Annotated in this window: 172 protein-coding genes, 11 tRNA genes, 1 pseudogene, 1 riboswitch and 2 other annotated features; of the genes and pseudogenes, 41 read left to right on the forward strand and 143 right to left on the reverse strand. The window is 29.2% G+C overall.

Annotated elements, in window-relative coordinates:
* Nucleotides 1–635: 635 nt before the first annotated feature.
* The 41 genes and pseudogenes from murD to purR all read right to left on the reverse strand — a co-directional run bounded on the left by murD (nt 636) and on the right by purR (nt 38,127).
* Complete coding sequence (gene murD / locus OXH55_RS15060) at nt 636–2,012, reverse strand: UDP-N-acetylmuramoyl-L-alanine--D-glutamate ligase (RefSeq protein WP_268050860.1); 1,377 nt, start codon at nt 2,010–2,012, stop codon at nt 636–638.
* 348 nt (nt 2,013–2,360) lie between these two features.
* Nucleotides 2,361–3,752, reverse strand: a complete 1,392-nt coding sequence (locus OXH55_RS15065; RefSeq protein WP_268050862.1) for a glycine--tRNA ligase — start codon at nt 3,750–3,752, stop codon at nt 2,361–2,363.
* A 52-nt stretch (nt 3,753–3,804) separates the two neighbouring features.
* Nucleotides 3,805–3,972: a binding site (T-box leader), on the reverse strand.
* A 77-nt stretch (nt 3,973–4,049) separates the two neighbouring features.
* Nucleotides 4,050–4,124 (reverse strand) — tRNA-Asn (locus tag OXH55_RS15070).
* Nucleotides 4,125–4,200: 76 nt separating this feature from the next.
* Entirely contained in the window at nt 4,201–5,733 is a 1,533-nt protein-coding gene (lysS, locus tag OXH55_RS15075; protein ID WP_268050864.1) for a lysine--tRNA ligase, read from the reverse strand.
* A gap of 48 nt (nt 5,734–5,781) precedes the next feature.
* Nucleotides 5,782–6,261 (reverse strand): transcription elongation factor GreA, encoded by a 480-nt coding sequence (gene greA, locus OXH55_RS15080; protein WP_268050865.1) that lies wholly within the window; start codon nt 6,259–6,261, stop codon nt 5,782–5,784.
* A gap of 132 nt (nt 6,262–6,393) precedes the next feature.
* Nucleotides 6,394–7,215 (reverse strand): hypothetical protein, encoded by an 822-nt coding sequence (locus tag OXH55_RS15085; protein WP_268050866.1) that lies wholly within the window; start codon nt 7,213–7,215, stop codon nt 6,394–6,396.
* Between the two features lie 76 nt (nt 7,216–7,291).
* Nucleotides 7,292–8,260, reverse strand: a complete 969-nt coding sequence (gene dusB, locus OXH55_RS15090; protein ID WP_268050867.1) for a tRNA dihydrouridine synthase DusB — start codon at nt 8,258–8,260, stop codon at nt 7,292–7,294.
* 8 nt (nt 8,261–8,268) lie between these two features.
* Nucleotides 8,269–9,048 carry a type III pantothenate kinase gene (locus tag OXH55_RS15095; protein WP_268050868.1) on the reverse strand — a complete coding sequence of 260 codons (780 nt, stop codon included), beginning with the start codon at nt 9,046–9,048 and terminating at the stop codon, nt 8,269–8,271.
* A 196-nt stretch (nt 9,049–9,244) separates the two neighbouring features.
* Nucleotides 9,245–10,915 carry a formate--tetrahydrofolate ligase gene (locus OXH55_RS15100; RefSeq protein WP_268050869.1) on the reverse strand — a complete coding sequence of 557 codons (1,671 nt, stop codon included), beginning with the start codon at nt 10,913–10,915 and terminating at the stop codon, nt 9,245–9,247.
* Between the two features lie 168 nt (nt 10,916–11,083).
* Nucleotides 11,084–11,470: a thioesterase family protein gene (locus OXH55_RS15105; protein ID WP_268050870.1), complete on the reverse strand. Its 387-nt coding sequence runs from the start codon at nt 11,468–11,470 to the stop codon at nt 11,084–11,086.
* Nucleotides 11,471–11,640: 170 nt separating this feature from the next.
* On the reverse strand, nt 11,641–13,506 hold the full coding sequence (gene ftsH / locus OXH55_RS15110) for an ATP-dependent zinc metalloprotease FtsH (RefSeq protein WP_472924560.1): 1,866 nt from the start codon (nt 13,504–13,506) through the stop codon (nt 11,641–11,643).
* 86 nt (nt 13,507–13,592) lie between these two features.
* Nucleotides 13,593–14,132, reverse strand: a complete 540-nt coding sequence (hpt, locus tag OXH55_RS15115; protein WP_268050871.1) for a hypoxanthine phosphoribosyltransferase — start codon at nt 14,130–14,132, stop codon at nt 13,593–13,595.
* A 4-nt stretch (nt 14,133–14,136) separates the two neighbouring features.
* Nucleotides 14,137–15,522 (reverse strand): tRNA lysidine(34) synthetase TilS, encoded by a 1,386-nt coding sequence (tilS, locus tag OXH55_RS15120; RefSeq protein ID WP_268050872.1) that lies wholly within the window; start codon nt 15,520–15,522, stop codon nt 14,137–14,139.
* Nucleotides 15,523–15,660: 138 nt separating this feature from the next.
* Nucleotides 15,661–18,060: a stage II sporulation protein E gene (gene spoIIE, locus OXH55_RS15125; protein WP_268050873.1), complete on the reverse strand. Its 2,400-nt coding sequence runs from the start codon at nt 18,058–18,060 to the stop codon at nt 15,661–15,663.
* Nucleotides 18,061–18,282: 222 nt separating this feature from the next.
* Nucleotides 18,283–18,358 (reverse strand) — tRNA-Met (locus tag OXH55_RS15130).
* 5 nt (nt 18,359–18,363) lie between these two features.
* Nucleotides 18,364–18,452 (reverse strand) — tRNA-Leu (locus OXH55_RS15135).
* A 38-nt stretch (nt 18,453–18,490) separates the two neighbouring features.
* Nucleotides 18,491–18,567, reverse strand: a tRNA-Met gene (locus OXH55_RS15140).
* Nucleotides 18,568–18,584: 17 nt separating this feature from the next.
* Nucleotides 18,585–18,660 (reverse strand) — tRNA-Met (locus OXH55_RS15145).
* Nucleotides 18,661–18,665: 5 nt separating this feature from the next.
* Nucleotides 18,666–18,754 (reverse strand) — tRNA-Leu (locus OXH55_RS15150).
* Between the two features lie 38 nt (nt 18,755–18,792).
* Nucleotides 18,793–18,869 (reverse strand) — tRNA-Met (locus OXH55_RS15155).
* Between the two features lie 17 nt (nt 18,870–18,886).
* Nucleotides 18,887–18,962: transfer RNA gene (locus OXH55_RS15160), tRNA-Met, on the reverse strand.
* Between the two features lie 5 nt (nt 18,963–18,967).
* Nucleotides 18,968–19,056: transfer RNA gene (locus OXH55_RS15165), tRNA-Leu, on the reverse strand.
* A 132-nt stretch (nt 19,057–19,188) separates the two neighbouring features.
* A complete protein-coding gene (locus OXH55_RS15170; RefSeq protein ID WP_268050874.1) occupies nt 19,189–19,605 on the reverse strand; it encodes a S1 domain-containing RNA-binding protein in 417 nt (138 codons plus the stop codon).
* Nucleotides 19,606–19,677: 72 nt separating this feature from the next.
* The gene (locus OXH55_RS15175; RefSeq protein WP_268050875.1) at nt 19,678–19,944 is read right to left on the reverse strand and encodes an FtsB family cell division protein; all 267 of its coding nucleotides are present in this window, start codon (nt 19,942–19,944) and stop codon (nt 19,678–19,680) included.
* A gap of 76 nt (nt 19,945–20,020) precedes the next feature.
* Nucleotides 20,021–20,416: a spore cortex biosynthesis protein YabQ gene (gene yabQ / locus OXH55_RS15180; RefSeq protein WP_268050876.1), complete on the reverse strand. Its 396-nt coding sequence runs from the start codon at nt 20,414–20,416 to the stop codon at nt 20,021–20,023.
* Between the two features lie 5 nt (nt 20,417–20,421).
* Entirely contained in the window at nt 20,422–20,712 is a 291-nt protein-coding gene (gene yabP, locus OXH55_RS15185) for a sporulation protein YabP (RefSeq protein WP_268050877.1), read from the reverse strand.
* Nucleotides 20,713–20,815: 103 nt separating this feature from the next.
* Nucleotides 20,816–21,073 carry an RNA-binding S4 domain-containing protein gene (locus tag OXH55_RS15190; RefSeq protein ID WP_268050878.1) on the reverse strand — a complete coding sequence of 86 codons (258 nt, stop codon included), beginning with the start codon at nt 21,071–21,073 and terminating at the stop codon, nt 20,816–20,818.
* Between the two features lie 75 nt (nt 21,074–21,148).
* Complete coding sequence (locus tag OXH55_RS15195; RefSeq protein WP_268050879.1) at nt 21,149–21,424, reverse strand: HU family DNA-binding protein; 276 nt, start codon at nt 21,422–21,424, stop codon at nt 21,149–21,151.
* Nucleotides 21,425–21,531: 107 nt separating this feature from the next.
* Nucleotides 21,532–22,977, reverse strand: coding sequence for a bifunctional methyltransferase/pyrophosphohydrolase YabN (gene yabN, locus OXH55_RS15200; RefSeq protein WP_268051226.1), 1,446 nt, complete (start codon nt 22,975–22,977; stop codon nt 21,532–21,534).
* A gap of 23 nt (nt 22,978–23,000) precedes the next feature.
* Nucleotides 23,001–24,536 (reverse strand): putative polysaccharide biosynthesis protein, encoded by a 1,536-nt coding sequence (locus OXH55_RS15205; protein WP_268050880.1) that lies wholly within the window; start codon nt 24,534–24,536, stop codon nt 23,001–23,003.
* Nucleotides 24,537–24,637: 101 nt separating this feature from the next.
* Nucleotides 24,638–25,189 carry a stage V sporulation protein T gene (spoVT, locus tag OXH55_RS15210; RefSeq protein ID WP_268050881.1) on the reverse strand — a complete coding sequence of 184 codons (552 nt, stop codon included), beginning with the start codon at nt 25,187–25,189 and terminating at the stop codon, nt 24,638–24,640.
* A 141-nt stretch (nt 25,190–25,330) separates the two neighbouring features.
* Nucleotides 25,331–26,350 (reverse strand): peptidylprolyl isomerase, encoded by a 1,020-nt coding sequence (locus OXH55_RS15215; protein WP_268050883.1) that lies wholly within the window; start codon nt 26,348–26,350, stop codon nt 25,331–25,333.
* Nucleotides 26,351–26,407: 57 nt separating this feature from the next.
* Complete coding sequence (gene mfd / locus OXH55_RS15220) at nt 26,408–29,920, reverse strand: transcription-repair coupling factor (protein ID WP_268050884.1); 3,513 nt, start codon at nt 29,918–29,920, stop codon at nt 26,408–26,410.
* Between the two features lie 18 nt (nt 29,921–29,938).
* Nucleotides 29,939–30,508, reverse strand: coding sequence for an aminoacyl-tRNA hydrolase (gene pth / locus OXH55_RS15225; protein ID WP_268050885.1), 570 nt, complete (start codon nt 30,506–30,508; stop codon nt 29,939–29,941).
* Nucleotides 30,509–30,644: 136 nt separating this feature from the next.
* Nucleotides 30,645–31,823 (reverse strand): annotated as a pseudogene (locus OXH55_RS15230) (S1C family serine protease).
* Between the two features lie 93 nt (nt 31,824–31,916).
* Nucleotides 31,917–33,335, reverse strand: a complete 1,419-nt coding sequence (locus OXH55_RS15235; RefSeq protein WP_268050886.1) for a sensor histidine kinase — start codon at nt 33,333–33,335, stop codon at nt 31,917–31,919.
* A complete protein-coding gene (locus tag OXH55_RS15240) occupies nt 33,336–34,022 on the reverse strand; it encodes a response regulator transcription factor (protein ID WP_268050887.1) in 687 nt (228 codons plus the stop codon). It abuts the gene before it with no gap.
* A 338-nt stretch (nt 34,023–34,360) separates the two neighbouring features.
* On the reverse strand, nt 34,361–35,317 hold the full coding sequence (locus tag OXH55_RS15245) for a ribose-phosphate pyrophosphokinase (protein ID WP_268050888.1): 957 nt from the start codon (nt 35,315–35,317) through the stop codon (nt 34,361–34,363).
* A gap of 35 nt (nt 35,318–35,352) precedes the next feature.
* Complete coding sequence (gene glmU, locus OXH55_RS15250) at nt 35,353–36,732, reverse strand: bifunctional UDP-N-acetylglucosamine diphosphorylase/glucosamine-1-phosphate N-acetyltransferase GlmU (RefSeq protein WP_268050889.1); 1,380 nt, start codon at nt 36,730–36,732, stop codon at nt 35,353–35,355.
* Nucleotides 36,733–36,917: 185 nt separating this feature from the next.
* The gene (gene spoVG, locus OXH55_RS15255; RefSeq protein ID WP_268050890.1) at nt 36,918–37,220 is read right to left on the reverse strand and encodes a septation regulator SpoVG; all 303 of its coding nucleotides are present in this window, start codon (nt 37,218–37,220) and stop codon (nt 36,918–36,920) included.
* Nucleotides 37,221–37,308: 88 nt separating this feature from the next.
* Complete coding sequence (gene purR, locus OXH55_RS15260) at nt 37,309–38,127, reverse strand: pur operon repressor (RefSeq protein ID WP_268050891.1); 819 nt, start codon at nt 38,125–38,127, stop codon at nt 37,309–37,311.
* A 243-nt stretch (nt 38,128–38,370) separates the two neighbouring features.
* Between purR and murC the strand changes: the two genes are divergently transcribed.
* Nucleotides 38,371–39,753, forward strand: coding sequence for a UDP-N-acetylmuramate--L-alanine ligase (gene murC, locus OXH55_RS15265; protein WP_268050892.1), 1,383 nt, complete (start codon nt 38,371–38,373; stop codon nt 39,751–39,753).
* Between the two features lie 42 nt (nt 39,754–39,795).
* Here murC and OXH55_RS15270 read toward each other — a convergent pair whose 3' ends face one another.
* Complete coding sequence (locus tag OXH55_RS15270) at nt 39,796–40,653, reverse strand: metal ABC transporter permease (RefSeq protein ID WP_268050893.1); 858 nt, start codon at nt 40,651–40,653, stop codon at nt 39,796–39,798.
* Nucleotides 40,646–41,416: a metal ABC transporter ATP-binding protein gene (locus OXH55_RS15275; protein WP_268050894.1), complete on the reverse strand. Its 771-nt coding sequence runs from the start codon at nt 41,414–41,416 to the stop codon at nt 40,646–40,648. Before OXH55_RS15275 ends, OXH55_RS15270 begins: the two co-directional genes overlap by 8 nt.
* A 244-nt stretch (nt 41,417–41,660) precedes the next feature.
* On the opposite strand from OXH55_RS15275, the gene OXH55_RS15280 reads away from it, so the two are divergent.
* From OXH55_RS15280 to OXH55_RS15305, 6 genes are all read left to right on the forward strand, one after another.
* Complete coding sequence (locus OXH55_RS15280) at nt 41,661–41,969, forward strand: hypothetical protein (RefSeq protein WP_268050895.1); 309 nt, start codon at nt 41,661–41,663, stop codon at nt 41,967–41,969.
* A 584-nt stretch (nt 41,970–42,553) separates the two neighbouring features.
* A tRNA-Pro gene (locus OXH55_RS15285) sits at nt 42,554–42,629 on the forward strand.
* A 143-nt stretch (nt 42,630–42,772) separates the two neighbouring features.
* A complete protein-coding gene (locus OXH55_RS15290) occupies nt 42,773–44,119 on the forward strand; it encodes a [Fe-Fe] hydrogenase large subunit C-terminal domain-containing protein (protein WP_268050896.1) in 1,347 nt (448 codons plus the stop codon).
* 159 nt (nt 44,120–44,278) lie between these two features.
* A complete protein-coding gene (locus tag OXH55_RS15295) occupies nt 44,279–44,803 on the forward strand; it encodes a phosphatase PAP2 family protein (protein WP_268050897.1) in 525 nt (174 codons plus the stop codon).
* 51 nt (nt 44,804–44,854) lie between these two features.
* Nucleotides 44,855–45,511 (forward strand): HAD family hydrolase, encoded by a 657-nt coding sequence (locus tag OXH55_RS15300; protein WP_268050898.1) that lies wholly within the window; start codon nt 44,855–44,857, stop codon nt 45,509–45,511.
* An 86-nt stretch (nt 45,512–45,597) separates the two neighbouring features.
* Nucleotides 45,598–46,038: an SH3 domain-containing protein gene (locus OXH55_RS15305; RefSeq protein ID WP_268050899.1), complete on the forward strand. Its 441-nt coding sequence runs from the start codon at nt 45,598–45,600 to the stop codon at nt 46,036–46,038.
* Nucleotides 46,039–46,114: 76 nt separating this feature from the next.
* Here OXH55_RS15305 and mnmL read toward each other — a convergent pair whose 3' ends face one another.
* Both mnmL and OXH55_RS15315 read right to left on the reverse strand, forming a co-directional pair.
* Nucleotides 46,115–47,044, reverse strand: a complete 930-nt coding sequence (mnmL, locus tag OXH55_RS15310) for a tRNA modification radical SAM protein MnmL/YtqA (protein WP_268050900.1) — start codon at nt 47,042–47,044, stop codon at nt 46,115–46,117.
* Nucleotides 47,045–47,111: 67 nt separating this feature from the next.
* Nucleotides 47,112–48,203, reverse strand: a complete 1,092-nt coding sequence (locus tag OXH55_RS15315) for a hypothetical protein (protein ID WP_268050901.1) — start codon at nt 48,201–48,203, stop codon at nt 47,112–47,114.
* A gap of 142 nt (nt 48,204–48,345) precedes the next feature.
* Between OXH55_RS15315 and OXH55_RS15320 the strand changes: the two genes are divergently transcribed.
* Entirely contained in the window at nt 48,346–49,407 is a 1,062-nt protein-coding gene (locus tag OXH55_RS15320; RefSeq protein ID WP_268050902.1) for a YkvI family membrane protein, read from the forward strand.
* A gap of 106 nt (nt 49,408–49,513) precedes the next feature.
* Nucleotides 49,514–50,404, forward strand: a complete 891-nt coding sequence (locus tag OXH55_RS15325; protein ID WP_268050903.1) for a radical SAM protein — start codon at nt 49,514–49,516, stop codon at nt 50,402–50,404.
* Nucleotides 50,405–50,460: 56 nt separating this feature from the next.
* Here the strand turns inward: OXH55_RS15325 and OXH55_RS15330 are convergent, their stop codons facing one another.
* Nucleotides 50,461–52,260: a heme NO-binding domain-containing protein gene (locus OXH55_RS15330; RefSeq protein WP_268050904.1), complete on the reverse strand. Its 1,800-nt coding sequence runs from the start codon at nt 52,258–52,260 to the stop codon at nt 50,461–50,463.
* Between the two features lie 199 nt (nt 52,261–52,459).
* On the opposite strand from OXH55_RS15330, the gene OXH55_RS15335 reads away from it, so the two are divergent.
* On the forward strand, nt 52,460–54,232 hold the full coding sequence (locus tag OXH55_RS15335; RefSeq protein ID WP_268050905.1) for a SpoIID/LytB domain-containing protein: 1,773 nt from the start codon (nt 52,460–52,462) through the stop codon (nt 54,230–54,232).
* A 66-nt stretch (nt 54,233–54,298) separates the two neighbouring features.
* On the opposite strand, the gene OXH55_RS15340 is transcribed toward OXH55_RS15335, so the two are convergent.
* The 4 genes from OXH55_RS15340 to OXH55_RS15355 all read right to left on the reverse strand — a co-directional run bounded on the left by OXH55_RS15340 (nt 54,299) and on the right by OXH55_RS15355 (nt 58,100).
* Nucleotides 54,299–55,495 (reverse strand): BMP family lipoprotein, encoded by a 1,197-nt coding sequence (locus tag OXH55_RS15340; RefSeq protein ID WP_268050906.1) that lies wholly within the window; start codon nt 55,493–55,495, stop codon nt 54,299–54,301.
* A gap of 189 nt (nt 55,496–55,684) precedes the next feature.
* Nucleotides 55,685–56,602 carry a CsxC family protein gene (locus OXH55_RS15345; RefSeq protein WP_268050907.1) on the reverse strand — a complete coding sequence of 306 codons (918 nt, stop codon included), beginning with the start codon at nt 56,600–56,602 and terminating at the stop codon, nt 55,685–55,687.
* Nucleotides 56,603–56,757: 155 nt separating this feature from the next.
* Nucleotides 56,758–57,564 carry a CsxC family protein gene (locus tag OXH55_RS15350; RefSeq protein ID WP_268050908.1) on the reverse strand — a complete coding sequence of 269 codons (807 nt, stop codon included), beginning with the start codon at nt 57,562–57,564 and terminating at the stop codon, nt 56,758–56,760.
* A 266-nt stretch (nt 57,565–57,830) separates the two neighbouring features.
* Nucleotides 57,831–58,100 carry a hypothetical protein gene (locus tag OXH55_RS15355; protein WP_268050909.1) on the reverse strand — a complete coding sequence of 90 codons (270 nt, stop codon included), beginning with the start codon at nt 58,098–58,100 and terminating at the stop codon, nt 57,831–57,833.
* Nucleotides 58,101–58,774: 674 nt separating this feature from the next.
* Between OXH55_RS15355 and OXH55_RS15360 the strand changes: the two genes are divergently transcribed.
* Nucleotides 58,775–59,608: a GNAT family N-acetyltransferase gene (locus OXH55_RS15360; RefSeq protein ID WP_268050910.1), complete on the forward strand. Its 834-nt coding sequence runs from the start codon at nt 58,775–58,777 to the stop codon at nt 59,606–59,608.
* A 31-nt stretch (nt 59,609–59,639) separates the two neighbouring features.
* On the opposite strand, the gene OXH55_RS15365 is transcribed toward OXH55_RS15360, so the two are convergent.
* The 5 genes from OXH55_RS15365 to OXH55_RS15385 all read right to left on the reverse strand — a co-directional run bounded on the left by OXH55_RS15365 (nt 59,640) and on the right by OXH55_RS15385 (nt 63,512).
* On the reverse strand, nt 59,640–60,392 hold the full coding sequence (locus OXH55_RS15365) for an ABC transporter ATP-binding protein (protein ID WP_268050911.1): 753 nt from the start codon (nt 60,390–60,392) through the stop codon (nt 59,640–59,642).
* Nucleotides 60,373–61,392 carry an ABC transporter substrate-binding protein gene (locus OXH55_RS15370; protein WP_268050913.1) on the reverse strand — a complete coding sequence of 340 codons (1,020 nt, stop codon included), beginning with the start codon at nt 61,390–61,392 and terminating at the stop codon, nt 60,373–60,375. Before OXH55_RS15370 ends, OXH55_RS15365 begins: the two co-directional genes overlap by 20 nt.
* A gap of 14 nt (nt 61,393–61,406) precedes the next feature.
* Nucleotides 61,407–62,168: an ABC transporter permease gene (locus OXH55_RS15375; RefSeq protein ID WP_268050914.1), complete on the reverse strand. Its 762-nt coding sequence runs from the start codon at nt 62,166–62,168 to the stop codon at nt 61,407–61,409.
* The gene (locus OXH55_RS15380) at nt 62,140–62,430 is read right to left on the reverse strand and encodes a thiamine-binding protein (protein WP_268050915.1); all 291 of its coding nucleotides are present in this window, start codon (nt 62,428–62,430) and stop codon (nt 62,140–62,142) included. The genes OXH55_RS15375 and OXH55_RS15380 overlap by 29 nt, the downstream gene beginning before the upstream one ends.
* Before the next feature lie 167 nt (nt 62,431–62,597).
* Nucleotides 62,598–62,705, reverse strand: a riboswitch (TPP riboswitch).
* A gap of 39 nt (nt 62,706–62,744) precedes the next feature.
* A complete protein-coding gene (locus OXH55_RS15385) occupies nt 62,745–63,512 on the reverse strand; it encodes a TatD family hydrolase (protein WP_268050916.1) in 768 nt (255 codons plus the stop codon).
* A 220-nt stretch (nt 63,513–63,732) separates the two neighbouring features.
* Here OXH55_RS15385 and OXH55_RS15390 point away from each other — a divergent pair, with 220 nt between their 5' ends.
* From OXH55_RS15390 to OXH55_RS15405, 4 genes are all read left to right on the forward strand, one after another.
* Nucleotides 63,733–64,317, forward strand: coding sequence for an SGNH/GDSL hydrolase family protein (locus OXH55_RS15390; protein WP_268050917.1), 585 nt, complete (start codon nt 63,733–63,735; stop codon nt 64,315–64,317).
* Nucleotides 64,318–64,344: 27 nt separating this feature from the next.
* On the forward strand, nt 64,345–64,623 hold the full coding sequence (locus OXH55_RS15395; protein ID WP_268050919.1) for a LysO family transporter: 279 nt from the start codon (nt 64,345–64,347) through the stop codon (nt 64,621–64,623).
* Nucleotides 64,623–65,225 (forward strand): LysO family transporter, encoded by a 603-nt coding sequence (locus tag OXH55_RS15400; RefSeq protein WP_268050921.1) that lies wholly within the window; start codon nt 64,623–64,625, stop codon nt 65,223–65,225. The genes OXH55_RS15395 and OXH55_RS15400 overlap by 1 nt, the downstream gene beginning before the upstream one ends.
* 243 nt (nt 65,226–65,468) lie before the next feature.
* Nucleotides 65,469–66,545 carry an HD-GYP domain-containing protein gene (locus OXH55_RS15405; RefSeq protein ID WP_268050922.1) on the forward strand — a complete coding sequence of 359 codons (1,077 nt, stop codon included), beginning with the start codon at nt 65,469–65,471 and terminating at the stop codon, nt 66,543–66,545.
* Between the two features lie 44 nt (nt 66,546–66,589).
* Here OXH55_RS15405 and OXH55_RS15410 read toward each other — a convergent pair whose 3' ends face one another.
* From OXH55_RS15410 to OXH55_RS15420, 3 genes are all read right to left on the reverse strand, one after another.
* Complete coding sequence (locus OXH55_RS15410) at nt 66,590–66,871, reverse strand: DUF503 domain-containing protein (RefSeq protein WP_268050923.1); 282 nt, start codon at nt 66,869–66,871, stop codon at nt 66,590–66,592.
* A 181-nt stretch (nt 66,872–67,052) separates the two neighbouring features.
* A complete protein-coding gene (locus OXH55_RS15415) occupies nt 67,053–68,639 on the reverse strand; it encodes a DEAD/DEAH box helicase (RefSeq protein ID WP_268050925.1) in 1,587 nt (528 codons plus the stop codon).
* 560 nt (nt 68,640–69,199) lie between these two features.
* Nucleotides 69,200–70,942, reverse strand: a complete 1,743-nt coding sequence (locus OXH55_RS15420; protein ID WP_268050926.1) for a methyl-accepting chemotaxis protein — start codon at nt 70,940–70,942, stop codon at nt 69,200–69,202.
* A gap of 273 nt (nt 70,943–71,215) precedes the next feature.
* Here OXH55_RS15420 and OXH55_RS15425 point away from each other — a divergent pair, with 273 nt between their 5' ends.
* The 5 genes from OXH55_RS15425 to OXH55_RS15445 all read left to right on the forward strand — a co-directional run bounded on the left by OXH55_RS15425 (nt 71,216) and on the right by OXH55_RS15445 (nt 79,977).
* Complete coding sequence (locus tag OXH55_RS15425; protein WP_268050927.1) at nt 71,216–72,793, forward strand: sigma 54-interacting transcriptional regulator; 1,578 nt, start codon at nt 71,216–71,218, stop codon at nt 72,791–72,793.
* 239 nt (nt 72,794–73,032) lie between these two features.
* Complete coding sequence (megL, locus tag OXH55_RS15430) at nt 73,033–74,238, forward strand: methionine gamma-lyase (protein WP_268050928.1); 1,206 nt, start codon at nt 73,033–73,035, stop codon at nt 74,236–74,238.
* Nucleotides 74,239–74,929: 691 nt separating this feature from the next.
* Nucleotides 74,930–76,135 carry a methionine gamma-lyase gene (gene megL, locus OXH55_RS15435; RefSeq protein WP_268050929.1) on the forward strand — a complete coding sequence of 402 codons (1,206 nt, stop codon included), beginning with the start codon at nt 74,930–74,932 and terminating at the stop codon, nt 76,133–76,135.
* 257 nt (nt 76,136–76,392) lie between these two features.
* The gene (locus OXH55_RS15440; RefSeq protein ID WP_268050930.1) at nt 76,393–77,754 is read left to right on the forward strand and encodes a Na+/H+ antiporter NhaC family protein; all 1,362 of its coding nucleotides are present in this window, start codon (nt 76,393–76,395) and stop codon (nt 77,752–77,754) included.
* Nucleotides 77,755–77,982: 228 nt separating this feature from the next.
* A complete protein-coding gene (locus OXH55_RS15445; RefSeq protein WP_268050931.1) occupies nt 77,983–79,977 on the forward strand; it encodes a methyl-accepting chemotaxis protein in 1,995 nt (664 codons plus the stop codon).
* A 60-nt stretch (nt 79,978–80,037) separates the two neighbouring features.
* Here the strand turns inward: OXH55_RS15445 and OXH55_RS15450 are convergent, their stop codons facing one another.
* Nucleotides 80,038–81,468: a pyridoxal phosphate-dependent decarboxylase family protein gene (locus OXH55_RS15450; protein ID WP_268050932.1), complete on the reverse strand. Its 1,431-nt coding sequence runs from the start codon at nt 81,466–81,468 to the stop codon at nt 80,038–80,040.
* A gap of 254 nt (nt 81,469–81,722) precedes the next feature.
* Between OXH55_RS15450 and OXH55_RS15455 the strand changes: the two genes are divergently transcribed.
* Together OXH55_RS15455 and OXH55_RS15460 are read left to right on the forward strand one after the other, a co-directional pair.
* Nucleotides 81,723–82,604, forward strand: a complete 882-nt coding sequence (locus tag OXH55_RS15455; RefSeq protein ID WP_268050933.1) for a DMT family transporter — start codon at nt 81,723–81,725, stop codon at nt 82,602–82,604.
* A 71-nt stretch (nt 82,605–82,675) separates the two neighbouring features.
* Complete coding sequence (locus OXH55_RS15460; protein WP_268050934.1) at nt 82,676–83,095, forward strand: acyl-CoA thioesterase; 420 nt, start codon at nt 82,676–82,678, stop codon at nt 83,093–83,095.
* A gap of 85 nt (nt 83,096–83,180) precedes the next feature.
* Here OXH55_RS15460 and OXH55_RS15465 read toward each other — a convergent pair whose 3' ends face one another.
* From OXH55_RS15465 to OXH55_RS15555, 19 genes are all read right to left on the reverse strand, one after another.
* Nucleotides 83,181–83,981: an ABC transporter permease subunit gene (locus OXH55_RS15465; RefSeq protein WP_268050935.1), complete on the reverse strand. Its 801-nt coding sequence runs from the start codon at nt 83,979–83,981 to the stop codon at nt 83,181–83,183.
* The gene (locus OXH55_RS15470; RefSeq protein WP_268050937.1) at nt 83,982–84,866 is read right to left on the reverse strand and encodes an ABC transporter ATP-binding protein; all 885 of its coding nucleotides are present in this window, start codon (nt 84,864–84,866) and stop codon (nt 83,982–83,984) included.
* A gap of 106 nt (nt 84,867–84,972) precedes the next feature.
* A complete protein-coding gene (leuB, locus tag OXH55_RS15475) occupies nt 84,973–86,037 on the reverse strand; it encodes a 3-isopropylmalate dehydrogenase (RefSeq protein ID WP_268050938.1) in 1,065 nt (354 codons plus the stop codon).
* Nucleotides 86,034–86,528, reverse strand: a complete 495-nt coding sequence (leuD, locus tag OXH55_RS15480; protein WP_268050939.1) for a 3-isopropylmalate dehydratase small subunit — start codon at nt 86,526–86,528, stop codon at nt 86,034–86,036. Before leuD ends, leuB begins: the two co-directional genes overlap by 4 nt.
* Nucleotides 86,525–87,796, reverse strand: coding sequence for a 3-isopropylmalate dehydratase large subunit (leuC, locus tag OXH55_RS15485; protein ID WP_472924561.1), 1,272 nt, complete (start codon nt 87,794–87,796; stop codon nt 86,525–86,527). Before leuC ends, leuD begins: the two co-directional genes overlap by 4 nt.
* A 14-nt stretch (nt 87,797–87,810) precedes the next feature.
* Nucleotides 87,811–89,322: a 2-isopropylmalate synthase gene (locus OXH55_RS15490; protein ID WP_268050941.1), complete on the reverse strand. Its 1,512-nt coding sequence runs from the start codon at nt 89,320–89,322 to the stop codon at nt 87,811–87,813.
* 51 nt (nt 89,323–89,373) lie between these two features.
* Nucleotides 89,374–89,572, reverse strand: a binding site (T-box leader).
* A 179-nt stretch (nt 89,573–89,751) separates the two neighbouring features.
* The gene (locus tag OXH55_RS15495; RefSeq protein ID WP_268050942.1) at nt 89,752–89,973 is read right to left on the reverse strand and encodes a helix-turn-helix domain-containing protein; all 222 of its coding nucleotides are present in this window, start codon (nt 89,971–89,973) and stop codon (nt 89,752–89,754) included.
* Nucleotides 89,974–90,170: 197 nt separating this feature from the next.
* Entirely contained in the window at nt 90,171–91,541 is a 1,371-nt protein-coding gene (locus OXH55_RS15500; protein ID WP_268050943.1) for an aldehyde dehydrogenase, read from the reverse strand.
* 172 nt (nt 91,542–91,713) lie between these two features.
* Entirely contained in the window at nt 91,714–91,920 is a 207-nt protein-coding gene (locus tag OXH55_RS15505; RefSeq protein WP_268050944.1) for a cold-shock protein, read from the reverse strand.
* A 148-nt stretch (nt 91,921–92,068) separates the two neighbouring features.
* Nucleotides 92,069–93,067, reverse strand: a complete 999-nt coding sequence (gene hypE, locus OXH55_RS15510; protein WP_268050945.1) for a hydrogenase expression/formation protein HypE — start codon at nt 93,065–93,067, stop codon at nt 92,069–92,071.
* Between the two features lie 40 nt (nt 93,068–93,107).
* Nucleotides 93,108–94,211, reverse strand: coding sequence for a hydrogenase formation protein HypD (gene hypD, locus OXH55_RS15515; protein WP_268050946.1), 1,104 nt, complete (start codon nt 94,209–94,211; stop codon nt 93,108–93,110).
* Nucleotides 94,208–94,435 carry a HypC/HybG/HupF family hydrogenase formation chaperone gene (locus OXH55_RS15520; RefSeq protein WP_268050947.1) on the reverse strand — a complete coding sequence of 76 codons (228 nt, stop codon included), beginning with the start codon at nt 94,433–94,435 and terminating at the stop codon, nt 94,208–94,210. The genes hypD and OXH55_RS15520 overlap by 4 nt, the downstream gene beginning before the upstream one ends.
* The gene (hypF, locus tag OXH55_RS15525; RefSeq protein WP_268050948.1) at nt 94,436–96,721 is read right to left on the reverse strand and encodes a carbamoyltransferase HypF; all 2,286 of its coding nucleotides are present in this window, start codon (nt 96,719–96,721) and stop codon (nt 94,436–94,438) included. It abuts the gene before it with no gap.
* A 5-nt stretch (nt 96,722–96,726) separates the two neighbouring features.
* Entirely contained in the window at nt 96,727–96,981 is a 255-nt protein-coding gene (locus tag OXH55_RS15530; protein ID WP_268050950.1) for a hypothetical protein, read from the reverse strand.
* Complete coding sequence (locus tag OXH55_RS15535; RefSeq protein WP_268050951.1) at nt 96,974–97,435, reverse strand: hydrogenase maturation protease; 462 nt, start codon at nt 97,433–97,435, stop codon at nt 96,974–96,976. Before OXH55_RS15535 ends, OXH55_RS15530 begins: the two co-directional genes overlap by 8 nt.
* 37 nt (nt 97,436–97,472) lie before the next feature.
* On the reverse strand, nt 97,473–98,879 hold the full coding sequence (locus tag OXH55_RS15540; protein WP_268050952.1) for a nickel-dependent hydrogenase large subunit: 1,407 nt from the start codon (nt 98,877–98,879) through the stop codon (nt 97,473–97,475).
* A 15-nt stretch (nt 98,880–98,894) separates the two neighbouring features.
* Nucleotides 98,895–99,767, reverse strand: coding sequence for a hydrogenase small subunit (locus OXH55_RS15545; protein ID WP_268050953.1), 873 nt, complete (start codon nt 99,765–99,767; stop codon nt 98,895–98,897).
* A 15-nt stretch (nt 99,768–99,782) separates the two neighbouring features.
* Nucleotides 99,783–100,217: a cytochrome b5 domain-containing protein gene (locus OXH55_RS15550; RefSeq protein ID WP_268050954.1), complete on the reverse strand. Its 435-nt coding sequence runs from the start codon at nt 100,215–100,217 to the stop codon at nt 99,783–99,785.
* 119 nt (nt 100,218–100,336) lie between these two features.
* The gene (locus OXH55_RS15555) at nt 100,337–101,371 is read right to left on the reverse strand and encodes a DUF5661 family protein (protein WP_268051227.1); all 1,035 of its coding nucleotides are present in this window, start codon (nt 101,369–101,371) and stop codon (nt 100,337–100,339) included.
* A gap of 195 nt (nt 101,372–101,566) precedes the next feature.
* Between OXH55_RS15555 and OXH55_RS15560 the strand changes: the two genes are divergently transcribed.
* Together OXH55_RS15560 and OXH55_RS15565 are read left to right on the forward strand one after the other, a co-directional pair.
* Entirely contained in the window at nt 101,567–101,791 is a 225-nt protein-coding gene (locus tag OXH55_RS15560; protein WP_268050955.1) for a helix-turn-helix transcriptional regulator, read from the forward strand.
* Complete coding sequence (locus tag OXH55_RS15565) at nt 101,791–102,417, forward strand: hypothetical protein (RefSeq protein ID WP_268050956.1); 627 nt, start codon at nt 101,791–101,793, stop codon at nt 102,415–102,417. The genes OXH55_RS15560 and OXH55_RS15565 overlap by 1 nt, the downstream gene beginning before the upstream one ends.
* A gap of 67 nt (nt 102,418–102,484) precedes the next feature.
* On the opposite strand, the gene speB is transcribed toward OXH55_RS15565, so the two are convergent.
* The 5 genes from speB to OXH55_RS15590 form a co-directional block, all read right to left on the reverse strand.
* Entirely contained in the window at nt 102,485–103,333 is an 849-nt protein-coding gene (gene speB / locus OXH55_RS15570; RefSeq protein ID WP_268050957.1) for an agmatinase, read from the reverse strand.
* A complete protein-coding gene (gene speE, locus OXH55_RS15575) occupies nt 103,320–104,174 on the reverse strand; it encodes a polyamine aminopropyltransferase (RefSeq protein WP_268050958.1) in 855 nt (284 codons plus the stop codon). Before speE ends, speB begins: the two co-directional genes overlap by 14 nt.
* Nucleotides 104,175–104,206: 32 nt before the next feature.
* Nucleotides 104,207–104,617, reverse strand: a complete 411-nt coding sequence (gene speD, locus OXH55_RS15580; protein ID WP_268051228.1) for an adenosylmethionine decarboxylase — start codon at nt 104,615–104,617, stop codon at nt 104,207–104,209.
* 383 nt (nt 104,618–105,000) lie between these two features.
* Nucleotides 105,001–106,452 carry an aminotransferase class I/II-fold pyridoxal phosphate-dependent enzyme gene (locus tag OXH55_RS15585; RefSeq protein WP_268050959.1) on the reverse strand — a complete coding sequence of 484 codons (1,452 nt, stop codon included), beginning with the start codon at nt 106,450–106,452 and terminating at the stop codon, nt 105,001–105,003.
* 180 nt (nt 106,453–106,632) lie between these two features.
* Nucleotides 106,633–107,265 (reverse strand): HDIG domain-containing metalloprotein, encoded by a 633-nt coding sequence (locus tag OXH55_RS15590; RefSeq protein WP_268050960.1) that lies wholly within the window; start codon nt 107,263–107,265, stop codon nt 106,633–106,635.
* 172 nt (nt 107,266–107,437) lie between these two features.
* On the opposite strand from OXH55_RS15590, the gene OXH55_RS15595 reads away from it, so the two are divergent.
* The gene (locus tag OXH55_RS15595; protein ID WP_268050961.1) at nt 107,438–108,403 is read left to right on the forward strand and encodes an AEC family transporter; all 966 of its coding nucleotides are present in this window, start codon (nt 107,438–107,440) and stop codon (nt 108,401–108,403) included.
* A 37-nt stretch (nt 108,404–108,440) separates the two neighbouring features.
* On the opposite strand, the gene OXH55_RS15600 is transcribed toward OXH55_RS15595, so the two are convergent.
* The 14 genes from OXH55_RS15600 to OXH55_RS15665 all read right to left on the reverse strand — a co-directional run bounded on the left by OXH55_RS15600 (nt 108,441) and on the right by OXH55_RS15665 (nt 120,605).
* Nucleotides 108,441–110,438, reverse strand: coding sequence for a complex I subunit 5 family protein (locus OXH55_RS15600; RefSeq protein ID WP_268050962.1), 1,998 nt, complete (start codon nt 110,436–110,438; stop codon nt 108,441–108,443).
* Nucleotides 110,439–110,452: 14 nt separating this feature from the next.
* Nucleotides 110,453–111,901: a monovalent cation/H+ antiporter subunit D family protein gene (locus tag OXH55_RS15605; protein ID WP_268050963.1), complete on the reverse strand. Its 1,449-nt coding sequence runs from the start codon at nt 111,899–111,901 to the stop codon at nt 110,453–110,455.
* Nucleotides 111,902–111,916: 15 nt separating this feature from the next.
* Nucleotides 111,917–113,386, reverse strand: coding sequence for a complex I subunit 5 family protein (locus OXH55_RS15610; protein WP_268050964.1), 1,470 nt, complete (start codon nt 113,384–113,386; stop codon nt 111,917–111,919).
* A gap of 2 nt (nt 113,387–113,388) precedes the next feature.
* Nucleotides 113,389–113,751: a sodium:proton antiporter gene (locus tag OXH55_RS15615; protein WP_268050965.1), complete on the reverse strand. Its 363-nt coding sequence runs from the start codon at nt 113,749–113,751 to the stop codon at nt 113,389–113,391.
* Complete coding sequence (locus tag OXH55_RS15620) at nt 113,752–114,171, reverse strand: MnhB domain-containing protein (RefSeq protein WP_268050966.1); 420 nt, start codon at nt 114,169–114,171, stop codon at nt 113,752–113,754.
* An 18-nt stretch (nt 114,172–114,189) separates the two neighbouring features.
* Nucleotides 114,190–114,480: a hydrogen gas-evolving membrane-bound hydrogenase subunit E gene (mbhE, locus tag OXH55_RS15625; RefSeq protein ID WP_268050968.1), complete on the reverse strand. Its 291-nt coding sequence runs from the start codon at nt 114,478–114,480 to the stop codon at nt 114,190–114,192.
* Entirely contained in the window at nt 114,477–114,716 is a 240-nt protein-coding gene (locus tag OXH55_RS15630) for a hydrogenase subunit MbhD domain-containing protein (protein ID WP_268051229.1), read from the reverse strand. The genes mbhE and OXH55_RS15630 overlap by 4 nt, the downstream gene beginning before the upstream one ends.
* Nucleotides 114,703–115,023, reverse strand: coding sequence for a monovalent cation/H(+) antiporter subunit G (gene mnhG / locus OXH55_RS15635; RefSeq protein WP_268050970.1), 321 nt, complete (start codon nt 115,021–115,023; stop codon nt 114,703–114,705). Before mnhG ends, OXH55_RS15630 begins: the two co-directional genes overlap by 14 nt.
* Before the next feature lie 13 nt (nt 115,024–115,036).
* Nucleotides 115,037–115,288, reverse strand: a complete 252-nt coding sequence (locus tag OXH55_RS15640) for an MrpF/PhaF family protein (protein WP_268050971.1) — start codon at nt 115,286–115,288, stop codon at nt 115,037–115,039.
* A gap of 4 nt (nt 115,289–115,292) precedes the next feature.
* Nucleotides 115,293–115,763: a Na+/H+ antiporter subunit E gene (locus OXH55_RS15645; protein WP_268050972.1), complete on the reverse strand. Its 471-nt coding sequence runs from the start codon at nt 115,761–115,763 to the stop codon at nt 115,293–115,295.
* Nucleotides 115,764–116,025: 262 nt separating this feature from the next.
* Nucleotides 116,026–118,014: a sigma-54-dependent Fis family transcriptional regulator gene (locus OXH55_RS15650; RefSeq protein ID WP_268050973.1), complete on the reverse strand. Its 1,989-nt coding sequence runs from the start codon at nt 118,012–118,014 to the stop codon at nt 116,026–116,028.
* Nucleotides 118,015–118,063: 49 nt separating this feature from the next.
* On the reverse strand, nt 118,064–118,255 hold the full coding sequence (locus tag OXH55_RS15655) for a hypothetical protein (protein ID WP_268050975.1): 192 nt from the start codon (nt 118,253–118,255) through the stop codon (nt 118,064–118,066).
* A gap of 228 nt (nt 118,256–118,483) precedes the next feature.
* Nucleotides 118,484–120,016 (reverse strand): SulP family inorganic anion transporter, encoded by a 1,533-nt coding sequence (locus tag OXH55_RS15660; RefSeq protein ID WP_268050977.1) that lies wholly within the window; start codon nt 120,014–120,016, stop codon nt 118,484–118,486.
* 253 nt (nt 120,017–120,269) lie between these two features.
* On the reverse strand, nt 120,270–120,605 hold the full coding sequence (locus OXH55_RS15665; protein WP_268050978.1) for a winged helix-turn-helix transcriptional regulator: 336 nt from the start codon (nt 120,603–120,605) through the stop codon (nt 120,270–120,272).
* Between the two features lie 153 nt (nt 120,606–120,758).
* On the opposite strand from OXH55_RS15665, the gene OXH55_RS15670 reads away from it, so the two are divergent.
* Together OXH55_RS15670 and OXH55_RS15675 are read left to right on the forward strand one after the other, a co-directional pair.
* Nucleotides 120,759–121,259 (forward strand): nitroreductase family protein, encoded by a 501-nt coding sequence (locus OXH55_RS15670; RefSeq protein WP_268051230.1) that lies wholly within the window; start codon nt 120,759–120,761, stop codon nt 121,257–121,259.
* Between the two features lie 34 nt (nt 121,260–121,293).
* Nucleotides 121,294–122,118 carry an aldo/keto reductase gene (locus OXH55_RS15675; protein ID WP_268050979.1) on the forward strand — a complete coding sequence of 275 codons (825 nt, stop codon included), beginning with the start codon at nt 121,294–121,296 and terminating at the stop codon, nt 122,116–122,118.
* 140 nt (nt 122,119–122,258) lie between these two features.
* Here OXH55_RS15675 and OXH55_RS15680 read toward each other — a convergent pair whose 3' ends face one another.
* Complete coding sequence (locus OXH55_RS15680) at nt 122,259–122,486, reverse strand: DUF2642 domain-containing protein (RefSeq protein WP_268050980.1); 228 nt, start codon at nt 122,484–122,486, stop codon at nt 122,259–122,261.
* 320 nt (nt 122,487–122,806) lie between these two features.
* Here OXH55_RS15680 and OXH55_RS15685 point away from each other — a divergent pair, with 320 nt between their 5' ends.
* On the forward strand, nt 122,807–123,025 hold the full coding sequence (locus tag OXH55_RS15685) for a DUF3955 domain-containing protein (protein ID WP_268050981.1): 219 nt from the start codon (nt 122,807–122,809) through the stop codon (nt 123,023–123,025).
* A gap of 106 nt (nt 123,026–123,131) precedes the next feature.
* Here OXH55_RS15685 and OXH55_RS15690 read toward each other — a convergent pair whose 3' ends face one another.
* From OXH55_RS15690 to OXH55_RS15745, 12 genes are all read right to left on the reverse strand, one after another.
* Entirely contained in the window at nt 123,132–125,234 is a 2,103-nt protein-coding gene (locus tag OXH55_RS15690; protein ID WP_268050982.1) for an FtsX-like permease family protein, read from the reverse strand.
* Nucleotides 125,235–125,239: 5 nt separating this feature from the next.
* Nucleotides 125,240–125,992, reverse strand: a complete 753-nt coding sequence (locus OXH55_RS15695; protein WP_268050984.1) for an ABC transporter ATP-binding protein — start codon at nt 125,990–125,992, stop codon at nt 125,240–125,242.
* 101 nt (nt 125,993–126,093) lie between these two features.
* The gene (locus OXH55_RS15700) at nt 126,094–127,098 is read right to left on the reverse strand and encodes a sensor histidine kinase (protein WP_268050985.1); all 1,005 of its coding nucleotides are present in this window, start codon (nt 127,096–127,098) and stop codon (nt 126,094–126,096) included.
* Nucleotides 127,073–127,753 (reverse strand): response regulator transcription factor, encoded by a 681-nt coding sequence (locus OXH55_RS15705; RefSeq protein ID WP_268050986.1) that lies wholly within the window; start codon nt 127,751–127,753, stop codon nt 127,073–127,075. The genes OXH55_RS15700 and OXH55_RS15705 overlap by 26 nt, the downstream gene beginning before the upstream one ends.
* 553 nt (nt 127,754–128,306) lie before the next feature.
* Nucleotides 128,307–129,095: a 23S rRNA pseudouridine(2604) synthase RluF gene (gene rluF / locus OXH55_RS15710; RefSeq protein ID WP_268050987.1), complete on the reverse strand. Its 789-nt coding sequence runs from the start codon at nt 129,093–129,095 to the stop codon at nt 128,307–128,309.
* Nucleotides 129,096–129,169: 74 nt separating this feature from the next.
* On the reverse strand, nt 129,170–129,649 hold the full coding sequence (gene rlmH, locus OXH55_RS15715) for a 23S rRNA (pseudouridine(1915)-N(3))-methyltransferase RlmH (protein ID WP_268050989.1): 480 nt from the start codon (nt 129,647–129,649) through the stop codon (nt 129,170–129,172).
* 25 nt (nt 129,650–129,674) lie between these two features.
* Nucleotides 129,675–130,142, reverse strand: coding sequence for a hypothetical protein (locus OXH55_RS15720; RefSeq protein WP_268050990.1), 468 nt, complete (start codon nt 130,140–130,142; stop codon nt 129,675–129,677).
* Nucleotides 130,143–130,279: 137 nt separating this feature from the next.
* Nucleotides 130,280–130,783 carry an SEC-C metal-binding domain-containing protein gene (locus tag OXH55_RS15725; protein WP_268050992.1) on the reverse strand — a complete coding sequence of 168 codons (504 nt, stop codon included), beginning with the start codon at nt 130,781–130,783 and terminating at the stop codon, nt 130,280–130,282.
* 111 nt (nt 130,784–130,894) lie between these two features.
* Complete coding sequence (locus OXH55_RS15730; RefSeq protein WP_268050993.1) at nt 130,895–131,467, reverse strand: GerMN domain-containing protein; 573 nt, start codon at nt 131,465–131,467, stop codon at nt 130,895–130,897.
* Nucleotides 131,468–131,477: 10 nt separating this feature from the next.
* Nucleotides 131,478–132,263 (reverse strand): MBL fold metallo-hydrolase, encoded by a 786-nt coding sequence (locus OXH55_RS15735; RefSeq protein ID WP_268050994.1) that lies wholly within the window; start codon nt 132,261–132,263, stop codon nt 131,478–131,480.
* 87 nt (nt 132,264–132,350) lie between these two features.
* On the reverse strand, nt 132,351–133,610 hold the full coding sequence (locus tag OXH55_RS15740; RefSeq protein ID WP_268050995.1) for a UDP-N-acetylglucosamine 1-carboxyvinyltransferase: 1,260 nt from the start codon (nt 133,608–133,610) through the stop codon (nt 132,351–132,353).
* Between the two features lie 245 nt (nt 133,611–133,855).
* Nucleotides 133,856–134,014: a DUF1540 domain-containing protein gene (locus tag OXH55_RS15745; protein WP_268050996.1), complete on the reverse strand. Its 159-nt coding sequence runs from the start codon at nt 134,012–134,014 to the stop codon at nt 133,856–133,858.
* A gap of 193 nt (nt 134,015–134,207) precedes the next feature.
* On the opposite strand from OXH55_RS15745, the gene OXH55_RS15750 reads away from it, so the two are divergent.
* The 3 genes from OXH55_RS15750 (at nt 134,208) to OXH55_RS15760 (ending at nt 135,933) form a co-directional block, all read left to right on the forward strand.
* A complete protein-coding gene (locus tag OXH55_RS15750) occupies nt 134,208–134,753 on the forward strand; it encodes a 2'-5' RNA ligase (RefSeq protein ID WP_268050997.1) in 546 nt (181 codons plus the stop codon).
* 174 nt (nt 134,754–134,927) lie between these two features.
* Nucleotides 134,928–135,422: a dUTP diphosphatase gene (locus OXH55_RS15755; protein ID WP_268050998.1), complete on the forward strand. Its 495-nt coding sequence runs from the start codon at nt 134,928–134,930 to the stop codon at nt 135,420–135,422.
* 79 nt (nt 135,423–135,501) lie between these two features.
* Nucleotides 135,502–135,933 (forward strand): DMT family transporter, encoded by a 432-nt coding sequence (locus OXH55_RS15760; RefSeq protein ID WP_268051000.1) that lies wholly within the window; start codon nt 135,502–135,504, stop codon nt 135,931–135,933.
* Between the two features lie 30 nt (nt 135,934–135,963).
* Here OXH55_RS15760 and OXH55_RS15765 read toward each other — a convergent pair whose 3' ends face one another.
* Nucleotides 135,964–136,968: a hypothetical protein gene (locus tag OXH55_RS15765; RefSeq protein WP_268051002.1), complete on the reverse strand. Its 1,005-nt coding sequence runs from the start codon at nt 136,966–136,968 to the stop codon at nt 135,964–135,966.
* Nucleotides 136,969–136,986: 18 nt separating this feature from the next.
* Nucleotides 136,987–137,643: a metallophosphoesterase family protein gene (locus OXH55_RS15770; RefSeq protein WP_268051004.1), complete on the reverse strand. Its 657-nt coding sequence runs from the start codon at nt 137,641–137,643 to the stop codon at nt 136,987–136,989.
* A 171-nt stretch (nt 137,644–137,814) separates the two neighbouring features.
* Between OXH55_RS15770 and OXH55_RS15775 the strand changes: the two genes are divergently transcribed.
* Complete coding sequence (locus OXH55_RS15775; RefSeq protein ID WP_268051005.1) at nt 137,815–139,008, forward strand: S8 family serine peptidase; 1,194 nt, start codon at nt 137,815–137,817, stop codon at nt 139,006–139,008.
* Nucleotides 139,009–139,367: 359 nt separating this feature from the next.
* Here the strand turns inward: OXH55_RS15775 and OXH55_RS15780 are convergent, their stop codons facing one another.
* The 4 genes from OXH55_RS15780 to OXH55_RS15795 form a co-directional block, all read right to left on the reverse strand.
* The gene (locus OXH55_RS15780; RefSeq protein ID WP_268051007.1) at nt 139,368–140,576 is read right to left on the reverse strand and encodes a dicarboxylate/amino acid:cation symporter; all 1,209 of its coding nucleotides are present in this window, start codon (nt 140,574–140,576) and stop codon (nt 139,368–139,370) included.
* Between the two features lie 192 nt (nt 140,577–140,768).
* Complete coding sequence (locus OXH55_RS15785) at nt 140,769–141,641, reverse strand: DegV family protein (RefSeq protein ID WP_268051008.1); 873 nt, start codon at nt 141,639–141,641, stop codon at nt 140,769–140,771.
* A gap of 157 nt (nt 141,642–141,798) precedes the next feature.
* On the reverse strand, nt 141,799–143,049 hold the full coding sequence (locus OXH55_RS15790; RefSeq protein ID WP_268051009.1) for a competence/damage-inducible protein A: 1,251 nt from the start codon (nt 143,047–143,049) through the stop codon (nt 141,799–141,801).
* A gap of 107 nt (nt 143,050–143,156) precedes the next feature.
* Nucleotides 143,157–143,438: a hypothetical protein gene (locus OXH55_RS15795; protein ID WP_268051011.1), complete on the reverse strand. Its 282-nt coding sequence runs from the start codon at nt 143,436–143,438 to the stop codon at nt 143,157–143,159.
* A gap of 334 nt (nt 143,439–143,772) precedes the next feature.
* Here OXH55_RS15795 and OXH55_RS15800 point away from each other — a divergent pair, with 334 nt between their 5' ends.
* Together OXH55_RS15800 and hcp are read left to right on the forward strand one after the other, a co-directional pair.
* A complete protein-coding gene (locus OXH55_RS15800; protein ID WP_268051231.1) occupies nt 143,773–144,879 on the forward strand; it encodes an HD-GYP domain-containing protein in 1,107 nt (368 codons plus the stop codon).
* A gap of 152 nt (nt 144,880–145,031) precedes the next feature.
* Nucleotides 145,032–146,681, forward strand: coding sequence for a hydroxylamine reductase (hcp, locus tag OXH55_RS15805; protein ID WP_268051013.1), 1,650 nt, complete (start codon nt 145,032–145,034; stop codon nt 146,679–146,681).
* Between the two features lie 130 nt (nt 146,682–146,811).
* On the opposite strand, the gene OXH55_RS15810 is transcribed toward hcp, so the two are convergent.
* From OXH55_RS15810 to OXH55_RS15820, 4 genes are read right to left on the reverse strand one after another with little or no spacing between them, the layout of a single operon-like run.
* Nucleotides 146,812–148,137, reverse strand: coding sequence for an MATE family efflux transporter (locus tag OXH55_RS15810; protein WP_268051014.1), 1,326 nt, complete (start codon nt 148,135–148,137; stop codon nt 146,812–146,814).
* Nucleotides 148,138–148,193: 56 nt separating this feature from the next.
* Entirely contained in the window at nt 148,194–148,862 is a 669-nt protein-coding gene (locus OXH55_RS20050; RefSeq protein ID WP_272509082.1) for a MerR family transcriptional regulator, read from the reverse strand.
* Between the two features lie 3 nt (nt 148,863–148,865).
* Nucleotides 148,866–149,009 (reverse strand): MerR family DNA-binding transcriptional regulator, encoded by a 144-nt coding sequence (locus OXH55_RS15815; protein WP_272509083.1) that lies wholly within the window; start codon nt 149,007–149,009, stop codon nt 148,866–148,868.
* A gap of 41 nt (nt 149,010–149,050) precedes the next feature.
* On the reverse strand, nt 149,051–151,414 hold the full coding sequence (locus OXH55_RS15820) for an ATP-dependent DNA helicase (protein WP_268051016.1): 2,364 nt from the start codon (nt 151,412–151,414) through the stop codon (nt 149,051–149,053).
* Nucleotides 151,415–151,569: 155 nt separating this feature from the next.
* On the opposite strand from OXH55_RS15820, the gene OXH55_RS15825 reads away from it, so the two are divergent.
* The 4 genes from OXH55_RS15825 to OXH55_RS15840 all read left to right on the forward strand — a co-directional run bounded on the left by OXH55_RS15825 (nt 151,570) and on the right by OXH55_RS15840 (nt 154,502).
* A complete protein-coding gene (locus OXH55_RS15825) occupies nt 151,570–152,181 on the forward strand; it encodes a DUF975 family protein (protein WP_268051017.1) in 612 nt (203 codons plus the stop codon).
* A gap of 152 nt (nt 152,182–152,333) precedes the next feature.
* Nucleotides 152,334–152,873 carry an RNA polymerase sigma factor gene (locus OXH55_RS15830; protein ID WP_268051018.1) on the forward strand — a complete coding sequence of 180 codons (540 nt, stop codon included), beginning with the start codon at nt 152,334–152,336 and terminating at the stop codon, nt 152,871–152,873.
* The gene (locus tag OXH55_RS15835) at nt 152,863–153,663 is read left to right on the forward strand and encodes a DUF4179 domain-containing protein (RefSeq protein WP_268051019.1); all 801 of its coding nucleotides are present in this window, start codon (nt 152,863–152,865) and stop codon (nt 153,661–153,663) included. Before OXH55_RS15830 ends, OXH55_RS15835 begins: the two co-directional genes overlap by 11 nt.
* 5 nt (nt 153,664–153,668) lie before the next feature.
* Nucleotides 153,669–154,502 (forward strand): hypothetical protein, encoded by an 834-nt coding sequence (locus OXH55_RS15840; RefSeq protein ID WP_268051020.1) that lies wholly within the window; start codon nt 153,669–153,671, stop codon nt 154,500–154,502.
* Nucleotides 154,503–154,558: 56 nt separating this feature from the next.
* On the opposite strand, the gene OXH55_RS15845 is transcribed toward OXH55_RS15840, so the two are convergent.
* The 4 genes from OXH55_RS15845 to OXH55_RS15860 all read right to left on the reverse strand — a co-directional run bounded on the left by OXH55_RS15845 (nt 154,559) and on the right by OXH55_RS15860 (nt 157,715).
* Nucleotides 154,559–155,182, reverse strand: coding sequence for an amidase domain-containing protein (locus OXH55_RS15845; protein ID WP_268051021.1), 624 nt, complete (start codon nt 155,180–155,182; stop codon nt 154,559–154,561).
* A 152-nt stretch (nt 155,183–155,334) separates the two neighbouring features.
* The gene (locus tag OXH55_RS15850) at nt 155,335–156,057 is read right to left on the reverse strand and encodes an amino acid ABC transporter ATP-binding protein (protein WP_268051022.1); all 723 of its coding nucleotides are present in this window, start codon (nt 156,055–156,057) and stop codon (nt 155,335–155,337) included.
* Entirely contained in the window at nt 156,050–156,748 is a 699-nt protein-coding gene (locus OXH55_RS15855) for an amino acid ABC transporter permease (RefSeq protein WP_268051023.1), read from the reverse strand. The genes OXH55_RS15850 and OXH55_RS15855 overlap by 8 nt, the downstream gene beginning before the upstream one ends.
* Nucleotides 156,749–156,860: 112 nt before the next feature.
* Nucleotides 156,861–157,715, reverse strand: a complete 855-nt coding sequence (locus OXH55_RS15860; RefSeq protein ID WP_268051024.1) for an ABC transporter substrate-binding protein — start codon at nt 157,713–157,715, stop codon at nt 156,861–156,863.
* Nucleotides 157,716–157,925: 210 nt separating this feature from the next.
* Here OXH55_RS15860 and OXH55_RS15865 point away from each other — a divergent pair, with 210 nt between their 5' ends.
* Nucleotides 157,926–159,128: a cation:proton antiporter gene (locus OXH55_RS15865; RefSeq protein WP_268051025.1), complete on the forward strand. Its 1,203-nt coding sequence runs from the start codon at nt 157,926–157,928 to the stop codon at nt 159,126–159,128.
* Between the two features lie 115 nt (nt 159,129–159,243).
* Here the strand turns inward: OXH55_RS15865 and OXH55_RS15870 are convergent, their stop codons facing one another.
* The 13 genes from OXH55_RS15870 to OXH55_RS15930 all read right to left on the reverse strand — a co-directional run bounded on the left by OXH55_RS15870 (nt 159,244) and on the right by OXH55_RS15930 (nt 170,214).
* Nucleotides 159,244–160,188 (reverse strand): acetyl-CoA carboxylase carboxyltransferase subunit alpha, encoded by a 945-nt coding sequence (locus OXH55_RS15870; protein ID WP_268051026.1) that lies wholly within the window; start codon nt 160,186–160,188, stop codon nt 159,244–159,246.
* 18 nt (nt 160,189–160,206) lie between these two features.
* Nucleotides 160,207–161,073, reverse strand: a complete 867-nt coding sequence (accD, locus tag OXH55_RS15875; protein ID WP_268051027.1) for an acetyl-CoA carboxylase, carboxyltransferase subunit beta — start codon at nt 161,071–161,073, stop codon at nt 160,207–160,209.
* A gap of 14 nt (nt 161,074–161,087) precedes the next feature.
* Nucleotides 161,088–162,437, reverse strand: a complete 1,350-nt coding sequence (locus OXH55_RS15880) for an acetyl-CoA carboxylase biotin carboxylase subunit (RefSeq protein WP_268051029.1) — start codon at nt 162,435–162,437, stop codon at nt 161,088–161,090.
* 49 nt (nt 162,438–162,486) lie between these two features.
* Nucleotides 162,487–162,915, reverse strand: a complete 429-nt coding sequence (gene fabZ / locus OXH55_RS15885; RefSeq protein WP_268051030.1) for a 3-hydroxyacyl-ACP dehydratase FabZ — start codon at nt 162,913–162,915, stop codon at nt 162,487–162,489.
* 15 nt (nt 162,916–162,930) lie between these two features.
* On the reverse strand, nt 162,931–163,422 hold the full coding sequence (accB, locus tag OXH55_RS15890) for an acetyl-CoA carboxylase biotin carboxyl carrier protein (protein WP_268051031.1): 492 nt from the start codon (nt 163,420–163,422) through the stop codon (nt 162,931–162,933).
* Between the two features lie 4 nt (nt 163,423–163,426).
* On the reverse strand, nt 163,427–164,668 hold the full coding sequence (gene fabF, locus OXH55_RS15895; RefSeq protein WP_268051033.1) for a beta-ketoacyl-ACP synthase II: 1,242 nt from the start codon (nt 164,666–164,668) through the stop codon (nt 163,427–163,429).
* Nucleotides 164,669–164,718: 50 nt separating this feature from the next.
* The gene (fabG, locus tag OXH55_RS15900; RefSeq protein WP_268051034.1) at nt 164,719–165,471 is read right to left on the reverse strand and encodes a 3-oxoacyl-[acyl-carrier-protein] reductase; all 753 of its coding nucleotides are present in this window, start codon (nt 165,469–165,471) and stop codon (nt 164,719–164,721) included.
* 74 nt (nt 165,472–165,545) lie between these two features.
* Nucleotides 165,546–166,484, reverse strand: a complete 939-nt coding sequence (gene fabD / locus OXH55_RS15905; protein ID WP_268051035.1) for an ACP S-malonyltransferase — start codon at nt 166,482–166,484, stop codon at nt 165,546–165,548.
* Nucleotides 166,477–167,409, reverse strand: a complete 933-nt coding sequence (fabK, locus tag OXH55_RS15910; RefSeq protein WP_268051036.1) for an enoyl-[acyl-carrier-protein] reductase FabK — start codon at nt 167,407–167,409, stop codon at nt 166,477–166,479. Before fabK ends, fabD begins: the two co-directional genes overlap by 8 nt.
* A 79-nt stretch (nt 167,410–167,488) precedes the next feature.
* The gene (gene acpP, locus OXH55_RS15915; protein ID WP_268051037.1) at nt 167,489–167,719 is read right to left on the reverse strand and encodes an acyl carrier protein; all 231 of its coding nucleotides are present in this window, start codon (nt 167,717–167,719) and stop codon (nt 167,489–167,491) included.
* Between the two features lie 58 nt (nt 167,720–167,777).
* Entirely contained in the window at nt 167,778–168,755 is a 978-nt protein-coding gene (locus OXH55_RS15920; RefSeq protein ID WP_268051039.1) for a beta-ketoacyl-ACP synthase III, read from the reverse strand.
* A 32-nt stretch (nt 168,756–168,787) separates the two neighbouring features.
* Nucleotides 168,788–169,231 (reverse strand): MarR family winged helix-turn-helix transcriptional regulator, encoded by a 444-nt coding sequence (locus OXH55_RS15925; protein ID WP_268051041.1) that lies wholly within the window; start codon nt 169,229–169,231, stop codon nt 168,788–168,790.
* Between the two features lie 197 nt (nt 169,232–169,428).
* A complete protein-coding gene (locus OXH55_RS15930) occupies nt 169,429–170,214 on the reverse strand; it encodes a M23 family metallopeptidase (protein ID WP_268051042.1) in 786 nt (261 codons plus the stop codon).
* A gap of 232 nt (nt 170,215–170,446) precedes the next feature.
* On the opposite strand from OXH55_RS15930, the gene OXH55_RS15935 reads away from it, so the two are divergent.
* Together OXH55_RS15935 and OXH55_RS15940 are read left to right on the forward strand one after the other, a co-directional pair.
* A complete protein-coding gene (locus tag OXH55_RS15935) occupies nt 170,447–171,442 on the forward strand; it encodes a DnaD domain protein (protein ID WP_268051043.1) in 996 nt (331 codons plus the stop codon).
* Entirely contained in the window at nt 171,435–172,421 is a 987-nt protein-coding gene (locus OXH55_RS15940) for an ATP-binding protein (RefSeq protein ID WP_268051044.1), read from the forward strand. Before OXH55_RS15935 ends, OXH55_RS15940 begins: the two co-directional genes overlap by 8 nt.
* 60 nt (nt 172,422–172,481) lie before the next feature.
* Here OXH55_RS15940 and OXH55_RS15945 read toward each other — a convergent pair whose 3' ends face one another.
* The 6 genes from OXH55_RS15945 to OXH55_RS15970 all read right to left on the reverse strand — a co-directional run bounded on the left by OXH55_RS15945 (nt 172,482) and on the right by OXH55_RS15970 (nt 177,868).
* Nucleotides 172,482–173,696, reverse strand: a complete 1,215-nt coding sequence (locus tag OXH55_RS15945; protein WP_268051045.1) for a hypothetical protein — start codon at nt 173,694–173,696, stop codon at nt 172,482–172,484.
* Nucleotides 173,697–173,740: 44 nt separating this feature from the next.
* Nucleotides 173,741–175,198 (reverse strand): sensor histidine kinase, encoded by a 1,458-nt coding sequence (locus OXH55_RS15950; protein ID WP_268051046.1) that lies wholly within the window; start codon nt 175,196–175,198, stop codon nt 173,741–173,743.
* Between the two features lie 16 nt (nt 175,199–175,214).
* Nucleotides 175,215–175,901, reverse strand: a complete 687-nt coding sequence (locus OXH55_RS15955; protein WP_268051047.1) for a response regulator transcription factor — start codon at nt 175,899–175,901, stop codon at nt 175,215–175,217.
* 110 nt (nt 175,902–176,011) lie between these two features.
* Nucleotides 176,012–176,719, reverse strand: a complete 708-nt coding sequence (locus tag OXH55_RS15960; RefSeq protein ID WP_268051048.1) for a hypothetical protein — start codon at nt 176,717–176,719, stop codon at nt 176,012–176,014.
* Between the two features lie 178 nt (nt 176,720–176,897).
* Nucleotides 176,898–177,602, reverse strand: a complete 705-nt coding sequence (locus OXH55_RS15965; RefSeq protein ID WP_268051049.1) for a hypothetical protein — start codon at nt 177,600–177,602, stop codon at nt 176,898–176,900.
* A gap of 190 nt (nt 177,603–177,792) precedes the next feature.
* Nucleotides 177,793–177,868, reverse strand: a tRNA-Thr gene (locus OXH55_RS15970).
* Nucleotides 177,869–177,920: the final 52 nt, after the last annotated feature.

The raw sequence follows: 177,920 nt of genomic DNA on the forward strand, positions 1-177,920 counted from the left end.
ATGTGTTAGGCACGCCGCCAGCGTTCGTCCTGAGCCAGGATCAAACTCTCAATTTAAAAGTTTAATCTTTACTCAAATTTATTGACTGACTGTGTTTCCTTACTTCTGTTTAATTTTCAAAGACCAAATTTTTCATCGCCGTCTTGCGACAGCTTATTCAGTATATCACCTGAACTTTTTCTTGTCAACAACTTTTTTTGAATCTTTTGAATTTTCTCAAACCCTTAAATTCATACTTTGTTGTTTCCTCATCGCCACTCTCGCGACGACAAGGAATATCTTATCAAAATAAATGTACAAGTGTATTTTTATTTATACTGATTATATTAAAATACATTATATTTAATCTTAATTTCGATCATTTTCTATGTTTTTCGCATATTGATACTCCCGGGAATGTAGACTTAGCTTTTTAGTAGCCAGTGACCAGTAACCAGTAGCTAGAAAGAAAAATCAAAAGGAAATTAAAGAAATTAAATTGAATAAAAACAAACATAAAAAAGAGCAAGAATATAGAGGATATCTATGTTCTTACTCTTTATTTAACTTTAGGTTTTACCTTAGTAAAACTTTCTTCACTGATTACTGACATCTGGCTACTAGTTACTAGAATAAAATTGTTAAACAATTTTATTCTATAGTTCATTAACTATTTCTTTAAATCTATTTCCTCTTATCTCAAAGTTAGGAAACAAATCAAAACTAGCACATGCCGGCGATAAAGTTACAACATCACCTTCTGAAGCTAATCCCTTAGCTTTATATACAGCATCTTCAAAAGTATCAGCTATAACTATAGGCAATTGCACACCTTTATCTTTAATAACTTTTTCAAAAGCTTCTTTTATCTTTTCTTTTGTAGTTCCCACTAAAACTAATGCTTTTATATTAGTATATCCTTCTTTCGCTAAAGGCTCAAAAGGTATTTTTTTATCATATCCACCAGCAATTAATATAACTGGTTTTTCAAACGCATTAAGACCTGCAAGGGTCCTTGTTGGGCTTGATGCTATTGAATCATTATAATATTTTACACCATCTAATTCTCTTACAAATTCACATCTATGTTCTACTCCTGTAAATGTAGTAGCAACTTCTCTCATTATTTCTACACTTACTTCCTCTGAAATAACACAAAAAGCTCCTAGTAAATTTTCTACATTATGCATACCTTTTAATTTTATTTCTTCTAATCTACATACTTCTTTTCCCTTTAAAAACAGCTTATCATTCTCAAAATAAGCTCCGTTTTCTATTTTTTCTTTTATGCTAAATTGCATCACTTTACTTCCAGCCTCATTTACAATAGAGTTAGTTATATCATTATCTCTATTCAAAACTAATAAATCATTTTCCTTTTGAACCTTAAAAATATTCTTCTTGGCTTCAATATATTCTTCCATATCTTTATGAACATCTAAATGATTAGGGGTAATATTAGTTATTAATGCACAGTCAATATGCACTTTCATAGTCATAAGTTGAAAACTAGACAATTCTAAAACTACCTTATCATCTTTTTTCATCTCTTCTATTTTAGCAAACAGAGGATTACCAATATTGCCACCAACCCATGTTTTATACCCTTCAGATTTTAACATATTATAAATTAATGTAGTAGTTGTTGTTTTACCGTCACTTCCTGTAACTCCAAAAATTTTTGCAGGACAATATTTTACAAACTCCTCCATTTCTGATGTAATATATGCCCCTTCCCCCTTCACTTTTACTAAAGCAGGATTATCTATTCTCATTGAAGGTGTCTTAAAAACTACATCAAAACCTGTTAAATTATCTAAGTAATTTTCTCCAAGTTCTAAACCTATACCCTTCATCTTAAATTCTTTTCCTATTTGTCCAAGCTTTTCTGCATCTTTTTTATCAAAAGCAGTTACTTTCGCTCCTAACTTATGCAAAAAATGAATTAAAGGAATATTACTTATCCCTATACCAACTACAGCTACTTTTTTACCTTCTATAAATTCCTTGAAATCTTGAAAATCGTTTTTCATAAAAAAACCCCCAGTAATGCTTTAATTTATACTGTTTTATTCCATTCAATTATAACACTTTCTTTATTTTGTTGCATATACTTAATGTTTTTCCACATAATCTCTTTTCAAAATTATTAGAAAATAAAAACTTTAATATATCCTATTGATAACTAATATATCCTTATGATATACTAGCATGGTGTCGTGAGAAATCGATAATTAATTCCCCAAATTTAATTAGACGCATAACATATCCCCATTATAAACCTTATTTTCACCGGATGCTTTCCGGTGTTTTTTTTATTCTTTGAAATAAAAAAGCTGCTGAAAATTCAGCAGCTTTTTTATATTTAATCTCAAATTTAATTAAAATTCTATTTTCTCTTCTAAGAATTTTTCTAATTCATCTATACTAATTCTTATTTGATCCATAGTATCTCTATCTCTTACTGTTACAGTATTATCTTCTAAAGTATCAAAATCTACAGTAATACAATAAGGTGTTCCTATTTCATCTTCTCTTCTATATCTCTTACCAATACTTCCTGATTCGTCATAATCGATATTAAATTTCTTGCTTAATTTAGCATAAACTTCCAAAGATTTTTCAGAAAGCTTCTTAGATAAAGGTAGTATAGCTGCTTTGAATGGTGCTAAAGCTGGATGGAAATGAAGAACTTTTCTAGTATCTCCATTTTCAAGCTCTTCCTCATCGTAAGCATCTACTAAAAATGCTAAAGCTACTCTATCAGCTCCCAATGATGGCTCGATAACATATGGAACATATTTTTTATTTGTAGTTGGATCTAAGTATGTTAACTCTTGACCTGAATGCTCCATATGTTGTTTTAAATCATAATCAGTTCTATCTGCAATACCCCAAAGTTCACCCCATCCAAATGGGAATAAGAATTCAACATCTGAAGTTGCATTACTATAGAAAGATAATTCTTCTTCTGAATGATCTCTAAATCTTAAATTTTCTTCAGTCATTCCTAAATTAAGTAAGAACTTCCAGCAATAATCTTTCCAATATCTAAACCATTCCATATCCGTTCCTGGTTCACAGAAAAATTCTAACTCCATTTGTTCAAATTCTCTAGTTCTAAAAGTAAAGTTTCCTGGAGTTATTTCATTTCTAAAAGATTTACCTATTTGTCCTATACCAAATGGAACTTTCTTTCTTGAAGTTCTTTGTGCATTTTTAAAGTTAACAAAGATACCTTGTGCTGTTTCTGGTCTTAAATATATTTCTGAAGCTGAATCTTCTGTTACCCCTTGGAAAGTCTTAAACATAAGGTTAAATCTTCTTATATCTGTATAATTCATCTTTCCACACTTAGGACAAACTAAATTGTTATCATCTATGTACTTCTTTAACTCTTCATTAGTCCAACCATCAGCACTAACATCATCAACACCGTTAGAAGCCATATGGTCTTCTATTATTTTATCTGCTCTAAATCTTGCTTTACATTCCTTACAATCCATTAATGGATCTGAAAATCCTCCAATATGACCTGAAGCTACCCAAACTTCTTTGTTCATTAGTATACTAGAATCAAGACCTATATTGTATGGACTTTCTTGTATGAACTTTCTCCACCAAGCTTTTTTTACATTATTCTTAAATTCTACTCCTAAAGGACCATAATCCCATGAATTTGCAAGTCCTCCATATATTTCAGATCCTTGAAATATAAATCCTCTGCTTTTACATAATGAAACTATCTTATCCATTGTTTTCTCAAAAGCCATTTTTCTACCTCCTATAAGTTAATTTTTCCTATAAAAAAAAGACCTATCCACCTAAAGGGACGAAATTTACACTTCCGCGGTTCCACCCTTTTTGGCATTAGCCCTCCTCAAAAACTACATCACTCCAAAGCTCCCTTCATAATAACCCTTTAGCTATTTTCACCAACCACAGCCTCTCTTAAAAGAATTTATTACTACTCTTCTTTATCATTGTGAGCTTAATATTAAGTTATCCTTAAAAATTATTCTATCAAATTACAAATAATTGTCAAGTGTTTTTTGCAAAAAATAAAAAAATGGCTCCGCGAAAAGGATTCGAACCTTCAACCTATCGGTTAACAGCCGAGTGCTCCACCGTTGAGCTATCGCGGAACGTTTAATACATTGATATTATATCATTCATCTATAAAAAATGCAAGGTATTTTTTACAAATACCTTGCATAATATTTATTTTGTTGGCTTCATTGTTGGAAATAATATTACATCTCTTATTGAGTGAGAATCAGTTAAGAACATTACAAGTCTATCTATTCCCATTCCCATACCACCTGTTGGAGGCATACCTATTTCTAAAGCATTTATGAAGTCATCATCCATCATATATGCTTCATCATCACCAAGTTCTCTTTCTTTTAGCTGTTGAAGGAATCTTTCCTTTTGAACTATAGGATCATTTAATTCTGAGTATGCATTACAAAGCTCTCTACCATATACAAAACCTTCAAATCTCTCAGTTAATTCTGCATTACCTCTCTTTTTCTTAGTAAGAGGTGAATTTTCTACTGGATAATCACATATAAAAGTAGGTTGCATTAATTTCTCTTCTGCATATTCTTCAAATAAAGCTACTAAAATATCTCCCTTTGTACAGTCTTTAAGTTCTTTCTTTAGTTCTATTTCTTTTTCTTTAGCTAAATTTCTAGCATCTTCATCTGTTTGTATTTCATTAAAATCAATACTCGCATATTCTTTAACTGCATCTGCCATAGTTAGTCTTCTCCATGGTGGAGCAAAATCTATTTCTGTACCTTCATATACAACTTTAGTTGTTCCATTAACTTTTTCGCAGATATACGCTACCATATTCTCAGTAATTTCCATCATATCATTATAATCAGAATATGCTTCATATAATTCTATAGAAGTAAACTCCGGATTATGTCTTATATCTATACCTTCATTTCTGAAGTTTTTACCTATTTCATATACTTTTTCAAATCCACCTACTATAAGTCTTTTTAGGTATAACTCGGGTGCTATTCTTAAATACATATCAACATCTAATGCATTATGATGTGTTATAAATGGTTTAGCTGCAGCACCACCAGCTATAGGTGAAAGTGAAGGTGTTTCTACTTCTATAAACTCTCTATTATCTAAGAATTCTCTCATAGCTTTTATGATAGCCGTTCTCTTCATAAGTGTTTGTCTTGCTTCCTGATTCATTACTAAGTCTATATATCTTTGTCTATATCTTAAATCTGGGTCTTTTAATCCATGGAATTTCTCTGGAAGTGGCTTTAAAGATTTTGTTAAAAGTTGAAAATCTTTTATTTGAATAGTAACTTCTCCAGTTCTAGTTTTAAATACTGTACCTGTTATTGATACAAAATCACCAATATCAAAAGTTTTATATTCTTTTAATTTTTCTTCTCCAACATTATCTATCTTTATGTATAACTGCATTTTTCCATATCTATCGTGAACATCAGAGAATCCAGCTTTTCCGTGCACCCTCTTAGACATAAGTCTACCAGCTATAGTTATATTTTTATCTTCAAGCTCATCATAATTATCTTTAATTTGTTGTGATGTATGAGTTCTTTCTACTTTATATACATCAAAAGGATCTTTACCTGCTTCCTGTAAAGTAGATAATTTTTGTCTTCTTTCTCTAAGTAAATTATTCATTTCCGCTACTTGTTTTTCTTCTAACCTTCTTTGTTTAATTTCTTCCTTTGTCAATTGCTTTTCCGCCATTAGTGCATCCCTCCATTTTCAGTTGTAGTTATTCTACTACTCTATAGTTTATATTCTAATCTCCAAAATTTCAAATTTACTTACTCCATCAGGTACTGGTACATCAACTACATCTCCAACTTTTTTACCTATAAGAGCATTACCTACTGGTGATTCATTTGAAATTTTATTTTCCATTGGATCAGCTTCTGCAGAGCCTACTATGTGAAATTCAATTTCTTCATCAAAATCATAGTCCTTTACCATTACAAAAGAACCAACGCTTACAGTTTCTGATGATATTTCACTTTCGTCAACAACTTTTGCATTTCTTAGCATATTTTCAAGCTGTACTATTCTACCTTCAACAAAAGCTTGTTCATTTTTAGCTTCATCATACTCTGAGTTTTCACTTAAATCTCCATAAGAAAGAGCAACCTTTATTTTCTCAGTTATTTCTTTTCTTTTAACCGATTTAAGATATTCTAATTCGTCCTCTAATTTTACTACACCTTCAGCGGTCATAATATATTGTTTTGAATCACTCATTTTTTACTCCCCTTCGAATATAATTTATTTAAAATTTCTATATTACTTTACATGCAACTATTTAAGTTATTATAAAACAGTAGTTTTTTAAAGTCAACATCTCTCTTGAAGTTTTTTCCATAACACATAGTGTTATAATCCACTATACTTTTCAAATTTAATTTCCTCTAAAAAAACTCCATTTTCTTTTAATAATTCTTCTACATCATTAGTCTTAGTTCCATTAAATATACTTCCTAATAATTCTGGGGTAACATTCACCCCCTCTATTTTCCAAGGTGTAAAATAAGTTACCTCATTAACTATTAAATCCTTAGGTTCTCTTGGAATATACATGTTATCTAAATACCATATAGGACATTCTCTTGAAATCTTTAAAGGTCTTGATGTAATTATGAAATCAGAACTATTAAGTGCAAACTTAAAATCATTCGTCACTATAGGTGAAATTCCATAATTTGATACTATATATTCACATAATACCCTACTTTTCCTTATATTATTCGATAATAATATCAACCATCTTGCTTTTTTAGCTAGTTCAAAAATTATATATTTATTTATATCATCTGCTGCATCATAGACTAAAATACAATTTTGTTTAATACTCTTCTTTCTAGTCATAAGAATTAGCTGCATGCTTTTTACTACACTGTAGGCAAATATTTTTTTTTGAGAATCACTATAAAAATAATAATCCATTTTTCTAAAAGTTTTAAGGGCTAAACTTGAGTTATCAGTTCTAAGCCTTTTATTGATATTATATACATTTCTTTTAAAAGCATATTCATTAAAATTAGGAGGAAGTTTTACTTGTGATACACAAACCCCTAATTCTTTTATAAAACTTTCACCTATATATCTAGTATAGATTTTATCCTTTATCTTTCCCCAAAGACTATTGTCATTATATATTTTCTGTAAATTACAATTTATAAATATAACCTTATTCATTATTTACCCACAACTTATTGTTTATACATTTATTCTATTAATTATGTATATAATAAATTACATTTTTAATAAAAATTTATTTCTTAAGTATATTTTTATATTGAGTTAAAATGTTTATAACACTTTCACTTTCTTTTTCTGTATTAATCTTATTTTTAATGTCCGTACAATTTTGAATACCTTTTATATACCATGCAATATGTTTTCGCATTTCCCTTACTGCCTTTGCTTCTCCATGGTAATGTATTGCAATTTTCAAATGTCTAATGCACATATCTATTTTTTCTTCATCACTTGGATATACAATTTTTTCACCTTTCAGCGCTTCACTTATCTGTTTGAAAATCCAAGGATTACCCATAGCTCCTCTAGCTACCATTATTCCGTCACATCTAGTAAGTTTGGTAATCTCTAGTGCATCCTGCACTGAAAAAACATCTCCATTTCCGATAACAGGAATTTTGACATTCTCTTTCACCTTCTTTATTATATCCCAATCTGCTTTTCCTTCGTACATTTGAGCACGAGTTCTACCATGAACTGCAACTACATCCGCACCAGCCTGTTCCATAGCTTTAGCAAAATCTACAGCATTTATATTATCCTCATCAAAACCTTTTCTAAATTTAACAGTTACAGGTTTTTTAGAGACCTTTTTAACTTCTTTTACTATCTCTGCTGCTAACTTAGGATTCTTCATAAGTGCTGAACCTTCACCATTTTTAACTATTTTGGGTGCAGGACATCCCATATTAATATCAATTATACAAATATCATCATTATCGTTGAATACTTCACAAGCCTCCGCCATAATCTTTGGTTCACTACCAAATATTTGAACCGCTACAGGCTTTTCCTCATCACTAACCATAAGTAAATCTTTTGTATTTTTGCTATTATAATAAAGACCTTTAGCACTTATCATTTCTGTATATACAAGTCCACATCCCATTTCCTTGCATAATCCTCTAAAGGATATATCTGTAACACCTGCCATAGGTGCTAAAAATACACTATTGTGAAATTCTAAATTTCCTATTTTCATTCTAATCCCTACTCTTTATTCTTTTCATAGATTATTCTTAGTCCTTCTAAAGTTAAAAATGGATTCACTTCATCTATAGTTATTGAATCTTGAGCAATAAGTTTTGCAAGTCCACCTGTTGCTACAACGAACGGTTCTTCTTCTCCCATTGCAACCATTTCCTTTTTCATCTTTGAAACTATATAATCAACTTGCCCAATATATCCATAAACTATACCAGCCTGCATACTTGCAACAGTGCTTTTACTTATAATACGTTTAGGCTTTATAAGTTCTATTCTTGGAAGCTTAGCCGCTTTTTCAAATAAAGCATCTGCTGAAATCTTTATTCCTGGACATATAGCTCCCCCTAAATAATCTCCTTTTTTTGTTACAGCACAATAAGTTGTAGCAGTTCCAAAATCTATTATAACCAAAGGTTTTTTATATATTTCATGGGATGCAACCGCATTAACTATTCTATCTGCTCCAACAAATTTAGGATTATCATATTTAATATTTATTCCAGTCTTTACTCCTGGTCCTACTACAACAGGATTTAGTTTGAAATATTTTCTTATCATATGTTCAATTGAATACATAATATTCGGCACTACAGAAGATATTATTACTCCTTTTATATCAGAAGGTTTTATATTATTATGTGAAAACAATTTTAACACTTGGATTCCGTACTCATCTGCAGTTCTTTTAGCGTCGGTACCTATCCTACATTCCATAATAAGCTTCTTGTCCTTAAAAATTCCTAGAACAATGTTTGTATTTCCTGCATCTAAAACAAAGATCACTGCAATACACTCCTTAATAAAATTATAAGAGCAGTATATAACTGCTCTTTTAGCAAATCATATTGCCACCTTAATATCAATTTAATTTTAACAATTGGTGACAATTTGTCAAGTAAAACTTATGTATTCTATTCACTTGTTAACCTAGCTAAACTCCTTGAAATTCATAGCCTAATATAAAAAATGTAAACTTTTTCTAGAAAAGTCCCTCTATAGTTCCATCTTCTAATATATCCATCCTATTTGCAGCTGGTACCTTAGGTAACCCCGGCATAGTCATAACATTTCCTGTTAAAACTACAATAAATCCTGCTCCACTTGAAACCCTTACTTCTCTAACACTCATATCAAAATCCTTTGGTTTTCCCAAAAGCTGTGGATTATCAGAAAGAGAATATTGTGTTTTCGCTACACATATAGGTAACTTAGCTAATCCTAATTTTTCAATATCTTTAATTTGCTTTTCCGCTGCTTTAGTATATGAAACACCATTAGCACCATAGATTTCTCTAGCAATAATATTCATTTTATCTTTTATAGGTAATTCTTTTTCATATAAACATTTAAATCTGCTTTCTTTATTTTCTAATACATTTAAAACTTTCTCAGCAAGAGGTATTCCACCTTCTCCACCTTTTTCCCATACTTCAGCAAGTGCAACATCTACTCCTAAGTCATTACAGAAACTTTCTATATATTCTACCTCTTCTTGGCTATCTGTAACAAACTTATTTATAGCTACTACTACTGGCACACCATATTTTTTAATATTTTCTATTTGTTTCTCTAAGTTACCAATACCTTTAGATAGTTTTTCTACATCCGGATTGCTTAATTCATCTTTAGAAGCTCCACCGTGATGCTTCAATGCTCTTATTGTGGCAACTATAACAACACAATCAGGTTTTAATTCTCCATATCTACATTTTATATCTAAAAATTTCTCTGCACCAAGATCAGCACCAAATCCTGCTTCTGTTATTGCATAGTCTCCAAGTTTCAAAGCCATTTTAGTTGCTAAAATACTGTTACATCCATGAGCAATATTTGCAAAAGGTCCACCATGAATTATTGCAGGGGTATTTTCCAAAGTTTGAACAAGATTAGGTTTTACAGCATCTTTCATTAGAAGACCCATAGCTCCTTGAACTCCAAGTTCTCTGCAATATACAGGTTCTCCATCAAGATTATATCCAATAAGAATATTTCCCATTCTTTCTTTTAAATCCATTAAGTCATTTGCTAAACAAAGAATAGCCATTATTTCCGAAGCAACAGTTATCATAAATCCATCTTCTCTAAGAAATCCATTAGGTTTTCCACCCATACCTACTACAATATGACGAAGAGCTCTATCATTCATATCCATAACTCTTTTAAATATAATACGTCTTGAATCAATTCTAAGGGCATTTCCTTGATGTATATGGTTATCTATAGCTGCTGCAAGTAAATTATTTGCTGCCGTTATAGCATGCATATCTCCTGTAAAATGTAAATTAATATCTTCCATAGGAACTACTTGAGAATATCCTCCCCCAGCTGCTCCTCCTTTTATGCCAAATACAGGACCAAGAGATGGTTCTCTTAAAGCAATTACAGAATTTTTATTTAATTTACATAAAGCCTGACCTAGTCCTACTGTAACAGTAGATTTACCTTCTCCTGCTGGTGTTGGATTTATTGCAGTTACAAGTACTAATTTTCCATCTTTTTTATCATTTTCTCTTTTTAGTACATCTAATGATATCTTGCACTTATACTTACCATAAAGCTCTATATCATCATCTTTTAAACCTATTTTTTCAGCAATCTCTACTATCGGTTTCATATTAGCACTTTGTGCAATTTCTATATCACTTTTCATCTTTACAGCACCCCTTTATTAATTAAAACTTAGATTGAGATAGAGTTCATACTCCCTCTGAATGTTAGTTGAAATTATCCAGCAACTTAGTTTCACTAAACTGTCAGATAAAAATTAGCAGGAATATATAGTTCCCATATTCCTGCATACTTATCCCTTTATAAATCATTATTTTTGAATTTTTTCAATAAATTTCTCTTCATTTATTATGTATCTAGTATGTGTTCCTTCTCCTATTTTTGCAACTTCATCATAAGCTTCAACTTCGAAAAGTAATTTTTTACCTTCAACTTTCTTTAATGTAGATACACATTTTACTTTCATACCTATTGGAGTTGCTTTCATATGCTTTACATTAATTTCTATACCAACAGTTGCATGTCCCTCTGGTAAATTATCTTTTATACTTGTTTGAGCCGTGTTTTCCATTAATGCAATCATAGCAGGTGTTGCATATACATCCACTAATCCTGATCCTATTTTTTTCGCAGAATCATCTTCCTTTACAACAATTTCAATTATCCCTTTTGTGCCTTCTTGTAAATTAAGTTCCATATAATCACCCTTTCAAAATAATTATTATATATAAATAAAGCTATGACTTTATTATATCTATTTAATTTAAAGCTATATAAATTAGAATTATTTACCGTTAATACCTTAATTATAATTAAAAAAAAACAAAAAGTATAGGGTCACAATTATACTCCCTATACTTTTCACTTTTATATTTCTGTTGTATCTTCTTTTATTAAATTTATTTTATCTACAGCTTCTTCGTTCTTATTATTGGTTCCTTCTACTATTGCATTAAATTCTTCTGCACCAATTTTTTCTTTTTCAAGAAGCGTTTGGGCTACATCATGAAGCTTATCTTCATGTTCTTTTAATATGTTCTCTGCTCTTTTATAAGCCTCATCTACTAAACTTTTCACTTCTTTATCTATTTCAGAAGCAACTTCTTCGCTATAATTCTTTGCTTTTCCTATATCTCTACCTAAGAATACTTCATCATGGCCACTTCCAAAAGTTATAGTTCCAAGTTTTTCACTCATACCATATTCCATTATCATTTTTCTAGCAACAATAGAAACTCTCTGTATATCATTAGAAGCACCTGTGCTAATATCTCCAATTATCATTTTTTCTGCAACTCTTCCACCTAAAAGTCCAACCATTTCATCTTTTAATTTTGATTTAGAAGTATAAGCTGTATCCTTTTCTGGAAGATGCATAGTATATCCTCCTGCCATACCTCTAGGAATTATACTAATTTCATGAACTGGATCAGAATGTGGAGTAAATCTCATAACAATAGCATGACCTGCTTCATGATATGCTGTAAGTTTTCTATCCTCTTCATCTACAACTCTACTCTTCTTCTCAGGTCCTGCTATAACTCTAGTTATAGCTTCTTCGAGTTCTTCCATTCCTATTACTTTTTTATCATTTCTAACTGCAAGTAAAGCAGCTTCATTCATTAAGTTTTCAAGGTCAGCTCCTACAAACCCAGGAGTTCTTTTTGCCAAAACATTAAGTTTAACTTCATCTGACAATGGTTTACTTTTAATATGAACTTTTAATATTTCTTCTCTACCCTTTACATCTGGAGCGCCTATTAAAATTTGTCTATCAAATCTACCTGGTCTCAAAAGTGCTTTATCTAATATATCTGGTCTATTTGTAGCAGCTATTAAAATTATACCTTCATTTACTCCAAATCCATCCATTTCAACTAGCAATTGATTCAAAGTTTGTTCTCTCTCATCATGACCGCCGCCAAGACCTGCTCCTCTTTGTCTACCAACCGCATCAATTTCATCAATGAATATTATACACGGAGAATTCTTTTTTGCCTGCTCAAATAAATCTCTAACTCTTGATGCACCAACACCAACAAACATTTCAACAAAGTCTGAACCAGATATACTAAAAAATGGTACTCCTGCTTCTCCAGCTATAGCTTTTGCAAGAAGAGTTTTACCTGTTCCTGGAGGTCCTACAAGAAGCACTCCTTTAGGAATTCTAGCTCCCATTTCTAAATATCGTTTCGGTTGCTTCAGAAAATCAACTATTTCCTCTAACTCTGCTTTTTCTTCATCTGCACCAGCTACATCCTTAAAAGTTACCTTCTGTTTATCCGGCGTGGCCATCTTAGCTCTACTTTTACCAAAATTCATTACTCCTCTATTGCCACCGCCACCCTGTGACTGCTGCATAAACATAAACCAAAATCCGACTAACATAAGTATTAAAATTATGGTTGGAAGCCAATTTATCCACATAGGTACTGAAGTTGGTCTTTCAAATCTAACGTCTACTTTAATATCCGGGTTATCATTTATAAGATCAATCAACAGATTTTCTGGAATTACCGCTTCAAATTGAGTTTTGTCTTTATCCTTTAATTCACCAATGACTGTCCTTCTATCTTGTTTAACTTCAACTCTAGATACATTATCTTCTATCCAGTATTTTTTGAATTGATCATATGAAATTAAACTAGCATTTTTATTTGTTTCAACTAACGCTAAAGCCGCTAGTATAACCATCATAAATACAATTATCCAGGCTGTTGCACTTTTTTTCACATTAACGCCCCCCATCTTTTTCATATTCTAGTAGTTTTACATAAAATTTTATCATATCGAATTTTCCTTTACAATAATAGTAATTATTATTTTTTGTAAACTTCTTCTTTTAGTATTCCTATATAAGGTAGGTTTCTATACTTCTCTGCATAATCTAAACCATAACCAACTAAAAAGTAGTTAGGAACATCATATCCTAAATATTTAACTTCAATATCAACTTCTCTTCTTTCAGGCTTGTTTAAAAGACAAGCTATTTCTACACTTGTTGGATTTTTTGCCTTTAGATAGTTTATTAGATATCTTAATGTTATTCCTGAATCAATTATATCTTCTACTATAAGCACATCTTTATTTTCTATCTCAAAATCCAAATCCTTAAGTATTCTAACTACACCTGAGCTTTCACTTGAATCACCATAACTTGAAACAGCCATGAAATCCATTTTGCAAGGAATATTTATTCTCTTCATAAGTTCTGCCATAAAAGGAACCGATCCTTTAAGTACTCCAATAAGGATAAGATCTTTATCTTTATAATCTTCGCTAATCCTATTTCCAATTCCTCTTATTTTTTCACTTAATTCTTCTTCACTTAGCAACACTCTTTCAATGTCTTTGTTCATACTATTATTCCTCTCTTTCAATTTTAATTTGTAGTATATTTTGGGTGTTTTCATCTGTTTTAAATTTGTTACTTATCCTATATCCAACTACCCAAGCTATTTCTTCTCCAAAACATATAAGAGGTATATTATCTCTTTCATCTTTTGGAATTTTTAAATCTATAAATAAATCTTTTAATTTTTTACTTCCTTTCATTCCTAATGGAGTAATTTTATCCCCATTTTTCCTATACCTTAATTTTATATCTCCACTTATTTTATCATAGTCAAAATATTTAATTAACTTATTTGGTTTTAAATCTAAAGAAATATCGTCTTCTATTAACCTCAAGCTTATATTTAAACCCATTTCCTCTAAATTATTCTGATTATCTATACTTAATTTATACTCTTCATTGTTACTTACTTTATTATTTTTTCTTATATATAAATGTATATCTCCATAGTTATTTAATACTTCTATATTATTAGGAAGCATAATTACCTTACCTGTAGAATGTTTTTGAATATTTATAATATCATAAATATGTATTTTTTCAACATTACGTAGATCTCCTTTAAGGTCATTTAAAGCCATTCTTACTATTCTAGTTAAAATAGACTCATCTTCTTCAAAAGCTTCCTTATATATTATAACCTTTTCTCTATTACTTTTACAATATTTTCTATATTTTTGCAAAGAAACTTCATTTATATAATTATTATCTTTTTTCATTGTATCAGCTAGCCTATTTAATACCTTAACTATATCTTTGTTGAAATTTTGCTCTATATATGGAATCAATTCAAGACGTATCTTATTTCTTGTAAATATATTTTCTAAATTAGTTTTATCAATTCTTGCATTTAAATTATTAATCAGACAATAATGTTCTATTTCTTTTCTACTTATATGTAGTATTGGTCTTACATAAATATCATCTCTAACAGCTTTAATACCTACCAAGCCTTCCATTCCCGTTCCTCTTATTATTCTCATAAGAACAGTTTCAGCTTGATCATTAGCATTATGTGCTACAGCTATTTTTTGACCATCTATTTTATGTAAAATTTCATTAAAAAATTCATATCTAACTTCTCTTCCAGCCAGCTCACAAGAAATATTTTTTTCCTTAGATAATTTATGTACATCAACTCTTTTAACAAAACATTCTATCCCTATACTTTTACAGAATTCTTTAACATATTCCTCATCTTTATAAGCTTCCTCTCCTCTTAAACAGTGATTAACATGAGCACCCACTAGAGTAATATCTAACTCATTCTTTAAAGTATATAAAATATGTAAAAGGCAAATAGAATCCGGTCCTCCTGAAACGGCTACTACAACCTTGTCACTTCTATTAAACATTTTATTTTCTCGTATAGTTTCTATCACTTTATTTATCACTTTTAACACTCCTACATATAGCTTTATAACATCATTTTATTATATCATAGAATCCTTATTCAGTATAAAATAATAGTAGAGAATGAAAATTAATTAATTTATCATTCTCCACTTTACTAGTATAGACTATTTTTTAAGCTAATATAAACTATAAATTTTAGAAACTATGGCTGTCATATCATCTTTAACCTTTCCCCCACTTAATTCTTTAGCTTTTTCAATAAGACCATCTACCAATTCCTTAGGATTATTAGTAGTACTTTCTTTTAAGTAGTCAACTACCCACTCAACCTTTCCTGCATTATTTATATCATAATCTAACACACCATCACTTAACATAAGAATTACATCACCGTTTTTAATTTTCGTATTAATCACATCTACATCAACTTTATCTAAAACACCTATTGGTAAACTCCTAGAACTTATTACATCAACCTTATTTCCAGATTTTATAAAACTAGCCACTGCACCAACCTTCATGAAACTTACATTTCCAGAATATAAATCTAAATTGTATAAATCTAATGTTGAAAATTTTTCATCCTCAGAAAATTTTAAAGTCATTATTGTATTCACAGTATTTATAGCTGTAGTTTTACTTAGACCTGCATTTGTAAATTTCTCCATCATTTCAACTGCAGCTTTACTCTCTCTCCCCGCTTCTGGTCCTGATCCCATACCATCACTTATAACACACATATATCCTCCATCTACGGTTTTTCCAAAGTTATAACTATCACCACTGTATTTTTCTCCATTTTTACACTGCCTACTAGCATATGATGCTGCATAAAATTTGGGTGTTTCCTCAAAAGTAACAGTACATTCACCAGTTTCAGGATCTATAATACATCCCTCATCACTAACACACATAAGTCTTTCAGAAACCTCATTCATTAAAGGCAGTATCTTTTTTACACACAGTTGAGTACCTCCACAAGAATTCAAAGACATTTTTATTATCAACCTATCATTCTTATCTCGGAAACAGAAAATATCATTAAACTTAATACTCTTATTATCTAAAATTTTCCTAATCCTTTTTTCTGCTTCATTATCAATTTTTACGTCAGAATTAAACTCCTCCATTACTTCCTTCAAACAATTAGCCATACCATCTATTTGTCCTGCTAAAATTTCTCTACCTTCACTTAATCTTTTTCTCCACATTTCTTTTATTATGTGGCTGTTAACTATATCTTCTGTATTCTTTAATAATGTACTTCTTTTGATACATTTTCTATCTATTTCTCTAGGTATTTTATTCTTTTTACCTTCTTCTGAATTTTGTATAAGCTCTCCAAAAGCAGCATAAGTGTAGTATGCCTCTTTTTTCCAACATGTATCATTCATACTACAATTACTACATACTCTATCAGCAAGATTTTCAATTAATCCAGTGCTTTTATTTTTCATCACTAATTTATCATTATCAGCTAAATCAATCAGAGTATCTGACATATTATACAACACATCAGAAAAATTATCTAATCTTTTAAGAAGTAAATTTTTAATTTTATCAACACTGTTTTTGTTTAAATATTCTTGCTTTTTCTCCCAATCTAATTCTAAATTTATTTTCATATATATTTTACTTGGTATAACTAAAAAAATTATTTCAGCTACTAATATCTCTATAAATTTAAATTCTAATCCAATATTTGAATACAACATTAATATAAAAAAAGTTATACCATAAGCAAATCCACTAATCCATTTTCCAATATCTTTGAAAATCCCAGCAATAAGTCCACATAATCCATATACACCTACGAATATAATTAAATTATTAGATGAAATACCTATAATTGCACCAACAGCAATTCCACTAGCTGCTCCTACTGTACTTCCATTTATATAACTTACCATTAAAATAAATGTTAAAGCTAAAATATTTCTCAAAGAAACTGATGCTATATTTAATCCCCATGTTCCTGATATAATCAATGAAAATACAATGGTCATGCTAATAATTTCTTCACTACTAAATAAATGTTTTGTTCTAAATTTTTTAATGCATATTATAGAACGTTCAAGAATAAAATATAATGGAATTATACAGATAATTTGAAGAAAAGAACTTAAAAAAGCTACTTTAATAGTTAGACTTCTTATTAAGAATTCACTTGCTATCAATTCTGCAAATATTATACTAAAAACTACTGACAATCTCACTTTCTTAGCTTTTCCTTCTAACATATACGCTGAAATTGTAATAGTTCCAATAACTATTAAATATCCTGGTAAATTATTAATCTTACTATATATTGAAATGTACCCAGCTAAAGTTCCACATGCTGTAGAAATAAAAGAACTTTCTTCCTTATATAAGGACATAGCTATCAAAAATGCTACGCCAAAAGGCGCCATTGAATTTTCCACATTAAGTAATAAAACTCTACTTATTAACACAGAAACCATAAAATAAATCAGGCCTCTTAGTAATTCAGTGGTTTCAATTTTCTTTTTATCTTTTTTATCTTTACTAGCTTTTTTAAACCTTTTATAAGGAAATATATCAGCTCCATATTGCATTTACATCCCCCCCAAGCTCTTTGATAATAATAATTATAACAAAGCGTCCTGGAAATAAATGTAATTTAATGGTACAAGCTATATTTTTTCGTAAGACATTTTCTTTTATTTTTTTGTAATTTATTACCAATAATGATTTTTTTCATCTCACCTTTACTTATTTAAACATAAAAAAATCCACAAATTAATTTGTGGATTTTAACTGACATATTGTCAAAGTAATGGTTGCGGAGGCAGGACTTGAACCTACGACCTTCGGGTTATGAGCCCGACGAGCTACCAACTGCTCCACTCCGCGATATTTGGTGCCGGAGACCGGACTTGAACCGGTACGGAGTGTTAGCTCCGCAGGATTTTAAGTCCTGTGCGTCTGCCGATTTCGCCACTCCGGCGTATTTAAATATTACTTTTATTTATTAAATTTTAAATATGGTAGCGGAAATAGGACTTGAACCTACGACACTCCGGGTATGAACCGAATGCTCTAGCCAGCTGAGCTATTCCGCCACATTATTAAAAGCTAATGGTTGCGGAGGCAGGACTTGAACCTACGACCTTCGGGTTATGAGCCCGACGAGCTACCAACTGCTCCACTCCGCGATATTTGGTGCCGGAGACCGGACTTGAACCGGTACGGAGTGTTAGCTCCGCAGGATTTTAAGTCCTGTGCGTCTGCCGATTTCGCCACTCCGGCGTATTTAAATATTACTTTTATTTATTAAATTTTAAATATGGTAGCGGAAATAGGACTTGAACCTACGACACTCCGGGTATGAACCGAATGCTCTAGCCAGCTGAGCTATTCCGCCACATTATTAAAAATTAATGGTTGCGGAGGCAGGACTTGAACCTACGACCTTCGGGTTATGAGCCCGACGAGCTGCCAACTGCTCCACTCCGCGATATTTGGTGCCGGAGACCGGACTTGAACCGGTACGGAGTGTTAGCTCCGCAGGATTTTAAGTCCTGTGCGTCTGCCGATTTCGCCACTCCGGCGTGTTACTATTTTTCCTGTCGTGTGAGGTGTTCCTCAGCGACATAAACTATTATATCTCAATACTATATAACTGTCAACTACTTTTTTTAAAAAATTTAAAAGGACTATTTCTAGTCCTTTTATATACTCCATTAACCTTTTTTAGCATATTTGTTTCCTTTTACATTTTGATGCTTTTTTAAGTCTTGGAATCTTTCTTCACTATCTTTTAAAAATTTAGATATTGCATCTTCAAAGTTACCACCACTTATCTTACTAGTCTTATTAGTTTTTTCTTTAGTCCAATCAATTTCTATAGGCTTTGAAGATTTTTTCTTTACCATTGCTTGCTTTATTGATAAACTCAATCTTCCATTATCATCAACAGAAATTACTTTAACCTTTACTTTGTCTTGTTCTTTTAAATGTGCACTTATGTCTTTCACATATGTGTCTGCGACTTCAGATATGTGTACTAACCCAGTCTTTCCCTCCACTTCTACAAATGCTCCAAATTTCGTAATGTTAACTACTGTACCTTCTAAAATACTTCCTAATTTTAAGGCCATGTTGATAAAATTCCTCCTTGATTTGTTTATATAATATAATAAATTTATATCTTAAATAATTAAAACCTAATTTTATTTTTGCATTACTGCATTTTCTCCTTGCTTTATAAAACCTAGCCTTTCTCTTGCCAGTTTTTCCACATATCTATAAGTCTTAGACATCTTCGTTTCATCTACTAACCTTTGATGTTCTTTACTTACTTCTTGCAGCTCAGTTTTATACTGTTGTAATTGAGCTTTTTTGTTTTTTATGGTTATTTGCTGACTTATCAACATATAACAAACATAAAATATTATAAAAATAATTATGATACTTTTAAACTTAAACTTTTTTTTCATGAATTTACCCTCTAAAAGTTCATTTTTAACTCATATATATATTTTAGTTTTGTTTTTCGTTTTATTCAAGCAATTTTTATTTATTTTTGTTAATAATCTTATAAATTAATAAATCAATGGGATAAATAATTAAATTTTTAATAATGCGAAAAATCTTAGATAGCATTTTCATAAGTCTAAATTGGATTCTTAAGAAATATTTACTTATGAATTTTATATAAATATACAAACCTAATGCAATATATAGGTATAGGTAGGTGCCCATGTATACATAACTATAACAAAGCAAAAAAATAAAGACTAATATACCTGCAAAAACCCAAAATAATACATCCTCCACTAAAGTTATTATTACATCTGGATTTTCAAAGCCTCTAATAAGTCTGTATATATCAAATAGTATTCCTGTGAGTACTCCTGCAAGTATACTATAAATTATTAAATTAACTTGTGCATTTATAGGAATAATCATAATTTCTACCTAAATAGCCTAGCTATAATACTTTCTTTATCTTTTTTACTTTCAGTTGTAGTATATACACAGGAATTTATCTGACCTAATATTATAATATCTCCATTTTGCACATCTAATTTATTCATCTTTAATTCTTGTCCTTTAATAGTTAAAGTACCAAGAGTTGTATCCAACATTATTGTCTTATCATCAAAACATATAACTTCAACTACTCCTGACAATACTAGTTTCTTTCTATTTTCAAGAGTTAAATTACTCTTTTTATTCTCTATATTTTCTTTTTTTATTTCCATAAACTCCCCTCCTTATATGTAAATATATATGCCTAAACATTAATCAATATGCACTATATAAAGAGAAGAGTATTATAGGTGTAAAATTGATATTGACAGTAAATTACTTGTCTTCTTGTCCAGCTATCATCTCATACATAAGTTTTGCATCAGCCTTTGATACATGATGTGATATATTGACAACCTTAGCTTTTAATGAATTATTTGCAAATTTAACTTCGATTATATCATTTTCATTAACTTCTGTACTAGGCTTAGCAACTTTGTCATTTATAAAAACTCTACCACTTTCACAAGCTTCCTTTGCTACAGTTCTTCTTTTTATTATCCTTGAAACTTTAAGATATTTATCTAGCCTCATAACTTCCTCTCCATCCATTAACCATTATTATAAAAATAAAAAACCTAGATATACACCCAGGTTTTTTATTTTAAATTATTTGTTAACTATATCTTTAAATTCTTTACCAGCTTTAAATACTGGAACTGTTGATGCTGGTATTGTTATTTCTTCTTTAGTTCTTGGGTTTCTTCCTTTTCTTTCTGCTCTTTCACGAGTTTCGAAAGTACCAAATCCAACTAATTGAACTTTTTCTCTTTTTTCTAAAGCTTCTTCAACACTTTCTATAAATGCTTTTAAAGCTACCTCTGCATCTTTTTTAGTTAATTCACTTTTTTCTGCCATGCTTGTTATTAATTCTGCTTTATTCACTTTTGTTACCTCCTTAATATTATTATCAATAAAATGATATAAAGTTTATTCTTCATTTAAATTAAAAATCCTTTTTTATTTAGGAACTTTTAATTAAAAGCTAAAAATTATTGTGTTTTTGATTCTTCCCATAGTTTATCCATTTCTTCAAGGGACATTTCATTAAGTTTCTTATCCATTTTTAAACTTGACTCTTCTATGTACTCAAATCTTTTAATGAATTTATCTATAGTATAATTTAAAGCAAGCTCAGGGTCAATGTCAAGTAATCTTGCTATATTTACCGTACTAAATATTAAATCGCCTATTTCTTCTACTATTTTTTCCTTGTTTTGGGATTTATATACCTGTTTTACTTCATTTAACTCTTCAATCACCTTTTCCATAGCTGGTCTAACATCATCCCAATCAAATCCCACCTTAGCAGCCTTACCTTGAACTTTTTCTGCTCTTATTAATGCTGGTAGATTTTTAGGTACATGTTTCAATTCATCAGTATATTTCTCAAGACCTTTTTCTTTTTTCTTTATTTCATCCCAATTAACTAATACTTCATCTGAATTATCAACTTTGATATCAGCAAATACATGTGGATGTCTATGAATAAGCTTACTTGTAATTCCTATTATTATATCATTTATATTAAAATAGCCTTCTTCTTTTCCTATCTGTGCATGAAAAACTACTTGAAGTAGAACATCTCCTAATTCCTCTATAATTTTAATATCATTCTGTTCATCAATCGCTTCTAAAACTTCATAGCATTCTTCTATTAAATATCTCTTTAAAGACTCATGAGTTTGTTCTCTATCCCATGGACATCCATTTTCACTTCTTAAAGTATCCATAACATCCAATAAATCTTTAAAATCTTTTTTGCCTTGTAAATTTTTAGGAATATAAACAGATGTCATATAATCAACATCATCTTGTCTATCTAATTCATATAAATTAATTTTCCTTATACTTTCACTATCCTTTATTCCAGCTCCTCTTACAAAATATATTTCCATATTTTCATCATAATATTCCATTAATGCAAGCTTAACTTTAGAAGCTATGAAGCTATTATATACTCCAGTTATTATCATTCCAAGTCTTTTATCAAAAATTTGGTTATTTATATTATCTGCTTCTATTATTTTCAGTCCATCTTCCGGATTAATTTTTAAACTTTCTATCACAGCATCAATAATGCTTGCAGCTGGTAATATCTCTGTTTTGATGTTTTCCTTTTGACAAAGTTTAAGTAATATCTCTACTGTTCTTTCTCCAACCAATGGATGACCTGGTACAGCATAAACAATTTCACCAAATTCCTTATGTTTATTTAATAAATCTTCAGCTATAGTTTTGCATACCTCTTCATATTCATCTAAAATATCATACACTTTATCATAAGTTTCAAATTTTACCCCTAACCCTCTTAGATATTCAACATTAGGATAAATTGAGGTTCTAAAATAGACCTTATCACTATTCATAAGTAAATTAAAAGCCCCTAAAGTAAGAGCCTCTTTACTTCCTGGTCCTAATCCAACAATCCAAATCATTTTATTTTCTCCTTTATCCACAATTATTTTATGATTTTTCTATTCCTTAATTCTTTAATATCCATTACTTTAAATGCTAAAATTAGTATTATATACACTATTATACCTATAAATATACCTATTAAACAAGAAATTGAATTATTCATTGTATAATTATAGATTTTCACATATATAAATGCTACAGTTATTATCATTATCATCGAAGCATAAGCTGGTTTTATTAATATTTGATATAAATCAACTCTAACTTTCAAATTCTTTTTTAATAACCTAATATTTAATATAACAGCTATCCCATAAGCTGTAAAAGTCCCAATTACAGCACCATATATATTTATCTCAGAAATAGGTACTAAAATATTTGTTATAGCAATTTTAGTAATGCATCCTATAAGTAAATTTATGATGGGTTGCTTTTTTGAAGTAGTAGCCTGTAGAATAATGGTAGTGGTTTGAGCTAATATTATGAAAGGAATAGATATAGAAGAATATTTTAATATTTCATATCCTGATACTCTTCCTCTAAAAATTAAATTTAATATTGGATATGGCAGAAAATATAATCCACAAAGAGAAGGAAGGGCTACAACTAAAGATATTTTTATGGAGGATATAATATTTTTATGAAGTTTAAATTTATCATTTAATAAATACGCCTCAGAAATTATAGGAACAACAGCAGCACATAAGGCAGCTGATAATGTTAAAGGGACATTAACAAGAACCGCTGCTTTACCAGTAAGTTGACCATATAATACAGCTGCTTCTTTTGATGTGTATCCAGCTTGCAAAAGCTTTTGAGGTACCATTATTGCATCTATAACATTCATTATAGTACCAACACATGCTCCCAAAGAAATAGGTACTGCTAGTTTAAGTAAAGTATCCATAATTTTCTTGTTGAATTTCACTTTACCGATGCTAAATTCCCTTCTTACCTTTTTATATTTACTTATTAAATACATTCCTCCTAAAATTCCGCCTGCTGCTGCACCTAAAGTAGCTCCACCTGCAGCATGTTGAATCCCTTTAGGAAGTAGCATAACAGCAAGTCCAATTCCAACCACCACTCTAGCAAACTGTTCTAAAATTTGAGAAATAGCCGTAGGCGTCATATTTTGAAGCCCTTGAAAAAAGCCTCTAAAAACACTCATTATGGCGATAAAAATAGGTGCAGCAGAAAGAGCAATTAAAGAATAATAGGAATTTTCATCCCACCTAAAAAGTTTTATAAATTGATTAGAGAATAAAAACATTACGGAGCTTATAACTACTCCAAATATGGTCATTAGAAGAAGTGATTGCTTTAAAACTTGTATTACCCCTATTTCATCGCCTTGCGCTTTTTTTTCAGATATCATTTTAGACATAGCAAGGGGTACCCCAGATGCTCCTGCGATAAATAACATGTATAAAGGATATGCCATTTGATAATATCCTAGTCCCTCATCTCCTACTAAAATAGTCAATGGAATTCTAAACAACATTCCTAAAGCTTTAGAAAATATGCCTGCAAACCCTAAAATAAAAGTTCCTTTTACTAATGACTGTTTTTTCAAAATAATAATACCTCCAAAATTGCTTTTTAAATATAAATATTTATATTTAAAAAATAGAGATATTATTACTCAAAAATAAATGGCAGACAAGCTGCCATTTATTATTCCATCTGTTTTCCTAAGAAGGAAGCTGCTGTTTCAGCTAATTTAGTTTCAACTTCTCCAAACTTAACATTTTCTTCTTTAGCAGCTACAATTACAGCTCCTATCGCATCTCCTTCAGCAATTATTGGAGAGATAACTTGTGCAAAATATTTACCCTCTACCTCCTCGTCATCCATCAAAGGAACAATTTTATTTGATCCTTCTCCCAATGTTACTCCTTTTCTTTCTTCCATAATTTGTTCAACTTCCATACTTATTTTTTTATCCATATATTCTTTCTTAGAAGAACCGCTTACAGATATTATGTTGTCTTTATCACAAATAAGTATTATGTGTCCAATTGTTGACTGCAATGACTCAGCATATTCCTTAGAAAAATTACTTAATTCTTCTATAGGAGAATATTTTTTTAGTATTACTCCTCCTTCTCTATCAGTAAATATTTCTAAAGGATCTCCTTCTCTAATTCTTAAGGTTCTTCTGATTTCTTTTGGTATTACTACTCTTCCTAAGTCGTCTATACGTCTAACAATACCTGTTGCTTTCATCAAAGTTTACCTCCTTATTTAGCGAAAATCTTTTTTCAATCTTATTATCCATCTAAATATGAAATTTTATACACAAATGTATACCTTTAATTTTAATACTAAAAAAAGATGATACATTATGTATCATCTTTTTTTTGAAAATTAAACTAGTTCATTTTCGTATATCTTAATTTTTGCATTATCTTTTACTTCTTTTACTTTGTTAGACCATAGATCATTTTTCTTTTTATTTGACAAATCATTTTTTATTTTTTCTTTTATTTCAGCTAATGGTTTTACAGGTTTTTCTTCTCTTTTTATCATTTTAATTATATGATATCCAAATTGAGTCTTAACTGGTGCTGATATTTCTCCATCTTTAAGCTGCATAGCACCATCCATAAAATCTTCATCAAATCCTGAATTAACAACAGTAACTGTTCCTAAATCTCCACCTTTATCTTTAGTACCATCTGTTCCATGTTCTTTTGCTAATTTTGCAAAATCTCCACCTTTATCAAGCTTTGCTTTAATTTCTTTAGCTTCTTCTTCTGTTGGAACTAAAATATGTGCTATATGTATTTTTGTAGAATCATCTTCTTTAACTGGATATTTATCTTTAAATTTGTTGTAATAATCCTGAACATCTTTATCTTCAACTTTTGCAGATTTTACAACTTCATCATGAAGCTTTTCAATGACAATATTTCTTTTCATTATTTCTCTATAAGTCTCTTTTGTTAATCCATTATTTTTTAACATTTCTTCATATGCCTTATCATCTTCAATCTTTTGCTGTTTTCTAAAATCAGCAATTTCCTTATCAATTTCTTTCTTTAAATCTTCTTCCTTAGGTATTACTTTTAATTTAGCAGCTTCTTGCATAAGAGCTTCTTCTATTGTCATTTGATTTAGTATTTGCATTTTTTGTCCTTTTAATATCTCTTTAGCTTCTGCATTCTCAGCATATTTTTCTCCATATTTTTCTTGTAACTGCTTTCCTAATAAAACTACTTGAAAATTCTTATCTAATTGTCCTCTTGTTATTTTTTTATCTCCAACTTTAGCTACTGTTGTTTTAGCTATAGCTTCTGGAGTTTTTTCTATCATCTTACATCCAACCGCAGACACGCTAAACATACATATTGCTGCTGCAGCAACTAATTTTTTTATATTTTTCACTATTATTCCCTCACTTTTCATGTATTTATTTTGCCATAAATCCATTTTATCACAAAATTACTTTGTTTCAACTATGCTTTGAATATATTCTACTACTTCTCTTAAAATATGTATTAACTCTTCTTTTTTCACATCTTTTAATCCATATCCTAAAGCTGGTTCATCACCAAATTTAAATACAATCTTTCTATTGTATTTTTTCATTATTCCTTTAATTAAAGGTTCAGTCATCCACTTTTTACTTTCAAACTTTATTAGTACCTCATTTCCCTTTTGTTTTATTTCTTCTATTCCAACTTTATTAGCAGTACTCTTTATGTAAGCAATATTCATAAGATTTTGTACTGATGGTGGTATATCAGAAAATCTATCTTCTAATTCTTCTTGGATATCCATCATACTTTCTTTGGAGTCAATACTTGCAATTTTTTTATATACTTGAATTTTCTGAACTTCATCCTCTATATAATTACTTGGAATATAAGCATCCACTTTTAGTTCAACAATAGTTTCAAAAGGCTCATTATCTATTTCACCTTTAACTAGTTTTATAGTATCTTCAAGCATTCTGCAGTATAAATCATACCCTACAGAAGCCATATGACCATGTTGTGCTGAACCTATAATATTTCCTGCACCTCTTATCTCTAAATCTCTCATTGCTATCTTAAAACCAGAACCAAGCTCTGTAAAATCTTTTATAGCTTTGAGTCTCTTCTCAGCCACTTCTGTTAACACTTTATCTTTTCTGTATGTGAGATAAGCATACGCCATTCTATTGGTCCTTCCTACTCTTCCTCGAAGCTGATACAACTGAGATAGTCCAAATTTATCTGCATCATATATTATCATAGTGTTAGAATTTTGAATATCAAGTCCTGTTTCAATGATTGTAGTACAAACTAATATATCATACTCTTTTTTCATAAAATCAACCATTACCTTTTCTAACTCTCTTTCAGGCATCTGTCCATGGGCAATAGCTACTTTAGCATCTGGTACTAATTTTGCAATATACGCAGCCATCTCTTTTATTGTACCTACTCTATTGTATACAAAGTAAACCTGTCCTCCTCTATTTACCTCTCTTATTATAGCATCAGAAATAAGTTGATCATTATATTCCACCACATAAGTCTGTACAGGATATCTTTCTTCTGGTGGCGTTTCAATAACACTTATCCCTCTTATGCCCGTAAGAGACATATGAAGAGTTCTTGGAATAGGTGTAGCTGTTAAAGTTAGTACATCTACATTCTTTTTTAAATTCTTTATTTTTTCTTTGTGAGTAACTCCAAAACGTTGTTCTTCATCTACAATAAGTAGTCCTAAATCTTTAAATTTCACATCCTTTTGAAGAATTCTATGAGTTCCTATAAGTATGTCTACATTACCTGCTTTAACTTCTTTCAAAGTAGCCTTTTGCTGAGCAGGAGTTCTAAATCTACTTACCATATCAATTTTTACAGGAAAGTCAGAAAATCTTTGTACCAAGTTATTATAATGTTGCTCTGCAAGTATAGTAGTTGGCACTAAAATCGCTACCTGTTTTCCATCCATTACCGATTTAAAAGCCGCTCTAGTTGCAACTTCTGTTTTTCCATATCCAACATCCCCACAAAGCAGTCTATCCATAGCTTTGCTTGATTCCATATCTTTTTTAATTTCTTCAATGGCAGAAAGCTGATCTGGTGTCTCTTGATATGGGAACTCATCTTCAAATTGTTTCTGCCAAACAGTATCCTTTGAAAATTTATGCCCTTTCAAACTAGATCTAACTGCATAAAGTTTCACTAAATCTTCTGCTATCTCATTTATAGCTTTTCTAACTTTACTTTTAGCCTTAGCCCATTCACTTCCACCTAACTTATTTATTTTAGGTTCTTTACCCTCACTACCAATATATTTTTGCACCAAGTCTAATTGATCAACAGGTACAAACAACTTGTCTCCTGAATTGTAGCTAAGCTCTAAATAATCTTTTTTATGTCCTTGAACCTCTAATTGCTTTATTCCTTTATATACACCTATACCATGGTTAGTATGAACAACATAATCCCCTGGTTTTAGTTCTGTGAAACTCTTTATTTTCCCTACACCTTTTTTATTAACTCTAGTACTTTTTCGTTTAGCTTTTCCGAACACATCTTTATCTGATATTACGCAAAGCTTTAATTCTGGATATTCAAATCCTTTAATTTGGTTTCCAAAAGTTATAACTACTTCTCCAAATTGAATATCGTCAATAACATCTTTATATACACTCTCAATATCCCTATCTCTAAGAGTTTCTACTAATCTTTCGCCTCTTGGCCTAGTTCCAGAAAGTATTATTGTTTTGTATCCTTTAGACTTCTTATCTTTAATATCCTCAATAAGTAATTCTAGTTTTCCTCCATAACCACTGAGATTTATTTGTGAAAAACTTTCTTTAATCTTTGGTATAAAAATTTCACTAGATTTACCAATAATATTTGTAGTTATAACTTTTCTATCTAGAATCTCTTCATATAATCTATTCTTATCTATAAGTAATTCTGACTGTCTTAAAAGTATATTTCCTCTTTGAAGAAAATCTTTATAATTCTCTTGAAATTCAAAATAAACACTATCTAGCTTTCCTGTGCATCTCTGCACATCAGTAATAATTACAAAAGCATCCTCCATATATTCTAATAAAGAAGAAGGCTTATCATAAAAATAAGGTAAAAAACTATCTATGTTCTCAAAACTCCAATTTTCTCTTAAAAGCTCTAAATTTGATGATATAGTAGTTTCTAGTCTTTCTATTGCTTCTTTATTATCTTTTAAATTACCTTTTGCTATATCTAAATCTTTTTGTATGCTATTGTAACCTTCATCTATATTTTCTTTAGTAAAAACCATTTCCTTTGCTGGAAAAATTTCTATGTCATTAAGCTTTTCTATACTTCTCTGAGATTCATAATTAAAACTTCTTATAGAATCTATTTCATCTCCAAAAAGTTCAATTCGATATGGAGTTGAAGCTATGGGAGAATAAATATCAAGTATTCCGCCTCTTATAGAAAATTCTCCTTTACCTTCTACAATATTTACTCTTTCATATCCACTTTGAATTAATTTCTCACCTATCTTTTCTAAGTTTACTACATCTCCTACTGAAAAACTTAAAGTATACTCTCTGTAAAGTTGTGGACATATATAATTTGAAGCCAAGGACTCAATAGAAGTAACTATTATTTTTCTACCTTTTCTAAGCATTTCTCTAATAACTTTAAGCCTTTCCCATCTTAAATCGCCAGAAACAGCATATATATTATAAAAAACTACTTCTTTTGTAGGAAAATAATATACATTAGGTAAATAAAATGATATATCTTCATATAAATTTTTTGCCTCTACATCACTATTGGTAAAAATAAAGATTGCTTTATCTTCTTGTTCATATAATCCATTGATAAAATAACTTCTAGCAGAATCTGAAATCCCTAAAATCTCTATAGGAAATTCATTTTTATTTATTCCGTTTAGTACTCTTCTAAACGAACTACTTTCTACTAAAGGCTGAATTAGCCCTTTTAATCTCATATGTATACACCTCTCATATTACTCTGCTTTAAAACTATTAAACTTATTCATAGCTTCAGCAACCCCATTTTTTATAATAGCTTCAACTGACTTTGCTGCTACTTCAAAACTTTTTTCTAAATTTTCTCTTTCTTCCTTTGAAAACTTACCCAAAACATGTGAAACTAAATTCTCCCCTAGAGGCTGTCCTACTCCTATTTTAACTCTGGGAAAAACATCACTACCTAAATGAGCAATAATGTTTTTAATTCCATTGTGTCCTCCTGCACTACCTTTTGGTCTAATTCTAAGTCTACCTACCTCTAAACTTATATCATCATATAGAACTATAATATTATCATTTGGAATTTTATAAAAATTAATAACTTCCTTAACACTTTCACCACTTAAATTCATATATGTAGCTGGTTTCAAAATTAAAACTCTCTCTCCTGCTATCTTACCATCACCATACATACCTTTGAATTTTTTCCTACTTACATCAATATTATACTTCTCTCCTATTAAATCTATAATATCAAAACCTACATTGTGTCTTGTATGTTCATACTCTTTTCCAGGATTTCCTAACCCTACTATTAAGAACATTTTGTTTACCTCCATCTACCTTAACATTTGTTTACCTAAATATAATACATTAAAAATATAATTTAATAAAGCAATCAATAGCACTAAACCCATGAGAAAAACCTCATGGGTTTAGTGTTAATATTTATGATTAATTTTATTTATTTTCTACAATATCTGAAAGAACTATATTCACTTCTATAGTGTTACCATTCCTCCAAATTTTACACTTCACATTGTCTCCTATTTTATGTTTTTCTGTAATAGTTAGCAAGTCTTGAAAGCTGTATACTTTCTCTTTATCTAGCTCTATTATTATATCAGTTGGTCTAATTCCAGCTGTAGCTGCTCCACTTTCCTTAATAACTTCTTGAACATATACTCCTTTAATATTACCATTTTTCTCCGATACCGCATCTTTACCATATATACCAAGACGTGGTCTTGCAACTCTTCCATATTTCATTATTTGATCTACTATATCACTAGCCTCATTAATAGCTATAGCAAAACCTATGCCTTCTACATTTTTTCTATTAGATATTCCTAATTTTAAACTATTTATACCTATAACTTCACCTACAGCATTGCAAAGCGCTCCTCCACTGTTTCCTGGATTTATGGCTGCATCTGTTTGAAGCACCTTATATACTGAACCACCATACTGAATTTTTCTATTTAAAGCACTAATTATACCTGAGGTCACAGATCCTGCTAATTCTTCTCCTATCGGATTTCCAATTGCTATAGCAAGTTCTCCCACTCTAACCTTGGATGAATCTCCAAATTTTGCTGTAGGTAAATTTTTTGCATCTATCTTTATTACTGCTAAATCAGAAGTAGCATCAGAACCTATAAACTTAGCTTTTAATGATTTGCCTCCATTAGCTAATCTTACATTAATCTGATCAGCCCCTTCAATCACATGATAATTTGTAACTATATACCCATTAGGATCAAATATTATACCTTAGCCCACACTCTTACTTACAGAATTTAAAATACCTTCAGCGCTATTAGTTATTCCAACTACAGCAGGCCCCACCATTTCTGCCACTCTAGTTATTGCATTACTAGGAATTTCATTTTTTGCATTCATCATATTATTTTTATCACTTAAATTATTTTCATTGATATTTGCTATTTCAGAATATTTTCTATTTACTATATATAACGATGAAATTGCACCTGATACTGCAGCAATTAACACAAAAGCAGTAAATTTAAAAAATCTCTTAATTCTACTTTTTTGTTTCCTAAACTTTATTTCGCCACATCTTCTATCTTCTACACTTTCCCATGCTACGTCTTTAACATCATCATTATTTCCGTACAAATATTTCACCTCCTATTTTGTTCCATTATAATAAAACTTTTTTACATATTTGTGAATAAATTATAACCTTTTTAATAAGAATAAAGAATTTTACTACTTACGTGCTCGTTTTAAAGTAAATATGAATTTAACTCCTTTATTCTGTTTGTTTTTAAACCAAATTTCTTCTCCATGTTGAGCAATAATTGTTCTTACAATAGAAAGCCCAAGTCCTGTACTGACTTTGGATGTTCTTGATTTATCACTTTTATAAAATCTATCCCATATATGTTTTGTATCTTCATCCGAAATAGGAGGTCCATCATTATACACTGATACAAATACCTTTTGTCCTCTTGCCTTTGTTCTTATTTCAATATTTCCACCATCATTAACATATTTCACAGCATTATCTATAAGATTGGTCACCACCTGGATCATCTTATCTCTATCTACTAAAACATGTACGTCTTTCTCTTCTAACCAAACATCTACATTTAATTTTCTAGATTTTATTTTAGTTTCAAACTTAATAATAGAAAGACGTATAATTTCATTAATATCAAACTCTTGAATATTTAAACTAAATTTTCCTGCTTCTATAGCTGATAAATCTAAAAGATCATTTATAAGTCTTGTAAGTCTTTGAATTTCCTCATAAGCTATTGATAAATAATACTGCTCTTTCTCTTTTGGTATAATTCCATCTAAAATTCCTCCTATAAATCCCTTAATTGAAGTTATAGGTGACCTAAGTTCATGTGAAACATTAGATATAAATACCCGCCTATTATTCTCTACCTGCTGTAAAGAATCAGCCATAGAATTAAAGGAATGTGCTAACACTCCAATTTCATCATTTGAATTAATATCTACTCTTTTATCAACTTCTCCTTTAGAAATTTTATCAGCTACACCATTTATTTTTGCTAAAGGTTTAACAATTATTCTTTGAGAAAAGTAATAAATAACAACACTAGAAAGTACTATAGCAAAAATTGCAGAAATCCATATAATCTCATATACTCTATTTAACGGCTCTTTTATTTCGTTCATAGTAGTGTTAATCAAAACTGCACCTTGAAATATCCCTCTATAAAATATAGGCATCTCATACGTATGCACAGTATTATTATCAATGTTTTCAAAAACATTCTTCTTCTCAACAGCATCTCCCTGTCTTAAAACTCCTAAATCTTCTGTTATAATTTGCCTTCCAATAAATTTCTTATGTTGTGGATTTGATGCCGCATATATATATCCATAATTATCCGATAACAATACATCAGAAGATGTATACTTAGAAGTGTGTATTAAAACATCATTTATTTGTTTTAATGAGGCTTCCCCATACAAATACTGCACCGCAGCATTAGCTATTACTTGAGCCTCACCCGAAAGCTGTTTTTGTCTTTCTTCAAAATAATATCCCTGAAACCAAAAGGATAAAAATGCAGCAAGTATAACAAAGCTTATAGCAATTATAAGTGTATACGTAGCTACCATTTTCGAAAATAAGCTTTTTTTCTGCATCTATTTCACCTCAAACTTATATCCAACACCCCAAACTGTTTCTATCTGCCAATTAGGTCCTCCTTGGAGTTTTTCTCTAAGTCTCTTTATGTGAACGTCTACAGTTCTGGAATCTCCTGGATAATCATATCCCCAAACTTCGCAAAGTAACTGTTCTCTTGTGAAAACTCTATTTTTATTACTAGCTAGGTAATATAATAACTCAAATTCTTTAGGCGGCATCTTAATTTCATTTCCCTCATATACAACATTATATGAATTTATATCAATAACAAGTTCTTTAAAATTAAGAACCTCTTTATTCTCATTTTCTACATTATATCTTCTAAGTACAGCCTTAACTCTAGCTATCATTTCCTTAGGCTCAAAAGGTTTCACTATATAATCATCTGCTCCTAATTCTAATGCTAAAACCTTATCAAAAGTTTCACCTTTTGCCGTTAACATAATAGCTGGAGTTTCATATTCCCTTCTTATCCACTTTAATACATCTATTCCATCCATATGTGGAAGCATAATATCTAATAAAACCAAATCAGGCATATACTCTAAAAAAGCCTCTTGCGCTGCTTTTCCATCATAGCAAACCTTTGTAGAATATCCTGAATTTTCTAAATACATTTTTATAACTTCACATATATTTTCATCATCATCTACAATTAATATTTTTCCTAACATTCCATCCATATCCTTACCCCCTAATTTAAATAGTTAATCATATTTTTAAATTAATGTTGATAATTTACATTGTATTAAAATTTAATATTAGTATATTATTAATTGACAATTTATCTATTATACATTGTCCTTTTTATTTCATAAATTTCTCTACTTATATACTCTATCATATTTAAATATATTTTAAACATTTAAAATAACAAATTAAAATAAATGTTACAATTACATTAGCTTCTACTTAACTAATAATGAATTTTAGATTAAAACAAAAAGACATAAATATAGTCTCAATAAATTTTGTCTATATTTATGTCCTTATATTATGTCTATTAATCTTTAAATTTTATCTATACAAATAATTTACTTATAGAAACATCTTCATATATTCTTTTAATAGCTTCAGCAAATATTGGAGCTACTGATAATACTTCAAATTTATCAGTTTTCTTATCTTTTGGTAAATCTATAGTGTTAAGAACAACTAGTTTCTTTATAACGCTATCTTCAATTCTTTCAAATGCTGGACCTGATAAAACAGCATGAGAACAGCAAGCATAAACTTCTTTTGCTCCTCTTTCAACTAATGCATTTGCACCATTAGTTATTGTACCAGCTGTATCTATCATATCATCTATTAAGATAACTCTCTTATCTTTTATGTCTCCAATTATGTTCATAACTTCACAAACATTTGCTTTTGGTCTTCTCTTATCAATTATAGCTATTGGGCAGTTTAATCTATCTGCAAAGTCTCTAGCTCTTGTTACACTTCCAAGGTCTGGTGATACAACAACTACATCCTCTTTATCTTTAAATCCTTCTTCTATAAAGTATTTTGCAAGAATTGGAGCTCCTCTTAAGTTATCAACTGGTATATTGAAATATCCTTGAATTTGAGCAGCATGTAAGTCCATAGTAAGAACTCTATCAGCTCCTGCTGTAGTTATTAAGTCAGCAACAAGTTTAGCTGTAATTGGATCTCTAGCCTTCGCTTTTCTGTCTTGTCTTGCATATCCATAATAAGGTATTACTGCTGTTATTCTTCCAGCTGATGCTCTTTTAAAAGCGTCTATCATTATTAGTAACTCCATTAAGTTGTCATTTACAGGAGCATTTGTTGATTGGATGACAAATACGTCAGTTCCTCTTACAGTTTCATTAGTAGTTACAGATATCTCTCCATCACTAAACTTTGCTACTTGTGAATCTCCAACATACACTCCTAAATTATCAGAAATTTCCTTAGCTAAAGTTGGATGCGCATTACCTGTAAAGATTTTAATAGTTTTACCATGGGTTATCATATGTAAACCTCCTTGAATTTTTATCAAAACTTTTGTTACTTTTTATCTTTATTTAAGCCTTTTCTTTGTACCCAGCCCTCTTTATTAACTTGTTTTGCTCTAGCAACTGCTAAAGCTCCACTAGGAACCTTCTTTGTAATAGTTGATCCAGCAGCTATATAAGTATTATCTTCTACCTCTACTGGTGATACTAAATTAACATTACAACCTATAAAAGAATCATCTCCTATTATAGTTTTATTCTTATTCTTTCCATCATAATTAACTACAACAGTCCCACATCCGAAGTTACATCCACTACCTACTTCAGCATCTCCTATATAAGTCAAATGAGATATTTTTGTATTGTTACCAATCTTAGATTTCTTTATTTCAACAAAATCTCCAATTCTAGCATTACTGCCTATTTCACTTTGTGGTCTTACATATGCAAATGGACCAACTGTAGTATTTTCTCCAATATGACTTTCTAGTATAACTGAATTTTGAATTGTAACCTTTTCCTCAATTATGCTATCTTGTATTCTTGAATTAGGATAAATTATACATCCTTCTTTAATAATTGTTTTTCCTTCTATCATATTACCAGGATATATTATTGTATCCTCTCCTATTTCTGTATCTTTACTTATATAAGTATTTTTAGGATCAATGATTGTAACACCATTTTCCATATGTTTCTCATTTATTCTTTTTCTCAATATTTCTTCTGCTTCAGCAAGTTGAATTCTTGAATTCACGCCTCTAATTTCATCAACATTTACATCTATAGCGCCTACTTTACAATTGTTATTTTTTAATATTTCTATAACATCTGTTAAATAATACTCTCCTTGAGAATTACTATTGCTAAGCTTATCAAGATTCTTTATAAGTTCCTTTATATCAAAGCAGTACATACCTGAATTTATTTCCCTAACCTTTAATTCTTCTTCTGTACAATCTTTATGTTCTACTATCTTTTCTACTTCATTTTCTTTATTTCTAATTATTCTTCCATACCCTGTTGCATCTTCAACGATAGCAGTAAGTATAGTAGCTTTGTAATCACCATTTTTGTGGAATTCTATAAGTTTTTGAACTGTTTCTTCTCTGATAAGTGGTGCGTCTCCTGTAAATACAGCTACAACGCCCTCTTTATTCTTTAAGAAATCCTTAGAACACATAAGTGCATGACCCGTTCCTAATTGTTCTTTTTGAATAGAATAACTAACATTTCTATTTTGCGTAGATTTTTTCACTTCTTCTGCACCATTTCCAATTATTACATCTATATCATCTATGTCACATCTTTTTAAAGTGTCTATAACATGATTTACCATTTCTTTACCACAAACCTTGTGTAAAACTTTTGGTAAATTAGTTTTCATTCTTTTTCCTTTTCCTGCGGCAAGTATTATAGCACATTTATCCAATTCTAACACCTCTTTATATGGTACCTATTATCTTTTTAAAAAATATATAATACCTTTTAATGTTATTGCCTATTATATTATATTTTATATAATACATTTTTTCAACCTATTAATACAGTTTATTACAGCGATGTTATTTATATTTCTACAAAAAATAAATAAAAAGGAGCAATTACCCCTTTTTACTATTCACCTTCAACTGCTATTTCTTCACCATTTTCAGTATCTGTTTCATTTTTAACTACTTCGTATTCATCCAAAATAGCTTTTTGTATTTTTTGTCTTGTGTCCGTATTAATTGGATGAGCTATATCTTTAAATTCTCCAGTAGGAGTTTTTCTACTAGGCATTGCTATGAAAAGACCATTTTGACCTTCGATAACTTTTATATCATGAACTACAAATTCATTATCAAAAGTTACTGATACAATGGCTTTCATTTTTCCTTCCGCAGAAATTTTCCTAATTCTTACATCTGTAATTTGCATTGAACTCCACCTCCAAAGATGCTTTACATATACTATTCTCCATAATTTAATTTTTTCCTTCTAAATTTAAATAAATTTTTAGAAAATTTTATTTTTTGCAACTTTTGTTGGGATATAGCACCGGATTGTTATTTTCATCTATACCTGTAAACTTTATAATAGACACATAATCCTGTACTAATTTTTTTTCAATATTGATATTGTCAATCAATACTCCAATGCCTGTAAGCTCACTTTCAAATTCTTCTAGCAGGTTAACTATTCCAAGAGCAGTTCCTCCCGCTTTCATAAAATCATCAATAAAAATACACTTACTACCTTTTTTTATTGATTTTTTAGATAGAGACATTGTCTGTATTCTTTTATTAGAGCCTGACACATAATTTATAGAAACAGTAGGTCCTTCCGTAACTTTATTATCTCTTCTAACAATAACAAGTTTAACTCCAAGCATTTTAGCAACTTCATAAGCTAAAGGAATTCCTTTTGTTTCTACAGTTACAACATAATCAACATCCACCCCTTTAAATTGAGATGCTAGAATAACAGCAGCTTTTTGTATTATCTGAGGATTAAACATTACGTCACTTATATACATAAATTCTCCTGGTACTATTCTTTGCTTATCTTGTAAAATTATACATAATTCTTCTGCAAATTCTAAAATTTTTTCTTGGGAAATACCGCAAGTGTATTTAATTCCTCCCGCTGCACCTGAAATTGTCTCTATATTTCCAACCGAAAGTCTATTTAGCGTTTCTCTAACCACAACAATATCTTCACTTATAGTTGATTTAGCTGCATTAAACAGCTCTGTAAATGTATTTAGATTTATAACCTTATTAGGATTTTCCATTAATATTTTAGTTATAGCTGTAATTCTTTGATTTCTGTTAAATTTTTGCATTTTTCTCTCCTAAACATAATTTCACGAATTTTCTTTTAAAAATTTTTCTTATTATTCATATTTTATTCTAAAACCCTTATATTATCAATAATATTTTTAATAATTTCTCTTTAAATAAGTTTTTCATGTATATTTTACACAAATTTAAAATTTATTATTATAATATATTGTATTGTTTTTCGTAAAATTTGTATATAATGATTTAATAAGGTATTGTTTTATTTATTTTAAGGAGTTGATTAAATGTCATTTGATTTTTTAAAAGATACACAAAAAAAAATACATTTCATTGGCATAGGTGGAGTAAGTATGAGTGGACTTGCTGAAATCCTATTATATAATGGATATAAAGTTTCTGGTTCTGATAGAAGTAATTCTATTCTAACAACTAATCTTGAAAAAAAAGGTGCTGAAATATACATAGGACACAGCACTAATAATATTAAAGATGTAGATTTAGTTGTATACACTGCTGCAATCAGTGAAGATAATCCAGAACTTATAAAAGCAAAGGAGTTGAACATACCTATTTTAGATAGAGCAGAATTTCTAGGTCATATAATGAATGGTCATAAATACAATCTAGCAATTTCTGGAACACATGGTAAAACTACAACTACTTCTATGATTTCACACATAACTTTAAATGCTGATTTAGATCCAACTATATTAGTAGGAGGAAATTTGGATATAATAAATGGTAACGTTAGAGTTGGTAGTAGCGAATACTTTATTACTGAAGCTTGCGAATATAAGGCTTCATTCTTGAAATTCTATCCGACTGTAGGAATTATCCTTAATATTGAAGCGGATCATTTAGATTTTTATAAAGACATCAATGATATTCAAAATACCTTCATAAAATTTGCAAAGCTTATTCCAAAAGATGGATCTCTTGTGGTTAATGCCGATGATCCTAGAGCTCTAGATGTATGTAAAGAAGCTGATTGCAATATAGTTACTTTTGGAATTAAAAATGGAGATATCAGAGCTAAGAACATAGTGTTTAATACTAAAGGCTGCCCAACCTTCGATGTATATAATAAAGACGAAAAATTATTTACAGTAATACTTAATGTTCCTGGAGAACACAATATACTAAACTCACTTGCTAGTATAAGTACTGCCTTAGTGCTAAATGTAGATAAAGATTCTATTATAAATGGTCTCTCAAGCTTTTTAGGAACTCATAGACGTTTTGAAATCAAAGGAAAAACAAATGGAATAACGGTTATAGATGACTATGCTCATCATCCTACTGAAATAAAAGCTACACTTAATGCAGCTAAAAATTTCCCTCATAAAAGGATTTTCTGTGTATTCCAACCGCATACTTATTCTAGAACTATAAGTTTGTTTGATGATTTTTCCAACGCTTTCTTTAATGCCGATACTCTTATTCTTGCAGATATTTATGCAGCAAGAGAAAAAGATACAGGTATAGTAAGTTCTAATTCATTAGGAAACAAAATTAGAGGAAACGGAGTTGACTGTAAAAACTTCCACAACTTTGATGATATAACCACATACCTAAAAGAAGAACTAAAAGATGGAGATATCTTACTTACTGTTGGAGCTGGAGATGTTTATAAAGTTGGAGAAATGTTCTTAGAAAAAACTATTTAAAAATCAAACATAATAAAAAAGATAAGAGAGTTTTCCATTCTCTTATCTTTTTTCATTTAATTCTTTTATAATTTTATTACTTCTTCTTTCAATTATTCTAAACTTATTTTTTAATGTAGATATAACTATATAGCTTCCTACTGCCACTATTATAATAGAAGCCCCTGATGCTATATTAAAATAATAAGAAATAATAAGCCCAGAAAAACCGAAAACAATTCCTAATAATGAAGAAATTATCATAATCTTTTTTAAGTCATAAGTAAATTGTTTTGCAGTAGCTGGTGGTACAGTAAGCAAAGCTATAATTAAAATTATTCCTACAACTCTAATTAAGACCACGATAGCACATGCTATAAGCATATAAAGTAAATATTCCAAAAAAACCGTATTTACTCCTATAATACTGGTAAATTCATTATCAAATAAATAAGCTTTAAAATAATTAAATAACAAGGAAATTATAGATACTACAATAATATCTAAAATAATCATTACTGTTATATCCATACTTGATACTTTTAAAATATCTCCAAATAAATAGGAGGTCATATCTGGAGGATATCCTGGAGTAAAAGCTATAAACAAAATTCCAAGTGCCATACCAAGTGACCAAAACATTCCTATTAAAGTATCAGAATTAGTATTTGTACTTCTATTTATTTTTGCAATTCCCAAAGAAGATAAAACCGCAAAAACTAGAGCTCCAATTATTGGCTCTATACCTAAAAAATATCCCATACCAATACCACCAAAGGCAGTATGAGCAATTCCACCACTCATCATTACTAATTTTTTCTCTACGATAATCGTTCCTATTATTCCACACACTATACTTGCAAGAATAATACCCAGTACCGCATGACGCATAAAAGCGTATTCCATAAATGCTCTAATCATTTAATCCCCCCACATGAGTTGCTAAAACACGATGAGGAACCCCATGTGCTATTAAATCAACTGGACATCCATAAACTTTTGTAATAACATCATTACTCATTTCTGCTTTTCCATGATAATATAACTCTTTATTTATGCAAGCTATACTTGTAACATAAGCAGAAACTACTCCTATATCATGAGTTACAAGTATAATAGTAATTTCTTTGTTTAACTCTTTTAATAATTTGTATATCTCAGTTTTAGTTTGAGCATCTAAACTTGCTGTAGGCTCATCTAAAAGTAAAATTTTAGGTTCTAATGTAAGAGCTCTTGCAATTAATACTCTTTGAAGTTGACCTCCTGACAACTGACCAATCTGCCTACTCTTTAAATGATATATATGGAGTTTTTTCATTATTTCATAAGCATTTTCTTTGTCTTTTTGACTAAACTTGTAAAAAGGCATAAACCCTTTGTGTAATTTCCCCATTAAAATAACATCTTCAACACTAATGGGAAAGCTTTTGTCAAATTTAGAAAATTGAGGTACATAACCAATGAAACTCCTAGTCTTTTTAGGCACACTTTGTAAAACCTTTATTTCTCCATGCTTTGGTTCCTTAAATCCTAAAATAAGCTTTAGTAAAGTACTCTTTCCTCCACCATTAGGACCTAAGACAGCCAAAAATTCTTTTTCTTTTACTTCTAAATTTATATTTTTTAGAGCACAAACATCATCATAGTAAACACTAGCTTTACTTATTTCAATTAATTTATTCATAAGCCCTCCTTTAAATATAGAATTTGTTAACTTGTAATGGAGTAATAACTCCATTTGAATTCAATAGTTAATAATGCATATCATTTGCAAGTTACGCTCTAAATTATATATTTAATACTAATTATTGTCAATATAATGAATGCTTAATCATTAATGCTAATTAATTTTATAACTGGAATTAAAATACTCATAAAACTTTTAAATAAGGAAAAAATATTATTGAATATTTTTAGGAGGGTTAATAATGAAAAACTTTTTAATTTCTGGTATTGCAGATATTATCTTAATACTAGCTTCATATTATTTATTTAAATCTGTAATAAGTGGACCTACAAGGCACAAAATATATGAGAGATTTTTAAGTTCCTTTGCAAAATTTGTCATATATATTTTTGTAGTATCTGTAATAATAACAGGCGTCACTGCCCTTATTTTTTATAAAACTCGTTTTATTGGTTATTTAAACATAATAGCTCCTGCTATTGTTTCAATATTTATTGGGTTTGTAATATCTACTGTTCCAACAAGAGGCATTGGCGATAAAAACAAATAATAATATTAAAAAATTTAAAGAACCTAAAAATTCTATAGGTTCTTTAATTTTTTGTAATGTTATCATTTTTAAAATTATATACCATAATATAATAATATGTTATATAATTTATTTATATGCGGTTTTTTTAATTCAATCATAATTATACTTAAACTAAACATCATACTCATAATAAGAGAAATTTATCTCTTCTTAAAAAATTAAATAAGGAGAATATCACATGCTTAATACAGACCTGATAAATATTTTAGCAAATCTATTCTTAGGAATGAGTGTTGTAGGTACAATCATCATTATACTGTTATTCTTAATAACAAAATTATTCAAAATAGAAAAATTCAGTAAAATATTACCCCTTCTTTGTATAATTTTTTCTATAACCTGGATTTTAAATATAGGCTGTAACATTTATTTATTATTTTTTACCTCCTAAACGTGGTATGGAAAGTGTAAAAAGGAGTTCTAAAAAACATACTTTAATTCGGCACCAATAAATAAAATGAATACATATACAATAAAAAATAAAAAATTTCAAAAATTTTATTGACTTTTTTAGTTCAACGTTATATAATATAATTCGTTGACGGGGTGTGGCGCAGATGGTAGCGCGCATGGTTTGGGACCATGAGGCCGCGGGTTCGAGACCTGCCACCCCGACCAAGAAGTTATTCATTGAATAGCTTCTTTTTTTTTACTCATAATTACTTTCATAATTGGTATATAATAGGTTATTATTGTGAAAAATGAATATGATATCTTAAACTTCATTTTAACAATGTTTTATATGAAAGGAAGAATATTACATGAACACTAACTATGATGAGTTATTTAAAACCTTAATAAAAGCCTATTACAACGAAAGTTTTGAAGAAACAGTATTAAAGTTACTATCAAATGAATCACTTGATAAAACAGCTTTAAGCAGAGTAATTTCTTCTCTATGCGGCGTAGATATTAAATACGATAATAATTATACTGAAAATTTAAAGAAAGCTATAGCTAACTATGAAATACATCATAAAATAGTTCAAAAAATAAAAAACTGTTCTATGGATTGTGTAAATTCTACTGGGAAAACCCTATGTCAAACTTCTTGTCCTTTTGACGCAATTCTAATAGATAAAGATACACATAAAACTTATATTGATAATAATAAATGTACCGACTGTGGATTTTGTGTAGATGTTTGTCCTACTGGAAGTATTGTGGATAGAATTGAATTTATACCACTTATACACTTACTAAATAAGGAATCAACAGTAATAGCTGCCGTTGCCCCTTCAATCATTGGACAATTTGGTGAAAATGTAACTATTCATCAGCTTAGAACTGCATTTAAAAAAATAGGATTCACAGATATGGTTGAAGTTGCATTTTTTGCAGATATGTTAACCATTAAAGAAGCTGTTGAATTCAATACTCTTGTAAAAACTAAGGATGATTTTATGATAACATCTTGCTGCTGTCCTATGTGGATAGGTATGTTAAAGAGACTATATAGTAACTTAATAGATCATGTATCTCCTTCAGTTTCTCCTATGATTGCTTCAGGTAAAGTATTAAAAACACTAAATCCTCATTGCAAAGTTGTATTCATTGGACCTTGTATTGCAAAAAAAGCAGAAGCTAAAGAAAAAGACCTTATAGGAATTATAGATTACGTTTTAACTTTTCAGGAACTTAAAGATATATTTGTTTCTTTAAATATATCTCCTGAAGAACTTGAAGAAGATACCTCTACAGAATATGCCTCAAGAGAAGGTCGAATATACGCTCGTACAGGTGGTGTTTCAATAGCAATTAGTGAAGCAATTGAAAATTTATTTCCTGAAAAAGCAAAATTCTTAAAAGTTATACACGGTGACGGGGTTAAGGAATGTCGTGAAATCTTAAATAAACTTGAAAAGGGAGAAATACATGCTAACTTTATAGAAGGAATGGGCTGTATCGGAGGATGTGTTGGAGGCCCTAAAGTAAATATCCCTAAAGAAAAAGGAAAAGAACTTGTTGATAAATTTGCAGAAAACTCAGAAATTCAAATTTCTTTAAACAATGAATGTATGAACAATATACTTAAACAAATAAATATTAATTCTGTTCAAGATTTTACTGATAAAGAAAAAGTTAGAATTTTCAAGAGGGATTTATAACATATCATTTATAACATATCATTTTTAATATATATTTTAAACATCCTAAACATATTCTTAAAGAATATTATATAAAATTAAGGCGATATAGGATTTTATATACTACAACATAAAATCTTATGATAAAATAATATTACTGATATTATGGGGGGTGGTACTTTGAATACTATTTTAAAGAGAATAGAAAATAGAGATATTGCTATTTTAAAAGTAATAAATAATTCACTACGTTGTAAAACTTTAGATTTTGTAATGCCTCCTATAACTTATTTAGGGTCTGTACTATTTTCAATAGTGTTTTGTATAATCACTATACTACATTCTAATGAAACTATTCACGACTTAGGTGTAAAATCTTGTATAGCCCTAGCATTCAGCTCAGCTGTAACTCAATTAATTAAAACTTCTGTTAATAGGATTAGGCCATTTCTAAAAATAAGTAACCTAAACATTAAAAAGATAGGAATAGATGAATATTCTTTTCCATCTGGTCATACAACTGCAGCTTTTTCAATGGCAATTACAACAGCTCTTTTTTATCCAAGTATAGCTATAGTAAGTATAGTATTAGCTTGCTCTGTTGGTATTTCTAGAATGTATCTTGGTGTACATTATCCAACTGATGTTTTGGCTGGATCTTTTTTAGGAACACTTTCTTCTATTTTAGTTTATCTTTTTACTTAATATCGTAAAATTTATAAATTTCTAATTATTACACTATAAGAGGTGAAGTACATGTTAACTAATATAAAAGCTGCCATATTTGATATGGATGGAACTTTAATAGACTCTATGTGGGTTTGGTCAAAAATAGATGTAGATTTTTTAAAAAACCGAAATATAAAATGTCCTGAAGACTTAAAGTCTCAGATAGAACACTTAAGCTTTGAAGAAACAGCTATGTATTTTAAAGAAAGATTTAAATTAAAAGAAACTGTTGAACAAATCATAGACGAATGGAATAATATGGCTTTAGAAGAATATAAAACTAATATAAAGCTTAAATATGGTGCAAAAAAATATTTAGATATATTAAAAGCTCTTGGCATAAAGATTGCTCTTGCAACAAGTAACTGCTCATTATTACTTGAAGCAGCCCTAAAAGCAACCGGTATATATGAATATTTTGATGTAATAACAAGAACAGATGAGGTTTCTCGCGGAAAACAATTTCCTGATGTTTATTTATTAACAGCTGAACGATTAGGTGTTAAACCTGATGAATGCATCGTTTTTGAAGATATTTTACCAGCCGTAATAGGTGCTAAAGCAGCAGGAATGAAGGTTATCGGAATACATGATGACTATTCTAGCTACCAAAAAGAAGATATTTCAAATATTGCTGATAAATATATATATGAATATTCAGAGCTTATTGAAAAAGCTATATAACTCTTGTGCATACAAGAGTTTTTTTGTTATCATTTCTCATATTAATGAATATACTATATCATAATACTTTCTAAGGAGAGATTTTGTTGTTTTTTCTAATCTTTTTATTACTTATACTTCTTTGTGCCTTCTTATTCATTTATTCTAATATGAATAAAAAAATCTCTAATCAAAAAAAGCAACTTATCTTTCTTGTAAAAAATAACGATGAGTTAAAAGATAAGTTATTAGAGCAAAATTTGACTAAACAAAACAATTACAATGTCACTTCTTCTGAAGTAATTGAAATTAAATATAAACATCCAAATTTCAGCTCTATCACTACACCTGAAAACTGTATTCTTTATGCTGCTCCTTTTGAAAATTCCCCAGTAGTTTCTGAAGTATCCCAAAATACTCCTGTGGAAATACAAGATAGTGCAATTATTTCAAATACTACTTGGTACGAGGTTAATATTCCCTCTTCTGAACGAATCAACAGCAAAGGATGGATAAAGCAAGACAGCCTTTTAATTGATAAATTTTAAAAATAGAGTTAGTAAAAAGGCATAAAGTCTTAAATTTAAAGACCCTATGCCTTACATACTTTTTTGTAATAATGTTTTATTTATTAAAATTCATACCCTGATATAAATCTTCATCCTTTAACTTTCTATCAATATCATTTAAAACTTCCCATTTCTTTAAACTCCACATAGGTCCAATTATAAGATTTCTAGGTGCATCCCCTGTTAACCTATGAATTACAATATTTTGAGGCAATAAAGTTATAGCTTCACAAAGCAAATCTATATACTCATCTTTCTCCAAAAACTTTAGCTTTTCCTCTTCATACAATTTAACTAAAGGAGTTCCTTTGAGTAAATGAAGTAAGTGTAACTTTATACCCTGTATATCCTTATGAGATAAATACTTTATTGTATTTATCATATCTTCTCTATTTTCTCCTGGAAGCCCTAAAATAGTATGTACAACAACATCAACATTTCTTTTTCTAAGTCTTAATAACGCATCTTCAAATATCTCTAAGGTATATCCTCTATTTATTAACTTAGCTACTCTTTCATTAGAAGTTTGAAGTCCTAGCTCTACCCAAGTATATAGTCTATCATTATATTCACTTATTAACTCTATAATTTCTTCACTTAAACAATCTGGCCTAGTAGCAATGGCAAGAGCTACAACGCCCTCTTGGTTTACAGCCTCTTCATATTTTTTTCTTAACTCTTCAACTTCTGCATAAGTATTTGTATAAGCTTGAAAATAGGCTATATACTTTCCACTTTTCCATTTTTTCTTCATCATTTCTTTAATATCTTCAAATTGACGAGTTATACAAAAATTTCTATCACCAGCAAAATCTCCAGAACCTCTTTCGCTGCAATATAAGCAACCCCCTCGACTTATGGTTCCATCTCTGTTCGGACATGAAAAGCCTGCGTCTAAGGAAATTTTAAATACCTTTTCTCCAAATTTATCTCTCAAAAAATAATTTAAATTATAATACCTTTTATCTCCCCAAATTTTCTTCATATCTCTCTCCTTTGAATAACTAAAAGTGTCCATAGTCATTATACACTACAGACACCCATACACCAAATTACTTAACTATTTTTTTAAGTTTAAATTCTTTTAAATCCATCTCCCAATTACCTACATATTCATTATCCTTATCAGCCTCAGTTTTAGGAATTATGCTAAATAACATTTTTTCCTTTTGAAATTCTTGAAGAAGAACTTGAACTTTATTTAATGGATACTCTTCCTCAAACATAGTAGGTATAAGTTCTCCACTTCCCACATTATAAATTCTTATACATCTTTTACTATTATCTCTTGTTTTATACTGAACAGCTAAAAGTTTTTCATCCATAGAAAACATCATAATTTCTACATCTGAATTATTTAGTACATCACAAGCTAAAAGTTGTTTACCTATAGGCTTTTCTTTTAAAATAGCACCTGGTGCACCCTCTTTTTGCCCTTTACCTTCTCCTTCACCTTTTTGTTCATCATTACCTTGTGTTACCATTGTATCATCCAAAGTTAAAATACCAATAAAAGTATTAGCATCATACGTAGTTATGGCTATTTTATTTCCTTCATACCCAAATTCTGCAACTCCAAATTCACTTTTAGGAACTATTTGAATTTTCATTTTTGCTTTATCATCTTTTGCATAAGCATATTTAGGTAGACCTTGCATATCTATTACTAAATTAGTTTCTACCTCTTTTTCTTTTCTCATTCTTAACATTTTGTTTTTATAAAATATTTCCTTCTTAACAGAATTTGCAATTTTATCTATTTTATATTCCATTCCTTCTTTAATTACAGTCATCTGCGATTCTGTTATTAACGTTTCTGGTTTGTTAAGATTACACTTAACAATCTCCACTTTAAAAATGCCTTCCCCATCTGATTCACTCATTTCTAATATTTTATGTCCTAATATCTTTAAATCATTTTTTGTTAAACTTGCTTGCTCTGTCTTCACGGTCTCACTTAAAAGCTTGTTACCTAATTCATAATTTTCATTTTTTATAAGCTTTACATAATTATCTACTGTTACACTAGCCATTTTTATATCAAAGTTATCTTTTTCCTTCACCTCTTCCACCTTCTTTTTACTACAGCCTATGAAAGAAAAAAACATAAATAATACTAAGATATAACTTATATATTTTTTCATAGTTATTATCTCCTATCTTGTTCTTATGGTTTATATTTATTTTTCCACTAAAATAAAAATTTAATTTATATAATCATTATTTTTATTAATTTTTATATATTTATAAAAAGAAACTTATTATCAATTTTATGGAGGTTTTAATTTGAAAAAATATTTAAGTCTAACCTTTCAATTAGCAGCTGTATTTATAGGCACAATTGTTGGAGCTGGACTTGCTTCTGGAGAAGAAATAACTTTATTTTTTGCAAAACATGGATACAAAAGCTTTTGGGGACTCTTAATATGTTTAATTATTTATATAACTATGGGATTTATTATTATACATATAAGCATTAAGTATAAATTAAAATCCTATAATGAATTTATCAGATTAGTAAGTCCTGGATTTTTAGGACAAGTAACAGATGTTATCACAAGTTTTTTTCTTCTAAGTGGTTCTGCTATAATCCTAGCTGGAAGTGGTGCTTTACTTCATCAGTATTTCCATATTTCTAAATGGATAGGAATAATATTGATGTCACTCCTTTCATTGTATATTTTACTTAAAGGTACAGAAGGTTTATTAGAAATAAACTCATTTATTGTTCCTTGTCTAATAATTATAATAACTACTATTTTTATCCTTTTTGTGGCACTTTCTAAAGATATTGTAAGTGTTACATATATAAAAAGCATTCCATCTTCAAAAAATAATTGGTTTATATCTGCTTTATTATATGCAGGCTTTAACATAATATCCTGTAGTGGAGTTCTTGTTCCATTAAGTTCTGAGATTAGATTAAAACTCCCTTTAAAAATTGCAGTTATATTAGGTTCAATTGGACTTACAATAATAGCTTTTATGATAAACTTTATGCTTATTCTTAACATACCACACATTTTTAAATACGACATACCACTTTTATATATAGCTAATCGGTTTGGTACTTTAGTTCAAATTATGCTTCTATGTATTATGTGGCTTGAAATGTTCTCAACTGAAGTTTCTGATATCTATAGTTTAGGAAAAACTGTTGAAAACGTATTTAAAATCTCTTATAAAAAATCTGTTATACTTATTTTGTTAATTGCAATACCAATATCTCAATTTGGCTTTGTTAATTTAATAAACTATGTTTATCCAGCCTTTGGAGCTATAAGTCTTGTTTTTATAGTACAATGTATTATTTTCTATTATAAAGAATGTAAAAAAAACAAAATCTAGTTGTTACATTTGAATTAAGAGAATGTTATAAATTTAAAAGTTGACAATTTATAGCTTTAGATTTACATTTAAGTTTAGAAAATGTTTAACAAATGAGGTGAAGTTGTTGATTGAAAATTGTACTTTATGCGTACGTAATTGTGGTATTAATAGATTAAATGGAGAAGTTGGTTTTTGCAATTCAGGAAAAAGAATAAAACTTGGTAGAGTTTCTCTTCATCACTGGGAAGAACCATGTATTTCTGGAAACAAAGGTTCAGGTACAGTATTTTTTTCTAATTGCAATCTCAAATGTGTTTTTTGTCAAAACCATGCTATTAGCAATAGTGGTACTGGAAAAGAAATTTCAATTAAAAGACTAAGTGAAATTTTTTTAGAACAGCAAGAAAAAGGTGCTCATAATATAAATTTAGTTACTCCCACTCACTTTGTGCCTCAAATAATTGAAGCTTTAAAACTTGCTAAAAATTCAGGTCTTGTTATTCCTATTGTTTATAACACAAATAGCTATGAAAATCTTGAAACTATTAAAGCTTTAAATGGATATATAGACATATATTTACCTGATCTCAAATATTTTGATGATAAATATGCAGTAAAATATTCTAACGCTCCTAATTATTTTAGCAATGCCTCAAAAATAATTGAAGAAATGTTTACACAAGTTGGAAAACCTGTATTTGATAAAAATGGACTAATGAAAAAAGGAATGATAATAAGACATCTTATGCTTCCTGGACTTCTTTTTGATTCAAAAAAAATTATTGATTATATATATAATACATTTAAGGATTCTGTATTTATTAGCTTAATGAATCAATATACTCCAATGTTCAATTCTTCAAAATATCCAGAAATAAATAAAAGAATTAACCCAAAGCATTATGAATCCTTAATAGATTATTCTATAAACTTAGGAATAACTAAAGCCTATATTCAAGAACACGGAACAGCATCTGAAAGCTTTATACCAAATTTTGATTTAAGAGGAATTTAAATGGTCCTTAACAAATTTAATTTGTTAAGGACCATTTATTTTAGCTTTGCATATAGCTAAATCTTATATTTACTTAATTCAGTTTTAAACTCTTCTGTTAATTTTTTAAATTCGAAAATATTATCTATCAAATTTTTAATCTCATTAGTGTAATTTGAAACATTTGCACTAACTTCCTCTGATGAAGCAGAATTTTCTTCTGCAATAGCAGATAAAGATTCAATGTTATCATATATTTTTGATATAAAATGTGCTTCCCTATCAAGTTCGTTTATAGTTTCTATCATTGAAGCTGAAACAGTTTGAGCCGAATTAGTTGCATCTAAGCTTATATTTCTAACCTTTTCTAAGTTGGTTGTCTCATTTTCAAGAACATCATATTGAAGTCCAATTTTTTCAACTAAAACTTTAATTTCATTTACAAATTGTCCTAAGTTAGAATTTATCTCCTCAACAGCTCCTTGAGTCTGTTCAGCAAGCTTTCTAACTTCTTCAGCAACAACCGAAAATCCTCGTCCAGCTTCTCCTGCACGAGCTGCTTCAATAGAAGCATTCAATGCTAAAAGGTTTGTTTGTTCAGAAATTTGAGAAACTATTGAAACTATGTTTGTAATATTCTTAGCTTTATTTTCAAGCTGTATTCCCTGATCTTTAACTTCTTGGAATTTTTGTAGAGTTTTTATTATATTCTTACTTGAATTTTCGACATTGCTATAACTATTATTTATTTTCTCAATAGCCTTTTCAAGTTCTTCCTTATTATCATTCTCATTATCTACAATAGTTTTTAAAGATTCAATATTTTTATTTAATGTTGAAGCAGCATTTTGAGTATTTTCTGCTTGGCTTACAGCACCATTTGCTACTTGTTCAACAACCCCTGAAATTTCTTCGGAAGTTCTACTCATGGTATCAGATATAGTATTTATATTTCTTACAAAAGTATTCATTTCATCTGTAACACCTTTAAAACTAGTAAAATCTGCTCTAACTACTTTTCTATGTTCTTTCAAAAGATCATATATGTCTTCAAAAAAGTCTCCAGTAACTATTTTTCCTTCTTCTGTATAATCATTTGCATTGATTTTTCTTATTTCAGCCTCTATTAAACTTTTAGGTTTTATAAGCATACCTACCGCAAAAGCAGAGACTGACGCCGGAAGCATAGAAGCTACTATAAATTTTAGAATGCTTTCAAACCCTATTAAAGGAATATTTACTAAAACAGAAATTATTAATGTAAACATTCCAACCTTTGCAGGTATACTTTTAATAAATCCTAAAGACAAAGCTTTATTAAATCTATATATCTTTTTGTAATATATATCTTCTTCAAAGGTAAATTCTAACTTTAACTTTCCGGTACCTCTTTCTATCTCTTTTATTTCTAATTTTTCATTAAAAAACTCAGCACTTCCTTCAATTAATCCTAATGCATAATCAAACATTTCCCTCTTAGAATCATAAGAAAAAATAGCCTTTCTACTGGATATTGGTTTTAAATTTACAAGAGGAGGCTTTGCTCCTGGAAATTTTTTAACCATTTCTATATGTACATCATACATGGATCTAAGAAAAGAATATAAGTTTTCATGCTGAAAAAACGCAGGAAAATCATTGAAGAAAGATTTTATATTATCTCTCCCTATGTTTGTCCATAATTGATTTATTGGTATTCCTTCATCATCTGCTATAAATCCAATTACCTTTTTAACCTGATTATCATCAATATTTTCTGCTGGTGAAAATATCTTACTATCTTTCCATCCTACAGAATTCATCGCTCTACTTACTACATCATCATCATAAAGTTTTCTGCAAGTTTTAAGCCATGTAGCAACTATTGTTCCTTTCATTATGCTCCCCCCACATCTATCTGAATAATTTCAAATCATTGTCAACTAATATTTATTATATCTTATTATTTTACTTTTGTTAATCTATTTAATTATAAATTCCATACTATAAAATTAAATTATATGTAATAAATATGCGGATATATGGATATGATTTTAATATAGTTTCACCATATAATATATAAACGAGGTATGCTATATGAAAAAATTTTTATTAATCTTAAGTACTTTTATTATTGCAATAATATGTATACTCTTTTACCCTAGAAAAGTAACTCATGGAATAATAATGGAAACAAACGACAATTATTCTCTTATATACATTGACGGTAAATTAAAAGAAGTAAAAATCCCTAATTTGAATCTTCCCAAATACACTGTACTTAGCTTTAAATTTAATGCTTTCCAAACCTACGATTATAAAATAAATAAACCTTTATTAAACAGAGTAATGGTAAAAGAATCCAAAAACTACGAACTAGAGGGTTTGGGTTCAAAAACTTTATCTAAAAAACCTCTATTTTATAAAATAGATAGCAATGACAATATAAATATAGGTACCAGTAAAGACATAATAGTAGGTAAAAATAATGTTAGATCTTTCTTAAACGACGATAGACTAAATACGTTTATCATATATCCTATGGAAGATTATTCTACCACTAGAGTTGGAATATCAACTTCAAATTTTTCCTCTATATACCACGACAAATTAAAAATCCAACTAAATTCTCCGTGCAAAATCTATAGTGAAATGGAAGATATATCTTTAGATATACCTACAAATAATTCTATTACAGCTGTATGTGAAAAAAAACATCTAAATCTTTACGTTGATGAATCCAAAATAACAACTAAAAATAGACTTTACATAAAAGGAACTAATTTAACATTAACTAATATAAACAGAGGTTATCCTTCTTTTAATCCTAGCTACAACGGAATATTGGAGCTTTATCCTACTGAAAAAGGAATAATATTGGTAAACGAAGTAAATATTGAAGACTATCTGTATAAAGTAGTTCCTTCTGAAATGCCTATTTGGGGAGGACTTGAAGCTCTAAAATGTCAAGCTGTTGCAGCTAGAACTTACGCTATATCAGATATGTTATCTAATCGTTACGGAAGCTTAGGTTTTTATGTTGATGATAGCACTAAAAGCCAAGTGTATAACAACATTAAGCCCCAAGAAATTTCAAATAAAGCTATAAAAAATACAACTGGTCTTATAATGACTTATAACAATAATCCTATAGATGCAAAATACTATTCAACCTCCTGTGGTTCTGGAGTAAACTATCAGGATATTTGGTTTAAAAGTGATGGTTCTAGTGATAATAAACCTTACTTAAAAACAAATAGATTTCTAAAAAATAATATTGCTCTTCCAACTAGTGAAGAGAATTGGCTAAAATTTTATAGAAATGAAGATATTCAATCCTTTGACAATAAATCTTCCTATTTTAGATGGAATGTATCTTTTAGTAAAAATACTCTTGAAGAAAATTTAAATATAAACCTAAAAAAAATTTATAAAAACTCTAGACAATACATAAACATATTAAAAAATGGCAAAAAATCAAAATGGATGCCCCGCACCCTTAAAAATCTTCAGGATATAAAGGTATTAAATAGAAGTGAGGGTGGAAACATTTTAGAGATATCCTTTATATTTGAAAATGTAACTGTAAATGTGAAAAAAGATTCATTTGTAAGAAGATCTTTCAGATGTAATAATCCACCTAAGATAATTCGCTATATAGGAAAACCTCTAGAAAATTGGACTACTCTTCCCTCTTCCTTTTTCTCTATAGAAAAACTTAATGATACTTTCACCCTTTACGGCGGTGGCTATGGTCATGGTGTTGGAATGAGCCAATACGGAGCTATGTATCTTGGGAAAGAAGGTAAAGATTTTAAAACTATATTAAATACCTACTATAAAAACATAAAATTTAATAAGTTATATTAAAAAGTATATTAAAGGGTTATATTCTAATAACATTTATTAGAATATAACCCTTTGTCACTTTATTATTTATATTTCAGGTTTTTTAAAATTCTTTAATTCTTCCAAATTAGCTGGCACTTTTATCATTCCATCAGCAATTGCCTTCTTGTATTTTTCAACTATCTGTAAAACTTCCTTAGGTGTATTTACTTTTGAACTTTCTGCATATCCTACACCATCTTCTTTTAAACCAAGTGTGACTATACCACCTTTAAAAGTATTATCTACTACATTTTTTGTAGCTAAATATGATGCAGTATCAATTTTCTTTACCATACTAGAAAGAATAACCTCTGAGTATTTCGGCATTGTAATTCCTTGGTCACTATCTACACCTATAGCCCATATATTTTCCCCATTATCTCTTGCTTCTTTAATAGCCTGAAACATTCCTATTCCTACGCCTCCAGCCGCATGATAAAACACATCGCAACCTTCTTCTATTAAAACTTTAGTTAATTCATATCCCTTATTACAATCACTAAAGCTATCTGCATATTTAACTGTTTTTCTATTGATTAAATTACTAGCTGCTTCTTCATTTACAGCTTTAACTCCCGCAACAAAACCCGCCTCAAATTTATTAATAAGGGCTCCTTCCTTTCCACCAATAAAAGCTACTTTATTAGTTTTAGTCATTTTACCTGCAATAACTCCCATCAAAAAAGAACCCTCTTCTTCTTTAAAAGTTATAGACATAACATTTGGACAATTTACACTAGAATCTATAATAGCAAATTTTTTATTCTTGTATTTAGAACTAACATTAGTAACAGGATTATTCATCATGAATCCTATTCCTATAGTTAAATCACAATTTTGGGCTAAAGTTTCTAAATTAGCTTCAAAATCGTCACACATTGTTGATTCAATAACTTTATAATCTAAATTAAACTCTTTCATTGCCTTAAGTAATCCTTTATTAGCGCATTGATTAAATGATTGATCATTTAGTCCACCTTGATCTGTTAACATGCCTACTTCTATTTTCTTATGAGAATTTTTATTTATATCTTTCGCCTTATTCACATCATACATTTCCTTTAAAAAATTTAATATAGGATTATCTCGATACTGTTTTAGATTGTTTGAATTATAATTTCTAGTATTTATACCTGTTAGTACTTTTTTTTCAGCTGCTTTTGCAATTCGTACATTCATAAATGAAAAACTCACAAAAAATATTGCTAAAGTTAAACTGAACAACCTTTTAATATTTCTCATATATATCCTCCTTCTGAATACATTTAAAATTGAACATATTAATTTCATTATAACATCTTTTATGTATTATTTTACTAAAAATACTTCTTATAAAAACAGAGTATATCTCACGATATACTCTTAAGCTTTTGGCAAAATATGTTTGTAAATAACCTGAGAAATAATATTAACTATTATTCTCCATTTGAATTAATTATTAATCTCTACGGATTGCCTTTGAGTTAATGTTAAAAATAATTCCACTATCATTTTCTCTTCTATTGCAGAAAAAGTATTTTCTATTGGAAATTTATCACTTAAAGGCTTTTTATTGTTACACATTCTTGTTCCAGAAATTTTAACTTTTTTTATATCACAGCATATTGGTTGATTATATTTAATCTCTTGCTCAGATTCATACATATGTTCATTGCACTCTAAATTATTTGAAATATTAAGTATTATTTCTTTTACGTCATCTTTAATATGAAAATTAGGTGGTAAACTATATTCAATTAAAGTAGTGCATTCAAAAGGGATATATGCAAGTTTATGTTTAATCTCTCCACTAATAATATTATCTTCAATATTATCTACTGTAGAATATTCTACATTATTTCTAACAAATCCCTTTAAAAAAAGTTTTCCTTTTTTAGTTTTTATATCTTTATTGATATCTTCAATAGGTACCAATATCGCTTCATTTAAATATGCTTGATGATTTGTACGTTTAATTTCTAACGCCTCTTCTTTCAATTCAATTAATACCTCAACAGGAATCTTCACAGATTTTTCTGCTATTACAACAGGAATTTTGGATACATATCCCGAGTCTTGTCTTACTTCTTTTTCTTTACTAGCTTCATAACCTTGGTTTTTACCTTTTTCTAATTTTCCAATACCTGAATCATAGTATTCTTTGAATTCTTTATAATTTAAATTATTATTTTTCACCCGTTTACCATCTGTATTTTTATTCCTTTTATATTCTTTGTTCTCTATATTTTCTTTATTATTAGTTATATGTTCTTGATCTTCATTATAATATTCTTGAAAAAATTCTAAGAGGATAAGAATTTTTATAAGGGTATCTGCCTTATTATAAAAATACTGATTATATTGTGTCATTACAAAATTCTCCTTTATCATTTCTAAATTACAAAACGTATAAAAACATAAATTTTGCCTCCTAGTTTATAATATATTCATATAACCTATAAATTGAACCTAAACTTAAAACCGACTTAAAGCCTTTAAAAAGCTTTAAGTCGGAATAAGTTAATTTAGTCTATACAACTACACATATCCTTGCAGCCGTCTTTGCATTTATCTTTGCAGCCACCGTTACAACCGCAGCCATCTTTTATTTTTACTTGCTGTAATTGTAATACTTTTATTCTAAGGTAAACAACCATTTTTTCTACTATTTTTTTATAAGGATGTGTTGGACAAGTACATACTCTTTCCTTATGAATATCTGCTTCGTAAATTCTTGCTTCTTCTAATTCACAGAAAGGTTTTTCTGTATAACATATAACGTCTTCAAAATTTTGTTCACATGGAACTGCTCCGATAACCTGATCTTCACAGTCATTACAACATTGTTTAGTACAGATTAACTCTATTTCTTCTGCTGGTTTTCTAGTGCAAACCTGTGGTGGTACATCATATTCAATTTCAGTTACACATCTAAAAGGAACGTCTACTGTCATATGCTTTATATCTCCACATACTGCGTCATCTGAAGTACAGCAAGCTGTAGCATATTCTATATTCTTTCTAACGAATCCTTCTAAGAATAATTTTCCACTTTTAAGTTTTCTTCCACATTGTTTTTTTCCTATCCTTGGAATTAACTTACATTGAGTTAAAAATATATCTTTTTTAATTCTCTTAATTTCATAATAAGGTTCTTTAAATTCAATTTCTGCTTCAACATCTATTTGAATATCTTTTTCTCCTAAAACTACTGGTATTTTAGCTACTAATGGACCATGAATACCATGTGGTTTAAGATTTTCTCCATCACATAAAGGTAATGTTGTTGCATTCACTTTACCACAACAAGTTGGTCTACATCTATCTTCCACTTATTATTTCCCCTTTCTTGATTTCAAAATACAAAAGCAGTTTTTAATAGCACTTCTATTAAATGCCGTTTTTGTATCTACTACATACTATGCTGTGCTTGTCCATTTGTTGATTATTTTTTTGTTATCTAAACTAAATTTTTAATATAAATTTCTTATCCGATAAATCTTTAAGTATATTTACCTAAAAATATACTCAAAAAAGTCAAAAGGGTTAAACCCTCAATCTGTAATAATTAAGTTCTAACCCTTTTTATCTCACAAATCTATATTATATTTTCTATTACATACATTACTCCAATTAATATCCCTAAACCAATAGTTGTATTGACTATATTAAAAGGATTTTTCTTAATCAAAGCTTTTTTCTTTTTTTCTTCTTCATAATATTCCATATGATTTGAAAAATACGGAAAATCTAATCCTTCTATTTTGCAGTAAAGTTCCATCGCTTCTTGTGATGGTTTTTCACCTCTATTATTGCCTATTCCAAAAATTATATTAGAAATTTTAGTTTTTACTCCGGGCATGAACATATATATAACCTCCTAATGAAAAATTATCCTCTAATTTTGTACTGTTTTTTGATTTTAAATTACTTTTTAGTGAACCCCTTAATGTTTTAATCATTTTTAATCTCCTCCTTTTTAAATTTTATAAAATATAAAAAGCCGTGGTTTATCCACGGCTTTAAAACAAATTAAACAAAGGTATACAATATACTCCTATAAATTAATATTGTTATAAAAAACACAAAAGCCATGGGTTTGATAACCCATGGCTGAATATTACAATTTAATTCATAATGATATACATTATATTACAAAATTATATTTATGGCAGAGTTATCAAAACTAATCACATATAAAGTTTTAATTATTGGAAACATACATTTATTATTCATAACTCTACCTCCTTTTAGATATTTTAACATTTACACTCATAGTATAACTGATTTGTAATATAAAGTCAATAATCATTTTATAGAATTTTCAAATATATGAAATAGTATTATAATATAACACCATTTTCATATCAAACTATTTACAATACAATAATACTATGCTAATATCCTAAATAATAGTGAGTGTGCCTAGATTTTATCGAGCGGCACAGGGATGGTATCCTACACGTAGTAAATTTTAACCCTACGGAGTCGCTTTATATAAGTGATTCTGTAGGGTTTTATTTTATGTAAGGGGGATTTTTTATGAAAACTTCAATAAGATTACTTGAAAAAAAAGACACAAAAATTGTTATGCAATATTTAGAAAGAAATTCTATTGAAACTACATTTTTAATAGGAAACATATTTCAATTTGGGCTTGAAAATAATCCAAATCTAAGGAGATGTGGCGATTATTATGGATATTTTGAAGATGGTAAATTAAAAGGTATTCTTCCTTTTTATAATTTAGGAAGCTGCATTCCTCACTTTGAAACACTAAATGCAGTACCTAATTTCATAGAAATTATGAAGAAAAAAGACTTTTTATATTTGTTAGGTATGGAAAAACTTATTAAGCCTTTATATGAAGGAATAAAAAATTATAAAAGTACAGTAGATTATTCTCAGGATAGCTACTATATAAATAAAGCTTTTGTTTCTTTTTCTTTAGAAGGTGCAATTATCAAAAATGCCAAAGATGTAAACAAACAATCTGCTGTTTCCTTTATTAAAGAAGCTAACTTAAAAGGATTTGGTAGAAAAATTGATACAGAAGAAGCTTTAAAAATGTTATGTGAAAAAAGTGAAGAAGAAGATTGGGTATTCTTAATTAAGGATGAAAAAATAGTAGCTCAAGCTAATATTCAAACTTTTACTGAGGATATTAACCAAATAGGTGGAGTATATACTTCTGAGGAACATCGTGGAAAAGGATACTGCAAAGCTATAGTATCTGAAATATGTAAAAGAATTATATTTAGAGATAAAATGCCTACATTGATGGTAACTAAAAATAACACTCCTGCGGTAAGAGCATATTCTTCTCTTGGATTTACTCACTATGATGATTATCTTATTATACAGTTGAAAAATTAAAGTATGCAGGAATTTAACTCCTGCATACTTTTTATAATGCATTCAATATTCTTCTTTTTATATCATTAAACTCTTTGGAAGTAACTACATCCTTATTATTTCTATTTTCAAGCTTAACTTCTATCTCGTCTTTTATTTTTGCTGGCTTATCAGATAATATATATATTCTATCTGATAAGAATATAGCCTCTTCAATGTCGTGAGTAATGAACAATACTGTGGAATTTAAGTTCTTAATTACATCTAAAAGCCAAAAGTGCATTTTGCTTCGAGTAATAGCATCTAAAGCTCCAAAAGGTTCATCAAGAAGCATTATATCCTTAGAAAACATATATGTTCTAAGCAATGCTGCTCTTTGTCTCATACCCCCTGATAGTTGATGTGGGTACTTTTCTTCAAAACCTTCAAGTCCAAAGTTCTTAAAATACTTAGCTGCCTTCTTCCTTGCAGCTTCTTTCTTTTCCCCTTTTAAAATTAGAGGCATAGCTGTATTATCAATTATTTTTTTCCAAGGAAGTAGTAAATCTTTTTGATACATATAACTTACATGTCCAACCTTCCCTGTATAATTTTCTCCGTTTACTTCAATCTTTCCACTATCTGGTTTTAAAAGCCCTGATATTATATTGAAAATAGTACTCTTTCCACTCCCACTTGGTCCAAGTATACTTACAAACTCATTTTCTTTGACATAAAAACTTACATCATCTATAACTGAAGTATTCTTGAAATCCTTTTTTATGTTTTCTACTCTCAGCTTTTTATTATTCTGGCAAATACTCATTTGTGAAAGCCTCTTTTGCATCCATATCTTTAGGTATTAATTGTTTTTTATAAAGGAATTGAGTGTAGTTATTCCAGACTTCATCTTTCATTTCTCCCCATCTTTTAGCATCTGCTTTATACTTATCTGCTAAATACTTTTGGCTAGCCACTGCAAGCTTTTCATCTATTTCTGGTGCAGCTTTTAATAATATCTTAGCAGATTCTTCAGGTTTCTCCATACAATACTCATAACCCTTAGTAGTAGCCTTTAAGAACTTTTTAGCAAGCTCGGGATCATTTTTAAGCGTATCCTCGTTTGCTATTATAACTGGAGTATAATAATCCATTCTCTTATCTAATTTACCTAAATCTATATAATTAATAGGAAATCCTTTAAGTTCAGCTTCTATTCCTGTCCATCCATAGAAAATCCATTCAAAATCTACATTTTTCTTAGTAATTGTGAAGAAATCATCTGATCCTACATCTACCATTTTTAATTTAGAAAAATCTGCTCCATCTTTCTCCATTATAGCTTTTAATATTTGTTGCTCTGATGGTGAACCCCATCCACCATAAGTCTTACCAGCAAAATCCTTTGGTGATGTTATGTTCTTATCCTTTGGTGATGCAAACCCTGATGTATTGTGTTGTATAATAGCTGCAACAGCCTTTATAGGCAGTGGATTTTCAGCTGTTCTTGCAAAAGTCACCTGTTCTTGGTAGCTAATTCCAAACTCACCTTTTTTAGCTGCAATCAAATCAGCTGCTCCACCTTCTGATGGTTGAATTATATTTACGTCAAGTCCTTCTTCTGCATAATATCCTTTATCTTTTGCAACATAAAGACCAGTATGATTAGTATTAGGAACCCAATCTAGTATTACTGTTACCTTTTTTAATTCTTTTTTTGCTTCTGCAGCTTTGTTTTTATCTGCTGCTCCACTTCCAGCACAACCTACAAATAATGCTGCTGTAAGAGAAACTGCTGTGATTATTGATAAAATTCTTTTTTTCATATTTAGTACCTCCTTTAATTTCTTCTATTCCATGGTGTTAATACATATTCTATTAAAAACAATATTCCAAAAAGAGCCATACTCAAAAGTATAATTATTAACGCTACAGCAAAAACCTTATCCATAGCGAAGGAATGCTTAACTCTCATCATATAGAAGCCAAGCCCTTCATTAGCTCCTACCCACTCTCCAATTACTGCTCCCATTACACTATAAGTTGCAGCAATTCTAAGTCCTGAAAAAAAGTTAACCATTGAAGCTGGAAACTTTACGTTTTTAAAAATTTCAAGCTTATTTGCTCCCATAGACTTTAAAAGATTAACCATATCTCTATCTACAGAATTTAGTCCATCCATAAGACTTATAACTATAGGAAAAAAACATACTAAAACTACTATAACTATCTTAGGTAATATTCCAAAGCCAAACCACATTCCAAATAAGGGAGCTAATATCACAGTCGGTATTGTTTGAGATACAACTAATATGGGATATATAGTTCTTCTTATAACCTTAATATTATCCATAAGGATAGCTAAAACTACAGCTAAAATTATAGATATTATAAATCCCAACATAGCCTCCTTAAAAGTTGTATATATATGTCCTTTTATATTAGGAAGTATTTTAAATAATGATAAAATAACATCCGTAGGTGAAGGAAGTGTATATCTTTCTACAACTCCTTTGTCTACAACAATCTGCCATATTATTATTAAAATTATTTGAAATACTATTGGTATTGCCTTATTTCTTATATTTATACGTTTTTTCATTCATAGTCACGCCTTCAGGTTTGTAGTCTATTTTTACAATTGATATAACTCTAGCTGCTCCTTCATTTACACAAATATCTTGAGCTTTTTTTACTATTTCTAAAAGCTTGTCCAAGTCACCTTCCATTGTAGTTTCCATAGCACCAACCTCATATTTAACGTCACAAGAATCTATGTACTCAATAACCTTATCTACTACAGGATAAATTCTTTCTTCTTCTACTACAGGTAAAATTTGAAGACTTACATTGATATTTTGCATTTTTCTCTACCCTTTCTTTTGTTATTATTTTTTCCACAATACATGTATAAATAAACTTTTATTTTGTGGATAATTCTTTTTCTTGTTAATATTAAAAAATCCCTTTGTCCTGAACAGAACAAAGGGATTAACTTAGCTTTACACAAACTTCACACAATTAAGTTTATAAATTCAACTAATATACTCCCTCCGCCGGTATTATCCAGTTCAGGTTATAAGGGTCGAAATCCGTTAATTTCCTCTCAGCCCATACATTGGCTCCCCTGTTTTGTTATAATTATTTTTTCTATATATTCATGTTACATGATGAAAATCTACCTGTCAAACCCTTTTAGTAAATCCTTTTCATACACTAAGGTATTAAAATTTTCAAATACTATCTGTTTAATTTCTTCCTTTGAAATACCTTTTATTTCTGATAAATTACTTACAACTTTCTCAATCAATATAGGCATTCCTCTTTTACCACTAATCCATTCTTCTGCCCCTGGTCCATCAGTTTCAGTAAGTAATCTATTTAAAGGAATTTCCTGTGCAATAGCTGTAATCTTATCTGAATAAGAAATTTCAACTCCTAAAGTAAAATAATAATTTCTACAAATCATATTTTTCAAAATATCTTTAGGACCAGAATACCAATGAATTATAGCATTTTCTATTTTATATTCATCAAGCAAATCTAATATTTCTTGTTCTGCACCTTTAGTATGAAGGTTAACTACTTTATTCTGCTCCTTAGCTTTTTGCAGAAAAAAACTTAATACTTTTCTCTGAGCACCAAATTGAGCTTTATCTTTAACCCAATAAAAATCTAAACCTATTTCACCAATCATAGGTGTTTTATAAATATATTCTTCTATTGCATCTAGTCTATCTACATACTTCGCTGCATTCCATGGATGAATACCGAAAGTTGGTATTATAAATTTACTTTTTCTACTTATCTCTATATTTTTGATATAAGACGGTATATCCATAGAATTATTTATAGTTATTATATTTTTGTCATCAATTTCTTTAATTGCTCTTTTTAGTTCATTATGTTTGTAATGATCTAAATGAGTATGGGCTTCAATAAACATTTTTTCACTCCTACCCCTTTTTACAACATCTATTTATATTTTATTATATCTCTTACAAACTGCATAATGCAGCCTATACGGGCTAAGTGTATTCTTTTATTTTTAATTTGTCAATTACACCCTTAAAATATTTAATGCTATTTTTTACAAATTTATGCTCCTAATTTAAATTAAGATGATAATATATATATATATTTAAATTTAACTGGAGGTATATATAATGAAATTAGTATGCATAGGAGATAGTTTAACCTTTGGATATGGTGTTAATAAAAATGAAAATTGGCTTCATCTTGTTAATGGTAAGTATAATATACAAACTATAAATAAGGGACTTAATGGTGATACAACTGCTGGTATGCTTTTTAGATTTTACGAAGATGTAATTTTAAACAAACCAGAATACGTCTTTATAATGGGTGGTACAAATGATTTTCTCATGAATTATTCCATTAAGAATGTTCAACAAAACATAAAAGAACTTATAAATGACGTTAAAAAAGAAAAAATTAAAATAGTTTTAGGAATACAACCTCCAATAATAGAAAATTTAGCCCGTAGATATTGGCAATCCAACGATAATTATGAACAAATAAATCATCAAATTAGCGAATATGAAAAATGGGCAATAAATTTTGCAAAAGAAAATAACTTTATGTATATAAATTTTTATAAAGAATTTATAAGTTATCTAGATAAAAACACCGAAACGACTCTTTACATAGACGGTATACATCCAACACCTAAAGGCCATGAGATAATGGCTAAACTAGCTCTTAAAGTATTATCAAAATTAAATAAATAATTTTATTTATAAAAAGGAGGTATTATTATGTGGACTATTATTATAGTATTACTAATAGGAGTAGTTCTAGGACGTTTAAATGTTATACCAGAAAAATTATTAAAATATAATTCTAAACTTCAAAATGTAGGAGTTGTTATACTTCTATTTGCTATGGGAGTTACCATTGGTGGAAATAAAAAAATTATCCATAATATAAAGAACATTGGTTTTAAATCATTTTCCTATGCTGTTTTCACAAGTCTATCATGTATTATTTTAGTTTATTTATTTAGTCACTTTTTTATGAAAGGAGATGGAGAATAATGTCACTTTCAATTATTATAGCTCTTTTACTTGGCATTTTTTCTGGATATTATTTTATACCAGAAAATATAATAAGCAATTCAGAAATACTTATTACAATTGCTTTAAATATTTTAATACTATCAGTTGGAATAGATGTTGGTTCAAATAAAAGTCTAATAGAAAACTTAAAGAAAAAAGGCTTAAAGTTACTTTGTATACCTCTATGTATAGTAGCTGGAAGTGTAGTAGGCGGTCTTATAACTGGCTTATTTTTCAAGGTATCTCCTAACATTAGTTTAGCAATAGCATCAGGCTTTGGATGGTACAGCCTCTCAGGCATTATTTTAACTTCTCTCTGTAATGTAGAAGTAGGAACTATAGCCTTTCTAACAAATATATTTAGAGAATTAATAGCTGTAATAACAATTCCATTTTTAGCCAGATATCTAAATTATTACACCACAATAGCCCCTGCTGGTGCTACTTCCATGGATACGACTTTACCTCTGATTTCAGAATCTACAAATTCTGAAACAGCCTTTATATCTTTTGTTAATGGATTAATTTTAAGTTCACTTGTTCCAGTGTTAGTACCTTTTTTCTATTCTATATATAAATAAATAACTACTTAGTTTAACTATAAAAATTATTATTACTTTGTTGGGTTTATTAATTTGTTTTTATCTATAAATCATGTATAATTGTATTATCTTTATTTGTTAGTATTATGTAATAATGTAAATTCATCTATGAATTTATTTTTTATTCCTTAAATTCTATGGTAATATTATTACATAATCATATTTTATAATTAAAACTAATTCATTATAGTGTACTTTGGAATATAAGGAGATTTGATTGTTATGAGAAAAATATCTATTTCACAAATACAAGGCAATGAAACACTAGCAAAACCCATCTATGATGGATACGGTAAAATTCTATTAGCTAAAGGGACAACTCTAAAACCAGGCTATAAAATGAGATTAACCCAAATGGGTATATTGTCACTTTACATAAACGATAAATTCTCAAAAGAAATAGAAATTGAAGATTTTATTTCGGATCATACAAGACAAGAAACTAAAACAATCATAAAAAATGAATTTCATAAATTTATAACTAAGCGCAATACATCTTCAAGTGAAATTACTAAATCTGTTGATAAAATAATTGATAACATCCTTTCTAGAGAAGAAGTTATAGTAAATATTTCGGACATAAAATCAAAAGATCAATATCTATATGAACACTCTGTTAATGTATGTGCTTTATCTGTAATTATGGGTATCCACTTAGGTTATAATAAAAACCATCTAAGAGAGCTAGCTGCAGGAGCACTTCTTCATGACCTTGGAAAGCTTCTTACTCCTGAAGATATTATAACTAAATCCAAAATCGGTAAACTAAATGAAGAAGAAATGTCTGTTGTAAAAAAACATCCTCTAGACGGCTATGAAATATTAAATGAAAAATACGATATAAGTTATGTATCCAAAGCAATAATTCTTATGCATCATGAGCACTGTAATGGAACAGGTTATCCACTTGGTCTTAAAGATGATAAGCTTCATGAAACAGTAAAACTTGTATCTATTTGTAACATGTTTGATAATCTTACCTCTGATTTTTATGGTGATAAAAAAATGGAGGTTTATGAAGCCTTAGAATATCTTATTACTATGAGCGGGTCTATATTTGATAAAAAATTAGTAAATGTGTTTATTGAAAATGTAGCTGCATATCCTTCTGGAAGTTTCATCAAACTTAATACAGGGGCTTCTGGAATAGTCTTAAAGCAAAATAAGAAATTTTGTTCAAGACCTATTATAAATATACTTGTAGATGAAAACGGAAATAAATTAAGTGAATCTAAAGAATTAGATTTATCTAAAGAAACTACTTTATTTATTATAGGCACACTTGAAACTCTTGAATAAATACATAATAAAAGAATGTTGCAACGCAACATTCTTTTATTATGTTAAAGTGTTTCTATATCTATCTTTTCTATCAACGCTTCTGTATTTCCCTCTATATAATCTACAACATTTTGTATAACCGTATTAGCTTGACGCGTAGTGTTACTTACACAAGCTATTCCTATTACTATAGATTGGTGATAATCTTGATTCTCTACTTCTGCAATGGAAACATTATATCGGTGTTTAACTTTTGCAATAATACTTTTTACAACCATCCTTTTCTCTTTGAGTGAATGAACCCAATTTGCATACAGATAAATTTTTGCTGTTCCAATAATCATAATTTAACACTCCCATTAATTACTGAACCCCTTACAACATTTCTACATTTTTATTATCTTTTTATATTACTATATTATTATACTTCAAACTTTTTATACATCCTATATAAGAATTATTGATTTCCTAAACCATAATAAAAAAAGAGATTCAAAAAGAATCTCTTTTTAAAAAAACATTAAATTATCTTGCATTTGCAGGTTCTATATTTATTTTCTTTCCCTTTATTGTATTATTCTTCATTATATTTAATACTTGTTTTGCATATTCTTTTGGAACTTCGACAAAAGTAAACTTTTCATAAATATCTATTTTACCAATTAATTTACCTGCCATACCTGTTTCTCCTGCTATTGCTCCTATAACATCTTTTGCTTGTATCTTATTATTACGTCCTACATTTATAAATAGTCTAACCATTCCTTGTTCTGCGCCAGTATCACCTATATCATCAGATAATGGTTCTACTTCTTCTTTGTTTTCTTGTCTCATAGACATCTTTAATAAAGCCGCTGCTACATCAATAGATGCATAATCTTCATCTAGTAGCTTTTCTATAAAGTCAATGTACTTTCCTAAATGACCTTCTTCTATAGAATCCTTTACTTTTTGTAAAAAAGCACTTGTTTTAATTTCTTCTACATCGCTAATTGATGGAACTTCTCTACGTTTAATTTTTGTTTTTGTATATCTTTCAATATCTTTAAGTTTACGAATTGCTTTACCTGCTACAAAAGTATAAGCAGCTCCCGCTCTTCCGGCTCTTCCAGTTCTTCCAATTCTATGAACATAGTACTCCTCATCTTGTGGTAAATCATAATTAAATACTGCTTCTACATCATCTACATCTATCCCTCTAGCCGCAACATCTGTTGCTACTAGAATTTCTACAGTTCCATTTCTAAACTTATTCATAACACGATCTCTTTGAGGCTGCTTCATATCTCCATGAAGTCCATCTGCAAAGTATCCTCTAGATTGAAGTTGAGCAACTACTTCATCAACTCTCTTTTTAGTATTACAAAATACTACTGATAATTTTGGATTACACATATCAATAAGTCTTGATAAAACTTCAAGTTTAGCACTTTCTTTTACTTCTAAATATTTTTGTTCAATATTTGGAACTGTTAATTGTTTATGTACTACTTTAACAAGTTTTGGATCTTCTTGATATTTTCTGCTTAAATCTAATATAGCTTTAGGCATTGTAGCTGAAAATAAAATTGTTTGTCTTTCCTCAGGCATGTCTTGAACTATAGTTTCTATATCTTCTCTAAATCCCATATCTAGCATTTCATCTGCTTCATCTAAAACAACCATCTTTACATCATCTACTCTTAATGTTTTACGTCTCATATGATCCATAACACGGCCTGGAGTACCTATAACTATTTGAACTCCTCTTTTTAACGCCTTAATTTGACGATCTATTGGTTGCCCTCCGTAAACAGCTAAAATCGTTAGACCTTCTTTATACTTTGAAAGTTTATTTATTTCTTGTGATGCTTGAATAGCAAGCTCTCTAGTTGGACATAAAATTATAACTTGTAATTTTTTATTTTCAGATTCAATCATTTCTATAGCAGGAATACCAAAGGCTGCAGTTTTTCCCGTTCCAGTTTGCGCCTGCCCTGTTACATCTTTTCCTTCTAATATTAAAGGTATAGCTTTTTCTTGAATAGGAGATGGCTCCTCAAATCCCATGTCAGCAACTGCTTTTTTACTTTCTTCTGATATTGGTAAATCTTCAAATTTTATTTTTCCCATATTTACTTCCTTTCAATTTTTAATATTTTAATACTTAACTTAACCTGTTGTGCTAACTGAAAATTATTCATATATAAGAATATTATTACATAAGAACATTTCGTAATAATCCTATAAAGCTAGCATTAGCAGGTGTAATAGTAAAATCTATTATATATCCATTTAAGGCTGCTAACGCCTAAAATTCAACTCTATAATAAGTTTCTTTTTTATAAGAACTTATTGCATTTTGCATATTAGTTCTATAATTTTTAAAAGACACTTCCTTATTCTATCCATCATTTTGTTTTTTGGGTGTTTATGCTAGGTTAACATTATATGTTAGACTCTTCTTTTTGTAATTTTTGTTATTAACCTTGACTAGCACAACTAGTTAACTTAACCATTATATATGTATTATGCTCAATATGCAATGATATATAATTTAAAATGCTTTATTAATATAAGATTTTTATAAAAATGAATAAGAACTGACTATACTTATTATAATCAGTTCTGTTCTTACAATAAAAATTTGTTCTTATGCTATTCCCTACAAATTAACAAACTATAATTTTATTCTATTCAAGTTTTAATTTTGACACTTTCTCTAATAATTCTGAAGATACATTATTAAGCTCTTGTGACATATTCATCAAATTCCCAATTGAATTTACTTGACCATCTATACTAGCTGCAACTTCTTCCGTTGAAGAATTGTTTTCTTCTGATATAATAGCTAATTTTTCAATCTCTTGAGTAATCATTGTTGTATTAGCTGACATTTCCTCAGTAGCAGAAGATACATCTTCTACCTTACTTGAAACATCATTAATTGATTTAGCAATCTCGTTAAATCTTTCTGTAACCTCATCAATAAATTTATTTTGTTCTACAGTTTTTTCAGCTACATGCTCCATGGATTCACCAGCATTTTCTATTCCATTTTGTACTTCTTGAATAAGTGAAGATATTTCTTCTGCTGATTTAGCCGACTCTTCTGCAAGCTTTCTAACTTCTTCTGCAACAACAGCAAATCCTCTTCCATGTTCTCCTGCACGAGCTGCTTCTATAGAAGCATTTAAAGCTAAAAGATTTGTTTGCTCTGCTATAGAAGATATAGCATCTATAATACTATTTATTTCATTTGATTTTTGAACTAAATTTGTAACTAGTTGTGAAGTCTTATCTACCACTTGAACAATTTCGCCTGAATGACTTTCAAGTTGCTTCATTGCCTTATTCCCTTCACTTGTACTCTCACTAGTTTTAATAGACTCTTCCGTTACTAATTGAGAATTTTCCGCTACCTGTACTATAGCATCATTTACATGATGAAGTTTATCCGTTGTAATGCAAAACTTTTCTGTCTGTTCTCCAATTCTAATTGTTATATCCTTTGTGGCTGCATCCATTTCCTCAAACTCAGCTACTGCATTAGTAAAAGAATCATGAAAATCTTCACTAGTTTTGTGTAAATTCTCCGATACTTGTTTAACCTTTAATAAGATTTCTTGAAAAGTATCTAACATCTGATTAGTATAATTAGCTAACTCTCCTATTTCATCATTACTCTGTATATCAATTCTTTGAGTCAAATCACCTTCTAAATTAGCAACATCTTTCATTTTATCTACAAGCTGCTCAATAGATTTACTTTGATGCTTAGTTATTCCCCCTACTATTATTCTGACTACTATCAAAGATAATACCATTAAGCCAAATAAAGTTCCAAGAATGATTAATTCAAATTTAATAAACCCGTCATTATTTAAAGTCATTCCTACCATTACATTTGAATTACCTTTTAGTTCTATAGGAATGTATACCTGTGAATTTGAAGAATCATTTGTGAAACTCTGTTTTACTTTATCTACATATGTTTCACCACTAGCTGCAGTTTTATTTATAATATTAAGTTGTTCAGTACTGTCAAAAATATCACCGTATTTTGCATTATGATTTCTTGATTTTTCTATTATATATGTCCAATTGTTATTATCATTTGATGAAATGACAAAAATGTCACTAACAAACTTATTAGATTTATCTTGAAGAGTTGTAAGTATCCCGTCTATTTCTTTATATATTTCACTATTCTCTTTATTTTTCTCAAGCTCTGAAAAATCTATTTTTTGTACTTCTGCCGTAATTGAGTTTGTTATTGCTGGAACTGCTATCTGTACAGAATGTTCTATGAATTTACCAATAGCAAGATATGCTGATATACCAACTATAAAAAAAACTCCAAACATTAAAGTCATAATATTTTTAGTCCATTTTCTTCTTAAGGTTGTTTTCTTTTTATTTTTAACTTTTTTCACTTATGTCCCTCCTTTTGGGCTCTATATCAATTCTAATAAATATATAAAGAATTATACCATAAATTTGAAAAATATATTTTTAATATTCAGTGAATTTTAATATTTAAATTCACTATTTTTTCATATTATATTATATATTATTAAATGAAGATTTTTATTTTGTAATGATATATAATATAATATGAGGTATTTTATTCATCTCTAAGTTTTTGATGAATCTTTGTTTTTATAATTTATGATTAAATCATAACTAAATAGTAAGGGTGATTAACTATGAATATAAAAAAATTTATTAGACTTGAAGTAATTACAAAAGACAGAATTGGTATGACACTCGATATACTAGATAAAATATATAATTTTAATATAAGCCTAAATTCCTTAGAAGTATTTCCAAAAAAAGTTTGTGTTAAAATAGAGCATATGCCTGATGATAATAAAGAATTACTTAAAAGATCATTATATGACTTAGAAGGTGTAGTTAGCATAAATGAAGTTGAACTTCTTCAGCAGGAAAAAAATGAAAGAAAACTTCTTGCAACCATTGATTCTGTTGACGAAGGAATAATGGCCATAAACAACAAAATGGAAATAGAAATATTTAATAACTATTGCCAAAAAATATTCCACTGCCAAAAAGAAGAGGTACTTGGAACAAATATAAAAAGTTTTCTTAAAATAAATGCTCCTATGGTAAATTTACTGCAAAATGGCGAAAAATACGATAACATTGAAATCAATATAGAGAACGAAAGAGGAGAAAGTCATTACCTAACTACTGGTAGACCTGTAAAAGATGATAACAACAATACCATTGGAGTTGTTGCTTCAATTAAAGATATTAAACAGGCTATAGAAATTGCTAACGTTGTTTCTTCTACTAAAGCAGGTGCTTTTAAAGAAATTATAGGTAACTGTATTTCAATGGAAAGAGTAAAAAAATTATGTACCTCAGTTGCTAAAAGTAATTCTACAATTCTTTTAAGAGGAGAAAGTGGTACAGGAAAAGAGTTGTTTGCAAAAGCAATTCAAAATTTAAGTGATAGAAAAAGCAAAAATTTTGTTACTATAAACTGTGCAGCACTTCCAGATAATTTAATTGAAAGTGAATTATTTGGTTACGAAAAAGGAAGTTTTACAGGTGCAAACGTAGCTGGAAAAGAAGGACTTTTTAAAGAAGCTCATGAAGGAACTCTATTTTTAGATGAAATTGGAGAACTTTCTATGGTTCTACAAGCAAAACTTCTAAGAGTTCTACAAGAAGGAGTTATTAGAAAAATTGGAAGCACAAAAGAAGAAAAAGTTGACGTTAGAGTAATTGCAGCTACTAATAGAAATTTAGAAGAAATGATTAAAAAGGAAGAATTTAGAGAAGATTTATATTATAGATTGAATGTAATACCTGTATATATACCTCCACTAAGAGATAGACTTGAAGATATTCCAAGCTTAGTTACCTTCTTCATAGATAAATTAAATAAGAAATTAAACAAACAAATTTCTGGATCTGAATTAGCATTTATTAATGCATTAATGGAATATAATTGGCCGGGTAATGTCAGAGAATTACAGAACGTTATTGAAAGAGCTATGAACTTATGTTGGGATAACCTATTAGGATTAGAACATTTAATTATAGATTTTAACGGTGGAACTAAAACTTGCAGCCCTAATTTCAACTTTGAAAAAGAGCTTAAATTAAAGGATATAGTAGAAATTTGTGAAAAAGAGGCCATAATAAAAGCATTAAAAAATCATAGAAGTTGTCGTGGAGCAGCAAAAGTTTTAGGTGTTTCTCATACTACCATAATAAATAAAGTAAAAAAATATAACATACAGTGTAAAATTTAATTTACACTTGGAAAGTTTTTTTTACACAAATAAGCTTAATATGGTTAAAAACGTTTAAATAGTATTATGTCATTTGACTATAATACTATTTAGACGTTTTTATTTTTGGCTATATATAAAGAATTTAGGGAGTTTTATAAAACTTCGTTCAAAGTTGGCACAAGGCTTGCTTTATATTATCAGTGTAAACGTTAAGATATATTACATTGATATAAATAAATTTAAAGGAGAGATATATAATGAACAGAGAACATATGGAAAAAATGGGCATTGCAACTCAAGCTATACATGGTGGACATGCAGGAGATAAACAATTTGGATCATTAGCTACTCCAATATTCCAAACTTCTACATTTATATTTGATTCAGCAGAACAAGGTGGAAAAAGATTCGCATTAGAAGAACCTGGATATATATATGGAAGACTTGGAAATCCAACTGCTAATGAACTTGAAGAAAAAATCGCTTTATTAGAAGGAGCTGAAGCAGCAGTAGCTACAGCATCTGGTATAGGAGCTATATCTTCATCATTATGGACAGCATTAAAAGCTGGAGATCATGTGGTTGCATCTGATACACTTTATGGTTGTACTTTCGCATTATTAAACCATGGTCTTACTAAATTCGGAATAGAAGTTACATTTGTAGATATCACTAATCTTGAAGAAGTTAAAAAAGCTATGAAACCTAATACTAGAGTTGTATATTTAGAAACACCTGCTAACCCAACATTAAAAATCACTGACATAGAAGCAGTATCTAAAATAGCTCACGAAGTTAAAGATTGTTTAGTATTTGTTGATAATACATTCAATACTCCATACATTCAAAAACCATTAGAATTTGGTGCTGATGTTGTTCTTCATTCAGGAACTAAATACTTAAATGGACATGGAGATGTTATTGTAGGATTTGCAGCAGGTAAACAAGATTTCATAAATCAAGTTAGATTAGTTGGAGTTAAAGATTTAACTGGATCAGTTTGCAGTCCTATGAATGCTTACCTAGTAATCAGAGGATTAAAAACTCTTGATGTAAGAATGGAAAAACATAGTGCAAATGCAATGAAAGTTGCTGAATTCTTAGAAAGTCATCCAGCAATTGAAAAAGTATATTATCCAGGACTTAAGAGCTTTGCACAACATGATTTAGCTAAAAAACAAATGAAATTATTTGGTGGTATGATTGCTTTCGAAATCAAAGGTGGAGTAGACGACGGAAGAACAATTATGAATAATGTTCAATTAGCTTCATTAGCAGTAAGTTTAGGAGATACTGAAACATTAATCCAACACCCTGCTTCAATGACTCACTCTCCATACACTCCAGAAGAAAGAGCTGCAGTTGGAATAAGTGATGGATTAGTTAGATTATCAGTTGGTCTTGAAAATTCTGAAGATATAATTGCTGACTTAAAACAAGCTTTAGATTTAATCGTTAAATAGTTTGATATTTAACCTAATATAAATATTAATAAAACAAATTATTTTTAAATTGTTTCAAACACATTCAATATAACCCTAATAAAATCAATTATAAGAAAGTATAATATTTTCTTATGATTGATTTTATTTTAAATTGTAAAACAAAGGTATATATTGCTATAAAGGAGTTTCACTTCACTAAGGAAGTCTAATTTATTTTCTTAGATACATGCTAAAAACATAAACTCGCTATCGCTCAAACATATGTCTTTCTTTACGCATATATCCCAAAAATAAATAAGACTTCCTAAAGTTTATTCAAATGCCTTTTACGCAATATATACTTTTATTAGGATACTTAAGGTTGGAAATTATAAAATTTCAAACAATATTTTATACTGACTTTAAAAGTTTATAATTTCCTAGTAAGTAAAAAACATAAACTAACTATATTATATTTTTGTATTTCTAAAAATCTACATAAAACGACATAAAGCGGAAAGTTTTGTTTACAAATGTAAATAAAACTTTCCGCTTTATGTGATAATGTGGTTGAAAATGTTTACGTTCTTTTATATTTTTATATTTCTTTATATAAAACACCCCTTATATCAACAAATATAAAAGTTGGCACAAGACTTGCTTATATTATTTAATGTAAACGTTAAGATATATTACATTGATATAAATAAATTTAAAGGAGAGATATATAATGAACAGAGAACATATGGAAAAAATGGGCATTGCAACTCAAGCTATACATGGTGGACATGCAGGAGATAAACAATTTGGATCATTAGCTACTCCAATATTCCAAACTTCTACATTTATATTTGATTCAGCAGAACAAGGTGGAAAAAGATTCGCATTAGAAGAACCTGGATATATATATGGAAGACTTGGAAATCCAACTGCTAATGAACTTGAAGAAAAAATCGCTTTATTAGAAGGAGCTGAAGCAGCAGTAGCTACAGCATCTGGTATAGGAGCTATATCTTCATCATTATGGACAGCATTAAAAGCTGGAGATCATGTGGTTGCATCTGATACACTTTATGGTTGTACTTTCGCATTATTAAACCACGGTCTTACTAAATTCGGAATAGAAGTTACATTTGTAGATATCACTAATCTTGAAGAAGTTAAAAAAGCTATGAAACCTAATACTAGAGTTGTATATTTAGAAACACCTGCTAACCCAACATTAAAAATCACTGACATAGAAGCAGTATCTAAAATAGCTCACGAAGTTAAAGATTGTTTAGTATTTGTTGATAATACATTCAACACTCCATACATTCAAAAACCATTAGAATTTGGTGCTGACGTTGTTCTTCATTCAGGAACTAAATACTTAAATGGACACGGAGATGTTATTGTAGGATTTGCAGCAGGTAAACAAGATTTCATAAATCAAGTTAGATTAGTTGGAGTTAAAGATTTAACTGGATCAGTTTGCAGTCCTATGAATGCTTACCTAGTAATCAGAGGATTAAAAACTCTTGATGTAAGAATGGAAAAACATAGTGCAAATGCAATGAAAGTTGCTGAATTCTTAGAAAGTCACCCAGCAATTGAAAAAGTATATTATCCAGGACTTAAGAGCTTTGCACAACATGATTTAGCTGCAAAACAAATGAAATTATTTGGTGGTATGATTGCTTTTGAAATCAAAGGTGGCGTAGATGACGGAAGAACAATTATGAATAATGTTCAATTAGCTTCATTAGCAGTAAGCTTAGGAGATACTGAAACATTAATTCAACACCCTGCTTCAATGACTCACTCTCCATACACTCCAGAAGAAAGAGCTGCAGTTGGAATAAGTGATGGATTAGTTAGATTATCAGTTGGTCTTGAAGATTCTGAAGATATAATTGCTGACTTAAAACAAGCTTTAGATTTAATTGTTAAATAGTTTAGTATTTAACCTAATATAAATCAACATTAGTATAAGTAAATAAATCCTTTGTAAATGGGGATGTATTCTTTAATATTGTGAATAACATCCCCAAATACCCAAATATAATATTTTTAAAATATGTATTTTATTGACAATTGAATTAATGAAAAATACATGATATACTTTCAATTGTTATCGCAATTATTTTGTAAACCTTTTCAAAATGGTACTAATAATTATTAATTATATATTAATCTTAAGGAGGCGTAAAAATGAGTGATAAGCAAAATAAAGTAATGCCTAGTGGAAAAGCACTTTTACCTTTTGTAGTATTTATAGGTGTTTATCTAGGTAGCGGAATTATATTACAAGCAAAAGGTGTGGAAATGGCATTCTATCAATTCCCTGCACCAGTAGCTGTATTCTTAGGTATTATTACAGCATTCATTCTATTAAAAGGAACAATAAATGAAAAATTCGAATCATTCGTTCAAGGTTGTGGAAACCCCGATATCATCATTATGTGTACAATTTATTTATTAGCTGGAGCATTTGCCGCTGTTTCTAAATCAATGGGTGGAGTAGACTCAACTGTAAATTTAGGTTTAACATATATACCAGCTCAATACGTAATGGCAGGATTATTTGTTATCGCAGGATTTATATCTATCGCAACTGGAACTTCTGTTGGAGCAATTGCAGCCCTAGGCCCTATAGCTGTAGGAGTTGCTGCAAAAGCTGGACTTCCTTTACCTCTTACTTTAGCAGCTGTATGTGGTGGAGCTATGTTTGGTGATAACTTATCAGTAATCTCTGATACAACAATTGCAGCAACTAGAACTCAAGGATGTGAAATGAGAGATAAATTCAGAGTAAATATATTTATTGCAGCACCAGCAGCAATAATAACAATAATTTTACTTTTAGTTTTGGGACATCCTACATCTATACCTACAATGCAAACTTACGATTTTAATATAATAAAAGTTTTACCATATATATTTGTATTAGTTTTAGCTTTAGCTGGAATGAACGTTTTCGCTGTACTAACAGGAGGTATCTTCCTTTCAGGTATAATTGGATTCGCATATGGTGACTTAACAGTTTTAACTTTTGCACAACAAGTATTTACAGGATTTACAAATATGACAGACATATTCCTTTTATCACTACTGACTGGTGGACTTGCACATATGGTTACTAAAGCCGGTGGAATTCAGTTCTTATTAAATGCTATTCAAAAAATGATAAAAGGTAAAAAATCAGCTGAAATTGGTATCGCAGCACTAGTTTCTTTAACTGACGCTGCAGTTGCTAACAACACTGTTGCTATCATAATAAATGGACCTATTGCCAAAGAACTTTGTGATAAATATAAAGTAGACCCACGTAGAAGTGCAGCTTTATTGGATTCTTTCTCTTGTGTATTACAAGGACTTATTCCATATGGAGCTCAAATGCTAATATTAACAAGTTTCTCTAAAGGTGCAGTATCTCCAATGCAAGTTATACCACTATTATGGTATCAACAACTTCTTGTAGTATCAGCTATAGCATCAATCTTCATACCATTTGCAGATGGTCTTATTAAAAAGAATCCTTGGAAATGGGAAGATGAAAAAGCAGCATCTTAATAGTAGAACATTATAATTACCACAGCTACAATTTATTAAATTAATCAAACAACATCCCATAAAATATAAAATATAAAATTTACACACTTTAGGAGCAAGTCGATAACATATTCGATTTGCTCCTATAAACGATTATTGGTCAATTTCACCTTGTATTTTTATAATCTGTTTGCTAATATAATCCGTATAAGTGCTAATTTATTTCAAACTATAAAAGGAGAAAAGTTGATGAAAATGAAGAAAACCTTTAAATCTCAAATAACTTTACTACTATCGCTTGCAGTAATCATACCTACTATTTTCATTTCAATATTTGGTTATTACATAAATAATAATAACTTAACTGAAAATCTTAACCAAATAATGTCCTCTGAAGCTTCTAAAGTTTCTACTGTATTAAATGACACTATAAAATATAATAAAGAAGTAATAAATATGTTAAGCGATAACTATGACGTAAAAGAAATATCTACACACCCAGAATTTGAACAATATATGATGGACTTTTTTTATGCTTGTAAAGATCACTACAAAGATATACTAACAGTATATTTTGGAGAAGTTACTGGGAAACACCATGCCACAGTAGATAAAATTCCTGAAGGCTACGACCCAAGAACAAGAGTATGGTATAAAGATGCTATAAATAATGATGGAAAAATTATTATTACTGCACCATACGAAGATGTAAATAAAAAAGGTAGATATGTTGTTACTCTTGCTAAAACTGTAAAAAATAGTTCAGAACAAATTGTAGGAGTTGTTGGAACAGATATAACGCTCAGTGATTTATCTGATAAAGTTTCACAGATAAAAATAGGTGAAAATGGATTCACAACTATAATCGATAATACTGGAAATATAATAGCAGCTAAAGATAAGACTTTGCTTGGCAAAACCTCAAAAGATGAAGCCTGGATTAATGAAGTAATAAAAACTAATACAGCTAATAATAAGGTGTTTATAAAAGGTGAACAATATCGTACATATACCTTAAATAATGAAGAAACAAATTACACAATAGCAGCTTTTGTTCCTGAAAGTGAATTTACTAAAAAATCTACTCACTTAAGAAATACCATGCTATTAATAAGTATCATTTTCTTAGTTATAGCTATATTGATTGGAAATATATTTGGAATAAAATTTTCAAACTCTATAAAAAAAGTTGTTAAATCCATAAAAAAATTAGGTAATGGTGATTTTTCCCATAAAATTGAAAATAATAAAAATGAAGTAGAAGAACTTAAGATAATAGGATCTTCACTAAATAAAATGATAGAAGATATACATTTTGTACTAAAAAATATTAAAGATTCATCATCTGAGCTTAAAGATTCTTCTGAAAACATGTTAGCCGTTACAGAACAATCTAATGCTACTGCTGATGAAATAGCAAAAGCTGTACAAAACATCTCTGAAAGTGCTGTAGATCAATCATCTAATTTGGAAAGAACAGAAACTATAACTGCTGATTTAGGAGAAAAAGTAAATGAGTCTATTGTAAAAGGAAAAAATATATATGAGGCATCTGATAAGGTTAAACAAGCTACTGATGAAGGAATTTTCGCAATAAATGCATTAAAAGAAAACTATGAAAAAAATTCAGAAGCTAATGATAAACTTTTAGAAGAAATTAATATTCTAGCTGAAACATCTAAAGAAATAGTTCATATTACTGATACATTAAAAGGCATAACTGAACAAACTAACCTACTAGCTTTGAATGCTAGTATTGAAGCTGCTCGTGCTGGTGAGGCAGGTAAAGGATTTGCAGTAGTTGCAGATGAAGTTAGAAAACTTGCTGAAGAATCAGCTAAATCTGCTGAAGAAATAAATAATGTTTTAGTAATTATGCATCAAAACATGACTAAAGTAGTTGACGGAATTAACGAAACTAAAAGTTTAAATGATTTAACAGGAAATAGTGTAAATATTACAACCTCAAGTTTTCAAAATATAGTGGATAACTTAAAAGTTCTTGGACAAAATATTCACGATATGAACAGTTCATTGGATATAATGACTTTAAATAAATCCAAAGTTGTTGAAAATATGAGTGAAGTATCAAACTTATCTCAAGAAATAGCAGCTACAACACAAGAAGCTAGTGCTTCCTCAGAAGAACAAGCTGCCGGCTTCCAACAAGTAGTTGACTTAGCAGAAAATTTAACTTCACTTGCTATTAATTTAGAAGATATCATATCAAAATTTAAAATTTAACTATGAAATAAGGGTACAGCTTTTTATAAAGTCTGTACCCTTAAATTAGTTTTACCTAAATCATGCCTTAGAAATTCTTTCTCCTATCTCATTAAGAGTTTTAAATACAAACTCTAAATCCTCATAACTGGTTCTATGATTCGAAAGACAAGCCCTCATTGCAGTTTTTCCATTTATGACTGCTGGAGCAAGAAATGCCTTCCCGCTTAATTCTAATTCATTTAATATGCTATTTTGAAGTTTATTTAATTCTTCATCACTATAATTTAAATTAGGCACATATCTAAAACATACTGCTGATGTTTGTGTAGGACAAAGAAGCTGCCACTTATCGGATTCATTTATTATTCTTGTAAATTTTTGTGCCAAATCCATATTTGTATCTATAACTTTTGAAAGTTTATTGAGTCCATAAGCTCTAAATGCAAACCAGATTTTAAATGCTCTAGACATACGAGTAAATTGCATTCCATAATTCATATATTCAATTGGCTCATCTGCATTAAACGCCTTATCACTGGTTCTATATGTATTATAAAGATGCTCTCTATTTTTAATCAAAACACATCCAGCCTCCACTGGTATAAAAAACCACTTGTGAGGATCTGTAGAAATAGAATCTGCTTTCTCTATTCCTTTCATCAGTGTTTTCCCTCTTTCTGTTAAAATTGCTCCTCCAGCAAACGCTGCATCAATATGCAACCATATCCTCTGTTCATTACAAAGATCTGCAATCCTATCAATATCATCTACAGCACCTTCATTTGATGTTCCAGCTTGTGCTACAACGCAAAATGGATCATACCCTAATTCCCTATCTTCTTCTATCTGTTCTTTTAATTTTTCAACATCCATTCTAAAATTAGAGTCTACTGGAATTTTCCTTACAAAATCACTACCAATTCCAAGTACACTTGCTGCAGTTTCAACTGATTTATGGCTTATATTTGAAACATATACTACTAAAGGCTTCTTTATGTTTTGGAGCCCCTTCTTCATAGCACCTGGAATATGAACTTCTCTAGCTACAGAAAGTCCTGTTAACGTTCCCATTGTACCTCCACTTACTAAAATTCCTCCACTTTTATCTGTATAACCAAACATATTTGCAAACCAAGATACAACAGTTTCTTCTATAACCGTAGCTGCCGGACCTGACTTATAACAAAAAGGAACTTGATTTAAACCCACATTTAAAATTTCACCTATTGTTCCAGCTGGTGATGGACTTGTAATAATCCATGATAAAAACTTAGGATTTCCTATCTTACTGCAATAAGGAATAATATTTTCCTTTACATCATCAATAACCTCTTCAACACCAATTCCTTCAAAGGGTATTTCTTGCGAAACTAAATCATATAAATTTTCACGTTTAATATTGGGAATAACAGGATCACTTGAAATATCCTTTATATACTCCCCTACAACTTTAATAGCTTTGTCCAAGCAAATATCCATGTTTTCAAGATCTAAAGATTCTACTCTCATACTTCCCCTTACCTTTCTTATATATTTTTGTATAAGCTTAATTATATATTTCACTAAATTTTCTTAATTGCCCATATATTTAGTATATACTGTTCAAATTCTCATCTCAACAGATTTTCATATATAAAAGCTAATATAATAACATACAATAAGTTACTATGTATGTTATTATATGGTATAATATAGTTTGTTGAGTTATATTTATACATTACTATTTACTATCATGAATAAATTAATATTAAGGAGATATTTTTATGAAAAATCGTAGTATTTATTTTTTAATGGTATTAGCTGCATTATTTTGGGGTGGAGCATTTATTGCAGCAAAGCTTTCTGCTCCATTTATACCTGCTTTCACACTTACATTCCTTAGATTTTCTATAGCTACAGTAATACTCTATGTCGTAATTTTAGTTAAAGAAAAACATATATATAAATTAAAGAAAGAGGATATACCCGTATTTTTATTTACAGGTGTTGTAGGGATGGTAGGATACCATATTCTATTTTTCAAGGCCTCTATATATACTACAGCTATTAACTCTTCCATTATAGCTGCATCTAATCCTATGATAACAGTTTTATTATGTTTTATTTTTCTTAAGGACAAGCTAAATTCAAAATGTATTTTAGGAATTATTCTTTCATTTACAGGAGTACTTTTAACCATAACAAATGGTTCTCTATCAACTATTAGCGATATTACCTTCAACAAAGGAGATATTCTAATGCTTTTAGCAGTATTGTGCTGGGCTTGTTATGGAATTTACAGTAAGAAAGTTATGCCTCGATATTCACCACTTACTTTAACTTTCTACAGCTTTTTATTTTGTACCCTTTTTCTAATTCCTTTTGTCATATATGAAAATCCTATAAGTTTAATACACAGTGTACCATATTATTCTTACATTGCTGTTGTATATATGAGTATATTTGCATCTGTTATAGGATACCTTGTACAACAAATGTCTATAAAACAAATAGGTCCAGCTAAAACTTCAATCTTCATAAATTTAGTTCCAGTATTTTCTATTATACTATCATCTATAATACTTCATGAAACTATAACTATAGTAAAAGTTTTTGCTGCCCTCTTAATAATTACTGGTGTGTATATATGTCAAAAATCCAAATAACATCAATTTTTATTTCGTCTTTATGATATACTATAAAACAAGAAATTCATTAGAGAAGGGATAGTTACATTATGTATGTAAATAAGTCAAAAATTAAAGTACGTTATGTTGAAACAGATAAAATGGGAATTGTTCATCACTCCAATTATTATGCTTGGTTTGAAGTAGGTAGAGGAGAATTTATAACAGAGTCGGGAATGAGTTATAAAGAAATAGAAAAACAAGGCATAATGCTTCCATTAGTAGAAAGCTGTTGTAAATACATAGAAGGTGCAAAATATGAAGATGAACTTATAATTGAAACTAGCATAAAAGAAATGAATGGTGCGAAAATAATATTTAACTATAACGTTATTAGAGAATCTGATAACAAACTTTTAGCAAAAGGCTCTACAACTCATGCATTTGTTAATAATGATTTTAAAATTGTAAATGTAAAGAAAAAACATCATAATATATGGGAAAAGCTAAGTATACTTTATACAAAATAACAGAATCCTAAGATCACATTTTGTGGCTTAGGATTTTATTATTTATTAATTATGAAATTTCAACTCTCAAATCACCCTTCAATACCTATACTGCAATATCTTTTCTGTTATATATTATATATGCAGCAGCAATAAATGCAATATTTAAAATCAACATAATAAGCAAATAAGTGCTGTTCATTTTCTCACCAATAATTATACTAGTTGCATTTACATACTCAAAAGGGGTAAAATACTTTAGTATTTCAAGCTCATCTGAAATATACGCAGCTATACTTAAAAAATAAGTTATAAGAACCACTCCAATAGATATTGATGTTACACTTCTACTTTTTCTCATAATAGCTGACATAAAAAAACCTATAGAAGCAAATGTTAGGTGTAATAATAATGGAGCTATACTCAAAAGTCCAAATATTCTCATACTAAAAGACTCTATTTTAAATATTTCAAAACTTATAAATAACATTGCAGTTGTTAATACATTTAAAATAATTATATTTGTTATACAACTAAGAAGCTTATTTGTAACTACTTCTGTTCTAGTTATTGGTTTACATAGTAAAAATTCTATAGTTTTTTCACCTTCTTCTTTTGACAACATACTAGCAGCCAGCATTATGGAATAAATGCTTCCAAATAAAGTTACAAATACATATCCTTTTGTTGCGTAGTAACCAAATATATTTGACATACTAAGCTTATCTAAACCAAAAGCACTTAGTAAAGCTTTAGGCATACTTTTAAAGAGTTCTTCAATGCTTTTACTTTCTTTAGCTATAGATGGATAAACAGCCATCATGAGAAATATAGTAGATGCTAAAATAATTGTCCATATTATAAGACTCTTTTTATTTCTATCCATTTCTCTTAAATACAAATTCATCTATTCCTCCCCCTTTTCATAATAATGCATAAACACATCTTCAAGGGCAGGTTCCTCTATCCATAAATTTTGTATCTGTATTTTTGATAATTTTAATAAGAGTTCATTAATATTACCATTGAATAAGAACTTAATTTCTCTATGTCTTCTTTCCTTTTTAATTATTCCTGATAAATCTAAGTCTAACTCTTTATCCTTTGATAATTCTATTCTTATATTTTTAAATTTGTTATTTCTTAAATTATCTATAGTTTCTACCTTTAAAATCTTCCCTTCTCTAATTATTGCTACTTTATGACAAAGCTTTTGTACTTCACTCAATATATGTGATGAGAAAAATATAGTCGTTCCTTTTTTATTTTCTTCACGAAGTAAATCAAAAAATATATTTTGCATTAAAGGGTCAAGTCCACTTGTAGGTTCATCAAGTATAAGAAGTTTAGGTTCATGTAAAAGTGCTTGAACTATAGCAGCCTTTTTCTTATTACCAAGAGATAAGTCATCTATTTTTTTATTTAAATCCAGCTCTAATCTTTGAGATAGCTTTTGTATATTATCTTTATAATTACCTTTATAAAACCTAGCAGAATAATTTAATAATTCTCCAACTTTCATATCATCATAATAGTTAACTTCAGATGGTAAATATCCTATATGCTTTCTTATTTCCTTTGAATCTTTAACACAATCCAAATCAAATATTTTAGCACTGCCGCTGGTTGGATGTATGAAATTTAGTATAGTCCTTATTGCAGTAGATTTTCCAGCACCATTGGGACCTATAAAACCAAAAATTTCTCCTTCGCCGATTTCTAAATTTACATCTATTATACCTCTGGCCTTACCATAATATTTGGTTAAACTGTTGGTTTCTATGATATTCATATACATCTCCTCCTTTTTTTTATATTGTTCTCAATTTAACTCTAAAGTTTTCATAAAAAAATAAATACAGCATAACAATCAATGCTGTATTTATTTCCATAATTTTTTAAATTTTTTCTGAAATAAGCTCTCCCATTTTTTCTGTACCTACTTCAATCATTCCATCTCCCATAATATCCACTGTACGATATCCTTTATCTAACACTTTGGAAATAGCATTTTCAATATCCTTTGCTGCCTCTTCCATATCAAAGCTATATCTAAGCATCATAGCAACACTCATAATAGCAGCAATAGGATTTGCTTTATCTTGACCAGCTATATCTGGTGCTGAACCATGAATAGGCTCATATAAACCTATTTTATTTTCTCCAACACTAGCAGAAGCAAGCATACCTAAAGAACCAGTAAGCATTGATGCCTCATCACTTAAAATATCTCCAAACATATTTCCAGTAAGTATAACATCAAACTGATTTGGATTTCTTATAAGCTGCATTGCTGCATTATCTACATACATATAATCTAAATCAATATGTGGGTATTCCTTGGCAATTTCTGAAACTACCTCTCTCCACAATCTTGAATTTTCAAGTACATTTGACTTATCAACAAGTGTAATCTTTTTATTTCTTTTTTGAGCAATTTCAAATGCTACTTTAGCTATTCTAGATATTTCAGGAGTAGAATAACCCATGATATCCCAAGCTTTTTTCCCACACTCAATATCTTCTCTATTTTTTTCTCCAAAATAAATTCCACCTGTAAGTTCTCTTACTATCATTAAATCTAAGTTATTACCCAAGATTTCTTCTTTCAGTGGTGACGCTGATTTAAGTTGTGGAAACATTATAGCCGGTCTTAGGTTAGCAAAAACACCTAATTGCCTTCTTATTTGTAAAAGCCCAGCTTCTGGTCTTAAATTTCTAGAAATCTTATCCCATTTTGGTCCACCTACTGCTCCTAAAAGTACAGCATCACTATTCTTACAAATTTCTATAGTTTCATCTGGAAGAGGTACACCTGTTTCATCAATAGCAGCACCGCCCATAAGTACTTCTTGATATTGAAAATTACATTTATACTTTTTTGAAATAACTCCAATTACCTTCACTGCTTGATTCACTACCTCTGGTCCTATTCCATCTCCTTTTATAACTGCTAACTTCATTTTGCATCCACCCTTTTCCTAACATAATTAACAAGTCCATCACTCTTTATAATTTTCTGCATAAATTCAGGGAATGGTTCTGATTTATATATCTTATTGGTAGTCTTATTTATAATAGTTCCATTATTAATATCTACTTCAATTTCATCTCCTTCTTTTATCTCTTTTGCAGCTTCTTCACACTCAATTATTGGAAGGCCTATATTTATAGAATTTCTATAAAATATTCTTGCAAAAGTTTTTGCAATTACACAACTGATTCCAGATGCTTTTATAGCAATAGGAGCATGTTCTCTTGAAGAACCACAGCCAAAATTCTTTCCCGCTACCATAACATCTCCTTGTGAAACTTTATTTGCAAATTCTTTATCTATATCCTCCATACAGTAAGCAGCAAGCTCTTTTGGATCACTTGTATTTAAATATCTAGCCGGAATAATTACATCTGTATCTACATTATCTCCATATTTTATTACTTTTCCTTTTATCATTTTACTACCTCCTCTGGTGATGCAATTTTTCCTTTAATAGCAGATGCAGCCGCCACTGCAGGACTTGCTAAGTAAACTTCACTTTCTACATGTCCCATTCTTCCTACAAAATTTCTATTGGTAGTAGCAACAGCTCTTTCTCCTTTTGCTAGGATACCCATATGTCCTCCTAAACAAGGTCCACAGGTAGGTGTGCTTACCACTGCGCCTGCATTTATAAATATTTCTAATAGTCCTTCCTTCATAGCCTGAAGATAAATTTTTTGAGTTGCAGGAATTATAATCGCTCTAACAGAAGAATGTACAGTTTTGCCTTCAAAGACTTTAGCAGCTGCTCTTAAATCTTCAATTCTCCCATTAGTACATGAGCCTATTACAACCTGATGAATAGGTATATCATCAACTTCATCAATAGTTCTAGTGTTTTCTGGCAAATGTGGAAAAGCAACTGTTGGTCTTATAGTTGATAAATCTATTTCTATAACCTGAGAGTATTCTGCATCCTCATCTGCTTTATATATTTTATATTTTTTAGTTGAATGCTCTTTCATGTATTCTATTGTTTTTTCATCAACCTGAAAAATTCCATTTTTAGCACCAGCTTCAATAGCCATATTGGCTATTGTAAAGCGGTCATCTATACCTAAGCTTTTTAAACCTTCCCCACTAAATTCCATAGACTTATATCTTGCTCCATCTACTCCAATCATTCCAATGATATGAAGAATTACATCTTTACCACTTACCCAAGGCTGAAGTTTTCCTTTAAGTTGAAATTTAATTGCTTCCGGAACCTTGAACCAACATTGTCCTGTTGCCATTCCTGCTCCCATATCTGTACTTCCAATTCCTGTTGAAAAAGCTCCTAAAGCTCCATAAGTACACGTATGAGAATCTGCTCCAATTACTACATCACCAGCAACCACAAGTCCTTGTTCAGGAATCAAGGCATGTTCAATACCCATTCTTCCTACTTCAAAATAATTTTTGATATTTTTTTCTTGTGCAAACTCTCTACAGCACTTACACTGTTCTGCAGATTTAATATCTTTATTTGGCGTAAAATGATCTGGTACAATTGCTACTTTATTTTCATCAAATACTTTTTCTACCCCCATTTTTTTAAATTCTCTAATAGCTACTGGAGTAGTTATGTCATTTCCTAAAACCAAATCTAAATTTGCACTAATTAGCTGCCCCCGTTTTATATAATCCAATCCAGCATGCTCTGCCAAAATTTTTTGAGTCATAGTCATACCCATTTTTATAGCCCCCTTATATTTTAATTTATTTCACTTGCCATCTTATTTATTGCATTCATATATGCTTTTACACTTGCTTCAATTACATCCATACTAATACCCCTGCCTACAAACTTATTTCCATCTCTATCTATTTTCACAGTAACTTCTCCTAAAGCATCCTTTCCACTTGTAATAGCTTTAAGTGCATAATCTTCTAGCTTTACGTTAACTCCTATAGTTCTTTCAATAGCATTGAATACTGCATTTATAGGACCGTCACCACAAGCAGCCTCTTGTATAACTTCATCCTTGTTTTTAACTTTAACTGTTGCTGTAGAAACCATATTATTTCCTGTTATCACCTGGAAGCTTTTAAGATTATATTTTTCTACAATCGGAACTACATCTTGATTCACCAAAGCCTCTATATCCTTATCTGAAATTTCTTTCTTTTTATCTGCCAAATCTTTGAATATTTTGAAAGCTTCATTTATTCTATCATTATCTAAATTGTAACCAAGCTCCTTTAATCTTTCCTGAAAAGCATGTCTTCCTGAGTGTTTTCCAAGTACCATATTATTTTCTTTCAATCCAATAGATTCTGGTGTCATAATTTCATAAGTTTCCTTTTTCATCAATACCCCATGTTGATGAATTCCTGATTCGTGTGCAAAAGCATTTACCCCTACAATTGCTTTATTAGCTTGAATACTTACCCCAGTTAAATGACTTACCATGCTGCTAACTCTATGAATTTTTTCACTAACTACATTTGTATAACAATCAAAGTAATCCTTACGAGTCTTTAAAGCCATAACAATTTCTTCAAGAGATGCATTTCCTGCCCTCTCTCCTAATCCATTCACAGCACATTCAATTTGTTCTGCCCCATTTTCAATAGCTGCAAGTGAGTTAGCAACTGCAAGTCCTAAATCGTTATGACAATGAACACTTATAATTGCTTTATCAATATTAGGTACATTTTCTTTTATTCCTCTTATAAACTCTCCAAATTCTACCGGCGTAGTATATCCTACAGTATCTGGTATATTAACTACTGTAGCACCGGCGTCGATGACGGCTTCTAAAACTTTATAAAGAAATTCTGGACAAGTTCTTGAACCATCTTCCGGTGAAAATTCTATATCATCACATAAGGTTTTAGCATATGAAACCATCTCTACTGCTCTTTTTAACACTTCCTCAGGTTCCATATTCAGCTTATATTTCATATGAATATCTGATGTTGCTATAAAAGTATGAATTCTAGGTCTTTCTGCATATTTAAGTGCTTCCCATGCACGGTCAATATCTTTTTTATTAGCTCTAGCTAATGCATTAATAATAGGTTTTTTTATTTCTTTTGCAATAGCTTTTACTGCTTCGAAGTCCCCATTAGATGCTATTGGAAACCCTGCTTCAATAACATCTACTTCTAACATTTCAAGCTGTTTTGCAATTTCTAATTTCTCTTGTACATTTAAACTAACCCCTGGTGTTTGTTCTCCATCTCTCAATGTAGTATCAAAGATTTGAATTTTCTTTGACATTTATAGCCCCCCTTTTAAGATTTAAATATAAAAAGGCAGACTTTATACTCTCACTGGAGCATAAAGTCTGCACGCGGTACCACCCAAATTTTTTTCTCGTTTAGATAACGGCATTCACCGGCTCAGCCTACTACTATTTCAGCTTGCTGCTCAAGGACTAGTTCAGTAATCGATTATCTGTAGGTTCTCACCATTACCCACTCTCTGTAAAACATCTCTATTACCTACTACTTCCCATCATTGCTTTAAAATTTATACTTTTATATTGTATTTCAAACTTTTTATTTTTATTCCAAATAATATTTAATAAGAAATATACTATAATTTTCAAAGCATGTCAATATAAATTTTTAGAATTATTTAAATTTTCTTTTTTCAAAATAAAATAAGGCATATCACTGATATGCCTTATTATAATCTATACTAACATTATTGACTTACTACTAGGTCATCTATTTTGCACCTTAAAACACTCGCCAGCACTACTACTTTTTGTAAACTCGGGTTCGTTTTATCTCCTCTCTCCAACTCTTCTAAATATGATTTTGAAATAGATGTTTCATATTTAGAATTCTTAGTAAGATTTTCAATATCTCGAGCGGTATACCCCAAACTCACCCTGAATTCTCTAATCTTCTTACCATTTAACATGCTAGAGACCCCCTTTAAAAATTTACTCCATTCCGGTAGAGCTATACTCCATATAAAGCTTATTGTGGTTGGTAGCAAATAGATACAGTATTACACTATATAAAAGTCTTTTCACTTTTATTATAATACTTTTTTAAGATAAAAAGTAGTTGTTTAAATATATTTTACACTTACTTAATATTTTTGAGCATACTAAGTTATTTAAATATCTTTTTTAATAATTTAACTTTATACTTATACGGAGGATATCTTAAAGCAACATCAAATACATTGCTTTTTTTTACTATACTTTTTTTATGAGAAAAAGTATCAAAACTTGCCTTCCCATGATAAGCCCCTACTCCACTACACCCTACACCACCAAAAGGAATATATGATGAAGCTACATGCATTATTGTATCATTTATACATCCTCCACCAAAAGAAATATTATGTAAAATTCTCTTTTGAACCTGCTTATTATTAGAAAATATATATACAGCAAGAGGCTTTGGATAATTATTTACCATTGTTATAACTTCTGATAAATCATTGTATTCTAGGACTGGAAATATAGGTCCAAATATTTCATCCTGCATAACTTTATTTTCCCAAGTTACATTATCTATAATTGTAGGTGAAATATATAGTTCCTCTTTGTCATGCTCTCCTCCTACAATAATTTCTCCTTCTTCTAAAAATTCTATTAATCTATTAAAATGTTTCTTACTTATAATTCTTGGCAAATCGTGACTTTCCTTAGGATTATCCCCAAAAAACTCTCTAATGATTTTAGCTATAGCATTAAGAAGTTCTTTTTTTATATCCTTATGAACTAATAAATAATCAGGAGCAACGCAAGTTTGCCCAGCATTTAAAAATTTACCCCAAGCTATCCTTTTTGCTGCTAATCTAATATCTATATCTTTGTCCACTATACAAGGACTTTTACCTCCTAATTCTAATGTCACAGGAGTAAGATTTTTTGCTGCAGCCTCCATTACTACTTTTCCTACTAGAACACTACCAGTAAAAAATATATAATCAAACTTTTCTTTAAGCAATGCTGTACTAACTTCAACCCCACCATTAACTATAGCTATAAATTCTTCATTAAAACTTTCATTTATTATTTTTGTTATAACCTTAGAAGTATTTGGTGTATATTCAGATGGTTTTAAAACAGAACAATTTCCTGCCGCTATAGAACCTATAAGTGGTGCCATTAGCAATTGAAATGGATAATTCCACGGAGAAATAATCAGTGTAACTCCATACGGCTCCGAATAAATACAGCTTGAAGCTAAAAAATTTGTTATTGGTGTTTTAACTCTTAGTGGCTTTGACCATTTTCTTAATTTCTTTACAGCAAGATTTATCTCATCTAAAACTATACCTATTTCAGTAGCATAAGATTCAAACTCTGATTTGTACAAATCTATCTTTAAAGCATTGGATATCTCATTTTCATATTTGACGATAGCTCTCTTTAAAATTTTTAATTTTTCTATTCTAAAGTTTATAGCTCTAGTCTCTCCAGTATAAAAGTATCGCTTCTGGTTATTTAGAATTCCTTTTATATTATCCATAATTATTCTCCATCCAATTATATCCAAATATCTTTAAACTCATTATAACATCCCTTAAACAAATTCTCTATATGTAAAATAATTTATTTTAAATAAAAGAAGTAGAATATCTTATTAAAAATATTCTACTCAGGATTTATATCATATCAATATTGATTAACACCTTCAATTCTTAATACATTTTTTGAACATTAGTAGCTTGAGGTCCTTTTTGTCCTTCCACTACATCAAATTGCACCTGTTGACCTTCATGCAAATCTTTTTTAGGCCCTTGTTCCTTTATTGCAGAGTGATGAACAAACACATCATTTCCTTGTCTCCCTGAAATAAACCCATATCCCCTTTTACAGTCATACCATTTTACTGTTCCTGTTTCCATATAAATTCCTCCAATTTCTTTATTCAATAACACACTTTATTATTGGAGTATTTATATGAAAATATACTAAATTTAAGGAAATACCAATTCTATTCAAGAAGCAATTTCTCTGCATGATTACTTATAAAATTAACATAGCTTTTTCAGCTTAACATATCCTCGGAAGCATTTGAGTATCTAAACTTCCTAATAATCTCTTCCCCCCAAAAGCATTCTCAACATATACAAAATCTTCTTTATTAGTAAAATGTCCTATTATACTTGCATTACTGCATTTACCTTCTTTTTTAAGTCCTTCTTTGATTTCCTCTGCCACATCATTTTCTACAACCAATATCATTCTTCCCTCACTAGCTAAATAGAGAGGATTAATACCTAACATTTCATTTATTCCTTCTATTTCTTCTCTTATTGGAATAGATTTTTCCAAAAGATGTATCCCTAATTTACTCTTTTTTGATACTTCGTTTAAAATTTCTCCTATTCCTCCTCTTGTAGGATCTTTCATAAGTTTAATGTTATCTTTATATTTTTGTAGGTAATCTAATAAATAATTAAGTGGAGCACAATCACTCTCAATGTTTCCTTTTACCTTTAAATTATACCTATCCACAGCTATAGCCGTCCCATGCTCTCCAATAGTTCCAGTTATTATAATGCTGTCTCCAGATTGTATTTTTTTAGGTACGTATCCCTTAACAAATCCAACTCCAGAAGTATTTATAAAAACACCATCTATTTTTCCCTTTGGAACAACTTTTGTATCTCCAGTAACTATTTTTACGTTAGCTTGTCTACATGTGTTTCCCATTGATTCAGCTATTTTTTGTAGTTTGTTAATAGGAAATCCCTCCTCGATAATAAACCCTACACTTAAGTATAAAGGAATAGCTCCACATACTGTTAAATCATTTACCGTACCACAAACCGCTAATTTCCCTATATCTCCGCCTCTAAAAAACATAGGATTTACCACAAATGAATCTGTAGTAAAGGCTATCTTTCCTTTATCTAGGCTAAATAATGCTGAATCCATATTCTCTAGTAAAATATCATTATCAAAGCTTTTATAGAATATTTTTTCTATTAACTCTCCAGTATATTTTCCACCATCACCATGTATTAACTCTATAGTTTTAGTATTCACTTTCCCACCCCCTTAACGCTCTGCTTTCACTTCTCAACTTTCAAATGTATTTGTAATATGCAGCACAAGCTCCTTCACTAGATACCATACATGGACCACATGGAGTTCTAGGAGTACATACTTTTCCAAAAAGACCGCATTCTTTAGGTGATATGTTTCCAATCAAAACCTCACTGCATTTACATCCATTGTCTTCTCGAAGCACTTCTTCTTTATCATTAAAATATCTATATAAATTAAATTTCTTAACTGCATCCAGTTCTGAGTACTTGTCCTTTATAACTAAAGCCGAATTATTTACATTTCCAATTCCTCTCCACAGAACATTATCTATTTTAAATATTTCTTCTATTAATTCTATAGCCATTTTATTCCCCAAATCACTTACACATCTTCTATACAAGTTTTCAAAGCCTCTCTGTCTTTTCCCCTCTTGTTTTCTTTTGATTTCTTTAATCAAAAAATATATTCCGCCTAGTATATCCTCTGGTTCAAATCCACATACTACTGCTGGCACTCCATATTTTTCATAAATAAATTTAAAACTCTCAGCTCCTTTAATCACAGCCACATTTCCCGGGCAAATTATTCCATCAATATTCTTTGTTTTCAAGGTTAGAATCTTATCCAGTATAGGTGGCATAATCTTTATAGAAGTTAAAAAATATAAATTTTTTATTTTTCTATTATGAGCTTCTTTTATAACAGCTGCTATTATTGGTGCTGTTGTTTCAAAACCAACACCTAAAAATACAACTTGTTTTTCTTTATTTTTCTCAGCTATATTAACAACATCATATACAGAATATACTACTCTTATATCTCTTCCCTTTGATTTTTCCTCTAGTAAATTCCCTTGATTTCCATTTACCCTCATTAAATCTCCAAAAGTAGCAATTATAACTCCTTTTCTTGATAAATCTATAGCAGCATCTATATAACTTTGATGTGTAACACAAACAGGACATCCCGGTCCTGATATTAAATTTATCTTATTCGAAAGTATACTCTTTATTCCATACTTAGCTATAGAATGTGTGTGTGTTCCACACACCTCCATAATATTTATGTTATCTAGCTTTATTTCTTCTCCAAATCTATTAATGTTATCTACGATTTTATTTAATTTATTATCATTTATCATAATTCATCATCTTCTTTTAACATTTCTTCAAAGATATTATCCAAATAGTCAAAGTAATCTTTATCTATTTTTTCAATAGCAAATCCTGCATGAATAAGCACATAATCGCCCATTAATGGCTCTTCAATAAGTTGGACATTTACACAAGTTTCAACTCCTTTAATATTCACAACAGCAAAGGGTAAATCTAAGTTTTTTATTTCACCACAGATAGCAAGGCACATTTATAAACACCTCTCTTTTAAAATCTCATCAGCAACAGCTATTTGTCCAAAAGAAATTCCACTATCATTAATAGGAATAATTTTATTAAAAAATACTTCAAACCCATTGTCTTTCAAACTCTTATATATTCTTTTTAAAAGATATTCGTTTTCGAATACTCCACCACTAAGCACAATCTTATTAAGTTTAAACTTCTCCCTTAAATTACAGGTCATATCAATAGTTATGTTTACAATAGTATTATGGAATTTAGCACTTATTATTGAATTTACTATCCCTTTTTCTATATCCTCTAATATATCCATAATTATCTTTGAAGAATCTATCTTATACACACCATCTTCTTTTTCTATATAGTAGTTATAGGAGTCAACCACATTCTTTTCAGCAATAGCTTCTAGCTCTATAGCCCCCTGTGCATCATAAGTTATTTCTTCTCTTATTCCTAAAATAGAAGAAACAGCATCATATAATCTACCTAAACTTGATGTTTTATAACAGTTTAAATTATAATCTAATGCAGCACATACATTACTAATATCCTCTTTTACAAGGCTTTGAATTCTCTTTAATGCTTTTTCCTTTATAGTTTCAGCCTTTAACTCTTTCAAATAACTCACGCCTATTTTCCATATGTCTTTTTGAGCTGAATCTCCCCCCTGTATTTCTGTGTACTTGAAATATCCTGCTCTTTTAAATTCTTTTCTATTACCGACTAAAAATTCTCCACCCCAAACCATACCGTCAGTTCCAAAACCTGTACCATCGTATATAACTCCTATAACATCATCAAATATATTATGTTCTAACATGCAACTTACCATATGTGCATGATGATGTTGAACCTCTATTTTAACTACATCTAAGTTCTTTCCATAAATGCTGGACATATAATTTGGATGCATATCTACAGCAATGACATGTGGTTTAAACTCAAAAATACTTTGTAAATTGTTTATAGCCTTTTTATATTCTTTATATGCGTCTAAATCTTTTAAATCTCCTAGATACTGACTTACATATACAATTCCATCTATAGAAAAAGCACAAGTATTTTTCATTTCCGAACCACAAGCTAATATTTTATTCTCTATATTACCATTAAAAGAATACGGTGCATATCCACGTCCTAGCCTACTTACTAGTTCCATATCCTCTACTACTTTAACTACAGAATCATCTATAGGCGTATTTATTTCCCTATCGTTTAATAAAAAATAATCTGCTATATGTCCTATATTTTTTATAGCCCCTTCATTTGTATATTCTATAGGTCGTCCACTTATATTGCCGCTGGTCATAATTAGAGGGGGAAGGTCTTCGCTAAATAGTAAATGATGTAGTGGAGTATACGGAAGCATAACTCCAAACTTATTAACTTTAGATGCAATATTATTAGGAAGTATTTCCTTATTATTCTTCTTTAGAATCACTATTGGTCTTTTATTAGACATCAACACTTCTTCTTCTTTTTTGCTGATAAGACAATATTTTTTTACTTCATCAATATTCTTCATCATTAAAGCTAGAGGCTTATGATTTCTTCTTTTTCTCCTTCTAATTTCACTTATAGCCTTCTCATTTAATGCGCTGCATACTATATGAAAACCTCCAATACCTTTTATTCCTAAAATCTTTCCTTTTTTCAAAAACTCAGCACTTTTCTTTATTTCATCTATACACTCTATTTTTTCTCCCTCATTATCTATAAGAATAAGCTTTGGACCACATTCTATACAGCAAGTGGGTTGAGCATGAAATCTTCTAGTCTCAGGATTCTTATATTCACTATCACAAAGTTTGCACATCTTAAATTCACTCATAGTTGTGTTACATCTATCATAAGGTAACGACTTAATTATTGAATATCTAGGCCCACAGTCAGTACAATTAGTAAAAGCATACCTATATCTTTTAGAAGTTTCATCAAATATATCACGAACACATTTATCACAAGTAGCAATATCAGGTAAAATAAATTTTAGTTTTGTATTTGCTGATATACTTTTCTTTATTTCAAAGCTTTTATACCCTGTTGGTTTCATTTTTATAATTTCTGTCTTTTGTATTTCTGCAAGCTCAGGTGGTTCTTTTACTATCTTAAAAAGGAATTCTTTTATTTTTTCTGTTGTTCCTTCCATATCTATAACAACAGATGAGTCATAATTATTGACCCATCCTTTAATATTTAGTTCTTTTGCTGTTTTATAAATGTATGGTCTATACCCTATTCCCTGAACTATTCCATATATTTTTACAATATATCTTTTTTTATCTTCTTTCATCTATTCTATTTTTTCTCCCCCTCAACTTTTCTAATAGTTGCTGTAAGCTCTGGCATGTCTCCAAAGACAACCTTTACTTTGGTATACTTATCTACAAATCCCTTATTCATATCTATCAGATGCTCCAAAAGATTTTCTTCGTTTATATGACTATTAAAATTCACCGAAATTTCCATTGAAGTTATCTTCTTTATACCGTTGTCCATACAAATATTATTAAGACTTTTAGAAATGTTTTGCATCAAAAATGAATCATGCATTTTCTAATCCCCCTTTTGAAATTATTAAGTTATAAACCTCATTTTTTATCTTTTTAAAATTTTCTTTTAAAACTTCACTTAACTCTATTCCAAATTCTATATTTGAAACTTCTATCCCTATTACAAAACCTGAAACTTTTTTAAGTGCATAACTATTTAATAGCTTGATAAGACTTAATTGATGCTGAGAATATCCTTTTTCAAAAAAGTCTCCCGTTTTATCAAGTTCTACTATACTTACCGCTCCAGGTTTAATTCCATAAAGAGTAGCATCTAATATAAATAGAAAGTCTCCATCTTCTATAAGACTTAAACAGTAATCCACATCTGTTTCACCTATTATTACCTGAAGCCCTATATTTTCTAGTTTATCTTTCAATTCTTCTGCAATTAATACTCCAATGCCATCATCTCTCATTATTCTATTTCCTATAGCAATAAATTTTTTACTCATACTTTATATATACTCCTCATGCATTTGTTAATATAATCTATACAACCCTTATCTCCATAGGTGAAAAATCTTTACTTAAAACATGAGTGGCACAAGATACACACGGGTCAAAGGATCTTACTATTCTTCCTATTTCTACTGGATTTTTAGTATCTTCAATATGAGTTCCTATTAGTGACTCTTCCACAGCACCACGAACTCCATTAGAATCCTTAGGAGAAAGATTCCATGTACTTGGCGTTATTATAGTATAATTTTTTATCTGTCCCTCTTCTATATTTATATAGTGAGATAAAGCTCCTCTTGTAGTATCATTAAATCCGTACCCTACAGCTTTTTCAGGTAGTACATAACGCTTATTTGTACTTTCTTTAGCTGTCAGCCGCTCTAGTAGTTTTAGCATAATATCAGCTATTTTTTTTGCCTCTAGTGCTCTAGCTACAGTCCTATTCATAGTAGAAATTCCTTCTCTATATTCCCCACTTATATACATTCTTGCAAGCGGTCCTACCTGTACTGGATATTCCTTATATCTAGGAGCCTTTATCCAACTATACCCTTCTTTTTTTAATGCATCTGGCTTCCAATTATCATCTTCAATGTTCAAAGTTTCCTTGTCTGCTTTATACCAAGCTGAATAAATATTTTCATTTATCTTTGTAGTGTCTAAATTTTCTTCCTTTCCATCTATAATTGCTTTAGGACTTACATAATAAATTTCTGGCCCATAGTTATCGTATAATCCATAACTCATTAAATTTTTAGGTCCTGAACCTATATTAAAGTAATCTTTATAATACTTAGCTACAATAAAAACATCTTCAATCATTTTATTTACAATAAAATCTCTAATTTCAGTTACAAGGGCCTTTATCTGAAAAATCTTTTGAGCAGTAATATTAACAGTAGTTCCTCCAGCAATTATACCGTGGTTATGAGGTGCTTTCCCTCCTAAAACAGCTAATATCACATGTGCCTTTCTACTATATTTTAATGACTCAAAATAGTCTTCTATAAGTTTTTCACTTTCTTTTTTAGGAATTCTAAAATCAGTGTGAGTTACTGAATAGACTGGATTTACATTAAATCCTGTTACAAAATCTGGAAGTGTATATTGATAAAAATGTCTTAAATGATTCTGTAAAAATTCACTACCGTGAAGTATATCTCTAAGTATTTCTTCATTCGTATCAACCTTCAAATTAAAAGCATTTTCGAGAGCTTTTGCTGAAACTACAGAATGTGCAGTTGAGCAAATTCCACAAATTCTCTCTGTAAAGTAAGTTGCATCGAGAGGTGGCCTACCCTTTAGCATCTTTTCAAAACCTCTAAACAACATTCCTTCACTTTTTGCGTCTATAATTTTGTTTTTTTCAATATGAGCTGTTATCTGTAAAAATCCACTTATTCTAGTAACAGGATTAATTACTACTTTTTCAGGCAAATCCTCACCTCCTACCTATAAGTTTATAAATGGTTCCATAGCATCTGGAAAACCTTTTTGTGCACATCCTATGCAAGGAGTATTATCTCCTATAGGCCAATTTACATAATCATTCCACTTTCTTGTTGGACAATCTGTTTTGGTAACTGGCCCTCGGCAGCCAAGCTTAAACATGCATCCTTGATCACCAACTGATTCAGCAAAAATTCTCTTTTCGAAGGCTGCTCTTCTTGGACAAATATCATGTATAGTTACTCCATAAAAAATTATTGGTCTGCCTTCTTTATCAAGTTCCGGCTTTCCAAACAATATTAAATGTGCTATAGTTCCCATAATCCAATCTGGATGACACGGACATCCTGGAAGCTTTATAACCTCTCTCTGTAAGAATTCGCTAACACTAATACATTCTGATGGATTGGGCTTTGCCGCTGAAATTCCTCCAAAAGATGCACAAGTACCAACAGCCAATATATACTTAGCCTTATCTGCTGCTCTTTTCACCTCTTCCATACCTGTTATTGGTCTTCCATTATAATAAGAAACAATATTATAAATTCCATTATCTTTTGTAGATATTGCTCCATCAACAATTAGAATAAATTCTGTATTAAGTGCTTCTTGCAATTGTTCCTGAGCTTGTTCTCCCTGAGCTGCCATTAAACTATTGTTATACTTTAAATCCACCATATTGGTTAAAAAATATGTTACATCTGGAGCACTTCCATTAAGTAAAGAAATTATATTTCCAGAACATCCTGCCGCTTCAATCCATACCAAATTTATTTTTTTCTTATTGTTGTTTTTTATTTCAGTAACTGCTGTATCTATAAGTCTTTCAGCTGTTTGGGCTTTTGATTCTAAAACTGGACATATCTTTTTTCCCACAACTACTTCCTCCTCTTACTTTTGAAGTACTCCTACTTTCTGTAACTTACTTAAAACATCTTGTCCTTCATGACACTCTTTATATTCTTTACTTACATCATTCCCTGCTTCAAGTCCAAAATGTTTTCCTGCTGCCCACGCCGCTTCAAATGTTACATCATAAACTATCCCATTCACCGCAATATATGCTGGATTACCATTTTTACCATTAAATTTAGAAAGTTCTTCTAAAGTAAAAGTCTTATCTTCAGTCTGTCTATCAGCACTCGCTGCCTTTTTCATATTAGTAACATAGTTTTTTATGACATACATCTTATACAGTTCTTGGTGGATTAAATTATCATAAAACATTTTTTCATACATTGTGGTACACATAGAACTTATATAACTTAGTTCATTAATATTTTTTTTCATTCTATTAATTAGCAGCTCACAATTCTTTATATACATGCAATCCATCCTTTTAAAAGTTTACCCTTAATAATATGCAGTAGAGGTTAATAAAATGAATACACAAGAAAATTGCGTATCAATCTTCTTGTGTATTCATTAAAAATATGTTGTTTTATTTACTTTTTCATCTTGCTTTCTTTTAACAGCTTGGATTCACCTGTATTTTCCCAAATTTCTACTTGTTCAATAGCTTCTTGAGGAGTATACCCTCTCCCTACTAAAACTCCTGATAAAATAAACTCTTGAAATAGGTGTTCTAAATTAATTCCCTGTTTTACTTCTTCTAATGCACGTTGTACTAAAGGCTCAATGTACATTACCCATTGATCAGGAGTATACTCATCCTTGTTTATTCTAAAAAGATGTCTAGTCATCGTACTCCAATATGCTTTTGCTTCTTCTTCAAGCTTTGTAAGTCTGGTATAATAATCTGGAAATTCTCTTAGATGTGCTAAAGCAATCTTCCCTGTTATAATAGGATCATCTTCTGTGACATTAGTAGGAAAGTATTTTCTTCCATGTTCAAGCTCCGTATCTAATCCCATTCTGAATTGCTCTAAGTCAAATTTTTCTTTGCTAAAATCAATACCAAGTTGTTTTGCAATTTCACTTGCTTCCTCTGTAGTAAAACTGGTTTTACCCTTAGTACTTGAACTCATATTTAGTTTACTAAAACCACTATTTTCAGCCTTATTTATACTTAGTATATAATTATATTTGTTGGCATGTTTCAATTGATCAGTGAGAATTTCAAATACCATATCCCTGTAATATCTGTTTGGCATTCCTGCACGAATATCTCTATATCTTTCTACTGCAGCCAACTCACCAAATAAGGCTTTTTTAATTCCGTCAATATAAGATTTAGACTTTTTAAATTCTATATCCTTCGGTGTAGTAATTTTTTGTCCAGTAAATGCTTTATAAATTTCTCTAAACATTTTATTATGTTTTCTTTCATCATCTCGAATAGATGCAATAATCTCCTTTTCTTCCTGTGTTGGCGCAACGGATATTAAGTAATCATAAAATAATTCATCTTCTCTCTCATCTTGTACTGCATCTCTTATCAGCATTAGTGATTTTTCTAATGTTTTATAAGACATTGGTCTTCCACAATAGCCTGGCACCATATAAGGCATATTGAACATCTCCAATTCTATTTCCTCCCTAAAAATAAAAAACTTTAATATCACGGTATTATGATATGCTAAATATTTTAATGAGTTACCAGTTTTAGTTATAAACTAAAATCGTATATATGTAACAAAATGTTGTATATAGTTGACATTTAATTTTTGAAGGAGTATTATTAAATTGCAAATAACAATAATAAGAGGTGTCATATGGCTAGAAGAAAAAAACTATTTAATACAAAAATAAAAGTACTCAGAGCTGAGAGGAATTTAACTCAGGAAGATTTAGCTATAGACTTAGGAGTTAATAGGGGGACAATTTTAGAAATTGAAAGAGGAACTTTTAACCCTTCTTTAAAACTTGCTTTTTCTATTGCTAAATATTTTGGTAAGACAGTAGACGAAATTTTTGAAATGTTGGAGGATGAGGAATAATGGCAAATACAAACAATTTATTATTATCTGTCAATATAATATTTGTTGCACTTATAAGTGCTTCATTTTTAATAACATTATTAGGTGAAAAAGATGAGTTAGAGCTTTATGCATTTAATAATTCATTAAAAAATTCTGTTGTTATTGTTATTCTATCATTAATAGGATATAGTTTTTATTTATTATCAGTAGGTAAAAGTATTATTAGTATCAACGTTATTTTCTTTAGTATAGAAGGCTTAGGTCTTTTAAGCATAATTTTTTACTTCTTGGAATTGAAAGGAATAAGTTTTTTAATAAAAATAAAAAATAAAAAACTTGCAAATGTTTTAATATATATTTCTATAGCCGTAAGTGTTTTTTCAACAATCAGTCTTATCTTTACACCTAAGTTTTTTGCCAATAACACAGGCCTCATAAGATACGACGAATTAATTTTATATGTAAATGTAATTTTACTAGGACTTATAATACCAATGTTTCCTACTATAAGAGGTAAATTAACAAGAGAAGAATACAAAAAAGAACAAAAAGAAATCAATAAAATGTTTAACCTTTTTCTTCTAATATATTTAATATTTATGGTTGGTTTAATAGGATATGTAATTTATAAAACAGCTATCTAACCGTGGACATGTATTAATTAACAAAAGTCTGTAATTCTAAAAATTAAAATTACAGACTTTTATATATTTATATAGCCAACACTAATTCTCTTAATATCTTACAAGCAACAGCATTAGAAACTCCGCTTATATCATATTGTGGTGCTAACTCAACTATATCAGCACCTACTATATTTAATCCTTGCATAGTTTTTATAGCTTCCATCATTTCTTTAAATGTTATTCCACCTGGTTCAGGAGTACCTGTTCCTGGGAAAATTGATGGATCTAAAATATCTAAATCAATAGTTATGTATACAGGTTTATCTCCTATTTCTTTAACAGCTTCTGCAAGACCATCACAAGAAAATTTTGTTAAATTAGTATGTTCCTTAGCCCATTCAAATTCTTGTTTTTCTCCTGATCTTATGCCAAACTGATATATCTTGCCGTCACCCATAAAGTCCCATGATCTTCTTATAACTGATGCATGAGATAACTTTTCACCCATATAGTCATCTCTAAGATCTGTATGTGCATCAAAATGAATTAAGTACATGTCTTTATGCTTTTCATATACTGCTTTAATAGCTGGTAAAGATACTAAATGTTCTCCACCTATCATTACAGGAATCTTGCCATCCTTAACTATTCCTAAAGTAAATTCATTAATCATCGCTAAAACTTTTTCTGTATTTCCAAAAGGAAATTCTAAGTCTCCACCATCAAATACATTTACATCTTCTAAGTCTTTATCTAAATAAGGACTATAAGTTTCAAGCCCATAAGATTCACTTCTCATTACATTTGACGCAAATCTAGTTCCTGGTCTAAAAGATGTAGTTCCGTCAAACGGACTTCCAAAAACAACTATTTTTGACTCTTCATATTCATTATCAAAGCCTAAAAATGTTGATATGTTCTTAGACAGTTTCATCTTCTAGCATCTCCTTAACGTAAGTAGGTAATGCAAAAGCTCCTACGTGAATTTCTGTATTATAGTATTTAGTCTTAAGTCCTAAGCTATTCCATTTTTCTGCATTTAAATTCTTGATTGGATGTAATGCTTTTGAAGCAAATCCAAATAACCAATGTCCTGATGGGTATGTTGGCATATGATATTGATAAGCTTCTGCTATAGGGAAAATCTTCTTTATCTTGCTGTGAGCTCTCTTCATTTCTCTAGCATTGTTTTCATAATATGGACTTTCATTTTGATTTACTAATATACCCTTTTCAGTAAGTGCATTATAGCAATTTGTATAAAATTCTGTTGTAAAAAGTCCTTCTCCTGGTCCTATAGGATCAGTAGAATCAACAATAATTAAGTCATATAAGTTTTCTTTTCCCTCTACAAATTTAATACCATCTTCAAAATATAAATTTACTCTAGGATCATCTAATTTAGAAGCCGTAAAAGGTAAATATTCCTTTGAAGCTTTAACAACTAACTCATCTATTTCAACCATATCAATTTTTTCTATTGTGTTATATCTAGTTAACTCTCTTACTGTTCCACCATCTCCAGCTCCTATTACTAAAACATTTTTAATATCTGTATTAGTAGCCATAGCAACATGAGTTATCATATCGTGATATATAAATTCATCTTTTTGTGTTACCATTACAAGTCCATCTATTGTAAGTAATCTTCCAAATTCCTCTGTATCAAAAACATCAACTTGTTGAAATTCACTTTTTTCAGAATAAAGATGTCTTTTTACTTTCATTGAAAGTCTAACATTGTCTGTTTGCTGTTCTGTATACCATAATTCCATATCATTACCTCCTAGAATTTAATTTAAAATTTCTATTTTGTATCTGGTTTAAATTTTATTTCACCAAAGTCTTCTTTAGCATTATGTTGTATTCTATCTACAAGTCCTCTAGCAACTTCTGATGCTTCATGTTTTTCAGCTTTAAGCTTATCTTTAAGGTAATCAAAACCAACCCATGGATTTACAGAATCTCCGCAAGTAAACAAATCTACTGAAGCATATCCGTATTCCGGCCATGTGTGTATTGTTAAATGAGATTCTTGAATTATAACTGCTCCACTAACTCCCCATGGATTAAACATATGAAAACAACTAGTTACAATAGTAGCATTTGCTGCTTCTGCAGCTTCATTCATGTATTTTTCTATTAAAGCATGATTATTTAAAATCTCTTTATCACAATTGTAAAATTCCACTAATATATGTCTTCCTAATTGTTCTATTTTCATTCTCCATTTCTCCTTTTATTTTATGCTAATATATTTTTTTATATCCTATTTAACAATATGGTTTAAGCTCTGACCATGTACAAACTAATCGATTTTCATCCAATTTGTTTACTATATGTAAACCTGAAGTTTATATATAGCTTTATTTACTATGTATAAACTTTGTGTTTATTTGCAAAATTGTTTACTATTTGTAAACTTCGTGTTTATATATAGTAAATCCACATATATAAATATACTATTTTTTTGTTAATTGTCAATATATTTTTTAATTTTTTTTGGTAATTATACGAAATAAATTAAATAAATAAGAAAAAAGATAAAGCCAATTAATAAATTGACTTTATCTTTTAATTTTATAATTTAAAAATTTATCATTACATTCCTAAAACTTTAATATTTTCTACATAAGGATCTTCTGTATCTGTAAGCATACTATGTTGATTTTTTAAAAATCTTATATACTTTATTATTTCTCTGCTTATTCTTTCTCCTGGAGTAACTATAGGAATCCCTGGTGGATATGCCATTATAGATTCTCCACTTATTTCTCCTTCGGCATCTTCTAACTTTATAATTTTTTTCCTAGCATAAAAAGCATCTCTTGGTGAAACTATAATTTCTGGATTTTCTAACGCTACCTTTTCAAATTTCATTTCACTACCTTTATACTTGGAACTCATATCTCTTAAGGCATTAACAAGTGCTTTAATTGATTCTTCAGTATCGCCAACACTTACAATAGCAAGTATATTATATACATCTCCAAGCTCAACTTGTATATTATATTCATCTCTTAGTATGTCATAGGCTTTAAATCCAGTAATTCCAAGTCCTTTTACACAAACACCTAGTTTAGTTTCATCAAAATCATGAACTCCCGGATCACCTACTAGTTCTTTACCAAAAGCATATAACCCATTAATTTTATTTATCTCATCCCTAGCATCCCTAGTATGCTCTAATACTCTTGATAATACTTCTTCACCTTGCATAACTAGCATTTTTCTTGCTACATCTAAACTTGACATTAAAAGATACGATGCACTAGTGGTTTGTGTTAAATTCAACATAGTTTTAACAGTATTCTTATCTATTAACCCTTCATTTAATAATAAAGCTGAACTTTGTGTAAGTGAACCACCAGTCTTATGTAAACTAACTGCCGCCATATCAGCACCTAGTTCCATAGCTCCCTTTGGAAGTTCATCATGAAATCTAAAATGCGCTCCATGTGCTTCATCTACTATAACTGCCATTCCATTTTTATGTGCCACTTTAATTATTTTTTTTAAATTTGATGTAGCCCCATAGTATGTTGGATTAATTAAAAATACAGCCTTAACATCTGGATTTTCAGCTATTGATTTTTCAACATTTTCTACTGATACACCCATAGCTATTCCTAAGTTGTCGTTAGTCTCTGGTTGAACATATACTGGTACTGCTCCACTTAATATTAAACCATTTATAGCAGATTTATGAGCATTTCTAGGCATTATGATTTTGTCTCCTGGTTTACATATACTCATAATCATAGCTTGAACACCAGATGATGTTCCATTTACTAAAAAAAAGGCATGATCAGCACAATATGCATCAGCCATTAACGCTTCTGCATCCTTAATAACACTTATAGGATTGCTTATATTATCAAGACATTTCATAGAATTAACATCTATTTCCAAAACTTTTTTTCCAACAAATTCAGCAAATTCTGGTATTCCTTTTCCATGCTTATGTCCTGGCACATCAAAGGGTAAGACATTTTTTTCATTATATTCTTTTAGAGCATCAAATAATGGAGTTCTATTCTGATTTCTTATCATTTTTAACCACCTTTTTTCTGCGAAAATTAGCACCACCGGCTATAATATATGATATGTTATACTATGATATAACGCTTGTCAATACGCTATTTTTTTACAAATAATTCATTTTAAAAGAAAAAACCGAGCGTACTTTTATATTTACTCGGTTACATATAAATTATTTGTTTAAATTTGCATTTAATGTTTTCTATAGTTTTTAGATTTGTGTACAAATGTTTTTATATTTTCTTCTTCTTCTGCATGTCTTTCCTCAGTCATTTCTCCACGTCCTAATCTATCACATAAAGTTAGTAATGCAACTTCATCAACTGAAATTTGTGAAAGCATCTTTTCTATATCAGCAAAAGGTAAATCTTTAACTACAAAAAGAGCCTGCATATGCCATCTTACTAAAGCAGAAACTTTATCAATAAATTCTTCATCATTGGTAAGCTCCTCTAAAAATTCCCTTGCTATCCTTTCACCATGTCTATCATGGTCATAAGAAGTTATTCTACCCTTTCTAAGCTTTGTAGTAGGTTTTTTGCCTAAATCATGTAATAAAGCAGCCCACATAAAAGCATGTGGTTCTTCGCTTACTTCCTTTTTTTCAGCAGCATTATCTACTACTAACATAGTGTGCTTCCACACACTACCTTCCGGATGATGTTTAGGTGACTGTGGAACATCTGTTAGTTCTTCTAATAAAGTAAAAGGATATATGTTAGGAAACTCTCCTTTTCCTAATATTTCATTAAAATAATGTGATGGCTCTTTATCTTCCATTAAGTGTCTATCAAATTCTTTAAAGATAGTATTTTTATCTTCCATATATCTTCCTCCCTACTTTCTTACTTATATTATTCTTCCATTTGTAAAAACAATTTATTATAAAAACTTTCATATAACTAAATGGTTGGACAAACAAAATATAAACTGTTAGTATGTAGAAAGATAGAGTTTTTACATATTTAATTTATTGCAATATGGGAGGATTTAATCTATGCAAATATTTTTATATATTTTAATAAACAATATTCTACCTATATTTATTCTAATATTTTTAGGATATATTCTTGATAAAAAGTTTGAATTAAACATATATACTTTAAGCAAATTAAATTTCTATATTTTTGTTCCTATCTTTGCATTTATACAGCTTTACTCAACAAAACTACCTAAAGAAATGCTAAAAGTTGTTATTTATGCAATATTGCTATTGTTGCTAAATTATATTATTAGTACACTTGTTGCTAATTTACTTAAATTTGATCTTCCATTAAAAAATGCATTTAAAAACTCAGTAATGTTTTATAATTCAGGAAACATAGGTATTCCTATTATCACCTTAGTTTTTAGTAGTGCTCCTTTTATTATATCTGGCAAAACCCCTTACCTTAATCTAGCTTTAACAACTCAAATAGTAATATTAGTAACTCAGAACATATTTACAAACACTTTGGGATTTTTTAATGCCAGTCAAGGCAGCATGCATTGGAAAGATTCTATTAAGAGTATTCTAGGTATGCCTACAATATACGCTATTCCATTAGCAATTATTCTTAAAAATTCTCCATATAATTTATCAGAATCACCTATATGGCCTGCGCTTGTATATGCAAAAGAAGGAATGATATCTCTAGCCCTTATAACTCTAGGTGTTCAATTATCTAAAACTAAGTTTAATTTTAAAAACTCATATGCCTATATCTCTAATGTACTAAGATTAATAGGTGGTCCTATTATTGCATATATACTTATAACTTTACTTAATATTAATGGAATAACCGCTCAAGCTCTTATAATTTCTTCTTCAGTTCCTACAGCAGTAAACACTGCATTAATTGCTGTTGAAAGAAATAACAGACCAGATTTTGCCTCACAAGTAGTTATGACATCTACTCTTTTTAGTTCCATAACCTTAGTATTTGTAGTTTACATTTCAAGAATTTTATTTCCAATAATATAAAAAATAACCTAGCCATTAAAGCTAGGTTATTTCTAAGTTATTTGATCATAATAAACAGACATACTACAAGTACAACAGCAAAAACAAATATAGAATAAGTTACACTATTCATTTTTCTACTTAATTGTCCAACTTCTTGTTTTACATTTCTAACTACTGGATTGTCTTTTGTAATATATCCTTCTTTTTTACCCATTGCTACTTGGCCTAATCTAGTAACTGACCCTAATAATGTATTTTCATCCTTAATTTCCATCAAAGTTAATGCCTTAAACCCATCACTGAACAACGTAACAGTTTTTATAAGCCCAACATCAATGGCTTTTAAAACAACTGAACTAACTCTGAAAATAACTTTCCATGCTGGTTTATACACATGTTTCTCAATATTAAACCACTGAAGTGCAGTATTTTCATACCACCAATGTTCTCCACTACCTTTTCTTAGGAACTTTCTTACAAATAATAAATACACAGAAACACCAAGTAAAATTGTAAAAATTGCTGTCATTACATGAGAACTTGAGTAAAAGTGAGGTTCTACATGATGTAGCTTTCCAAATGGTTCTAATGCCTTCTCTGTAAGCTTTAAAATCTTATTTGGTTGAATTCCAATATAAATAACTACAGTAGCTAAAATTCCCATTGGGAAAAGAGCATTCTTTGTAATTTTAGCCTTAGCTTCTTCAATATGGTGGTCACTCTTTTCAACAAATACAGCAACAAATATCTTTAATAAGTATGCTACTGTAAAGCTACTACTGATAGTAAATACTACTTCAGCAATAGTAAACCAAATTCCCCCATACATATGGTGAGCCTCTGAAAGAGCAGTATGCAAAAGAGTTTTACCAGTATAACCATTAAAGCCTGGCATACCTATAATAGCAAGCAATCCTATAAAAAATAAAACTTTAAGTGCTTTCTTATCTCTTCCAAAACCACCAATCTTATTTATACTTAATTCATGCAGTACCATGTAAATAACTCCAGCACTCATAAATAAAATTCCTTTGAAAATTGCATGGTTAATAACATGATATAAAGTTCCATAAAGAGCTATTGCAGCATGCTCTTTAAGTATTCCTGCAAGACCAATACCAACAAGAATATAGCCAATCTGACTCATACTACTATAGGCAAGAATTCGCTTAAGATTTCTTTGAAGCATAGCTAAAAGACCGCCTATAAACATATTTAAAAATCCTATAACCAATATTACAGAAGATATAATAAAATCTCCATCCATTATTATATTAACAGTAATCATAATACCAAATATACCTGTCTTAGCAAGTATAGCTGATAAAATAGTCGTTGCTGGAGTAGGTGCAGCAGTATACGCCTTAGGCAACCATATATGAAGAGGTACCATAGCCGCTTTTACTCCGAAACCTATTATAATTAACGCTGATATAAAGTATTTCATATTTCCCATATTTTGTACAGCAAGCTGCAATTGACTTATTTCTAATGTATTTGTGTAATCATATAACAAGAATAGTCCCATAAGAAGAATCAATCCACCACTAACAGCCATTACTATATAAGAATCTCCAGCTTCATGAGAATATTCATCTTCATCATGAATAACTAATGCATATGATGTTAAAGACATTATCTCGAAAAAAGTAAATAGATTTAAAAAATTCTCTGATATAAAAATACCTATTGTACTTCCTAAAGTAAGCATAAAGAAGAGATAATATCTGTTTCTATTTTTATAGCTTATTAAATACTGTGTTGAGTAAATTGTAACCAAAAACCATATAAATGAAGTAATCCAAACAAATATATATCTGAAAACATCTAATTTTAAATGAAGTCCTGTTCCCATAATATAAGGAACTGATACTTCTATAGTTTGTACTGCAACATATTTGTATAAAAAGGTAACCACTGCAAAAGTAATCCCTGTCATTAAAACATTAAAAACATCTCTATATTTTTCTTCTTTTTTCCCTAAAATAAGTCCTACAAAAGCTCCTAATATAGGGAAAAGCAAAATAAAAATCAATAAATTTCTTGGATTCATACCCTCACACTCCTTTACATCAATTCAACAGCAATTTCTTCTATAAAGGAAATAACTGGATTTGGAAATAATCCTAAGCAAACAACAATTACTGTTATTGAAACTATAGGAACCAACATTTTCATAGGAGCTTCTTTTACTGTAATTTCTCCTTCTTCTCCTTTTTTAAAAAATGCAGCTGTTACAATAGGAAGAAGATATAGAGCTGTTAACACCGCACTTACTAATAAAATAGCTGGAAAAAGTATTTTTCCTGCTGAAAGTCCTCCTAAAGCTAAGTACCATTTACTTACAAAACCATTGCTTGGTGGAATTCCTATAAGCGATATTGATGAAATTGCAAAACACCACATTGTAATAGGCATCTGTTTTCCAATTCCTTTTATCTGACCAATTTCTGTTTTATGAGTTGTATACATAATAGCTCCAACACAGAAAAACAGGGTTATTTTTATAACCGCATGATTTATCATATGAAGAAGTCCTCCAACAAAAGCCTCTTTGTTTAAAAGCACTATACCCAGTAATATATATCCTAATTGACTTACCGTTGAATAAGCTAGTCTCTTTTTTAAATTCTCTTGATGTAATGCTAAAAAAGACCCTAAAAGAATTGTTATAACAATAAATATACTCATATATATATTTCCTTTTGTATCTTTTATAACATCTGCTCCTACTACAAAATAACTCATTCTTATAAGAGCAAATACACCAGATTTCACAACTGCAACTGCATGTAAAAGCGAACTTACTGGAGTTGGTGCAACCATTGCTCCTGGTAGCCATGAATGAAATGGAACCAACGCTGATTTAACTCCAAATCCAAGAAACATACTAATATAAATGGCAAGAAATATTTTCATATTTCCATTTTGAATCCCTGATAATATACCACCTGGAATAAAATTAAGATTTTTTGTAACACTGTAACATAAAATCATTCCAAGTAAAACCAAAGTTGCTCCTCCAAAGGAATAAATAAGATATTTTCTTCCACTCTTCAAAGCTTGTTTTGTTCCTGAATGAATAACTAATGGAAATGTAGCTAACGTAAGTAATTCATAAAAAATATACAATGTAATTAAATTTCCTGCAAAAGCTATTCCCATTGTAATTCCTAAAGTTAAAGTAAAAAAGATAAAAAACCTATCTTCCTTGCCTTCGTGCTTCATATATTCCATAGAATAAAATGTAGTAAATATCCATAATACTGACACCAATACAGAAAATAATATAGACATCTTATCTACTTTGAAATATATATCTAAAAATTCATTAAATTTAAATAAATGTACATTAGCTTCTCCTGAAAAATGAAAAATTCTATTTATTAAGATCAGATTTAGGATAACTCCTGTTATTACCAATCCATTTCTTTCTTTTTCATTAAAATTCATAACCGCCAAAACAACGGCTAAAAAAGCGGGAAAAAAAATTGGAAGTAAAATTATCGTATTCAATTTACGCGCCTCCTTCTACACTATTCCTGCTTCAATAAGTTTTATAATACTTCTTGAAACAAATCCAACACCAATCATTGCTGCAATCAACATAATTACTGGAAATAGTTCTTTTAAAGGCTTGCTTTTTGATTTATACACTTTGCCTTCTAAATTTTCTTCCCCGAAAAATCCATTTATTATAATTGGAAAATAATATACAGCATTTAACAAACTACTAATTAGGATAAAAGCAACTAAAATGGGCTTATCTGCTCTAATACTTGCTAAAGCCAAATACCATTTGCTAACAAATCCTGGTAATACAGGTATTCCTACCATAGACAACGACCCTATAAAGAAAAGTCCTAATGTAAATGGCATTTCTTTCCCAATTCCCTTTAACTCGTAGGTTTTCTTATGTCCAGTTTTCTCAATCATAGCTCCAACTGATAAAAACAGTGCTGATTTTGTAACCGCATGGCCAACCATATGAAAAACAGCTAATGCAACACCAGCCTCAGTTCCAAGACCAATTCCTAAGAATATATATCCCATCTGCGCTACACTTGAATAGGCTATTACACGTTTAATTTCCTTTTGGAATATAGCAAATACAGATCCCATGATCATTCCTACGATTCCCATAACCATTATAATATTTAAAACTGGGAATTGCCTTATAATATCAATTCCAAAAGCTCTATATAAAACCTTAATTAGCAATAATACAAAAGCTTTTAAAACTAGAGATGAAAGCAATGCACTTGAAGATGTAGGTGCACTTGAGTGAGCATCTGGAAGCCATGTATGCAGCAGGAACATTGCACTTTTAACTCCAAGTCCTATAGTAAACAACGCCATTGTTATCAATATTACGTTTGGATAATTAGTATAATTTTTTAATAAAGCTTCATGTATATAAGCTATATTTAATTGTCCTGTAATAGAATATAAAAATGCAATTCCCATTAGTACAAGTCCAGAACCTAAGCAGCTCATTATTAAATATTTTATTGTTGCCTTTATATTTTCTTTCTTATCTTTTATTACAATTATTCCACAAGAAGCTAACGTTGCTACCTCTATAAATACAAAGCTGTTAAACAAATCATTTGTATATACAATGCCAAGTAAAGCACCAATTAAAATATTTACTAATAGATAATACAAAGATATTCTATTTTCTTTTATATCTTTATCAATGCTGTAAATTGAATACCATATAATCATACTTGCTACAAATGTAAATAGCACTCCCATTATAGCTTCAATATTTCCTATATAAAATTCAATTCCAAAAGGTGCTCCAAAATGTCCTACCGTATAAAGAAACTTTCCATGATTTAAAACATATATCAAATTAATTATAGAAAGAACAAATGCTCCAAGCATTGAAGTCAAACTTATTCCTTTTACAATGTTTTTCTTATTTATTATCGGCATAGTAAAAGACGTTACAAATAAAATTAGTATAACCATCAGAGGAAAACTTTTGATAATCATATCTATCCATCTCCTTTTCTTAAAATTTCATCTAATTCAATAGTTCCATAAGCTTCATTCAACTTAACAGTTAATGCAAGTGCAAAAGCTGTTGTACTAACCGCTACAACTATTCCTGTTAGCATAAGCCCTGTAGGAATAGGATTTATATATGCGTGAACTCCCTTATATCCATCCACAATTATAGGTGCCTCTTTTCCATGTATATAACCTTTGGCTATAAAAAATAAAAAAACAGCTGTATCCATAATATTCATTCCTATTATTTTCTTTATTAAATTATTGTGTAGTAGTAATATTGCAAATCCTATTCCAAATAATATTATTGCCTCTGTTTCATAATAATTATTTAATAATCCTTCCATTTAAATTTCTCCTTCATCAAATAAACTGTAAAAAAAGTATATTGTTATTGCCACAATAATTCCAACTAATATATTTAATGGTAATAAATATCCTCCACTTAATATATTCCCTGGAGTTCCAAGCGGTGGCTGAGGCAGTGGAAGATGACTTCCCCCTGTTATAAAGCTATACCCCTTTAACAAACCATAAAGAATTATTGAAGTACAAATACAGTTAGTTAAAGTTTTATATTTTAATTTCTTTTTTGCCTCTTCTCCACCGTAAACTATCCTAAATAGTATAAGACTAGCTCCAATAACAGTTCCTCCTGCAAATCCGCCTCCTGGACTTAAATGTCCATGAAAAATAATATATATTCCAAAAATCTGTATAAAAGGAATAACTATTTTACTTATTTCCTTTAAAATTGTATCTTTCATAAAACCGCTCCTATTGATTTATTTTAATTCTTCTTTCTCTTCATCTTTCTTTAATAAAATAATTACAGTAATGGATGCAGTAAATAAAACACTTGCCTCAACAAAGGTATCAAAGGCACGATAATCCAAAATGATACCTGTTACAATATTAGTAGCACCAGTATCTTTAGTTGTATTTTCTATATAGTATTTAGCAACTTCATTATTTGCTGGATTGTTGATATCTCCAAATCTCGGCAATTCATTAACCCCTAAAAGCAAAATAGTAATTAAACTCATTGAAATTATAAATGCAATTAACTTCTTCATTTTTTTACTCCTTTAATTCTTTTTAATGTAATTATAAATAATAAGGTTGTAATTCCTGCTCCAACAGCTGCTTCTGTAATTGCTACATCAGGAGCATTTAGCTGTTGCCACAAAATAGCCATTATTAAGCTATATACCATAAATACAATAATTGCAGAAAGTAAATTTTTTATTGAAGAAACTGCAATAGCTGATCCTATCAAAAATAGAAGCATAATAATACTAAATACTTTCATTTTCACTGACACCATCCTTTAACTTTTCTTTCTTATCATTCTCATGTTTTACCTTTACTATCAGATGTGTAGCTGTTGGATTAGTAATCCATATAAATACTATAATAAGCAAAAGCTTTAAGCTAACTATATTTAACCCATTATAGATTATAAGAGCAGTTAAAGATAATATTGCTCCCAACGTATCGCATTTTGCCGCGCTATGTGCTCTTGTATAAATATCTGGGAATCTTAAAATTCCAACTGTTCCAACCATAAAGAAGAACAATCCGCCCATAAGGAAAATCCCCACAATAATCGTTTTCATTTAATTACCCCTCCTAAATTTTAACGAACTTTGATATAACAATAGATGCAATAAAGCTTATTAAAGCATAAACTAGTGCTACATCAATAAAATAAGTTTCATGTAATATAAAAGACACTATAAGAATTAAAACAATTGTTTTTGTTCCTACAACATTTATAGCCACCAATCTATCAGCTGCACTTGGTCCTTTAACAGCTCTAAACATACATAAGAAAATAGTTGCTGATAAAAACAAGATTGCAAAAGTTAATAATTTTATCATTATCTTATCCCTCTACTTTCAAAAGAATTTTTTCAAACTTGGAATCTAACAAGCCATCTATATACTCTTTGTCTAAACAATGAACAGTAAGCATGTTATTTTCCATAGAAACTGTAATGGTACCTGGCGTTAGAGTAATAGAATTTGCAAGCATTGTTCTACAAAATTCAGATTCTAATTTTGTTTGAAATGTTACTACATCAGGTGAAATATTTATGTTTGGACTTAATACAATCTTTGCAACATTGAAATTTGCTATAAATACTTCTTTTATTAATACCCATACATATTCAGTCCAATATCGCAACTTCTTAAAAAAATAACCTTGCTTATTATTTTTTAGAGATAAAAAGTTTTTATTTAAAAGAGCTACAGCTAAACATAAAATACTACCTATAATTATCGTTTCTATACTTTTGTTTTCACATAGTATTATCCAAAACACTATATACAATAAAATAACTTCATATATCATTTTAAATACCTCCTTTACTTGTTACACAAACCTTATTAAAGCAATATTCATGCCAATTTTAATATTTATTTTAGTTTTGCCCTTCAACCATTGATTTTACTTACATTCATTAATTATTTTATTATGTATAAAAAAAAAGAGATTGCATAATTTTTGCAATCACCCGACAAAGTGTTTCGATATGAAACGCTTTCTTTATTTTTCCTTAATATAAGTGTTTCATATTGACTCATGTGTTTCATTTTGATACATTTTCTTTCTTTTATACCTCTTCTATATTATATTTTTTCATTTTTCTGTACATTGTACTTCTTCCAATTCCTAGGATTTTAGCGGCCGCAGCAATGTTCCCATTCAATCCCTGGATAGTTTTTACAATTGTATTTTTTTCCACTTCTTCTAATGTAAGTAATTCATTTTTAAAATTAATATCGTCAATCATCTCTTTTGGTCTTATGTACCTTGGTAGATTTTTATGTGTTAAAACAGTATTATTTTCTGCTACATTTATTACTGTCTGCATAACATTCTGAAGTTCCCTAACATTTCCAGGCCAATTATAATTAATCATACCTTGATAAAACCTTTGACTTATACCTTTAATATTCTTCCCTGTATTTTTGCTGAATTTCTCTAAAAAATAGTCAATAAAAATCCTAATATCGTCTTTTCTTTCTCTTAAAGAAGGAGTATTTATAGTCATAACATTTATTCTATAAAATAAGTCACTTCTAAAATTGCCAATTTCAACTTCTCTACTTAAATCTTTATTGGTTGCAGCAATTACTCTAACATCAATAGGAATAACATCATGTCCTCCTACCCGTACTACCTTTCTATCTTCTAATACTCTAAGCAAGCTTACTTGAGCATCAAGCGGCATATCACCTATTTCATCCAAGAAAATAGTTCCTCCATCTGCCAGTTCAAATTTACCTGGATGTCCTCCTCTTTTAGCTCCTGTAAAAGCCCCTTCTATATAACCAAAAAGTTCACTCGAAACTAATTCTCTTGGTATAGCTCCACAATTTAAAAATACGAAAGGATAATCTCTTCTATCACTCTCATTATGAATGGATTGTGCAAACATCTCCTTACCAGTACCACTTTCTCCTTGCAAAAGTATCGTGGTATTAGACTTTGCAGAAATTGAAGCTAACTTTATAGCCTTCTTTATTGATTCACTGTTACCAAGTATATCATTAAAGGTAAATTTAGCATTTGCTCCAACAATCTTATTTATCATACTGTGAACCATTTTTACTTCTCTAAAAGTAATAACTACACCTTCTAATCTTTTATCAACTTTAATAGGGGTTACATTTGTGATACATGTTTTCTTCCTTCCTGTTCTTGTTTTAAAATAAATTTCCTCTTCCTCGTATTTTCTACAGTTACTTATTCCTCTGATAATTGAGGCGGTATTGTCAGAACTTAGAATATGTTTAAAATTTTTACCTATTACGTCCTTTTCTTTAAAAGATAATAGTTTTTTAGCAAATCTATTTATACTAACAATACAACCTTTATTATCAACTTTAATTATTCCCTCTGAAATAGATTCTGTAATTTCATAAAATCTTTCATTGGTAAGTTTAAGCTCTTTGTTTCTCTCTTCAAGTTTAATTTCTCTCTCAATAGCTTCAGCTGCAGCTATTACCATGCCTAGTGTATGAGGATGTACGAGCTCATAGTTACCTGTTATACTAAGCACACCTAGTATTTGCTCATTTTTATCTTTTATAGGACAAGCAGAAGAAGTTAACTTATGATGCTGCTGTATATAGTGTTCTCCCCCCAAAACCTGTATAGGCTTTCCAGTTATTAAAGCAATACCAATAGCATTAGTACCACTAGCCTCTTCTGTTACATTATATCCATCATATAAGCCTAGAGAACTGTACATATTAATAAGCTTTTCTTCACCAATGTGCGCTAAAACATATCCATCCCTATCTGTTAATCTAATAATAAAATCAGTATCCTTTACAAGTTTATAAAGACTATCCATAAAAGGTTTTGCCATATCTAATAAAGGAGCAAACTGTTTATATCTTTTATCTAATTCATGTTTTTCAAGTCTTACTGAAAATTCCTCAACAAAAGGATTTATTCCACACTCTTTACTACGTTTCCATGATTCATAAATAACATCACGAATACCTTGTTTATTGAGAATACCTTCTTTGACAAATAATTTCCACTTATTTATTATCTCTTCATTTTTGTTAAGCAACCTCTTAACAGTCAAACACACACCTCCCATTTACTCTTTGTATATTAGTGAATTATAACTTAATCTAATCGTGTTTTTCATTTTCAGAATTACTTTCTTCATCTTTAGATTTATACCAATCTTCAGGATCTTTTATTTCAAAAGGAAAAATATTGGCATTAAACTCTTTGCCTGAATCATCCATAGGATTTTTTACAATCACGCCAAATATAATAGCAAGTAAAATTCCTATTAATATATAAACTAAAAACCTCATAAATTCACCTTCTTATAAATTACTATTAATTTTACCTAGCTATAAATTCTCTAATGCACTAACTATATAATTATTTTATCATACTTTTTAATAAGCAATTAAACATTTTATAAAATAAATGTAAATCATTGTAAATACATCTATGCATAAATCTTTCTCTCTATATGATTTATATATAATAAAAAATACTCCTGCTTTTGCGGGAGTATTTTTCATATAATATCTTCGTTATGCTAAGTTATCCGTAGCAACATGATACTTTGGATCTTCAATTATATTAACTTCTACTATATCATTTGCATCTTTAATTAATTGATAACATTCAGGGCTTAAGTGCCTTAAATGAAGTTTTTTTCCTAAATTTTCATATTTATCTGTTAAAGAATTTATGCTTTCTATACCTGAATGATCAAAAACTCTTGCATACATAAAATCTATTACAACTTCTTCAGGATCATTTTTAATATCAAATGCCTCCGAAAAGTTTCGTACCGAACCAAAGAATACAGCTCCACGTACTTGATATATCTTAACTCCTTTTTCATCTACAAAAGGATTAACATCTATTCTCTTTCCTTTTTCCCAAGCAAATACAAGAGCAGATACAATTACCCCTACTCCTACTGCAATAGCTAAATCTGTAAATACTGTAACTAATGAAACTAATACTATAATGAAAGCATCGCTCTTAGGAATATTACGTATAATTCTGAAGCTTGCCCATTCAAAAGTTGCTATAACTACCATAAACATTACTCCAACTAATGCTGCTAAAGGTATTCTTTCAATAAGGTTTGAACCAAATAATATAAATCCTAATAAAAATAAAGATGCTGATATTCCTGATAATCTTCTACGTCCACCAGAATTAATATTTATCATACTCTGTCCAATCATAGCACAACCACCCATTCCACCAAATAAGCCTGTAACTATATTAGCAAATCCTTGTCCAACACACTCTTTATTACCTCTTCCTCTTGTTTCTGTAATTTCATCCACAAGTGTTAAAGTCATAAGTGATTCAATAAGCCCTACTGCAGCAAAAATCACAGAATAAGGTAAAATTATTTTTAATGTTTCTAAATCTATAGGAACTTTTGGTAAATGAAATTTAGGGAATCCTCCCCCAACATGAGCTATATCTCCCACCGTTCTTGTATCTATTCCTAAACCATTCACTAGTAAAGATATTACTAAAATTGCTACTAATGATGATGGTACTGCTTTTGTTAATTTAGGCAAGAAATAACTAATAGCCATAGTTAATAAAACTAACCCTAACATAATCCATAACTTTGAACCAGTCATCCACTGTAATGTTCCATCCTGCGTAGGTATTTTGAATTGATTTAATTGAGCTAAGAAAATAACAATAGCAAGCCCATTTACAAATCCTAGCATTACAGGATGAGGTATCAATCTTACAAATTTGCCTAATCTTAAAATTCCTACTAATATTTGAATAAGTCCCATTATAACTACCGCTGCAAATAAATATTCCACACCATGCTTAGCTACAAGTTCTACCATAACAACAGCTAATCCGCCTGTAGCTCCAGAAATCATTCCTGGTCTTCCTCCAAAAACAGCTGTTATAAATCCTACCATAAAAGCTGCATATAAACCTACTAATGGTTTAACCCCTGCTACCAAAGCAAAAGCTACTGCTTCTGGCACTAAAGCTAAAGCTACCGTAAGTCCCGACAGTACTTCATCTTTTACATTGATATTCCCATTACTTTCCTTGTTAAATATCATACACGACCTCCTATTACTTATAGTGTCACAGTGCATAATAATATCATGAAAAATATATAAAAGCTATTAAATTATCTAAGTAAACCTTTTCAATTTTTATGTTTATAAACCTTATTAATAAAAAAAGAACTGCCCTTATTTATGGTACAATTCTCCTTAATATTTATATTCTAATTATTGCTAAATACTTTTTTCTAAAATATTAATAATCTCCTGATAATTCTCTAACATAGGCAATTTACAAACATTATTTTCACCAATTTTCTTCTCCCCACTTATGCATCATTTGTAATATTGGCTTTACAGTATACCCCTTCTCTGTTATAGAATACTCTACCTTAGGGGGAATTTGATTATACTGTTTCCTATTTATTAATCCTTCTTGCTCTAATTCCTTAAGCTGTTGACTTAACATTTTATGTGTTATACCCGGCATAAGTTTTTTTAATTGATTATATCTCTGTGTCCCGTCTTCTCCTAGATGCCATAATATTACTGGTTTCCATTTTCCACCTATAACTGATAAAGTATACTCTATTGAACATTTTAATTTTCCTTTTTGATCTACCTGTATTTTATTTTTAGTCATATTCCTCCCCCTATACTTACCTTTCTCCTATACTTACCTTTTGGGTAGTATATTACCAAAAAGTGCATTCTTATATTATCAATTATACAATGCTATACTAAAGTGGTAAAATTAAAAAGATAGTAGTTTTATAGGAGGCTTGTTATGGATACAATAAAAGCAATTGCTGAAAGACGAAGTATTAGAAAATATACTTCAGAACCTGTATCTGATGAAACAATAAAAGAACTTTTAACAGCTGGAATGTATGCTCCATCTGCTGGCAACCAACAGCCATGGGATTTTATTGTTGTAAAAAGCAAAAAAATTTTATCAAAAGTTACTGAAGTTCATCCTTATTCTTATATGCTTAAAGAAGCCAGCGCTACAATTATTGTTTGTGGCAATTTAGAAAAAGAAAGGTTTAAAGACTTTTGGATTCAAGACTGTTCTGCTTCAACACAAAATATTCTATTAGCTGCTCATGCACTAGGTCTTGGTGCAGTTTGGCTTGGTGTTTATCCAGAAGCTGACCGTGTAAAAGGTATAAAAAAAATATTTAATTTACCAGAACACATTATTCCCCTTGCAATAATATCAATAGGTTATCCAGATGAAAAAAAATCAACGCCTGAAAGATATGATGAAACTAATGTTCATTATGAACAATGGTAATATATTATTCTTAATTTAAAGGAGGAAATATATAATGAAAAATACAAACGATTGCACAATCCTCAATAATGGAGTTAAAATGCCTTGGCTTGGGTTTGGTACGTTTAAGGTAGAAGATGGAAACAAAGTTGTAGATGCTGTTAAAAAAGCTTTAGAGATTGGTTATAGACATATTGATACAGCTGCAATTTATGGCAACGAAGCTGGTGTTGGTCAAGCACTAAAAGAAAGTGGAGTAAAAAGAGAAGACATATTTTTAGTAAGTAAAGTTTGGAATTCAGAACAAGGCTATGAATCAACTTTAAAAGCATTTAATGATTCATTAGCCAAACTTGAAACAGATTATTTGGATTTATATTTGATTCATTGGCCAAAAGAATTAACTAAAGAAACTTGGAAAGCATTAGAAAAACTATACAAAGAGGGTCGAGTAAAAGCTATAGGTGTATCTAACTTTAAAGTACACCATCTTGAAAAATTAATGAGAGATGCAGAAATTATGCCTATGGTTAATCAAGTGGAATTTCATCCTCAATTTCCTCAGACTGAATTAATAGACTTTTGTAAGAAAAACAATATTCAATTAACAGCATGGGGACCTTTGATGCAAGGTAAAATATTTGAACTTCCTATAATGAAAGAACTCTCACAAAAATACAATAAATCTATTGCACAAATAGCTTTAAGATGGGATCTACAAATGGAAGTTGTAACTATACCTAAATCAATAAAATCTGAAAGAATTAAAAGTAATTCAGAAATATTTGATTTTGAAATATCGAATGAAGATATGCAAAGAATTTCTGAATTAAATACAGGAGTAAGAATTGGTCCTGACCCTGATAATATAGATTTTTAGGTTAAAAACTTGAATTGGTCTGCAAATAAGCTAAATCTGTAAATGAGTTTGTATAAATTCACAAACTTATTTACAGATTTTTTATTTTAAAATACTATAACTTCTTACTTGATATAAAGAAATAATCTCTATCATTATATTTAATTCGGCATTACATGAACAATTTGTTGCAAGCGAACGTAGAATACCGTATCACTATCATACGTCTTCACAACAACATGATCAGGCTTTACATCTTCTAGTATACCCTGTATGTTTCCCCTAACTGTTTCAATAACTACTGATTGTCCTATGATCATCCTTAGTGCTTCTACAACATAAGGATCTATTAGTGTAACATATTTTATTGGCTGTCTACTTTGCATCATGGGCATTTGATATAACTGATAATTCATTCTCTCACTCCCAAATAATTTAATGTACTGTACTCTCATAATATTTACTATGTATAGATAAGGTTACATTTTAATATAAAAAGTTTATCTGATATACATACAAAACGTAGTTATAGAGAAACGGTGAACCGTATCATTACTAAGCGCATCAGACTGTTGACAAAATATATTTATCAAAGCCTCAGTAATCTTACATAAACGTAAGATTACTGTCACTTGAATCAATATGAGTTAAATTGGATACATGTTACTATAAAAAAGAAGTAAATATTAATCTATGCGGAGGAATTTTAATGAAAAAATATCTTTTATCTTTAATATCATTTATTGTGGGATTCGGTTGTTTCGTTACCTTTAGCATCATCGGATCTGAAGTCGCTCCAGATGGTACTCTTATAGAACCATTTTTTCTAATACCAATTGGTTACTTATTCATAGCTATTGGTATAATAACCAGCATAGTATCATTCTTTCGTAACTATAAAAAATCTAATAAATATAAAGACAATTAAATCTTAGATTTTTAGAACTAAATATACTTGTTTATTGATAAATTTAATAAAATAAGAAAAAGCAAAGACTTTATAATTAAAATCTTTGCTTTTTTAATGTCATTGATTATTTTTTGTACATTATCTCTTTAATATATTTGTTCTTTGAAATATTATAGAAAATAACTTGAATTACCATATACAATGCTATCATCAAAATTGTATTAATCATTATCTGATTATAGACAACTTGTGCTGATAGTACAATACTTATACAATATGTCCCCAAAAATCCTCCTATAAATACTGGAACAAAATATAGTATTTTTAACTCTTTACAAATTAGTTTTTTCAGTTCTTTATTTGTCATTCCTATCTTTGATATTTTTAATATTCTCTCTCTTTCTTCATCTACACTTGTTAAAATTTTATAATAAAGCACTACACCACTTGATATTAATATCAAAATACCTACAAAAAAGAATACAAAGAAAACTGTTCCATATTGTTGGATAGGGTCTACCTTCGCTTCTTCTACATATACTGGTCTTAAATCATTTATATACTCTTCAATAGGATCATCATAGTCTACATCTTCAATAGTTGTATTATTCCAATAACTATCATCTAATCCATTTTTACTTTTAAGTAAATCAATCAAAGCATTAAAATACATTTCCCTATTTTCACTTAAATTTATCTTATGATATACTTCTACCCTATCTGTCAATGTTAATTTTATCTTCTCATAATCACCATCATCTACAATGTAAGCATCACCACTATTATATGCAGAATTTATAAAATGCACAGCAAATGGTACGAATTGATAAGGGATAGCATTTGGTTTTAAGCTAAAATGCTTATAATCTTTTATAATATTATCAAAATTATCTCGAGGAATTACTGCAAATTCCACTGTTGCTTGTTGCATACGTTCATAAATTGCATCATCATGTGATGTTATAATTGATTCATAGAAATCATGTTTCATTCCTCTGAGTGATGAAGATGGGTTTACAATCTCCATAAATTCTCCTGGTAGTATATCAACCTTTGTGTTCATATGTTGATTATATATACTTTCGCTTACTATAGGCATATTAGTAGAATATATAGAAACTCTATCTTTACTAATAATTTCATATTCATCAACCGGTATATATTCAATAGTTTTGTAACTTTCTACATTTCCCCCAACTTGCTCAATTGCATTTTTCACTTCTTTTTCAGTTACATTATTATATTTCGTTGTTTGGACAAACATAATATCATCTATAAAGTTTTTCTCAAGAAGAGTTGGCATTGTAGCATATAGATTATATGAAAACTGTATCAAAAATATTGCTAATCCAATTAGTAATGATACTGTAAACAGCATACTTCTATAACTTAATAATTTATGGGATAAATTCGTCAAAAAAAGAATATTTTTATTATATATATTTGGATACCTTTTTAAAATATTTTTAACTGATTCAATAAAGTTACCAATTAATAAATACAATCCAACTACTATAATTACTGGACATATCCACTTTAAAGCTTGTGTTAAGATAGTTTCTTCAATTGAAAATTGTGATTTTAAAATCTGCAATATGACTAAAGAAGCAACCACCAAAACAAAACATATTATACCTGTATACTTTTTATGTTCTGTCACATCTTGTTTTATTGATGACTGAATAACGTCAATTACAGACATTTTAGAAATACTTATTTTACCTAGTAAAGTACTGAATAAAAATATTGCATTAAAAATTCCTATTGTAAGTAAAATACTTTGATAGTTTACTCCAAACACTAACCCTTCTATATTTAACACTTTTGAAAATACCATATAAAAAATTCTTGAAAATATAAGTCCGCTTAACAAACCTACTATTAAGGAACTACCTACAATAACTAAATTCTCGTAAAACACCATTTTTTTTAAGTTTTTTTGTGTCATTCCCAATGTCATATAGACACCAAACTCTTTTCCTCTATACTTAATAAATGCTATTACCGTGTAGGAAATAAAAGCAACTGAAAATATAACTAAACCTCCAAATCCAGCAAAAAAAACCTTTCTTGCCACCCGTGAAACCATAGACAACATTTCAGGTTCAAATAGTAGGTTGCTATACATAAAAAGAAGCATAACAGCAAAACTATTTACAAAAAAGAAAGAAATATATTTTTTAAAATTAAATTTTATATTTTTTATAACTATATGAGAGAATGTCACTTTAATCACACTCCCATCAAAATACTTTGCGTTTCTAGTATTTTATCAAAAAAAGCTTTTCTATCACCATTTGACACAATTTCCATTTCTAATTCTCCATCTCTAACAAATATAACTCTTTTGCAAAATGAAGCAGCAAACGCATCATGGGTTACCATAAGTACAGTACTGTTAAGTTTTTCATTCATTTTTGATATGGTCTGCATAATACTATTTGAGGATTTTGAATCTAAATTTCCTGTTGGCTCATCAGCTAAAATTACAGAAGGTTCATTTATTAATGCTCTTGCTGCTGCTGTGCGTTGTTTTTGCCCACCAGAAATATGAAATGGATATTTTTCGTTTAAATTCTGTATTTCAAAAAAATTCATTAGTTGCCTTACTTTCTTTTCTATTTTAGATGCCCTAACATTATCTAAAATAAGTGGTAAAGCAATATTTTCTTTAATCGTTAAACTATCAAGAAGATTAAAATCTTGAAATATATAGCCTATATTCTTTCTTCTAAAATAGCAAAGTTGTTCTTTATTCATGGAACAAATATCTTTTCCACCAATAACAGCTTCACCCGATGTAGCAGTATCTATTCCAGAAAGTATGTTTAATAAAGTAGTCTTACCACTTCCTGATGGTCCCATAATACCGATAAAATCACCTTTTTGAGCTGAAAAACTAATACCGTTAAGTGCAGTTACTTGTTTTGCATTTTTATAGGCATTATAAATTTTGACCAAATTTTTTACATTAACCACTTCCATAAATAAGTTCACCTCTCTCTTATTGATGAATCTATTATAAAATCCGTACTATTTTTTATAAATCGATTTCCCTTACACAACCTTACATTTTTGAAAGATTATTAATAAATTGTACAAGGTCGAATAAAAGTAATTATTACAGAAGTGCCTATGTTCTTTTGTGATTTTATTTCAACTCGATGCTTAAGACTCTCAGATATTTTTTTGACCATATATAACCCTATGCCTGTTGAATTATTATATTTTCTACCATTTTTCCCTGTAAAAAAAGGTTCAAAAACACGAGAAATATCTTCTTTATCAATACCTATACCCTCATCAGCTATTATAAGTGAAATACCATCTTCATTACTTTTTACAGTTACTCTAACAAACTTATTACTATTTTTGGATGAATATTTTATAGCATTACCTATAATTTGATCAATCATATAGCTGCACCACTTTAAATCAGTATGCACAGATAAATTTCTATCTAAGTCAACTTTAGGGAAAATTCCATGATATATAAAATCTCTTTTCTTAGAATTTATTACATTATAGACCATATCATATATATTGACTTCGTTTATGGCATAATCCTTTGAAAAATCGTCTAATCTAAGAAAATTGAGTCCTTGTTCTAAATTAGATTTTAACTTTTCATTTTCATCTTTTATATCCTTCAATACAGACTCCTTGGAATCTTGATTAAGCCCTTTTTCACAAGCTAAGTCAATAATTGTACTTGATGTTTTCATATTATGTATCCATTGCGAAAAAAACGATAATTTTTCCTTATATTTTTGTTCAATAGCATATAAATTCTTATTATATTCCTTATGCAAGTTACTAATTATACTAAATACTTTATTATTTGAAATATCTTCATAATCCGGACTATTTTGTGCTATATCAAGTTTATAACTGAATTCCTTATATGAAATAAACTCAATAAAAATATATATTAATAAAATTATACTACTAATGAAAAATGGGTATATTACATCTTTTGTACCTATTAATAAATAATAAAATACTAATATAAAAATAGTATTTATACAATATGTAATAAGACTCCTTTTGCATTTTTTTAGTACATCAATCAAAGTTTCTTTGAAAGACATATCCTACACCTCGTTTTGTAATAATAACATCATCTAATCCCAAATTGCTTAATTTCTTTTTTGTTCTAGTAATATTAACTGTTAATGTATTGTCATCTACAAAGCTTTCATTATCCCAAATTGTTTCTAAAAGCTCTTCTCTACTAATTACTTTTTCAGCATTTCTCATTAAAATATTTAAAAGAAGATATTCATTTTTTGTAAGTTCCATAACTTGTTCTCTGTATTTAAGTTTCATACTTTCTTCAAATAATATAAGATCACCAATATTTATTTCCTCTGATAAAGATGCTTGTATATTTCTGCGGAATATAGCATTTATCTTTGCAAAGAGAATCCCCATGCTGAAAGGCTTTGTAATATAATCATCTGCCCCAAGTTCAATTCCTCTTATTTGTTCGCTTTCCTCACTTCTTGCAGATAAAATTATAACTGGAACATTATACTTCTTTCTAATTAATCTCAAGTAATAAATACCATCAAATTTAGGAAGATTGATATCTAAAATAATTAGCTCTGGCTGCACACGTTGTATTGTACCCATGACATCATTAAAATCTTCAATTGCAAACATACTAAAATCATGAGCTGAAAAGTACTCAGTTATATATTCAATCAATTTTAAATCATCTTCAATAATCAATATTTTTTTCATACTCTTCCTTCTTCCTTTGTTTCTAAAATCTATTACTTTTTTGTTATGTTTTGACACTATAAATGATACCACAATTTAACATTATTATATAAAAAAATAAGAAGTATTGGTGATAATACTCCTTATATGATATTAACTTATTTAGTTTATGATATAATAAACTCCCTCTAAACTCTGTATTTTCAAAACTTACAACAAAAACCGCATATATAAATAGTTGTATTACATATTCTTATAATACTCCAACTCTAGTGCTCCTATAATCGTGTTAAATACTAATATCATACCTTTACTAATACGTCCTATATACAAAAATCAAAGGTGTACCTATTGCAACAACTTCATCTCCAACATTTATTACAACACCTAAACATATTGTAAATTCTTATGAAATTCCTAATTGATTACAAAATATTCAATCAATTCTTTGTTATATCTTTATCTTACTAATGTATAATAAAAAGCACAGATGTACTATCCTTTTTACTTGATTTTATTTACTTTAATTTTTCTTTATCGACTAAAATTTATTGATATTTTATTTTTTTGACCGTTATAAGTGAGAGCCTTCTTCAGTTTTGATTGAATTTAAAACTAAATTATTTATAGTTTTCATTTCTTCTTTTGTTAAATAACGCCATTTCCCAACTGGTAAATTATCTAAAGTTATGTTCATAATTCGTATTCGTTTAAGTTTTATAACATTATATCCTAAAAATTCACACATTCTTCTTATTTGTCTATTTAATCCCTGAGTTAAAATTATACTAAATACAAATTTACTTTCTTTTTTCAAAAAGCATTTCTGTGTTATCGTATCCAAAATAGGGATTCCATTTCCCATTTTTTGAATAAATTTAGATGTTATAGGTTTATCTACAGTAACAATATATTCTTTTTCATGATCATTGCCTGCACGTAGAATTTTATTGACAATATCTCCATCATTGGTTAAAAATATAAGTCCTTCTGAAGGTTTATCTAGTCGACCAATAGGGAAAATTCTCTTCGGATAATTGATAAAGTCTACGATATTATCTTTAACTTTATGTTCAGTAGTACAGGTAATACCTACAGGTTTATTAAAAGCTATATAAATAGATTTTTCTTTAGATCTTAAAGGCTTTCCATCGACTTTAATCTGATCTTTTGAAGTAACTTTAGTTCCCATTTCTGATTTTACACCATTTACTGTAACTCTACCCTGTTGGATAAGTTTATCTGCTTCTCTTCTAGAACAGATTCCTGTTCCACTTATGAATTTATTTAACCTTATTTGTTCAGTATTATTTTGAGAATGTTCTACATTCTTATTTTTGCTAAAGTTGTTCTTCTTTTTCATTCTACACCTTCCCTTAGTACTATAATGAACATTTTTCATTACTTATAAATATTTCTTATTTATCAAAACCTCACTTACTTGTGGTACGGTTCACCATTAATTATTCTATAGCTTCTGTAAATTTGCTCTAATAACATTACTCTAAAAAGCTGATGTGGAAAAGTCATTTTAGAAAAACAAAGCTTATAGTTTGCTCGTTTTAACACTTCATCTGATAAACCTAATGAACCACCTATTAGAAATACTATATTGCTGTTACCTCTAACCCCTAAATCACTTATCATATCAGCCATTTCTTCTGATGATATCATCTTTCCTTTTAAATCTAATGCTATTACATATTCATTATCCTTAATGTTATTTAGAATTCTTTGACCTTCTTTTTGTTTTATTTGAAGTTCTTCCTTTTCCGATGCATTATCTGGTGTCTTTTCGTCGCTAAGTTCAACTATACTAAGTTTGCAATATCTACTTAATCTTTTGCTATATTCTTGTATCGCAGATTTTAAATATTTTTCTTTTAATTTTCCTACAGAAACAACCTTTATATTCATATATTCCAAATCCTTTCTTAGAATACTACTTTAAAATCCTTTCAATTTCTTTTATTATTTTTCTTTTTTCATTTATGATCTCATATAACGTTTTATAAGTTTTAGTTTCAGAATCGCCTTCACTTTTTATTAACCTTCCCTGAATATCTATATAAAGTGCTAAAATATTCTTATCCAAATCAAGTGTACACTTCAAAACTTTATCTATAGTATTGATATCATCACATCTAACTTTGTTGGCAAATCCATGTACTAAAAATGAGATTTTATCATATGTTGCAAAATTCACTTTTTCTAATTCCTTATTACTTAATTCTCTTTTTAAATCTTCATAGTACTTTAGCTCTCTATTAATGCTTTTAATCAAAACTTTATCTATTAATTGAAATTTCTCTTTATCTTCACCCTTATAATCAATATTTAAATATACTTCTATTCTTTTAGAAGATATCATAATTACTTTATCCAATATGTCCAATATATTATATTCCATAAATCTCCCTCCAAACTCTAATTGTAATAATATATATTGTCATATTTCATTACAGTTACTTTTTAATATAAATAAATCACTTTAAAACTATCCTAAATAAAAATTGCGACATTACATTAATAATGTCGCAATTTTTATTATGCGTTTTTACCGCAGCACTTTTTATATTTCTTCCCGCTTCCGCATGGACATGGATCATTTCTTCCAACTTTATTTTCTTTAACTATAGTTTTAGATGCTCTCCAAGCTTTTGTTATTTCTTTTCTCTTTTCTTCTGAGAATATTCCTTCCCATTGTGAAAGATTATATAAATACTCTGCTTTTGCATCTACCATATTAAAATATAACTTTTCAAAATCTATGTTTAATTCGATTTCTGTATCAGCTTCAGTGTTTTCTATATCCATTGGTTCTACAAGACTTTCATTAACTCCATCTAAAAATCCCATGAAAAAGTTTATAGGAGTATCAAATTCTTTAGCTATATCTTCTACTTTACCTTTAACAACTTCTTTGTGATTAGCTAATATTTTAGTATATATTTTCTTTTCCATTTCGCCATATTCTTTCCAAAATGCCGCTTCACCTTTTTGCTTCACATACTCAATAACCATATCTGTCCAATCTTTATACAAACTCATCCTTCATTCTCCTTCTGTAAATTATATTAGACTATAATCTCATAATATTATAATAAACATTTACTCTTTTTTCAATGTTACATTTTTTACAATTTGTGAAATCTAATATAATTATTTCTTTTCTATTTTTATGGAATCAATATCATCTTCACCAAAAGGCTTAGATATATCAAAATTACCACCTAAAGACTCTACATTTTTATTATCAATTAAAATCTTAACCTTATCAACAGATTGTAACTCTGATAAAGATAAAACTATACTTTGCAGACAAGCTTTTTCCCTTGCTGGAGTCATTGGATACTTAACATTTGAACTTAAATTAACATAAGCAATATTATCCTTAATTGAAAAACTTAAAATCCTTGTATGTTTTGGGAATATAGGTTTTGCCTCACTTTTAACAGAAGGTCCTTTTATAAGCTCCTGCATTATAACTTCACCTATTAATTCATCTTTTTGTATTATTCTTTCTTCTTTAGCTACCTCTGCATTATTCTCATCTCTAGACACATCAAAATACACATTCAAATTAAAACAAGTTTCATCTGAATTGGTTAATTTCAATGTTTTTATTTTCTTATTAGTATCTTCATTTGCCATATTTTCATTTCCACACCCTATAAGAGTGGCTAAACTTAACATTATAAGTATGACTAGAAAAACTCTATATATTTTTCTCATACATCTCCCCCTAAAACTCAATATAGTTACTAGGCATGTCTCTTTTGGCCATATGGATACTTACGTCATCACCTAATTTTACTCCATTTTCTCTTAATACACCAACCACTGTTTCATACGCAAGTTCTGGGTAATTATTCGTTTTACTTAAATGTCCTAAAATAACAGTTTTTGTATTATGTTTCATCATACTCATTATAGCTTCACCACAAGCATCATTTGATAAATGTCCAATATCACTTAGTATTCTTCTTTTTAAGGGATATGGATATGGTCCAAATTTAAGCATTTCTACGTCATGATTACTTTCTAACAATACCACATCTGAATTTTTAACAGCATTTTCTACTTCTTTTGAAAAATGCCCTAAATCAGTAGCTACACTAACTTTTTTATTATCACAACATACTGTATATCCTACTGGATCAGCAGCATCATGAGGTATGCTGTAGCTACATATGTTCATATCTTTTATGTTTATACTTTCTTTATCTATTATTTTTATGTTTTCTTCTTTGATTTTGCCAATGTTCTTAGCCATACCTTGCCAAGTTAATCCCTTCGCATATATAGGTATATTATATCTTCTTGACATTACACCTACACCTTTAACATGATCAATATGCTCATGAGTAACAAAAATTCCATCTATGTCCTTAGGATCTTTCTCTATATCCTTTAATGCTTTTTCAATACTTTTCCCTGGTAATCCAGCATCAATTAAAACATTTCCATGTCCTGAGGAAATAAATATGCTATTTCCACTACTTCCACTATATAAAGGGCAAAATATCATTATAATATTCTCCAATCTTTAAAGTTTTCTCTTATAGAAATTAGCACATGACAATAAAATATGTACGATGTTGTATTTTATATTATACTAATCTATTTTCACTCTCTTTATCTTTGCTCCTAAGTTATTAAATTTTTCTTCTATATGTGGATAACCTCTATCTATATGTTCAATACTAGATATTTCAGTTATTCCTTTTGCAATCATTCCTGCAATAACCATTGCTGCTCCAGCTCTTAAATCTGTAGCTACTACTTTAGCTCCACTAAGATTTTCTATGCCTTCAATGATAGCTAAATTATTTTCAACTTTTATATTAGCTCCCATTTTTTTCAATTCATCTACGTGCTTATATCTGCTTTCCCATATACTTTCATTAACTATACTTCTACCCTTTGATATGCTTAAAAGGGTTGTCATAGGTTGCTGAATATCTGTTGGAAATCCTGGATAAGGAAGAGTTTTTACATTTACTCCTTTCAAATCTCTCGAACTTTCAACAGTTATACTATCACCGTTTTCTGTTATTTTGACTCCCATTTCAATAAGCTTTGCTGAAATTGACTCTAAGTGCTTTGGTATTACATTATTAACATTGACCTTCCCACCACAAGCAGCAGCAGCCATCATATATGTGCCGGCTTCTATTTGGTCTGGTATTACACTATAATTGCATCCTTTTAGTTCTTTAACACCATTAATCTTAATTTCATCAGTTCCTGCACCTTTAATATCAGCACCCATAGAATTTAAAAAGTTAGCTACATCTACAATATGAGGCTCTTTTGCTGGGTTCTCAAGTATTGTTTTACCTTCTGCAAAAGTAGCTGCTAGCATAACATTTATAGTTGCACCAACACTAACTACATCAAAATATATATTAGTACCAACTAATTTTTCTGCTTCTGCAACTACAGCTCCATGTTCAATTTTCACCTTTGCACCCAATGCCTCAAATCCTTTTATGTGTTGATCTATAGGTCTTACCCCTATAGAACATCCTCCTGGCATCTCAACTCTAGCCTTTTTAAATCTTCCAAGTAATGCACCTATTAAATAATAAGATGCTCTCATTTTTCTAACATCTTCTGTATTGGCGTCCCAACTATCTATACATGTACTATCTATTGTAACAGTGTTGTTATTTCTATTTACTTTTGCTCCTAAACTTTCAATAATTCTTTCAATACATTTTGTATCACTAATATCAGGGATATTATCTATAACACAGCTTCCTTTCCCTGCCATTATAGCTGCTGGTAAAATAGCTACTGCTGCATTCTTAGCTCCGCTAATCTCAATATCGCCGTTAAGAGGATATCCTCCATCAATAATGAGTTTTTCCATACAATTATCCATCCTTACTATATATTATTTTAATCTATATTTAAACATTTTATAATTCGCTATATAATTTCACAAATTTAATTATAACATAATCATTGGTGTTTTTAATACTTATTTTTGTGTATTTATAGTATGTTTTTTTTGGATATACTATCATATGGATATTAATTCCTTATTAACTTTAAATTAATTAAAAAATATAGAGCCCTATGTAAAAACACAAGGCCCTATTTTATCCAATTTTTCTATTTCTTTTGGAAACTTCCACAATCAGTGCATTCAACTGTATCTGCAGCAATTGTGTGTTTTACAACATTAATCCTTTCTAAAGTACAAAAATTTTTATTATTGTCATGAAATTTACATTCACATACTGTGCAACCTATACTATTATTACGATTCATAAACATTCACTCCTAAAAAATTTTTATTAAATGTTTCATATTTATTATTAGTTTTGAATAGAATTTTATTCAAAACTAATAATATTAAAATAAGGTATTCTCCTTAATAAATAGCATTTATGTATTTAAAAAATGTACAATTTTTATAAATATGATATAATATCAATAAAAATTATTATCTCGGGGGATTAATATGAAATACCATTTAGTTGCATTATTTGATGATAAATCAAATGACTTTATTACGTCAACTCAGCAAAAATTATGTAAAAAATACAAACTTTACAAAACTAATCAAAAGTTTCATATACCTATACAAACAATAATAAATCCTGATATGGATAAATTTAATAAAATAGTTTTGGACACCTTAGCTCCATACAAAAAATTCAAAGTACAAGTTAGTCCTAATCTATATTTAGATAAATCTTCAAAAACTCTTAATTTAAAAGTTCAAAATAAAGGTTATATAATAAGAATTGCAAGAAATATTACGGATACACTCTCTTTGAGTGGCTTTACACTAAAAAACGATTATGAAAAGAATCTTCAAATTTACATAGCAAATTCAAACTATACTATACGTAAATCCCTAAGTAATGAATCAACTATAGCTTTAACAACTAAAACCGAAAATTCAGATTATAATTTTGCTAAAATAAATAGACTTGAACTTTGGAAACCAATTAATAATAAAAAAGAAATTTTAATTAAATCATATCCATTAAGAGAATATTAGTTTATTACATAAATCAGTAACAAAAAATCAGTTTAAAATTTTTTGTTACTGATTTATTTTTTTAACAAAATTTTAATGTAAACGATTTGCTAATCTTTTAATATTTCTGAAAATAATATAGAATATATTTGTACCTTATACTTATACTTGTTTTAAGAAAGGCGGAATTATTAAATGAATCTTAGTAAACTATTCCAACTACAACAAACTTTAGATAAAAGAATTATTAATGAACATGATTTACATGATAAATCATTGTTTTCTAAAAAAGTTCTAGCTCTTCAGGTAGAAGTCAGCGAACTTGCTAATGAAACTCGCTGTTTCAAGTTCTGGAGTAATAAAGGTCCTTCTAACAGGGATACAATTTTAGAAGAATATGTAGATTGTCTTCATTTCATATTAAGTTTAGGTCTTGAAAAAAATTATCAAGATATACAACTTTCTTTCAGAGATGACTACAATGACTTAAATGATTTAACAGAAACATTTATTAATGTATATATAGACATCAATGATTTCGTTGTCTGTACATCTAAAGACAACTATAAGACTTTATTTGAAGATTTTTTATGCTTAGGGAAAAGTCTAGGTTTTACTGCCAAAGACATAGAAAATGCATATTTACAAAAAAATAATGTTAATCATAAAAGACAAGATATAGGATACTAGTATTACTAATATATTTTTTTAATCTTCCAAAATAATATTATCTAAATTTTAGGGCAAAATATTTTGGGAAGGTGATTTTATGTTTGGACTAATTTCTTCTATTATTGCTGGTATCGCTATGAGTCTTCAGGGAGTTTTTAATACTAGACTAGGCGAAAAAATAGGACTTTGGGAAACTAACGTATTAGTTCAAGGAACTGGATTTGCTTTAACCTTGATTATATTATTATTAGCTGGTAATGGTAACTTTAAAAATCTAAGTTCTACAAACAAATTGTATCTTCTTGGAGGTCCTTTAGGTGTTGTAATTATTTTTACTGTAATGAACGGAATAGCAAATTTAGGTGCGACTTATGCTATATCCATAATATTAGTATCTCAGCTTTTAGGTGCTGGTTTAATTGATGCCTTTGGATTATTTGACTCTAAGAAACTACACTTTGGTTCCAATGAAATATTGGGTATTGTTATCATGATAGTCGGAATCATAATTTTTAAGTGGAAAAGATAAAAAGAACCAGTATAACTTAACTGGCTCTTTTCATCTTCGAGTTTTTAAAATTTGTTTTTCAATATCATGTATTTTTTGTGCTTCTTCTTGCTCTAAATTGGGAAATATACTTGTTCTATATTTATAACTCAATTTATTTCTTGCCATAGATTTGTCTTCTAAAACATCAGTCCAATCTATTTTTTTTCGATTATAATAAAGATCATAGTCAACAGTTCTTGTACCATCTTCTAAATACTCTAATGCTAACAGTACTTTTTTGATATATTTAGGATCATGAATGGTAAATAATCTTAATCTATATACTTCTACACTCATAAGAAATCTAGGATAATCCTTTCCCCAAGATTCTCCTAAAATTACTCCTAGTTCTAGATTATCTATTACTCTAACAAGCCTATCATATTGAAGCCTATATTCTCCATATCTATCATAAATCTTTATTTCTAACTCATGCCAATCTTGGTTTCCAAGTCCTTCATTTACATACCTTAAGGCATGAGTTCTAAGACTTCTAAGTAATGAATAGTATTCTTCCTCTACATATAATGCTTTTTTATAGGTATTAAGTAAACTTATATTATTACTTAATATATCATTAGAAAGAGTTATTACATTTCCTTTATTATTATATTCACTTAATATATTCTCAAACTTGCCAATATGTCCTCTATGATCCTTTTGAATTTCTTCTAATATCTTTCCACAATCTCCTATTGCTCTCATAACAATGATTCTAGGCGCTAGTCTTGACTTACTTATAAGATTATTTTTTCCGTCATTAATTATATTACATAATAAGATATCTGGTTGAGTTTTCGCTAATAAAACATGACTTATATTCTCTTCTTTTACTACTTCTTTCATTTCATTTGTTAAACAAAGAATAGTATAATTTTCTGCAGAGTTTTCATAAGCAAACTGGAAATCACATTCTTTAAATTTTGAGTTTCTTTTTAAATAATCTAACAACTCTTTAATATTATTACTCTCTATAAGTAATATCTTAGGACCACCTCTTACTAACGAAAACATTTATATCTCCCCCTAAAATTAGAATCCTATCTTTCCTCTTCCTAGTCTATCTTCATCTGTTCCAAAAGGATATGATAAATTAAATATCCTTTCTGTATTTAAATCTATGATATTTATACTCATTATTCCATTTAAGTATATTTGATTGTATTCTTTTCTATTTTTTACACTTAAATTATGTCCTAATAAATTATATTTGGATGGTTCCTTTAGTACTTTTTCTGGGAAATGACTTACTGTAAATCCTAAATTATTAATACTTATTCTTTTACTATCTTCTATAATTTTGCTTCTTTTAGCTAATCTTTCAACTGCATTTTTATTATCATGATTACCTATACATAAATATATATCGTTTGCTTTAGACTCTTCTAAAATATCTAATAATATTTTCACCTTTTTTTCATATCTTCTTAAAGAAGCTGGATATAATTCTAACTTTATATTATCAACTAAATCTCCAGTATGAACTATATAATTAGGTTTTAAATCCTTTATAAGCTTTTTTAAAGCTGGAAAGAACGTTTCTGGTGTATCTGAAATATGCAGCAATATATTTTGTTTATTGTTTTTTAATTGTTCAGGAATATACACATATCCTATTAATCGATAAAAAAAACTTTTTATTCTTTCCTTATCCGTTATAATCCTCTCCTTAAGGTAAACTTTTGTCATAATAACTTTATTAAATAAATTATATCATATAACTTTTAGTAAATTGGGGCTTATTAATGTATCAAATTCATATCTAAATTAATACATTGTGTAACTACAAATCCTTTTATTAACATTTATTTAATGATAATACTATATTATATAATAGAGTATTACATTAGGAGGCCACCTATGTTTTCTATAAAAAATAAACTTGATACTAATTTGAAAAATGCCATAAAAAACAACATATATAAAAAATATAGAGTTATAGTACATTGCAAATCCCTTCAACATAAAGTAGAAAATAGACTGAAAGGATATAAGTGCGAAATTATATGTTCTATACCTTCCATAGGGTGTATTTGTTGTGTTCTTTCTTCTAGAATAATAGAAAAGCTTACAGAATATCCCGAAATAGATTATATAACTTTTGATAATTATGCCCTTTTATGTGGATATAGCGTAATGTCTGCTAATGGTATAGCTTTTGAAGGAAGATATAAATTAACAGGAAAAGGCATTTGTGTTGGACTTATAGATAGTGGAATATATCCGCATACAGATCTAAAAAAACCCAATAATAAAATCGCTAATTTTATAGACCTTATAAATCATTATCATTATCCTTATGATGATAATGGTCACGGAACCTTTATGAGTGGAATTATATGCTCTAGTGGTTCTAGCGCAAATGGAATGTATAAAGGTATAGCTGAAAAAAGTAATATTTATATGATAAAAGCATTTAATAGTGTAGGAAGAGGTTATGTATCCAATATACTATTTTCTATTGAAACATTAATAGAAGATAGTGAAAAATACAATATTAAAATAATTTGTCTTCCTTTTGAACTCATAGATTACAATGAATTTATACTTTCATTATTTTCTAAACTTTTTGACATAGCAATAGAAAAAAATTTAATTATAGTTGTTCCAAGCGGTCATAATACCAATATAGAAAATTCTATGCGTGGAATCGCCTTACTTAAAAATTGTATAACTGTTGGAGGTATTGATACAACCTCAAGTAAAAAAGCCTACTTTGCTTCTTCTTCTTCACCAAACACAAGAATTGAAAAACCTGATTTATGTGCGGCTTGTGTAGACATTTGCTCATTAAGTTCAAATTTGTCTTATATCTCAGAAAGAAATGGTCAAAAATTATATCCACATACTCTTGAAAAGCCTTATACATGCTATACAGGTACATCTTGTGCTTCAGCTTATATAAGTGGAATATGTGCCTTGCTACTTGAAAATAATCCCAACCTAGCATTCAAAGACATACTTTCATTACTAAAAATCTCCTGTAATCTACTTAATATGCCAAAAGGTATTCAAGGTTCTGGCATGATAGATTTAAATAGATTGATGCCTTAACATACTTAAAGCCTAACTACAGCTAATATCTGTTTTTAGGCTTACTTTTATTTAAGGTATGATATAATTTTTACCATATTGTCACTTTTTTGTTACCTCATATACTTAAAGAAACTATAAAATCTAATATAGATAATTCTTTTTTGTGAGGTGATTATATACTTATGAAAAACTTAGTAAATAAAAAAAATAACTTATCATTAGATATAAAAAATTTAGATTACAAAATTAAATTATCAAAGATTATTACTGTAATATTATTATTACTTATGGTATTTGTTTGCTATAAAGATTTCAAAATAATTCTATAAAAACACACACATGAATATTTTGGTATTCATGTGTGTTTAATAATCTTTTTATACTTTTTGAACTTTTACTTCAGTCAACTTAACTTTATTTTTAACTTTGCGCTTCTTAGCTATTGTATCAACAATAATTGCTATTGCTCCATCTCCTGTAATATTTGTTGCTGTACCAAAACTATCTTGTGCTGCATGTAGTGCAATCATTAATCCTTGTTGAGCTGGATTAAACATTAACATATCTTGAAGAAGTCCTAATGCTGCCATTACTCCGCCTCCTGGTATTCCAGGTGCTGCTACCATTGTTACTCCTAGCATAAGTATAAATGAAAACATACCTGCAAAAGTAGGATTTTGACCATTCATAAGCATAACTGCCATAGATGCTAGAACTAAAGTTATAGTATCACCAGCAAGATGAATAGTTGCACCTAAAGGAACTACAAAATCTGCAATATCATCAGAAACTCCGTTCTTTTTCACACTCTGAAGAGTTACAGGTATAGTTGCAGCTGAAGACTGTGTTCCTAATGCAGTAAAATATGCTGGAATCATATTTTTTATAGCTTTAAAAGGTTTTTTTCCACTTACAAACCACGCTAATCCATATTGCATTAGTATATAAGCAACTTGAAGTAATAGTACTATTGCATATACAGATGAAAATGCTTTTAAAGTCTTAAAAATCTCTCCTGCTATAGTTAATTTAATAAATATACCCATTATATATACAGGCACAAAAGGTATAATAACATTTTTAACTACTAATGTCACAATATTTTGGAAATCTTTCATTACATCAAATAGAGTTTTTCCCTTGATATATGACATTCCAAGTCCCAACATAAATGCCATAACAAGAGCTGTCATAACTCCCATTATAGGATCAATCTGAATTGTAAAATAAGGTTTCAAATCTAATTTAGATTTTTCAGCAAGTTCCCCTACTTTTATAATTTTAGGAAGTATAGATACCCCAAGGAAATACGCTAAAGTACCAGCTATTACAGTAGATACATATGCTATTCCAGCTGTTACTGCAAGCAGTTTTCCTGATTCCTTTCCTAAATCTGCTATACCTGGTGCAACAAATCCAATTATAATACAAGGTATAATAAATTTTAAAAAACTACCAAATATAGTTGAAAAAGTTATAAATATTTTTGCAACAAAATAAGTCCCAGTAGATTTTGATATTGCCCCTATAATAATACCAAAAACTATACCAATAATTAGTTTAGGCAAAAGCCCCATTTTCTTCATATATTAAGCCCCCCTTTTTATGCCGTGTCTTTGAATTGAATACATTTGTTCGTCATCAAAGTACACATATATAATATCACCTTTGCATTTTATTGTCAATAATTAAAAAAATTCTGTAAACATATACATAAAAATAGGGTTAAATAAGAAAATACCTTTCTTATTTAACCCTATCAACTTATTAGCTTTATTTTATATAACTCGATGCTTTCCAATAAAACATAAGGAAATCATACCAGCTCCAGTATGCGATCCGATTACTGGCCCTACATGATTTATTATTACTTTTTTAACTTTATACTTTTCAATAATTATATCTTTTAAATACAAGGCATCTTCAAAACAATCCCCATGACTTATTGCTATAACACTATTTTCATCTAAGACCATATTTTCTTCAAATCTATCAAATAAACTTTTTATTGCCTTTTTTCTACCACGTATATTATTTGTATTTTTAAGATTACCTTCTTTATCTACACATAACATAGGTTTCATTTGAAGTAGAGTACCTATATTAGCTTTAGCCGCAGAAAGTCTTCCCCCTTTTTTTAAATGCATAAGGTCTTCTACAACAAACCAAAGTTGTACATTTAATTTATTTTCTTCAACCCAACTCACAATTTCTTCTTTAGTTGCTCCATTTTTTAGCATTTCATAAGCATTATAAACAAGTAATCCTTCTCCTATACTTGCACTTTTTGTGTCTATAACAGTTATATCAGCTTGTTTAAATTCCTCTTCCACTAATTTTTTCGCTACAGTCGCACTATTGAAACAACCGCTTATTTTTGATGACATTGCTAGATAAATTATAGCTTTTCCTTCTTTAACATATTTCTTGAATAGTTCTTCAAATCTATATACATTTATCTGTGAAGTAGTTGGCATAGAACCTTCTCTAATTCTTTTATAAAAATATTCATATGTTAACGTCTTCCCAAAATCATCTACATGATCTTCCCCATCTAAATGACAAATAAGTCCTAAAGCGGGTATTTTATTTTCTTCAATAAATTGCAGTGGTAAATCACAACTTGAATCTATAATAATGACAGTATTCATTTATCAAGTCTCCTTTTACTTTATTTATAACTTGAATAATTCTTTAAAACTCATAATAATTACACATACAATTTATATTATATCATACCTTTTATTTATTTCTTAGGCTAACGATAAACTATTTGAAAAATTTTACAAATATATTTCTTTTTTTTAATTATTTTGTTACTACCTTTCCTCTTAGGAGTTCTCTTCTAAGCCATTCCATTGCTCTCAGCACTGCATTATTTCTTATTTTTTGTCTATTTCCAACCAAATTAAGTTCTTTAGTTTTTACTTCTCCTTTTATATAAAGTCCTATATATACAAGTCCTACTGGTTTTTCATCACTACCTCCTTCTGGTCCTGCAATACCAGTAGTAGAAATTCCAATATCTGTTCCTGATGTTTTTGCAATACCTGCAGCCATTTCTGCTGCTACTTGACTACTTACTGCCCCAAACTTATCTAAAGTCTCTTTTTTTACCTTAATTCTCTTTATTTTAGCTTCATTAGAATATGTAATTGCTCCTTCTTTAAAAACAGCTGAAATTCCTGGATAATTTATTATTTTACCGGCCAAAAGCCCCCCTGTACATGATTCTGCTGTTGATATAGTTAATTTATTGTCTACAAGTATTTTGCCAATAACCTCTTCTAACAAAGTTTCTCCTTCACCATACACTGCAATTCCAAGTCTCTTTCTTATTTCTTCTTCTATAGGTTTAATTAATTCTTTTGCTTCCACTTCTGTCTTACCTTTTGCTGTTATTCTAAGTATAACTTCTCCTTCTTTTGCATAAGGTGCTACAGTAGGATTCTTACCACTCTCTATTATATCTTCTATTATTTCTGCTGTAGCACTTTCACCTATTCCTATAACTCTTAAAACCTTTGAAGCCAACACTCCATCTTGATATTTCATCAAATGAGGAACTGCATAATCCTCAAACATAGGCTTCATTTCCTTTGGTGGTCCTGGAAGTACTATTAATGTTTTATTATTTTCTTCTATAATGCATCCTGGTGCCGTTCCATTGTTATTATGCAATATTATAGCATCTTTAGGAAAATATGCTTGTTTTTTATTGCTTTCCACCATAGTTCTATTTATTTTCTTAAAATATTCTTCAATCTTCTCTAATATGTCTTTATGCAAAACAGATTCTTTTTCAAAATAATCAAATGCAACTTCCTTTGTAAGGTCATCTTTTGTAGGTCCAAGCCCACCTGTAGTAATCACTAAATCTGCTCTTTTAAAAGCTGCTGAATAAGCTTCCATTAATCTTTTAGGATTATCTCCAACGACAGTTTGATGATACACATCTATTCCTAAATCAGCTAAACGTTTTGCTATATATTGAGCATTTGTATTCACTATATTTCCCAACAATAATTCTGTTCCTATTGCTAATATTTCTGCTCTCATAATTTAACCTTCTTTCCAAAATCTATTTATTCTATTATATCAAAAAAACAACAGATTAATTTACAAATCTATTGCTATAAATTATATATTATTTATGCTTTTATATATTATGCAATTGGAATTTTTTCATCCAGAATAATCAACTCATATCTATACAATTTGTTTTTTACAAATATATTATTTTGTGCTATGTCATTTGCTTCTTTTAAATCTCTTGCTTTAAATACAAATGAACCTCTATTTTTATTAAAATACCCTCCTCCTATTAGGTATTTTTCTTCATTTTCCTTTGTTACTTTTCTAATATATGCTCTTGTACATTTTCCACTACAATTATTTTTTTCTATAGAATAATTAACTCTTACAAAAAAATTACCACTATTTTTCATAAATATACCCCCATTTATAAAAATACCCAACGACATTCGTCGTTTTTATTATATCGAACACTTGTTCGCATGTCAACTTTTTTTAAAATTTGTCGCTTTATGCCTCTCTATTCAACACTTAAATATAACAATCTTTTCTATAAATAATATGCATATGTTTGTAATTTATTAACAAAATTAATCAAAACAATTCTCTAAAAGTAAAAAATGTTATATACTTAATATATCTTTAATATTTATGCTATTAACTTTATTGTTAAAATATGTTAATTATTTTGAAGTTTTAGATACTAAGAAATTTAGCTATACTAATATATATAGAGGTGTTTATACTATGAGACTTGTACCAATTGAATGTGTGAAAGATGGATGTTACTTAGGTAAAACTATATTTGATAATAATGGAAGAGTACTTCTTAGAGATGGAGTAAAACTTAATAACAATATAATAAAAAAAATAAAGAGCATTGGAATTTTTTCCATTTACATAAATGATGAATATAGTAACGTCGAAATTGAAGACATAATCAAGCCTGAAATACGACAAAAATCTATTAAAGTATTAAAAGAAAGTTTTTCTAGTCTTGAAAAATATAATTTTAATATTAATCCATCAAAATGTAAAAATGATATTCTCAAAGAACGTGAGAAATATTTTAATTCTATAAGTCAAATAGCCGAAGAAATTCTGGATGAGCTATTATCTAAGAAAAATGTAATGATCAATTTAGTAGATATTAAGAGTATGGATAATTATACATATCAACATTGTGTAAACGTATCTGTTCTTTCTCTTGTACTAGGAATTCAACTTCAATTAAAAAAATCAGAACTACTTGATTTATGTATAGGTGCACTTCTTCATGATATTGGAAAAGTTTTAACTCCTAAGGAAATAATTAATAAAGAAGGTCCTCTAACTGATGAAGAATTTGAAATAATAAAAGAACATACAACTAAAGGATATGAGTATTTAAAAGGAAGTTTAGATATATCTTCTACAGCTAGAGTAATAGTTCTCCAGCATCATGAAAAAGTAAATGGAACTGGTTATCCAGAAGGTAGAACTGAAGACCGTATAAGCAGATTTTCCAGAATAGTAGCTATAGCAGATGTGTATGATGCTTTAACTTCAGATAGACCATATAGACGAGCTCTAAGTCCAAATGAAGCAGTTGAATATATTTTAGGTAATGGACAAACTCAATTTGACTATGAAATGGTTAAAGCCTTTGCTGCAGTAATAATTCCTTATCCTGAAGGATCCTTAGTAAAGTTAAGTACCAATGATATTGGTTTAATTGAAAAAATTTATCCGTTCTTTCCTCTTCGTCCTAAAATTAAAATTGTAAAAAGTAAAAATGAATCAAAAGTAAATACATCTGTAGAACTAATGCACGAGTTAGATATAGTCATAGAAGGTGTTGCTTATGAGGTTTAGAGATCTAAACTAACATATATTATCATATTATATGTTAGTTTAGATTTTTTATTTTTTGAATATCTAAATATTAATACTCCTGTTTATAAATAATCTAATACATCCTAACTAATAATATATTTGCAAATGAAAAAATAAGGAGGTTATTGAATATGGAAAGTTCAATGTTTTGTTACCAATGCGAGCAAACCTTAGGAGCAAAAGGTTGTGTAAAATCTGGTGTATGCGGTAAAAACGCCAACGTAGCTAACTTACAAGATTTATTGGTATATGAGTTAAAAGGAGTAGGATTCTATGGACAAAAAGCTATTGATAAAGGACTTCCTATAGACCTTGAAACCCATAAATTCGTAGTAGATGCTATGTTTTCTACTCTTACAAATGTAAATTTTGACGAAGAACACTTTGTGCATTATATTAAACATGCTGATAAGATTAAAGAAGAATTAAAACAAAAAGTTGCAGATATCCCTGATAATATTCCAGAGGCCGCTATATATAGAGCTCCTGAAACTATGGAAGACATGCTAAAAGATTCAAAAAGAGCTGGAATTATGGTTGATGAAAATTTGGATATGGATATTCGATCTTTAAGAGAACTACTAATCTATGGATTTAAGGGTATGGCAGCATATGCACATCATGCTCTAATATTAGATAAATATGACGATGAAGTTCATAACTTTTTCTATAAGGGTCTTGCAGCTACTTTAGATAATACTTTAACAGTAGAAGATTTATTTAATTTAAATATGGAATTGGGAAAGGTTAATTTTAAATGTATGGAATTATTAGATGCAGCTAATACAGGTGCTTATGGTAATCCAGAACCTACAGAAGTTCTTGTAACTAAAAAGAAAGGACCTTTTATTATAGTATCTGGACACGATTTAAAAGATTTAAAATTATTACTAGAACAAACAGAGGGAAAAGGTATAAACATATACACACATTGTGAAATGATTCCAGCACATGGCTATCCTGAATTAAAAAAATATAAACATCTAGTTGGAAACTACGGTGGTGCATGGCAAAAGCAACAAGAAGAATTTGATGGAATTCCTGGTTGTATACTAATGACTACAAATTGTCTTCAAAAACCAAGAGATAGTTATAAAGATAGACTATTTACTACAAGTATAGTAGGTTGGCCTGATTCTCCTCACATAGAAGAAGTTAATGGTAAAAAAGATTTTACTCCAATTATAGAAAAAGCATTAGAATTAGGTGGCTTTACAGAAGATGAACCTGAGAAGAAAATATTAGTAGGTTTTGGTCATCATGCAACCTTAAGTCATGCTAATGAAATAATAGAAGCAGTGAAAAGCGGAAAAATTAGACACTTTTTCTTAATAGGTGGCTGTGATGGTGCTAGACCTGGTAGAAACTACTATACAGAATTTGCAGAAAAAACTCCACAAGATACTGTGATATTGACACTAGCCTGTGGTAAGTTCCGTTTTAATAAATTATACCTAGGAACAGTAGCTGGACTTCCAAGATTACTTGATGTAGGTCAATGTAGTGATTCCTATTCAGCTATCAGAATTGCTCTTGCCCTAGCAGATGCTTTTGATTGTGGTGTAAATGAACTTCCACTTTCACTAGTTCTTTCATGGTATGAACAAAAAGCTGTAGGTATCTTACTTACACTACTATCTTTAGGCATAAAAGATATTCGTCTTGGACCAACATTACCTGCATTTATTACTCCAAATATATTACAAGTATTAGTAGATAAGTTTGGATTGAAACCTATATCAACACCAGATGAAGATTTGCAAGCAATACTTGGTAAATAATTCGTTTGTAATTAAAAACTAAAAAACAGCCTATATTTCATAAAAAATATAGGCTGTTTTTTATATGATAGAATTTTCCCTGTTTAAAAACATTATAGTTTTTGGCACATCATATACTCTATCAAATATTTTATACTGTAATTTTTTTATTGTTAGTTTGTAAATCTATTTTTTTTGCATATGCCACATACAGAATTAATAGCAAAGTACAAATCTCACCTAGAATAATTGAAACCCATATTCCTATATTTCCTATTATATGAGGAAGAACTATTAAGAAAATTATCGTAAACACCATTCCTCTACTTGTAGATATAATATTTGCTATCTTTGACCTTTCTGTAGATTGATAGTAAGTTACATTAACTATATTTATTGAAGCAATAACAAATGACAAAACATAAATTATCATAGCATCATAAGTTAATTTTATAAGAGCTTCATTACCATTAAAAACACTGATTATTTTTTGTCCAAAAATTAATATTATCCCATATATAACTAATGAAGCTGCGAAATTTGTTTTAACTCCCATTTTGAATACTTTATTTACCTTTTCATAATCTCTCTTTCCATAGTTATAGCTTAACAATGGCTGTACGCCTTGGGAAACACCAATAAATAATGCTAAAAGCACAGTACTTATATAACCAATAATACTATAGCCTGCCATACCAATTTCCCCAAGTCTACTTATTACAACTTGGTTAAACGCAAATATAGTAACCGCTGGTGATAGCTGAACTATAAATTCTGGTGTTCCTGTCTTCAGAATTCTTATAAGCTCATGTTTTTTTAGCTTAGGCATATATAACTTAAGTGTTCCTTTTTTTCTAGCAAAATGAGTTAAAAGAATAATTACACTAGATAATTGTCCTAATCCTGATGCTATTGCTGCACCTGCTATTCCCCAATGGAAGATAAATATAAACATATAATCCAATGCTATATTAGTTACTGCACCAACTATTAAAGAAAACATAGCTAGATTTGGATTACCATCATTTCTAACAAATGTACTTAATGCTAAACTTCCCGAGAATCCAATACCAAAAAGCAAATAATATCTAAGGTAGTCTGCTGTCCCTTTTAACAATTCATCACTAGCACCAAGCATTCTAGCTAATTGCTGTGGGAAAAGCACACCAATTATTGATAATACTGCTGATATAACTACTATTAAAAATATACTCTGTAAGAATATATTATTTCCTTCTTCATACTTATTCTCTCCAAACTTTATGGACATTATCGATGCCCCTCCCATAGTTATCATCATGGTTACGGCTATCATCAATGTTGTAAGAGGTACAGCTACATTTACTGCAGCTAAAGCACTTGCCCCTACACCTCTACCTACAAATATTCCATCAACAACAATATAAAGTGCTGAAACCATCATACCTATTACAGAAGGCACAGCATATTTCATAAACTCTTTCCATAGTGACTTCATACTTCATCCCTCCTAAATGAAATTATAAAGTCTATACCATGTATAGAGTCAATAGTTTATATTAAAATCTGTAATTCATATAATACATCCTCATTTTTCCATTGTTCCAGTGTATTGAACAGTTGAACTTCTACTCCAATACACCTAGGATGAATATTGTTTTCTTCAATATATTTTCTTAACTTATCTACTGCCATTTCTCTTTCATTATTTAAATAAGATATACATATAAATTTCCCTTCTGATATTTCTTTAGTATCTACATACTTATTTTCAATATCTTCACCACAAATTGTTGAATAAATAATCTTATAACAAATTTCACCTTCATTTAAAAACAAGTCTAAATCAACAAAATATCCTGACTCGCCTTCAAACATTAGTTCATTATCTTCAACAACTTTATCCATTTTTCTTAGTTTTATTTCTATATCATTTTCGTTATCTTTTCTATTCAACTCAACATCTATGATAAATCTCTTTTCTATTTCTCTAAAATATATTTTATTGGTTTCTTTGATTTCTAGGGCATACTTGATTTTATCTTCTATATGCCCTATAGCTGTACTTATACTCTTTAATCTAATTATTTCTTTTTCTACTACTTTCCGTTGATTTTGTATGAAAGATAGCAATGTTATAACCTCTTTACTACGCAATATATCATTAAGCTCCTTAAGAGGAGCCCCTATGTGTTTTGAATATCTTATTAAATCTAAATACATAAATTAATCTATTGTATAATATCTATAATTATTCTCTGGATCAACATAAGCGGGTTTTAAAAGTCCCATCCTATCATAAAGTCTTAAAGCCTGAATAGATACATTATTAATCTTAGCTGTTTCTCCTATAGAAAAATATTCTTTCATAATTCCTCCACAATATAACTATATATAGATTGATTTTCTACCTAAAGTTTCTTATAATCTCTTTCCCAAAACGCCTTTATATTTTTTCTTATATAACTTACATTATTACTTCTTATAACAGGATACCATTCCCCAGGAAATAATTTACAATAACTTGAATAAGAAAATCTCTCATCTATTAATAAAACTACCCCTCTATCTTTTTCCGTACGAATGACTCTACCTACTGCTTGCATAACCTTATTCATACCTGGATACATATAAGCATATTCAAAGCCCTTACCTTTTTTATTCTTAAAATGATCACTTATAATATTTCTCTCTAAACATATTTGGGGAAGTCCTACCCCCACTATTATTGTTCCTATAAGTCTATCTCCTGTTAAATCAATTCCTTCTGAAAAAATTCCTCCCATAACTGCAAAACCTACTAATGTTTTCATATTGTCTTTTGAAAATCTCTTTAGGAATTGTTCTCTTTCTTCTTCAGTCATACCTATTTCCTGACATATTGTATTTACTTCTGAGTTTTTAACACAGAATCTAATATAAACTTCATTCATATATTCATAAGATGGGAAAAACACAATATAATTTCCTCTTTTTTCTTTTATAACAGTTTCTATATCATCTACTATCTTATCGTAAGTAAACTCTCGCATTCTATATTTTGTAGAAATCTTATCATCCATCATTAAGCACAAATTTTCTCTATCAAAAGGAGACTTTAATCTAATTCTATATGAATCCTTATCTCCACCCAAAATATCAATATAATAATCCATAGGCATTAAGGTAGCTGAAAACAAAATAGATGCTTTTCCTCTTTTCATAGCTTCTCTTAAAAGATACGAAGGATCTAAGCAAAACATTTTAAGTTTTACATCTTCGTAAGTTTTTTCTGCATAGGTTACATATCTTTCATCATAATCTTCATAAGTTCTTATAACGGATAAAGCTTTAAAATAGAACTCCATAAGCTCATCCTTAAAACTCACTTCATTTTTTTTATTATCCAAAATCCATTTTTCAGCACAAAATGTAAAATCCCTTAATAAATAAATTATTTCTTCTGGCGCTTCATTTTGTATATATTGCTTATTGTTTTCTTCACATTGTTTTTTAAATTTAATCATAGAAGAGTTGATTTTGTTAAGCTTTCTTGAAACATCTTTAGCTTGATCTTTAGTAACCTTTTTTAGATTTAAAATCTCTTTTTTGCTAAGCTCCGCAGAAAACATCTCTCTGCCTCTGTCTACTAAGTTATGTGCCTCATCAACTAAAAAAGCACAGTCTGTACTTCCTTCTGCAAAAAATCTTTTTAGATGTACTCTAGGGTCAAAGGCATAGTTATAGTCACATATAACACAGTCTGCATAATTAGCTAAATCTAGTGAAAATTCAAAAGGACAAACTTTATGCTTTGCAGCATATTCTTCAATTATTTCTCTAGAAAATTCATCTTCTTTAAAAATATCCTCTATTGCATCATTTATTCTATCAAAATGTCCTTTTGAAAATTCACAATTTTCAGGATCACAGCCTTCTTCAGGTTTAAAACATATTTTATCTTTAGCTGTAAGAGTAACACTTTTTAGTTTAAGTCCTATACTTCTCATATTATTTAAAGCTTTTTCTGCAGCAGTTCTTGTTATAGTTTTAGCCGTTAAATAAAATATTTTCGATGTATGTCCTTCTCTCACTGCTTTAATACTTGGAAAAAGTGTGGCAACCGTTTTTCCTATTCCCGTAGGTGCTTGTGCAAAAATAATTTTACCTTCTTCAATTGTTTTATAAACAGAAACAGCTAATTTTCTCTGTCCTTCTCTATACTCTTTAAATGGAAATTCTAATTTTTTTATAGATTTATCTCTAAGCTCAAAATTATCTCTTAATATTCTTGCCCACTGTAAATACTTTTCTACTACATCAAAAAAAAATTCATCTAACTCTTTAAATGTATAGTTTCTAAGAAACCTCTTTATTCCCTTTGTATCCATCTGATAATAAGTAAGCTGAATATCTATATTATCTAGTTCTTTTTCCTTAGAATATATATAAGCATAACATTTAGCCTGTGCCCAATGTAATTCACTATAATCTTCTTCAACAAATTCTAAAGGAGTAGTTGTCGTTTTTATTTCATCTATTACAACATTATCTTCATATTCAATTATTCCATCTGCACGCCCACTAATTTGTAAGGTTATATCACTCTTTTTCACAGTATATGAAAGTGTAACCTCTGGATTATATTCTTCTGGTGCAGATTTTTGTATTTTTTGATGTGCTTTTATTGCATCTGTATTTCTTGAACTTCCCACAAATGTAGAAACTAAATCTCCAGAACGCAAAACAAATTCCACTAAACTTCTAACTGAAATTTTTATAATATTTTTCCCCATAATAATAACCTTTCCAATACAATTTTATTTTCACATTAATTATATCTTATTCATATTTTATAACAAATCTAATTATAAATTATATATAACACTATTTAAGGAGGTTACCTATAAAAGTAAAACAAACTATTTATTAATTAAGAAAGGATGTTTTGATGTATTACGGTAAAGAACCTCTTATGTCAAATTATGAAATACGTGCTAATGCCCGAATGCACTTAAAAGGGAATTGGGTGCATGCCATTCTAGCATATCTTATATTTGCAATTATTACCTCTCTACCTTCAACTATACCTGAAGTAGGATGGATAATCTCAATTTTAATCGCAGGCCCAATGTACTTAGGTATTGTAAAATTTTCTATAAATCTAAGAAGACACAATAATACAGATATAGAAGTCATATTTGATGGATTCAAGAACTTTACTACAGCAATGATTTTGCAAATACTTATTACTTTATTTGTTGTTTTATGGAGTTTATTATTAATAGTTCCCGGAATAATTGCTTCCTTAAATTACTCTCTAGCTTTTTATATCCTAAATGATAATCCTGAATTGACAGCAATGGAAGCATTGTCTCAAAGTAAGGCAATGATGTATGGATACAGATGGAAGTTATTCTGCCTCTATCTAAGCTTCATAGGATGGGCAATTTTATGTGTATTAACTTTTGGAATAGGCTCATTATGGCTAAATCCTTATATTGGCCTATCTGTAGCTAATTTTTATGATAATCTAAAAAATAGTGATGGTACTATTTATTAATAACTTACTACTCTAAAAAAGATTGTTTGAAAAAGTATAGCAGCATACAAAATTATGCTGCTATATTTTTTTGTTAAAATATTTATATATTTATCGAACTTTTATATACTTTAAAACATCTAACATATAGAAATAAAATAGGCGGTGCATTTATGAATATATTTAATTTTAAGCTAAATAAAAAACAAAAGAACTTTGAAAAGCTACTTATACCACAATTAAATAAATTATATAAGATTTCATTCAGTTACTTAAAAGATAAAGATAAAGCCTCAGATGCACTACAAGACACAGCTTTAATCGCCTATAGGAAGCTAGATACTTTAAAAGATAAATCAAAATTTAATTCATGGATAACATCTATTTTAATTAATAGATGCAAAGAACTATTAAGACGAGAAAGTAAACTTATATTTGAAGAATTGTGTGAAGAAAAGAAAAACATATTAACAAATTCTAAAGATATATATTCAAAAATTGATACAAGCATTGATATTTTAAATTCTCTTGAAGAACTTGATGAAAAATATAGAGATGTAATAACCCTTAAATATTTTGGTGATTATAGCATAAAAGAAATTGCTACAATATTGAAAATTCCAGAAGGAACTGTTAAATCAAGAATTAATTTTGGAATAAAAAAACTTAACAATATTATGAGTGATGGGGAGGTGGCTTATAATGAATTGTAATTTAGTATGTGATAAGCTACATGAATATATATATAATGAATTAAATTCTACAACAAAAGAGAAGATTAAATCTCATCTTGAAAATTGTCCTAAATGTAATAATGAATATATTCAGCTTAAAAAGCTTCTAATTGATGATATGCAGAGTATAAATAATTTAAAAACCTCAATAGATGTACCTAATGACTTACCTAGTAATATTCACAAAACTTTAAACTCTAGGACTAAATTCAAATTTATTCGCTATGCTACCGCTGCTTGTCTAGCTTTTTTAATAATATTTAAAACTCCTGTTATGGGCTATATAATTAATTCCGTATCTATAAGTAAATACTTAGACCTTGATACAAATATCATTAAAGAATTTGAAGAAGGCAAAGGACAGGTTATAGGAAAATCTTCAACTATGAAAGATATTACCTTTACTATTGACGGATTAATCAGTAATGAAAACGATACTGTCATACTATTTACAATAAAAGTTCCTAAATCTGAAAATATAAATTACGCTATGCCCCCTTCTCATAATGGTGTTTTCACTGTGGAGGATCAATTAGGATATGAATATAGATTTGACGGAGGAGGATTAACATTAAAAAGTGTAAATGAAGATGGAGAAATTAAAGGTATTTATCATACTGTACCTTTAAAACCATGGGTATACAAATTGAAAGTACGTATTACTTGTATGAAGCTAGGATACTTTGATGAAAATATGCACATAAAAGAATTTAAAAATGAATACGGAAAGTGGGAAGTAAATTTCTATATAAACCAGAGAAAGAGGTGATAATATTGAAATCAAGTATAATTTTAATAGCCTTTATAACATTATGTATTCTGATATATAAAAATAAAAGCAACAGAAAGAAAAAATTTATAATCGTATATTCTACTATCTCAGTAATTTTTCTACTTACAATATTCTCTAATGTATTCTCTGATATATTTAGTAGAAATAAGTTACCTATAAAACTAAAAGTCTCTAACGATTATATTATAAATATTAATAAAACCAAAACCTTAAATAATACCAATATAAAATTACAAAAAGTTTTTATGGACTTAAATTACTTAGCCTTTAATTATTCTGTATGGGGTAAATCTAAAGTAGTTGGAATAGAGTTGAAAGAAAACCTGGAAGACATAAAAGCACTAAAAAGTCTTTCTGGTCAATGGGTTGGTAGAAATTTAATTCATGACTATTCGGGAGTTGGTTGTAGTTATGAAAGTAATAAGTTTTTGGATAAATTGTATTTAATCTTTTATCTCTCAGACGGAAATAACATTCAGTTTAAAATCATTGATAATAAGAATATTAAATCTTTAACTAAACAAGTAAACATTGATAAAACTATACAATATGATAATTATTATTTTAAAATTAAGAGCTTCACTAAAGCTCTCAATTACAGCTTACTGAAATTTACTTCTAATATTGATCCTAAAATTTTCAAACTAACTCTTATTTCAGATGATAGAAACCTTGAACTTAAATTAAGCAATTGGGTTTCTAGCAGTACAATCTCTGAGGGAAATTATTGGTGTGATCCTATAAAAGGTGATAATATAAAACTTAAAATTACAAATCTAAAAACAAATACAGAAAAAATTATAGAAATTAAATAAATATTAAACCCAAACTATATAACATAAAGTTACTAGTTTGGGTTTTTTATATTTCTTCAATCATTTTTCACCTTATAAATATAAACTAATCTCCTATCCTTATCATCGAGTTTATCAAGATATTTATACAGAGAAACATACAAGCTATTTTCACTATGCTGAGCCATAAAAATATCATATTTGTTTATTTTCCAATTAAATCCTTTATCGTGTATAACTTGAGAATGATATGGTATATCGTCTTTGCTTGAATCTCCATACTGAATTACATCTCCCTCTTTTAGTAAAGAGTATAATCGTTGAAAATTATCTAATGCCTGTTGAACTGTTATTTTAGCAATTGCAAAAGCTCTATTTGTTCCTATACCATTTTCATTACTCCAATGTTTTTTAAAATAACGTGCTGACCTCCATGTTATAGCAATTTCAGTTATTTCATTTTCATCCCTAGTATTGCAGAACCAAGATTGAAATTCTCCCCATTCTATGCCTTCATCCTCCATACCTCCAGCTTTTAAAACCTGTGACACAAAATTAGTACTGTCATCATTTTCAAAGTAAGGATATTCCTTTGTGTTTGGAGTTAATGCATATTCTTCAGCATAGTTTTTTGCAGCCTCTCTGTCGTAGTTTAAATTAGAATCACTCATTAAATCTCTTTTAATACAATTTTCTAACATAGCCGCCCTTTAAAATAATTGATTCTATTATATAATATAGGCTTTTAATTTGTTTTATGCTAAAAACAAACTTTTTAAATACAAAAAGTTTAGGAATTTATATATTAAACTCCTAAACTTCTTTTACTTTATCTGTATTTTCTACTCATATATTATAGAACTTTACTTAAAAAGTCTTTAGTTCTTTCATTCTTAGGATTCTCAAACACTTCCTTAGGATCTCCTTCTTCTACAACAACTCCACCATCCATAAAGAATACTCTATCTCCAACTTCCTTAGCAAATCCCATTTCATGTGTTACAACAACCATTGTCATTCCTTCTTGTGCAAGTTCTTTCATAACTTCTAGAACTTCTCCAACCATTTCTGGGTCTAAAGCTGAAGTTGGCTCATCAAAAAGCATAACATCTGGAGACATAGCAAGCGCTCTTGCTATTGCTATTCTTTGTTTTTGTCCACCTGAAAGCTGCTTTGGATATGCATTAGCTTTATCTTTAAGTCCTACTCTTTCTAATAAATTAAGAGCAATCTTTTCAGCCTCTTCTTTTGTCATATTTTTGACCTTTATTGGTGCTAAAGTTATATTATCTAAAACACTTAGATGTGGGAAAAGATTAAACTGTTGAAAAACCATTCCCATCTTTTCTCTCAACTTATTTATATCTATTCCTTTTTGTGTTATTACTTGTCCTTCAAAAATTATTTCTCCATCTGTTGGTTCTTCTAAAAGATTAAGACATCTTAAAAACGTACTCTTACCTGAACCTGAAGGACCTATAACAACTACAACCTCACCTTTTTTTATATGAGCATTTACGCCCTTTAAAACATGTAATTTATCAAATTTTTTATGCAACCCATTTACTTTAATCACTAACCTTCATCCTCCTTTCAGCATAACCTAATAATTTTGAAAGTACAAATGTTAATATAAAATATACTATTGCGGCCACAATATATGGAATAAAAAATTCAAAAGTCATTCCTGTAATTACTCTTGCATTAAACATAATCTCTTTTATTCCTACAATAGATACAATTGCAGATTCTTTTATTACTGTTATAAACTCATTACCTAATGCAGGTAAAATGTTTTTTATAGCCTGAGGGATTATTATTTTTCTCATAGCTAATTTATTTGATAATCCTAAACATCTTGCAGCTTCCATTTGTCCTTTATCTATTGATTGTATACCACCTCTAATAATTTCTGCTATATAAGCTGTACTATTTATAGTTAACGCAATTATAACTGATACAAATGCTACAAAATCTATTCCCATCATATCTATTTCTGGAAATTGAATCCCATACTCTTGTAAAACAGTTGGTAATCCGTAAAAAAGTATCATTACTTGCACTAACAGTGGTGTACCTCTTACTATTTCTATAAATGCGGATGATATATATTTTAATATCTTATTCTTAGACATTTTCATAAGTGCAAAAAATACACCTAAGATAACACCAAAAATAACTGTGAAAAACGATATAAGAACAGTACTTCCTGCTCCCGCTAAATATAATTTATAATATTGGGTTATAAAATCAAAAATATGAACCATTTATTTCCTCCTATTTTACTCTAAAGTTAATCTCAAATAAAGGATAATGATAAAATATATTTTATCATTATCCTTTATCATAATCAAAACTTTATCATAATAATTTTAAAATTTATTCTGCTATTTCATTTGCTTTAGCAACAAATTCATCTATTTTTCCTTCTGTAACTAATTTATCTATAGTTTTATTTATAGCTTCAATTAATTGTGTATTACCTTTTTGAACAGCTATAGCAGATCCATCATCTGGATTTCCAACCTTAATATCAGCTATAATTACATCTGAATTCTTATCTGCATAAGCTTTAGCAACTGGTCCCTCTACAACTACAGCATCTACTTTCTTTGTTTTTAATGAAAGTACAAGATCTGTAACTTTTCCTAATGAAAGAACATTTGCATCCTTTAATTCTTCCTTAGCAATTTTTTCTTGTACAGAAGCTGTTTGAGCTCCTACTTTTTTTCCAGTTAAACTTTCAACAGTATTAAATTTAGCTTTATCTTCTTTTCTTATTAATACATTTTGAACTGCTTTATAATATACTTTTGAAAAATCAACTTGCTTTGCTCTTTCTTCGGTAGGTGTCATACCTGATATTAAAATATCAACTTTTCCAGTTTTCAGTGAAGGTATAAGTCCATCAAAGTCCATATCTTTAATTTCTAATTCAACACCTAAATCATTAGCTATTGCTTTAGCTATTTCAATATCAAATCCTACTATAGTGTCTTTTCCGTCTATCATTTTATGGAATTCATATGGTGGATAATCGGCACAAGTTCCAAGAACTAACTTTCCAGTTTTCTTTATTTTATCTAGCTTTTCAGCACCTTTTTCAGTTTTACTTTCTGCTTGTTTACCATTTGCTTGTGTATTAACAGCTTTTTGTCCACATCCAACAAAAGCAGCACCAACACATAAAATCATTGAAAATACAATTGCTTTCATCTTTTTATTCTTAATCATATACATTTCCCCCTAAACAATTATCATCTCTTTGTATTATTATACATTCATTTTTATATTTATGCAACACTTTTTTATATTTATTCGATTATTTTTATACTTATACGTTTTAATGTAATTTGTTTCCAGTTTTGCATTGTGATATAATTATTTTGTTAGAATTTTCTTTATTTTGAATATTTTTATTTATTTAAAGGAGGTAAATATGTTATGCTCTCTGTTCATTTTCTCTTAGATTTAGCTATTATTTTGTTAAGTACAAAACTTTTAGGATTATTCACGAGAAAAATTCAAATGCCTCAAGTTGTTGGTGCACTACTTGCTGGTATTATATTAGGTCCCTCTGTTTTTGGAATAGTATATGAAACAGACTTTATTTCAAAAATGTCCGAGCTTGGAGTAATTATACTGATGTTCCAAGCGGGACTTGAAACAGATTTTAATGAATTGAAAAAATGTGGAAAAGCCTCCTTTGTAATTGCAATTATTGGAGTTATTATACCTTTAATAGGAGGTTTTATAATAGCAAGTTTTTTCAATAATGATGGAGGCATTTTTAATCTAACTAATAAAAAAATGCTTGAAAATATATTTATTGGAGTTGTATTAACAGCTACTTCTGTAAGTATTACTGTAGAAACTCTTCAAGAACTTGGCAAATTAAAAACGAATTCTGGAACAGCTATAATGGGCGCAGCAATTATTGATGATATTTTAGGAATTATAATTCTAACAATTGTAACTAGTTCTACAGATTCATCCATACATTTAGGTATTGTACTGTTCAAAATCGTAGCTTTCTTCTTAGTTGCTTTAGTTATCGGTGTTGTATTTCGTAAATTCTTTTCAGCTATTAGTCAGTATCATGGTCCTAAACGTAGAATTGCTTTATTTGCATTTTCTTTCTGTCTTATTATGGCTTTTATATCTGAACATTTTTTTGGTGTAGCAGACATTACAGGTGCATATATAGCTGGTGTAGTTATTTCCAATACTATTTGTTGTGATTATGTAAAAAAGAAAATTGAAAACACCTCCTTTTTATTGTTATCTCCAATATTTTTCGCAAGTATAGGAATAGATATGGTTATAAATGTAAACAATTCACATATGCTTTTATTTATTTTCATATTAACAATTATAGCTATATTAACAAAAGTATTAGGTTGTGGATTAGGTGCTAAACTATGTAGATATAATAATGCTGAAAGCTTACAAATCGGTATAGGTATGATTTCAAGAGGTGAAGTCGCACTTATTATTGCAAATAAAGGTGCTGCTTTAGGACTTTTAGATAAACAGTTCTTTGCTCCCATAATAGTAGTAGTTATTGTTACTACCCTTATAACTCCTATACTTTTAAAGTTAGTTTATAGTGAAAAACATGTGCATATACCTCACTTAACGGCATAAAATAAAAAGAAAAGCAAGAACATAGATTTTCTCTATATTCTTGCTCTTTTTTATGCTTATTTTTAATTTTTTTCTGTCTACTGGTTACTGAATGTTGCTTCTCAATATTCTTAGATTATTCAACAAACTCTCCAATATTTCTGTACTTCTGATATCTATTTTCCAGAACTTCATTTATATTTCCTTTTCTTTCTGCAAAAGGTACCTTTAATAAGTATTCTTTTATAGTTTGAGCCATTTCATCCACATTTTTATGTGCTCCACCTTCTGGCTCTTTTATAATTTTATCTATAATACCATATTCTTTTAAATCTTGAGCTGTAATTTTCATTATTGATGCTGCTTCCTTTACTCTCGAAGAATCTTTCCATAGAATACTAGCAAATCCTTCTGGTGAAAGAACTGAATATACTGAGTGTTCAAGCATCCATACCTCATCACCTATAGAAAGTGCAAGAGCACCTCCGCTTCCACCTTCTCCTATTACTATAGAGATGATTGGAGTTTTTAGGTTAGGCATTTCCATTAAATTTTTCCCTATAGCTTCTCCTTGACCTCTTTCTTCTGCTCCCATTCCTGGGAAAGCTCCTGGAGTATCTATAAAGCAAATTATTGGTCTATTAAATTTCTCAGCCTGTTTCATAAATCTTAAAGCTTTTCTATAACCTTCTGGACTAGGCATTCCAAAATTTCTCTTAATATTTTCCTTTACATTTCTTCCTTTTTGTTGCCCTATAACAGTAACAGGCATTCCATTTAATTTTGCAAGACCTGCAACAATAGAAGGATCATCTTTGTATTGTCTATCTCCATGCAACTCTACAAAAGAATCAAAAATTCTTTCAATATAATCAAGAGAGGTTGGACGTTCTAAAATTCTTGCCAATGTTAGTTTATCTAATGGAGTTAGGTTTTCATAAGCTTCTTTTTTTAACTCTTTTAGCTTATTTTCTAATCTATTAATTTCAAAGGACAAATCAACTTCCTTCTCCTTAGAAAATTCAACTAATTCTTCTATTTTTTCAGTAAGCTCTTTTATTTTCTTCTCACATTCTAGCATATATTAACACCTCTCTTTCTAGTGCATATCTATAATTTTATATAATGTCTTTTTAAGTTCTTTTCTCTCAACTATCTTATCTAAAAATCCATGTTCTAATAAAAACTCTGCACTTTGAAATCCTTCAGGAAGTTTTTGTCTTATTGTTTGCTCTATAACTCTACGTCCTGCAAATCCTATAAGCGTTCCTGGCTCTGATAAGACTATATCTCCAATCATAGCAAAACTTGCTGTAACTCCTCCTGTTGTAGGGTCAGTAAGTATAGGTATATATAAAAGCCCTTCTTCATTATGCCTTCCTATAGCAGCACTTGTTTTTGCCATTTGCATAAGTGAAAACATACCTTCTTGCATTCTAGCACCGCCTGAAGCAGTAAATAAAATTATTGGGAGTCTATTTTCTGTAGCTTTCTCAATTGCTCTAGTTATCTTTTCACCAACTACAGATCCCATGCTTCCCATCATGAAATTACTATCCATAACTCCTATTACAACATCTTTTCCATATATTTTACCATAACCTGTAACAACAGCTTCATTAAGTGATGCTCTCTCTTTAGATTTTCTAACTTTATCTTCATATCCTGGAAAATCTAATGGATTTACTGTAGTTAAATCTTTATCCATTTCTCTAAATGTTCCAGTATCAATAACTAATTCTATTCTTTCACTAGCACTCATTCTGTAATATTTTCCACAGGAAGTACATACCTTTGCATTTTCTTCTAAATCTTTTATATATATTGTTTTTCCACACTTATCACATTTAATCCACATACCATCAGGAATATTAGGCTTCTTTTCTTCTTGTTCTTCAACCTTATCCACAGTATTTTTAACAGTTATATATTTAGATTTCTTAAAAATTGGTTTAAATTTGAACATATTCTTCACCTACCTTAAAACAACGTATTTTCGTTGCTTTGAATAAATCCGGTATCATAATTTCCTTCTTGAAAACTATTGTTAAATAAAATTTTATGTTGAAATTCTATATTAGTATCTATTCCATCAACTATAAATTCTCCAAGTGCTCTTTTCATTTTACTTATTGCGTCTGCCCTATCTTTTCCATGAACTATTAATTTTGCAACCATAGAATCATAGGTAGGAGGTATTTTATATCCTTGATATATAGAACTATCTATTCTGACCCCACTTCCCCCTGGTAAATGCTCCATAGTAATAGTACCTGGTGATGGCATAAAGCCCTTCTTAGGATTTTCTGCATTTATTCTACATTCTATCGCATGTCCTTGTAGCTTTATGTCTTCTTGAGAAAATTCTAAAGCTTCTCCTGCAGCTATTTTTATTTGCTCTTTTATTAAATCTATTCCTGTTATCATCTCTGTTATTGGGTGCTCTACTTGTATTCTTGTATTCATTTCCATGAAATAAAAATCAAAATTTTTATCAACTAAAAATTCTATTGTTCCGGCACTCTTATAATTAACTGATTTAGCTGCCTTAACTGCAACTTCACCCATCTTTTTTCTAAGTTCTTCTGTCATAACAGGACTAGGTGCTTCCTCTAAAACCTTCTGGTTTCTTCTTTGAATTGAACAATCTCTTTCACCAAGGTGAATTACATTACCATTGGCATCTCCTAAAATCTGAAATTCTATGTGACGTGGTTTTTCAATAAATTTTTCCATATACATTGTGTCATCGCCAAAAGCTACTTTTGCTTCTGTCTTAGCTGTTTCAAAAGCTTTTTTTAATTCTTCTTTAGTTCTTACAATTCTTATTCCTCTTCCACCGCCACCAGCTGAAGCTTTTACCATAACAGGATACCCTATTCTATCCGCCTCTTTTAATGCATCTGCAGCAGTATCAATACTTCCTTCTGTTCCTGGAATTACAGGTACTCCTGCTTCCATCATCATCTCTCTGGCCTTTGATTTATTTCCCATGTTCTCAATAGTTTCTCCATCAGGTCCAATAAAAGTTATATTGCATTCTTCACACATTTGTGCAAACTTACTATTTTCAGATAAAAAACCAAAACCAGGGTGTATTGCTTGTGCTCCAGTAAGTACTGTAGCACTTATTATGTTCTCCATATTAAGATAACTGCCTTGAGCTTTACCTGGTCCTATACAAACCGCTTCATCAGCCATTTGTACATGTAAAGCCTCTCTATCAACTTCTGAATAAACTGCTACCGTCTGAATTCCCATTTCTCTACAAGCTCTAATTACTCTAACTGCAATCTCACCACGGTTAGCAATTAAAATCTTATTAAACATATTATCACCTACTCCTAAAAAATTTCAGTATATTGAAATTTTTTATTTATTACTTACCTACTGCAAACATTATTTCAGCTTCACAAGCTTTCTCTCCGTTTACTGTAGCGATACCTTTTCCAATTCCAGCAGGTCCTTTCATTTTTATAATTTCTACTTCTAATCTTAGAACATCTCCTGGAACAACTTTACGTCTGAACTTAGCTTTATTTATTCCACCAAAATAAGCTATTTTACCTTTAAACTCTTCTTTACTTAAAAGTGCAACTGCACCAACCTGTGCAAGAGCTTCTACTATTAAAACTCCTGGCATAACAGGCTCTTGTGGAAAATGTCCTTGGAAGAAATATTCATTCATAGTAACATTCTTATAACCAACTGCTTTTGTGCCTTCTTCTATTTCTTCTATTTTATCCACAAGTAAAAAAGGATATCTATGTGGCAAAATTTCTTGAATTTCTTTTATTCCTAATGACATTTGCTTTCTCTCCTTTTACAGCTTCACTACATTAAATATTGGCTGTCCGTATTCAACCATTTCTTCATTTTCCACTAATATTTCTACAATTTCATAGTCATCTTCTGCTTCTATCTCATTCATAAGCTTCATAGCTTCAATTATACAAAGAGTATCACCTTTTTTTACTTTGCTTCCTACACTAACAAAAGCATCCTCTTCTGGTGCTGGTGCACCATAAAAAGTTCCTACTATAGGTGATTTTACAGTTATTACATTCTCATTTACCTTTGTTTTAGGCGAAGTTTCTTCTTTTTTCTCTACATTTGAAACTTCTAAACTTACTTCTTCAATAGCTCTATCTACAATTTGTGGTTTTTTTACTACTTCTCTTTCATCACAAACTACTATTTGTTTTTCTTCATCTTTTCTCATTTTTATATGAATACCTTCAGTTTCAATTTCTAAAGAAGAAAGCTTAGAATCACTCATAGTTTTTATAAGTTCTTGAATACTTGTATAATCCATAATTCTACCTCTCATCCCATTTTTTTAATACTATTACTGCATTATGTCCACCAAATCCTAGTGAATTAGAAAGTGCATATTTTAATTCTTGTTCTCTTCCCTTGTTTGGAACATAATCAAGATCACATTCTTCATCTTTTACAGTAAGACCTATAGTTGGTGGAACAAATCCTTCTTCCAATGCTTTAGTACAAACAACAGCTTCTATTGCTCCTGCAGCTCCAAGTAAATGTCCTGTCATAGACTTTGTTGAACTTACTGGAATTTCATACGCCTTTTCTCCAAATACAGTTTTAATTGCTGCTGTTTCAAATTTATCATTATATGGTGTACTTGTTCCATGTGCATTAACATAAGAAATTTCTTCTGGTTTTAAATCAGCATCTTTAATTGCAAGCTTCATAGCTCTTGCTCCACCTTCTCCTCCTGGTGCTGGTGAAGTCATGTGATATGCATCACAAGTAGCTCCATATCCTACAATTTCTCCGTATATTTTTGCATTTCTTTTTACAGCATGCTCAAGAGATTCAAGTATTAATATTCCCGCTCCTTCTCCCATAACAAATCCATCACGTTCCTTATCAAACGGTATTGATGCTCTATTTGAATCTGTATTTGTACTTAATGCTGTAAGTGAGTCAAATCCTGCCATTGATAAAGGAGTAATTGAAGCTTCAGTTCCTCCTGCTATAATTAAATCTGATAATCCATGGCGAATATTATGGAAAGCATCTCCAATAGCATTAGTTCCTGTAGCACAAGCTGTAACTACTGTAGTACAAATCCCCTTAGCACCATACTTTATTGCAATATTTCCAGCTGCCATATTACTTATAATCATAGGTATAAAGAATGGTGATACTCTCTTAGGCCCTTTTTCTAAAAGCTTTTTATGCTGTTCTTCTATAGTTGTTATTCCACCAATTCCTGAACCAACTATAACTCCAACTCTTTCTGCATCAATATCTTCTACATTTAGTCCTGAATCCTTTACAGCTTCATCAGCAGCTATCATAGCAAATTGGCAAAATCTATCCATTCTTCTTGCTTCTCTTTTATCTAAATAATCTCCTACGTTAAAATCTTTAACCTCAGCAGCTAACTTAACTTTAAAATCTGTTGCATCAAAAGCATTTATTTCATCTATTCCACATTTTCCTTCTTTAATATTGTTCCAAAAATCCTTTGCATTATTTCCAATAGGAGTAATAGCTCCCATACCAGTAATAACTACTCTATTTTTCACTTTTCCCACTCCTTATTCCTTTTAAACTCTTTATTCTCTAAACTTCCTTTTTACATGTGCATTCCACCATCAATACTAATAACTTGACCTGTTATATAACTTGCCATTGGTGATGCCAAGAAAGCTGTAGCTTCTGCCACGTCCTCTGGTGTTCCCATTTTTCTTAAAGGAATAATAGTCTTAATAGTTTCCTTAACCTTATCTGATAAAGCTTCTGTCATATCCGTTTGAATAAATCCTGGTGCTATAGCATTTACTGTTATTCCTCTTGCTGCAATTTCTTTTGCTGTAGATTTTGTAAATCCAATTATTCCTGCTTTTGCTGCTGCATAATTTGTTTGACCTGCATTACCAGTAATACCAACAACAGAAGAAATATTAATTATTCTTCCACTTCTTTGTTTCATCATTATAGGAGTTGCATGTCTTGTGCAGTTAAATACACCTTTTAAATTAACTTCTATAACTTTATCAAAATCTTCTTCCTTCATTCTCATTAGTAATCCGTCTTTTGTTATTCCCGCATTATTTACTAAAATATCTATACTTCCAAAGTTCTCAATTGCTGAATCAATTATTTTTTTAGCATCTTCAAAGTTACTTACATCACCTTGAACAGCTAAAGCCTTAACCCCTTTTTCTTCTATAGCTTTTACTACTTCTTCTACTGATTTTGCACTACTTCTATAATTTAAAATTACATTAGCCCCAAGTTCTGCAAGCTTTAGAGCTATAGCTCTTCCTATTCCTCTACTAGCTCCTGTAACTACTGCATTTTTACCTGAAAGTACTTTATTGCACATCTTAATATCCTCCTATTTCACTTCACCCATCAACTGTTAAATATTTTAGATTTTAAAATTTCTAATAAAAAATCTTATACGTCTTTTAAAGCTTCGATTGTTTTATTAAGTGATTTTTCATCTTCTACATTTAATATCTTAACTTTTCTATCTATCTTTTTCACGAATCCGCTTAGTACCTTTCCGGGTCCTATTTCAATAAATGTATCTACTCCATCTTTAAGCATATTTCTTATAGTTTCTTCCCACATTACTGAACTCATAACCTGTTTCTTTAAAAGATCTTTTATATCACTTATATCTTTAATGTAATCTCCAGTAACATTTGTTAATACTGGAACATTCATTTCTTTAAGTTCTATCTCTTTTAATTCCTCATAAAGCTTAACTCCTGCTGATTCTAACATAGTAGTATGGAAAGGTGCACTAACTGTAAGAAGCATTGCTCTCTTTGCCCCTAATTCTTTAGCTTTTTCACATGCTGTTTCAACAGCCTTTATTTCCCCAGCAATAACAATTTGTCCTGGACAATTGTAATTTGCTACTTCTACTATTCCTTCACTACTTGCCGCTTCACAAGCTTCTCTTACTTTATCACTATCTAATCCTAAAATTGCAGCCATAGTACCAACACCTTGTGGTACTGCTTCCTGCATATATTTACCTCTCTTTTTAACTAATCTAACAGCATCTTCAAAATTTAAAACTCCACTATATACTAAAGCTGAATACTCTCCAAGACTAAGTCCTGCAGTAATATCAGCTTTTATTTCATATTTTTCTAATACTTTAAGTAAAGCTATACTTGTTGTTACAATAGCTGGTTGAGTATTTTCCGTTTTGTTTAATTCCTCTTTACTTCCTTCAAAGCATAGCGTACTTATAGAAAACCCTAAAGCTTCATCAGCCTTTTTATAAACTTCTTTACATTCAGGAAAACTTTCATAAAGTTCTTTACCCATTCCTACATACTGAGCTCCCTGTCCGGAAAATAAAAATGCAATTTTACTCATGATATCCTCCTAGCTTTTTAGCTTCTTCAAACATCTCTTCTATTATTTCTTTACAGCTTTGTTCTTTTTTAATAAGTCCTGCTATTTGACCTGACATAACTGAACCCATGTCTACATCGCCCTCTTTTACTGCTTTTCTTAAGGCGCCCATTCCTAATCTTTCAAATTCTTCTAAATCTGATAAATCTTTTTCCAAATTTTTAAATTGTCTAGCTAATTTATTTCTCAAAACTCTAACTGGGTGACCTGTTACTCTTCCCGTAACAACAGTATCTATATCTTTTGCCTTTATAACCTTTTTCTTATAATTCTCATGTACAGTACACTCATTAGCAACTAAAAATCTTGTTCCAACTTGAACTCCACTAGCACCAAGCATAAATGTTGCTGCAATTCCACGTCCATCTCCAATACCACCTGCTGCAATAACAGGAATATTTACTGCGTCAACAACTTGAGGTATTAGTGTCATAGTTGTAAGTTCTCCTATATGTCCTCCTGCTTCACAACCTTCTGCAATGACTGCATCCGCTCCGCTCTTTTCCATTCTTCTAGCCAACGCTACTGAAGCTACTACAGGTATTACTGTTATACCATGTGCTTTCCACATTTCCATATATTTTCCTGGACTTCCTGCTCCAGTTGTTACTACCTTAACACCTTCTTCACAGACAAGTTTAGCAATTTGTTCGGCATTATCGCTTAAAAGCATTATGTTTACTCCAAAAGGTTTATCAGTAAGTTCCTTAGCCTTTCTTATTTCTTCTCTAACATATTCTACAGGTGCAGTTCCCCCTGCAATAATCCCAAGACCTCCTGCATTTGATACTGCTGCCGCAAGTGAACTATCTGCTATCCATGCCATAGCACCTTGAATTATTGGATATTTTATTCCTAATTTTTTAAACAAATCACCTTTAGTCATACTATCCTCTCCTATTTATAACTCTATAAAATAAGACTGCTGACGTATAAGCAGTCTATTGATGGTTATTCTTCCAAAATTATTTATTTTTTGAGTTTATGTAAGTAACTATATCTTCAACCTTTTTCATATCTTCAAGGTCTTCAGTAGGAATTTCCATTGAAAACTCATCTTCTAGTTCCATAACTATTTCAAATATATCTAGTGAATCAATTCCTAAATCATCTGCGAAAGTTGATCCTAATTTAATTTCTTCTTCTCCCATATCTAAATGTTCTGCTATAACCTTTCTAATCTTTTCAAATGTCATAATAAAACCCTCCTGAATTTAAATTTTATTTTTATATTTTTAATTTTTATTTTTCTTATTATATTCTCCATTCAATAAGTTCTGCTCCAAAGGTAAGTCCTCCACCAAAACCTACAAGGATAATCTTATCACCTTTATTAAGCAATCCTTTTTGAACCATTTCATCTAATGCAATTGGTATACTTCCTCCTGATGTATTACCATATCTATCTAAATTCATATAAAATTTATTTAAATCTATATTTAATTTCTTAGCAACATACTCAATTATTCTAGTATTTGCTTGATGAGGAACTATATATTTTATATCTTCTAAGTTATATTCTGTATTCTTTAAAACTTCATCTATGCACTTAGGCATTATTTTGGTAGCAAATTTAAAAATCTCTCTACCATTCATAGATACTATATTATCATTACTTTTTTCTTCTCCGCTAAATTTATTATTTAATGGAACTGCAGGGCATTCCAAATGTTCTCCACCACTGCCATCTGAACCTGTATATACTGATATAATACCTTTTTCATCACTTCTTTGAAGTATAGCAGCACCTGCTCCATCCCCAAAAAGAATGCAAGTATTTCTATCATCCCAATCAACTATTTTTGATAGTACTTCTGCTCCTATAACTAATGCTGTTTTTGATTGACCAGTCTTTATAAATTGTGTTGCAATATTAACTCCATATATAAATCCTGTACAAGCAGCAGATATATCAAAACAAGTAGCATTTACAGCTCCAAGTTCTTCTTGAATAATGCAAGCTGTTGACGGAATAAAGTAATCTGGAGTTGCAGTTGCTAATATAATTAAGTCTATATCTTTTGGATTTACATTTGCATTTTCTAAAGCTAATTTAGCAGCTTTAGTTGAAAGGACTGAAGTATCTTCATCTTTAGAAATTCTTCTTTCCTTTATACCAGTTCTATCGCTTATCCATTTATCACTTGTATCTACAAACTGTGCTATATCATCATTTGTAACAACATTTGATGGTGCATAACTTCCAGTACCTATAATTTTAACTTCATACATAATACTATTCCTTTTCCTTTTCATTGTTTATATTATATTTTAGATTTAAAAAACTTATTTAGCTTTCCTAACGCACAAGCTAATAGTTCTTCTTCTTCTTGTGTTAATCCTTCAATGGCCTCTTTAACCATATCCGAATGGAACTTTTCATGTACTCTGTAAGCAAGTTTCCCTTTTTTAGTTAAAGTAATCTTTACTACTCTTCTATCTTTATCGTCTCTTTTTCTTTCCACATATCCTTTTTTGACCAAATTATGAATAGCTGTTGTAAGAGTTCCTACAGTTATTCCTAAATCAGCTGCTACTTCTGACATAGTTCTTGGTACATACATTCCTATATTTTCTATAGTATGAATCTCAGTTACTGATAAATCACTTAATTTGCCAGATTGAAGAGCAGTTTGCTCAATTATCAATAGATCATTAAAAATATCTACGAACAGCTCATTTACGACAGCTCTTATAGATTTATTCACTATATCACCATTTCTATCTATTATTTAGTTTTTTCTATTTAAAATTATCATTTGTTTCGATTGTCAAATATTTTGATAATCAAAGTATATATGAAAAGTATTATTCTGTCAACTTTTATTGTATACCCTATATATAACTAGTAATTATACTGTAAGTTATTTAAATTTTACTTATAAGTAAAAATTTCAACTAAATATTATACATATTTTGCAGGATTTTGTGGCACACCATTAACTCTAACCTCAAAATGAACATGAGGTCCTGTACTTCTTCCCGTACTACCTACTTCACCTATTTTATCGCCTTTTTTTACATGTTGATTTTTTTTAACATTAATACTACTACAGTGAGCATATGTTGTTTCAAGACCACCTCCATGGTCTATTTTTATTACTTTTCCATATCCACTTATCCATCCAGCATAAGAAACTACTCCATCATAAGCTGAATGTATAGTCGATCCCATATGATTGGCTATATCCATTCCCTTGTGCATTTTTCCATTTCTCATACCAAATGAGGAACTAACTCTACCGTTACATGGACGTAATAGCCTAATCTTATTAGTTGCAGCAACTTTAGCCTTCTCTTTCACAGTATTTTGCTTAATCTGAGTAGATTTTTTAATCTCAGTAGTCTTTTTTATTTCTATTGGTTCAACTTTTGTTTTACTATTATTTATTATATTTTTTTCTATATCATTCTTTGAAGTTAAATATTTGTACTCAATATGTATCTTACTATATGTAAATTTATCAGTAAACTTAAATTTTTTGAACTTTTTGTTAAGTTCTTTTTCTAAGTCTTTTATACTTGCTTCAAAAGCTTCAATATTTTTTACATATGCTATACATTCATTATTCATTCTTATTTCATAAGCATTAGGTTTATACTCTAAATAAAATACCAAACATAATATTAAAGTAATCAATATAACTATAATAAAATGTACCTTCTTTTCAAATTTATATATATAATTCAACTTTATGACTCTCCTTTCACACACTTCTAATAATATTCCCTAATGCTTCGTAAAATATAATTAATTTTTTGCATATAATTTCTCATTTAATTAATGTTCATTATTGTATATAATATAAAATGGTTATAACAAAATTCATTTCACTATTTTCCATTTGAGCAAATACCTATATTTTGTTATAATTAAACATTATGTATACTATATATAGTATTTAAAGAAAGGTCGCGGTAGCATGAGTACATTCATGTTTAAACACAAAGATTTAGAATATACACCAGTTAGCAACATATTTATAGACAAATATATGTCTAAAGCCAATGGAGACCAAATTAAGGTATATCTTTTAGGTCTTAGATACTGTTTATCTGGAGAAATAGGAATAAATTCAGCAAGCATATCATCAGTTTTAAATTTAAACGAAAATGAAATTCTGGCTGCTTGGAACTATTGGAATAACCTTGGGGTAATTACAGTAAACCCAATCGATTCTCTGGGTAATTACTCTATAGAATTTTTAAACTTAAATAAACTTCCAGATCAAGAGGCTGCTCAAAGTACTGTAAGTCTTATTTCAGAAGAATTAGAAAATAACTCTATTAAAGACATGATGCAAGATATAGAAAAACTTCTTGGAAGACCTTTATCTAATAAAGAAATGACTATGTATTTAAGCTGGCAAAAAGATTTCAACTATACTCCTGAAATAATACTTCTTTTAATTCAATATAGTTTATCAAAGGGTAAAACAGACTATAGATATATAGAAACGATAGCTATTGCATGGCATGACGCTAAGATACGAACTATTGATGATGCTCAAACTTTTATAAAAAAACATGAAGATAAATGGTTAAATATAAAGAAAATCTTAAAATACCTAGGAATACAAAATAATGACGTAATGAAACCTCAACAACAGATTCTTGAAAAATGGATTAATGTATACAAATTTCCTTTAGACGTAATATATAAAGCTTGTGACATATGCTTTGAAAGAATAAATAAAGCTGACTTTAAATATATAGATGCTATTTTAAATAATTGGTTTAAAAGCAATATAAAAACTCTTGAAGATATAGAAAAGAAAGATAAACCTAAAACAAGCTTTAAAAAGAATAATTTTTATGGCAATAATAATAATAAGGATACCTTCAACAATTATGAGCAACGTTCTTATAACTATGATGAATTAGAAAAAAAACTATTAGGATGGGATATTAATGATTAAAGGTTATCAATCTGAAATATTAAAAATATATGAAGATATTAGAACCTATGAAGAAAATGCTTTAAAAGATAGAAAAAAAGAAATTTATAGTATGTTTCCTATAATTTCGCAATTAGATAAAAAAATAAACAAACTATGTATTCAACTGTCAATAAGCTCTTTTAAACCTATAGAAAATCGTGATGAATATTTAAAAAATCTAAAAGAACAAATAACAGATTTAAGAATTCAAAAATCTGAACTCTTAGTATCTCATGGTTATGAAATAGATTGTTTAAGCTTACACCATAGATGTAAAAAATGTAAAGACACTGGTTTTATAGGAACTACCCGTTGTGATTGCTATAAGCCAAAACTTGTTAAGCTTTATTATAAAGACTCAGAACTTAGTCAAATATTAAAAACTAATAACTTTGATAACTTTAAATATGACTTCTATTCTTCTAATCGTTCTAATGACAATATAAAAAGTCCTAGAAAAAACATAGAGGAAATAGTAAAAACAAGTATGTATTTTATAGAAACTTTTCCTAATTCCAAAGATAATTTATTGTTCTTCGGAAATTCTGGAACTGGTAAGACATTCTTAACTAACTGTATAGCAAAAGAATTATTAGATAGAGGTCATTTGGTAGTATATAAAACAGCAGAAGAGTTAATTAAAAACCTTAGAGAAATACGTTTAGCTCATAATAGAGAATTAGAAGATTTAATTACAAATTGTGATCTATTAGTAATAGACGATTTGGGTACTGAACAAATAAGTAATTTTTCAAAAACAGAATTATTCAATCTTCTTAATACAAAACTCTTAAAAGGTAAACAAATGATTGTTTCTACAAATTATACTATAGAAGGACTTTCAAAAACTTATTCTGAAAGAATAACCTCTAGACTTTTTGGTAGTTTCAGTTTATGTAAATTTTATGGTGAAGATATTAGAGTAAAGATAAACCTTAATAGAATGAAAGCTCTGTAAAATGTTATAAAAATAAGGAGAATGAACTGATATGTAAATAATCTTTTCATTCTCCTATTTTTACTTTAATTCAATTATTATATTTTCATATAAACTATTTGTATATCCATTACTGTATTTTTCGCCACTTATTAAAATTTTTCTATTATCTTTACTCCATGATAAAGTATTAGGTGAAATCCCTGTATATAATATTTTCTCATTCAAAATTTTATTTTCAGATATTTTACCTAGGTAAATATTTTTACCATGCTGATTGGAGTGTTTTGAATAAACTATATATTTTCCATCATGAGATATTTTAAATCTATCTACATTCTTCATTACTTCTTCTGTTTTTCTAGTATTATCGTCATAAATACATATTGCCTGTTTATATCCTTTAATATAAACAAATTTATTTTTATTTATAAATTCAACATCAGACATTGACATATAATCTATATTAACCCGTTCTTTATCTTTTATTTTGTTTTTTATTAATTCTACATTATATAGGCATAAATCTGCCCTAATATCTTTTTTATAATTCTTATCATGTACAATTACTGCAGCGTTTTTAGCATCATCTGAAACTTTTACTGTAGAATAGCCATATGCATCCTTCCATCCCTCCAAAACTATTTCTCTCATTTTTTTGGTTTCAACATCATATATAATTATGCTTTGTCCATTTTGGGGTGTATCATTCTTAAAAAATGAAATATATTTACTATTATTAGACCATAGTGTATATCTTTCATATCCTAATGATTCAATCTCATATATACATTTTTCTTCATTAGTTTTTAAATCTTTTATGAAAATATTCAAATTTATTCCATCTCTCATTTGATAAGCAATTTTAGTCCCATCAGGTGATACTTTAGGAATATAATTTTTGTATTTCTCTATATCCATTATTTTTCGTGAAAAGTTATATTTATAGTTTATACTTTCAATACTTTCATCATAACTATCACCTTTATCTCTTGTAACTCTACCTATAATATTTTCATTATCATACCATGCAAATAAACATTCTCTTATAGCTTCATTATCTACAAATTTATAAGCTTCATGTTTGTATATCTTATTTATATCAAGGGTTTCATCTGTTGAACTTTCTAAAGATTTCTCTTTGTTATCTTCTATGTCATCAATTACAATAGTTTTAGATTTAGTTGATTTTATACATCCACTAAAAACAAACATTAAAAATAATCCTGCTAAAACTATAATCATTATATTTCTTGCAAATAAACTAGCTTTATATTGTTTTAATCTGCTTTTCATATGATTTCCCTCTTTTTCATAACTAAGTTTACAAAAATATAATTTTAATCTTCCTTATATGAAGGTAGTTTAACTATAACTTTAGTTTCTTCATTTAATATGCTGTCAATTTTTATTTCTCCTTTATGATTATCTATAATAGCTTTTGAAATACTGAGCCCTAATCCACAGCTTCCTATCTCTCTAGATTTTTTCTTATTAACTCTATAAAGAGGATTAAAAATTTTCTCTATATCTTCTTGTTTTATTCCTATTCCTCTATTTTTTATAGTTACTTCTATAAAATCATTAGATGTATATGTACTTACTTCTATATTTGAATTTGAATACCCATATTTTATAGCATTATCAATTATATTTATAAATACCTCTTTAAGCTTATCTCCATTTCCATAGACATACATTTCATTATCTGCTTTGCATTTAATATCATTCTTGTACCTTTTAGCCTTAAAAGTCATACCTTCACAGGTATTTTGCAACAACTTACATATTTCAACTTTAGTAAATTCATCATCTATTTCTGATGTCTCTTTTGAAACCTCTAAAAGTTTTAATACCATATTGTGAAGTCTTTTACTTTCATTAATAATATGATTAGTTCCTTTATGAAAAAACTCTATATCACTAAATCCATTTTCCTTAATCATCTCTGCATATCCTAATATGGATGTAAGAGGAGTTTTTAATTCATGGGTTACATTATCAAAGAAGCTCTTTCTATGGTTATTAAGCTCCCTTAAATTATCTCTATCTTTTTCTATAGTTTTTATTTGGTCATCTATTTTCTCTACCATTTTAGAAAAGTTTCTTGTCAATTCCCCTATTTCATCTTGCCTTTTACTATTAATGTGTATATCCAAATTTCCTTTTGCTACTTCATTTGATGCTTGAGTTAACTTAACTATAGGAATAGTCATATTACTTGATAGGAGAAAAGAAAATATAAAAGCTGCAAGAAAAATTATTATAGTTACATAAAGAATAAAATTTATTATTACCCTACTTTCATTGTATAATGATGAATAATCCTTGATGATTCTTAAAATCCCTACTTTTTGTCCAGCAATAACTACAGGATAGGAAAAATAAACGGTAGTGTTATTCTTTTCATAATTTATAGTATACGAGGTTTTATCATTTACTGCATTATTTATATCTTCAGCTTTTGATTTTGTAGTCTTATGTTCATCTGAAGAATATATTAGCGATCCAGTTAGGGTATAAGCTTCTATATCACTACCAGTAACATTGCTTAATTCATCCACAATATCTTTGCCAATCTTTATAAAATAAATGTCATTATTATTTAAATGATTTATCATAAAAGCTTGCCTTACATATACATTACAATTTTTTTTCAGAGTTATTAGTTCATTTGTAATAGTCTTTTCATTATTTTCTTCTAGCTTACTGCTTACAAAATAATTAATCAGCAAAAACGCCATGAAAAATATAATAAAAAAACCTAATAAAAATTTGAATTTAATAGTTTTTTTCATATATCATTAACTCCACCTATTTTATTAGTTTATATCCAACACCAAATACTGTTTGAATTAAATCATTCAGCTCAAGCTTCTTTCTAAGTCTTTGAATATGTATATCTACAGTCCTGGTGTCTCCCACATATTCATATCCCCATACAGAGTCTAAAAGCTGTGCTCTTGAAAAAACTCTCCCTCTATTTTTACAAAGTAAAAGTAATAGTTCATATTCTTTAGGTGTAAGCTCTATACATTCATTGTTTTTATTTACTAAACGCTCAATTTCAAATATTTTAATATCTTCAAACTGTATTACGTCTTCATTTTTTTCTTCTATCTCGTTATTCGTCTGCACCATTCTTCTAAAAATCGACTTAATTCTTGCTATAACTTCTCTTATATCAAATGGTTTAGTAATATAATCATCCGCTCCAAATTCTAAACCTAATATTTTATCTGTAATATCAGACTTTGCAGTTAGCATTATTATAGGAATGTTTTTTGTCTGAGTTATTTTTCTACAAACATCAAATCCACTTATATCTGGAAGCATTAGATCAAGCAGTATAAGGTCTGGGTTAAATTCATTGCCAAATTTCAAACCATCTTCTCCATTGTTAGCAACCTTAGTATTAAACCCTTCTTTTTTTAATCCATAATCAATCAAATCAGCAATAGCTTCTTCATCTTCTATAATTAAAATTTTTTTATTTTCCATGATAAGTTCACCTCATGTTTACTTTTCTTAATATTATACCCTAGAGTTGTTTCAAAAGTGTATCAAAAAAATGCAAAGTCCTATTTATAAGACTTTGCACCCTCCCACATTTATTTTTCATTAAGTTTGAATAAAGCCTTATCAAATTTATAATTAAAATTCATAGTATAATCAATACAATGATGTACCTCTACTTTATTATCTTCTATTTGTTTCGACTCTGCTTTTAATATAATTCCTGTCTCTGTATCATACCAATATCTACTTTCAAAACGCTTTTTTATTACATATGTTATAAGTTCTGAATAAAGCACTTTTTTTCCTTTATAATCTATATATTTCATATTGCTTAAAATTACATTATTATTATTTAGAAAATATCCATCCATGTAAGGATACATTCCATTATGTTTTTCGCTAAATTTTGTAATTATTTGTGGTTCATCTTCATCCACATTATATACATAAAATATATCTTTATCCTTTATATATATTTCTATTTTTTTTAATATATTTTTATCATATACTTCTTTACGAGAACTGCCTTGTTGAAAATATATCTTTTCCATATAATCATAGTTTTTATCACATTTATCGATATAATGAGCTTCCATGTAAAAGCTATTCCTACAATGATTTTTAGCTTTCTGATTTAGTTTTTTAAGTATAGATATATTTTTATAACTTCCGGGCATATATTTATATTTTTTTGTAATTTGCTTGTCTACTTTTATCTTAGTACTAAATAAACATTTGATATATAATAATGGTAGTAAAATAGTTAAAATAATAAAGATTTTCTTTGAGTAATATATCATTAATTTCTCTCCTCACCATTTTACTTTCACTAAATTATAAATTAAAAATGTATATAAAAAATATACAACTTGTAAAAAAGTTGTATATTTTTTAAGTTCAGAGAAAAACACAGTACTTTAAAACAAGATACTGTGTACATAATATTATACTTTTAGATTAAATAATACTTTATAAATTTTATTTTATATCATTCTTACCATACTCAGCATCTGCTATATTAGCTGTTGAAAAATAGAATACTTTTTTTGACCCTCTATCCACACATAAATTAACCTTCTTACTTGAATCTTTAGCGTCTTGATAAAATAACATAAATGTATCGTCTTCTTGATATTTAACCTCCCAGTTATCTCTGTATTGTGAATTACCAACAAACTTTAATTCTTTAATATCAGAAATATTATTCTTCTTAATAAAATCTTCAGCTACTTTTTTAGCTTCTTCAATTCCTATAAAATCTTTTGTATCAGTTTTTTCTAAATCTGTTCTTTTTGCATGAGCACTTAAAACTTCTCCTGATTTTTCATCTATGTCTACAGAAAAAATTTCATCAATTGAACTATTTACTTTTCCATCCTCAGTTCTAGGTGTAAACCATACAGCTTGATAAATACCATTTTCACTTACTACTCCGTAGCTGTTTAATAATTCTTTTTTATCTTCTACTCTAATATTTTTTTGTAATTTATCTTTATCAAAAGTTACTCCAAAGTATTTTTTAATTGTCTCAACAGCTTGAGCCTCTTTATCATTCTTTTGTACCTCTGATTTTTGAACTGCTTTTACTGGTTGTTTTTGTACCGCAAAGGCATATGTTTTATATCCTCCACCCATTAATACAGATGCTAACAATAATTTTGATATTATTTGTTTACTTTTCATTATAAAAACCTCCTACAATTTTTTTTATTTTCTTGCGATAATTAAACTATAAACTGTAGTTGTATATATAATTTATCTTAGTTGTAAAAAAGTTGTATCAATTTCTAGATATTTAAAAAATGTATAATATCATTGATTAATTTAATAATTTTGAACGCAAAAAAATCTTAAGCTTATCGCTTAAGATTTTTGGTGCTGGCACCAGGACTTGAACCCGGAACCTACTGATTACAAGTCAGTTGCTCTACCAGTTGAGCCATGCCAGCTTATGTGGCGACCTAGAAGGGACTCGAACCCTCGACCCCCGGCGTGACAGGC

Origin of the sequence: Clostridium ganghwense (assembly GCF_026735165.1) — a bacterium.
In the GTDB taxonomy this organism is placed as follows: Bacteria; Bacillota; Clostridia; order Clostridiales; family Clostridiaceae; genus Clostridium_H; species Clostridium_H ganghwense.

Coding starts and splice junctions, on each gene's coding strand:
- OXH55_RS15385 (WP_268050916.1), bottom strand. CDS start 63,512: ATGTTTATTGAAGCCCATACTCATTTAGATCATTACAAACATAATGAA.
- OXH55_RS15595 (WP_268050961.1), top strand. CDS start 107,438: ATGCAAATATTTTTATATATTTTAATAAACAATATTCTACCTATATTT.
- OXH55_RS15735 (WP_268050994.1), bottom strand. CDS start 132,263: ATGATATTTTGCCCTTTATATAGTGGAAGTAGTGGAAATAGCATATTT.
- OXH55_RS15335 (WP_268050905.1), top strand. CDS start 52,460: ATGAAAAAATTTTTATTAATCTTAAGTACTTTTATTATTGCAATAATA.
- OXH55_RS15465 (WP_268050935.1), bottom strand. CDS start 83,981: ATGAATTTGTATTTAAGAGAAATGGATAGAAATAAAAAGAGTCTTATA.
- yabN (WP_268051226.1), bottom strand. CDS start 22,977: ATGATTTGGATTGTTGGATTAGGACCAGGAAGTAAAGAGGCTCTTACT.
- OXH55_RS15600 (WP_268050962.1), bottom strand. CDS start 110,438: ATGAATCCAAGAAATTTATTGATTTTTATTTTGCTTTTCCCTATATTA.
- OXH55_RS15855 (WP_268051023.1), bottom strand. CDS start 156,748: ATGGTTCATATTTTTGATTTTATAACCCAATATTATAAATTATATTTA.
- spoVT (WP_268050881.1), bottom strand. CDS start 25,189: ATGAAAGCAACAGGTATTGTTAGACGTATAGACGACTTAGGAAGAGTA.
- OXH55_RS15065 (WP_268050862.1), bottom strand. CDS start 3,752: ATGGCTTTTGAGAAAACAATGGATAAGATAGTTTCATTATGTAAAAGC.
- OXH55_RS15495 (WP_268050942.1), bottom strand. CDS start 89,973: ATGTTAAATGGTAAGAAGATTAGAGAATTCAGGGTGAGTTTGGGGTAT.
- OXH55_RS15750 (WP_268050997.1), top strand. CDS start 134,208: ATGAAATACCATTTAGTTGCATTATTTGATGATAAATCAAATGACTTT.
- fabK (WP_268051036.1), bottom strand. CDS start 167,409: ATGACTAAAGGTGATTTGTTTAAAAAATTAGGAATAAAATATCCAATA.
- OXH55_RS15520 (WP_268050947.1), bottom strand. CDS start 94,435: ATGTGCCTTGCTATCTGTGGTGAAATAAAAAACTTAGATTTACCCTTT.
- OXH55_RS15615 (WP_268050965.1), bottom strand. CDS start 113,751: ATGGAAGGATTATTAAATAATTATTATGAAACAGAGGCAATAATATTA.
- OXH55_RS15865 (WP_268051025.1), top strand. CDS start 157,926: ATGCTCTCTGTTCATTTTCTCTTAGATTTAGCTATTATTTTGTTAAGT.
- OXH55_RS15470 (WP_268050937.1), bottom strand. CDS start 84,866: ATGAATATCATAGAAACCAACAGTTTAACCAAATATTATGGTAAGGCC.
- OXH55_RS15440 (WP_268050930.1), top strand. CDS start 76,393: ATGAGTGATAAGCAAAATAAAGTAATGCCTAGTGGAAAAGCACTTTTA.
- OXH55_RS15960 (WP_268051048.1), bottom strand. CDS start 176,719: ATGATATATTACTCAAAGAAAATCTTTATTATTTTAACTATTTTACTA.
- OXH55_RS15755 (WP_268050998.1), top strand. CDS start 134,928: ATGAATCTTAGTAAACTATTCCAACTACAACAAACTTTAGATAAAAGA.
- OXH55_RS15660 (WP_268050977.1), bottom strand. CDS start 120,016: ATGATATTTAACAAGGAAAGTAATGGGAATATCAATGTAAAAGATGAA.
- OXH55_RS15560 (WP_268050955.1), top strand. CDS start 101,567: ATGGCTAGAAGAAAAAAACTATTTAATACAAAAATAAAAGTACTCAGA.
- OXH55_RS15945 (WP_268051045.1), bottom strand. CDS start 173,696: ATGAAAAGCAGATTAAAACAATATAAAGCTAGTTTATTTGCAAGAAAT.
- OXH55_RS15695 (WP_268050984.1), bottom strand. CDS start 125,992: ATGGAAGTGGTTAATGTAAAAAATTTGGTCAAAATTTATAATGCCTAT.
- OXH55_RS15705 (WP_268050986.1), bottom strand. CDS start 127,753: ATGAAAAAAATATTGATTATTGAAGATGATTTAAAATTGATTGAATAT.
- OXH55_RS15550 (WP_268050954.1), bottom strand. CDS start 100,217: ATGTATATAAAGAATTGTGAGCTGCTAATTAATAGAATGAAAAAAAAT.
- OXH55_RS15375 (WP_268050914.1), bottom strand. CDS start 62,168: ATGAAAAAACGTATAAATATAAGAAATAAGGCAATACCAATAGTATTT.
- OXH55_RS15500 (WP_268050943.1), bottom strand. CDS start 91,541: ATGGATAATATAAAAGGAATTCTAAATAACCAGAAGCGATACTTTTAT.
- OXH55_RS15860 (WP_268051024.1), bottom strand. CDS start 157,715: ATGATTAAGAATAAAAAGATGAAAGCAATTGTATTTTCAATGATTTTA.
- OXH55_RS15795 (WP_268051011.1), bottom strand. CDS start 143,438: ATGAAAAATAGTGGTAATTTTTTTGTAAGAGTTAATTATTCTATAGAA.
- OXH55_RS15950 (WP_268051046.1), bottom strand. CDS start 175,198: ATGAAAAAAACTATTAAATTCAAATTTTTATTAGGTTTTTTTATTATA.
- leuB (WP_268050938.1), bottom strand. CDS start 86,037: ATGAAGTTAGCAGTTATAAAAGGAGATGGAATAGGACCAGAGGTAGTG.
- OXH55_RS15720 (WP_268050990.1), bottom strand. CDS start 130,142: ATGGAATATAATATATTGGACATATTGGATAAAGTAATTATGATATCT.
- spoVG (WP_268050890.1), bottom strand. CDS start 37,220: ATGCAAATTACAGATGTAAGAATTAGGAAAATTTCTGCGGAAGGAAAA.
- fabD (WP_268051035.1), bottom strand. CDS start 166,484: ATGAGTAAAATTGCATTTTTATTTTCCGGACAGGGAGCTCAGTATGTA.
- OXH55_RS15730 (WP_268050993.1), bottom strand. CDS start 131,467: ATGAGAAAAATATATAGAGTTTTTCTAGTCATACTTATAATGTTAAGT.
- OXH55_RS15830 (WP_268051018.1), top strand. CDS start 152,334: ATGAATATATTTAATTTTAAGCTAAATAAAAAACAAAAGAACTTTGAA.
- OXH55_RS15410 (WP_268050923.1), bottom strand. CDS start 66,871: ATGATTATTGGAACAGCAAAAATTTATCTGTATGCAAATTGGGTTCAT.
- OXH55_RS15340 (WP_268050906.1), bottom strand. CDS start 55,495: ATGAGAAATATTAAAAGGTTGTTCAGTTTAACTTTAGCAATATTTTTT.
- hcp (WP_268051013.1), top strand. CDS start 145,032: ATGGAAAGTTCAATGTTTTGTTACCAATGCGAGCAAACCTTAGGAGCA.
- lysS (WP_268050864.1), bottom strand. CDS start 5,733: ATGGCGGAAAAGCAATTGACAAAGGAAGAAATTAAACAAAGAAGGTTA.
- OXH55_RS15445 (WP_268050931.1), top strand. CDS start 77,983: ATGAAAATGAAGAAAACCTTTAAATCTCAAATAACTTTACTACTATCG.
- OXH55_RS15085 (WP_268050866.1), bottom strand. CDS start 7,215: ATGAATAAGGTTATATTTATAAATTGTAATTTACAGAAAATATATAAT.
- OXH55_RS15935 (WP_268051043.1), top strand. CDS start 170,447: ATGAGTACATTCATGTTTAAACACAAAGATTTAGAATATACACCAGTT.
- OXH55_RS15680 (WP_268050980.1), bottom strand. CDS start 122,486: ATGATGCAAAGTAGACAGCCAATAAAATATGTTACACTAATAGATCCT.
- OXH55_RS15940 (WP_268051044.1), top strand. CDS start 171,435: ATGATTAAAGGTTATCAATCTGAAATATTAAAAATATATGAAGATATT.
- OXH55_RS15920 (WP_268051039.1), bottom strand. CDS start 168,755: ATGTATGAAGTTAAAATTATAGGTACTGGAAGTTATGCACCATCAAAT.
- purR (WP_268050891.1), bottom strand. CDS start 38,127: ATGCAAAAATTTAACAGAAATCAAAGAATTACAGCTATAACTAAAATA.
- OXH55_RS15245 (WP_268050888.1), bottom strand. CDS start 35,317: ATGATAACCCATGGTAAAACTATTAAAATCTTTACAGGTAATGCGCAT.
- OXH55_RS15665 (WP_268050978.1), bottom strand. CDS start 120,605: ATGACTAAAAATAAAATACAGGTAGATCAAAAAGGAAAATTAAAATGT.
- OXH55_RS15585 (WP_268050959.1), bottom strand. CDS start 106,452: ATGATAAGAAATCAGAATAGAACTCCATTATTTGATGCTCTAAAAGAA.
- OXH55_RS15105 (WP_268050870.1), bottom strand. CDS start 11,470: ATGGAACTTAATTTACAAGAAGGCACAAAAGGGATAATTGAAATTGTT.
- OXH55_RS15775 (WP_268051005.1), top strand. CDS start 137,815: ATGTTTTCTATAAAAAATAAACTTGATACTAATTTGAAAAATGCCATA.
- OXH55_RS15450 (WP_268050932.1), bottom strand. CDS start 81,468: ATGAGAGTAGAATCTTTAGATCTTGAAAACATGGATATTTGCTTGGAC.
- speE (WP_268050958.1), bottom strand. CDS start 104,174: ATGGAATTATGGTATACAGAACAGCAAACAGACAATGTTAGACTTTCA.
- OXH55_RS15400 (WP_268050921.1), top strand. CDS start 64,623: ATGTCACTTTCAATTATTATAGCTCTTTTACTTGGCATTTTTTCTGGA.
- pth (WP_268050885.1), bottom strand. CDS start 30,508: ATGTTCTTAATAGTAGGGTTAGGAAATCCTGGAAAAGAGTATGAACAT.
- greA (WP_268050865.1), bottom strand. CDS start 6,261: ATGAGTGATTCAAAACAATATATTATGACCGCTGAAGGTGTAGTAAAA.
- OXH55_RS15370 (WP_268050913.1), bottom strand. CDS start 61,392: ATGAAAAAAAGAATTTTATCAATAATCACAGCAGTTTCTCTTACAGCA.
- rluF (WP_268050987.1), bottom strand. CDS start 129,095: ATGAAAAAGAAGAACAACTTTAGCAAAAATAAGAATGTAGAACATTCT.
- OXH55_RS15425 (WP_268050927.1), top strand. CDS start 71,216: ATGAATATAAAAAAATTTATTAGACTTGAAGTAATTACAAAAGACAGA.
- OXH55_RS15815 (WP_272509083.1), bottom strand. CDS start 149,009: ATGAAAGAATATTTTTCTATAGGAGAAACAGCTAAGATTAATAATGTA.
- OXH55_RS15345 (WP_268050907.1), bottom strand. CDS start 56,602: ATGACACAATATAATCAGTATTTTTATAATAAGGCAGATACCCTTATA.
- OXH55_RS15810 (WP_268051014.1), bottom strand. CDS start 148,137: ATGAAGTCACTATGGAAAGAGTTTATGAAATATGCTGTGCCTTCTGTA.
- OXH55_RS15835 (WP_268051019.1), top strand. CDS start 152,863: ATGAATTGTAATTTAGTATGTGATAAGCTACATGAATATATATATAAT.
- murC (WP_268050892.1), top strand. CDS start 38,371: ATGTCATTTGATTTTTTAAAAGATACACAAAAAAAAATACATTTCATT.
- OXH55_RS15100 (WP_268050869.1), bottom strand. CDS start 10,915: ATGAAAAGTGATATAGAAATTGCACAAAGTGCTAATATGAAACCGATA.
- accD (WP_268051027.1), bottom strand. CDS start 161,073: ATGTTCAAATTTAAACCAATTTTTAAGAAATCTAAATATATAACTGTT.
- OXH55_RS15725 (WP_268050992.1), bottom strand. CDS start 130,783: ATGAGTTTGTATAAAGATTGGACAGATATGGTTATTGAGTATGTGAAG.
- mbhE (WP_268050968.1), bottom strand. CDS start 114,480: ATGAAGAAGTTAATTGCATTTATAATTTCAATGAGTTTAATTACTATT.
- OXH55_RS15365 (WP_268050911.1), bottom strand. CDS start 60,392: ATGAGTATTTGCCAGAATAATAAAAAGCTGAGAGTAGAAAACATAAAA.
- OXH55_RS20050 (WP_272509082.1), bottom strand. CDS start 148,862: ATGTATTTAGATTTAATAAGATATTCAAAACACATAGGGGCTCCTCTT.
- yabQ (WP_268050876.1), bottom strand. CDS start 20,416: ATGATTATTCCTATAAATGCACAAGTTAATTTAATAATTTATAGTATA.
- OXH55_RS15190 (WP_268050878.1), bottom strand. CDS start 21,073: ATGAGGCTAGATAAATATCTTAAAGTTTCAAGGATAATAAAAAGAAGA.
- yabP (WP_268050877.1), bottom strand. CDS start 20,712: ATGGAAATAAAAAAAGAAAATATAGAGAATAAAAAGAGTAATTTAACT.
- dusB (WP_268050867.1), bottom strand. CDS start 8,260: ATGAAAATAGGAAATTTAGAATTTCACAATAGTGTATTTTTAGCACCT.
- OXH55_RS15610 (WP_268050964.1), bottom strand. CDS start 113,386: ATGATTATCAAAAGTTTTCCTCTGATGGTTATACTAATTTTATTTGTA.
- OXH55_RS15770 (WP_268051004.1), bottom strand. CDS start 137,643: ATGACAAAAGTTTACCTTAAGGAGAGGATTATAACGGATAAGGAAAGA.
- OXH55_RS15955 (WP_268051047.1), bottom strand. CDS start 175,901: ATGGAAAATAAAAAAATTTTAATTATAGAAGATGAAGAAGCTATTGCT.
- mnmL (WP_268050900.1), bottom strand. CDS start 47,044: ATGAAGAAAATTTGGGGAGATAAAAGGTATTATAATTTAAATTATTTT.
- leuD (WP_268050939.1), bottom strand. CDS start 86,528: ATGATAAAAGGAAAAGTAATAAAATATGGAGATAATGTAGATACAGAT.
- OXH55_RS15390 (WP_268050917.1), top strand. CDS start 63,733: ATGAAATTAGTATGCATAGGAGATAGTTTAACCTTTGGATATGGTGTT.
- OXH55_RS15845 (WP_268051021.1), bottom strand. CDS start 155,182: ATGTTAGAAAATTGTATTAAAAGAGATTTAATGAGTGATTCTAATTTA.
- megL (WP_268050929.1), top strand. CDS start 74,930: ATGAACAGAGAACATATGGAAAAAATGGGCATTGCAACTCAAGCTATA.
- spoIIE (WP_268050873.1), bottom strand. CDS start 18,060: ATGCAATATGGAGCTGATATATTTCCTTATAAAAGGTTTAAAAAAGCT.
- OXH55_RS15655 (WP_268050975.1), bottom strand. CDS start 118,255: ATGAGGTTTTTAGTTTATATATTAATAGGAATTTTACTTGCTATTATA.
- OXH55_RS15395 (WP_268050919.1), top strand. CDS start 64,345: ATGTGGACTATTATTATAGTATTACTAATAGGAGTAGTTCTAGGACGT.
- OXH55_RS15870 (WP_268051026.1), bottom strand. CDS start 160,188: ATGCTAGAATGTGAGAAGAAAATAAAAGAGCTTACTGAAAAAATAGAA.
- mfd (WP_268050884.1), bottom strand. CDS start 29,920: ATGAGATTAAAAGGGCTAATTCAGCCTTTAGTAGAAAGTAGTTCGTTT.
- OXH55_RS15700 (WP_268050985.1), bottom strand. CDS start 127,098: ATGTCTTTCAAAGAAACTTTGATTGATGTACTAAAAAAATGCAAAAGG.
- OXH55_RS15685 (WP_268050981.1), top strand. CDS start 122,807: ATGAAAAAATATCTTTTATCTTTAATATCATTTATTGTGGGATTCGGT.
- OXH55_RS15555 (WP_268051227.1), bottom strand. CDS start 101,371: ATGTTCAATATGCCTTATATGGTGCCAGGCTATTGTGGAAGACCAATG.
- OXH55_RS15280 (WP_268050895.1), top strand. CDS start 41,661: ATGAAAAACTTTTTAATTTCTGGTATTGCAGATATTATCTTAATACTA.
- mnhG (WP_268050970.1), bottom strand. CDS start 115,023: ATGAAAACGATTATTGTGGGGATTTTCCTTATGGGCGGATTGTTCTTC.
- OXH55_RS15630 (WP_268051229.1), bottom strand. CDS start 114,716: ATGAAAGTATTTAGTATTATTATGCTTCTATTTTTGATAGGATCAGCT.
- OXH55_RS15505 (WP_268050944.1), bottom strand. CDS start 91,920: ATGGAAACAGGAACAGTAAAATGGTATGACTGTAAAAGGGGATATGGG.
- OXH55_RS15645 (WP_268050972.1), bottom strand. CDS start 115,763: ATGATATATGAAGTTATTTTATTGTATATAGTGTTTTGGATAATACTA.
- fabZ (WP_268051030.1), bottom strand. CDS start 162,915: ATGTCATTAGGAATAAAAGAAATTCAAGAAATTTTGCCACATAGATAT.
- OXH55_RS15565 (WP_268050956.1), top strand. CDS start 101,791: ATGGCAAATACAAACAATTTATTATTATCTGTCAATATAATATTTGTT.
- OXH55_RS15620 (WP_268050966.1), bottom strand. CDS start 114,171: ATGAAAGATACAATTTTAAAGGAAATAAGTAAAATAGTTATTCCTTTT.
- OXH55_RS15355 (WP_268050909.1), bottom strand. CDS start 58,100: ATGTTCATGCCCGGAGTAAAAACTAAAATTTCTAATATAATTTTTGGA.
- OXH55_RS15175 (WP_268050875.1), bottom strand. CDS start 19,944: ATGAAAAAAAAGTTTAAGTTTAAAAGTATCATAATTATTTTTATAATA.
- OXH55_RS15800 (WP_268051231.1), top strand. CDS start 143,773: ATGAGACTTGTACCAATTGAATGTGTGAAAGATGGATGTTACTTAGGT.
- hypD (WP_268050946.1), bottom strand. CDS start 94,211: ATGATAAATGATAATAAATTAAATAAAATCGTAGATAACATTAATAGA.
- OXH55_RS15640 (WP_268050971.1), bottom strand. CDS start 115,288: ATGATAAAATTATTAACTTTTGCAATCTTGTTTTTATCAGCAACTATT.
- OXH55_RS15745 (WP_268050996.1), bottom strand. CDS start 134,014: ATGAATCGTAATAATAGTATAGGTTGCACAGTATGTGAATGTAAATTT.
- hpt (WP_268050871.1), bottom strand. CDS start 14,132: ATGAACAAAGACATTGAAAGAGTGTTGCTAAGTGAAGAAGAATTAAGT.
- OXH55_RS15405 (WP_268050922.1), top strand. CDS start 65,469: ATGAGAAAAATATCTATTTCACAAATACAAGGCAATGAAACACTAGCA.
- hypF (WP_268050948.1), bottom strand. CDS start 96,721: ATGAAAGAAGATAAAAAAAGATATATTGTAAAAATATATGGAATAGTT.
- rlmH (WP_268050989.1), bottom strand. CDS start 129,649: ATGAATATAAAGGTTGTTTCTGTAGGAAAATTAAAAGAAAAATATTTA.
- OXH55_RS15290 (WP_268050896.1), top strand. CDS start 42,773: ATGAACACTAACTATGATGAGTTATTTAAAACCTTAATAAAAGCCTAT.
- OXH55_RS15275 (WP_268050894.1), bottom strand. CDS start 41,416: ATGAATAAATTAATTGAAATAAGTAAAGCTAGTGTTTACTATGATGAT.
- OXH55_RS15780 (WP_268051007.1), bottom strand. CDS start 140,576: ATGAAGAAAATGGGGCTTTTGCCTAAACTAATTATTGGTATAGTTTTT.
- OXH55_RS15490 (WP_268050941.1), bottom strand. CDS start 89,322: ATGTCAAAGAAAATTCAAATCTTTGATACTACATTGAGAGATGGAGAA.
- OXH55_RS15380 (WP_268050915.1), bottom strand. CDS start 62,430: ATGCAAAATATCAATGTAAGTCTTCAAATTTTACCTGTAGTAGAAGAA.
- OXH55_RS15820 (WP_268051016.1), bottom strand. CDS start 151,414: ATGGGGAAAAATATTATAAAAATTTCAGTTAGAAGTTTAGTGGAATTT.
- OXH55_RS15315 (WP_268050901.1), bottom strand. CDS start 48,203: ATGAAAAAATATATAAGTTATATCTTAGTATTATTTATGTTTTTTTCT.
- OXH55_RS15240 (WP_268050887.1), bottom strand. CDS start 34,022: ATGGATGGAATGTTAGGAAAAATATTAATTGTAGATGATGATGAAAAT.
- OXH55_RS15330 (WP_268050904.1), bottom strand. CDS start 52,260: ATGAAAGGAACAATAGTTGCTACATGGCTTAAAACTTGCAGAAAACTT.
- OXH55_RS15740 (WP_268050995.1), bottom strand. CDS start 133,610: ATGGAAAAACTCATTATTGATGGAGGATATCCTCTTAACGGCGATATT.
- acpP (WP_268051037.1), bottom strand. CDS start 167,719: ATGACATTTGAAAAGATTAGAAAGGTTATAGCAGAACATTTAGATATG.
- megL (WP_268050928.1), top strand. CDS start 73,033: ATGAACAGAGAACATATGGAAAAAATGGGCATTGCAACTCAAGCTATA.
- OXH55_RS15455 (WP_268050933.1), top strand. CDS start 81,723: ATGAAAAATCGTAGTATTTATTTTTTAATGGTATTAGCTGCATTATTT.
- OXH55_RS15965 (WP_268051049.1), bottom strand. CDS start 177,602: ATGAAAAGTAAACAAATAATATCAAAATTATTGTTAGCATCTGTATTA.
- murD (WP_268050860.1), bottom strand. CDS start 2,012: ATGAAAAACGATTTTCAAGATTTCAAGGAATTTATAGAAGGTAAAAAA.
- OXH55_RS15675 (WP_268050979.1), top strand. CDS start 121,294: ATGAAAAATACAAACGATTGCACAATCCTCAATAATGGAGTTAAAATG.
- OXH55_RS15415 (WP_268050925.1), bottom strand. CDS start 68,639: ATGGGAAAAATAAAATTTGAAGATTTACCAATATCAGAAGAAAGTAAA.
- OXH55_RS15300 (WP_268050898.1), top strand. CDS start 44,855: ATGTTAACTAATATAAAAGCTGCCATATTTGATATGGATGGAACTTTA.
- fabG (WP_268051034.1), bottom strand. CDS start 165,471: ATGTGCAATAAAGTACTTTCAGGTAAAAATGCAGTAGTTACAGGAGCT.
- OXH55_RS15235 (WP_268050886.1), bottom strand. CDS start 33,335: ATGCAGAAAAAAAGCTTATTTTCGAAAATGGTAGCTACGTATACACTT.
- OXH55_RS15785 (WP_268051008.1), bottom strand. CDS start 141,641: ATGAATACTGTCATTATTATAGATTCAAGTTGTGATTTACCACTGCAA.
- speB (WP_268050957.1), bottom strand. CDS start 103,333: ATGAAACTGTCTAAGAACATATCAACATTTTTAGGCTTTGATAATGAA.
- OXH55_RS15270 (WP_268050893.1), bottom strand. CDS start 40,653: ATGATTAGAGCATTTATGGAATACGCTTTTATGCGTCATGCGGTACTG.
- OXH55_RS15790 (WP_268051009.1), bottom strand. CDS start 143,049: ATGAGAGCAGAAATATTAGCAATAGGAACAGAATTATTGTTGGGAAAT.
- OXH55_RS15535 (WP_268050951.1), bottom strand. CDS start 97,435: ATGAGTAAAAAATTTATTGCTATAGGAAATAGAATAATGAGAGATGAT.
- OXH55_RS15170 (WP_268050874.1), bottom strand. CDS start 19,605: ATGGCCTTAAAATTAGGAAGTATTTTAGAAGGTACAGTAGTTAACATT.
- OXH55_RS15760 (WP_268051000.1), top strand. CDS start 135,502: ATGTTTGGACTAATTTCTTCTATTATTGCTGGTATCGCTATGAGTCTT.
- OXH55_RS15880 (WP_268051029.1), bottom strand. CDS start 162,437: ATGTTTAATAAGATTTTAATTGCTAACCGTGGTGAGATTGCAGTTAGA.
- OXH55_RS15360 (WP_268050910.1), top strand. CDS start 58,775: ATGAAAACTTCAATAAGATTACTTGAAAAAAAAGACACAAAAATTGTT.
- OXH55_RS15590 (WP_268050960.1), bottom strand. CDS start 107,265: ATGGAAGATAAAAATACTATCTTTAAAGAATTTGATAGACACTTAATG.
- OXH55_RS15765 (WP_268051002.1), bottom strand. CDS start 136,968: ATGTTTTCGTTAGTAAGAGGTGGTCCTAAGATATTACTTATAGAGAGT.
- OXH55_RS15530 (WP_268050950.1), bottom strand. CDS start 96,981: ATGCATGATTCATTTTTGATGCAAAACATTTCTAAAAGTCTTAATAAT.
- accB (WP_268051031.1), bottom strand. CDS start 163,422: ATGGATTATACAAGTATTCAAGAACTTATAAAAACTATGAGTGATTCT.
- OXH55_RS15460 (WP_268050934.1), top strand. CDS start 82,676: ATGTATGTAAATAAGTCAAAAATTAAAGTACGTTATGTTGAAACAGAT.
- OXH55_RS15825 (WP_268051017.1), top strand. CDS start 151,570: ATGTATTACGGTAAAGAACCTCTTATGTCAAATTATGAAATACGTGCT.